At 55.8% G+C, this 170005-nt stretch carries 152 protein-coding genes, 3 tRNA genes and 1 other RNA gene; 76 read left to right on the top strand and 80 right to left on the bottom strand.

Annotated features, from left to right (window positions below; translation table 11 throughout):
* Positions 1-320, top strand: a 320-nt coding sequence (locus tag NH344_RS02605; protein WP_253027505.1) for an integrase core domain-containing protein, incomplete at its 5' end; no start/stop codon positions are given.
* A 139-nt stretch (positions 321-459) separates the two neighbouring features.
* Here NH344_RS02605 and NH344_RS02600 read toward each other — a convergent pair.
* Positions 460-849: a glutaredoxin gene (locus NH344_RS02600; RefSeq protein ID WP_044628094.1), complete on the bottom strand. Its 390-nt coding sequence runs from the start codon at positions 847-849 to the stop codon at positions 460-462.
* A gap of 246 nt (positions 850-1095) precedes the next feature.
* Here NH344_RS02600 and mpl point away from each other — a divergent pair, with 246 nt between their 5' ends.
* The 3 genes from mpl to NH344_RS02585 are packed head-to-tail and all read left to right on the top strand — an operon-like array spanning position 1096 to position 3757.
* Positions 1096-2481, top strand: a complete 1386-nt coding sequence (mpl, locus tag NH344_RS02595; RefSeq protein WP_058577807.1) for a UDP-N-acetylmuramate:L-alanyl-gamma-D-glutamyl-meso-diaminopimelate ligase — start codon at positions 1096-1098, stop codon at positions 2479-2481.
* Positions 2478-3137: a flavin prenyltransferase UbiX gene (locus NH344_RS02590; protein WP_253027504.1), complete on the top strand. Its 660-nt coding sequence runs from the start codon at positions 2478-2480 to the stop codon at positions 3135-3137. The genes mpl and NH344_RS02590 overlap by 4 nt, the downstream gene beginning before the upstream one ends.
* Positions 3134-3757 (top strand): LysE family translocator, encoded by a 624-nt coding sequence (locus NH344_RS02585; protein ID WP_170968101.1) that lies wholly within the window; start codon positions 3134-3136, stop codon positions 3755-3757. Before NH344_RS02590 ends, NH344_RS02585 begins: the two co-directional genes overlap by 4 nt.
* A 30-nt stretch (positions 3758-3787) precedes the next feature.
* Here the strand turns inward: NH344_RS02585 and NH344_RS02580 are convergent, their stop codons facing one another.
* Genes NH344_RS02580 through NH344_RS02570 form a run of 3 tightly spaced genes read right to left on the bottom strand, consistent with a single transcriptional unit; the run spans position 3788 to position 6986 of the window.
* Positions 3788-5185: a bifunctional DedA family/phosphatase PAP2 family protein gene (locus NH344_RS02580; RefSeq protein WP_253027503.1), complete on the bottom strand. Its 1398-nt coding sequence runs from the start codon at positions 5183-5185 to the stop codon at positions 3788-3790.
* A 23-nt stretch (positions 5186-5208) separates the two neighbouring features.
* Positions 5209-6135, bottom strand: coding sequence for a diguanylate cyclase (locus NH344_RS02575; RefSeq protein WP_253027502.1), 927 nt, complete (start codon positions 6133-6135; stop codon positions 5209-5211).
* On the bottom strand, positions 6132-6986 hold the full coding sequence (locus tag NH344_RS02570) for a hypothetical protein (RefSeq protein WP_253027501.1): 855 nt from the start codon (positions 6984-6986) through the stop codon (positions 6132-6134). The genes NH344_RS02575 and NH344_RS02570 overlap by 4 nt, the downstream gene beginning before the upstream one ends.
* A 155-nt stretch (positions 6987-7141) precedes the next feature.
* On the opposite strand from NH344_RS02570, the gene NH344_RS02565 reads away from it, so the two are divergent.
* The 11 genes from NH344_RS02565 (at position 7142) to lipB (ending at position 17648) form a co-directional block, all read left to right on the top strand.
* Positions 7142-8449: a glutamate-5-semialdehyde dehydrogenase gene (locus NH344_RS02565; RefSeq protein WP_253027500.1), complete on the top strand. Its 1308-nt coding sequence runs from the start codon at positions 7142-7144 to the stop codon at positions 8447-8449.
* Complete coding sequence (gene nadD, locus NH344_RS02560; protein WP_253027499.1) at positions 8446-9120, top strand: nicotinate-nucleotide adenylyltransferase; 675 nt, start codon at positions 8446-8448, stop codon at positions 9118-9120. Before NH344_RS02565 ends, nadD begins: the two co-directional genes overlap by 4 nt.
* 129 nt (positions 9121-9249) lie before the next feature.
* Complete coding sequence (gene rsfS, locus NH344_RS02555; protein ID WP_044628086.1) at positions 9250-9636, top strand: ribosome silencing factor; 387 nt, start codon at positions 9250-9252, stop codon at positions 9634-9636.
* Complete coding sequence (gene rlmH, locus NH344_RS02550) at positions 9633-10100, top strand: 23S rRNA (pseudouridine(1915)-N(3))-methyltransferase RlmH (RefSeq protein WP_044628085.1); 468 nt, start codon at positions 9633-9635, stop codon at positions 10098-10100. The genes rsfS and rlmH overlap by 4 nt, the downstream gene beginning before the upstream one ends.
* Before the next feature lie 95 nt (positions 10101-10195).
* On the top strand, positions 10196-12103 hold the full coding sequence (gene mrdA / locus NH344_RS02545) for a penicillin-binding protein 2 (protein WP_058577800.1): 1908 nt from the start codon (positions 10196-10198) through the stop codon (positions 12101-12103).
* Between the two features lie 2 nt (positions 12104-12105).
* Entirely contained in the window at positions 12106-13266 is a 1161-nt protein-coding gene (gene rodA / locus NH344_RS02540; protein WP_058577799.1) for a rod shape-determining protein RodA, read from the top strand.
* A 44-nt stretch (positions 13267-13310) separates the two neighbouring features.
* Complete coding sequence (gene mltB / locus NH344_RS02535) at positions 13311-14336, top strand: lytic murein transglycosylase B (protein WP_172514419.1); 1026 nt, start codon at positions 13311-13313, stop codon at positions 14334-14336.
* Positions 14329-15291 carry a septal ring lytic transglycosylase RlpA family protein gene (locus NH344_RS02530; RefSeq protein WP_044628081.1) on the top strand — a complete coding sequence of 321 codons (963 nt, stop codon included), beginning with the start codon at positions 14329-14331 and terminating at the stop codon, positions 15289-15291. The genes mltB and NH344_RS02530 overlap by 8 nt, the downstream gene beginning before the upstream one ends.
* A 69-nt stretch (positions 15292-15360) precedes the next feature.
* Positions 15361-16560 carry a D-alanyl-D-alanine carboxypeptidase family protein gene (locus NH344_RS02525; RefSeq protein WP_058577796.1) on the top strand — a complete coding sequence of 400 codons (1200 nt, stop codon included), beginning with the start codon at positions 15361-15363 and terminating at the stop codon, positions 16558-16560.
* Positions 16561-16665: 105 nt separating this feature from the next.
* Positions 16666-16977 (top strand): DUF493 domain-containing protein, encoded by a 312-nt coding sequence (locus NH344_RS02520; protein ID WP_044628079.1) that lies wholly within the window; start codon positions 16666-16668, stop codon positions 16975-16977.
* 2 nt (positions 16978-16979) lie between these two features.
* Entirely contained in the window at positions 16980-17648 is a 669-nt protein-coding gene (lipB, locus tag NH344_RS02515; RefSeq protein ID WP_253027498.1) for a lipoyl(octanoyl) transferase LipB, read from the top strand.
* Between the two features lie 45 nt (positions 17649-17693).
* Here the strand turns inward: lipB and lipA are convergent, their stop codons facing one another.
* Positions 17694-18746: a lipoyl synthase gene (gene lipA, locus NH344_RS02510; RefSeq protein ID WP_044628077.1), complete on the bottom strand. Its 1053-nt coding sequence runs from the start codon at positions 18744-18746 to the stop codon at positions 17694-17696.
* A gap of 190 nt (positions 18747-18936) precedes the next feature.
* Positions 18937-19926 carry a LysR family transcriptional regulator gene (locus NH344_RS02505; RefSeq protein WP_230834238.1) on the bottom strand — a complete coding sequence of 330 codons (990 nt, stop codon included), beginning with the start codon at positions 19924-19926 and terminating at the stop codon, positions 18937-18939.
* 274 nt (positions 19927-20200) lie between these two features.
* Here NH344_RS02505 and NH344_RS02500 point away from each other — a divergent pair, with 274 nt between their 5' ends.
* From NH344_RS02500 to NH344_RS02475, 6 genes are all read left to right on the top strand, one after another.
* Positions 20201-22642, top strand: coding sequence for a DUF3141 domain-containing protein (locus tag NH344_RS02500; RefSeq protein ID WP_253027497.1), 2442 nt, complete (start codon positions 20201-20203; stop codon positions 22640-22642).
* A 321-nt stretch (positions 22643-22963) separates the two neighbouring features.
* Positions 22964-25591, top strand: a complete 2628-nt coding sequence (topA, locus tag NH344_RS02495) for a type I DNA topoisomerase (protein ID WP_044628075.1) — start codon at positions 22964-22966, stop codon at positions 25589-25591.
* Positions 25588-26049, top strand: a complete 462-nt coding sequence (locus NH344_RS02490) for a DUF6586 family protein (RefSeq protein WP_044628074.1) — start codon at positions 25588-25590, stop codon at positions 26047-26049. The genes topA and NH344_RS02490 overlap by 4 nt, the downstream gene beginning before the upstream one ends.
* Positions 26050-26174: 125 nt before the next feature.
* Positions 26175-26639 carry a hypothetical protein gene (locus tag NH344_RS02485; RefSeq protein ID WP_044628073.1) on the top strand — a complete coding sequence of 155 codons (465 nt, stop codon included), beginning with the start codon at positions 26175-26177 and terminating at the stop codon, positions 26637-26639.
* 156 nt (positions 26640-26795) lie between these two features.
* A complete protein-coding gene (locus NH344_RS02480) occupies positions 26796-27425 on the top strand; it encodes a L,D-transpeptidase (protein WP_044628072.1) in 630 nt (209 codons plus the stop codon).
* Positions 27426-27649: 224 nt separating this feature from the next.
* The gene (locus tag NH344_RS02475; protein WP_016914087.1) at positions 27650-27913 is read left to right on the top strand and encodes an Lpp/OprI family alanine-zipper lipoprotein; all 264 of its coding nucleotides are present in this window, start codon (positions 27650-27652) and stop codon (positions 27911-27913) included.
* Positions 27914-28011: 98 nt separating this feature from the next.
* On the opposite strand, the gene NH344_RS02470 is transcribed toward NH344_RS02475, so the two are convergent.
* On the bottom strand, positions 28012-29145 hold the full coding sequence (locus tag NH344_RS02470) for a L,D-transpeptidase family protein (RefSeq protein WP_044628071.1): 1134 nt from the start codon (positions 29143-29145) through the stop codon (positions 28012-28014).
* A 98-nt stretch (positions 29146-29243) separates the two neighbouring features.
* Positions 29244-32693: a transcription-repair coupling factor gene (mfd, locus tag NH344_RS02465; RefSeq protein ID WP_253027496.1), complete on the bottom strand. Its 3450-nt coding sequence runs from the start codon at positions 32691-32693 to the stop codon at positions 29244-29246.
* A gap of 242 nt (positions 32694-32935) precedes the next feature.
* Between mfd and NH344_RS02460 the strand changes: the two genes are divergently transcribed.
* The 9 genes from NH344_RS02460 (at position 32936) to sthA (ending at position 42673) form a co-directional block, all read left to right on the top strand.
* Positions 32936-34399, top strand: a complete 1464-nt coding sequence (locus NH344_RS02460) for a glyceraldehyde-3-phosphate dehydrogenase (protein WP_044628069.1) — start codon at positions 32936-32938, stop codon at positions 34397-34399.
* Between the two features lie 307 nt (positions 34400-34706).
* Positions 34707-36056 carry a Na(+)-translocating NADH-quinone reductase subunit A gene (locus NH344_RS02455; protein ID WP_074210682.1) on the top strand — a complete coding sequence of 450 codons (1350 nt, stop codon included), beginning with the start codon at positions 34707-34709 and terminating at the stop codon, positions 36054-36056.
* Positions 36056-37282: an NADH:ubiquinone reductase (Na(+)-transporting) subunit B gene (locus NH344_RS02450; protein ID WP_253027495.1), complete on the top strand. Its 1227-nt coding sequence runs from the start codon at positions 36056-36058 to the stop codon at positions 37280-37282. The genes NH344_RS02455 and NH344_RS02450 overlap by 1 nt, the downstream gene beginning before the upstream one ends.
* The gene (locus tag NH344_RS02445) at positions 37282-38103 is read left to right on the top strand and encodes a Na(+)-translocating NADH-quinone reductase subunit C (protein ID WP_044628066.1); all 822 of its coding nucleotides are present in this window, start codon (positions 37282-37284) and stop codon (positions 38101-38103) included. Before NH344_RS02450 ends, NH344_RS02445 begins: the two co-directional genes overlap by 1 nt.
* A gap of 2 nt (positions 38104-38105) precedes the next feature.
* Positions 38106-38774, top strand: a complete 669-nt coding sequence (locus NH344_RS02440; RefSeq protein WP_044628065.1) for an NADH:ubiquinone reductase (Na(+)-transporting) subunit D — start codon at positions 38106-38108, stop codon at positions 38772-38774.
* Position 38775: 1 nt separating this feature from the next.
* Positions 38776-39393: an NADH:ubiquinone reductase (Na(+)-transporting) subunit E gene (gene nqrE, locus NH344_RS02435; RefSeq protein WP_253027494.1), complete on the top strand. Its 618-nt coding sequence runs from the start codon at positions 38776-38778 to the stop codon at positions 39391-39393.
* Positions 39394-39461: 68 nt separating this feature from the next.
* A complete protein-coding gene (gene nqrF, locus NH344_RS02430; RefSeq protein ID WP_044628063.1) occupies positions 39462-40694 on the top strand; it encodes an NADH:ubiquinone reductase (Na(+)-transporting) subunit F in 1233 nt (410 codons plus the stop codon).
* A gap of 223 nt (positions 40695-40917) precedes the next feature.
* The gene (gene nqrM / locus NH344_RS02425) at positions 40918-41172 is read left to right on the top strand and encodes a (Na+)-NQR maturation NqrM (RefSeq protein WP_044628062.1); all 255 of its coding nucleotides are present in this window, start codon (positions 40918-40920) and stop codon (positions 41170-41172) included.
* A gap of 109 nt (positions 41173-41281) precedes the next feature.
* Positions 41282-42673, top strand: a complete 1392-nt coding sequence (gene sthA, locus NH344_RS02420; protein WP_058577788.1) for a Si-specific NAD(P)(+) transhydrogenase — start codon at positions 41282-41284, stop codon at positions 42671-42673.
* Positions 42674-42906: 233 nt separating this feature from the next.
* On the opposite strand, the gene NH344_RS02415 is transcribed toward sthA, so the two are convergent.
* The 5 genes from NH344_RS02415 to leuS form a co-directional block, all read right to left on the bottom strand.
* Complete coding sequence (locus tag NH344_RS02415; RefSeq protein WP_253027493.1) at positions 42907-43878, bottom strand: PA2778 family cysteine peptidase; 972 nt, start codon at positions 43876-43878, stop codon at positions 42907-42909.
* Complete coding sequence (locus NH344_RS02410) at positions 43856-44254, bottom strand: PA2779 family protein (RefSeq protein ID WP_044628059.1); 399 nt, start codon at positions 44252-44254, stop codon at positions 43856-43858. The genes NH344_RS02415 and NH344_RS02410 overlap by 23 nt, the downstream gene beginning before the upstream one ends.
* Positions 44255-44352: 98 nt before the next feature.
* Positions 44353-45420 carry a DNA polymerase III subunit delta gene (holA, locus tag NH344_RS02405; RefSeq protein ID WP_044628058.1) on the bottom strand — a complete coding sequence of 356 codons (1068 nt, stop codon included), beginning with the start codon at positions 45418-45420 and terminating at the stop codon, positions 44353-44355.
* Positions 45417-45929, bottom strand: coding sequence for an LPS assembly lipoprotein LptE (lptE, locus tag NH344_RS02400; RefSeq protein WP_230834235.1), 513 nt, complete (start codon positions 45927-45929; stop codon positions 45417-45419). Before lptE ends, holA begins: the two co-directional genes overlap by 4 nt.
* Complete coding sequence (gene leuS / locus NH344_RS02395) at positions 45926-48511, bottom strand: leucine--tRNA ligase (RefSeq protein WP_058577786.1); 2586 nt, start codon at positions 48509-48511, stop codon at positions 45926-45928. The genes lptE and leuS overlap by 4 nt, the downstream gene beginning before the upstream one ends.
* Before the next feature lie 164 nt (positions 48512-48675).
* Between leuS and NH344_RS02390 the strand changes: the two genes are divergently transcribed.
* Complete coding sequence (locus tag NH344_RS02390; protein ID WP_058577785.1) at positions 48676-49194, top strand: zinc ribbon-containing protein; 519 nt, start codon at positions 48676-48678, stop codon at positions 49192-49194.
* 4 nt (positions 49195-49198) lie between these two features.
* Here NH344_RS02390 and NH344_RS02385 read toward each other — a convergent pair whose 3' ends face one another.
* Positions 49199-50512 (bottom strand): hypothetical protein, encoded by a 1314-nt coding sequence (locus tag NH344_RS02385; protein WP_253027492.1) that lies wholly within the window; start codon positions 50510-50512, stop codon positions 49199-49201.
* A gap of 415 nt (positions 50513-50927) precedes the next feature.
* On the bottom strand, positions 50928-52895 hold the full coding sequence (locus NH344_RS02380; protein ID WP_253027491.1) for a DNA topoisomerase III: 1968 nt from the start codon (positions 52893-52895) through the stop codon (positions 50928-50930).
* Positions 52896-53082: 187 nt separating this feature from the next.
* Between NH344_RS02380 and NH344_RS02375 the strand changes: the two genes are divergently transcribed.
* Positions 53083-54330, top strand: a complete 1248-nt coding sequence (locus NH344_RS02375; RefSeq protein ID WP_253027490.1) for an AarF/ABC1/UbiB kinase family protein — start codon at positions 53083-53085, stop codon at positions 54328-54330.
* A 113-nt stretch (positions 54331-54443) separates the two neighbouring features.
* Positions 54444-56264, top strand: coding sequence for an SEC-C domain-containing protein (locus tag NH344_RS02370; protein ID WP_062374327.1), 1821 nt, complete (start codon positions 54444-54446; stop codon positions 56262-56264).
* An 18-nt stretch (positions 56265-56282) separates the two neighbouring features.
* Here the strand turns inward: NH344_RS02370 and NH344_RS02365 are convergent, their stop codons facing one another.
* Positions 56283-57653 carry an MFS transporter gene (locus NH344_RS02365; protein ID WP_228219983.1) on the bottom strand — a complete coding sequence of 457 codons (1371 nt, stop codon included), beginning with the start codon at positions 57651-57653 and terminating at the stop codon, positions 56283-56285.
* A gap of 131 nt (positions 57654-57784) precedes the next feature.
* On the opposite strand from NH344_RS02365, the gene NH344_RS02360 reads away from it, so the two are divergent.
* The 4 genes from NH344_RS02360 to NH344_RS02350 all read left to right on the top strand — a co-directional run bounded on the left by NH344_RS02360 (position 57785) and on the right by NH344_RS02350 (position 60480).
* Positions 57785-58303 (top strand): peptidylprolyl isomerase, encoded by a 519-nt coding sequence (locus NH344_RS02360; RefSeq protein WP_062374329.1) that lies wholly within the window; start codon positions 57785-57787, stop codon positions 58301-58303.
* 158 nt (positions 58304-58461) lie between these two features.
* The gene (gene ccoM, locus NH344_RS18315) at positions 58462-58587 is read left to right on the top strand and encodes a cytochrome c oxidase subunit CcoM (RefSeq protein WP_279384657.1); all 126 of its coding nucleotides are present in this window, start codon (positions 58462-58464) and stop codon (positions 58585-58587) included.
* Between the two features lie 284 nt (positions 58588-58871).
* A complete protein-coding gene (locus NH344_RS02355) occupies positions 58872-59267 on the top strand; it encodes a hypothetical protein (RefSeq protein ID WP_253027489.1) in 396 nt (131 codons plus the stop codon).
* A 10-nt stretch (positions 59268-59277) separates the two neighbouring features.
* Positions 59278-60480, top strand: coding sequence for a PqqD family protein (locus NH344_RS02350; protein WP_253027488.1), 1203 nt, complete (start codon positions 59278-59280; stop codon positions 60478-60480).
* Here the strand turns inward: NH344_RS02350 and NH344_RS02345 are convergent.
* Positions 60477-61058 (bottom strand): transglycosylase SLT domain-containing protein, encoded by a 582-nt coding sequence (locus tag NH344_RS02345; protein WP_052509900.1) that lies wholly within the window; start codon positions 61056-61058, stop codon positions 60477-60479. The two genes, NH344_RS02350 and NH344_RS02345, sit on opposite strands and share 4 nt — an antisense overlap.
* A gap of 11 nt (positions 61059-61069) precedes the next feature.
* Positions 61070-62803, bottom strand: coding sequence for a proline--tRNA ligase (locus tag NH344_RS02340; RefSeq protein WP_044628047.1), 1734 nt, complete (start codon positions 62801-62803; stop codon positions 61070-61072).
* Positions 62804-63054: 251 nt separating this feature from the next.
* On the opposite strand from NH344_RS02340, the gene NH344_RS02335 reads away from it, so the two are divergent.
* On the top strand, positions 63055-63489 hold the full coding sequence (locus tag NH344_RS02335; protein WP_044628046.1) for a hypothetical protein: 435 nt from the start codon (positions 63055-63057) through the stop codon (positions 63487-63489).
* Positions 63490-63577: 88 nt separating this feature from the next.
* Here NH344_RS02335 and NH344_RS02330 read toward each other — a convergent pair whose 3' ends face one another.
* Positions 63578-63856, bottom strand: coding sequence for a benzoate/H(+) symporter BenE family transporter (locus NH344_RS02330; protein WP_044628045.1), 279 nt, complete (start codon positions 63854-63856; stop codon positions 63578-63580).
* Positions 63857-63991: 135 nt separating this feature from the next.
* Between NH344_RS02330 and NH344_RS02325 the strand changes: the two genes are divergently transcribed.
* Entirely contained in the window at positions 63992-64579 is a 588-nt protein-coding gene (locus NH344_RS02325; protein ID WP_044628044.1) for an XRE family transcriptional regulator, read from the top strand.
* On the opposite strand, the gene nfo is transcribed toward NH344_RS02325, so the two are convergent.
* Both nfo and NH344_RS02315 read right to left on the bottom strand, forming a co-directional pair.
* On the bottom strand, positions 64549-65409 hold the full coding sequence (gene nfo / locus NH344_RS02320; protein ID WP_044628043.1) for a deoxyribonuclease IV: 861 nt from the start codon (positions 65407-65409) through the stop codon (positions 64549-64551). The genes NH344_RS02325 and nfo overlap by 31 nt on opposite strands.
* Positions 65410-65481: 72 nt before the next feature.
* Complete coding sequence (locus NH344_RS02315; RefSeq protein WP_044628042.1) at positions 65482-66258, bottom strand: glycerophosphodiester phosphodiesterase family protein; 777 nt, start codon at positions 66256-66258, stop codon at positions 65482-65484.
* A gap of 177 nt (positions 66259-66435) precedes the next feature.
* Here NH344_RS02315 and NH344_RS02310 point away from each other — a divergent pair, with 177 nt between their 5' ends.
* The gene (locus NH344_RS02310; protein WP_044628041.1) at positions 66436-67413 is read left to right on the top strand and encodes an NADPH:quinone reductase; all 978 of its coding nucleotides are present in this window, start codon (positions 66436-66438) and stop codon (positions 67411-67413) included.
* Between the two features lie 137 nt (positions 67414-67550).
* On the opposite strand, the gene NH344_RS02305 is transcribed toward NH344_RS02310, so the two are convergent.
* Complete coding sequence (locus NH344_RS02305; protein ID WP_054641310.1) at positions 67551-68444, bottom strand: MurR/RpiR family transcriptional regulator; 894 nt, start codon at positions 68442-68444, stop codon at positions 67551-67553.
* Positions 68445-68630: 186 nt separating this feature from the next.
* On the opposite strand from NH344_RS02305, the gene NH344_RS02300 reads away from it, so the two are divergent.
* From NH344_RS02300 to NH344_RS02270, 7 genes are all read left to right on the top strand, one after another.
* Positions 68631-69440, top strand: coding sequence for an enoyl-CoA hydratase-related protein (locus NH344_RS02300; protein WP_253027487.1), 810 nt, complete (start codon positions 68631-68633; stop codon positions 69438-69440).
* Positions 69441-69506: 66 nt separating this feature from the next.
* Positions 69507-71687, top strand: a complete 2181-nt coding sequence (locus tag NH344_RS02295) for an acetate--CoA ligase (RefSeq protein WP_253027486.1) — start codon at positions 69507-69509, stop codon at positions 71685-71687.
* Complete coding sequence (locus tag NH344_RS02290) at positions 71684-72487, top strand: enoyl-CoA hydratase-related protein (RefSeq protein WP_044628037.1); 804 nt, start codon at positions 71684-71686, stop codon at positions 72485-72487. Before NH344_RS02295 ends, NH344_RS02290 begins: the two co-directional genes overlap by 4 nt.
* 129 nt (positions 72488-72616) lie before the next feature.
* Positions 72617-74455, top strand: coding sequence for an SLC13 family permease (locus tag NH344_RS02285; protein WP_253027485.1), 1839 nt, complete (start codon positions 72617-72619; stop codon positions 74453-74455).
* A 117-nt stretch (positions 74456-74572) separates the two neighbouring features.
* Positions 74573-75331: a DeoR/GlpR family transcriptional regulator gene (locus NH344_RS02280; protein ID WP_044628035.1), complete on the top strand. Its 759-nt coding sequence runs from the start codon at positions 74573-74575 to the stop codon at positions 75329-75331.
* A gap of 145 nt (positions 75332-75476) precedes the next feature.
* Positions 75477-76961 carry a glycerol kinase GlpK gene (gene glpK / locus NH344_RS02275; RefSeq protein WP_044628034.1) on the top strand — a complete coding sequence of 495 codons (1485 nt, stop codon included), beginning with the start codon at positions 75477-75479 and terminating at the stop codon, positions 76959-76961.
* A gap of 615 nt (positions 76962-77576) precedes the next feature.
* Positions 77577-77801, top strand: a complete 225-nt coding sequence (locus NH344_RS02270) for a hypothetical protein (protein WP_044628033.1) — start codon at positions 77577-77579, stop codon at positions 77799-77801.
* 102 nt (positions 77802-77903) lie between these two features.
* Here the strand turns inward: NH344_RS02270 and NH344_RS02265 are convergent, their stop codons facing one another.
* The 11 genes from NH344_RS02265 to betI all read right to left on the bottom strand — a co-directional run bounded on the left by NH344_RS02265 (position 77904) and on the right by betI (position 92642).
* Positions 77904-79544, bottom strand: a complete 1641-nt coding sequence (locus NH344_RS02265) for an FAD-dependent oxidoreductase (RefSeq protein ID WP_044628032.1) — start codon at positions 79542-79544, stop codon at positions 77904-77906.
* A 125-nt stretch (positions 79545-79669) separates the two neighbouring features.
* Positions 79670-81409: an ABC transporter substrate-binding protein gene (locus NH344_RS02260; RefSeq protein WP_044628031.1), complete on the bottom strand. Its 1740-nt coding sequence runs from the start codon at positions 81407-81409 to the stop codon at positions 79670-79672.
* Between the two features lie 82 nt (positions 81410-81491).
* Positions 81492-81764, bottom strand: a complete 273-nt coding sequence (locus tag NH344_RS02255; RefSeq protein WP_044628030.1) for a DUF2160 domain-containing protein — start codon at positions 81762-81764, stop codon at positions 81492-81494.
* Between the two features lie 11 nt (positions 81765-81775).
* Positions 81776-82669 carry a carbohydrate ABC transporter permease gene (locus NH344_RS02250; RefSeq protein WP_044628029.1) on the bottom strand — a complete coding sequence of 298 codons (894 nt, stop codon included), beginning with the start codon at positions 82667-82669 and terminating at the stop codon, positions 81776-81778.
* A 1-nt stretch (position 82670) separates the two neighbouring features.
* Positions 82671-83558 carry a sugar ABC transporter permease gene (locus tag NH344_RS02245; RefSeq protein WP_044628028.1) on the bottom strand — a complete coding sequence of 296 codons (888 nt, stop codon included), beginning with the start codon at positions 83556-83558 and terminating at the stop codon, positions 82671-82673.
* Entirely contained in the window at positions 83551-84651 is a 1101-nt protein-coding gene (locus NH344_RS02240; RefSeq protein ID WP_044628027.1) for an ABC transporter ATP-binding protein, read from the bottom strand. The genes NH344_RS02245 and NH344_RS02240 overlap by 8 nt, the downstream gene beginning before the upstream one ends.
* Positions 84644-85744 carry an ABC transporter ATP-binding protein gene (locus NH344_RS02235; RefSeq protein ID WP_044628026.1) on the bottom strand — a complete coding sequence of 367 codons (1101 nt, stop codon included), beginning with the start codon at positions 85742-85744 and terminating at the stop codon, positions 84644-84646. Before NH344_RS02235 ends, NH344_RS02240 begins: the two co-directional genes overlap by 8 nt.
* Before the next feature lie 369 nt (positions 85745-86113).
* Positions 86114-88600, bottom strand: coding sequence for an acyl-CoA dehydrogenase (locus NH344_RS02230; protein ID WP_044628025.1), 2487 nt, complete (start codon positions 88598-88600; stop codon positions 86114-86116).
* Positions 88601-88806: 206 nt separating this feature from the next.
* Positions 88807-90483, bottom strand: a complete 1677-nt coding sequence (betA, locus tag NH344_RS02225) for a choline dehydrogenase (RefSeq protein ID WP_044628024.1) — start codon at positions 90481-90483, stop codon at positions 88807-88809.
* Between the two features lie 55 nt (positions 90484-90538).
* Complete coding sequence (betB, locus tag NH344_RS02220; protein WP_044628023.1) at positions 90539-92008, bottom strand: betaine-aldehyde dehydrogenase; 1470 nt, start codon at positions 92006-92008, stop codon at positions 90539-90541.
* 10 nt (positions 92009-92018) lie between these two features.
* Complete coding sequence (gene betI / locus NH344_RS02215) at positions 92019-92642, bottom strand: transcriptional regulator BetI (protein WP_175565760.1); 624 nt, start codon at positions 92640-92642, stop codon at positions 92019-92021.
* Between the two features lie 194 nt (positions 92643-92836).
* Here betI and NH344_RS02210 point away from each other — a divergent pair, with 194 nt between their 5' ends.
* The 3 genes from NH344_RS02210 (at position 92837) to ffs (ending at position 94078) form a co-directional block, all read left to right on the top strand.
* Complete coding sequence (locus NH344_RS02210) at positions 92837-93769, top strand: choline ABC transporter substrate-binding protein (protein WP_044628021.1); 933 nt, start codon at positions 92837-92839, stop codon at positions 93767-93769.
* A gap of 91 nt (positions 93770-93860) precedes the next feature.
* A tRNA-Met gene (locus tag NH344_RS02205) sits at positions 93861-93937 on the top strand.
* Positions 93938-93981: 44 nt separating this feature from the next.
* Positions 93982-94078: signal recognition particle sRNA small type (gene ffs / locus NH344_RS02200), an RNA gene on the top strand.
* A gap of 282 nt (positions 94079-94360) precedes the next feature.
* Here ffs and mntR read toward each other — a convergent pair.
* Positions 94361-94837, bottom strand: coding sequence for a manganese-binding transcriptional regulator MntR (gene mntR / locus NH344_RS02195; protein ID WP_054641501.1), 477 nt, complete (start codon positions 94835-94837; stop codon positions 94361-94363).
* Positions 94838-94990: 153 nt separating this feature from the next.
* On the opposite strand from mntR, the gene NH344_RS02190 reads away from it, so the two are divergent.
* The 3 genes from NH344_RS02190 to NH344_RS02180 are packed head-to-tail and all read left to right on the top strand — an operon-like array spanning position 94991 to position 97687.
* Entirely contained in the window at positions 94991-95911 is a 921-nt protein-coding gene (locus tag NH344_RS02190; RefSeq protein WP_058577761.1) for a metal ABC transporter substrate-binding protein, read from the top strand.
* Between the two features lie 6 nt (positions 95912-95917).
* On the top strand, positions 95918-96742 hold the full coding sequence (locus tag NH344_RS02185) for a metal ABC transporter ATP-binding protein (RefSeq protein WP_058577760.1): 825 nt from the start codon (positions 95918-95920) through the stop codon (positions 96740-96742).
* Between the two features lie 9 nt (positions 96743-96751).
* Positions 96752-97687, top strand: coding sequence for a metal ABC transporter permease (locus tag NH344_RS02180; protein WP_290443932.1), 936 nt, complete (start codon positions 96752-96754; stop codon positions 97685-97687).
* Here NH344_RS02180 and NH344_RS02175 read toward each other — a convergent pair.
* From NH344_RS02175 to NH344_RS02150, 6 genes are all read right to left on the bottom strand, one after another.
* Positions 97680-98087 (bottom strand): CBS domain-containing protein, encoded by a 408-nt coding sequence (locus tag NH344_RS02175; protein ID WP_044628016.1) that lies wholly within the window; start codon positions 98085-98087, stop codon positions 97680-97682. The genes NH344_RS02180 and NH344_RS02175 overlap by 8 nt on opposite strands.
* A 15-nt stretch (positions 98088-98102) precedes the next feature.
* Positions 98103-98456, bottom strand: a complete 354-nt coding sequence (locus tag NH344_RS02170; RefSeq protein ID WP_044628015.1) for a P-II family nitrogen regulator — start codon at positions 98454-98456, stop codon at positions 98103-98105.
* Positions 98446-99261, bottom strand: coding sequence for a Na,Li,K/H(+) antiporter subunit UmpB (gene umpB / locus NH344_RS02165; RefSeq protein WP_253027484.1), 816 nt, complete (start codon positions 99259-99261; stop codon positions 98446-98448). Before umpB ends, NH344_RS02170 begins: the two co-directional genes overlap by 11 nt.
* Positions 99258-100025 (bottom strand): DUF1538 domain-containing protein, encoded by a 768-nt coding sequence (locus NH344_RS02160; RefSeq protein ID WP_058577756.1) that lies wholly within the window; start codon positions 100023-100025, stop codon positions 99258-99260. The genes umpB and NH344_RS02160 overlap by 4 nt, the downstream gene beginning before the upstream one ends.
* Before the next feature lie 224 nt (positions 100026-100249).
* Complete coding sequence (locus tag NH344_RS02155) at positions 100250-101458, bottom strand: MFS transporter (protein WP_058577755.1); 1209 nt, start codon at positions 101456-101458, stop codon at positions 100250-100252.
* A gap of 62 nt (positions 101459-101520) precedes the next feature.
* Positions 101521-102915 carry a GntP family permease gene (locus tag NH344_RS02150; RefSeq protein ID WP_058577754.1) on the bottom strand — a complete coding sequence of 465 codons (1395 nt, stop codon included), beginning with the start codon at positions 102913-102915 and terminating at the stop codon, positions 101521-101523.
* A gap of 207 nt (positions 102916-103122) precedes the next feature.
* On the opposite strand from NH344_RS02150, the gene NH344_RS02145 reads away from it, so the two are divergent.
* Positions 103123-104466 (top strand): Na+/H+ antiporter NhaC family protein, encoded by a 1344-nt coding sequence (locus NH344_RS02145; RefSeq protein ID WP_089675697.1) that lies wholly within the window; start codon positions 103123-103125, stop codon positions 104464-104466.
* Positions 104467-104555: 89 nt separating this feature from the next.
* On the opposite strand, the gene NH344_RS02140 is transcribed toward NH344_RS02145, so the two are convergent.
* The 4 genes from NH344_RS02140 to NH344_RS02125 form a co-directional block, all read right to left on the bottom strand.
* Entirely contained in the window at positions 104556-105290 is a 735-nt protein-coding gene (locus NH344_RS02140; RefSeq protein ID WP_044628011.1) for an RNA methyltransferase, read from the bottom strand.
* Positions 105291-105435: 145 nt separating this feature from the next.
* Positions 105436-107079 carry a chaperonin GroEL gene (gene groL / locus NH344_RS02135; RefSeq protein WP_089675698.1) on the bottom strand — a complete coding sequence of 548 codons (1644 nt, stop codon included), beginning with the start codon at positions 107077-107079 and terminating at the stop codon, positions 105436-105438.
* A gap of 56 nt (positions 107080-107135) precedes the next feature.
* Entirely contained in the window at positions 107136-107429 is a 294-nt protein-coding gene (locus NH344_RS02130; RefSeq protein WP_044628009.1) for a co-chaperone GroES, read from the bottom strand.
* Positions 107430-107657: 228 nt separating this feature from the next.
* On the bottom strand, positions 107658-108146 hold the full coding sequence (locus tag NH344_RS02125; RefSeq protein WP_044628008.1) for an FxsA family protein: 489 nt from the start codon (positions 108144-108146) through the stop codon (positions 107658-107660).
* A gap of 199 nt (positions 108147-108345) precedes the next feature.
* Between NH344_RS02125 and NH344_RS02120 the strand changes: the two genes are divergently transcribed.
* Positions 108346-109107 (top strand): SDR family oxidoreductase, encoded by a 762-nt coding sequence (locus tag NH344_RS02120; RefSeq protein ID WP_044628007.1) that lies wholly within the window; start codon positions 108346-108348, stop codon positions 109105-109107.
* A gap of 70 nt (positions 109108-109177) precedes the next feature.
* Here NH344_RS02120 and NH344_RS02115 read toward each other — a convergent pair whose 3' ends face one another.
* Positions 109178-110170, bottom strand: coding sequence for a hypothetical protein (locus tag NH344_RS02115; RefSeq protein ID WP_054641504.1), 993 nt, complete (start codon positions 110168-110170; stop codon positions 109178-109180).
* A 269-nt stretch (positions 110171-110439) separates the two neighbouring features.
* Positions 110440-110524: transfer RNA gene (locus tag NH344_RS02110), tRNA-Leu, on the bottom strand.
* Positions 110525-110615: 91 nt separating this feature from the next.
* Between NH344_RS02110 and NH344_RS02105 the strand changes: the two genes are divergently transcribed.
* A complete protein-coding gene (locus NH344_RS02105; protein ID WP_063610140.1) occupies positions 110616-111317 on the top strand; it encodes a ComF family protein in 702 nt (233 codons plus the stop codon).
* Between the two features lie 31 nt (positions 111318-111348).
* The gene (locus tag NH344_RS02100; RefSeq protein ID WP_054641505.1) at positions 111349-112323 is read left to right on the top strand and encodes a serine/threonine protein kinase; all 975 of its coding nucleotides are present in this window, start codon (positions 111349-111351) and stop codon (positions 112321-112323) included.
* Positions 112324-112412: 89 nt separating this feature from the next.
* Here NH344_RS02100 and NH344_RS02095 read toward each other — a convergent pair whose 3' ends face one another.
* A complete protein-coding gene (locus NH344_RS02095) occupies positions 112413-113006 on the bottom strand; it encodes a hypothetical protein (RefSeq protein ID WP_044628003.1) in 594 nt (197 codons plus the stop codon).
* 343 nt (positions 113007-113349) lie between these two features.
* Between NH344_RS02095 and folE the strand changes: the two genes are divergently transcribed.
* Together folE and NH344_RS02085 are read left to right on the top strand one after the other, a co-directional pair.
* On the top strand, positions 113350-113901 hold the full coding sequence (folE, locus tag NH344_RS02090) for a GTP cyclohydrolase I FolE (RefSeq protein WP_044628002.1): 552 nt from the start codon (positions 113350-113352) through the stop codon (positions 113899-113901).
* Positions 113902-114014: 113 nt separating this feature from the next.
* The gene (locus NH344_RS02085) at positions 114015-115475 is read left to right on the top strand and encodes an NAD-dependent succinate-semialdehyde dehydrogenase (RefSeq protein WP_089675699.1); all 1461 of its coding nucleotides are present in this window, start codon (positions 114015-114017) and stop codon (positions 115473-115475) included.
* A gap of 73 nt (positions 115476-115548) precedes the next feature.
* Here NH344_RS02085 and purH read toward each other — a convergent pair whose 3' ends face one another.
* The 8 genes from purH to ppa form a co-directional block, all read right to left on the bottom strand.
* Entirely contained in the window at positions 115549-117129 is a 1581-nt protein-coding gene (gene purH, locus NH344_RS02080) for a bifunctional phosphoribosylaminoimidazolecarboxamide formyltransferase/IMP cyclohydrolase (protein WP_089675700.1), read from the bottom strand.
* 48 nt (positions 117130-117177) lie between these two features.
* Entirely contained in the window at positions 117178-117501 is a 324-nt protein-coding gene (gene fis / locus NH344_RS02075) for a DNA-binding transcriptional regulator Fis (protein ID WP_044627999.1), read from the bottom strand.
* Positions 117498-118538: a tRNA dihydrouridine synthase DusB gene (gene dusB / locus NH344_RS02070; protein WP_089675701.1), complete on the bottom strand. Its 1041-nt coding sequence runs from the start codon at positions 118536-118538 to the stop codon at positions 117498-117500. Before dusB ends, fis begins: the two co-directional genes overlap by 4 nt.
* 98 nt (positions 118539-118636) lie before the next feature.
* On the bottom strand, positions 118637-119548 hold the full coding sequence (gene prmA / locus NH344_RS02065) for a 50S ribosomal protein L11 methyltransferase (RefSeq protein ID WP_089675702.1): 912 nt from the start codon (positions 119546-119548) through the stop codon (positions 118637-118639).
* Positions 119549-119685: 137 nt separating this feature from the next.
* Positions 119686-121026: an acetyl-CoA carboxylase biotin carboxylase subunit gene (gene accC / locus NH344_RS02060; RefSeq protein WP_062360693.1), complete on the bottom strand. Its 1341-nt coding sequence runs from the start codon at positions 121024-121026 to the stop codon at positions 119686-119688.
* Positions 121027-121056: 30 nt separating this feature from the next.
* Positions 121057-121518, bottom strand: a complete 462-nt coding sequence (gene accB, locus NH344_RS02055; protein WP_062360695.1) for an acetyl-CoA carboxylase biotin carboxyl carrier protein — start codon at positions 121516-121518, stop codon at positions 121057-121059.
* 332 nt (positions 121519-121850) lie between these two features.
* A complete protein-coding gene (gene dsbD / locus NH344_RS02050; RefSeq protein WP_240312617.1) occupies positions 121851-123719 on the bottom strand; it encodes a protein-disulfide reductase DsbD in 1869 nt (622 codons plus the stop codon).
* Between the two features lie 182 nt (positions 123720-123901).
* Positions 123902-124432 (bottom strand): inorganic diphosphatase, encoded by a 531-nt coding sequence (ppa, locus tag NH344_RS02045; RefSeq protein ID WP_044627994.1) that lies wholly within the window; start codon positions 124430-124432, stop codon positions 123902-123904.
* 350 nt (positions 124433-124782) lie between these two features.
* On the opposite strand from ppa, the gene NH344_RS02040 reads away from it, so the two are divergent.
* A complete protein-coding gene (locus tag NH344_RS02040; protein ID WP_253027483.1) occupies positions 124783-126498 on the top strand; it encodes a bifunctional protein-serine/threonine kinase/phosphatase in 1716 nt (571 codons plus the stop codon).
* Positions 126499-126606: 108 nt separating this feature from the next.
* Here NH344_RS02040 and NH344_RS02035 read toward each other — a convergent pair whose 3' ends face one another.
* Both NH344_RS02035 and rnt read right to left on the bottom strand, forming a co-directional pair.
* A complete protein-coding gene (locus NH344_RS02035; protein ID WP_044627992.1) occupies positions 126607-127866 on the bottom strand; it encodes a 6-phosphofructokinase in 1260 nt (419 codons plus the stop codon).
* Positions 127867-128078: 212 nt separating this feature from the next.
* A complete protein-coding gene (gene rnt, locus NH344_RS02030) occupies positions 128079-128750 on the bottom strand; it encodes a ribonuclease T (protein ID WP_044627990.1) in 672 nt (223 codons plus the stop codon).
* A gap of 212 nt (positions 128751-128962) precedes the next feature.
* Here rnt and NH344_RS02025 point away from each other — a divergent pair, with 212 nt between their 5' ends.
* Both NH344_RS02025 and NH344_RS02020 read left to right on the top strand, forming a co-directional pair.
* Positions 128963-130183, top strand: a complete 1221-nt coding sequence (locus NH344_RS02025; protein ID WP_044627989.1) for an argininosuccinate synthase — start codon at positions 128963-128965, stop codon at positions 130181-130183.
* A 51-nt stretch (positions 130184-130234) separates the two neighbouring features.
* A complete protein-coding gene (locus tag NH344_RS02020) occupies positions 130235-130567 on the top strand; it encodes an HlyU family transcriptional regulator (RefSeq protein WP_044627988.1) in 333 nt (110 codons plus the stop codon).
* A gap of 34 nt (positions 130568-130601) precedes the next feature.
* Here NH344_RS02020 and NH344_RS02015 read toward each other — a convergent pair whose 3' ends face one another.
* Genes NH344_RS02015 through NH344_RS02000 form a run of 4 tightly spaced genes read right to left on the bottom strand, consistent with a single transcriptional unit; the run spans position 130602 to position 135971 of the window.
* Positions 130602-133337, bottom strand: coding sequence for a sensor histidine kinase (locus tag NH344_RS02015; protein ID WP_044627987.1), 2736 nt, complete (start codon positions 133335-133337; stop codon positions 130602-130604).
* Positions 133338-133339: 2 nt separating this feature from the next.
* Positions 133340-133546, bottom strand: a complete 207-nt coding sequence (locus NH344_RS02010) for a hypothetical protein (RefSeq protein ID WP_044627986.1) — start codon at positions 133544-133546, stop codon at positions 133340-133342.
* Entirely contained in the window at positions 133543-135600 is a 2058-nt protein-coding gene (locus NH344_RS02005; protein WP_044627985.1) for a 3'-5' exonuclease, read from the bottom strand. The genes NH344_RS02010 and NH344_RS02005 overlap by 4 nt, the downstream gene beginning before the upstream one ends.
* Entirely contained in the window at positions 135597-135971 is a 375-nt protein-coding gene (locus NH344_RS02000) for a response regulator (RefSeq protein ID WP_044627984.1), read from the bottom strand. Before NH344_RS02000 ends, NH344_RS02005 begins: the two co-directional genes overlap by 4 nt.
* A gap of 137 nt (positions 135972-136108) precedes the next feature.
* Between NH344_RS02000 and NH344_RS01995 the strand changes: the two genes are divergently transcribed.
* Positions 136109-137194, top strand: a complete 1086-nt coding sequence (locus NH344_RS01995) for a DUF3524 domain-containing protein (RefSeq protein ID WP_044628096.1) — start codon at positions 136109-136111, stop codon at positions 137192-137194.
* 19 nt (positions 137195-137213) lie between these two features.
* Here the strand turns inward: NH344_RS01995 and nth are convergent, their stop codons facing one another.
* The 12 genes from nth to NH344_RS01935 form a co-directional block, all read right to left on the bottom strand.
* Complete coding sequence (gene nth, locus NH344_RS01990; RefSeq protein WP_044627983.1) at positions 137214-137852, bottom strand: endonuclease III; 639 nt, start codon at positions 137850-137852, stop codon at positions 137214-137216.
* A 29-nt stretch (positions 137853-137881) separates the two neighbouring features.
* Positions 137882-138583 (bottom strand): electron transport complex subunit E, encoded by a 702-nt coding sequence (locus NH344_RS01985; RefSeq protein ID WP_089675676.1) that lies wholly within the window; start codon positions 138581-138583, stop codon positions 137882-137884.
* Positions 138580-139206 carry an RnfABCDGE type electron transport complex subunit G gene (locus NH344_RS01980; protein ID WP_058577738.1) on the bottom strand — a complete coding sequence of 209 codons (627 nt, stop codon included), beginning with the start codon at positions 139204-139206 and terminating at the stop codon, positions 138580-138582. Before NH344_RS01980 ends, NH344_RS01985 begins: the two co-directional genes overlap by 4 nt.
* A complete protein-coding gene (locus NH344_RS01975) occupies positions 139203-140234 on the bottom strand; it encodes an RnfABCDGE type electron transport complex subunit D (protein ID WP_172416119.1) in 1032 nt (343 codons plus the stop codon). The genes NH344_RS01980 and NH344_RS01975 overlap by 4 nt, the downstream gene beginning before the upstream one ends.
* Positions 140231-141901, bottom strand: a complete 1671-nt coding sequence (rsxC, locus tag NH344_RS01970) for an electron transport complex subunit RsxC (RefSeq protein ID WP_253027482.1) — start codon at positions 141899-141901, stop codon at positions 140231-140233. The genes NH344_RS01975 and rsxC overlap by 4 nt, the downstream gene beginning before the upstream one ends.
* Positions 141888-142469 (bottom strand): electron transport complex subunit RsxB, encoded by a 582-nt coding sequence (gene rsxB / locus NH344_RS01965; protein ID WP_062360714.1) that lies wholly within the window; start codon positions 142467-142469, stop codon positions 141888-141890. Before rsxB ends, rsxC begins: the two co-directional genes overlap by 14 nt.
* Before the next feature lie 5 nt (positions 142470-142474).
* The gene (rsxA, locus tag NH344_RS01960) at positions 142475-143056 is read right to left on the bottom strand and encodes an electron transport complex subunit RsxA (RefSeq protein ID WP_044627977.1); all 582 of its coding nucleotides are present in this window, start codon (positions 143054-143056) and stop codon (positions 142475-142477) included.
* 15 nt (positions 143057-143071) lie between these two features.
* The gene (locus NH344_RS18310) at positions 143072-143209 is read right to left on the bottom strand and encodes a diguanylate cyclase (protein ID WP_089675681.1); all 138 of its coding nucleotides are present in this window, start codon (positions 143207-143209) and stop codon (positions 143072-143074) included.
* 176 nt (positions 143210-143385) lie between these two features.
* Entirely contained in the window at positions 143386-145422 is a 2037-nt protein-coding gene (metG, locus tag NH344_RS01950) for a methionine--tRNA ligase (RefSeq protein ID WP_062374415.1), read from the bottom strand.
* Between the two features lie 111 nt (positions 145423-145533).
* Complete coding sequence (locus tag NH344_RS01945) at positions 145534-145815, bottom strand: hypothetical protein (protein ID WP_044627975.1); 282 nt, start codon at positions 145813-145815, stop codon at positions 145534-145536.
* A 135-nt stretch (positions 145816-145950) separates the two neighbouring features.
* Entirely contained in the window at positions 145951-147132 is a 1182-nt protein-coding gene (locus tag NH344_RS01940) for a 1-acyl-sn-glycerol-3-phosphate acyltransferase (RefSeq protein WP_213262015.1), read from the bottom strand.
* A 58-nt stretch (positions 147133-147190) separates the two neighbouring features.
* The gene (locus NH344_RS01935) at positions 147191-148129 is read right to left on the bottom strand and encodes a recombination-associated protein RdgC (protein ID WP_044627973.1); all 939 of its coding nucleotides are present in this window, start codon (positions 148127-148129) and stop codon (positions 147191-147193) included.
* Between the two features lie 166 nt (positions 148130-148295).
* Between NH344_RS01935 and NH344_RS01930 the strand changes: the two genes are divergently transcribed.
* The 8 genes from NH344_RS01930 (at position 148296) to NH344_RS01895 (ending at position 159272) form a co-directional block, all read left to right on the top strand.
* Positions 148296-148730 (top strand): thioesterase family protein, encoded by a 435-nt coding sequence (locus NH344_RS01930; RefSeq protein WP_044627972.1) that lies wholly within the window; start codon positions 148296-148298, stop codon positions 148728-148730.
* 165 nt (positions 148731-148895) lie between these two features.
* A complete protein-coding gene (gene gyrA, locus NH344_RS01925; RefSeq protein WP_228219308.1) occupies positions 148896-151589 on the top strand; it encodes a DNA gyrase subunit A in 2694 nt (897 codons plus the stop codon).
* Positions 151573-152676, top strand: coding sequence for a 3-phosphoserine/phosphohydroxythreonine transaminase (serC, locus tag NH344_RS01920; protein WP_044627970.1), 1104 nt, complete (start codon positions 151573-151575; stop codon positions 152674-152676). Before gyrA ends, serC begins: the two co-directional genes overlap by 17 nt.
* Positions 152677-152681: 5 nt before the next feature.
* Positions 152682-153773, top strand: a complete 1092-nt coding sequence (pheA, locus tag NH344_RS01915) for a prephenate dehydratase (protein WP_044627969.1) — start codon at positions 152682-152684, stop codon at positions 153771-153773.
* Positions 153774-153802: 29 nt separating this feature from the next.
* A complete protein-coding gene (locus NH344_RS01910; RefSeq protein ID WP_044628095.1) occupies positions 153803-156058 on the top strand; it encodes a bifunctional prephenate dehydrogenase/3-phosphoshikimate 1-carboxyvinyltransferase in 2256 nt (751 codons plus the stop codon).
* Positions 156048-156737, top strand: a complete 690-nt coding sequence (gene cmk, locus NH344_RS01905; protein WP_044627968.1) for a (d)CMP kinase — start codon at positions 156048-156050, stop codon at positions 156735-156737. The genes NH344_RS01910 and cmk overlap by 11 nt, the downstream gene beginning before the upstream one ends.
* A 184-nt stretch (positions 156738-156921) precedes the next feature.
* Positions 156922-158601 (top strand): 30S ribosomal protein S1, encoded by a 1680-nt coding sequence (rpsA, locus tag NH344_RS01900; RefSeq protein ID WP_044627967.1) that lies wholly within the window; start codon positions 156922-156924, stop codon positions 158599-158601.
* Between the two features lie 296 nt (positions 158602-158897).
* Positions 158898-159272, top strand: a complete 375-nt coding sequence (locus NH344_RS01895; protein ID WP_044627966.1) for a histone-like nucleoid-structuring protein, MvaT/MvaU family — start codon at positions 158898-158900, stop codon at positions 159270-159272.
* A 186-nt stretch (positions 159273-159458) separates the two neighbouring features.
* Here the strand turns inward: NH344_RS01895 and NH344_RS01890 are convergent, their stop codons facing one another.
* Complete coding sequence (locus NH344_RS01890) at positions 159459-160268, bottom strand: helix-turn-helix transcriptional regulator (RefSeq protein WP_253027481.1); 810 nt, start codon at positions 160266-160268, stop codon at positions 159459-159461.
* A 375-nt stretch (positions 160269-160643) separates the two neighbouring features.
* Between NH344_RS01890 and NH344_RS01885 the strand changes: the two genes are divergently transcribed.
* Positions 160644-160988 carry a hypothetical protein gene (locus NH344_RS01885; RefSeq protein ID WP_253027479.1) on the top strand — a complete coding sequence of 115 codons (345 nt, stop codon included), beginning with the start codon at positions 160644-160646 and terminating at the stop codon, positions 160986-160988.
* On the opposite strand, the gene NH344_RS01880 is transcribed toward NH344_RS01885, so the two are convergent.
* The 6 genes from NH344_RS01880 to pilB all read right to left on the bottom strand — a co-directional run bounded on the left by NH344_RS01880 (position 160985) and on the right by pilB (position 166714).
* Positions 160985-161863 (bottom strand): DNA replication terminus site-binding protein, encoded by an 879-nt coding sequence (locus NH344_RS01880; RefSeq protein ID WP_253027477.1) that lies wholly within the window; start codon positions 161861-161863, stop codon positions 160985-160987. The genes NH344_RS01885 and NH344_RS01880 overlap by 4 nt on opposite strands.
* A gap of 17 nt (positions 161864-161880) precedes the next feature.
* A complete protein-coding gene (gene yacG / locus NH344_RS01875) occupies positions 161881-162114 on the bottom strand; it encodes a DNA gyrase inhibitor YacG (RefSeq protein ID WP_253027475.1) in 234 nt (77 codons plus the stop codon).
* A 15-nt stretch (positions 162115-162129) separates the two neighbouring features.
* On the bottom strand, positions 162130-162726 hold the full coding sequence (gene coaE, locus NH344_RS01870) for a dephospho-CoA kinase (RefSeq protein ID WP_253027473.1): 597 nt from the start codon (positions 162724-162726) through the stop codon (positions 162130-162132).
* An 84-nt stretch (positions 162727-162810) separates the two neighbouring features.
* On the bottom strand, positions 162811-163656 hold the full coding sequence (locus NH344_RS01865) for an A24 family peptidase (RefSeq protein ID WP_044627961.1): 846 nt from the start codon (positions 163654-163656) through the stop codon (positions 162811-162813).
* A 64-nt stretch (positions 163657-163720) separates the two neighbouring features.
* Entirely contained in the window at positions 163721-164953 is a 1233-nt protein-coding gene (locus NH344_RS01860; RefSeq protein WP_253027471.1) for a type II secretion system F family protein, read from the bottom strand.
* Between the two features lie 3 nt (positions 164954-164956).
* On the bottom strand, positions 164957-166714 hold the full coding sequence (gene pilB / locus NH344_RS01855) for a type IV-A pilus assembly ATPase PilB (RefSeq protein WP_044627959.1): 1758 nt from the start codon (positions 166712-166714) through the stop codon (positions 164957-164959).
* Positions 166715-166933: 219 nt separating this feature from the next.
* On the opposite strand from pilB, the gene NH344_RS01845 reads away from it, so the two are divergent.
* The 4 genes from NH344_RS01845 (at position 166934) to NH344_RS01830 (ending at position 169291) form a co-directional block, all read left to right on the top strand.
* Positions 166934-167440, top strand: coding sequence for a pilin (locus NH344_RS01845; RefSeq protein ID WP_044627958.1), 507 nt, complete (start codon positions 166934-166936; stop codon positions 167438-167440).
* A gap of 315 nt (positions 167441-167755) precedes the next feature.
* On the top strand, positions 167756-168214 hold the full coding sequence (locus NH344_RS01840) for an anti-virulence regulator CigR family protein (RefSeq protein WP_044627957.1): 459 nt from the start codon (positions 167756-167758) through the stop codon (positions 168212-168214).
* Positions 168215-168301: 87 nt separating this feature from the next.
* Complete coding sequence (locus NH344_RS01835) at positions 168302-169117, top strand: inositol monophosphatase family protein (RefSeq protein WP_044627956.1); 816 nt, start codon at positions 168302-168304, stop codon at positions 169115-169117.
* A gap of 97 nt (positions 169118-169214) precedes the next feature.
* A tRNA-Pro gene (locus NH344_RS01830) sits at positions 169215-169291 on the top strand.
* Positions 169292-170005: the final 714 nt, after the last annotated feature.

Genomic DNA, 170005 nt, shown 5'->3' with positions numbered 1-170005 from the left:
ACCATAGTGATAGGGGAAGCCAATATCTCTCGATCCGCTACACCGAGCGTATGGCTGACGAGGGTATCAATGCCTCAGTCGGCACCACCGGCGACTCCTACGACAATGCGCTGGCTGAAACCATCATCGGCTTGTTCAAAACGGAGGTGATCCATCATCGTGGCCCATGGAGGGGACTGGATGCCGTTGAGTATGCCACGCTGGAGTGGGTTGACTGGTTCAACAACCGCCGACTGCTGGAACCCATCGGAAACGTTCCACCAGCAGAACGAGAAAGGACGTATTATCATCAACTGGAAGAGTCGGGTGAAGCTGCCTGACTCAAACAAACCGGTCTCCGGAATAACCGGGGCGGTTCACTGGAGTCATCCCCCAGCGCTTCGGAGGGCGTGCCGCTCAGCGTGCACTTCGATATTACCGCGCAAAAGGTCGAGTTTTAGGCAGCGTATGTCGCCGTAATTACGTGCCAAAACGCCGGTGAAGCCAGCGGTTAATCTCATCCGATTCGTATAGCCAGGTGGCTTGACCTGCGTCATCGGTAATTTTTAGGCAGGGAACCTTTACTTTACCACCACCTTCCAGCAGGGCCTGCTTATGTGCAGGGTCTAGCTGTGCATCGCGAAGCTCAATATTCAGCCCCAGCCGGGCAATCTCTTTACGCACTTTGATACAGAAGGGGCACGTTCTGAACTGGTAGAGCGCAAGCTGTTGGCAAGCGGCGTCTACCTGAGCCTGCTCTTCTGGGGTGCGCTCTACGGCTTTTGGCGTGGATAGCTTCTCGGAGATCAGCATGACGGGGGCTAGCAGGACGCGAACGCCCCGAAAGAAGTAACGAATTAAGATGCGCATGGTTGTCTCCTCTCACTGCACTGCTTTACAGCGTATGCAGTGGACGGGTTGTTGGATGTCGAATAAGAAAAGGTGCGCGCATCCTGCAATAAATCGTCAGAATTGTCACTTTCTGAGCCTGTAATGCCATGTCGCGCGGGGAACGAGATGAGCAACACCGCGTGGCGTGCTAATCTCAGCGCTCGTTGATTGATGTGTTTAGTAAGTTCAATCGTTTGAAATGGTTAGGAAGGGAGCGCTTGGCCCATGCGTCTGCATATTATTGGCATCTGTGGCACCTTTATGGGGAGCCTTGCACTACTCGCACGGGAGTTAGGTCATGAAGTAAGCGGCTCCGATGCCAACGTATATCCACCGATGAGTACGCAGCTAGCTGAGGCTGGGATCACCCTGATGGAAGGCTATCAAGCAGCCAATCTCTCAGGCTCAATCGACTTGGTGGTCGTGGGTAATGCGCTCTCACGGGGCAATCCGGAGGTGGAGGCACTGCTCAATAGTGGCATGCGCTATACCTCAGGGGCGCAGTGGCTTGCAGACTATGTGTTGCCTGGCCGCAAAGTGATTGCTGTGGCGGGCACTCATGGCAAAACCACTACTGCCAGCTTGTTAGCTTGGCTATTAGAAAGTGCTGGGCTAAAGCCTGGCTTTCTGATTGGTGGCGTACCGCGTAATTTTGGCGTTTCGGCGCGCTTAGGCGACGAAAACGCCCCCTTTGTAGTAGAAGCCGATGAGTATGACACGGCCTTTTTTGATAAGCGCTCCAAGTTTGTTCACTACCGCCCGACGATTGCCGTACTCAATAACCTTGAGTTTGATCATGCTGATATTTTTCCTGACCTCGCCGCTATCGAGCGCCAGTTCCACCATTTAGTGCGTATCGTTCCCAGCCAAGGGCATTTATTAGTAGCCGATCAGCAGCCCGCACTGGAACGAGTGTTGAAGATGGGGGCGTGGTCACCGGTGGCCTATTTTGGAGCTGATGCAAACAGCCAGTGGCAGCTGCGCTTAGAACGTGCCGACGCTAGCCGTTTTCAGGTCTTGTATTTAGGCGAGCAAGGTGAAGAGGATGGCGTGGTGGAGTGGGCGTTAACCGGCGAACACAACGCGCGCAATGCACTGGCAGCGCTAGCGGCAGCACGACTGTGTGGCGTGAATTTGGTACGGGCGTGTGCCGCGCTGGCGCGATTTAAAACACCGCGCCGTCGGCAAGAGGTAAGGGGCGAGGTCAATGGCATTCAGGTGATCGATGATTTTGCCCATCATCCGACGGCCATTGCCGCCACGCTACAAGGTCTGCGCGCAGCCACGACCAAGGGGCGTTTGCTGGCAGTGATTGAACCACGCTCCAATACCATGCGTTTGGGTGCCCTGCGGGAGCGCTTAAATGACAGCGTGGCCGATGCGGATGCGGTGTTCTGGTTTCAGCCAGCGGGAGTGGCTTGGTCGATGGAATCGCTGGTAGAGACTCAAGGAGAGCGTGCCGCGCTGTTTAACGATATTGATGCGCTAGTAGAAGCAGTGGTCACTCAAGCGTCACCTCTAGATCGTATTGTGGTGATGTCTAATGGTGGTTTTGAGGGAGTGCACGAGCGGTTGTTAGATGCATTAACAGCGCGGGAGCAGTCGAAGTGACAAAGTTTAAACCTCCGGTAACAGTAGCGCTAACAGGTGCTTCAGGCGCTCAGTATGGCCTTCGCTTGATCGATGTGCTGGTCGAGGCGGGGCATGAAGTGTGGGTAATGATTTCCAAAGCGGCTCATATGGTGATTGCCACGGAAACGGATGTGTCACTCCCTGCCCAGCCGCAGCGATTGGTAGAGGCGCTCACAGAAAAAAGCGGTGCCCAACCAGGGCAAATTCGCTGTTTTGGTCGAGAAGACTGGATGGCGCCCGTGGCATCTGGGTCTGGTGCACCTTCGGCCATGGTAATTTGCCCCTGTTCAACGGGCACGCTCTCGGCAGTCGCTACCGGCGCCAGTAATAACTTGATTGAGCGCGCCGCTGATGTGGCCATTAAAGAGCGCCGTACGTTGGTGATGGTGCCACGCGAAAGCCCGTTTTCTCCCATTCATTTAGAGCACATGCTGGCGCTTAGCCGCCTGGGGGTGGTGATTTTGCCCGCCGCTCCAGGGTTTTATCACCGCCCTCAAAGCATGGAAGATCTGATCGACTTTATTGTTGCGCGCATACTCAATCAGTTGGGTATTGCCCACCGCCTGATGCCCCGCTGGGGCGAAGACGCCGCGGCCACCTCTCGCGATGCGCAAAACAAGGACGGTTCGTCATGATGTCATGGGCGACGCTCTCGGTCTTCATACCGACGTTTCTCTTCGTCTCGTTAACACCAGGCATGTGCATGACGCTGGCCATGGTGTTGGGCATGACGCAAGGCGTCAAACGCACGCTGTGGATGATGGTCGGGGAGCTGATCGGCGTCGGTTTCGTGGCGGCGGCGGCGGGGGCGGGCGTCGCTGCGTTGATGCTGCGCCAGCCCGAACTATTCATCGCCTTCAAGTGGGTGGGCGGTGCCTATTTGGCCTATTTGGGCATCATGATGTGGCGCTCACGGGGCCGTATGGCTATTCCTAGTGAGCTGGATACTGGCCCTGCCGCTGGGCGTCTTCAGCTTGCCACCCAAGGTTTGGTAACGGCCGTTGCCAACCCAAAGGGGTGGGCGTTTTTTATGGTGCTACTGCCGCCGTTTTTAGATGGCAGTCGGCCGCTTGCGCCGCAGCTCAGTATGCTAATTGCTGTCATTCTCACCATTGAGTTTGCCAGTATGTTGGTATACGCCACCGGCGGAAAAACGTTGCGTAAGCTGCTAGGTAAAAGCGGCAATGTGAGGCTGCTTAACCGCATCGCGGGCACATTGATGATTGGCGTAGGCATGTGGCTGGCATTGGGTTGAACGAGTCACTCCCTGCATGAATCCCCATGTTTAAACGGGCGGGAAAAAAGTAACACGTAGAATGATGAGTAGCAGTGACCCAAGCAGCAGCCCAATCCAGGGAAAAGATGGCAAAGGAGGGCGATAACGCCGTTGCCAATTAAGCTGAACAAGCGCACAGACGACCAGACCAAGCAGCACACCACCCATTAAGTCGCTGAGCCAGTGGACACCAATGATCAGACGCGAAAGTGCCATTGGGATCGTGATGGCAATGGCAAGCCAATATACCCACATCCGCCTTTGTCTCGGCATCTGTGACGCGACAAAGGCTGCTGTGATACCCACCACTACCACCCATGTGGAGGTATGTGCACTTGGGTAGGAAAACGACCCGACTAAATAGTCCGGTGTGTCAGGCCTAGCCCGCGCAAATACGGCTTTACCTAATGTGTTGAGTGCGCCAATACCTCCCAGCGCTAGCGCCCCATGGGCAAGTAGGTCAATACGTTTGACCAACAGCAACCAGAGTGCCCAAGGGGCGACGAGTGTAATAATCCCCGCTTTATCGCCCACCTCGGCAAGTAGCAGGCTGGCGTCTGTTAGCCAGGGAGTTGCCAGCCAGGAGAAGAGTCGCTGCGCCTGCAAGTCAATCAGCAAAGGGCCTGGATGCTGCATGACCATCAGTGTCCAGGCGGATGCTGCGGTAAGCGCTATGATGCATAAAAAGAGTGAGGCTAAAGGCACCTCGCCACTGCGACTCATAGCGAGCCACGGGCGGCGCATGGCGGGTATTCGGCGAGCAATACGTGCAATTGCAAAGTACACCCGCCCCTTGTGACCTACTTGCGCGCGGCCCCAGGAGAACATTACGGCCAGTGCCACGACGCTAACGGCCATCATCACCACGGCCATTTCAACATTGGCGGGCAGGTTGAGCTGCTGTTGCCAAGTGTGGCCCAGCAGGTAGCCGGGTAAAACGTATGCCGGTGCCCAAAGAGCAGCAGAAATTACGTTGGCTAAGAGAAAGGTGCGCGCTGGCATATGCATCATGCCCGCGATGAGCGGAATAATAGGGCGCACGGGTCCGACAAAGCGCCCAATAAACACCGAGTAGATACCATAACGCTCAAAAAAACGGGCGCCTCGGCCTAGCCATTCGGGATGAAGCGAAAGCGGCCAACGGGTCACCACGGTATCGCGGTGGCGATGGCCTAAAAAGTAGCTAAGCCCATCGCCTAACACAGCCCCTGCGAAGGCTGCGCCAATTAGCCACGGTAGCGCGACCATTTGATGCCCTGCCATAGAGGCAGCGGCAGTGATAAGCACAACGCCGGGCACCAGTAAGCCTACCAGCGCTAGAGATTCCATCATGGCAATCCCTAGCACCAGTAGGAGCAGCAGCGTAGGTGAAAGCGACAGAGATAACAGTGTGTCGGCGATAGACAAGGGCGATTCCGTCCGCAGATGGGTTACACGTTGGCAATAGCTTCGGCACGCGCTTCCAGGCGCTGTACATATCGCTCGAAGCTCTCTTTGCGAAGAGGCAGGCAGGTGGTAATGCGCGCTTCTAGCTGCCCAGTTTCCACTAGCACACGACGGGAAAGCGCTCTCTGTAAGCGCTCCCTAACAAGCAAGGCACCACTTTCACTGGTATCGGGTAGGACCAGCCAGAATGTCGCATTGCCAGCGCGACCCAGAATATCGTGATCACGGCAACGGCTATTGACCTCGCTGCACAGGGCACCCAATAAGGCGGTTTGCGCACGGTGACCAAACTGCTCTTCTGCCATATCCAACTGTGGTAAGTGAAGCACTAGGACTGCCAAGCGCTTATTGAGCATTGCTGCCCGTTGAAATTCATTATTGAGCCGCTCTTTCAGCGTATCAATATGGTAAGCATCACAGTCGCTATCGTTTGGGTCTGTGGCCCGCAGTAGCGCCCGACGGCGTGCATGTTCCCATGGGGGAAGGGCGAGCAGTAGCGTCAACGCCACATGACTAAGTGAAAAAGCAGTCGTCTCAAAAGGTGCTAGCCACCACCAGGCGGAAAGGCAAACCATATTCAGACTAAGCGCGCTCCAAAGCGGCAACAGTAAAAATGTGGCTGCAATGGGTAAGCCGAGCCATAGGGGCGCTGGGCTTGGCTGTGTATAGGTGGCGGTTAGCACAACAATATAGATGCTCGCCAATAACAGTATGCGCGGTATGCAGGGGCGAAACCCTTGGCCTAAATGCATCAGCAAACTGACCAATAACAGCATTGCCAAAAATAGCGGTATTAGCAGTTCGCGGTAGCTGCCCATCGCGTACAGCCACATCATGTAGCCCACCATGATGAACATACTGGCGCTATAGGCCGCAGTCATTAGTCGCTTGGGCAGTGGCTGCACTCTCATGCGGCCTCACTTAGCTGACGTTTCGGGTAGCGGCTTAGGGCTTCGATTGAGAGTGACGCCAGCTCGATCTCCATTAGGGGCTGGTGATAAATGGCGGCGCTGTCGGGTAGAACAGCACATAGGAGCTCGCGCCGTTTAGCGGCCTCTTTGGGCGTTCTCGATAATATAAGGGTGGCGAGTGTCGTGCCATTCAGTCGATAGACGTTTTCAAACTTATAAGTCAACTCGCAGAGTGTTTGGGCGACTGGCCAAAGTTGGTGCCGCTTTACTTGAATGACTAACACTTCGGCATGGATAGCTTCCCGCTCTGAGCGGGTTTGTTCTCGCAGTAAATCGCGTAAGAGCTGCTCGCCTGCCCATAGGTTTGCTCCTGGTACTAGCCTTAGGCGTTGGCGTATATCGCCATTCATATTAATTAACTGGTGAGTGCGTGAAAGGGCCAGTACGCTGAGTGTTGCCAGCGATAAAACCATTAGGAGCCACTCCGGTAGGCTCACCACGGGAGCGAGTAGTAAGCAGCTAAGCATGGCCGCGCATGCATTAAAAATGGCGGCCCAGCGATGTTGAGGCAGCATAAACACTGCTCCCCATGCCCAAATAAGCAGCGCATGCCGCTCAGGTGCGGCGGCAATTAACCCTAGTAGTAGCGTTCCAGCGAGCATCTGCCAGGACAGCCCAGGAGAGCGGCGATGGCTAAAATCCAGTACCAGCGCCGTAATAAAGAGCCAACCAACCGACAGCCAGAGTAACAGGGCAGCTGCTGGCGGTGCCATGGGCGTCCATAAAGCCAGCGCCACGGCAGCGGCGAGTAGACTGGCTCTTAGCAGGCTGATTTTGTATTTGCTTTGCATGGTGGCTTACTATTTACCTGATAGCGGTTGGCCTATTTAGCAGTCGCATAATGCATTGCTTGGCCTAGTCCTTTGAATCACTCAGTATAATGCCCAAATGGCGTAATATAAGCCCACTTCACTTAGCAACGCTGACCACAACACAGGGAGATAGTATGCGCGGTTCTGATGCATTCCAAGAAGACGCCCAACACCATTTGGCTGCCGGGGATGTGCCCGCGTATATGCAGGCCCTGGGGCAGGGCGCTCGGGCAGCGGCAAGCGCATTGCGACGTGCCAATACCCACATTAAGAATCAAGCGCTTGAGGCAATGGCGCAACGTGTGGCGGCGGCACGCAGTGATATTCTGCAGGCCAATGCCGAGGACATGCAGCGTGGGCGTGACAATGGGCTAGACAATGCACTGCTAGACCGGCTGGCCCTGAATGACCAGCGCATTGACGCGATGATTGAAGGTCTTCGCCAAGTGGCAGCGCTACCCGATCCGGTGGGTGAGATTGACGGCATGAGCTACCGCCCCAGCGGCATTCAGGTTGGCAAAATGCGCGTTCCGTTGGGAGTTATCGGCATTATTTATGAGTCACGCCCCAATGTAACGATCGAAGCGGCCAGCCTGTGTCTTAAATCGGGCAACGCTTGCGTGCTACGCGGTGGCTCCGAAGCCAGCGCCTCTAATGCAGCGCTTAGCCGCTGCCTTCAGGCAGGGCTAGCCGATGCGGGCCTGCCAGCGGGCAGTGTGCAGGTAGTGGCCACTACCGACCGTGCGGCCGTAGGTGAAATGATCAGTATGCCTGCCTATATTGATGTGATTATTCCTCGCGGCGGTAAGTCGCTGATTGAGCGCATTTCCCGCGAAGCTAAAGTACCGGTTATCAAACATTTGGACGGCGTATGCCACGTCTATATTGATACCACCGCCGATCCCGCTAAAGCGCTGGCGATTGCCGTTAATGCCAAAACGCACCGCTATGGCACCTGCAACACCATGGAGACGCTGCTGGTGGATGCTCCCGTTGCCGATATTTTGCTGCCGGAGCTGGCCCGGGCCTATGCAGAACATCAGCTAGAGCTGCGTGGCTGTGAGCGCACGCGCGCGTTACTTCCCCAAGCCACTTTGGCTACAGAGGACGATTGGCATGCGGAGTATTTGGCGCCGATCCTCGCCATTAAAGTGGTCGATGGAATGGAAGAGGCGATTGAGCATATTGAGCGCTACGGCTCGCACCATACCGACGCGATTGTGACTCAAGACTACTCGCTGGCGCGGCGTTTTATGGCCGAAGTGGACTCAAGCTCAGTGGTAGTGAATGCCTCTACCCGTTTTGCGGATGGCTTTGAGTATGGGTTAGGGGCAGAAATCGGTATCTCCACTGATAAGCTTCACGCCCGTGGTCCGGTGGGGCTTGAAGGCTTAACGACTCAAAAATATATCGTATTGGGTGACGGCCAGGTTAGACAATGAGTGACACGCCCAGCATCGCCGGGCCAATGCGGGTAGGTATGCTCGGGGGGACATTTGACCCCATTCACAACGGCCATCTGCGCAGTGCTGTAGAAGTGCGCGAGGTGTTAGGCCTCAATACGCTGCATATGGTGCCCGCGCCGCAGCCGCCCCTGCGAGATACACCGCAGGTGTCGGCTGCCCAGCGCTTAGCCCTCTTAAAAGCGGGCATTGGCGATACGCCAGGGCTGTTAGCGGATGATCGAGAGCTTCAGCGCGACGGCCCCTCATACAGCGTGGATACGCTGGCGGAACTCCGCCAGCAGTATGGTGACGATGTACCGTTAGTCATGGTGATCGGCTTCGATGCCTTTTTACGTTTGGCGAAGTGGGACCGTGCAGAGCAGCTTTTCGAGTTGGCCCACCTAGTGGTCATTGCCCGCCCAGGTTATCAATCTTCTTGGCCCTCAGCATTGAAGGAACTGGTCGGCAATCGAGAAGTCGATAGTGTCGATGTATTAATGCAGCGCACGAGAGGCGGAATGTTGATGCTTGAGCTGCCGTCTTTAATGGCGATATCTGCCACTTATATTCGGGAGCGGCTGCAGGCGGGTAAAAGCGTGAGCTACTTACTACCAGAAGCGGTAGAACAGGCTATTTTTTATCAAGGGCTTTATCAGTCCGATGAATAGCGCTGGCAGTCGTGAAAGAAGCCGTTACAATGGCCCGCTTACAGGCTGATGCCACTCGAAATACCGACGTTAGTAACGACACTCGATACCACCACTCGATACCACCACAAGGGGTTGCCTTCAGGAGTCATGCACATCGATACACTGAAAAACCTAGCGATTGACTCGCTAGAAGAGCTTAAAGCACGCGATATTACTCAACTCGACGTTGCGAAATTAACCGAAGTTACCGATCTGATGCTGATTGCCAGTGGTACTTCTACCCGCCACGTGGCCGCACTGGCCCAGAACGTTGTCGAAAAAGCCAAGGCATCCGGCCTTCACCCTCGCGGTGTTGAAGGTGGCGATAATGCCGACTGGGTGCTGGTCGACCTGGGCGATGTGGTGGTTCACATTATGCTTCCAGAAGCCCGTGCGCTGTATGACCTGGAGCGCCTTTGGGCAGATCTGCCTAGCGACGCTGGCGCGATTAGTGAATCGCTGAAGCAGTTTGAAGAGCGAGCCACGATGTCATGAGGATTCGGCTGTTAGCGGTGGGTACAAAAATGCCTGCATGGGTGGAACAAGGCGTTGAGACCTACCGCAAGCGGCTCCCTCGGGATTTCACGCTGGAAATTGAAGAAATACCGCTCGGCCAGCGTGGCAAAAATGCCGATATCGCTAAAGCCCGCGCGCAAGAAGCGCAGCGAATTCGTGAAAAGCTGCGTGGCGATGAAATCGTGGTGGCGCTGGAGGTAAAGGGCAAACCCTGGACCACCGAACAGTTGGCGCAGGAAGCGGATGGCTGGCGCATGGAAGGGCGTGATGTGGTGCTGTTGGTGGGTGGCCCGGACGGCTTAGAGCCTGCGCTTTCCGCTATGGCTGATAAAGCTTGGTCACTTTCGCCGCTAACGCTACCTCACCCACTCGTGCGAATTATGTTGGCAGAGCAGCTTTATCGCGCCTGGACACTGCTAGTGGGCCACCCCTATCACCGCTAGTGAGCAACACAGAGTTAATCACTAGCCGTTATGTTGCATTTATTCCCCACTGGGGCCGCCGCTTTTATTGTTTGATTTGAGAGTCATCTGTTGCCATGCCCCAGCGCCGTGACACGCTAAAAAATCCTGAGCAAGAGCTGCGTATTTTCCGTGTCAGGGCGCTGCTTGCTGTCTTGGTAGTGATTGTGTTGACGAGCTTGCTGGTAGGCCGCCTTGGCTATTTGCAAATCGTTCAACACGATTTATACAGCACGCGCTCCGAGAAGAACCGGGTACGCGTCGAGCCTCTGCCGCCTAACCGCGGGCTTATCTATGATCGTAACGGTGCGCTGCTGGCGGAAAACCGTCCTACCTACAACCTTACCCTGGTGCGTGAGCGCGTCGATGATCTAGACGACACTCTGGCCCTGCTCGTCGATTTATTAGAGCTGCCTGAGGAAGAGATAGAGGCATTTCAGGTGCGCTCGCGGCAGCGTCAGCGTCCTTTTCAACCTGCACTGCTGATGAGTGACTTAAGCGAAGAGCAGATTGCGCGACTGGCCGTTAACCGCCACCTGCTGCCTGGTGTTGAAGTTGAAGCCCAGCTGTTGCGCTACTATCCCGATGCTGAAGTCATGGCTCATGCGCTGGGGTATGTGGGACGTATTAACGCCGAAGAGCTACAGGACTTAGACCCAGGCCGCTACGCGGGCACGCACTTTATTGGCAAGACCGGTGTCGAGCGTTTTTACGAAACCGAGCTACATGGAGAGGCGGGCCTACGCAAGGTAGAGACCAACGCCCGTGGTCGCGTGCTTCGCGAGCTTGGCCGTACTGACCCGGTGCCCGGCGCTAACTTAACGCTTACTCTCGACCGTTCCCTGCAGATGCTGGCTTATGAGCTTTTGGATGGTCGGCGTGGCTCTATTGTGGCTATTGTGCCAAATACTGGTGAGATTCTGGCGATGGTGTCGACCCCGGGGTTTGATAGCAACCAGTTTGTGACCGGGATCGACGTAGCCTCTTATCGAGCACTGCAGGAAGATATCGACCTCCCACTGTTTAACCGTGCCATTCGAGGACACTACCCGCCAGGCTCCACCATCAAGCCGTTTCTGGCCCTGGCAGGTTTGGTGGAAGGGGTCATTACCCCCGACAGCACCATTAATGACCCCGGCTTTTATCAGCTACCAAACGACTCCCGACGCTACCGTAACTGGCTGCGCTGGGGGCATGGCCGTGTCGATATGGAGCGCTCGATAGCGGTCTCCAACAACACCTACTACTACACGCTGGCTCATGACCTCGGCATTGATAAGCTCCATGAGCGTATGAGCAACTTTGGTTTTGGCCAGCGCGTTGCCCACGATGTGCAGGGGGAAAGCACTGGACTCATGCCCTCCCGAGACTGGAAGCGAGCACGTTTCAACCAGCCCTGGTACCCCGGTGAAACGCTATCGGTGGGGATTGGCCAAGGCTACTGGCAGGTCACACCTCTGCAATTGGCCAGCGCCACTGCCGCGTTGGCAAACCGTGGGCACTGGGTGAAGCCTCGCCTTGCCCTGCGTATTGGTGAAGAGCCAGTGCCCGCAGAACTACCCGATACGCTCCCCGATATTCAGCTGGCCAACGATAACTGGTGGGATCGGGTATATAGCGGTATGGAAAAAGTGCTCAGTGGCAGCGAGGGTACGGCGCGTCGAACTGGGGTAGGGCTCGAGTATCGCATGGGGGGCAAGTCAGGCACGGCCCAGGTGTTCTCGCTCGGCCAGGATCAGCGTTACAATGCGGAGGAGTTAGAGGAGCGGCTACGAGACCACGCGCTCTTTATGGCTTTTGCGCCCATTGAAGAACCGAAAATTGCGGTATCGGTCATCGTTGAAAACGCGGGGGGTGGCAGCACTCATGCCGCGCATTTGGCGCGGGCGATGACGGATGCTTGGCTGCTCGAAGATGAGGCCCCCGAGGCCGAGGAAGTCAAAGAGGTGTTAGAGGAAGATACCGCCAACGTGGAGGGTAACTAGCGATGCCTTGGCAACTGATTACCCGCTCGCTGCGCCGTTATCCGGTACGCCCGCCTGATAGCGGTATTGCCCGTCGCAAAAGTATTTGGGAGCGTATCCACCTCGACCCTTGGCTGCTAGGGATGCTGTTGGTGTTGATGGGTGGCGGTTTGGTGGTGCTTTACAGCGCTTCCGGGCAGCGTATCGACACCGTGATTGCCCAAGCCATACGCTTTGGTATTGCGCTTTCTGGCATGGTGATTATTGCACAATTTTCCCCTTCAACTTTTTTACGCTGGGCCCCGCTGGCTTACGGTGCTGGGCTAGCGATGCTGTTGGCGGTTGAAGTTGTCGGCGATGTAGGTATGGGCGCCAAGCGTTGGCTGGAAATTCCGGGGGTTATCCGTTTTCAGCCCTCTGAGATGATGAAGTTAGCCGTACCGCTCATGGTGGCCGCTTACTTAAATCGCTGCCAGTTGCCGCCTAGGCTGCGTGATATTGTGGTGTGTGCGGTGATTATCGGCGTGCCCGTGGTGCTCACGGCTATCCAGCCTGACCTTGGGACATCGCTGCTGGTGGCTAGTGCTGCGGTGATTGTGGTGCTTCTGGCTGGGCTCTCTTGGAAGCTCATTGGCTTGGTCGCGGCCCTGGGCGCGGCGGGCCTGCCGGTACTATGGATGAACATGCACAACTACCAGCGCCAGCGGGTACTGACATTTTTAGACCCTGATAGCGACCCGTTGGGCTCAGGGTGGAACATTATTCAATCCACCACGGCTATTGGCAGCGGCGGGCTGTGGGGAAAGGGGTGGTTGGAAGGAACGCAGTCTCAGCTTGAGTTCCTGCCAGAGCGACATACCGACTTTATTATTGCTGTACTTGGTGAGGAGTTCGGCCTGGTGGGTATGCTCTTGCTGCTAACACTATATATCATGATTGTAGGCCGCGGCTTATGGCTGGCATCGTCATCCCAGGATACCTTTGGGCGGCTGTTTGCGGGCAGTATTATCTTGACGTTTTTTATCTATGTATTTGTCAATGTGGGTATGGTGAGCGGCATTTTGCCGGTGGTGGGCGTGCCGCTGCCACTGGTCAGTTATGGCGGCACCTCTAGCGTGACCTTGTTAGCGGGGTTCGGTATTCTCATGTCCATACACGCCCATCGGCGGTTACTGCCACGCTGACGGTCAAGGTCGTGGCAGTATGAATTCACAGGAGTGGTGAGCAAATGAACAGGGCGCGAAGTCAAGCGAGTGGCTATGCCATTGCCATGCTAGTAGCGTGTTCGGCCCCAGCGGTCGTCGCTGAGGAAACGGTCAGTTTCGATCCGCAGCATAATCCGCAAACCCAGCAACTGGCTGACGAGCTGGCCGAGCAGGGCGTGCCAAATGCGTGGCTGGAGCAAGCGCTGGCTCAGGCAAGCTATCGACAGGAAGTGTTGGATGCCATGGCAGGCGCGGCCGAGCGTCGGCTGCGCTGGTTCGAGTATCGCGATATTTTTCTAACCGAGCAGCGTATCGACGAAGGGGTTGCGTTCATGAAGGCCCATGCCGATGCGCTGGCGCGTGCCGAGTCGGAATACGGCGTGCCGCCGGAAGTGATTACCGCCATCATGGGTGTAGAGACCTACTACGGTCGCCACAAAGGGCGTCATAAAGTGTTGGACTCTCTCGCCACGCTGGCATTTCACCACCCGGTACGCGGCGATTTCTTTCGCGGCGAGCTAGCGGCCTTTTTGACCATCGCCTATCAGCAAGAGGTGGCACCCGAGTCGCTCTACGGCTCCTATGCAGGGGCCATGGGCTACCCTCAATTCATACCTACCAGCTATCAAGCGTACGCCGTCGATTTTGACGGTGACGCGAAGCGCGATTTGTGGAATAACCCAGTCGATGCGATTGGTAGCGTTGCCAATTACTTCGCCGAGCATGGTTGGCAACGAGGCGGCGCGATTTACCATGAAGCCGAAGGCCCTGAAGAGCTCCCTGAAGCGCTGAGCTTCAATCAGACGGTGCGCCCAAGCACGACGGCTGCCGAAGCCGCTGAGCAGGGTGTGGTGACGGAAACTTCCTTAACGCCCGATACGCCAGTGGTGCCACTGGTGCTGGAGTATGCCGATGGCCAGGAAAGCTACCGGCTGGGTGAGTACAATTTCTATGTGATTACCCGCTATAACCATAGCCACCTCTACGCCATGGCAGTCGCCGAACTGGCAGAGGCTATCAAGCAGCAAGCTGAGGCTGAGCATGACTAAACTGCGAATCAATATGCGCTACCTAAGCGGCTCGCTGCTGTTAGCTGCCTTGGTGAGCGGGTGTGCCAGCCAAGCGCCGCAGCGTGCAGGCGGAGAGGTAGGTGCTTCAAGCTCCGCGCCTGCTGCTCCGGCGGCTGCCAGTGGCGAGCGCTATGCGATGACTGGCGATGCTTACCCGGTTGCGCCGCCGGATGTCAGCACCGTACCCGATGCCGAGCCGCGAATCGAAGCGCCTTCCCGGGCGGGCAACCGTTCCACCTATGAAGTGTGGGGCGAAACCTATCACGTGCTGCCCGACTCACGCGGCTATGCGCGCCAGGGTACGGCGTCTTGGTATGGTGAAAAATTCCACGGCTACGCCACGTCCAACGGTGAGATTTACGACATGTACAAAATGTCGGCAGCTCACCGCTCGCTCCCGCTGCCCACCTTTGCCAGGGTCACCAGTTTGAACAACGGACGCTCGGTGATCGTTCGCGTCAATGACCGCGGCCCGTTCCATAGCGATCGTGAAATCGACCTCTCTTATGCGGCGGCAGCACGCTTGGGGATTCTCGAAAACGGAACCGGGCCCGTGCGCGTCGAGGCGATCGACCCTGCTCAGTGGTTAGCCGAGCGTGGTCGAGGGGGCAGCGTTTCGTCCCCCCAAGCCACATCGGCGGCCCCCGCCGCTGCGGCTTCCACACCTGTTTCTGAGACTCGGCCTGTTAGGGCAGCGTCAGCCGAGCCGAGCAGTGGTCATGCCGTCTATTTGCAGGTGGCTGCGCTGGGGAGTGCCGAAGGAGCGCAGCAGCTACAGCAGCGGCTGTCGGATGAGTTACCCCGCGGCGTTCGAGTGCAAAGTGAGACCGACGTTCACCGCGTTCAGGTCGGCCCCGTCAGTCCCAGTCAAGAGACACAGGCTCGTGAAGAACTTCGTCGCGCAGGCTTTCCTCAAGTATTTGTCGTGAGATAATCGCTCTCTACATGTGCCCAAGTGGCGTATCATGCGCCGCCATTTTTCTTTGTCAGTGAGAAGTATGTGATGAATGTAATGATGTCAATCCGCCGTACCGCCAAGCTCTGCCTCTTCGCAGCGATGACGGCCGTCGTCGCCCCGGCGATGGCTCAGGTGATCCCTCAACCCCAAACGATCATCCCTGCACCACCGCAGCTTGCCGCGAGTTCGTGGATTTTGATGGACGCCAACAGTGGTCGCATTCTTGCAGAGCACAATGCCGATGAGCGTTTGCCGCCTGCAAGTTTGACCAAACTGATGACCGCGTACCTGGTCGAACGTGAGCTGGATCGTGGCACCATCAACCTGACCGATATGGTCAATATCAGCGAAAACGCTTGGCGTACCGGCGGCTCGAAGATGTTCATCGAAGTGGGCGATCGTGTTTCGGTGGATAATCTGCTTCATGGCATCATCATCGTCTCGGGTAACGATGCCAGCGTGGCCATGGCAGAACATCTGGCGGGCGGTGAAGCGCCGTTTGCCGACCTAATGAATCAGCACGCCACGCGTTTGGGCATGAACGATACCCACTTCATGAATGCCACTGGCTTGCCCCATGAGAATCACTACTCGACCGCCCATGATATGGCGCGTTTGTCTCGTTACATTATCAACGACTATCCCGAGCACTACGCCATCTATTCACAGCGTAACTTCTCGTTTGCGGGCATCGATCAGCCGAACCGTAACCGCCTGTTGTGGCGCGACCCGACCGTAGACGGCCTGAAAACCGGCTGGACCACCGAAGCAGGTTACTGCCTGGTCGCTTCGGCGCAGCGTGATGGCATGCGTCTGATCTCCGTGGTGATGGGCACCAGTTCCGAAGAGGCGCGTGCCCAGGAATCGCAAAAGCTTCTGAGCTATGGCTTCCGTTTCTATGAAACCATGAAGCTCTATGAGCGCGGCGCCGTGCTGGCAACGCCGCGCGTGTGGGGCGGGGACATCAACGAGCTACGTGTGGGGGTGGATGAAGAAGTTTTCATGACGCTGCCCCGCAATCGCAATGAAGAGCTCCGCGCCCGTCTAAATTTGGATGCTGACATTCAAGCACCTGTGGCAGTAGGTGATGACGTTGGTACGCTGGAAGTCTATCTAGGCGAAGAGATGGTGGGGGAGCGCCAGCTCGTCGCGCTGGAAAACATCGAAGAGGGTGGGCTGTTCAAGCGCCTGTTCGATCAAGTGCAGCGTTTCTTCAGCAACTTGATTAGTAATTTCACCAGCTAAACGGCCAGTGTTGGGCCCAGCTTCTCACATACGCCTTGTATTGTGAGAGGTTGGGCCTTATTTATTGGGATTAGCCCAACGATTCACTTAATGTAAAGGCGAGTTATGAAAAAAGGTGCCAAGCAAGGGCTGCGTGATTTACGCCAGCCCGTGGCGAAAGAGCCACCCAAAATTACCTTCCCGTGCGATTACCCGTTAAAGGTCGTGGGCGATGCGGCTGACGATTTTCCAGCCACCGTGTGTCAAGTCATCGTGCGTCACGCGCCTGACTTCGATGAGACCACGTTGGAAGTCGTGGATAGTCGCAATGGTCGTTTCCAGTCCGTTCGAGTCACCATCGTGGCCACAGGGGAGCAGCAGTTGAGCCAACTGTTCAACGAGCTGAAGGCCACTGGCCGCGTGCACATGGTGGTATGACCATGAGCGACGACGCCCCGATTGCTCTGCACCGCCTCGGCTATCGCCCCTATCTACCAGTATGGGAAGCCATGCGTGAGCTTACCGACACGCGCGATGAAAACACGGTGGATCAATTTTGGCTGGTCGAGCATGAGCCTGTATTTACCCAAGGGCAGGCGGGCAAGCCAGAACACCTGTTGATGCCGGGCGATATTCCCGTGGTCAATACCGACCGGGGCGGACAGGTTACCTATCACGGGCCGGGGCAGGTGGTACTCTATCCGCTGCTGGACGTGCGTCGGGGCAAGATCGGCGTGCGCGACTTGGTCACGGCGCTCGAAAATGCCGTGATCGACGTGCTAGACGCGTATGGAGTGCGCGGCTGGGCCAAGCCCGATGCGCCGGGGGTTTACGTAGAAACGGCCATGGGGGAGGCCAAAATCGCCTCGCTCGGCCTGCGTATTCGTCGTGGGGCCAGCTACCATGGCGTCGCGCTGAACGTCGACGGCGACCTGTCGCCGTTTGCGCGTATCAATCCTTGTGGCTACGCGGGTATGCAGGTCACTCGTCTTGCCGATTTGGTCGATCTCTCTCATGGACAAGACGGGACTAATGGTAAAGACGTTGGCGAACGGCTTGCGCAGGCGTTGGCCGCGCGACTGAAGCGCACCTTGGTGGTGCCTGAGTAACGAAGACTGCCTGCAGAGCGCTGTATGCAGGCAGTCCGCGGCGAGTTAGCCGACGTTGAAGGCGGGGATGCGGTTGCTGTCCGGCTCTTGACCTGGAATGGCCGCAGGAGCGGCAAGACCCAAGTTGTTCTTTTCGAACACGCGGTCTGCCCGGTAGCTAGAGCGTACCAGCGGGCCGGATGGCACTTCCATAAAGCCTTTCTCAAGGCCTAGTACGCGATAGCGCTCGAACTCTTCTGGGCTTACCCAGCGCTCCACGGCCAAGTGGTTTTTGGTTGGGCGCAGGTATTGGCCTAACGTCACGATATCGACACCAATCTCACGCAAATCGTCGAAGGTTTGCAGGATCTCTTCGTCCGTTTCTCCCAGCCCCAGCATCAAGCTGGTTTTGGTGATGATGTCGGGGCGATACTGCTTGGCGTGGGCCAATACGTCGAGCGTTTTGCGGTAGCCAGCGCGAGGGTCGCGCACTTTGCTGGTCAGCCGCTCAACGGTCTCAACGTTTTGCGCAAACACCTCAAGCCCTGAATCGACCACGCGCTCAATAGCGGCTTTATCGCCATCAAAATCAGGCGTTAACGCCTCAACAACCACCTCCGGCGTGCGCGCTTTAATGGCGCGAATACAGTTGGCGTAGTGGGTGGCGCCACCATCGTCTAGATCGTCACGGTCTACTGAGGTCAGCACGATATAGCGAAGACCCATTAGCTCGACGGATTTGGCGGTATTTTCCGGCTCTTCGTGATCCAGCCAACCTTTAGGGTTGCCAGTATCAACCGCACAGAAGCGGCAAGCGCGGGTACATACTGAGCCCATCAACATAATGGTGGCGGTACCATTGCTCCAGCATTCACCCATGTTAGGACAATGGGATTCAGCGCAAACGGTGCTGAGCCGGTGCGTCGCCACGTTTTTCTTAACGGCCTCAAAACGCTCGCCGCCGGGAATTTGCGCGCGCAGCCACTTTGGCTTGCGCTCAAGTGAAGGGGCATCTGCCTGCGCTTTGCGCTGCTTCATGCCATCTTTAATCACCGTCATGCCATGTTCGTTACGGAATTTTTCGCCGCTGGGCACGCGCTGGGAAGGGGTGTTGCTCATAGGAGAGAGCCTCTCTACTGTGCGGCTGGTAAGCAGAAAATCCGAGCGACGCATCACGAAAAATATACGTGCAAAATGTGGCCGCGATGCAACTGTTTACCATGCCCTGAGTAACGCTAACTGATACGTAGGTTGTAAATAATGTAACATATTTGGCAATCAACAAGACACCGTAGAACCGCTAGTGATCCTATTCCAGTGACAGGGCGGGTAAGCAGGAAACTCCATGGCTAGGAAGCGGGCTGCCAGTCGCTTGGAAGTGGCGCTGGAACTCGCTCAGATGCTCACGCACAAAACGCAGGAAGAGCTCTGCTACCGGAGTGGGAAAGTGGTCTCGGCGGTATACCGTGCACCAAGCGCGGCGAATGGGAAAATTGGGCAGAGACAGGGTGGCGAGCAGGCCCTGTTCCAACTCGCGCTGTACCGCCAAACGAGGCAGTACGGCAACGCCCAAATGTACCATTACCCCTTGTTTGATGGCTTCATTGGTGCCCAGCTCGATACGGTGCGGAAGCCCCACTTCTTGATCCACGGCAAGCTGCTCAAAGGCGCTGCGAACCCCCGAACCAGGCTCACGCATTAGTACGAAATGGCGTGCGAAATCCGTCAGCGTTGGATTGGGCATACTTAGCAGAGGATGTTCTGGCCACACTACCGCCACAAGCTCGTTTTCAAGAATTGGCATAACCACCAAGCCGTCGTCTTCTGGCACCATGGCCATGATCACCACGTCGTCTTGTTGTTCGGCCAGCCGCTCAAGTGCTTGGCTGCGGTTACACACCTTTAAACGCAACTGAACATCCGGGTATCGTGCGCGAAATTTAGCCAGCACATAGGGCACGACATACTGCGCGGAGGAGACGGCAGCGACGTTCAGCTTGCCGCTGATTTTGCCGTTAATGTCTGAAAGGCTCATTTGCAGCCGCGACAGCTGACCAAAGATTTCTCGCGTAGAGAGGGCCAGTGTATCGGCCGTTGGCAGTACGTGGAGAGTTTTCCCCGCATACTTAAAGAGAGGCTGTCCCAACGCTTGCTCAAGCTGTCGAATCTGCGCGCTCACGGCTGGTTGTGTCAGGCCGAGCTGCTCGGCGGCCCGTGAATAGGAGCGTTGTTGATGCACTGCCTGAAACACTTGTAGCTGTCGAAACGTTAAGCGGTTGAGCAGCGTGGGGGATGACATAACCACCTCAGGGTAAACTTCCTCGGTAAAAAAGCGCACTGTATAAGGCCTGTTATATAGGGCTTGGCCTCAGCGTCGAAATGCTATCACTGATTTAGGGCTACCGCCTTGAAAGCTTGGCGGTATATAAACGGTGTACGTTTCGATCAATAAGACGGTCGTTGGAAAAAAGGGGGGAGTCATCGACGTTAGGCAAGGAGTGGCCTAAACTATATTGCATTGCAGCATCATTGCTTCGGGATTGGTGCCATGCATCAACCCAATGGGAGAATATATGAACTTTCTCGCTAATCCTTTGCTTACCACCAATGCGCTTGCTGCTCCTTGGTTTGGCTCATCGAATGATTCCGCGGCGTTACCGGGCGGTGAAGCTCTCGCTAGCATGATGGACCCTTTTGGGTTTGGTCGTGCCGCGGTTAGCTACTGGCGTGACAGTGTAGAGCGCAACATCCTTTATTGGGATGTCATGCGCGAGCGCGGCAACCAGTATCTCGAACACATGGAGCAAACGAAGCCCAATGTGCTCGGCTTTGAAACCGAGGTGTTAGTGGATGGCCGTACGCTGCCTAATCCGACTAACTATGAGTTACTGCGGGTATTGCCGCCTAAGAATATCCAGATTGACCCACAAAAACGTCCCTTTGTTGTTATTGACCCGCGTGCAGGCCATGGCCCTGGTATCGGCGGTTTTAAGCCTGATAGCGAACTCGGTGTCGCGCTAAAAGCGGGCCATCCCTGCTATTTTATCGGCTTTTTACCTTTCCCTGAGCCAGGCCAAACGGTGGAAGATGTGGTGGAGTCGGAAGTGGCCTTTTTGCGCCACGTGATTGCGCTACACCCGGAAACCACTGAAAAACCGATGGTGGTTGGTAACTGCCAAGCGGGCTGGCAAATCATGATGGCCGCCGCCCTTGAGCCTGAAGTATTTGGGCCAATCTTAATCGCTGGTGCACCGCTCTCTTATTGGGCTGGCGAGCATGGCAAGGCACCCATGCGTTATACCGGCGGTATGACAGGGGGAAGTTGGATTACTGCGTTGACCAGTGATATCGGCAACGGCCTATTTGATGGGGCGTGGCTGGTTCAGAACTTTGAGCGCCTCAACCCGGCTAATACCTACTGGAAAAAGCAGTACCACCTGTATGCCAATATTGATACCGAGTCCAAACGCTATTTAGAGTTTGAGCGCTGGTGGGGTGGTCATGTGGTGCTGGGCGGTAATGAGATCCAGTACATTGTCGATAACTTATTTGTCGGCAATCGCCTTTCTACGGCGCAACTGGTTACCCGCGATGGACGGCGTATTGATCTGCGTAATGTACGCTCGCCTGTGGTGGTGTTTTGCTCACGGGGGGACGATATTACGCCACCGCCTCAGGCCCTGGGGTGGATTCGTGATCTGTACGCGGGCGAAGAGGATATCATTGCGAATGAGCAGACGATTATTTACTGCTTGCATGATACCACTGGGCACCTGGGAATCTTCGTATCTGGCAGTGTTTCCCGCAAAGAGCACTCCGAATTTACGGCCAACATGGACTACATCGATGTGATGCCGCCAGGGCTGTACGAAACGACGATTTCTCATGCCGACGAACACACAGACGCCGAGCTGATTGAGCGTGACTATCTGCTGGAATTTGCGCCGCGCAACTTCGAGGAGCTTGATCGTGACGTGATGCATCAGCCGGAGGATGATCGTCGCTTCGCCACCGTTGCCCGCATCTCTGAAATTAACCTGGGGTTTTATCGTCTCTACGTGCAGCCGTGGATACAGTCCATCATGACACCCGAGGCGGCGCGCTGGATACGGCGTATGCACCCCATTCGCCTGGGCTACAAGCTCATGTCAGACCGTAACCCGCTGACGGTGCCGCTACCGGTTATGGCCGACTACGTGCGCCGCCATCGTCAGCCGGTGGAGCAGGACAACATATTTAAAGCGCTAGAGCTCATGGCATCTGATCAAATTGTAGTGAGTCTGAATGCGTGGCGTGACCTGCGCGATAGCTCAACCGAGCGCCTGTTTATGGATATTTATGGTCAACCGCTGCTCCAGGCCGCTGTTGGCTTGTACGGGGATGCCCATGTACATCGCCGCCGTCCTGGCGCAGAGCCTGAGCACCGCCGCTTTATTGAAAACCGCCAAAATGAGCTGCGTCATAAAATTGCTCAGGGTGGCCCTCATGAAGCCGTGATGCGTTCAGTGATCTATGTGCTAGGTGGCGCACCGGCCACCGATGAGCGTAACTTTAAGCGCCTACGCGCCTCTCGGGCGGAGCTTGAACCCAGCACCTCCTTGAGCGAATTTAAGCGCCTAGTGCGCGAGCAGTTCTTTATTTTGAAGCTTGATCGTGAGCAGGCGCTTAATACGTTGCCGGAGCTATTAAAAGGTCAAACCGGTGAAGAGATAGATAACTATATTAGCCACTTAGAGCATGTCTTTGCCGCTAGCGGTGAGTTAACTGAACATGCGGCTAACCGGTTTGACCAAGTAAAAGCGTTGTTTGATAAAGCGCGTCCGGGTGCCTTGGCGGCACCAGCCCCTGAAACAGCGCCCACACCTGACTCCGCTGTGGCTACAGCGGAAATAGCAGCCGAAGCGAGTAACACGGTAACGGCTGAAAAGGCCCAAGAATCATCGGTAGAGGCGCCAAAGAAAAAGCCAGCCACCCGGCCGGCTGGGCAGCGCAGAAGCTCGCCCCGTAAGCGTTAGATAAAGTTGCTAAGACGCCTTCGCCCCCGCTTTTTAGCGGGGGCTTTTGCATTGATAGGCGGCTATTTGGGTTGCCGAGTTCCGAGCGGCAGTCTAGTGTCTAGCTACCCTGATCCAAAAAAGCATCGTAAAACGCACCGCGCCGCCAATGCGTTGTTGTTAGTGTTCGCTTAGCTCCTTAAGAGGCGGTTGCTACTAGCGCTTAATCAAGGGCTGGGGTAGGGTAGGCGCATTTTTCTCATGGTCGCCAAGCACACATTGAGGCGGCAACGTATTCAAAGCATGGGCGATAGCGCCTGGGCAATAGAAAAGTGGAGCACTATGGGCAAGTCACTGGTCATCGTCGAATCGCCAGCGAAAGCGAAGACGATTAATAAATATCTCGGCAACGATTTCATCGTAAAGTCGAGCGTAGGTCATATCCGTGACCTGCCGACCAGCGGCTCAGGTAAGGCAGCCTCCGACCCAAAGGAGCGTGCACGCCAGGCCGCGGCAACGCGTAAGATGTCGGCGGAAGAGAAGGCGGAGTATAAAAAGCGCAAAGCTCACGACCAGCTCATTCGACGCATGGGGATTGACCCAGATAACGGCTGGGAAGCGCGCTATGAAGTGCTTCCGGGGAAAGAGAAAGTAGTTGCTGAGTTAAAGAAACTGGCTGAGAAGGCCGATGCTGTTTATCTCGCTACGGATTTGGATCGTGAAGGGGAGGCGATTGCTTGGCACCTTCGCGAAACCATCGGTGGCGACGATAGCCGCTACAAGCGCGTGGTGTTCAACGAAATTACTAAAAACGCCATTCAGGATGCGTTTAAAGCCCCCGGTGTCTTGAACATCCCCCGGGTTGAAGCCCAGCAGGCACGCCGCTTCTTGGACCGCGTAGTGGGCTTTATGCTCTCGCCGCTATTGTGGGCCAAGATTGCCCGCGGGCTTTCCGCCGGGCGCGTACAATCTGTCGCGGTGCGTCTGATTGTGGAACGTGAGCGGGAGATTCGCGCTTTTATTCCCGAAGAGTTTTGGGACGTTCATGCGGATCTCCTCTCTCCGGATGGAGAATTGGTGCGTTTTGCCCTTGTTCGCCAGGATGGCAAGCCGTTCCGTCCCACCTCTGAAAAGGATACCCTGGCGCGTATTGAGCAGCTGCGCAAAGCCAAGCTCTCGATTACCTCGCGGGAAGATAAACCCACCAGCTCTAAACCGACCGCGCCGTTTATCACCTCTACGCTTCAGCAGGCAGCCAGCAGCCGATTAGGGTTTTCGGTGAAGAAGACCATGACCATGGCCCAGCGGCTTTATGAAGCGGGCTACATCACCTATATGCGTACCGATTCCACCAACCTATCTAAAGACGCGGTGGAGAGTGTCCGTTCGTTTATTGGTGATGAGTATGGTGCGCGCTATTTGCCTGAGTCGCCTAATCGATACAGCAGCAAAGAGAGTGCTCAAGAAGCGCACGAAGCCATCCGGCCCTCTAGCGTCGAGCGCAAAGCGACTGACTTGGCAGGTATGGAGCGTGACGCCGAACGCCTCTACGAGCTTATTTGGCGGCAATTTGTGGCGTGTCAGATGACCCCAGCCGAATACCTCTCCAGCACGCTCAGTGTGGAAGTAGATGGCTACGACCTGCGTGCCAAAGGCCGCGTGCTGAAATTTGATGGTTACACCCGGGTAATGAAGCCTACGGGCAAAAACGAAGATCAAAGCCTGCCTGACCTGCCGACGGGCACGGCAATGCAGCTAGAAAAACTCGACCCTCAGCAGCATTTTACCAAGCCGTCCGCGCGCTACACCGAAGCCAGCTTGGTCAAAGAACTAGAGAAGCAGGGCATTGGCCGCCCCTCCACCTACGCATCGATTATTTCGACTATCCAAGATCGTGGCTACGTGAAGCTGGAGAACCGCCGTTTTTATGCCGAAAAATTGGGCGATATCGTCACCGAGCGGTTGAAAGAGTCCTTCCCTGACTTAATGGACTACTCCTTCACTGCCCGCATGGAGGACAGCCTTGATGAAGTGGCTGAAGGCGAGCGCAATTGGCGGGAGCTGCTTGATGCCTTCTACGATGAGTTCCGCATGGAGCTGATGAAGGCTGAAAGCGAGGAGGGCATGCGTCCGAACCAGCCGGTGCCGACTGATATCGACTGCCCCAGCTGTGGCCGAAAAATGCAGATTCGAACCGCCTCTACCGGTGTATTTTTGGGCTGCAGCGGCTACAACTTGCCGCCTAAAGAACGCTGCAAAACCACCATTGACCTGATTCCTGGTGAAGAGGCCGTGGCGGAAGACGCGGGCGAAGAAGCGGAAACCAATGCCCTACGTGCCAAGCGTCGTTGCTCGAAATGCGGCACGGCGATGGATAACTACCTGATTGACGAAACTCGTAAGCTTCATATTTGTGGCAACAGCCCAGACTGTGACGGTTACGAAGTAGAGAGCGGCAAGTTCAAGATTAAAGGCTACGATGGCCCGGTCATTGAGTGCGATAAGTGCGGCTCCGAGATGCAGCTAAAATCTGGCCGATTTGGCAAATACTTTGGCTGCACCAACAGCGAGTGTAAAAACACCCGCAAGCTGTTGCGCAGTGGTGAAGTCGCGCCGCCGAAGATGGATCCGATCCCCATGCCGGAGCTGGCTTGCCAAAAGGTAGATGACCACTATGTTCTACGGGATGGCGCGAGTGGCCTGTTCCTGGCGGCTAGCAAGTTCCCTAAAAACCGTGAAACCCGCCCGCCGCTGGTTAAAGAGCTGAAAGCTCACGCTGACGAGCTGCCAGAGAAGTATCACTTTATTCTTGATGCGCCAAGCGAAGACCCCGATGGCCGCCCCGCGCAGATCCGCTTCTCGCGTAAAAACAAAGAGCAGTACGTGATGACAGACGAAGAGGGCAAAGCGACCGGCTGGAAGGCGACCTTTGAAGGCGGCAAATGGCATGTGGAGGATAAGCGCAAGTGAGCCCGCGTTCGCGTACCAATCAACTGCTGTATCAGGCCGAGCTGCTGGTCGGCCTGCCGGTTGGCGATGATGAGCACAGCCCTGCCCGACGGATGGCCATCGAAGAGAGCGCGCTGGCGCTGTTTGAGCTGGCGCTTGGCTCGCTGCTAAAAGAAGTCACGGAACACGCGCGATTGAATAGCCATGACTGGCGCGCGCTGCTCGCCAGTGACGGCCCCGATGTGGCAGAGCTGCAGCGTCTACGCGATGCCATGCAGCAGCCGGAAAGCTGGCTTTACTGGCTGGTGGGGCAGCTAGAGAAGCTGCACAGTGATGATGGTGCTGCGCGTCGCGCTGTGCAAAATCCTTCTATGATTGCGGTAGGTAGCCAGTTGACGTTAGCCGAGCAACTGTTAGAGAACCTACAAGCGGCTAAGCGTGATATTGCCTCGCTACGGGAGACAAGTCAAGAGTGGTAGTCCAGCGGCAGTGCGGTGGTGATAGAGGGAGAGGTTGCCAATAGCGTCTGGTTGCTTACTCTGATAGGTTGAAATGTGCCTATTCGTCACCACGTTGTATGGAAACAGCGATACAGGAGGCACGGATGCGCTATAACCAAGTCAAAGATCTCATTGAGTGGGCAGCGGGTTATCATGGCCGCATGGCGCGCCAATACAGCGCTGGCGCAGAACAAGCCGAGCATGAGCGCCTAGCCATGGCGCTCATCTACCTAGCCGATAGCGAGCTAAAGATGAAAACAGGGCTTGAGGCGCTGTTGCACGATGGCTCGGATCATCGTGAAGTGTTAGAAATATGGTTTGACGATTCAAGCGACTTCCCCCAGCCCCCTGAGCTTGATGCTCTGTCAAAGCAGAGCGTGGCAGGTTCGATTGATGAGCTAACCGAAACAGCGGTAGAGTCCCATCGTAAGTTGCAAAGCCTTTATGAACATCGCGCTTCTCGGGCCAAAATTGAGCCCGAGGAGACGTTTTTTAGCGCATTGGCAGAAGGTCATAATGCAGAAGCTCGCAAACTAGTCGCGAGTATGCAGGAGTTTGACGATATTTAGTGAACGTTGAATTAAAGTTTGTTCCAGTGCTGCTCGTTATTCTGAACGCTAATTTGATGGCCGAAACGCTGACAATAGCTGTGTGAATAAGGTATAACAGCAGCCACTAATGCGTCCTCGGCCTAGCCACACTGGCCTGTATTTGAGAGCAAAATAATGTCTGTGAACCGTCGCCGATTTTTGGCGTTGGCACTGGGCTGGCCAGCAGTGGCTAGCGCAACTGCTACAAGCGCTGTGAATGATTATGAGCCAACCGATTTGGTTGAGACGCTGCTTTCTCGCGCTGCTGTGCCACGCCACAGTAGTGAGTTGTGGGTGCTAATTGACGATAAAGAGGCAACGCTGACCATTTTTCGCGGGAATGCGCTGGTAGAGCGTTTTGCGCCTATTTCATTGGGGCGCGGTGGCGCAAAAACCCAGCGAATTCGCGGCGATAACGTTACACCGCTGGGCGAATTCAGAGTTAATCGATTTAATTTCGAAAGCCAGTGGCATATCTTTATTGGTATCGATTATCCTACGCCACCTCACGCACGTATGGCGCTTGAAAAAGGTATCTACTCCCAAGCGGATTACGAAGCCTATTTTGACCACTACCGGCGTTATGGCTCTCCCCCGCAGAATACTGCGTTGGGTGGCGCTATTGGGATTCACGGAGTTGGCGGCGGTGATCCAGAGATCCATGGTAGCTTCCACTGGACCCAAGGGTGTGTGGCAGTCACCAATGAACAGATCGTACGTGTGGCCGAATTAGTAGATGTTGGCACACGCGTGGTGATCCGCTAGGCTTGTGTTGTTGAAGGAAGTTCTAGGTTTTAAATATGTGGCTATAGACAACCGCTGTGGTCTATTATAAAACAGCGTTTGACTTGCGTGCCTTGGTACGTAACCCTGGTACAAGTCGCTGTAAAGAACCTGCACCGCAGGTAGACAAATTTAAGCTAACGCTTTAGCTTTATTTTTTGTCATACCCTTAACGTAGTATCCAAGGAAGACTCAAGGAGAACATTATGACTCTGAAGACTGCTCTGAAGATGACTGCCGCTGCCGCTTCTCTGGCAATCCTGGCTGGCTGTGCTTCTACCAGCGCTCTGGAAGAAGTTCGCATGACTGCTGAATCTGCACAGGCTGATGCCGCAGAAGCACGCAGCATGGCTTCACAAGCTCTGAACACTGCAAACCAAGCTCAGCGCGACGCGCAAGCTGCTCTGCAGATGTCTGAGCAGAACCGTGAAGAAATGAACCGCATGTTCCAGCGTTCCATGCAGAAGTAATTCTGCTTGGGCACCGAGCATGATGCATGTTCGGTGGTCGCTGTAGATGTGAAAAACCCCGCCTCGGCGGGGTTTTTTGTTGGCTAGCGCTTTGCGCGTTAAGCGTCGCCTTCAACTCGAACGGTCGTGGAAAGCTCGACACCTTCCAAAATTCCCTCTAGCTGCTGAGTGGGCTGCGGCTCGGGTTCCTGCTCAGGGGCGGGTGCTTGCGGGCCATATAGCGCCACAAAGCGGCCGTCTGGTGCTTCCACCGCGCGTTTGACTTGCTCGTAATCCACTTCTGCTTGATCTTCTGCCAGTTCGCTGACCCGCTCAATGGCATTAAGAAGCGGCTCAAAGTTGCCTACGTTCTCTTCCAGCTGAGGGTAGGATTGCACAAACAGTGTGCCGTCTGCCGCCCAGCCTGCTTTAAAAGGCGCATCCATCAGGTTTACCTTAGTGCCGCTTGGTAGGCGTTCATACAGCGACTCGATATCTTCCGGGTACATGCGAATACAGCCACGGCTGACACGCATACCCACGCCATCAGGGCGATTGGTCCCATGGATCAAGTAGCTCGGCATAGCCAGCAAGATGGCATGACGGCCAAGCGGGTTGTCAGGCCCTGGTGGAACGATAGCGGGTGCAGGCTCGCCTCTTGCAGCCGCTTCACGACGCATCGAGGCGGGCGGTGCCCAGGCAGGGTCTTTGACTTTGACCGTGGTCCGCGTGATGCCTACCGGAGTCGCAAACTCCTCGCGGCCAACGCTGACAGGGTAGGTTTCCACAATGCCGGGATTGTCGGCAGGGTAGTAGTAAAGGCGCAGCTCGGAGAGATTGACCACCACGCCCTCGCGTGGCGCAGGCGGCAGAATGTACCGCGCAGGGATCACTACCTCGGTGCCTTTACCCGGTACCCATAAGCTAACGTCTGGGTTCGCCATGCGAATCTCTTCGTAGCCAATATTATGGCGACGAGCGATGTCGATAAGCGTCTCTTCGGGGTCCTCCACCGTAACGGTGTAGTACTCACCAATAATATCGCCGTGCTCGGGTAGTCGGAAGTGGCCGCGCGGTAGTTCCTGCGCCTCAGCAACTTGCTCTGCACTAGCAGTGGCGTCGTCAGTAATCGCCGCAGTGCTTTCGGCCTGCTCGGCCGACGGCTGTGCATAAACGGGGCCCACAAGGCTCGCTGCCAGCAGAACTGCCAGGCTGGTAGGTCCCCAACGGGTAATGTTCTTACGAATGTTCATGGTCGATCCTAATCAATGTATGCACTGCTGGTACGCATGGTAATGGGCAGCGATGCGTTACCGATATGTGCTGCTTAATGACAAGTTTGCCCCAAGGTTCACGCCGCCGCTACTTTTTGATTAAGGGTCGTTAGCAGTGCTTCAATCTTTTCGAAACGCTGTTCGACCGTTTCCATTGGAAATTCAAAACGTAAAGTATCGGAACCATCTAAGCGGTAGTGCTGGGGAGATTTTTGAATCAGCGTGACCAGGGTCAGCGGGTCTACCTGGGTAGTGGTGTTAAAAATCATGCGGCCGCGCTGTTCACCTGCTTCTATGCGCGCAACACCGAGCTGTTCTGCCCGGTGGCGCAGCTTCGTCTGCCGAATCAGGTTCTTCAACGGCTGTGGCAGTAGACCAAAACGGTCGATCAACTCTACCTGCAACTCTTTAAGCTCGGTATCTGATTGCGTATTAGCGATGCGTTTATACATGACTAGGCGCTGCTGTACATCGTGAATGTAATCATCGGGAATGAGGGCAGGCAGATTCAGGCTTATTTCGACGCCTGTGTTGAAGGGCGCGTCGATGTTAGGGGTTTTGCCTGCGCGGATTGCTTTCACCGCCCGATCCAGCATTTCCATATAAAGGGTGTAGCCAATGGTTTCCATTTGGCCGCTCTGCTCGTCTCCCAAAAGCTCACCCGCACCGCGAATTTCCATATCGTGGCTAGCCAATGTAAAGCCTGCCCCCAGGTCGTCGGAGGCGCTAATCGCCTCAAGGCGTTTTACGGCATCTCGTGTCATGGCTTTGGGTGGCGGGGTTAGTAGGTAAGCATAGGCCTGATGGTGGCTGCGCCCTACGCGGCCGCGCAGCTGGTGTAGCTGTGCTAGGCCGAACTTATCCGCACGCTCAATCAAAATGGTGTTGGCGCTAGGTACGTCAATGCCGGTTTCTATAATGGTGGAGCACACCAGCACGTTAAAGCGTCGGTGGTAGAAATCAGACATCACCCGCTCAAGGCTGCGCTCTGGAAGCTGGCCGTGGGCCACAGCAACGCGGGCTTCCGGCACTAGCTCGCGGATCTGTTCAGCAGCATTCTCAATGGTTTTAACTTCGTTGTGCAGGAAGTAGACCTGACCGCCGCGCAGGATCTCCCGCAGTAGCGCTTCCTTAATAATGCTGTTATCGCGCTGCTGTATAAAAGTTTTTACCGATAAGCGCCTTGCGGGCGGAGTGGCGATGATAGAAAGGTCACGGATGCCGCTCATGGCCATATTGAGCGTACGCGGAATGGGCGTGGCGGTGAGTGTGAGAATGTCGATTTCCGCGCGTAGGGTTTTCAACTTCTCTTTTTGGGCGACGCCGAAGCGGTGCTCTTCATCGATAATCAGCAGTCCCATTTTGGGCAGCTCGACGCTTTTCGAGAGCAGCTTATGGGTGCCAATAACGATATCGGTTTGGCCGCTTTTGATGCCTTCCAGGGTTTGCGTCATCTCTTTGCCACCGGTAAAGCGCGAGATTAGGCTGATATTGACGGCAGTGTCGGCAAAGCGGTCGCGGAAGTTCTCGAAGTGCTGGCGTGCTAGCAGCGTTGTCGGCACTAGCACTACGACCTGTCTGCCGGACTGTACGGCGAGGAAGGCGGCGCGCATGGCCACCTCGGTTTTACCAAAGCCCACATCGCCGCACACCACGCGATCCATTGGCTGAGGAGAGACCATGTCGCTGATCACTGCTTCGATAGCCGCCTTCTGATCCGGTGTTTCCTCAAACGGGAAGCTGGCCGCAAAACGCACATACTCATCGCCGGGCGGGTCGTACACTGTGCCTTGCTGGGCTTCACGGCGGGCGTAAATATCCAATAGCTCTGCGGCGGTGTCGCGAGTTTTTTCAGCGGCTTTGCGGCGGGCTTTCTCCCACTGGTCGGAGCCCAGCTTATGCAGCGGAGCGAGTTCGTCATCGGCGCCGCTATAGCGCGAGATAAGGTGCAGGCTATCTACTGGCACATACAGCTTGGCGCCGTCGGCATAGGAGAGGGCGAGAAACTCGTTGGCCTGGCCGCCCGCTTCCAGAGTCTCCAGGCCCAGGTAGCGGCCTACGCCGTGGGCTTGGTGAACCACCGGTGCTCCTTCGCGCAACTCGGAAAGGTGGCGGACCGCTAGTTCGTTATCGTCGGTGGCTTTTTCCCGCCGACGGCTTTGCCGCACGACGTCGCCAAACAGCTCGGTTTCGCTAATTACCGCGACATCGGGCTCGGTGAGCCATAGGCCACTGCCCACCAAGCTTTCCGTTATAGCGATGTGCTCGCTGCCTGCTAAAAAAGCCTGGAAACTATCGCTATGGGGCAGCGATAGTTTCAGCGGGGAGAGGACTTCCTCCAGTGCTTCTCGCCGCCCGCGAGACTCGGCAACAAACAGCATGCGGGTCTTGGGATGGTTATCTAAGAAGCTCGCCAGCTCGCTCAGCGGTTGTTTGGCGCGCGCATTGATGGCCAGAGAGGGGAGTGCTTGGGCCAGAGGAGCAAGCGCATGGCGTTGGCTGTCGTCCTCAGTGAACTCAAGGCGAGGCCGCGCTTTAATGGCTGAAAACACTTCGTTAACCGGGAAGAACGCCCGGTGAGGCGGTAGTAGCGGCCGTGTAGGGTCAACACCTAAATTCTCATAGCGCGATTCAATCGACTGCCAGTGCTGCTCAGCCGCGTGGAAAACGTCTGGGAGTAAGGCGATGCGAGTATCTACGGTGAGATGCTCAAACAGTGAGGCGGTTTCCTCGAAAAAGAGCGGTAAATACTGCTCTAGCCCAGGAGAGGGAATCGCTTTCAGCGCATCGTTATAGAGCGGGCACTGGCGCGGGTCGACATCAAACAGGGTTTCAAACTGCTCACGAAAGCAGGCAATCGCGCTGCGGCTTAGCGAGTATTCATGGGCAGGCAGCAGTTCGATGACATCCACTTTGTTGGTAGAGCGCTGGCTGCCGGGGTCGAAGTGGCGCAGTGTGTCGATCTCATCATCAAATAGATCAATACGAATCGGCTCATCCATGCCCATGGCAAATAGGTCGATAATCGCGCCGCGCATGGCGTATTCGCCTGGCTCATACACGGTCTCTACCGCACGATAGCCTGCCCGGGAGAGTGATTCGCGGAATGTTTCGCGATTCAGCGTGGCCCCCGCCTTTAGCGTCATCACGCGGCCAGCGATGTACGAGACAGGCGGCAGCCGCTGCATGAGGGTATTGACCGGCACAAGCACGATACCGCGCACGCCATCCTGTAGCAGGCGCAGCGTTCTCAGCCGAGCAGAAATAATATCTTGGTGGGGCGAGAAGCTGTCGTAGGGCAAGGTTTCCCAATCGGGGAAGGGGAGAACCGGCACGCTGCTATAAAAAGCGAGATCTTGTTCCAGCCTCTGGGCGCTGGCGGTGTTGGGAGTGATCACCAGTAACGGTGCGCTTGACGCTACCTGAGCTAGCGCTAGGGCAGTCGCACTGCCCGGCGGCGCTTGCAAATAGAGCGTATCGCGAATCCCTTGCGGCTGAGGCGGTTCGAGCAGAGAGAAAGAAGGCATAGTAAAGGTATCGTTTTGCACAGAAACGGAACCAAGATCATACACGATCCGCCCTTTCGCGCAGAGGCTTTGGCGCCATGGGGAGTTAAGATCGCTTGGTCGCTGCATCATTGGCGTTTGTAGTCAATACCCTGTTTCTGTAATACCCCTACATGTTGTGCGACTATCCATTCATTGCGGCACCTTAATAAGCTCCGGATAATGCTCGGGACATCCCCGTTCATAACTCAATGAGGCCGCACGTGAGTCAGCAAGCGCTCGAAAACGTTTTTCAGGAATGGCAAAACAACGAAGCTCTGGCGGAGCAAATGATCCCACTAGTGGGGCAGCTCTATCGCCAGAACAACGTTGTGGCCACGATGTTCGGACGCTCTCTGATCAAGCGGTCGGTCATTCGTATCCTTAAAGATCACCGTTTTGTGCGCAAAATTGAAGGCACAGAGCTGTCGGTAGAAGATACGTACCCCATCGTAAAAGCGATGAGTGAGATGAACCTGGGGCCTGCTCACGTCGATGTGGGTAAGCTAGCAGTGAGCTTTAAGCGCCAGGGCGGTGGCGACCTTGATGCGTTTTTGCGCCATGAGCTAGGCGAGATCATCGATGGCTTTCAGCCGGGTGGCAACAAAGGCGAGCCTCAAGACGTCGTGCTGTATGGTTTTGGCCGTATTGGTCGCCTGCTGGCGCGCGTGATGGTCGAGAAGGCTGGCGGCGGAAACCTACTGCGTTTGCGTGCCATTGTGGTGCGCGGCCGTGGTGATGTGGCGAAAGACCTGGAGAAGCGTGCCAGTCTGCTGCGCCGCGATTCGGTTCATGGCCCGTTTGATGGCACCATCGCCGTGGATGCTGACGCGCGTACGTTGACCATTAACGGCAACGTGGTGCAGGTCATCTACGCCGACTCCCCCAGCGAAATTGATTACACCACCTACGATATTCACAACGCAGTGATTGTTGATAACACCGGTATTTGGCGTGATGAAGCGGGTCTGGGCCAGCACCTTGAGTGTAAAGGTGCAGCAAAAGCGCTGCTGACGGCGCCGGGTAAAGGTGACATCAAAAATATCGTATTCGGCATTAATCACGAAACGATTGGCGATAATGACCGCATCGTGTCGGCGGCTTCCTGTACGACGAACGCCATTGTGCCGGTGTTGAAAGTACTTAACGATGAGTACGGTGTGGCGACAGGGCACGTTGAGACCGTTCACTCCTATACCAACGACCAGAACCTGATTGATAACTATCATAAAGGTGATCGTCGTGGCCGTAGTGCGGCACTTAACATGGTACTGACCGAAACAGGCGCAGCTAAAGCGGTTGCTAAGGCGCTGCCGGAGTTAGAAGGCAAGCTGACTGGTAACGCCATTCGCGTACCGACCCCGAACGTATCTATGGCGATTTTGAACCTGACGCTGGATAAAGGTACCGATGCAGACGCGCTGAACGACTACCTGCGCCGTATGTCGATTGATTCTGCTTACCAAAAGCAAATCGATTTCGTTGACTCTGCAGAAGTGGTTTCTTCTGACTTCGTTGGTAATCGCCACGCGGGCATTGTTGATGCCAAAGCGACCATTGCTAACGGCAATCATGCAGTGGTCTACGTCTGGTACGACAATGAGTTTGGTTATAGCTGCCAGGTCATTCGTATTCTTCAGCATATGTCGAATGTGCAGTTTTTGAAGCTGCCACGTCAGGCGAGTTAATGAGTGCAGGTCCGTAGTGCGCTAAATTAGGGCATTACTTAAAACGTTGAATCAACGCCACCTTCGGGTGGCGTTTTTTGTACCAGAAACAAATGCACTACAAATGCATATAGCACTTTTGGAGGCCATCAGGGATGTGGTCATTGGCCGCGCTTATCTTTATAATGCGATAGATTTTTCGGGGTGGTTCAAGCTTGCTTGGGCCTGACTGGTAACAATCTGAACAGAAAATAAGAATTCACTGAGCAGAAAATAAGCATTCGAACCCCTTACCTTCGTATATCCGATCCATCAACTGGGCGAGACTATGATCGAAGTCAAAAAAGGCCTGGATCTCCCCATCACGGGAGCGCCCGAGCAGCGTATTGAAGATGCGCAGCCTGTGCGTCACGTGGCAATCCTGGGCACTGACTATGTTGGTATGAAACCAACAATGGAAGTTCAGGAAGGGGACAAGGTCAAGTTAGGCCAGCTTCTCTTCACCGACAAGAAAATTGATGGCGTGCGTTTTACCGCGCCTGCCGGTGGTGAAGTAGTCGCAATTAACCGTGGCGAAAAACGTCGTCTGCTGTCTGTGGTTATTAAAGTCGATGAAAATGAAGAAGCGATGACATTTGCTTCTCATGATCGTGGTGCTTTAGGACAGCTTGATCGTCAAGCCGTTGTCGACCAGCTTGTTGAGTCAGGACTTTGGACTGCCCTGCGCACCCGTCCTTTCTCACGCACACCAGCCATCGATAGCGTTCCTGCCGATATCTTTGTCACCGCTGTAGATACTCATCCGCTAAGCGCTGACCCTGCCTTTATCATCAATGAAAATGCCCAAGCATTTGAAGACGGCCTCAAGGTGCTAACCCGCCTGACCGAGGGCAACGTTTTTCTGTGCACGGGTGCAAACGCCTCAATTCCGGGTGGTGATGTCAGCGGTGTAAAAACCGAAAGCTTTGCTGGGCCGCATCCGGCTGGTTTGGTAGGCACACACATTCACTACCTCTCGCCCGTGGCGCTGCATAAGAAAGTGTGGCACATCGGTTATCAGGACGTGATTGCCTTCGGCAAGCTGTTTGTAGAAGGTAAGCTGGACACAAGCCGCATCGTAGCGGTAGGTGGCCCGCGTGCAGAAAAACCGCGCATTCTGCGTACCCGTGTGGGTGCCAGCACTCAAGAACTCTTAGCAGGTGAAGTCATCAAACCCGATGACACCCGCGTGATTTCCGGCTCGGTTTTCTCTGGCGCTGCCGCTGAAGGCAAACTGACTTATCTGGGTCGCTTCCACAACCAAATCAGTTTGCTGGAAGAGGGCAATAAGCGCACCTTTATGGGATGGTTATCTCTGGGTGCGAATCGCCACTCCGTTATGGGCATTTATCTTTCCAAATTTAAAGGCCTGAGTAACTACGCGCCGACTACTTCTACAAATGGCTCCGAGCGTGCCATGGTGCCGGTGGGTAACTACGAGCGCGTCATGCCGTTGGATATCATGCCAACGCAACTGCTGCGTTCGCTGATTGTGGGCGACATTGAGGTTGCCATGCAGCTCGGGTGTCTTGAGCTGGACGAAGAGGATCTGGCGCTGTGTACCTACGTTTGCCCCGGCAAATATGAGTACGGCCCCATCCTGCGTGACAATCTCACCATGATCGAGAAAGAGGCCTGATGATGGGTATTCGACAAACACTCGATAATCTCGAGCCGCACTTCCACAAAGGTGGTAAGTACGAAAAGTTCTATCCGCTCTATGAAGCGGTAGATACGATTTTCTACTCGCCCCCCAGCGTTGCAAAAACCACCGCTCACGTGCGTGATGGCGTCGACCTGAAACGCATCATGATCACGGTATGGATGTGTACCTTCCCGGCCATGTTCTTCGGTATGTGGAACGCAGGCTGGCAGGCGAACACTGCCATCGAAGCGGGTTATGCCTCCATGAACGGCTGGCGCGATGCCATCATGATGACCCTCGCGGGCGGTCATGATCCCAGCAGCCTGTGGGCTAACTTCGTTCTTGGCGCGACATACTTCCTGCCCATTTACCTCGTGACGTTCGTCGTGGGTGGTTTCTGGGAAGTGCTGTTCGCCATTAAGCGTGGTCACGAAGTCAACGAAGGTTTCTTCGTGACTTCCGTGCTGTTTGCGCTGATTCTGCCAGCCACTATTCCACTATGGCAGGTTGCACTCGGCATTACCTTCGGTGTCGTGATCGGTAAGGAGATCTTCGGCGGCACGGGTAAGAACTTCCTGAACCCTGCGCTGACGGGCCGCGCGTTCCTCTACTTTGCTTATCCGGCACAAATTTCTGGTGACGCAGTATGGGTAGCAGCCGACGGCTACACCGGTGCTACTGCGCTTTCTATGGCGTTCCAAGACGGTATGACTGCGCTGACCAACACCTATAGCTGGTGGGATGCCTTCCTAGGCTTTATCCCTGGCTCTGTTGGCGAAGTATCGACGCTGGCCATCCTGATCGGTGCTGCCGTACTGCTGTGGACCAAGATTGCCAACTGGCGCATCATGCTGGGTGTATTCCTGGGTATGGTGATTACCAGCACGCTGTTCAACCTGATCGGCTCCGAGACCAATGCTATGTTCGCGATGCCGTGGTATTGGCACCTCGTCATTGGTGGTTTTGCCTTTGGTATGGTGTTCATGGCGACCGACCCAGTGTCTGCCGCGATGACCAACCAAGGTCGCTTGGTGTTCGGTGCCCTGATCGGTGTGATGACGGTCTTGATCCGCGTAGTCAACCCGGCGTTCCCGGAAGGCATCATGCTGGCCATCCTGTTCGCCAACCTGTTTGCGCCGCTGATTGACCACTTCTTCGTCCAGGCCAATGTGAAGCGCCGTCTCAAGCGCACTGGTACACCGGCCGAGGAGACTGCCTAATGGCACAAGGTAACAACTCCATCAAGAAAGTCCTGATCGTAGCGTTCTCGCTGTGCATCGTGTGCTCGGTCATCGTTTCGACGGCGGCCGTAGCACTGCGCCCAGCGCAGCAGCTCAATCAGGAGCTGGACCGTAAAACCAACATCCTCAACGTGGCGCGTCTTTACGAGCCGGGTATGGATGTGGAAGAAGCGTTCAGCACCCAGATCACTGCGCGCGTCGTCGAACTCGAAACCGGTGACTATACCGATCAGTTCGATCCCGAGACCTTCGATGGTTTCGAAGCTGCACGCGATCCGGCCACTGGCCGCACGCTGTCTGGCGACCGTGACATCGCGGGACTCTCGCGCGTAGAAAAATTCGCGACTGTGTACCTAGTAGGCGATCCTGAGAATCCTGACCAGATCGTTCTGCCTATTCGTGGGCAGGGCCTGTGGGGCCGTATGATGGGATTCCTGTCGGTAGAGGGTGACGGCAATACCATCGTCAGTATCACCTACTACGACCACGCAGAAACACCGGGTCTAGGTGCTGAGGTAAACAACCCGCGCTGGCAAGCCCAGTGGGAAGGTAAAAAGATTTACAGCGAAGAGGGCGACCTCTCTCCTGAAATCCACCTGACCAAAGGCGGCGCGAGTAACGAGTACGAAGTCGATGCGCTTTCCGGTGCCACGCTGACCAGTAACGGCGTGACCAACATGCTGCAGTTCTGGCTCAGCGAAGAGGGCTTTGCTCCTTACCTGGCTAAATTCCGCAGCGGTACCGAGCCATCAGACGCCGAAGACACCGAGACTGACTTCGACGACGTTGAGGGGGCCTGATCATGGCGGATGTAAATGCAAAAGGCGTTTTAACGGCGCCTATTTTTAAGAACAACCCCATTGCGCTTCAGATTCTGGGGATCTGTTCTGCACTGGCGGTGACCACCAGCATGAGCGTGTCGCTGGTCATGTCGCTGGCGGTTATTTTCGTAACCTCTTTTTCGAACCTGTTCGTATCGTTGATTCGGAATCACATTCCGTCTTCGATTCGTATCATCGTTCAGATGACCATCATTGCCTCGTTGGTTATCGTGGTCGACCAGATCCTCAAAGCCTATGCTTACGAAATGTCCAAGCAGCTGTCGGTGTTCGTCGGTCTGATCATCACCAACTGTATCGTAATGGGCCGCGCGGAAGGTTTCGCGATGTCCAATACGCCGGGCATGTCGTTCCTGGATGGTATCGGTAATGGCCTGGGCTACAGTTTCGTCCTGATGGTGGTAGGTTTCTTCCGCGAACTGCTGGGTGCTGGCAGCGTGTTCGGCTTCACTGTACTGCCGACCATTCAGAATGGTGGCTGGTACGTGCCGAACGGTCTGCTGCTGCTGCCGCCGTCTGCTTTCTTCATCATTGGTCTGTTGATCTGGGTACTGCGCTCTGTCAACCCGGAGCAAGTCGAAGAGAACGAGTTTAAGATGAAGCACAACACCAAGCCGAAGGAGGCCGTGTAACATGGAACACTATCTAAGCCTTTTCGTCGCTTCGGTATTCGTCGAGAACATGGCACTTGCCTTCTTCCTGGGCATGTGTACGTTCCTCGCGGTATCCAAGAAGGTGTCTTCTGCCATCGGTCTCGGTATTGCGGTTATCGTCGTACTGGCGATCACTGTGCCGGTCAATAACCTGGTATTCACGTACCTGCTGCAAGAAGGCGCGCTGACCTGGACCGGCATTAGCGGTGCTGAAAACATCGACCTGTCATTCCTGGGTCTGCTCTCTTACATCGGTGTTATCGCGGCACTGGTACAGATCATGGAGATGTTCCTTGATAAGTACGTACCGTCGCTTTACAACGCGCTGGGCGTTTTCCTACCGCTGATCACCGTAAACTGCGCCATCCTGGGTGGCGTACTGTTCATGGTAGAGCGTAGCTATAACTTCGGTGAGGCCGTGGTATATGGCTTCGGCGCTGGTACCGGTTGGGCGCTAGCAATCGCTGCTCTGGCGGGTATTCGTGAAAAGCTGAAGTACAGCGACGTGCCGGGCGGTCTGCAGGGTCTTGGCATCACGTTTATCACCGTTGGCTTAATGTCACTGGGCTTTATGTCCTTCTCTGGCATTCAGCTTTAATCGGAGCCGGTTTTCTCGGCAGCCCAGGCTGCCGAGGTACAGAAAACCTTCAGCAATAGGAAACCGACATGGTTGATACATCTGTCATCTTGCTCGGTGTTGTCATGTTCACGGTCATCGTCATTAGTTTGACGGCGATCATTCTGGCAGCGCGCAGCAAGCTAGTGAGTAGCGGGGACGTGACCATTGAAGTCAACGGCGACCCTGAGCACACCCTGAAGACCCAGGCCGGCGGCAAGCTTTTGAACACCCTGGCGGCCAACGGTATTTTCCTCTCTTCCGCCTGTGGTGGCGGTGGCTCTTGTGCCCAGTGCAAATGCCGGGTAAAAGAGGGCGGCGGTTCTATCCTGCCCACCGAAGAGTCGCACTTCACCATGCGCGAGAAGAAAGAGGGCTGGCGACTCTCCTGCCAGGTTCCTGTGAAGCAGGATATGAAAATTGAAGTGCCGGAAGAAGTCTTCGGCGTGAAGAAGTGGGAAACCGAAGTAACGGCCAACCCCAATGTAGCGACCTTCATCAAAGAGCTGAACCTGAAGCTGCCTGAAGGTGAAGAAGTTGCCTTCCGCGCCGGTGGTTATGTCCAGCTGGTAGCACCGCCCTACGATATCAAGTTCTCCGATTTCGATATCGAAGAAGAGTACCGTGGCGACTGGGAAAAGTTTGGCCTGTTCGACATTTCCCATAAAAACAACGAGGAAGTCATCCGCGCCTACTCCATGGCGAACTATCCGGAAGAGAAAGGCCTCCTCAAGTTCAACATTCGTATCGCAACTCCGCCTCCTGGCAGCAGTCATCCGCCGGGCCTGATGTCCACCTACGTCTTCAACCTGAAGCCGGGTGACAAGGTAACGGTGATGGGGCCGTTTGGTGAGTTCTTCGCCAAAGACACCGACGCTGAAATGGTCTTCATCGGTGGTGGTGCCGGTATGGCCCCGATGCGTAGCCATATCTTTGACCAGCTTAAGCGTCTGAAATCGACGCGTAAGATTTCGTTCTGGTACGGCGCGCGCTCCTGGCGTGAGACCTTCTACAACGAAGAGTACGACCAGCTGGCGGAAGAGTTCCCGAACTTTGAGTGGCACTTGGCACTCTCCGATCCGCAGCCGGAAGATAACTGGGAAGGCCCGACGGGCTTCATCCACAATGTATTGTATGAAAACTACCTGAAGGACCATCCGGCGCCTGAAGATTGTGAGTACTATATGTGTGGGCCGCCCATGATGAACGCCTCTGTTATCAAGCTGCTGCTTGATATGGGCGTTGAGCCGGAAAACATCCTGCTGGATGACTTCGGCGGCTAATATCGCGTCAGCGAACGTTAGAAACGGGGCTAGCCTTTGGGCTAGCCCCGTTTGTTTTTGTTTACCGTTTTGTTGGCAGATGCGAAGTATCCGTGCTGAAAAACACCCAATGCCTGATCATTTTGCGGTGGCTGAGGTACAATGGGCGGTAGATTTTTAAGGCACTTATCGGCACAAGTATTGTCGGCAGGTGAGGTACCTAACGTAATGCTAGGAGGACAACATGGCAATTTGGCTACTGGTATTCGGGTTTATGGCGCTGATTATGGGCGCGATGGCCGTTGGCGTGCTGATGGGGCGTAAACCCATCGCAGGCTCATGCGGTGGGCTTAATCAAATCGGCATGAAGGATGGCTGCGATATCTGCGGCGGTAAAGACGAAGTATGCGAAGAAGAGAACCGCAAACGCGGTAGCGTACGGCGCCGTAGTGATGAAAGCCGTGGCGCCGACTTAGGTTACGATGCAACGCGCCGCTAACCGCTGATGCTACTACGCGTTAAATAACATCAAACGCTCGCTTAACCGCGGGCGTTTACGTATGCGCTAATGAATTGATGATGTCAGGGAACAAGGAGATCCAAACCGTATGGCGGTTCACAATTACGATGTCGTGGTGATCGGTACCGGCCCCGCCGGAGAAAGCGCTGCTATTAATGCTGCTAAGCACGGTATGCGGGTGGCGATAATTGAGAAGCAGGCTCAGGTAGGCGGTAACTGCACCCACTGGGGCACTATTCCTTCCAAAGCGCTGCGCCATCAGGTCAAGCAGATCATGGCGTTCAATACCAACCGAATGTTCCGCGATATCGGTGAGCCCCGTTGGTTCTCCTTCCCAAAAGTGATGGAGCGCTCGCGCGGTACCATCGACAAACAAGTCGAAATGCGTACGACATTCTACGCGCGTAATCGAATCGACCTCTTTCACGGCGTCGCGCGTTTCAAAGACGAACATACTGTCGTCGTTCGCGACCGCCAAGAGGGGATGGAAGAGTTAGTGGCCAAGAAAATTGTCATTGCCACCGGCTCGCGCCCCTATCGCCCAGCAGATATCAACTTCCGCCATCCGCGTATCTACTGCTCCGATACCATCCTGAGCCTGTCCCACACGCCGCGTACGCTGGTAATTTTCGGCGCGGGCGTTATCGGTTGTGAGTACGCTTCTATCTTCTCGGGGCTTGGCGTGAAGGTAGACCTGATCAACAACCGGGATAGCCTGTTGTCGTTCTTGGACGATGAGATCAGCGATGCGCTCTCTTATCACCTACGCAAGCACGGCGTGCTGATTCGTCATAACGAAGAGTACGAGAGTGTCGAGGGTGATGAAGCAGGCGTAGTGGTACGCCTGAAATCCGGTAAGAAAATCCGTGCCGATGCATTCCTATGGGCCAACGGCCGTACTGGTAACACCGACAGCTTGGGGCTGGAGAACATCGGCCTGGAAGCGAATGGCCGGGGCCAGCTCAGCGTGGATGAGCACTACCGCACCTCGATTCCGCATATTTATGCGGCGGGCGACGTCATAGGTTGGCCAAGCTTGGCCAGTGCCGCCTACGATCAGGGCCTAAACTCCTGTAACGAGCTGCTGGAAAAAGAGTACCGCTTTGTCAGCGATGTCCCGACTGGTATCTACACCATCCCGGAAATTAGCTCTTTTGGCCCCAACGAGCGTGAGTTGACTGAAGCCAAAGTGCCCTATGAAGTGGGCAAAGCGTTCTTTAAAGACACCGCTCGCGCCCAAATCACCGGCGACACGGTCGGTATGCTGAAGATCCTGTTCCACCAGGACACCCTGGAGATTCTCGGTATCCATTGCTTTGGCGACCAGGCGTCGGAGATCCTGCACATCGGCATGGCCATCATGCAGCAGGAGGGCAAGGCCAACACGCTCAAGTACTTCGTCAACACCACCTTCAATTACCCCACCATGGCAGAAGCCTATCGAGTGGCGGCTCAAAACGGTCTGAACCGGGTGTTCTAAGCGGTCAGGGCGGGCCTTCCTGCAAAGGTTGGCCCTGCCAGATCAGCTTCGGTGGGAGGCCGCTTTAGCGGACGAATGGCGCCGTCAGGCGCCCTGGCCAAGCCACCGTCGCGAGTTGAAGCTTCCTCTCACGGGTGCATTTCAGCACCGTCGCGAGTTGAAGCTTCCTCTCACGGGTGCATTTCAGCACCGTCGCGAGTTGAAGCTTCCTCTCACGGCTCTTCAGGGCGACGCTATAGCGTTTCCAAAAGCTGTCTAGCCCGGGGCTGCCATTCGCCTTCAAGGGAAGCGGCTTGGGTAAGCGATGCTCTGGCGTCTGCAAGGCGCGCTTGCTGGAATTGTAAAATGGCCAGATTGAGCCACGCAGCACCCATCTCCGGGTCGAGGCTCGTGGCCGTCTGGAAGGCGGCCAGGGCGGCTTCGGGCTGGCCATCGGCATACAGGGCATTGCCCAGCGCAAACTGCCCAGTAGGATTTTGCGGGAAGCGCTCACTAAATGCCTGCCAACTGCTCAGCGTTTTCTCTGATCCGTGCTGCTCTTCAAAGGCACTAATGGCCTCTAACGCATTGCGTGCCGTGACACCTTCGGGCAGCGTGCCCGGCTGGCTGACCACGAAGCCCCAGCGCTGGCTGCGCGCCCAGGTGGCATCGAAGCGGCTGAACGATAGGGTGTGCCGCTCGATTTCACCGCTGCGCAGAACAAGCGTTTCGTTCGGCAAATCAAAGCCAATGGCTACCGCGTAGTGCCACATGGGAAAAGCGGGCAGGGCAAGGTTCTGCATCACGACCACCGGGTTACCTGCTTCCAGGTGCGTGAGCAGAGCATCCATGGTACCTCGGATGGGAATTGCCAGCCGTTCGTAGCGGCGTACCGTGGCCAGCATTTCCGGCTGCACGCTGCCATCACGCCCAGGCAAGAATACCTGAGGAATCAGCTCGTCTAAGCTAGCCTCTACGCCTTCGTGATTAAGCACCATAGCTAAGGTAGCTGGGCCGCACTGGTATTCCGTTTGGGCGAAAAACGGCACCTCGGTAAGCTCGGTTTGCGGCGTCAGGCTTGCTTTGGTGCTTTCAAGCAGTACCGGGCTGCGGGCGCAGCCGGTTAGCAGTAGAAGCAGCAGGCTTAACAGTAAAACGCCCGCAGTGCGGGCGTTAACATAACGGTTCATCATCGCGGATGAATTAGCGTGTGAACGGGTAAACATCGGTTAGGCCGAGAATGTCCGTTACCAGCAGAATCACAAATACCGCAAACAGCGCGCCGATCACACCGGCACCGGCAGGCAGTTGCTCAAGCTGTTGCGCCATTTGCTGGGCTTCGGCATCGCTTAGGGCCGCGACACGCGCTTCAACGTCAGCAGGATTAACACCCTGCTTTAGCAGTTGATCTTGCACATCGGCACGGGCGAGGATTTCATTGATACGCTCGCGGTCCGCACCGGCACGGTCGCCTGCTAAAACAGACTGCGTTGATACCAGCTCCATACCTTGCGGGGCGGTAGGGGCCGCCACAACGGGCAGGCTGGCAAACACTAACGCAGCAATCAAAAGGGTCGAGAGGTAAGCACGCACTGTTTTCATCGTCTTCATCCTTAGACTTATCGGGGAGCAGGCCGTTAGTAGCCTGTTGAATAGTATAGAAACAAACAGCAGCGGTTTTAAGCCAAAAATGCAAAGTGCTAATTATTTGCACTAATGCGATAGGTCCAGGGCGTTTCGGCCAGGATGCCTTTCGCGCCTGCCATAGTCATCGCGAGGTCGTGCAGCCCCGGCCAAAGCGGCACGGCGGAAGCGCCTTTCACCGCTAAATCCAAGCGTTGAGCCATTAACAGCAGTTTGTGTAAACGCTTCATGGAAAGGCGGCTAATGGCTTTTTGATAGGACGGGCGACGCTTATCAAAAATCATCGGCTTTTGGGTTTTACAGGCGTGCTCAAAGCTCTGGCCCTGATCCAAATGCTGATGCAACGACAGCAGAGTACGCAGCTCGCGGGTCAGCGCCCACAGTACAATCGGCGCTTCTACACCTTCGCTTTTTAGGCCGTTCACAATCCGCGAGGCACGGCTGGGCTCACCCTTTAAGCAGGCATCCGCCAGATTGAAGACATCAAAGCGGGTGCTGTCTTCCACACCTTGGGCAATGTGCTCGACGTTGAGCCGGGTATTAGCCGGGTAGATCAACGCCAGCTTCTGTAGTTCCTGATCCGCCGCCAGCAGATTACCCTCGGTGCGCTCACCCAGCAGTCGCGCGGCTTCCAGGTCGATCTGCAGGCCGTGATGCGAGGCCCTATCCCGCAGCCAATAGCCAAGCCGTGAGGCATCGACTGGCCATACGGGAACAAAGATTCCCTGCTTATCTATCGCTTTGAACCAAGCGCTTTTTTGCTGTTTGGCATCGACCTTTCCCATGCTGATCAGCAGCAGGTCATCGCTGCCATCCATCATGTCTGCGTACTGCGCCAGCGCTTTGGTGCCTTCCTGCCCCAGCTTTTGATTGCCCAAACGCAGCTCTAACAGCTTGTTGGAGGCAAACAGCGAGAGGTTGCTCGCGGTTTCCAAGAGCCGCCCCCAGGCAAAGTTGGGCTCCACATCCAGCACTTCGCGCTCTTCGATGCCCGCTTGGCGGGCGGCGGCGCGCACCGCATCGCAGGCGTCACGATGTTGAAGCGGCTCATCGCCCGCCACAATTACCGCTTTGGGCAGTTTTTTGGCTAGGGCAGCGGGCAGTTGATCGGCAAATACCTTCACCGCAGCGCCTCAAGGTTGGCTAAGCGTTCCACAATACGCTGGGCAAGCTGCCGAGTCAGTGTCTGCTCGGCCTCTTGGAACAGCGTCTCGCGGTTCAGCAGGTCATCATCGCTGACGCGAATCCGCGTGCTGGTGGCCAGCGTTGCGTTATTCAGCGCGTAGGCATTGGTTTCCCGCTGCTGAACCGAGAGCGTAGTGCTCAGCGTTAGCTCGTGTTCGCGGCTGGCGCGGCCATCGGTGCCAATGCGCCGCTCCTGTAGCGAAGGCGTGCCTAGAGTGACGCGCCAGGGCGCGCCGCTTTCTACCTCGGTACCTAACTGCTGCAGACGCGTGCGAAGCTGCTGAGCGAGAGCGCTATTGTCATCGCCCTCTATCGAGAGTGCGGGCAGGCGCGGCATGGATTCCGTGCCGCGCAGGTGGAACCCGCAGCCGCTGAGCAGCACCGCCGCCGAGGCGGCGGTGCTAAGCGCGAGGAAACGACGGCGCGTTATGGGTTGGGCTGGCTTCATCCACTCACCACAATGTTAACCAGCTTGCCAGGCACGACGATCACTTTACGGACCGTTTTACCTTCCAAATGGCGCTGGACGTTTTCGTTCTCCATCGCCAGTTGCTCGATGGCGGCTTTGTCGGCGCTGGCCGGGGCTTCCAAGCGGGCGCGCAGTTTACCGTTCACCTGTACCACCAGCTCGATGCTGTCGCGGGTCAGGGCGGCTTCGTCAACTTTTGGCCACTGGGCTTCAATGGCGGGCTGCTCATGGCCTAACTGCTGCCACAGGGTGTGGCACAGGTGCGGGGTAATCGGGGCCAGTAGCAGGACGCAGGCTTCCAGCGCTTCACGGCTAACCGCGAGGCCCAGTTCGGACGTATCGTCAAACTTAGCGACCGCGTTAGAAAGCTCCATCACAGCGGCAATGGCGGTGTTGAAGGTGGTGCGGCGGCCAATGTCGTCGCTGGCTTTCTTGATGGTTTCGTGGGTCTTGCGGCGCAGCGCTTTCTGATCGTCGTCGAGTGCGTCGACGTTCAGCGTGCCCGGCGTGCCTGCTTCCAAGTGCTCGCTGACCTGACGCCAGATGCGCTTCAAGAAGCGGTGCGCGCCTTCAACGCCAGAGTCTGACCACTCAAGCGACTGCTCAGGCGGTGCGGCAAACATCATAAACAGGCGCACGGTGTCGGCACCGAACTTGTCGATCATCGACTGAGGATCGACGCCGTTGTTCTTCGACTTGGACATCTTCTCGATGCCGCCCATCTCCACCGGCTGGCCGTCGCTCATCAAAATGGCGCTCAGCGGGCGGCCTTTCTCGTCGCGCTTCACTTCCACATCGGCGGGGTTAAACCACTCTTTACCGCCGTTATCTTTAATGCGGTAGAAGGTTTCGGCGATCACCATGCCTTGGGTGAGCAGCTGCTGGAACGGCTCGTCGGAATCGACCATGCCGAAATCGCGCAGCAGCTTGTGGAAGAAGCGGGCGTAGAGTAGGTGCAGGATGGCGTGCTCGATACCGCCAATGTAAAGATCCACCGGCAGCCAGTAGTTAGCGCGCTCGTCCAGCATCGCCTCGTGGTTATCCGCACAGCAGAAGCGGGCGAAGTACCAGGAAGACTCCATGAAGGTGTCGAAGGTGTCGGTTTCACGCACCCAGCCATCACCCAGCTCGGAGAACTCCGGCATCTTCTTCAGCGGCGAGCCGGAGGCATCCACGGTGACTTCCATAGGCAGTGCGACGGGCAGCTCGTCATCGGAGAGCGGTACGGTCTGGCCTTCCGGGCCGTACTTCACCGGAATCGGCGCGCCCCAGTAACGCTGACGGGCAATACCCCAATCACGCAGGCGATAGTTGGTTTTCACTTCGCCACGGCCAAGCTCGGCCAGCTTAGCGGCAATGGCATCGAACGCGGCTTGGAATTCCAGGCCGTCGAACTCGCCGGAATTGATCAGCGTGCCGTGCTCGGTGTAAGCGCCTTCGGAGATGTCCGGCGTGTTGCCTTGCTCGTCGGCGACCACCGGCTTCAACTCAACGCCGTACTTGGTGGCAAACTCCCAGTCGCGCTGGTCGTGGGCGGGAACGGCCATCACCGCGCCGGTGCCGAACTCCATCAGTACGAAGTTAGCCACGAATACAGGAACTTCTTCACCGCTTAACGGGTGAATGGCTTTATGGCCCGTGGCCATGCCCAGCTTCTCTTTGGTGGCCATTTCCGCTTCAGAGGTGCCGCCTTTGGCGCACTCTTCACAGAACGCCGCGATCTCGCTGCTCTGCTCGGCGGCCTGTTTGGCCAGCGGGTGCCCAGGGGCGACGGCCACGTAGGTCACGCCCATCAGCGTATCGGGGCGGGTGGTGTACACCGCCAGTGGCTCGCAGGCGCTACCATCGGCGGCGTTGATATCGAAGCTCAGCTCGACGCCACGGGATTTGCCAATCCAGTTGCGCTGCATGGTCTTGACCTGCTCGGGCCACTCGACGTTATCCAAATCCGCCAGTAGTTCATCGGCGTAATCGGTGATCTTCAGGAACCACAGCGGGATCTCCTTGCGCTCCACCAGGGCGCCGGAGCGCCAGCCGCGGCCGTCGATCACCTGCTCGTTGGCCAGCACCGTCTGGTCCACCGGGTCCCAGTTCACCGTGGACATCTTCTTGTAGACCAGCCCTTTCTCCACCAGCTTGGTGAAGAACCACTGCTCCCAGCGGTAGTAGCTGGTGTCGCAGGTAGCGAATTCGCGGCTCCAGTCGTAGGCAAATCCCAGTGCCTTCAACTGGTTGCGCATGTAATCGATGTTTTGGTAAGTCCACTTGGCAGGCGGCACCTGATTTTGGATCGCGGCATTTTCCGCCGGCATCCCGAACGCGTCCCAGCCCATGGGCTGCATGACATTTTTACCCTGCATGCGCTGGAAACGTGAGACAACGTCGCCGATAGTGTAATTACGCACGTGGCCCATGTGCAGCTTGCCGCTGGGGTAGGGGAACATGGATAGGCAGTAGAACTTTTCGCGGTTGGCGTCCTCTACGGCTTTAAAGCACTGGTGCTTGTCCCAGTACTGTTGAGCGTCACGTTCGATCTCGCGGGGGCTGTATTGTGCGTCCATCGGTGTTTTCAATGCCTTGGGATAATTCGCCCCTGTTCAGGGCGCAAAGTGAATAGTAGATGACGACTGTCAGATAAGTAGCGTCGATTGTATCCTATGCGGGTGTATCCTTGAACGGCTAACCGATGATAGGCAGCACCTGTGGCAACAAAAGGAGAGGACCCATGGAAAAACACAATGATCACCGCCTTCGCGAAGGCTACGAGCGCCTATTGGAACGCATGCAGGATGGTGCCAACGAGCTCACCTGGGACAACCTGCAAAAGGATTTGGACGACGCCGTTGCCTTTGAAGCTGAGCTTGAGGAGTACACCAAAGACGAGCTGGCGCTGCTGCGTGCCTGGGTAGAGCGCGACCTGAAAGACATGCGCTACTACATGGCGGATACCGGCAAGCAGGTTGCCAGCTGGCTAGGAATCGACATCGACCAGCTTTCCCGCCGGGTCGCGGAATCGCTGCTTTCCATTGCCGACCGTAGCGTGGTAGACCGCGAACGTTTCGAGGATGACCTAGAAGCCGCCCGCGCCGACTACTGCGAAGGCGAAATCGCCGCCCCTGGCTTAATGGCCTGCACCCACTGCGATGCTCAGGTCATGTTTAACGAAGTCGCCCGGCTGGAACCCTGCCACCAGTGCGGCCACCGCTACTTCTACCGCTTTCCGAGCAAAATCGTCGAAACCTAAGTATCTAACCTAGCCAAACGCTCAAGCCTGCGATCGCGCCTAGCGAGAGCAGGCTCATCATCGCCGCATAAGGCAGATTATTTTTCATCATCTGATAACCGCTCACCCCGTAACGCCCCTGCAACGACAGGTTAATACCCGAAAGCGGCCCCACACTGGTGCCCACCGCCCAGGCGCTAAGCGCCACAAAGGCAAACAGGGTCTGCTCAGCGCTGCTCAGATTAAGCACCGACGCCAACACCGACACCCCAATAATCGGGTGCAGCCCCACCAGCGCACTAAGCGTAATAGCCGCAAAACTCACCATGGCCTGCCATGTACCAAAACGGGCAAACAGCGTCCACTCATCGCCTGCCGTCGCTGTTACCAGCGTTGAAAGCCCCAGCGTTAATAAGCCTGCCGCTAAAAACAGTGAAATTTCCCCGCGCATGGCGGGCAGGCGAGTAACGGTATGCTGACGCAGGCGCCGCAGGGTAAAACGCGGGCCTTCCCGCAGGTTGCTCAGCAGCGCTACCCCAGGCAGCAAAAAGGTAATAATGCTGACGATAGTAAGCGACGGCGTGATCCAAAAGTGCAACAGCATCACCAGCGCCGCCATGCCTGCAGGCATGAGCAGGCTGCGGGGCGAAAGCGAAAAGCCATCCACCTCGGTTAAATCAAACCGTCGCCGCAGTTCTAGCGTGGTTAATAGCCCCGAGAGCATGGCCATTGGAAAACCCACCACGGCAATCTGGGCATACTGCACCGAAGGCACCAACGCGATCACCAGCGCCATAGAGGCAAAGAAGGGCGACCACAACGCGGCGCTGCTAAGCCCTCGGTTCAGCGCCAATAACTGCGGCGTGGTTAACGGCGCACGGCGAGCCAAGCGGTCGCCCACCATAAACACCGTCGATAGATTCAAAATCGTGCCGAGAAAATGCACGCCCAGCCAGGTGCGCAGCACGCCGTCCGCCCCCGTTACCCGCTTACCCGGCGCACGCTTGTTGCCCTGGGTGCCAATCAGCGAGATAAAACTCACGCCTACCAGCATGGAAGCCACGAACACGTTCCCCTGCAGTATGGCAGGCCAGTTCACCGCCGCGCCATACACGGTTTGCGCCACCACCAGCATCACCACACCCAGGGCAATCAACACCCCCGCCTGAAGGCGCGAACGCTTGGGAATATCCCGCCACAGCAGCGCCACCGCCGCCCACAGCAGATAGCTCACCGCCTGCGCGGTCGGCACCCCGCCGGTAAAACCAATAATCTGTGCCAACAGCCCGAGCAGAATCAAAACTCCCGCCAAGTGCTGCCGCGTCGTTGTCTCTCGCATCTCAGTCCCTTTACTGGTTGAGTTAGCAGGCTAATCGGGTTTGCGTGAGAAGGCTAGTCGCAAGAGGTGATGGGAGACGAAGATAACAGAGGTGTGGGGTTGCCATAAGTGAGAGATGGCAGATTTGAGAGATGGCAATTGTGAGAGATGGAAGGTGTGGGGAAAGGGGGCGTGAGATATGAGGGGTATGGGAGGGCGCTTCAGCGCGCGATGATAAAGCCACCCAAACATAGACAAAGCCACCGATCCCGTAGCGCGGTGTAACGAACGAAGTGAGGCACCCGCGAAGCACTGCAACGAGTTTGGGGGTTGCATCAGACAGGGATAGCTATGTTGTTGCGTTTTAGGATGCTTTTATACCGTTACCTTGATTGATTTAAGTAAATTGGCTTGGCTATTTATTTAACAACAAGTGCTAACTGCTGCGCCTCTTTCCCGTACTCCGCTTCCCCGCCGCACTGTTACGGCTCCCCGTAGCTGTCTTACTGCCGGTACTTTTACGCCGTGTGTAGCTTTTCTTAGTGGCTCCACTGCGTTTGGCGGGGCCTCCAACTTCGCCTTGGGCGGTTTGTAAACTATGGCGCAGCTTGGCCGCGTCGCTTTGGCTTAGTAGGGCGCGTAAGTCTTCCAGCAGCGCGTGCTGGAAGGCGTTGGGGTCGTCTTGCTGTTCAGAGATCGCTCGCAGGCGTTGTTCCCAGAGGGCGGTGCGTTCCGGTGTACTGACGGCGCTGGGCAGGGCGGCGATCAGCGCGCAGCCGAGTTTGGTGGCGCGTAGGGCTTTTTGCTGGCGCACTAGGTAGCCGCGCTGCACCAGGGTTTCGATAATGCCTGCGCGGGTGGCTTCTGTGCCCAGGCCGTCGGTGTCGCGCAGAGTGCGGCGCACGTTGGGGTCGTCCACGTAGCGGCCAATATTCATCATTGCTTTGATTAAGCTGGCATCGGTGAATGGTTCTGGCGGCCGGGTCTCTTTTTCTTCCACGCCTGCGGCGAGTGCTTGGCAGGCTTCGCCTTGGGTGAGCGGCGGTAGCGGCGGGGTATCTTCGCGGGTGGTGAACAGTGGCTTCCAGCCGGGGTCGAGAATGCTTTGGCCGCGAGCGCGAAAGGCTTCATTCAGCAGGGTGAACTCGGCTTTCACTTCAAAAGTGCGCAGCGGGCGGTAGAACTGCGCCATGACGTTGCGCACGATTAGCCGAAACACATGGCCTTCGGTGGCGGAAAGCTGGCTGACATCGGCGGGCTTGCCGGTCGGTGCTAAGGCGTGGTGCGCGCCCACCTGCTTATCGTTCCAGGCTTTCGAGCGTAGGGTAAAGTCGGCCCCGTTGAGCCAACCTCGTAACGTGTCGTCATTCTGGCAAGCACCGGAGAGGCTGCGCTGGGCAAGCGCTAGGTGCTCTTCCGGAAGGTAGCGGCAGTCTGAGCGGGGGTAGGTGATCAGTTTGTGCTGCTCGTAAAGCCGCTGGCAAATATCCAGCACCATCTGCGCGGAAAGCCCAAAGCGGCGGGCGGCATCTACCTGCAAGGCAGAAAGCGAGTAGGGCAGCGGTGGCGCTTGGCGCTTCTCCTGTTGGTCTAATGTGGTGAGCGTGCCGCGTGCGCCGGGTAGCTGAGCGGCCAGGGCATCGGCGGGCGTGCGGTCAATCAGTCGCCCTTGCTCATCCAAAGGTTGATGCGCTTTGGGAGCCCACCAGGCACGCAGCTGGCCTTGCGCCACCTGTAAATCTACCCAAAGCGGGTAGAACGGATGGGGTTTGAAATCACGAATGCTGTTATCCCGCCGCACAATCAGCCCAAGTACCGGGGTTTGTACACGGCCTACCGAGAGGACGCCATCGTGCCCAGCTTGGCGGCCGGTGAGCGTCCAGGCGCGGGTGAGATTAATGCCATACAGCCAGTCAGCCCGTGAGCGTGCCTGGGCGGCCTGAAACAGCGGCTGAAACTGAGCATTCGGCCGCAGGCTGGCTAGCGCTCGGCTGACCGCTGGGCGGTTAAGGTCGCTAATCAATAGCCGCTGCACCGGGCCGCGGTACTTCAAATGCTCGATCACCTCTTGCACCAGCAGCTGGCCTTCGCGGTCTGGGTCGCCAGCGTGTACCACGCTGGTAGCTTGCTTGATCAGTTTACGAATCACTGCTAACTGGCCACGGGCTTTGGAGCGCGGCGCGAGCTGCCACGTGCCGGGCACGATGGGCAGCCGGTCGAGCCGCCACTGTTTATCGGCGGGGTTGTAGGCTTCCGGTGGAGCTTGCTCCAGCAGGTGGCCCAGGCACCAAGTCACCGTGGTATCGCCGCACACAATCGCGCCTTCCTGGCGCTTGCCGCCACCGGGCAGGGCGTCGGCAATGGCACGGGCGAGGCTGGGTTTCTCGGCGATAATCAAGCGCATACGGTAGGCCCTGGTAGCGGTCTTTGAAAGAGTGTCATGGTAGCAGAAGCCGATCAGTGGGTTGAACGTCGAGGCGTGAAAATTTATACAGGTACTTGAAAGGTGTCGTGTGTCATTTGTTTGTATAGTTTTTGTATAAAATTATCGGATTGAGTAAGCTGTCGCAAAGCACTGGGAGGCGGTTTTTATGCGCGAGCGCGGTAGAACACGACGTTTATTTGGGCTGGGTGCGCGTACGGGTGGTGCCCTGCTGAAAACGCGGTTAGGCGGCCAAGCGGATTGGGGGGCGCTGGGTGAGGCGCTGTTTGAAGGGCTTTCTGAATTAAAAGGCCCGGCCATGAAGCTGGCTCAAATTATGTCCCAGTGGGATGATCTGCTGCCGCCGGAACTGGCCAACGAGCTGGCCCGCCTGCAACGCCAGGCTGAACCGATGCCCTGGCCGAAAATTCGCGAGGCGCTAGTGCTGCAGTACGGTGACATCCAAACGCATTTCCGCGAGATTGAAGAGCGCCCCTTTGCCAGCGCTTCGATGGGTCAGGTGCACAAAGCGGTGACCCACGAAGGTGAAACCGTAGTACTTAAAGTGCAGTACCCAGGGCTTGCTGAGGTTTTAGAGAGCGACCTTAAACAAGTGAGGCGCATTATGGGGCTTGGCCGCTGGTTCAAGGTCCCGCAGGCACGGCTAGATGCGCTGTTTGAGGAGCTGGCAGCCGGGCTGCGTGACGAGCTGGACTACCACGCGGAGGCCCTGGCGCTGGCCCGTTACCGGGAGCGCTACCAAGATAACCCAGCGCTGGTGATCCCCGAGCCGCTGTTTGAGCTCTCCGGCCAACACGTATTGGCCATGCGTTTTGTAGACGGCACGCCGCTGCGGGATTTAGAGAGTGCGGATGACGCTACCCGTCAAAAAGTGGCTGTTGCACTGGCAGACTGGATTACCGAGGAGCTATTTACCTACCGTGAGCTGCACGCTGACCCCCACGCAGGCAACTTTGCCTGCGATGAGCAGGGCCGCTTAGTGATTTACGATTTGGGCGCAGTGATTCCCGTTCCCGAGGCGCGGCTAAAGGCCATGATGCAGCTATTGGATGCCACGCTTTCCCAAGACCCCATGGCCATGGATGACGCGCTGATGAAGATGGGCGGCCGCCAGGGCCAAGGCGCTCCGCTGGCGCTGTATCGCGAATCCGCTGAGTGTATTACCCCGCTGTTCGCCCCAGGCGAGCAGGATTTCAGCGACGTGCGCGTTCATCGCCGCCTGCGGGAGCTCACCCCCAAAGTGTGGGCCGCCATGGATCGTCTTCAGCCCCCGGCAGATACGCTGCTGCTCTCTCGGGCGCTCAACGGCCACTACTGGAACTTGGTACGCTTAAAGGCCCGTTTAGATATGCACGACCGAGCTCAGCCGCTGCTGGGCTGGGCGCGTACTGCTTAGCCAAGGCCCTGCCAAGCGATGACCGCTGCGGTAGCCCCGCCAGCCATGCTAGACTATTGCGCTTTTTAATCGGTTTTACAGATTTTATAGTCTTGAAGACAGTGGAGACGGCAATGCTGGCGGTATGGGTCGATCAACTGCTGGGATTTGCCTCTGGGGCACTCTCGGCAATCAGGCAGCAGGAACACTACCCCGATTTTATGACGTGGGTACGTGACAAAGGCGCGCAGGCGTTTAACGGCGATGTGGCCACCGCACAGGCGCTAGCGCCCATTTTATGGTCGCAAACTCCGCTAGAGCGGCTGGATTTTGCTAGCGAGCCCTTGGCAACACCTGGCCGCAACGAGCCGTGCTGGTGCGATTCCGGACGTAAATATAAGCAGTGTTGCTACCGCGTTAATTTCCCGACCGACATCCCTGAACAGATGATGTGGATGCTCTCGCTGCGCGAATGGAAGGGGGCCACGCTGAAGGCGGCGTTAGATAGCCAGCAGGCACCACCTCAAGCGCTGCTAGAAGCTGGGCTGATTGCCGCAGAGAGTGGTCAAACCGGCCGTTCCATGCAGATTCTTGAGTCGCTGTTTGATGGTAGCGACTGGTCGCGCCTGCCAGAGCAGGCTGAGCCAGCTTTTGAAATTCTGCTGGATATCTATCAAGAGCGCGGCTTTACCCGCAAGCGTGCCGACCTGTTGGACGACGTGATGGAGCGCGGGCCGCTGTTTTTACGCGGCGTGGCCCTTGAGAGGCTGTGCTTGATGCACCTGGATAACGATGATTTAGATAGCGCCCGCGCGGCGTTTGTCAAAGCTCAGCAGGCGCTGCCCGATTCGCCAACGCTGGCCTACATTGAAGCCATGCTGCTACTCCATGAAGGCCATGAGAAAGAGGCCAAAGAGCGCGCTAATTTCTGGTATCGCCGGTTGGTGCGCCAAGGGGATCTGGATGAAGATCAGCTCGAATTCCTGGCCGCTCTGGCAGATAACCCCGGCGCAACGCTGGCCGACCAGCTCTTGAGTGCTGAAGAAGATATGGCGACGCCGCTGGTCTCGCTTCAGGCGCTGCTAGCGGCGCTGCCCGTTGCTCCCAAGCTTTCCATTGAGCAGGATGCTGAGACTGGCCGCCTGCACTACACCACTACCGCCCGTGAAGAGACGCTGTTTGCCGCGTGGCACGAGCAGTTCCAGGTCATGGTAGATGAAGAGGTGGCGCTGGGCTTCCGTGACGACCCCTGGGTCAATGCGATTGATTGGATGTCGGCGCTGTGCGCCCACCCGGAGTGGCTGGATGCGCCGCAAGTGGTGCAAGACCTAACGCTGGCGCTGACCAGCCGCTTCGGCAGCCTACCGTGGATGGCACCCAGCCTGCTGGAACCGTTGGCGCTGCGCCTTTCACGCTGGCTGGAACAGGCCCGCGCCGCAGGCGACGGCAGCCTGTGTTGGGACGATGCCGATAATGTCATGCTGCTGCGCACCGGCTTGGCGCTGGTTGTCGGCATGGAGCGTGGCGCTCGCCAACACTCCCGGGAGCTAGCCGAAGAGCTGCTGGCGATTGACCAAGAAGATAGCCTGGGCTTGAAAGAGCTGGTGCTTGATCAACTGCTGCGCGATGACCGCAACGAAGAGGCGCTGGCGCTGACTGAAGAGCCGCAAAAAGATGACGGCTCGCTGGTGTTAGGGTTGCTGATGGGGCGCACGCTGGCGCTTTACCGGTTAGGGCAGCAGGAGGCCGCCGAAGCGGCACTGGCGGAGGTGGTTGCCCACAACCGCCACGCGCTAGAACTAATTTGCGCGGAGAACCCAAGGCCCTCCATGCCTCATCCTGATGGGCAGGTTGACCCTGGCTCCCGAGCGGAAGCGTGGCAGTACCGTACGCTGATGCGCGACCAGTGGCGCACCACGCCAGGGGCGCTGGATTGGTTAGCCAGCCACCGCTGAGCTATTCGCTGACGGTTTTTAGCTGCCTGCCTCGGTAACTGGGGTAGGCACTAGCTGTTTATCTCGGCTTATCCAAATGGCCAGCAGAATGGCGGGTAAGCCGAGCACTGTGGCTACCACAAAGAAAGTGGCATAACCCTGAGCGCTTACCACAATCCCGCCAAACCCGCTCAGGAATTTCCCCGGTAGCGTCATCAGCGACGAAAACAGCGCGTACTGCGTGGCGGTATATGCCCGCGAGGTCAAGCTTGAAAGAAACGCGATAAACACCGCACTGGCCAGGCCGTTGGCTAGGTTATCGCCAATGATCGTGACTACCAGCATCGGCACCTGATTGCCGATTAGCGCAAGCACCGCAAACAGCAGGTTGGTGACCATCACCAGCCCCGCGCCGAAAATCAGCAGTGGGCCAATGCCGTAACGGGCCACCAGCAGCCCGCCTAGAATGCCTCCTGCAATGCTCATCGCAATCCCGAAAATATTGGTGACGTTGGCAATAGTCGCCAGTGAAAAGCCCAGGTCGATATAGAGCGGGTTGGCCATCGATGCCATGGCCAGGTCGCTGATACGGAACACGGCAATAAACACCAAAATACCCATCGCCTTCACCCCATAGCGGCGGAAGAAGTCGGTAAACGGGCAAACAATCGCGCCAATCACCCAAGCGCCCAAGCGGCGCAGCGTTTTGGGCTTTCCACGGCTGGCGCGAATAAAGGCGCGCACTTTGGGTTCATGGATTAGTTGCACGGTTAATGAAGCGCGCTTGGGTTCTGGGCGAATCAGTACGGTGATCACGCCAATGCTCACCAGGGCGGCCATGGTCAGGTAAGCCGCGTTCCACGATACCGCCGATGCCACATAAAGCGCACCGGCCCCTGCCGCTAGTAGCCCGCCGCGATAGCCAATAATGTAGGTGGAGGCCATGGCTGCTTGAACATCATCATCGGCGGATTCAATACGGTAAGCATCAATGGCGATATCTTGCGTGGCGGAGCCAAACGCCACCAATAGCGCAAAGGCGGCGACCCAGCCTAGGTTGTCGATTGGGTCTACTCCTGCGAGGCCAATGAGACCGGCGGCAATCATGCCCTGGGCCAACAGCATCCAGCCGCGTCGTTGTCCAAAGGCGCGGGTGAGCAGAGGCAGCGCGAGTCGGTCTACCACCGGTGCCCAGAAGAATTTGATGGAGTAGAGCATGCCGATCCAGGCAAAAAAACCGATGGCAGCTACTTCGACCCCGTCGCTACGTAGCCATGCGGAGAGCGTCGAAAACACCAGTAGAAAGGGCAGGCCAGCGGAAAAGCCTAAAAACAGCATGGTGATGACAGGCGCTTTGCAGTAAATACCAAGCGCCGCCAGCCAACTGCGCTGAGGAGTCGGGGTGGGCATGTAAGGGAGTACTCCAAAAAGAAACATCGGTGACGTGGGCCGCTCAAAAACCCGTCGATGTTAGACTATGGATAGGGTTCATGGTTGGCGTTCCATGACAAAGCCGACAGCTTACCGGAGAGGAGTTTTCCGTGTCGATTACCGCCCATCAGGTAGTGACTCTGCACTACGTGCTTAGCGATGTGCTCAGCGATGGCAGCCCCCGCGTGTTGGATGACTCCAACGCACGTCAGAAACCCCTGGAGTATCTTCACGGCCACGATAATATTTTGCCGGGCTTGGAGCGAGATTTAACCGGCAAAGCCGTAGGTGATGAACTAAGCGTCACGCTGGCTCCCGCTGATGCTTACGGCCTGCGTAACGAAGAGTTGGTGCAAGAGGTGAGTCGCGCGTCGTTTGGCGGTGCAGAGATTGAGCCAGGCAGCCGTTTTCAAACCGAAGGCGAGGCTGGCCCGCAGATCGTCACCGTGCTGAACATCGACGGCGATACCGTCACGGTGGATACCAACCACCCCTTGGCGGGCCATACGCTGCGCTATCAGGTGAAGATTCTAGACGTTCGCGATGCCACCCGTGCAGAGCTTGCTAAAGGCCATCCGCTGCCACCGGGCACCGAGCACAGCAAAGTAGAAGACCGTAAAGTGCTCTAAAAAAGCTGTTTTTATCGGGTGAAGCGCGTTAAAAACTGACCTGTATCAAGTTCCCGTTTACCCTTGCGGCCACCATTTTAAAAGCTTGACCCAGGTCAGTTTCCCCTTCTCTGAACGCAGTACGATGGCCCCATACATCACGGCGGGAGGGAAGCACCATGTACTGGGATGATGCGGTAATTTTCGGCCTAGTTACTGTCGCGCTAATGATCACCTTTATGGTTGGTTGGGTAGGCTTTGTGGTACGTGACCATTTGCGTAAGGATGAACGTAAGAAGCCTTAATTCAGCAGACTGTGTCAGTCGTCAGGGGAGGGGGCTTACGTTAATGTGTAAGCTTCCTGTTGCCGGCCCAAGGGGCCGGCTTTTTTGCGTCTTTTTTTTAAGTTGTATTAATAACCGTTGAAGCGCATTGGCAGTTATGCTTTGGTAAAGTGCCTATTTTAAGAAAAAGAGTAAACAATAGGGAAGTCAAGCGCCTACTATGGTGTCGCTTGGTCGGTGAAGCTAGAGTAATTTCAGAAACAGTGTTCGTTAACCTGTTAGCCTTATCGATCAGGAGACATGTGATGAGTGACTCTACCGACAACACTAAAGACCTTTTAAGCAAGCGCCGTTCACGCCGCCAAGTACTGGCTAGTCTGGGTTTAGGTGCAGCTGCCCTTTACGTTGCGCCTACCTTGTTATCAATGGGGCAGGCCGAAGCCCGCGAGCATCGTCATTCGCGCCCAAGTCGCTCACGGCCTAGCTATTCGCGTCCCAGCTATTCACGTCCCCATTATTCCCGGCCGCACTATTCGCGCCCCCGTTACTCCCGGCCTGATTATTCCAGAGCGCGCCATTCTCATCAGCATCATTCACGCCATGGCTATCCTGAGCGTTATTACTCTCGGCCCCAGCGCTCACGTTGGGAGCGCGACGGCGTCATTGAAATTCGCCTAAGCCGTGTGCTGCCGCGCTGGTAAGGGAGCGGCCATGCCGAGCCATCATCAAGATTATACGCTCGAAGGCGTTGGGCCTTGCCTTCGGTTAGTGAATGCCGACGAGTTGCTGCCCGTCCTAACAGCTGCCATGCCAGGCTGGCCCTTGACGCCTTGCGCCGCGCAAACCCAATCGCCGGAGGTCTGCGTATGGCGGCACCCGCAGGGGTATTGGCAAGAGGCGCCCGCGCTTCCAGAAGGGGCGCTGCTGGACAGCGCGGTAGGAACTGCCTGTAGCGTTATCGCGGATGCTGCCGGCGCGTATTTTTATCGTCACCCGGAGTTAGTGGGTTTGCACTGCGGATCAGTGGAAATCAATGGCCAGCTAGTGATTTTTCCCGATACATACCGGGCGGGCAAAAGCACCTTAACCGCCGCCTTTGCAGCGGCTGGGCAGCGTGTGTTTGGTGATGATGTGCTGGCGCTCAACAAGCAAGGGGTAGGGATTGCGCTGGGCGTGGCACCTCGCTTGCGGCTACCGCTTCCTGACGCGATGTCTCTGGAGTTTCGTCAGTTTGTACAAACGCACCTTGGCCCTCAGGATGCCCGCTATGGCTATCTTCGTTTGGACAATACGCAGTTAGCTAGCCACGGCCAGCGCTGCCCGCTGGGGGCGATATTACTGATTGACCGCGATGAATCGCTAAACGAGCCCCAGCTTACCCGCCTTCAGCCAGGCGATGGGTTATGGCAGCTGTTACAGCAAAATTTTGCCGAGCACGAATCTGACCAGGCGCTGATTGAGCGCTTCTTGCCACTGCTTGAGGGCTTGCCCTGTTTTCTGCTGCGCTATAGCGACGCCTTTGATGCAGCCCAGTGGCTTACGAAATGCTGGGGAAGTGGCACCCTAGAGAGCTTGGCACTGGCCAGCCAGCCCCGTTGCGATACTCCTGAAGTGATACCTGCCCTTGAGCCAACGGATGGGCGCCAGTGGCAGGCCAGTGAGGCAGCGTTTGAGTTTCCGCTAGGCGACGAGCTATTTGTGATTGCCGAGGAGGGCGGCGCGATTCATCGGCTGAACACCACTAGCCGGGCTGTGTGGGCGCTGTTGAATCACGAACCGCTGGATCTTGACTCCGTGAGTGACACGCTCACAGGCTTTTTTGCAGGCGCAAAATTTGAGCAGGTACGCCAAGACGTGGCGCAGCTACTCGCGCAGTTCTATCACGCTGGATTAATTAAAGACGTTAACGCTTAGCGCCAGTGATCTCGCCATGCTTTGAGTACTCGCTCCGGGTACCACGTCTTCCCCAGGCTGCCGTTATAGCGAGCGAGAGCGCGGGTAAAGTCACCCCGTTCGATGGCAAGGTAGTGGGCTAAAATCGTGCACCCATAGCGCAGGTTGCGGTTGGGTTCGGTAAGGTCGTCCATGGGCAGGCCAAGCTCAGCGACCCAAAACGGCATGATCTGCATGAGACCTACCGCGCCCGCCGAGGAGACCGCATCGGCATTAAAGGCGCTCTCGACCTGGATTAACGCCAGCACCAGCTCAGGCGGTAACCCGGCCAGCCGGGCCTCTTGGTAGAGTCGAGTGAGTAAGGTGTGGCGTTGTTCAGGCGAGGCGACAAAGCGGGAAAGTGGCGCATCCATACGGCTGCGCCACTGCTGTAACCGCCACTGAACGTAGGGCGTTTGTGGGTCGGCTGCTTCCAGCGTGGGGCGTAGGGCAGGCTCCGCTACGCTTGGCGCGGGGTAGGCAGCCACCATCAGGCTGCCCATTAGCACCCACTTCACGTACCGAGGCGACAAACGCCGCCAAGGAGTGCTCAGTGACATATACCTGCCGATTACTCTGCGCTAACAAGGCCCGCTTGTTCACGCAGGAAGTCGACAATCTTGTCGGCAGGAATCATAGTGGCTTCGCTATCGCGACGGCCTTTGTACTCCAGTTCGCCGTTGTCCAGGCCACGGTCGCCAATCACCAAACGGTGTGGGACGCCCATCAGTTCCAGGTCGGCAAACTTCACGCCGGGGCGCGTATCGCGGTCGTCCAGCAGCACGTCTAAACCAGCGGCGGTGAGCGTTTGGTAGAGGCGCTCGGACTCTTCACGCACGCGCTGTGACTTATGCGCGTTCATCGGTACTAGCGCGACCTGGAACGGCGCAATCGCATTGGGCCAGATAATGCCAGACTCATCGTGGTTCTGTTCAATGGCTGCTGCGACCACGCGGGTCACGCCAATGCCGTAGCAGCCCATCCACGGGTGGCTGGTTTTGCCGTTGTCGCCCAGCACGCTGGCATTCATCGCTTCGGAGTACTTCTGGCCAAGCTGGAACACGTGGCCGACTTCGATGCCGCGCTTGATCGAGAGCGTGCCTTGGCCATCGGGTGACGGGTCGCCCTCTACGACGTTACGCAGGTCAGCGACCTGAGGCAGGGCCGCATCACGCTCCCAGTTGATGCCGAAGTAGTGCTTGCCATCGACGTTGGCACCCGCGCCGAAGTCGCTCATTAAGGCAACGCTGCGGTCAATGATAATCGGCATTTCTAAACCGACCGGACCCAACGAGCCAGGGCCTGCACCCACGGCGGCACGAATTTCTTCTTCGCTGGCCATGGTCAGCGGGGCTTTTACCTGAGGCAGGTTTTCCGCTTTGACTTCGTTGAGTTCGTGGTCGCCGCGAACCAGCAGTGCAATGAGACCACCTTCCGCCGCGTGAACCATCAGCGTTTTGACGGTTTTCTCAATGGGCAGCTTGAACTGCTCTACCAGCGTGGCGATGGTTTTGGCATCCGGTGTATCAACCAAACGCATCTCTTCGCTAGGGGCGGCGCGCTCGACGTTGCTGCCCAGCGGTGCGGGCAGCGCTTCGGCTTTTTCGATGTTGGCAGCGTAATCAGATGCGTTGGAGAACACGATATCGTCTTCGCCGGAGTCGGCCAGCACGTGGAATTCATGAGAGCCCGTGCCGCCAATGGAGCCGTTGTCAGCAATCACTGGGCGGAAGTCGAGGCCCAGGCGCGTGAAAATACGCGTATAGGCGTCGTACATACCCTGGTAGGTCTCTTTGAGAGATTCCTCGTCCAGGTGGAAGGAGTAGGCATCCTTCATGATGAATTCACGAGAGCGCATCACGCCGAAACGCGGGCGAATTTCATCACGGAATTTGGTTTGAATCTGGTAGAAGTTCACCGGCAACTGCTTGTAGCTGGCGATCTCTTTGCGCACTAGGTCAGTGATGACTTCTTCATGAGTGGGGCCTACGCAGTAATCGCGCTCGTGGCGATCTTTCAAACGCAGCAATTCCGGGCCGTACTGTTCCCAGCGGCCAGACTCCTGCCATAGATCGGCGGGCTGAACGGCAGGCATCAATACTTCTTGGGCACCGGCCCGGTTCATCTCTTCACGCACGATGGCTTCCACTTTGCGCAGAGTGCGTAGCCCCAGGGGCAGCCAAGTGTACAGGCCCGAGGTGAGACGGCGGATCATCCCGGCGCGCAGCATTAACTGGTGGCTGATGACTTCAGCATCGGCCGGGGTTTCTTTTAATGTCGCAATCAATAATTGGCTGGCGCGCATGGGTGTGAGCATTCCTTGGTTAACAGCGGTGACGCTGAATGTTGTATCGAACGTAGCGCTTAATCGAGCGTTGAATCGCGCATTGTACGGCGAAGCGGGTAAGGCGGCAAAATCCTAATCGGCTCGGTGAGCGTGCGCGGTAGCGGAAGTGTGCTAGAATCGAGCGGCATTTGAGTCGATAGTCGTTGATTTGACCATAACAAGCAGCCATGCGTCGGCTATCGGGACGTTTAGTTTTCGAGGGAACCTCCATGCAGCAAGCAGTTCGCCGTTGGTTAACGGGGGCCGTTATAGGCGTCTCCATTGTGGCATTGAGCGGTTGCGGAACCATGTTTTACCCTGAGCGTAAGGGGCAGTTGAGCGGTGATGTTGACCCGGTGGTGGCGATTGCCAACGGTGTGGGTTTGCTGTTTTTCATTGTGCCTGGAGTAATTGCTTATGCCGTCGATTTTTCGAATGGCACCATCTATCTCCCTAGCGCGAGTAGCGCATCGGTAGATGTGCATCATTTAAACGACGCGATGGACATGGCCTCTTTGGAGAAACTGCTGTCAGAGAAAGCCGGTCAGCCCGTGAGCTTGGAGAACGAGCTGCTGGTGATCGAGGAGATGGACAGTTTGGATGAGGCTCTGGCCATGGTGAGGATGTCCGGCGTGTTGGATGAGGAGCGGCTGGCCACGATGTAGAGGGCTGGCATCTTTATCTGAACGGATGTCTTAAACGCCCCTGGCAGGTTAACCGGCCAGGGGCGTTTATGTATTGCCGCACCGCTTTTTAGGATGCTGCTTTCGCTGTGGTGATTTTCAATACCGCTAAGCCAGCCACCAAGCCCCAAAAGGCTCCTCCGATCCCCAGCAGCGTAATGCCCGAACCGGTCAGCAAAAACGTCACGATGGCCGCATCGCGCTGTTCGCTTTTTTCAAATGCGCCTGCTAAACCGCCGCTTAGCGTACCCAACAGCGCAATACCTGCCCCCGCAATGATCGTCGACAAACTAATATCGCGCCAAAGACTGGGCGCAGCGGAGTCGTGGCAGGTGGATGGCGCTTCCATGGGTGGCCTCTCCCAAGCTGTGATGGCAAAATGTGCGTTATAGCGCACGCCTTTCACGTTACCACTGTGCGTTATAACGCACAATAGGGGCAGCAGACTGTGTCACATATCCAAAGCGGTAGTCAGGAGAAGCCCATGGCCAGTGAGCCACACACCATTGCGCAACATATTGCGGGGACGGTGCGGCAACTGCGCAAAGAGCGTGGCTGGAGCCTGGATCGTGCTGCCGGTGAAACCGGGGTGAGCAAAGCCATGCTCGGCCAGATCGAACGGGGCGAGTCCAGTCCGACGGTCTCGACGCTCTGGAAGATTGCCAGCGGCTTTCGGGTGTCGTTTTCGACGCTGTTCGATAGCGACAAGCCCGCATTAGGGGAACTGCACCGGGATGGCTGGGAGTCGGTATGGGGCGACGACAGCGCCGGTATGCAGGCGCGGCTGCTGTTTCCTTACGACCCGCTGCTGGGCTTCGAGATGTTCATGATCGAGCTCGCACCGGGGGCGCTCAGTGAATCGTCGGCGCACGCTAGCGGGGTGGTGGAGCACATCGTGGTGGTGGAAGGAGAGATGGAGCTACGCATTGACGAGCGCTGGCAAACGCTGCGGGCAGGCGAGGGGCTGCGCTTTTTTGCTGACCGGCCCCACGCCATGCGCAATAACACCGCGACGCGATTACGCTTTCACGATGTGATTCACTACTTGCCCGGCGCGGCCTCTGGCACTTGAGCGCGCAGCCAGTTGAGCTCGTCGGCCCAGATCTCGGGTTCGATGGTCTCTAAAATCATCGGAATGCCGTGGATGCGCTCGTCTTGCATAATGGTGCTAAAGGCATCTAGCCCAATATTACCCTTACCCAGGCTGTGGTGGCGGTCAACGCGGCTGGCAAAGGCGCTTTTGGCATCGTTCAAGTGCATGCCGCGCAAGTACTCAAAACCTACGACCTTGCCAAGCTCATCCAGGGTGGCCTGTGTCGCGTCGCGGGTGCGGAGATCGTACCCGGCAGCGAAAGCGTGGCAGGTATCGATACACACGCCCACCCGGGATTTATCCTCCACCTGATCGATAATCTCGGCCAAGTGCTCAAAACGCCAGCCGAGGTTGGTGCCTTGGCCCGCGGTGTTTTCGATGACCGCGGTCACGCCCTGGGTGTCAGCCAGCGCTTCATTGATGGAGTCGGCAATGCGCGCCAGGCACTCGGCTTCGCTGATCTTGTTCAGGTGGCTGCCGGGATGGAAGTTGAGCAACGTCAGCCCTAGCTGCTCGCAGCGCTGCATCTCATCCAAAAACGCCGCGCGGGACTTGGCTAGCCCCTCGGCTTCTGGGTGACCCAGGTTAATCAGATAGCTGTCGTGGGGCAGAATCTGTTCAGGGCCAAAGCCGTGGGTTTTGCAGGCCTGCTTGAAGGCCGCAATGGCCTCGTCCGTTAGCGGTTTCCCCTTCCACTGACGCTGGTTTTTGGTGAACAGCGCAAACGCCGTTGCACCGATATCAACAGCACGAAGGACGGCCTGATCCGCGCCGCCCGCCGCGCTAACGTGCGCACCAAGATAGTTCATCGTTCTCCTTATTACGTTGTCCCAGTGACGTTGCCCTAGTGACGTTGCCTGAATGTAAACAGGTTAAATAGGTTAAGCGGGCTGGCCTGCGCGCTGGCGGTTGTCTAGGTAGCGTTTAAAGGCAGCAGGTTCATCGGTAATGGCGCTGGCAATGCCCCAGGCCCAGCGGCTATCAAACGCGCTGGGGTCGTTGGCGGTGTAGCAAAGAATTTGGTAACCGTCGCGGCACATGGCGGCGGCCTGGGTCTGTTTGAGCCGCGGCCAATGAGGGTGAATACTAAACGCCTCGACCGCTTCGCACTGTTCGCGCCAGTTTTTGGGCACACTGCCAAACAGCGCCCCTAACGCCAGGGCCTCTTTAGGGGCATGTTGGCGGCAGTGGGCTAAGGCGACGGGGTCGAACGACGAGATCACTAGCCGCTCAGGGGGGAGGGCGGCTAGAACAGCAGGCAAGACCACGTCCACCAAACGGATGGGGTCACGCCCTTTGTTGACCTTGATTTCTAAGTTAACGCCCATCTCCAGCTCGTTTAGCAGGGCGAGCATAGCCTCAAGGCTGGCCATCTTTTCCCCCGCAAAGCGGTCACCAAACCAACTGCCCACATCTAACTGCTGAGCCTGCTGCCATGTCAGGTTGGCGAGCTCACCACGGCCATCTGAGCAGCGGCGAACGTCGCCATCGTGCCAGATGACCGGTGTATCATCCTTCAGCAGCTGTACATCCAATTCCACCCAGGTTGCGCCTGCTTGGTGGGCGGCGCGTACGGCTGCCAGGGTGTTTTCGGGCGCGGCAGCGGAGTAGCCGCGGTGGGCGATGAGCGTGGGGACAGAAATTGCGGGATGGGTCATAGCCACTCCGTGTCGTGGTCGCCAATTGAGCGTCATGAAGCACAATGTTGCCAAGTTTAGCATGGGTGCATGACGACGACGTGTCGGCCTAGTGAGCTAATGGCTTGATTAATGACGCTCAACGCGGTTGGATAGCGCGCAGGGTATGTCCAATAATTAACAACAGGAGTGTCATTAATGTCTAAGCGTATCCAGTTTTCCAAGACCGGTGGTGCCGAGGTGTTGGAATGGGTGGAGGTCGAACCGGCTGCCCCCGCTGCTGGTGAAGTGCGTATCGCCAATAAAGCGGTGGGGCTTAACTTTATCGATATCTATTTCCGCACGGGATTATATCCCGCGCCTGCCATGCCGTCTGGGCTGGGAACGGAGGGCGCTGGCACGGTGGATGCCGTCGGCGAAGGTGTGACGCATCTCAAAGTCGGCGACCGGGTGGCTTACGCCCAAGGCCCGCTGGGTGCTTATGCGGAATTGCACACGCTGCCTGCGTCCAAAGTCGTCAAGCTACCGGATTTTATCGATTTTGAAACCGCTGCCGCTAGCCTGCTGAAAGGCTTAACGGTGCAGTATCTGCTGCGTCAAACCTATGAGCTTAAAGGCGGTGAGACCATTCTGTTCCACGCGGCGGCCGGGGGCGTTGGCTCTATTGCCTGCCAGTGGGCTAAAGCGCTGGGCGTGAAGCTGATTGGTACGGTGAGCTCTCAGGAAAAAGCTGACCTAGCCATGGCCAACGGTGCATGGGCGACCATCAACTACACCGAAGAGAACGTGGTAGAGCGGGTGCGCGAGCTGACCAACGGCGAGATGTGTGACGTAGTGTATGACTCGGTGGGTAAAGACACCTGGGAAATGTCGCTGGACTGCTTGAAGCCTCGTTCGCTGATGGTGAGTTTCGGCAACTCTTCTGGCCCTGTGGATGGCGTGAATATCGGTATTTTGAACCAAAAAGGCGCGCTGTTTGTGACTCGCCCAAGCCTGAACGGCTACGCCGACACCCGTGAGCGCCTAGAGATGATGTGCGACGAGTTTTTCGCCATGATTGAGAGCGGCAAAATCCACATCGACGTAGCCAACCGCTACCCGCTGCAAGACGCCGGTAAGGCTCAGGATGCACTACAGAGCCGTAAAACCACCGGTTCTACTATTTTATTGCCGTGATAATGGTACTAGAGATGATCGGAATCATCCCGTAGCGGGGGTCTTTCGCCATGGATGGCGAAAGTAGCGTCCATGGAAGGATTCACAGCGCCCCCGCCTAGGGTTGTTCCGGTCTGATGACATTACTAAGCGACTGTTTAGGCAATCTCTATATACGCTCCCAACTGACGCATTCGGCTCTCAAAGCGGGTCACGTTATCGACCAGCTGGTCGGGGCCGAATGCCACGCACTCCGCCAAAATCGCTTCGCTGAGCGTAATTGCCGCTAATATCGACGGGAAAAAGTGCGGCGTAGCGTTGGCAACGGTAAACGTTACGCTGGCCCCCGGCACCAGCGGCGAGCGCAGCGTGTCGGTAATTACAATCGCCTGCACGCCGTTGGCGCGAGTAATCTCCAGCGCCTTCACCGTCTCGGCGCAGTAGGGTTCAAAGCCAAACGCCACTACCACATCCTGCTCGTTGAACGGGGCCAACTCGGTGAGCAAGCCTCCCTCCTGTCCGCGAATGAGCGTCACTTCCGGCATCGCAATGCGCCCCACGTAGGCAAAGTGGTACGCGCAGGCGAAGGTGTCGCGAAACCCGACCACGGCGACTCGCCGCGCGGCCAAGATTCGCTCGGCGGCCTCTTTGACGCGCTTTTGGTTATCCGCCGTAAACAGCCTGCCAATATTATCGAAGGCAGCGTCGCCTACCTCCGCAAACAGCGCCGCTTCTGGGTTTCTGTGCTGCTGATTCAACTGGCTGGCGCGGCCGGATAGCTCCACCGGCGCTGCCTGTACCGCCGATTGAAACACCTCCCGAAACGGCTCGTAGCTCTCGAACCCAAGCCGCTTGGCTAGCCTGACCAGGGTGGAGGGAGTGACGGATGCTGCCTGAGCCGTTTTGCGGATCGACTGAAACGCCATCTCTGTAGGATGTTCCAGCACGTAGCTGGCGGCGCGCTTGAGCTGTGGGCTAAGCGCTGCATAGCTCTCGGCTAGCTGCTGGTGAATGCTGTCCAGGCTGGTGGCGTGAGTGGCGTTGTCTGGCATGGCACCCTCTCTATGAAAATAAAACATTTGTGCCAATGATAGATGTTTTTGCTACAGATGTATTGACGTTGTCCCGGCGACTACTCTATCGTTCAAAAAATACATACGTTTCTTTTTATTCAAAATAAAGAAACAAACGTTTCGTTAAGTTTTGACGACTGATCCGATGAGGTTAAAAAAAGCACCATGCCTGCTGACGCTACTGCGCTGCCCAATTATGAAACGCTGCTGGTCACTCTGGATGCCCGAGTATTGACCGTGCGACTGAATCGCCCGCAGCGCCTCAACGCCGTTGTTGAGGCGCTTTACCAAGAGCTGCTGGATGTGCTGCGAATAGCACAGCAGTCGCCTCAGGTCCGGGCGGTGGTGCTGACCGGTGAGGGGCGCGCGTTTTGTGTCGGTGCCGATATGAAGGCCCACGGCAGCGCTAAGCGTACCCTGTTTCAGCGCCGGGCGTATTTGCAGCTGGGCAACGACGTATGCGAAGCCATCACCAAACTCAGTAAGCCGGTGGTAGCAGCCGTGAACGGCTATGCGCTGGGGGCTGGTGCGGAGATGGCGGTCTCCTGCGATTTTATCGTGATGGCTGACGAGGCGCAGATTGGTTTTCCAGAAACCAGTATTGGTACTTGCGTGGGCGGCGGTGTTTCAAAATTGCTGCCTCAACTGGTGGGGCTCACCCAAGCCCGGCGCTTGCTCTATCTGGGTGACAAACTTCATGGGCCAGAAGCCGCCAGGATCGGCTTGGCGCTGGCCAGCTACCCCCAAGCGCAGCTGATGGCCGAAGCGCAAACACTCGCCGAGCGGCTTGCCAAGCAGGCGCCGGTCTCCATGGCGATGCTCAAACCGCTGGTCAATCGCAGCGCCCATACCAGCATGGAGAGCCAGCTGCAGCAGGAGCTGGACGCGGTGTTTACCTGCTCCACCACCGAGGACTGGCAAGAGGGGGTCGATGCCTTTGCCGAGCGGCGAGCGCCAAATTTTTTTGGCCAATGATCTCGGCCCTCTTGAATTAGCTTGGTATCACTCCGTCACGCACTTCTTTGTCAAACAGGTCACGCAATGAATACTCTCGAAGGCCATCTCCCAGTCCGCAGCCCGCTGCATGATATCTTAGCGCCCTCTGGCATTGCCGTAGTAGGCGCTTCTGCAGACCCCACCAAACGGGGCTACAAAGCCATGGTTGGGCTGATTAATGGCGGCTACCAGGGACATATTTACCCCATCAATCCCAAAGCCGATCACATTTTAGGCGTGCAGGCGTGGCCTTCACTCACCGAGATGCCTGGCTGCCCTGAGCTTGCGCTGCTGTGTACGCCTGCCGCCACCGTGCCTGCGCTGATTGCCGAGTGTGGCCGCCGGGGGGTGAAAGGGGCGGTGATTCTGGCCAGCGGGTTTGGCGAAACCGGCGAAGAGGGGGCAGCGCTGGAGGCACAGATGATGGAGATCGCCCGTGCCCACGGAGTGCGTATCATCGGCCCAAACACTTCTGGCATGTTTAACCTGCACCACCAAATTAACTTGCTGGCGCTGGATAACGTCAAGCCGGGTGATATCGGCATTGTGTCGCAGTCCGGCAATATGCTGCTCTCTCTTGCGCTGGAAGCCCAGCATAACGGGCAAGTGGGGTTCAGCACCTACGTTGGCCCGGGCAACCAGAGCGATATCGGCTTTAACGATTACCTGCGCTATTTAGGGGAGGACGAGCACACTCGCGTGGCTACGCTCTACGTGGAGGGCTTCCGTGATGGGCAGCAGTTTCTGAAAGTGGCCCGTGACGTGACCGCCATGAAGCCGGTGGTGGTGTATAAATCCGGTGCCACCGAGCAGGGCCAAAAGGCTGCCAGCTCCCATACCGGTGCGTTGGCCGGTAGTTATCAAATGACTGTAGACCTGCTGCGCCAGGCAGGCGTTAGCGTGGTGCAGTACTCCGATGAAATTCTGCCCGTGGCGGAAGGTTTGGGAAGGCTGCAAAAAGCCCCCGGTAAGCGCGTGGCGGTGATTTCTGACGGCGGCGGCCAAGCCACCATTGCCGCCGATCGTTTATCGGAGGCGGGCCTGACGCTGGCCGAGCTTTCTGACGCTACCCGCTCGGCACTGCGCGAGGTGCTACTGCCTCAGGCATCTACCCTTAACCCGGTGGACGTGGCGGGCTCCTCGGATGCGAACCCCTCGCTGCTGGCAAGCTGCATTGAGCTGGTGATGGCGGATGAAGGCGTCGATAGCGTCTTTCTGGTCGGCATGCTCGGCGGGTATAGCCTGCGCTTTGCGGAGTCGCTGATGGGCGATGAGATGCGTGGCGCAGAGCGCATGGTAGAGCTTGCTCAAGCCTCCGAGAAGCCGCTGGTGATTTACAGCCTCTACGCACCCATCAAGCCGCCTGCGCTGCGCCGTTTACACGAAGCCGGTTTGCCGGTGTATTCCTCGATTGAGCATGCGGTGCGCGTGCTTGCTGCCTTAGGTGAGCGAGGGGAGTACCTGGCCAGCCAACAAGTACAGGAGACGATAGCGCCCGCCGCGCCAGCGGAAACAGGCAAGGCCATGCTAAAAGCGGCCAAGGCGGAAGGGCGCGATTTACTGGAGTTTGAGGCGAAGGGGCTGCTGGCGGAACACGGTATCGCGGTGCCCGAGGAGTGGTTGGTGCGTCGTGAGGACGAACTCGCCGAGATCGCCCAGCGTACGCAGGGCAAGCCGCTGGCGATGAAGGTGGTCTCGAAAGATATTCTGCATAAATCCGACGCGGGCGGGGTCAAGCTCAACCTGGTGGGTGAAGCCCCACTGCGCGATGCCTTTCAGGCCATTCAGTCAAACGCCCAGGCTTACGACCCGAACGCCCAGATAGAGGGCGTGCTGGTCACGCCAATGGCGGAGAAGGGCGTTGAGGTGATTATCGGCATGCTGCGCGACCCGATTTTCGGCCCGGTGCTGATGTTTGGCTTGGGCGGCATTTTTGTGGAGGTGCTCGAAGACGTGGCCTTCCGCTCGCTGCCGCTGACCCTGCACGACGCGCAATCCATGGTCGATCAACTCAAAGCGCAAAAAGTGCTGGCGGGAGTACGCGGGGCGGCGGGTGTCGATAAGCAGGCGCTAGTGTCACTGCTGATGCAGGTATCCCAATTGGTGGAGGCCTACCCGGAGATTAGCGAGCTAGACTTGAACCCGGTGATTGCCTATCCGAAAGGTCATTCTGCCGCTAACTATGCCATCGTCGATGCACGAATCATCGTGGAGCGCCAATCATGAGCCAAACGCTACCTGAATTAACCGACGCTACCCTAACGCTGGAAAACCGTGTGGCAACGCTCACGCTTAACCGCCACGACGTGCGCAATGCGCTTACCGGCACGGCGCTGGTGGATGATATCGTCGCCACCGCCGCATGGGTGAACCGTTGCCAGGACGTCTCGGTGCTGGTGATCACCGGAACGGGGAGCGCTTTCTGTGCCGGGGGTAATGTAAAAGACATGGCCGAACGCAGCGGCGACTTTGCGGGGGACGTAGCCGAAGTCGCTGAGCGCTATCGGCAAGGGATTCAGCGAATGCCCCTGGCACTTAATCAGGTAGAAGTGCCCATCATCGCCGCCGTGAATGGTGCAGCGATTGGTGCCGGGTTTGATTTGGCCAATATGGCGGATCTGCGTATTGCATCCCGTAAGGCGAGCTTTGGGGAGACGTTTCTCAACCTAGGCATCATCCCCGGCGATGGCGGGGCGTGGTTCATGCAGCGCCAAATTGGCTACCAGCGTGCCTTTGAACTAACCCTTTCAGGCCGGGTGATCAGCGCTGATGAAGCGCTTGCCTACGGTGTAGTGCTGGAAGTCGTGGAGCCGGAGCAGCTGATGGAGGCCGCTTTGGCACATGCCAAGCGCATCGCGGCCCAGCCGCCGAAAGCAACGCGCCTCACCAAGCGGCTCATGAAAATGGCCCCGGATATGGAGCTAAAGCCGTTTCTGGATGTGTGCGCCGTGTTCCAAGGCATGTGCCACAACGAGCCGGAACATCTAGAAGCCGTTGAGCGGTTACTGGCACGAATGAAACGCTAACCCGCGCGCTATTTTTTCCTATTTTTCAGTGCTTGTACGGCTGTATAGTCATCGCCTAATGTGATGCTGAACACTCCGCACTTTCCGTGTCAGGGAAGAGGAGCGACAACATAGGGAGATGGCACGCACATGACTCTGGAAAGCATAGGACTCTCTCCCAGCACGCTGGTATTCATCGTGCTGGGGCTCACGCTAGTCGCCTTTATTTGGGGCCGTTTCCGCTACGACTTGGTGGCCTTGGCTGCCTTGCTAGGCTCGGTGATGCTGGGGCTGGTGCCTGCGGATGACGCCTTTGCAGGCTTTGGCCATCCGGCGGTGATTACCGTGGCGGCGGTGCTGGTGTTAAGCCGTGGCTTTGAGCGCTCTGGGGTGGTGGATGTCATCGCCAATCAGGTGCTCAAAGTGGGCGAGCGCCTAATGCTACAACTGCTCGTGCTCGTGGGTACCGTGGTCGTGCTGTCTGGGGTGATGAATAACGTAGGGGCGCTGGCGCTGCTGTTGCCAGTCGCGATACGTCTTGCCCGTGAACACAATACGTCTCCTTCACTGCTGCTAATGCCGCTGGCATTTGGCTCTCTGCTGGGAGGGCTGACCACGCTGATTGGTACGCCGCCCAATATTATTATTTCTGCCTACCGGGGCAATATTACCGGCGAAAACTTCGGCATGTTTAGCTTCTCGCCAGTCGGCGTTGTGGTGGCTCTGGTGGGCTTGGCTTTTATTGTGCTGGTAGGCTGGCGCTTGACCCCCAAACGCAGTGGGCAGGCGGCGGCAGACGATATGTTCGATACCGCCAACTATCTAGTAGAGCTAAATGTTACTGAAGACTCCAAAGCTAATGGGCTCACCCTTCAACAATTGCGCGATGAGCTGGATGAGACCATCCCTGTCTTAGCGGTGGTGCGTGAAGATAATCGCCGGGCGGGCTACCAGTTTCACGGCGTGCTTCGTGAGGGTGACATCCTGCTGCTGGAAGCCGGCCCCGATGAGCTGAAGCTGCTGGAGGACAAAGTGGGTCTTAGCGCCATTGCCGAACCTGAAGAGCCAGAGGACGGGCAGGAGCAGCGCGAGGACGCGGAGAAGAGCGATGAACGTCAGCCGGTCGATACCGAAGGCCTACAGCTCATTGAAGCTGTTGTTCGCAATGATTCGATGATGATTAATCGCAGCGTGCGACAGCTGCGCCTTAACCATCAGTTTGGCTTGCACTTAGTGGCCGTGGCCCGTGATGGTGGCCGCCTGAAGCAGCGCCTGCGCGACATTCGTTTTCAAACCGGCGACGTGCTGCTATTGCAGGGCAGCGAAAACGAAATCGCCGATAGTTTATCGACGCTGGGTTGTTTGCCGCTGGCCAACCGCGAGCTACATTTAGGCCAGCCGCGTAAGCTGGCTATTTCGGTGGGTATTTTCGCGCTAGCGATTGTCGCGATGCTGTTTGATCTTTTGCCCGCGGCTGTTGCGATGAGCACGGCGGCGCTGGTGTCGCTGCTGATTGGCGTGCTGCCCTTGCGGGATGGCTACCAGGCCATTGATGGCCCGGTGATTGTGCTGCTTGCCGCCATGTTGCCGGTGGGTGAAGCGCTGGAGACCAGCGGCGGTGCTGATATCATTGCCGATGCGCTGCTGCGGTTTGGCGTAGAGTGGCCGATTGTCGTTTCCTTGGTAGGGCTATTTCTGCTCTCTATGCTGCTCTCTAACGTAGTCAACAATGCGGCCGCAGCTCTCCTTATGGCACCCATTGCGGCGAGCCTCGCCAACGGCTTCGATGCCTCGCTGGACCCGTTTTTGATGGTGGTAGCCGTCAGCGCCTCCTGTGCGTTTTTAACCCCGATTGGACACCAATCGAATACCCTGGTGCTGGGCCCGGGGGGTTACCGGTTTGGAGATTACTGGAAACTGGGGCTGCCGCTTTCGCTTGTGGTGATGGCCGCAGCCATTCCGGCGATTTTATGGGTGTGGCCGCTCTGACATAGCCCTAGGGTAACGGCAGCACCTGGCCTGTTCGAATGTTCGCGCTATTAGATTCCGAAAATTTTGCTAATCTATTACGCACATAGACCAATAAATATCGAACAGGCCGGGCTTATGAATCAACAGTATCGCCAGGATGCCATCGTCGAACTGGTTCGCCAGCACGGCTATATGAGTATCGAACAGCTCACCGAACACTTCGCGGTCACGCCACAAACCATTCGTCGAGACTTGAACACTCTGGCCAACGAAGGTCGCGTGCGCCGCGTACATGGTGGTGTCGGGGTCGAGTCAAGTACGGTCAATACGGCTTACAGCACCCGCAAAACGTTGCACCTCGAAGAGAAAGAGCGCATTGCCCGCTGCTTGGCACAGCATATACCCCATCATGCCTCTCTGTTCATCAATATCGGGACCAGCAATGAAATGATCGCCCAAGCGCTACTGGAGCACCAAGGTTTGGAGATCATTACCAACAACCTGAATGTGGCGGCGATTCTGCAACACAAAGAGGACTTCACGGTGATCATTGCGGGCGGTCAAGTGCGCTCCCGTGATGGTGGGATCATCGGCGAAGCCACCATTGACTTCATCAATCAGTTCAAAGTGGATTATGGAATCATCGGGATCAGTGGCATCGACGAGGATGGCTCGCTTCTGGAGTTTGACTACCAAGAGGTACGCGTTGCCCAGGCGATCATTGCCAATTCGCGAAGGGTGTATTTAGCCGCAGACTACTCGAAATTCCACCGTAATCCGGTGGTGCGCCAAGGTAACATTTCCCAACTGGATGCGCTGTTTACCGATCGTAAGCCCCCCGAGGCGATTCAACGGCTGCTCACCCAACACGATGTGGCGCTGCGCATTGCTTAGCGCCTGTCACGACAGTGCTCAGGCTTTGGCTAAGGTGGCAGAGTTTCATACTTGAGCATTCCAGGCGCTTAGAGTAGCCTCTGATGATAATAAAACGAAAGAAAACAGACAAAATCGAAAGAACCTACAACAAAGTGAATGCGCTATGTCCTCCTTTATTCTCGCCATCGATCAAGGCACGACCAGCTCCCGCGCGATTCTGTTTGACCGCCAAGGCCAAATAGCGGCAGTTGCCCAGCAAGAGTTTCCTCAACACTTTCCGCAAGATGGGTGGATCGAACACGACCCGGAAGATATCTGGGAATCGGTGATCGCGACCTGCCGGGAAGTGCTCAGCAAAGCCCAGATAACCCCCGAACAAGTGGATGGGGTCGGCATTACCAACCAGCGTGAGACCACGGTGGTGTGGGATCGCGCCACAGGCAAGCCGCTATACAACGCCATCGTTTGGCAAGATCGTCGCACCTCCGAGCGCTGTCAGGCGCTACGCGACGAGGGGCATATTGAGTTAGTACAGTCGAAAACTGGACTATTGATCGACCCTTACTTTTCCGCCACCAAACTGGCCTGGATTCTCGATTGCGTCGAGGGCGCCCGCGAGCGTGCTGCCCGGGGCGAGCTGGCGTTCGGCACCGTCGATAGCTTTTTGATGTGGCGTTTGACCGATGGTAAACGTCACGTGACCGATGCCACCAATGCCTCGCGCACGGCGCTGTTCAACATTCATGACCAAACTTGGGACGAGGAGCTGCTGGCGCTATTTGATGTGCCCGCCAATATGCTCCCCGAGGTGAACGATTCCAGCGATGATTTTGGCACGGTCGAGGCCCACTGGCTGGGCGCGCCGCTGCCGATTGCAGGCGTCGCGGGTGATCAACAGGCGGCGCTGGTCGGGCAGGCGTGCTTTAAACCCGGTATGGGTAAAAGCACTTACGGTACCGGCTGTTTTATGATCGTGAATACCGGGGAAACGGCCTCGGTATCGCGTAATCGCCTGCTGACCACCATTGGCTACCGCATTAACGGCAAGCCCACCTATGCGATGGAGGGCAGCATCTTTGTGGCGGGAGCAACGGTGCAGTGGCTACGAGATGGTTTGAACCTGTTTGCCGATGCCTCGGAAACCGAAGCGCTGGCCCAGAAAACCCGCAGCGGCCACAGCATTTATTTGGTGCCAGCCTTTACCGGGCTAGGCGCGCCCCACTGGGACCCCAAAGCCCGTGGCGCGATTTTTGGCTTAACCCGCGATACCGGCATTGCCGAAATCGTTGCGGCGGGGCTACAGGCTGTGTGTTACCAAACTCGCGATCTGCAGCACTGCATGAACGATGATATGGAGGCTGCACCGGGCAACCTGCGTGTGGATGGCGGTATGGTGAAGAACAGCTGGGTCATGCAGTTTTTGGCCGATATGCTCAATGTCCAAGTTGACCGTCCGACCATTTTGGAAACGACGGCCCTTGGGGCGGCTTACTTGGCAGGGTTACGTCTTGGCTGGTACGACACGCTAGAGGAGATCGAGCAGCTCTGGCGTTGCGAGCGCAGCTTTACGCCGACCATGGAAGAGGAGACCCGTGAAAAGCTCTACCAGGGCTGGTTGGATGCGGTATCCCGTGTGCGCTCTACGTAAACAACGCCGCCGCGAAGCGCCATAGAAGCGCCATAAAAGATGCCGCTGTCGCACAGCGGCGTTTTTTTATGGCGTTTTTTTAACGAAGCCATCGTCCTTGGTCGTATAGAGGAATCGTTATTTAGGAGTAAACTGCATTCGTTTTTAATGAGCAGGCGTTTTTTATCTTTTAAAGACGTGTTAGTTCTTCTCCATTGATTTTTCCCTACCCTTTTAAAACAGTCGTTTAACTCTCTTCTTGAAAGTCTACGTCATCGATAGCGCTTCTATGGGTGTTATGTAGTCAAACTACAACCCAGCCTGCTGCCAATGATGCATTGTGAGCATGGCAGCCGTGAACCATAGTGAAGTCATGGATCAGGGCGGTGTTTTGTTATCCCGATACGTCGCACTTATCCTTGCTACATACCGAGGCGCTGCCGTATTACCAGGGCGCTTAAGGCGAAGGTCTTGTAACGCTTGTGACCGTTTCGCAGTTACCGAACTGGGCACTTACCCGGCCCAGCATGAGTAGCAATGTCACCATTCGTCGTTAATTAAGATGGCTGCTCGATTATTCATACGAAGTATCAAACAATAACGAGCAGCGGCTGACCATACCATGAGGGACTAACCATGAACTGCATCGAATTGAGCCAACAAGCCGACCGTATCGCTAGCTCTTTCAGCAAGCAAGATTTAGCCAAGCTAGTATTGGCGTTGAAGAGCAATCGTGAGTCGCTCCAACATGCCGTCGAAGTTATCGACACCATTGATAGTCGTTCAGGCTGTACGCTGGAAGAAGCATGGGATGAGGTATTAGCGGGCGATTCTCAACTGCTCGTCGAACACGAAGAGTGATGCCTTAACACACTTGCTCACGATATTAATACCCCCTGTTATTGAGTTAGCAGGGGGATTTTTATGTGAGCAAGAGTGACGGTTTAAAATGATCGCTTCTGTTTAAGAGAGCGTTTCAACCGACGGCCGAGACGTATCACGATTCTCTTTGAAGTAGGTGGTAAATCGTTCTTCTGCTTCTTCGCCAAAGAGGACCCGACAGGCCTCTTTTAGGCCTGGCGACTGGCGCAGCTGCTCATGGTGAACGACCAGCGACACCTTGGCGCGGCGGCGTAAGAAGTCTTCCAACTGCGTGATCATCTCATGGTCACGTGCGTGCTCGAGTTCACAGCGGATGTACTCGGTGCCTTCGATCAAAATATCGGCTTCAGAAGGGTCTTGGCGAATTTTCTCAAGCATGGGAATCGCTTGTTCTGCATAACGTCGCCATAGTCTTGAGGAGAGCGGCTCTGAAGAGGTAGCCGCCGTCATGGCATCTAGGTTCATGCGCTTGGCTTGATCCATAAACTGCTGCTTCACCGGCTCGGGCGGCTCGCCATACCAGTGAAAGTTAGGATCGCTGAGCGCCACGCCAAGCGCTTTTACCTCCTCGGCAATTTCATCGCCCACGTTGAGGCAATCAGTGAGCTTGCCGCCAAAGATACTGATATGGGCACTCTCTGGATTGGTATCGATGACATGCTTGCGCGATAGCTGCAGGAAGTCGCGGTCGCTGCCCTGGTCGGCCTTGATGGCGAGAGGGCGTACCCCGCAGCGCGTCGATATGATGTCGGCTTGGGTGAGTGGTTTGTCGAGCGTCAGGCGCTTGTTGATGTTCTCCAAAACGAACGCGATATCGTCGGCGGTGACGTCGACCTCGGGGTGCTCCATATGAGTGTCGGTGGTGCCGATACAGGTGCGGTTGCCCATCGGAATGACGAAGAAGAGCCGCCCATCATCGGCAAAGAACGCCAGCACCCGCTTGGTGTCGGTTAACTGCGGCACAATCAAGTGAATGCCTTTCGAGTAGAGGTGCTGGTGGGACGTTTTTTGCCCCGTCAGGGCATTGTGCTGGTCGACCCAGGGGCCAGCGGCGTTGATCAACACTTTGGAACGAATATTGAAGATACTGCCATCCATTACGTTGCGGGCTTTGGTCACCCAGGTATCGCCTTCGCGTTCGGCCCCCAACGATTCGACGTAGTTGGCCGCCACGGCACCGTAGTTAAGGGCATGGCGTACGAAGTTAAATACGAAGCGAGCGTCGTTATCATGCAGGTAAGCATCTGAGTACTCGAACCCGCCAACGGCACCTTCAATATCGATAATCGGCTCTTCTTGCTTGATCTTTTTGGGCGAGAGCAAGCGCGGTAACTTGGTGAAGCCGTTGCCCATCAGCCAATAAAGCCAGGTGCCCGCCCACAAATAGCGCGGAGAGTGGCGGAAACCTTTGGTAATCGTGGTAAGGAAACGAATTTCTTGAACGGTAGACGGGTAGCTTTTGATTAAGTGGTTGCGGCTTTTGCAGAGCTTACGTACCAGCGCAAAGTCTTTGCTTTCCATGTATTTGATGCCGCCCCAAACCAGGTTCGAGGAGTGCATGCTGGTACTGCCGGCAAAGTCGCCACGGTCGATTAGGGCTACTTTAGCACCTTTGCCCGCAAGAGCAGCGGCGGTTGCTGCACCATTGATGCCGCCACCGATAATCAGTGCGTCAAAGTCATCAGTGTGCAATTTCTCGACATTACGGTTACGCAGTTTCATAGCGGTTCCAATTAATTAAGAAAAAGCCCCGTGTCGGTTGCGGTCTCAACGAGTGGAGAGGGCAACAATGCCCGCCGCTGATGACACCACGGAAAAGGGGCGGGCTGGCGCCCGCCCTATAGGTCTTAGCGGGTGCCGGCCGCCATCCATGCTTCCATCATTTCATCGTAAGGAACGGTGGTGCCTTGCGGCATCTCGTTATCCAGCTTCGCTTTGGGGGCGCCTTCCTGGTCAAGCCAGTACTGCGGGTCGCGTTCTTCGTTCAGCACCGGGGCATAGCTGTCGAAGACGTTGGCCCGTGCCAAGCGGTTCATGGTGTTGTCCATGTCGGCGGCGAGCTTGTCGAGGCCTTCTTGGGGCGTGACTTCACCACTCATCACCGGTGCCAGGTTCTGCCACCACAGCGGTGCCATGCGTGGGTAGTCCGGTACGTTGGTGCCGGTAGGCGTCCAGTTAGACTCGTTGGGGCTGCGGTAGAACTCCACCAGGCCGCCCAGTCGGGGTGCCATTTCGGTCATCTGCTCGGAGAAGATATCCGACTCGCGAATTGGCGTTAGGCCCGCCATCAGTTTTTCCAGCGAGGTGGTTTTCGCCACGGTGAACTGGGCAAACAGCCAAGCGGCCGTGCGGCGATCTTCAGGCGTAGAATCGAAGAAGGTCCAGGCACCTACGTCCTGATAACCCACCTTCATGCCCTCTTCCCAGTAGGGGCCAGTGGGAGAGGGTGCCATGCGCCACAGCGGGTTACCTTCGTCGTCGGTGACGGCAACAGACGGGTCGGTCATGTCAGCGGTGAAGGCGGTGTACCAGAAGATCTGCTGAGCGATATGGCCCTGGGCGGGCACGGGGCCAGCTTCACCAAAGGTCATGCCCTGGGCTTCGGGCGGTGCGAAATCACGCAGCCAATCCACGGCTTTCTGCATGGCGAAGACGGAAGCAGGTGAGTTGGTCGCGCCACCGCGGCTTACGCTTGCGCCGACCGGCTGGCTCTCTTCGTTGACACGAATACCCCAGTCATCCACCGGGTTACCGGACGGTACGCCGGGGCTGCCCATACCTGCCATGGAGAGCCAGGAGTCGTGGAAGCGCCAACCCAAAGAGGGGTCGCGGCGGCCGTAGTCCATGTGACCGTAGACCTTAGTACCGTCGATCTCACCGACATGCTCGGTAAAGAATTCGGCGATATCTTCATAAGCGGTCCAGTTGGTGGGCACGCCTAAATCGTAGCCGTAAATGTCACGGAACTGCTCTTGCAAGTCTTCACGCTGGAACCAGTCATAGCGGAACCAGTACAGGTTGGCGAACTGCTGGGTGGGCAGTTGATAGAGACTGCCATCCGGGCCGGTGCCGTACTGCAGGCCGATGAAATCGTCCAGGTCCAGCGTCGGCAGGGTATAGTCTGCCCACTCGTTCTCCATGGCTTGGGTTAGGTTGATGGTGGTGCCGTAGCGAATATGCGTGCCGATGGAGTCGGTGTCGTTGACGAAGCCGTCGTAGATGCTGTTGCCCGACTGCATCTGGTTCTGCATGGTGTCGACCACGTCACCTTCGCCGATGATGTTATGGGTCAGGTTGATGCCGGTCAGCTCGCTAAACGCGGGAGCGAGCACTTCGCTTTCATACACGTGCGTGGTCAGGCCTTCGGCTACGGTCTGTATATCCATACCGCGGAAGGGTTCGGCAGCCTTGGCGAACCACAGTAGCTCTTCGATCTGCTCTTCACGGCTGAGCGTCGAGTCTTGGAAGTGCTCGTCCACCAAACGCTCGGCGATTGCCCGTGCGTCGTGGTCGTCTGCCATTAGGCTCCCCGAGGCGAGCATTAGGCTAGCGGCGAGGGTAGTGAGTTTGAACTTATTATTACGCATGTTGACCTCGTTTTGTTGTGCTCTTCCTTGATGACGTGAGCGTCCTTGATACCGCCGTACATCCGCTGAGAAAGCCGTCGGCCTAGCCCCAGCGCATCAACACCAGCAGCCATACCGCTGATAGTGCCAGCGCTATCCAAATGGATAGCGTTGTGAAGCCAATCACCCCCAGGTGAATAAACGCGGCGGAGAGCAGGCCGATGAACAGCCGGTCGCCGCGGGTGGTGCTAATGGGTAGAAACCCCTTGCGTTCGACGGTGGGGGATAAGATCTCCCACAGCGTCATCCCTGCTAGCATCGCTGCAATGGATGAAAAGAAAATGGCAGTCGGTGTTGTCCATACCATCCAAGACATAACGGTGCTCCTTAGGTGCGGCCCAGGGCAAAGCCCTTGGCGATATGGTTGCGAACGAAGTACACCACCAAAATGCCCGGCACGATGGTGAGTACACCAGCGGCGGCAAGCGTGCCCCAGTCAATGCCCGATGCGGTGGAGGTCCGCGTCATGATCATGCCGATCGGTTGAGCGTCGGTGGCGGTCAGCGTGCGTGCCAGCAGCAGCTCTACCCACGAGAACATGAACAGGAAGAACAGCGTGACGCCGATACCGGAGCGGATCATAGGAATGAAAATCTTGATAAAGAAGCGCGGAAAGCTATAGCCGTCGATATACGCCGTCTCATCAATCTCTTTTGGCACGCTGCTCATGAAACCTTCGAGAATCCAGATGGCCAGCGGAATATTGAACAAACAGTGGGCCAGGGCCACGGCGATATGGGTATCGAACAAACCTACCGAGTAGTAGAGCTGGAAGTAGGGCAGCAGAAACACCGCAGGCGGTGCCATCAAGTTGGTGAGCAGCCAGAAGAACAGGTGCTTATCGCCAATAAAGCGGTAGCGGCTGAAGGCATAGGCGGCAGGCAGCGCCACGCAAATCGTGATTAGCATGTTGAGCGCTACATACAGCATTGAATTCACATAGCCCATGTACCAGCTGGAGTTAGTGAAAATGCCGATGTAGTTATCAAACGTCAGGTTTTTGGGCCATAGCGTCATGGAGCCCAAAATCTCGCTGTTGGTCTGCAGCGACATATTAATCAGCCAATAAATTGGCAGGATCATCAGGAACAGGTACAGCCCCAGCAGAAACCGTGAACGGAACCGGCTGCGCGCGTTACGTTTGCGCCGCTGTGCCGGGGTGGTCCGGCTAAAAATGGTGTTGTATTTCTCGCCCTGCTGGGCGTTATCTAAGCGGTACATATCATGCTCCCCCGTGCGGGTTCTTATCTTTTTGCATGTGCATGATGGTGGTGTAGAACACCCAGCTCACGAGCAAAATAACCAGGAAGTAGATGATCGAGAACGCGGCAGAGGGCCCCAGATCCTGCTGGCCGATCGCCATAGTCGCGAGTGACTGGCTCAGGAAGGTGGTGGAGCTACCCGGGCCGCCGCCGGTCAGTACAAAGGGCTCGGCGTAAATCATGAACGAGTGCATAAAGCGCAGCAGCACCGCAATGACCAGTACGTTAGTGAGTTTGGGAAGCTGGATGTAGCGGAAGATCGCCCACTTGGAGGCACGATCGATACGTGCTGCTTGGTAGTAAGCCTCGGGGATCGAACGCAGGCCGCTGTAGCAGAGCATCGCCACCAGTGGGGTCCAGTGCCACACGTCCATCAAAATGATCGTCGCCCAGGCATCCCCCGCATTGCGGGTAATGTTGTAGTTGATGCCCAACTCCCGCAGGCCCCAGCCCATCAGACCGATATCGCCACGGGTGAAGATCTGCCAAATGCTGCCCACCACGTTCCAAGGGATCAGAAGCGGCAGGGTAATCAAGATCAGTACGGCAGAGGCCTGCCAGCCGCGCTTAGGCATAATCAGGGCAATGCCAATGCCGAGCGGCACCTGGATGGCCAAAATGGTCAGAGAAAAAAGAATCTGACGCACGAAGGCGTCGCGCAGCGCCGAGTCGTTCAAGATGCTATGAAACCACTCGGTACCGGTGAAGAAGCGCGCATTAGGGCCCAGCACGTCCTGAACCGAGTAGTTGACCACGGTCATCAAGGGGATGATGGCCGAAAAAGCCACCAGTACCAGCATGGGAAGGACCAGCAGCCATGCGCGGTTATTGAGTACTTTATTATTCATGGCCGATCTCCACTAGGTATTCATCGACGTAGAGCGCGATGTGCTGATCGGAAAACACTGCATGAGCAGCGTCACCTACCGGCGCGTGACCTTCAGGCAGGCGCGCTTTGAACAACTGGCCGTTCAAGGTAAAGCTCAGCAGCGAGTAGGTCCCCAAGTCCTGCAGGTTAACCACTTCAACCGGTACGCTGTTTGGCTCCGGCGAGTTGCTGACCGTAATGAACTCCGGGCGAATGCCAAGCTTGATATTGCTGGAGCCTGCGGCGGCCACGCTGCGGCTAACGGCCTCATTCACCGGTAGCGGCAGCTCGCCAAACATTACTTTGCCCGCTTGGTGAGACACGCTCATAAAGTTCATGCCCGGGCTGCCAATGAAGTACCCCACGAAGGTATGCGCCGGTTTTTCGAACAGTTCACGAGGCGTGCCGAACTGCACCACCTGACCGTCGTACATCACCGCAATTTTGTCAGCGAAAGTAGACGCCTCAAGCTGGTCGTGGGTGACGTAGATCATGGTGATATTGAAGCGCTCATGGATCTCTTTGAGCTTACGGCGCAGCTTCCACTTGAGCTGCGGGTCGATCACCGTGAGGGGTTCGTCAAATAGGATGGCAGAGACGTCGTCACGCACTAGCCCGCGGCCCATGGAGACTTTCTGCTTCTCATCGGCGGTGAGGTTTTTGGCTTTCCGGGAGAGGAGCGGCGTGAGGTCGAGGATATCGGCAATTTCCCGAACTTTCGGGTCGACCTTGTACTCGGGGGTGTTCATGTTGCGCAGCGGGAAAGCCAGGTTGTCGTACACCGTCATGGTGTCGTAGATCACCGGGAACTGGAACACCTGGGCGATGTTGCGCTCCTCCGGCGGCAGCTCGTTCACACGGTGACCATCGAACAGTACGTCACCTTCGGAGGGTTCCAGCAGGCCAGAAATAATGTTTAGCAGGGTTGATTTACCGCAGCCCGACGGGCCCAGCAGTGCATAAGCACCGCCCTGGTGCCACACGTGATCCATCTGGCGAATCGCGTAGTCGCTATGGCTGCTAGGGCTTTTGCTATAGCTGTGCGCCAAGCCTTTTAAAGTAATCTCAGCCATGAGCAACGCTCCCTTGAGCAGAAGAGGGGATGTGCACGGTGCTGCCCTGTTTATCGAAGGCGTAGAGCTGATGCGTTGGGAAGTACACGTTGATCGCATCGTTGACGTGAAACTCGTGAATTCCCGCTAAATGCAGCACCAGAGGGAAGCGCTCATGGCGCACGTGTAAGAACGTTTCAGAACCGCTTATCTCGGCGACGTCGACCCTGACTGGCAGCTCGAGATCGTCGACTGACTGGGGTTTGAGGGTGATATGAGAGGCGCGTACGCCAAAGTCGTAATCGCCCGGGGTGAGCCGCTGAAGGCCGGGGTCGCAGGGGAAGTGCAGCGACTGGTCGAAAGTGATTTCCGTTGCGGTCAGCTTTCCGGGCACGATATTAATCGGCGGTTCGGAGAACATCTCGGCGCTATGACGACCGTTGGGCTCACGGTATACCTGTTCGGTGGGGCCGTACTGCAGTAGCTTGCCTTCATGCAGTACCGCCGTATTGCCGCCTAATGCCAGCGCTTCGTTGGGCTCTGTAGTGGCGTAAACGGCAATACAGTTGCGCGCTTTGAAGAGTTCGCGCAGCTCGTCACGCAGCTCTTCGCGCAGTTTGTAATCCAGGTTCACCAGCGGCTCGTCGAACAGAATCAGGTCGGCATCTTTGACTAGCGCCCGGCCCATGGCGGTGCGCTGCTGCTGCCCCCCTGAGAGCTCTTGGGGGTAGCGGTCGAGCAGATGTTCGATATGCAGCATTTCAGCAATACTGCCGACACGCCGATCAATTTCCTGTTGAGGCGTTTTGGCTAGTTTCAGCGGTGAAGCAATATTGTCGCGTACCGTCAGGCTGGGGTAATTGATGAACTGTTGGTAGACCATCGACACGTTGCGTTTGCGAACCGAAACGCCGGTGACATCTTTGCCGTCCATGAAGATACGCCCGCGGGTGGGCTGCTCTAAGCCTGCCATTAGACGCATGAGCGTGGTTTTGCCCGCCAACGTGCGTCCGAGCAACACGTTAAAGGAGCCGGGTTCCAGTTCGAGGTTAACCCCACTGATATGGGTCTGACCCCCGACGACGTGGTCGATATTTTGCAAATGTAAGGACATGCCGATCTCGCTAGCGTCGTTGTTATTGATAGGTGGTATCGATAATTGTGTAGTGCGCTGATCGCGAGGGAGGGTGGTTGGCCGTACTTATTTGCCGATTATTGTGTGGCAACCAACCCATGCGATATTTTCATTAACGAAAGGCTAGTTGATCATTTGCGAACTTGCAACGCTTTTGATGGCCGTTTGTATTCGCTTTTAGGCGTAGAAGAACTCAAAAATAGAGTTTTCAGGGTGAGTAAGAAGCTCGGTTTGCTCAGTCTCCACTACGCCCTATGGCTATAATGTTCGTTTGATTCGTTTTAGAACATGCGGGTGGCATAAAAAACCGGCCCTTGGTGGGCCGGTTGGTCGAGGGCTAAAAGCCATTTACTTAACGCTGGTCTCTGCCTGCGGCGATGCTTTGGCAGGTGCTGCGTTATGGTCGATCAGTGTCGACTTGTCGTTGGCAAACGCGTCGTAAGCAAAGTCATCGACGGTCAGCATTTCCAGCACTTCAGCTTCAAACGTGCGCATAAAGGCGGCGTCTTCTTCATTGATCAAGCCTTTTTCAAGCGCTGCTTCTACACGTGCTTCGGGGTGGAGAGCCGTTTGCGGCAGCTCGCCCTTGGCATAGGCCTTGTTCACCGTGCGGTAAATCACTTCCGCGCGTTCATAATCCCCTAGCAGGGCGTTATAGCGGGCCAGCGGATTGCTAACGGTGCCGTCATCTTTGTCCCAGGTGTTGGCAAGCAGCTTGCTACGCAGCGCGCTATGGGTAGACACTCGCTGGGCAATGTCGCGGGCCAAGTCATCGTGGGGTTTGTTCCAGCGGCGGCCGGTGGGCATCACCACAACTTTCAATACGTTACCCAGCGCGCGGTTTGGCAGATTGTCGAAAATCTCCACAAACGCCTGCTCAGCACGATTGAGCAGGAACTGCAGGCTGTAGTGAAGCAGCGCTTCCTCGCCTTCTACTTTATTGCCGTTATGCCATTGCTTGAGCACCATGGAGGCGAGGTAGAGGTTAGAAAGTACATCGCCTAGACGCGCCGAGAGCATTTCGCGTTTTTTCAGCGTAGAGCCCAAGCTAGCCATGGCGGCATCCGCGCACAGGCCGAAACCAGCTGAGAGGCGAGCGATATCCTGCGCGTAGCTAGCAGCAGGGCCGCTAAACGGAACACTCGGCTTACCCATGCCTAACCCTAGCGTAAAGGCGCGCGCCGCGTTGCCGAAGATTAAGCCTGCATGGGCGAAGAAGGCCTTATCGAAGGCTTTCACATCGTTGGCATCTTTGGCAGCTAGCTCTTCCAGCACGTAAGGATGGCAACGAATCGCGCCCTGACCAAAGATCATCAGGTTACGGGTCATGATGTTCGCGCCTTCAACGGTAATGGCTACCGGGTTCGCGCTATAGCCGATACCCAAGTAGTTGCGCGGGCCAAGCGTCACTGCTTTACCGCCGTGCACGTCCATTGCATCGCTAAGCAGCACGCGCTGAAATTCGGTCAGCTGGCTTTTCAGGATGGCAGAGGGTACCGCTGGCTTTTCGCCATGGTCGATCAGGTTAGCGGTTTGGTACACCGTGGCTGCCGAAATGTAGGCCAATGACGCCATACGTGCCAGGGGCTCTTGCACGCCTTCCATCTCTGCGACCGGTACGTTGAACTGACGACGCACGCGGGTAAAGCCGCCGCTCCAGCCCAGCGCGTAACGCGCGGTGCCGGTGGCGCCCGAAGGCAGCGTGATGCAGCGGCCAATCGAGAGACACTCCACCAGCATACGCCAGCCTTGGCCAATCATATCCGGGCCACCGATAATGGTGTCCAGCGGTACGAACACGTCTTTACCCTTAATCGGGCCGTTCATAAACGGGCTGCCAATCGGGTGGTGGCGACGGCCAATGTCCATACCCTGAGTATCGCGGGGGATCAGCGCCAGGGTAATGCCCCGATCTTCTTCGTCGCCCAGCAGGTTTTCCGGGTCGAAGAGGCGGAATGCCAGGCCAACCACGGTGGCAATGGGCGCCAGGGTGATCCAGCGCTTCTCAAAGTTCAGGCGCACGCCCACGACTTCTTCGCCATTAATGACTTGCGTACACACCACGCCGGTATCTGGAAGGGAAGTCGCATCTGAACCTGCGCGGGGGCCGGTGAGGCCGAAGCAGGGGATTTCACGACCATCGGCTAGGCGCGGCAGGTAGTGGTCTTTCTGCTCTTGGGTGCCGTACTTCAGCAGCAGTTCGCCAGGGCCGAGAGAGTTGGGCACGCCTACAGTCACCATCAGGGTTTCGTTGGCGGAGAGCTTCTGCAGCACCATGGATTGCGCCTTGGCAGAGAAGCCCAAACCGCCGTACTCCTTCGGAATAATCATGCCGAAGAAGCCTTCTTTTTTCAGGTAGTCCCATAGCTCTTGGGGCAGGTCGGCACGCTCACGGGCGATATCCCAGGCGTTGCACATGCCAGCGGCTTTTGAGCACTGGTTGTCTAAAAACGCCTGCTCTTCGTCACTTAGGCCATCGTCTTTGAAGTCGAGCAGCGATTGCCACTGGGGCTTACCTGAAAAAAGCTCGCCATCCCAGGAAACGCTGCCCGCTTCCAGCGCGGTGCGCTCGGTAGCCGATACTTTCGGCGCTACTTTTTTGAAAGTGGCAAAAATACGCGGGGTTAGCCATTTACTGCGCAGTGCAGGAAGGCCCACCACGGCTACTGCGGCGGCGGCAATGAGTAGCAAGGTGCCTATGATCGGTGCGCCTAACACAACGCCAATTAAGCCCAGTACGCCTAGTAGGGCAAGGGCAGCGGTGGCACCTGCCTCGCGGCGCATCACCACGAGCAAGCCCGCAACGGCCAGCACGATGAGTAGTAAGGTGAGCATGGGGTATCTCCGTGGATGGTTGTTAATGAGCGTATTTAAACGTATGTTTGAATATTCGCAGAGTCAAGATGCTTAGTGCAAGCCTTTCACCGTTATACGTTCGCTTTATATCTTCAATGTAGCGCAGTTAAGACATAAAAAAACGCCATGGCGCGGAACCATGGCGTTTTGACGCAGCGGGTCGATAAGCCCGCACTCGTCTCAGGCTACGATGCCTGTTTGGCAGGCGCGCCGTTGGCGACGTAGTAATCTACGCTGGCACGGGGCAGGGGCTCGCGACCGCGAATACGGTCGGCGATTTTTTCGGCCAGCATGATGGTGGGAGCATTCAGGTTGCCGGTTGGAATGACCGGAAATAGTGATGCATCCACCACGCGCAGTCCTTCGAGCCCATGTACCCGGCCTTGGGCATCGGTCACCGCCATGTCACCTTCGCCCATGCGGCAGCTGCCGCAGGGGTGATAAGCAGTTTCGGCGTGCTGCTTGACGAAATTGTCGAGCTCTTCATCGCTCTGCACGTCCGGGCCGGGGGAAATTTCCCGGCCTCGGTATCGGTCGAAGGCGGGCTGGGCGATGATCTCGCGAGTTAGGCGAATCGCGTCGCGGAACTCTTCCCAATCCTTCTCTTTGGCCATGTAATTGAACAGAATGCTCGGTGCCGCGTGGGGGTCTTTAGATGTCAGACGAATACGGCCGCGGCTTTCTGAACGCATGGAACCGACGTGTGCCTGGAAGCCATGCGCTTGAACGGCACTCTTGCCGTTATAGCTAATGGCGATAGGCAGGAAGTGGTACTGCAGGTTTGGCCACTCCTCGTCATCGCGGCTACGGATGAAGCCACAGGACTCGAACTGGTTGCTTGCGCCCACACCAGTGCCTTTGAACAGCCACTCTGCACCGATTTTTGGCTGGTTGTACCACTTCAGCGCCGGGTAGAGCGAAATGGGCTCCTTGCACTCGTACTGAATGTACATCTCCAGATGGTCTTGCAGGTTTTCGCCGACGCCGGGCAGTTCATGTACGACAGGAATGCCCAGCTCTTTCAGCCACTCTGGGTTACCTACGCCAGAGCGCTGGAGAATTTGCGGGGAGGCAATCGCACCACCGCACAGCAGCACTTCGCGACGCGCGCGAGCCTGCTTGGGCTGGCCTTTCTGCTCGTAGCGGACGCCGACGGCGCGCTTACCCTCGAATTCGATCACGTCGGTGACGGCGCGGGTTTCGATGGTCAGGTTACTGCGCTGTTTGGCCGTGTCCAGGTAGCCACGAGCGGTGGAGGCGCGGCGACCTTTCGGCGTTACGAAGCGGTCCATCGGGCCGAAGCCCTCTTGTTGGTAGCCGTTGACGTCCTCGGTTTCTGGGTAGCCGGCTTGCTTGCCCGCCTCTATAAAAGTGCGGTAAAGCGGGTTATTGCCCGCTTTGGGAGTGGTCACGCTGACGGGCCCGTCGCCACCGTGGTAGTCGTTCGGGCCGATATCGCGGGTTTCGCTCTTTTTGAAGTAGGGCAGACAGCTTAAATAATCCCACTCCTCCAAATCGGGCTGTTTGGCCCAGTGGTCGTAATCAAGCGCGTTGCCGCGGATGTAGCACATACCGTTGATCAGCGAGGAGCCGCCTAGGCCTTTGCCACGCCCGCACTCCATACGGCGATTGTCCATATGAGGTTCGGGGTCGGTTTCGAACGCCCAGTTATAACGCTTGCCCTGTAGTGGGTAAGCCAACGCTGCGGGCATTTGGGTGCGAAAATCGAAACGGTAGTCAGGGCCACCGGCTTCCAACAGCAGCACGCTGACATCGCTGTCTTCGGTCAGGCGCGTGGCCAGCACGTTACCTGCTGAACCGGCACCGATGATAATGTAATCAAACTCAGTTGCTTGAGACATAGCGGTTCTCTCATCCAGAAAGGGGAGTTCGGTGTACGAAAGCTGGGCTCAGCCTTTAAAACACCGACTCGAACGGCCCCATCTCGATCTGTACGGACTTGGTCTGGGTGTAGTGATTGAGCGTCTCGACGCCGTTCTCGCGACCAATGCCCGACTCCTTGTAACCGCCTACCGGCATCTCCGACGGCGACTCTCCCCAGGTGTTGATCCAGCAGATGCCGGCTTCCAGCTGGTGAATCACACGGTGCGCGCGGTTCAGGCTTTCGCTGAAGACGCCGGCGGCTAGGCCGTACTTGGTGTTGTTGGCGCGGCGGATGACTTCCTCTTCGTCGTCGAAGGCGAGTACTGACATTACCGGGCCAAAGATCTCCTCTTTGACGACACGCATCTCGTCGGTGCAGTCAGTGAATACCGTGGGGGCCGCCCAGGCGCCTTTGGCCCATTCGCCGCTGTTCCACGCGTCGCCACCGGCCAGCACGCGTGCGCCTTGCTCTTTGCCGAGCGCGATGTAGGAGAGCACTTTTTCCTGATGCTCGAAGCTGACAAGCGGACCGAAATTGACGCTCGGATCCATCGGGTCGCCTGCTTTGATGCGTGCCACGCGCTCTACTAGCTTGGCTTCGAACGCCTCTTTGACGCTGCGCTCAACGAACACGCGAGTGCCGTTGGTGCAGATTTGGCCGCTGGAGTAGAAGTTCGCCATCATGGCGGCATCGGCTGCGCGGTCGAGGTCGGCATCCGCGAAGACAATTAGCGGAGATTTGCCGCCGAGTTCCATTGTCACGTCTTTCAGCGTGGAACCACCGGCAGCGGCCATGACTTTTTTGCCTGTGCCCACTTCACCGGTAAACGAGACTTTGGCAATGCCTTCGTGCTCGGTCAGCATGGCGCCGACGCGACCATCGCCCTGTACCACGTTAAATACACCGTCGGGCAAGCCTGCTTCAGTGAAGATTTCGGCAAGCTTAAGCGCCGTTAGCGGTGTGACTTCACTGGGCTTGAACACGATGGCGTTGCCAGCGGCGAGTGCCGGAGCCGCTTTCCAGCAGGCGATTTGAATCGGGTAGTTCCAGGCACCAATGGCGCCGATCACACCTAGCGGCTCGCGGCGGGTGTAAACAAACGAGCTATCGCGCAGGGGAATTTGGCTGCCCTCAATCGCCGGGGCAAGGCCTGCGTAGTACTCTAGAGCATCGGCACCGGTCACGATATCGACGCTGGCGGTTTCGCTGATGGGCTTGCCAGTATTGCGGGTTTCCAGCTCGGCAAGCTCGTCGTTGCGTTCACGAAGAAGCGCCACGGCACGTAGCAGGATGCGCGAGCGCTCCATGCCAGTCATCGCGGCCCATTCACGCTGGCCACGCTGTGCTGCCTGAACGGCGCTGTCGACATCGGCTTGGCTTGCCTGACCAATCGTGGCCAGCAGACTGCCATCATAAGGATTGGTAACGGTAAATGTTTCGCCGGAGGTGGCATCAACCGGGCGACCACCAATATAGAGGGGTTGTGCGCTTTGAGCGGTCATGTTGATCTCCTTATTTAAAATCGGCAGTGGATGCGTCTTGATAGCATCCGTAATGAGTCAGTAACTGGTCGAGATAGGTGTGCGCAAGATAGCGCGCTTCTGCGGCATCCAGGCCTTCAGGCGTTAACGCACCGCGCAGCCATAAACCATCGATCATGGCGGCTAGGCCACGAGCGGCGTTGCGGGCATCCGCTTTGGGCATGACACGTTGAAATTGATGACATAGGTTGGCGTAAAGACGACGGTCGTTCACATACTGAAGCCGCTGAAGTACGGGCTTGTGCATGCTGCTGGCCCAGAAGGCTAACCACGTCTTAGCGGCGGGTCCGGTGACCTGGGTGCGATCAAAGTTGCCTTCAATAATGGCGCCAATGTGCGCACGCGGTGAATCGTCTTCTAAGGCATGGCGCCGCGCGGCGACGGCATCGCTTAAGTCCGTCAAAATTTGTCGCATCGTGGCTTCGAGCAGGCCATCTTTACCGCCAAAGTAGTGGCTGATAATGCCTGCGGAAACCCCCGCGTGACGGGCGATGCGCATCACCGTCGCTTCTGCAAGGCCAACCTCATCAATGGCCGCCATGGTGGCCTTGATTAACTGCTGGCGGCGTATTGGTTCCATTCCCACCTTAGGCACAGCTATCTCCTAATGACGTTGAATGCCCATTGGCTCCTCACCTTGAAAAGCAGGAGTAGGCATGGTTACCTGAATATAATGGCATTTTTTTATTGAACGTTCAATCAATAAAAGTATGCCTGATCGCTTCTCACCTCTGCATCTGTTGTTTGCAGAGCGTGTGTCAATAAAACAGATCATGAGGGAAGAGCTTTATGAAACAAGTAACAACGCGTCGTTTGGGTACTTTATTTGTCACCGCTTTTTTACCCGTCTCGGCTTTTGCTAATGAATGCAGTAGCGTTCGTTTTGCTGAGGTGGGTTGGACTGATATTACGGCGACCACAGCGCTGGCCAGCGAAGTACTCGAAGCGCTTGGCTACGAGCCGCGTGTAGATACCGTCTCGGTTCCCATCGCTTATGCAGGTATGCGTAATAACGATTTTGATGTGTTTTTGGGTAACTGGATGCCGTCGATGGCCTCTATCAGTGACCCCTATATTGAGCGTGGAGAAGTGGAGCGCTTAGTCGCCAACCTTGAAGACGCTAAATATACCTTGGCGGTGCCTCAGTATGTGTATGACGCTGGCGTGACTTCTGTTAACGATTTAGCCGAGCACGCAGAGCAGTTTGAGCAACGCATTCACGGCATTGAAGCAGGTAATGACGGTAACGAACTCATCCAGCAGATGATTGATGATGACGCCTATGGGCTAGGTGACTGGCAAGTAATCGACTCCAGCGAGGCGGGCATGCTGGCCGAGTTGAGCGCTCGGGTTCCCAATGAAAAGTGGATGGTTTTCCTGGGTTGGGAGCCGCACCCCATGAACACCAATTTCGAGATGGCGTACCTGTCTGATGCAGACGACTATTTTGGTCCGAATCTTGGCGGCGCGACGGTCTACACTAATACTCGCACTGGTTTCGTCGAGTCCTGCCCAAACGTCGGTGAGTTGCTGAGCAACATGACGTTCACGCTGGAGATGGAAAACCAGCTGATGAGTGCCATCATGGACGAGGGGGGCGAGCCTCGCGAAGCGGCGCGTGACTATCTGAGTGCACATCCCGATGTATTGGAGGCGTGGTTGGAAGGCGTGACGACGCGTGATGGCGACGACGCATTACCTGCCGTACAGTCGGCGTTGTAAGCGCGTTCGTCGAAGGTATGAAAAGGCAGGCCATTTCGGCTTGCCTTTTGCCGCTAATATAGGCATACTCTGCACCCGCTGATGTCGGAAAGGCTACGTAGCTCAGTTGGTTAGAGCACATCACTCATAATGATGGGGTCCCCTGTTCAAATCAGGGCGTAGCTACCAATCAGCGTCAGTATGCATTCAAACGCATGCGACTATGGTGGCCCCTTAGGTCCTCCCGCAACGCTAAACTGCGAACCCCGCCAGGCCCGGAAGGGAGCAACGGTAGTGGTGGCTGCGTGTGCCGGGATGTGGCTTTTGGGGTCGCCTCCATTTCTAGCCTTCCCTACGCGACGTCACATAGTCTAAATTAATTTCTATCAATGAGTCGGCTGTAAGGTTGGCTGCAATCATATCGTTGCACCTCAATGATTTATGAGATCTTCAATGCCCCTGACCGTGGGCATCCACTTTTCTGTTGACCGATGTCGAGGTCGGGAAAAAGTGGCTGGTGTTTTCTATTTAAGTTAAGTTGTAGCAGCCTTAGGGTTAATGGTGGGTTGAAAATGTGGGACCTTCGGCTGCCCCGTTAGGGAGAGAGGGCGACTACTTAATCTGCTGTTCGGTGAAGCGCTGCATGATGGTGAGCGTCTTATCGCTGACGTGATGCTCCATCCCTTCGGCATCAATTCTTGCCGTGCTGTCATCTACGCCGAGCGCCCGTAAAAAGTGCAATACAATGTCGTGGCGGGCGCGGGACGTTTCCGCCATTTTCTGACCCTCTTCGGTCAAAAAAAGCGAGCGATAGGGCTTGCTGGTCACTAATCCTAGTTCATTCAAGCGACGAATCATTTTCGATACGGTTGCTTGGCTTACTGCCATACGATTGGCGATATCGGCGGCGCGTGCCTCGCCACGATGCCGAATTAAATCGCCAATTAGCTCGACATAATCTTCGATCAGCTCGGTTTCGTGTGCGTTGCGCACCGTTTCATACTGCTGTGCGTGCTGTTCCACAGGCGGTAGTGCATCACCACTGTGTCCAGAGGGGGAGGAGGTGCGCCGCTGTTGGTGATCACTCATTGGCAAAGGTTATCAAAGTTAGTGGAAGCGTTAATTGGCGATGGTAGCGCATTTTTGAAGATAATTGTTAGCCAAGGCTAAACTGTTTGCACATTGCTTTTTTGTTGAGCTAAAGTTATCTGTAACACGAGCCTAGCACAGAAGAGAGATCCAGTGGCTAAACCATACTTGCTAGCAGCTTTGAGCGTGCCGTTCGCCTGGTGTGGCGTTGTGACCAGTGCTCAGGCCGATGAGTTGCAAAATCCGCCCATCGAGATTGCCGTGACGTTTTCAGTTCTTGGCGACTTGGTGAAGAAAGTGGCCGGCGATGATGCGAACGTCACGGTGCTGACACCGATCAACGCCGAAGTGCACGAGTGGGAGCTAACCCCAGATAATTTTGCTGCGCTCGAGGACGCCGACATCGTTTTTTATAACGGCTATCAGCTCGAGCAGTGGATGCGCCAAGTATCGGCGACGGTCAACGATGACATACCTATGATCGCCGTGGCAGAGGCGTCGGGTTACCCGACGCAAACGATCGTCACCGGTGAGATGGAAGGCGACGTGGACCCACACCTGTGGATGGACCCGCGGGCTGCCAGTGCCTATGTGCAAGCCATTGCCAACACGTTGGAGGATAGCCTGCCCCATCAAGCCGATGCGATTCAGCAGCGTGCAGCGGCACTGGAAGCGCAACTGCACGACCTACATGTCGAGCTTCAAGAAACGCTCGAAGCCATTCCCGAAGAGCGCCGCGTGCTGCTCTCCAGTGAAGCAGCCTTTCTCTACTTTGCCGACGCGTATCGGTTCGAGCACGACGGCATTTGGGGGACCAATGCCGAAACAGAGGGCTCTCCGCGTCAGTTGATGCGGGTCATCGACCGAATCAACGAGCGTCAACCGGCGGCACTGTTTTGGGAAAGCACGATTTCTGACCGCCATGTGACCAGTATCGCACGTGATACGGGGCTTCCCGTTGCCGGGCCGCTGTATGTCGACTCGTTGAGTGAGCCTGACGGGGAGGCTGCCGATTACTTTGCCATGCAGCGTCATAACGTTGCCTTGCTGCGTCGCTACTTGGCTAGCGAGTAAATCACAATGTCCTCACTACCGTCTCAACCCGCCAGCGCCATCGATGTGAGCGGTGTCTATGCGGCTTACCAGCGTCAGCCCGTGCTAGAGGATATTCACCTCTCGCTGCCAAGCGGGCGTTGGACGGCTATCGTCGGGCCGAATGGGGCTGGCAAGTCGACGCTGTTTCATGTGCTGACCGGTAGCATGAAACCCTTACGCGGCCGCGTGACGGCATTTGGTCAAGCCATCGAGCACCATCGAAAAGCCGGGCGCATTGCCTACATGGCCCAGCGAGAGGCCATCGAGTGGGACTTCCCTATTTCGGTGTGGGAAACCGTGATGAGCGCCCGCTATGGCCACATGCGTCAAGATGCGTGGTGGCGGAGGCTGCTGCCTGCGCGTTGGCATTCGTCACGGCATCGTGATGCGGTGGAAAAGGCGTTAGACGACGTTGATATGCTGGCATATGCCGAGCGGCCGATCGGGGCCTTATCGGGCGGACAAAAAAAACGCGTGCTGCTAGCGCGTGCGTTAGCGCAAGAGGCGAGTATCCTGCTGCTCGATGAGCCGCTTGCGGGCGTCGACCCACCTAGCGAGCGACTCATTCTCGACGTGCTCAAACGCGAACGCGAAGCCGGACGAACCATCGTGATGGTGACGCACGATATGCCGGGCGCGCGTCGCTACGTGGACCATGTGGTACTGATCAATCGATTCATTCGCGGCGAGGGCGCGCCCGACGAAATGCTGAGCGATAGCAAGTTGGCCGAACTTGCGGTGAGTTCTATTGCGAATTCTTCGGCGGATGCCGAGCGTGTCCGCCTTCCTGCATTTGCCAGCAAAGAATAGGCGACTTGAATGTTAGAAACGTTGGATGCTTGGAGTAGTGCGCTGGTGGCGGGGCTCATCGCGGCGCTGATGGTGCCCGTGAATCTAATGCCCGACAGCGTATCAGAGGCGTTTCAGTACGCCTTCATGCAGCGTGCGCTGCTCACGTCGATGATGGTGGGAGCCATCTGCGGCATGCTTTCGTGTTACGTCGTGCTCAAGCGTTGGTCACTGCTGGGGGATGCGATTTCCCATGCGGTCTTGCCTGGCGTGGCGATTGCCTACCTGCTGGGGCTGCCTTTTTTTATCGGTGCCTTCGTCACAGGAGCGCTGACGTCGCTCGGTATTGGGGCAATCGAGCGGCACACGCGCATCAAATCCGATGCCGCCATGGGGATCATGTTTACCGGGGCATTTGCGCTGGGCGTGGTCTTGATCAGTAAGATCGCCTCTAGCACTCACTTGATGCATATCCTGTTTGGCAACGTGCTCGGAGTGCAGCAGTCGGCACTATTGCTCACGTTGGCGGCCAGCCTTGTTGCGCTGTTGGTGGTATGGCTGGCTTATCGTCCGCTCATGCTTTACGCCTTCGATCCCACGCAGGCCCAAGCGCTTGGCTTCAATACGGGAGTGATACATTACGGTTTGATTCTACTGCTCACGCTCACCATCGTGGCCAGTTTGGAAACCGTCGGTATCATCCTCGTGGTGGCCATGCTGATTACGCCGGGCGCCACGGCCCACTTGCTGACCGACCGCTTCAAAACGATGCTGTTTATCTCCGTGGGGATTGGGGTGGGGTCTGCCGTGTTGGGGCTATGGCTCTCGTTTGCGTTTGACGTAGCGTCCGGTGGCACCATCGTCTTGGTAGCAACGGGGTGCTTCTTCACGGCGCTGCTGTTTTCGCCAAAGCACGGTGTGCTGATGCGGCTTTGGCGGCATCGAAGCTTGGGAGGCGCTAATTAGTTTCCCACCCGATGACGAGCCGTGGGTAGTCGATGATCCCAATGACGCTGTGTTTTGCATCGACGACCGGTGCTTGGGATAAACCAAACTGAGCAAACAGGCGAGCGCAATAGCGAATATTCATTTCCGGACGGACGCTAATGATCGGTTTGCTCATGATTTCGTAAAGGCTTACACGGTCTGCAGAGCGATTGACTGCGAGCACTTTTTTAGCAATATCAGAGGCTAACACAAGCCCCAGTTCATCTTTCTCATCGCGCCTATCAACGATGATAGCGGTGGCATCGTATTGCCTCATTAGTTCAATGCCGTCAGTAACGGTCATAAAACCATCGGTCGTCACATAGCGGGAGTGCATGACGTCCTGGGCAGTGCGCTCCGTCAGTGATGAGCTTGCCATTGTTAAAGCCTCTCTCTAGCCTAGCGGTTGATCGAATGCATCTTCGAGGGATTTCACTTGGTGTGCGACGCCTACCGCATCCTCGACGTCTAGCTGAAAGGCGATGCCTGTTCCCGACGTGTCGTCAAATGCACCCACTTCCGCGATCGCTTCGAGAATTGAACGGCTAATATGCTCCTCCACTAAAAAGAGCAGCACGTCACGTTGCGACGTAATGTCCATGCCAAAAATGCCTTTTGCTTTTTTTAAGCCTTCGCCACGCGCGTTATTGATGACAGTGGCGCCGGTGGCTCCAGCATCTCTAGCTGCCTGAAGTATCTGGTCGCTTAGCTCATCTTCTACAAGCGCGACAATGAGTTTAAAGCGCATGGGTATCTCCTTGATGAGACTTTGTCACTGACGTGCCTGAGAGCGGCTGTATTTTCGATGGCCTATTGCTTCGCCATCGAGCAATTTGGGCGTATCCCATTACCGTGATAATAGGGAATAGGCAGGCAAGCGCGATCATTCCAAAGCCATCCATTAACGCGCTACGACCGGGTATCGAGGAGGCTAATCCAAGACCTAGCGCGGCGATGATCGGCACGGTAATGGTCGATGTCGTGACGCCCCCGGAATCGAATGCAAGGGGAATAATCGACTTTGGGGATCGTAGGGTTTGGACAATCACTAGGCAGTACGCTCCTAGCACGAACCACTGCAAAGGTAGGCCCATGACGATGCGCCATGCGCCCAGGGTGATTCCAAAGGCCATGCCGAGGGCAACGGCGAGCCGCAGGGTAAAAGGGTTGATCGTACCACCGGATATTTCGCCAGCTTTGATCGACACCGCGATCAGCGATGGCTCGGCAATCGTAGTGCTTGCGCCAATCGTAAACGCGAAAATATAGACCCAGTAGTAGTCGCTCCAATGCCGCTGAGCCCCCTCTGTCATGGCAGGTAGAAAATCGGGGTGCGTCAATTGGCTGGCCATCAACTCACCCATGGGAAACAGGGCTTGCTCTAGCCCTATCAAAAAGAAAGAAAGTCCTACCCATACCATGAAAAAACCAATAGCGACCTTTAGAAACCGTTTGACCGGCTTGCGGATCACCAAATATTGGAAGCCAAAAATAATCGCCACGATGGGAAGAATATCGCGTAGCGTCCCCCAAAAAATAGCCAGCATATTCATGATCTTCCCTCTGCAACGAGATCAAGGCCAACAATACCGAAAAGCAGTACGAAAATGATGGGCATAACGGAAGCAAATGCAATCAAACCAAAGCCGTCCAGCATAGGGTTGCGGCCTTTGATGGCCGTGGCCAAGCCAACACCGAGTGCCGTAACTAGAGGGACGGTAATGGTCGATGTCGTGACACCGCCCGAATCATAAGCAATGCCAACGAGCTCAGCAGGCGCTAACGGCGTCAAGAGTAGTACAAGAATATAACCACCAATGATCATCAAATGCAGCGGCCAGCCTTTAAAGATACGCAGTACGCCAACGACCACGGCGGTTCCTACGGAAAGCGCTACGATCATGCGGAGCGTGAACGCAAAGGACGTTTGGGCGAGACTGCTATTCTCGATCAGACCGCTTTCGGAGACGACAATCGCTGCACGAGCCGCCACGGCAATCAGTGCTGGCTCTGCGACGGTGGATCCAAACCCCAGTGCAAAAGCAAATAGAAGGAGCCAAACGACAGAACCTTTATGAACGAAAGCACGTGCAAGGTTCTCTCCTAAAGGAAACAGTCCCAGCTCTAGCCCCTTGATGAAGAGCGTTAGCCCGATCACTACAAACAGTAGCCCTAGTGCTAAATCGAAAAGCGCCAATGTATCGGGGAGAGGTTGTTGGATGACGAGCGTTTGAAAGAAGCTCATAACCAGCACAACGGGTAGCAAATCCCGAAGGCTGTTTTTGATCTGCAGGGCGAGAGAGTGGATAAAGTTCATTAGCGCCCTTTTTTAATGGCTGATACGTCTATGCTCATCAGTGTAATGGTTACGCATGTCGTTTCTTTTGATCTAGGACACGTTGCGAGTGTTCTCTAGTCAACAAAGTTGGCTACCTAACAGCAGCATCGAAGGGTCTAGTGCGTGCCAGCCCCACCATGCCAGCAATATCAAGCCACTCACTATCGGTAGAGCAATCAAACTCCACCATAGACTGGAACGCATCATGTCGTCACCTGTCCCGCAGAGGGGCGTGCCAGCGGCTTCTCACTGATGAACCAGTGGAGCGCGGCGGCGACCACGGACAGCACGATGGCAATCTGCCACACCGTATCGTAGTGGCCGGTGAGGTCGTACAAAAATCCACCCAGCCACACGCCCATGAACGAGCCCAGCTGATGAAAGAGAAACACGATACCACCCAACATCGAGAGATGGCGAACGCCAAACACCGATGCGACGATACCGTTGGTGAGCGGAACGGTGGAGAGCCATAACAGCCCCATGGCGATCCCGAAGAGATAAGCGCTGGTCGTCGTCAGGGGCAGGGCGATAAAAGCCGTGATGATCACGCCCCGGATGAGGTAAAGCCAGCTCAATAGGCGCGGTTTCGACCAGATACCTCCCATCCAGCCAGCGGTGTAGGTGCCCACGATATTGAACAGGCCCACCAGCGCGAGCACCGTGGTGCCGACTTGGACGGCCAAGCCGTTATCGAACAGGTAGCCCGGCAAGTGGACCGCAATGAATACCACTTGGAAGCCGCAGACGAAAAAGCCCAGGCAAAGTAGCCAAAATCCTTTTTGCCCCGCCGCTTCATTAAGCGCATCGCGCAGGCTTAAGTCGCCCAGAGCCTTGGGGCTGGGCCGGTCTTTGAGCATGGCGCCCAGCGGTATCATGAGTGCGGCAATCGCCCCCATGGCCAACAGCGCAGAGGACCAGCCTAGCCACTCGATCAATCCCAGCGTGCCGGGCAGCATGGCAAATTGACCAAACGAGCCCGCCGCACTGACGATCCCCATGGCCATGCTGCGCTTCTCAGCGGGAACGGCCCGGCCGACGGCGCCCAGAATCACCGAAAACGTCGTTCCCGATAGGCCGAAGCCAATCAGCAGACCCGCGCTGACAGTCATGCCGAGCGCGCTGCTCGAGAGGCTCATGAAGCAGAGCCCCAGTACGTAGAGGATGCCGCCCGCCACGATGATTTTGGCCGCGCCAAAACGGTCGGCCAGCGCCCCGGTAAACGGCTGGGACAGCCCCCAAATGAGGTTTTGGACGGCCAGTGCGAACGCAAAGATGCCGCGCCCCCAGCCGAAATCGCTGCTCATGGGCTCGAGAAACAGCCCGAACCCATGACGTAGCCCCATGGCCGTGGAAATAACCAAGCTGGCGAGCACGATCAACAGTAGCGTATGGTGTTTCTGAAGGGCCATGGCACGTCTCTTATGGTGGATTGATTAACGCGTTAATCAACTATCGCATGGCATTGGCGACTTTAGAAGCTTCCAAATAGGGTGCCGAGCGTAATCACACTCATCAGCGCGGCGATGGGGAGCACGATGGTGACCATGGCGACATTGCCATACGACTGGCGGTGGGTCAGCCCGCAGATGGCCAGAAGTGTGATGACAGCGCCGGAGTGGGGGAGCGTATCCATGCCGCCCGCGGCCAGCGTCGCCACGCGGTGCATGAGTTCTGGGTCGATGCCAGCCTGTTGCGCCATGGCCAGATACTCGCTACCCAAGGTTTGCAAGGCAATCGACAAGCCGCCCGATGAGGAGCCGGTAATCCCCGCCAGCACGCTCATGGCCATGGCTTCGGAGATGAGGGGGTTGCCGGGGGAGACATTGAGCACCGCATCGCGAAGGATGGCAAAGCCTGCCAAGCTGGCGATGACCGCGCCGTAACCCACTTCAGAGGCCGTGTTGAAAATAGGTAGCAGCGAACCAAAGCAGCCTTGATTGATGGTGGCTTTCAAGTCTTGCCAGTGGCGCCAGCGGGTGATGATCAGCCAAGCCGAGGCGCTCAGCAGGGCAATCAGAATGGCCCAAAGCCCGGTCTGTCGGCTGGGTGTGACGTTATCGAACGCGTCGCTGATGAAGCTCAGGTCCATGGCCGGGAATACCCCGTAAGTAAAGAGGGCATTGAGGCCAATCACCATAACCAGTGGGATCAACGCGATGGCCAGCGGCATGCCGGGTGCTGTGTCGGTGTCGCTGTGGGTATCGGTTTCACGCTCCGTGTGAGTACCGTAACCCTCCCCTTGGGCAGCGGCTTTCTTGACTCGCGACTGAAGGTAGAACGTTCCTAGGCCTAGCATGATCGACCCAGCAATGATGCCAAGCCCCGGTGCCGCGAAGCTGTTGGTGCCAAAGTAAGGGATGGGAATCGCGTTTTGGATGGCTGGCGTGCCGGGCAACGCCGTCATGGTAAAGGTGAAGGAGCCTAGAGCGATGGAGGCGGGGATGAGGCGCTTGGGCACATTGGCCTGGCGGAACAGCTCACGGCTGATCGGGTAAATGGCAAAGGCCACGACGAACAGCGAGACGCCGCCATAGGTCAGAACGGCGCAGGCCATGACGACCGTCAGCACCACGTGATGCGTGCCCAGCCGCTTGACGATACCGTTGGAAATGGACTGCGCGGCGCCTGAATCTGCCATCAACTGACCGAAGAGCGCACCAAGCAAGAAGAGCGGGAAGAACTGCATAACATAGTTACCCAGGGCGCCCATGAAGGTGTCGGTGTAAATCGGCAGTAAAAAAGCGCCGTCGCCTGATAGTAAAACCGCTAACGCGGCCATTAACGGCGCAAGCAGGAGGACCGAGATACCTCGGTAGGCCAGCAGCATCAACAGCAACAATGAGACGATAATAGCGAGCATGCCCATACAGGCTCCAAAGTATTTGTTAATTTAGTCATCGGTGCGTGTAAACAAAGGCCGGAATACTAGGTATTATATTGCATCGCAGCAATAGTGTTGTGACTAAAGTCGTAACCAAAAGAGAGCGTCACTTTCGCCTGCTTAAGCGCGCCCCATCTGTTAAAATCCGCCACCTTTGGCGTTGATGACCTTCCAATAACCCTGGGTATTTCCATGAATGCAGTAATTCTCGCAGTGCTCGTCATGGTGGCACTGTCGCTTCTTCGTGTGTCCGTTGTATTTGCGCTGGTGGTCGGTGCGTTAGTAGGGGGGCTGGTCGGAGGCCTTTCCCTGGACGATACGCTCAGCGCGTTCAACGAGGGCGTCGGCGGAGGCGCGCAGGTGGCGCTGGCGTACGCAACCTTAGGCGCTTTTGCCGTGGCCATCTCTCGTTCTGGGTTGCCGGACATGCTGGCAAATCGATTGATCACCTTGCTAGGTAAAGAGGCGACCGCCGCCCACCAAGCGCGGGTGAAGATGTTGCTGTTGGTGGCCGTGTTACTGGTCGCCATCTCCTCACAAAATGCCATTCCGGTCCATATCGCGTTCATTCCCGTGCTGATTCCACCGCTGCTGGCGGTGATGAATCGCCTGCAACTCGACCGCCGTGCCGTGGCCTGCGCGCTGACCTTTGGTCTTACGGCACCCTATATGCTGCTGCCGGTAGGATTCGGGGCGATCTTCTTGAACGATATTTTGTTGGCAAACCTGAACAGTGCCGGAGAGCCACTAGGGCTGGAAATCTCGCGTGGCATGGTGCCCATGGCCATGGCGCTTCCGGTGGGTGGTATGGCCATGGGCCTGTTGGTCGCCCTACTGTTTAGCTATCGCGGCCAGCGTAGCTACGCGAGCAAGGACGTGGCCGCGCTCAATGGCCAGACGCACACGCCTGTCGAACCGCACCTCTTAGGGTTAGTCGTGTCAGGCGTGGCGATCGTGGCGGCGTTAGGCCTTCAGCTCTACACTGGCTCGATGATCGTTGGAGGCTTGGTGGGTATCGGCTTGCTGTCATTGGGTGGTATTTTCAAATGGCGCGAGGCTGATGATTTGTTCACCAGCGGTATGCGGATGATGGCTTTGATTGGCTTTATCATGATTTCGGCGGCAGGCTTTGCGGAAGTCATGAAAGCTACCGGCGATATCGACTCGCTGGTGGCGGGTGCCTTCGATCTGTTTGGCGATAATCGTGGCTTGGCCGCTTTGGTCATGCTGCTGGTCGGCCTGTTCATTACCCTGGGCATCGGCTCTTCGTTCTCAACCATTCCCATCATTGCGGCGATCTTCGTACCACTGGCCGTGCAGTTTGGTTTCTCACCCATGGCGACCGTAGTGCTGGTGGGCACCGCTGCCGCTTTGGGCGATGCGGGGTCGCCAGCCTCGGATTCCACTTTGGGGCCCACCTCAGGATTGAACGTGGACGGCCAGCATGACCATATGTGGGATAGCGTCGTGCCGACCTTCCTTCACTATAACCTTCCGCTGATTGCGTTTGGTTGGCTGGCGGCCATGACGCTTTAAGCACACTCAATACTTACCAAAAGGGCAGCGCTGAGGCTGCCCTTTTTTGATGGAAGTGCTTGATGAAAGCGCGTTGAGTGGATAAGACGTTACTGTTTAGGCAAGTGCGCTTCAAAGGCACTTAGCAGACCACGGAGTAGGGACAGCTCTTTGCGGCTAGGCTGTGCACGGGCAAACAGCGCTTGAAGCTGCTCTTCGGTACGGGCGTGGGGCTGGGTTAAAAAACCGCTTTGCTGCATCAAGCGGCCAAGATGTTCCTGGAAATAGCCAAACTGTTGGCGACTAGGCGGCGTCGCTTCCAGCGGGCGCTGATACTCATAGCCGCTGGCGTTGCGCTTGCGCCAGGCGCGGTGCACTTCGTAGGCTAGAATCTGAACCGCTTGCGATAGATTGAGAATGCCATACTCGGGATTGGCGGGAATGCTGACTTGGTGGCTGCAGCAGCGAATCTCATCGTTGGTCAACCCGGAGCGTTCGCGGCCAAATACCAGGGCCACCGGGGCTTGGTGGGCGTTGTCGATGACTTGCTGGGCCATCTCGTCAGGCTCGTCGAAATGGGGCAGTGGCATGCTGCGCAGCCGAGCGCTGGCACCGACCACTTGCACGCAGTCATTCACGGCCTCTTCGAGTGTCTTTACGCAGCGAGCGTTTTCTAATACGTCCGTTGCGCCGGCGGCTAGGCGAGTGGCTTCTTCATCGGGGAAGGTACGAGGATTGACCAGCACGAGCTCCGTCAACCCCATGGTTTTCATGGCGCGGGCTGTTGCGCCTATGTTGCCTGGGTGGAACGTTTGCACCAGCACGATACGAATATTGGAAAGCACGGGAAGTCGAACCTAAAAGCTGCCAAATAAAGTCGGTGATGGTAGCACGCTTTATGACGCCATGACGTCGGTACTAATGAAAGAACCCCGCCGAAGCGGGGTTCTTGATGACGTTCAACGTCAGAGCGTTAGGCTCATGGGTGCATCACATCATGCCGCCCATGCCACCCATTCCGCCCATGCCGCCCATATCCGGGGCAGCTTCTTTCTCTTCCGGGTCGTCGGCGATCATGCACTCGGTGGTGATCATCAGGCCAGCAACGGAACCAGCAGACTGCAATGCAGTGCGGGTTACTTTTGCCGGGTCGAGAACACCCATTTCGAACAGGTCGCCGTACTCGCTGGTTTGTGCGTTGTAACCGAAGTTGCCTTCACCATCTTTGACGCGATTGATGACCACAGCGGCTTCTTCGCCCGCGTTGGTGACGATCTGACGCAGCGGTGCCTGCATGGCACGCAGCGCCATGTTGATACCGTGGTTCTGATCTTCGTTGTCACCGGTCAGGCCCTGTACTTTGGCCATCACGCGAACCAGGGCAGTACCACCGCCAGGTACGACGCCTTCTTCTACGGCAGCGCGAGTCGAGTGCAGCGCATCTTCGACGCGGGCCTTCTTCTCTTTCATTTCGACTTCGGTCGCCGCACCGACGCGGATAACGGCAACGCCGCCTGCCAGTTTGGCAACGCGCTCTTGCAGCTTCTCTTTGTCGTAGTCAGAGGACGTTTCTTCGATTTGCGCACGGATTTGATTAACGCGTGCTTCGATGTCGTCCTCGGCACCTGCGCCATCGATGATGGTGGTGTTCTCTTTAGACATGGTCATGCGCTTGGCAGTACCCAGGTGATCCAGGTTCGCCTGCTCAAGGGTCAGACCTACTTCTTCGGAGATCACGGTGCCGTTCGTCAGGATAGCGATATCCTGCAGCATGGCTTTGCGACGGTCGCCGAAGCCAGGTGCTTTGGCAGCCGCGACTTTCACGATGCCACGCATGTTGTTCACGACCAGCGTCGCCAGCGCTTCGCCTTCGATATCTTCGGCGATGATGGCCAGCGGCTTGCCTTGCTTGGCAACGGCTTCCAGCACCGGCAGCAGTTCGCGGATGTTGGAGATCTTCTTGTCGACGAGCAGGATGTACGGATCTTCCAGCTCGACGGTCATGGTGTCTTGGTTGGTGACGAAGTAGGGCGAGAGGTAGCCGCGGTCGAACTGCATACCTTCGACCACTTCCAATTCGTCTTCGAAGCCGCGACCTTCGTCAACGGTGATGACGCCTTCTTTACCGACTTTTTCCATCGCTTCGGCGATGATTTCGCCAATGCGCTTGTCGCCGTTGGCAGAGATCGTGCCTACCTGCGCAATGGACTTGGTGTCGGTGCAGGGCACGGACATCGCCTGAATCTCTTTGACCGCTGCGGTCACGGCTTGGTCGATACCGCGTTTCAAATCCATCGGGTTCATGCCCGCGGTCACGCCTTTCAGGCCTTCCGCTACGATGGCCTGTGCCAGAACGGTGGCCGTGGTGGTACCGTCACCGGCGGCGTCGGAAGTCTTGGAAGCGACTTCTTTCACCATCTGGGCACCCATGTTCTCGAACTTGTCTTTCAGTTCGATCTCTTTGGCAACCGATACACCATCTTTGGTCACAGTCGGTGCGCCAAACGACTTGTCCAACACTACGTTGCGGCCTTTCGGGCCCAGCGTAACTTTTACGGCGTTTGCCAGAATGTCGACGCCGCGCGCCATGCGTTTACGAGCATCATCAGAAAACTTAACTTGCTTAGCTGCCATGTTCGTTACTTCCTAAATATTGAAATAGAAAAGTGAAAGTAAGTAGCCGATGCGGATTAGCCTTCAACGACGGCCAGGATATCGGCTTCGCTCATGATCAGAACTTCTTCGCCGTTGATTTTTTGCTTTTCAACGCCGTAGCCGTCTTTGAAAATCACCGTATCGCCAACTTTTACATCCAGCGGGCGTACGTCGCCGTTGTCGAGAATGCGGCCATTGCCAACAGCCAGGATTTCGCCACGCGTGGGTTTTTCCTGTGCATTACCCGGTAGCACGATGCCGCCAGCGGTTTTCTGCTCTTCTTCCACGCGACGGATCACAACGCGATCGTGCAAAGGACGGATATTCATGCTCACGTTCTCCTGAGGTTCGTCAAAGCCCCTAGGGGCAGTTAGCTTAAAGTGATTTCCGTGGGCTAAGCCCTCGGAAAGTGAAGGCACGTTGCCTTCATGTTTATGGCGAAAGCGTAGCTTTCACCGAACCTGTGTGCTGACTCAAAAATGGGGGCTAGCCAACACCTTTCAAGGGGTGGATAAGAAAAAAATTACACAATAGCGGTTTTCAAAGGCGATAAGCACTTAGCGCCGACGAGGCGTATCGTCGCCGCTAATAAACTCTCCCTCAATTGGGCCGTTTTGCGTGTTGGAATAGTCGCGCTGAGTGTTCTGCTCCCAGCCTGAAGAGCCGCTCTGGTAAGTGTGTTGCTTGGCCGTTGCGGTTTTGAGCCCCGCCCAGGTCAGCGCTTTCATCAGCAACTGGCGCGCATTGGGTATGAGGCAGGCAATGCCCAGTGCATCCGATAGAAACCCCGGGGCGAGCAAAAGCGCCCCACCAAAGATTAGCGCAGCTCCAGTAAGCAGCTCTTGGGAAGGTATTTCACCCATCTGCATGCGCTGGCGTGCGCGGGCAAAAGTAGAAACGCCTTCCTTGCGAATGAGGTAAAGCCCGATAAAGCCTGTGCCTAGCACTAATAAAAGCGTGGTTAGCAGGCCTATTTGGCCGCCGATGGTAAAAAGCAGCACAAAGTCCAGTAGAGTGAACAGCGAAATAAAGAGAAGAATAGGCATGGGCGACTCCAAAACAGGCGTAATCGTTGAATATGGTGACAGAAATATAAAAAACAAGCAGCAAGTGTGGTTTGGCAAGCCAAAGGCCGCTCGATATTTTAAACTGGCTCTTATATGCTGCGGTGCACAAATGTAGGTGCAGAGAGTGCGTGTTGTTGGTACTCGCTAGCTGTCAGCACGCTTGCTTAAGGAGAAAGAGATGCAATTAGATAAAAAAGTGGTGGCGATTACCGGTGGTGCCCGTGGATTAGGGTTTGCCATTGCCAAGCGGTTAGGCAAGCAGGGGGCTCAGATTGCCCTCATTGATATGAGTGCAGAGGCTTTAGATGGCGCGGTCTCTGCGCTTGGTTCTGAGGGCGTATCTGCCCATGCATTTGTTGCTAATGTGGCAGACGAGCAATCGGTTCAGCATGCCTTCGCTGATATCGGCCAGCGCTTGGGGCCTGTCAGTGGCTGTGTGAATAATGCAGGCATTACTGACGATGGGATGTTGATTAAAGCGAAAGGTGGCGTTGTAGAAAAGCGCATGTCGCTCGCTTCATGGCAGCGTGTGCTGGACGTTAACCTAACGGGTGTATTCCTATGTGGGCGTGAAGCGGCGACACACATGGTTGAGGCTGGGCACGAAGGCGTTATCGTCAATATTTCTAGTATTTCCCGTGCGGGTAATATGGGGCAAAGTAACTACGCAGCGGCAAAGGCGGGGGTGCATGCGCTAACGGTGACGTGGGGGAAAGAGCTGGCGCGCTATGGAATTCGCACCGGCACTGTGGCGCCAGGGTTTATCGAGACTGAGATGACTGCCTCAATGCGCCCAGACATGCTGGAAAGAATTGCTGCCAGCGTTCCATTAAAGCATTTAGGTGAGCCTGACCATATTGCTCAAAGCGTGGCGTTTGTGTTTGATAACGACTACTTCACTGCACGTATTATTGAATGCGACGGTGGTTTGCGGCTTTAACCAAAAAGCGATGAGCATTGGCCATATAGTGCGCTGATGCTCATCGGCTAGGGGTTTGTGTTAAGTAGCGCTAAAACTCAAAGTAGTCCCGCTGAATTGCCCGCTGAAAGTACATTTCTAGGCGTACGGTCATTGCCCAGCGCGGGTCGTAGCTATCTTCACGCTGGAAATGCAGTTCAGGAATCACATCGCCAAACAGAATCCCTTTATGAAGATCGCGACGGTAGCGCGTCTGTAGGTAGTAATTGGTCATGCGCGGGTTAGAAGCGCTTTCACCAATCGCAATGGCAGAGTAGCGCATGGCGCTGCGGTCATTTAGTCGCTGATTCAGCTCAGCCACTTCGCTATATTCTAAGGTGTCTTCTTCTTCGCGCCATTGAACTGTGGTAATGAAGCGTAGATGGCGATTTTCCGATAGCGGTCGGCCCATGTCCCAAGTAGTACGCGCTGAGTAACCATCATTATTAAACCAGGATACTCGGTTGAAAGACTCTAACTGCCAGGGGCCGTCGCCAATATCCCAAAGCCGCTCACTGGTAAAGCGTACGTAAGGGTCCAGAGGCATGCGAAGGCGAATACCCGCGCCAATTCGGTTGCTCCAGTTTTCGCGCTTATCACGGCTCTCTAGCCAGTCCAGGCCAAAGGTGGAGGTGCTGCGGTCACGCTGGTCGTTATAGAGGCGGCCGGAGCCTTGATCTGCCAACGTGCCTTGTGATTCTTCGGGGTCGCTTTCAATGACTAGGCGTAGACGCTCTTCTGTCGTAGGCAAGTCGATCCGGTAGCGGACACTAATATCGCCGCTGGTGCCATCACCTTCCATCCAATCAATTTCCTGGCCAAGGCGCAGATAGGATTCATTATTGACGGTTGCGGACTCGCCGCCCCCAAAAAATGCATCAATGTTGCGAGAGGTATTGTCGACCCAGTTGCCAACGTTGGCTCGAAATGGCTCAACGCGCTCCTCTGCCCAGTCAGGTAAATCGCTATCTTCCTCAGCAGCATGACTTTGAAACGAGAGGACGGTAAGTGTGCCAAGGCAAATAAACGCAATGACGGGTTTCATAGGTCTGTCCCCAAAATTTTAATTATGCGCACTGCATTATTGTGCTTTATGCATTTCGATATCTTTGGTCCATTTCAAAACGCGTTTGCGATCTCTTCGGCTATTCATGCGCTCTGTATCGACTTTTAATGGCAGCACAGCGCGTCGTCGCTAACGTAGCGTAAAAATAGGCGCTCGTCAGCTAGTTAGAGCAGTTTGAGGGAGTTTGGAAACAAAAAAATTCGGTTAGCATGAAGCTACCGAATTATTTGAAATGATACGCTTTAAATTGGTGCGGATGGGGAGACTCGAACTCCCACACCTTACGGCACTAGAACCTAAATCTAGCGTGTCTACCAATTCCACCACATCCGCAGAAGACGAGGCGTATTTTATCAATATTTGCGCTAATGTCAAATCTTGCAGCGCTATTTTTTAACATGAGGGTAAAGGGGGACGTGAAGCGGTGAAGAAATGGATCGCGACCATTAACCAGTGGCTCAAGCAGGGGCTGCCCGGCTACTGTGCATTTTGCCTTGCTGGGCGCTCATCAAGTGCAGGGTGGTGCGATGAATGCTTTGCATTGCTCCCCTGGAATCTTCATAGCTGCGAGCAGTGTGCCGAGCCGCTGGCAGGGGTGGCTGGTAAACGGTGTAGTCACTGTCTGACGGAGCCGCCTAGCTTTACCACCACGACAGTGCCGCTTTGCTACCAAGATACGATAACTTCCTTGGTGCACGACTTTAAGTTTCATGGCTCCCCGCGTGCGGGAATGCTGCTAGTTGAGTTGATGTTATCCCGGTGCCCCAGCCAGATGGCCAGCGCATTGCTCCCTGTACCTATGTATCCTGGGCGTGCCAAAGAGCGCGGATTCAATCAGGCACAGTGGCTGGCTGAACGGCTAGGCGACCGGTTGGATCTACCGGTGATGCAGGCGCATTGTATTAAGCATTTGCCTTCTCAGCGCTCTTTAAACCGCCGGGAGCGACAGCAAAACTTAGCAGGTGCATTTATGGTGGACACTGAGATGCCCGCGCATGTGGCTATTATCGATGATGTAGTAACAACCGGTGCCACTGGCCATGCGTTAGCGACCGTACTGCTGGAACAGGGTGCCAAGCGCGTTGATATTTGGGCCGCTGCCCGTACACCGCTGCAGAAGAGTTGATAAACTAGGCAGCCCATCCAAGGAGTCATCTATGTCGCATCCGTTTAGCGCGCTTTCGCCTGATCTGGTTATGTCAGCCGTTGAGTCGATAGGTATTTGGCCTGCTGGCGAACCGTTTGCTCTCAATAGCTATGAGAATCGTGTGCTGATGTTTCGTGATGACGACGGTGGCCGCTGGGTCGTGAAATTCTATCGGCCAAACCGCTGGTCAAATGAGGCTATTCAGGAAGAGCATGATTTTTTAACCGAGTTAACGCAGGCGGGCGTTTCGGTGGTGGCACCGTGGCGCAATGGCCAAGATGTATCGTTGCATGAGTATCAGCAGTTTCGCTTTGCCTTATTCCCACAGTGCATAGGACAAGCGCCCGAGTTAGATAACCCTGCCCATCTATTTGCCTTAGGTGAGGTGCTGGGTCAACTTCATGAAGTGGCTGCTAAAAAGCCGTTTCAGCATCGTGGAACGCTATTGCTCAGTGAAGGGGTGACCGAGGCCGAGCAGCGCGTAGTGACAAGCCCTTGGCTTAATAATCATCAAACCCGCGCCTATCAAAACGCAGTCGATAAGATTCGCCGCCAACTTGAGACAGTACATATCCCTTCTGCAAGCATGATACGTACCCATGGAGACTGCCATTTAGGCAATATACTTGGTCGCGATGAGACATTTACGCTTGTCGATTTTGATGATTGCCTGATGGCGCCCGCCATCCAAGATATATGGATGCTGCTGCCCATGGAAAATCCGCAGCTATGGCGGGCGCAACTCAGTGAGATGATAGAAGGCTATGAAGAGACAAGTCCGTTTCCCCATCAGCAAATGTCGCTTATTGAGCCATTGCGTGCTTACCGCTTAATACGTCACGCGGCGTGGCTGGTAACTCGGTGGGATGATCCTGCCTTTCCTCGGGCATTTCCCTGGCTGGCAGAAAGTGGCTATTGGGATCAGCATATTCGCCAGCTTGAGCAGCAACTACTGCACCTGGATAAGCCATTATGGTTGGCCTAATGCATCGGCTGGATTAGTTTTATCTTGTACCTTTAAAGGCGACCCTTAGTGAGATGCTCGCGAAGGGCCGCCTGGGTCTTGCAGGTTGACTACTCAGGCTGTTCTATCGGGGCTGGGTTTTCTACGCTTTGGTCAGGGTCTGGACGCTCACCCGGAATAGGGTTGCCGACACCTTCCCCATTGGCTTGGCGACGGATGGCATTAATGTCAGCCGAGGGATTGTCTTGAGCATCAATACGGACGCTTTGATCTAATGCCAAGACGAAGGGTTGTCCAGGAGTTAATGAACAGGAGCCGTCGTCGCAGGCAAGACCATACTGGCCATCTTCTGCATAGGCGCTGGCTGAAAAAGTGCCTGAGTAGATGGCGCTTTCTGAATCGTGGGTTTCAATGCAGGTTGCATCTTGGGTAGTAATACGGACGCGATCACCGTTTAATTGCGCATTGGCTACTAACAAGCAGTATTCAGGCAGTGAATGGGTGGTGCCGCTTGCTTGTTTTGGATGCAGCAGAATATCGCTGTAACGTTTTTCGCTGCTATCAAACTTCAAAGCTTCAACGACTTCAACGCCTACTTTCGCGCCGCTGGGAAGTTCCAGCGCCGACTCTTCTGCGTGCAAAGGTGATACAAAGAAAGGACCCAGCAGGGCAGTTAGCCAAAAGGGCGATGATTTAAATGACATGGCATACTCTCAACAGTGGCCCCTGCACTATTAGCAGGAAAATTGTGCTCTTATCATAGCACAGCTCAATTAGTGCCGAAGGGGGGTGCGTGTCACTCTGCCACAGCCTGCATAGGTGCGTTAAAATAGATTAATCTACTGTTAGTATTGTGCATAAATTGATTGATATATATTTTTTGTACAGGATAAAGGGTTCAGCTAGCACTCGCAAGGTAAGGCAGCTAAACGGAAGAGACCGTAAGCTACTCAGTGGCTTGCCGATAATGGAAGCTCGCTGGCGCGATAACATTGCTGCAAGGCGATTAAGTGATAGCGAATAAGCACAGTTTTGATGAGGCCTACAATGACCGACGATCTCGCCCAACACTACCGTCAAATTATTTCCGCGCTCGGTGAAAACCCTGACCGTGAAGGGCTGCGAGATACACCAAAGCGCGCAGCTAAAGCCATGCAGTTTTTAAATGCTGGTTATCATCAATCATTAGAAGAAATAGTGAATGGGGCCGTTTTTGAGTCACAGACCGATGAGATGGTGCTGGTCAAAGATATCGAGCTCTACTCCATGTGTGAGCACCATTTACTGCCTTTTATCGGCAAATGCCATATCGCCTATCTGCCGAGTGGCAGGGTGCTGGGCCTTTCCAAATTTGCTCGTATCGTCGATATGTATGCACGTCGAATGCAAATCCAAGAGAATTTAACGCGTGAAATCGCCGAGGCGGTTCAGCAGGTTACTCAGGCAAGAGGGGTGGCTGTTGTGATTGAGGCCCGCCACCTCTGCATGATGATGCGCGGTGTGGAAAAGCAAAATTCCAGTATGACCTCATCGGTTATGTTGGGAGGTTTTCGCAGTAGCCAGGCAACGCGCCAAGAATTTTTAACGCTGATCAACTGACCTGAGTGAAACTCAGCAGGTTTCATGTCAAAGGCTTGGTTAAATGCCTCGTTTCGTCTTAGCATGAACAAGTAAATGAGCCTGCAAGGCCGTCATTTGGTCAGGAGTCTGTCATGGAAGCGCTGAAAGAAACACAGCTGTATTGCCCGTTTGCCTATATTGACGGCAGTTGGGTAGCCGCCGACAGCGGTGAGCAAATCAACGTTTTGAACCCAGCCACTGGTGAGTCGGTTGGTGAGATGCCACGCCTAGGTAAGGCGGAAACCGAACGTGCCATTGGTGCTGCCGATGCGGCGCTGCCGTCATGGCGGGCGTTAACCGCTCAGGAACGGGCAGACTTATTGCTCAAGTGGCATGACCTAATGCTTGAACACAAGCATGACCTTGCTCTGCTGATGACCTATGAGCAGGGCAAGCCAGTAAGAGAAGCAGAAGGTGAAATTGCCTACGCCGCGAGCTTCTTACGCTGGTTTGCTGAAGAAGCTCGCCGTGTTTATGGTGAAACCATTCCTGCCGCCAATGCTAATCAGCGTATTGTGGTGACGAAACAGCCGGTAGGCGTTGTTGGCGCGATTACGCCGTGGAATTTTCCCGCTGCGATGATTACTCGTAAAGCAGGGGCGGCACTGGCTGCTGGCTGTACCATTGTGGTGAAGCCCGCCAGTCAAACGCCTTTTTCCGCCACTGCGCTGGCGTTACTCGCCGAACGTGCTGGCATTCCCCGTGGGGTTTTCAATGTGGTGCCAGGCAGTGCGTCTGACATCGCGAAAGCGCTTACAGAATCTCCCAAAGTCCGTAAGATCACCTTCACGGGCTCGACTGAGGTGGGGCGCACTCTGATGGCTCAGGCCGCTGAGCATATCCAGAAAATTTCTTTGGAACTGGGGGGCAATGCGCCGTTTATCGTTTTTGAAGATGCGGACTTAGACGCGGCTGTTGAAGGTGCCATGGCGGCTAAATTCCGTAACGCCGGGCAAACCTGTGTATGTACTAACCGCTTTCTGGTGCAATCCAGCGTCATTAACGCGTTTTGTGAAAAACTTGCCGTTGCAATGAACAGTGAGCTAAAGGTGGGGAATGGAACAGAGCCAAATATTAATATTGGCCCGCTCATTGACGAGAATGCTGTTAAGAAAGTCAGTGAGCACGTTCAAGATGCCATTGATAACGGTGCGGAGCTGCTTCTGGGTGGACACCCGCACCCCTTGGGTGGCAACTATTTCACACCAACGCTGATCAGCTTTGCTACCGATGCAATGAAAGTGGCCCACGAAGAGACGTTTGGCCCGCTGGCAGCCGTTTTCCCCTTTGATGACGAAGAGACCGCCATTGTGATGGCCAACGACACCCAGTATGGCTTGGCTTCTTACTTCTACTCTCGCGATTTGGCTCGCGTGTGGCGCGTAGCGGAGGCGTTGGAGTATGGCATGGTGGGCATTAACACCGGGCTTATTTCCAATGCGGCGGCACCCTTTGGCGGGGTGAAAGCGTCGGGTCTTGGCCGTGAAGGTGGCCATCAAGGCTTAGAAGAGTATCTGGAAACGAAATACCTGTGCATTGATCTTGGCAAGTAATACGTCCTAGACCGAAAAAGCCCTCACTTGGAGCAAGTGAGGGCTTTTGTTAATGCAGGAGGCTATCCTCTGATTAGTGGCGGAAGTGGCGCATGCCGGTAAATACCATGGCAATGCCTGCTTCGTTAGCGGCATCAATCACTTCCTGGTCGCGCATGGAGCCGCCAGGCTGGATAACCGCCGTAATGCCCGCTGCTGCGGCGGCATCGATGCCGTCTCGGAAGGGGAAGAAGGCGTCAGAAGCCATCACTGAACCAGGAACGGAAAGCCCTTCATCTGCCGCTTTAATGCCGGCAATTTTAGCCGAGTAAACCCGGCTCATTTGGCCTGCGCCTACGCCAATCGTTTGGCCTGCTTTGGCGTAAACAATCGCATTGGATTTCACGAACTTTGCTACTCGCCATGCAAAGGCAAGGTCGCGGATTTCTTCTTCAGACGGAGCGCGTTCGCTTACCACGGTAAGCTCATCTTCAGTGACCATGCCTTGATCACGATCCTGCACCAGCAGGCCGCCATTCACGCGTTTGAAGTCAAATGCAGGCTGCGCCGTACCGGGCCAATGAGCGCTTACGTCCAGTAGGCGCACGTTCTGCTTCTCGGCCACAATGGCGGCTGCGTCGTCGCTGACCCCTGGAGCGATAATGACTTCGACAAACTGGCGGTCAATAATCGCGCGTGCAGTCTTGGCATCCAGCGGTACATTGAAGGCGATAATGCCGCCAAAGGCGCTGGTCGGGTCGGTCGCGAAAGCTTTCTCGTAAGCTTCCAGAGCCGTTGCGCCCACGGCAACGCCGCAAGGGTTGGCGTGCTTGACGATGACACAGGCGGTATTCTCAAAGGCTTTTACGCACTCAAACGCCGCGTCAGTGTCAGCCACGTTATTGAAAGAGAGCGGTTTGCCTTGAAGCGTTTTGGCCGTAGCAACGCTTGGCTCGCTGGCGGCGGGGTCCACATAGAAAGCCGCTTTCTGATGCGGGTTTTCACCGTAACGCATGTCCTGCTTTTTATGCAGCTGCAGGTTGAAGGTGCGGGCAAAGGTGGCGTCTTCGCTGGCTACCTGACGGCCAAGATAGTCGGCGATGGCGCCGTCGTAACCAGCGGTATGCTCAAACGCTTTAACGGCTAGATCAAAACGGGTGGCGGCGCTCACTTGGCCAGAGTGGTCATTAAGTTCGCCCAGTACCCGGTCGTAGTCGCTGGCGTTAACCACAATCGTAGTATACGCGTGGTTTTTGGCGCAGGCACGTACCATGGTGGGGCCACCGATATCGATATTCTCGATGGCGTCTTCTAGCGTGCAGTCTGGCTTGGCGACCGTGGCGGCAAAGGGGTAAAGATTCACCACCACCATGTCGATTGGTGAGATGTCATTCTCCGCCATGACAGCGTCGTCCTGGCCGCGGCGTGCCAAAATGCCGCCGTGAATTTTTGGATGCAGTGTTTTAACGCGTCCATCCATAATCTCTGGAAAACCGGTGTGCTCAGATACTTCCTTAACCGCAATACTGTTCTCTTGCAGTAAGCGGAAGGTGCCGCCAGTGGATAGCAGCTCGACGCCATGTTCGGCGAGGCCGCGGGCAAACTCTACGATGCCAGTTTTATCGGATACGCTCAGCAGGGCGCGGCGAACGGGGGTAGCGGTACTATCGGCCATAAGGGTGCTCGTCGTGTGCAGGTCGGAGTTTAAAACAACAACGCCCCTTTAAGGGGCGTCACTTTCAATTAATCCATACAGCTTAAGCTTTTTGCGCAGCGTGCCACGGTTTAAACCAAGCACATCCGCCGCGCGCGTTTGGTTGCCATCGGTGTGCTCCATCACGCATGCCAACAGAGGAGCTTCCACCTCTGCCATCACCATGGCATACAAATCGGTAGTTTGGCTGCCATCGAGATGTTCGAAGTAGCGGCGCATTGCCATCTCAACCGCTTCTCTTAGCGGCTGTGGCTGGGCACTGTCGGAAGGGTCTGCTAGCGTGCCAGAGAGATGGGAGGAGCGTTCGCTGGAGAGCAGGTTGCGTTCAGTCATGCCGCATGGCTTCCTTTGGCTAGCAGACGCTGAGCGGCGTCGTGGGTCATGGCGTTATTAATCCAGTCAAACTGCGCTTCAGTCGAGGCAAGGGCATTAAACTGCTGCTTGAGTGCTCGCTGTTCAGCGTCTGAAAAGCGCTGGTCGTCATTGAGATACCAGCCGACATGTTTGCGTGCGATGCGTACGCCCATGGTGTCGCCATAGAACGCATGCAGTGCCTGCAGATGCTCAAGTAGTATCTGGCAGCGCTCTGTCAAACTGGGTGGTGCTAACCGTTCACCATGAGTTAAGTAGTGGGTGATCTGTTGAAAAATCCACGGATTTCCCTGAGCGCCTCGGCCTATCATTACGGCATCTGCGCCGGTATAGCGCAACACATAGGCAGCCTTTTCGGGCGACGTGATATCGCCGTTGGCAATCACCGGGATAGCAAGGTGTGACTTAATCTCAGCAATCGTGTCGTATTCAGCCTCACCAGTATAGCGCTGTTCCCGGTGACGGCCATGGACAGCCAAAGCCTGAATGCCTGCAGACTCTGCCAGTTTGGCAATGCGCAGTGCATTGTTCGACGCAGCGCACCAGCCGGTGCGTATCTTGAGCGTGACGGGAATATCCACTGAGCTCACTACGGCATCTAAAATCTCAGCAACTAGCGCTTCATCGCGCATTAGGGCAGAGCCCGCCGCCTTGTTGCAGACCTTTTTCGCTGGGCAGCCCATGTTGATGTCGATGATTTGCGCGCCAAGCTCAGCATTAAGTCGGGCGGCCTGGGCCAGCATCTCGGCATCGCCACCGGCAATTTGCACTACCCGGGGGGCGGGCTCGCCTTGATGATCCATGCGTAGCTGAGATTTACGGGTATGCCATAGTGAAGGGTCAGCGGTGACCATTTCACCCACCACCCAGCCAGCCCCTAGCCGACGGCAGAGCTGGCGAAACGGGCGGTCGGTGACGCCCGCCATGGGGGCCAGCATTACCGGGTTAGGCAGTTGGTAAGGCCCAATCGCAGGTGGCGAAGTAATCATCAAGGTCATTGCGGTGCACTTTGGTAGGCATGAAATCGACGAGTAGGACGTTTCAAGGGGGCGTATGATACGCCTACTCGGCAAGGGATTGAAGGCCAATTCCGATTTTATGCGGGGCGGCGGCCTGTCAACCGCACCCAGCCTTCGCGCACGGTGGGTTCATCCATATAAAGCCCTTGGGCTTCGTAGGCTTCCAGCACGTCTGAGGCTTGATTGGCCAGTATGCCGGATAGTGCAATGTGACCACCGGGCGCTACGTGGCTAGCAATCATGCTAGAAAGCTCGACCAGCGGTCCCGCTAGAATATTGGCCGTGACGATGGGGTAGGAGCCGCCTTTGAGTTGTTCTGGGTAGTAGAGCGCGAGCTGCGCCGCGCCAATAGCATTACGCTCCGCGTTTTCGCGGCTGGCTTGTAGCGCTTGTGGGTCAATATCCGTGCCGTCTGCATGGGTCGCGCCTAACTTCAGCGCCGCAATGGCGAGGATGCCTGACCCACAGCCTACATCCAGTACGGCTTTGCCCTGCAGTTCATTACGCACGGCTAAACTATCCAGCCACTCAAGGCATAGCGCGGTGGTCGGATGTGTGCCTGTACCAAACGCGAGGCCCGGATCAAGGATTAAATTGACCGCGCCAGCTTCGGGCGGCTCATGCCAACTAGGCACAATCCATAACCGTTCACCCATGCGAAGAGGGGTGAAATCATCCATCCACTCTCGCTCCCAGTCACGGTCCGCCAGCAGCTCGTATTCAATGGTCGGGCACGGCTCACCGGGCACTTGCTCAGCCCAGGCGGCTTCAATACGGCTTATCATGTCGTTGATGCCGTCGAGATCATCATAGAGGCCCGTCAAAATGGTGTCTTGCCATAGTGGGGTTGTGCCGCGCTCGGGCTCAAAGACGGGATCGTCGTGGGCGTCCTGTAGGCCAATGGCCGTCGCGCCCTCCTCGAGCAGCAGCTCTTCGAGGAGGTCGGCTTGTTCGGGGGCGACGTGTGCTTTTAATTGCAGCCAGGGCATCGGGGGTCTCCACGGCGTTTTAGAGGATAAAGGAACAAGCGAAATTGCGATATAACTAGGACAAAACAGCAGCGGGGTGGCGATGGCCACCCCGCAGAAACACCCGCCAAGCGGCAGGCGTAGTAGCAACCTATGGCTTAGCTGCTTAGTTTCTTTTCCAGGTAGTGAATATTGACACCACCCTGGCGGAAGTAGCTATCCCGCACCAGATCTTTCTGAAGGTCGATATTGGTCTTGATGCCTTCGACCAGCAGCTCATCGAGCGCGTTGCGCATGCGCGTTAAAGCGATCTCGCGGTCAGCGCCCCAGGTAATCAATTTACCAATCAGGGAGTCGTAGTGCGGCGGAACGGTATAGCCGGTGTAAAGGTGGGAGTCCATTCGAACGCCTAGGCCACCGGGTGCGTGGAACAGTGTGACTTTGCCAGGAGAGGGCATAAAGGTACGCGAATCTTCGGCATTGATACGGCACTCAAAGGAGTGACCGTTCAGCTTTACATCTTCCTGGCGAATTGAGAGCGGCATGCCTGAAGCAATACGCAGCTGCTCTTTAACGATATCCACGCCCGTGACCATTTCTGTCACCGGGTGCTCTACCTGTACGCGGGTGTTCATTTCGATGAAGAAGAACTCACCGTCTTCGTATAGGAACTCGAACGTACCCGCACCGCGGTAGTTAATCTCGATGCACGCCTGGCGGCAGGCTTCGAGCACTTTAGCACGGGCTTCTGGATCAATACCTGGGGCCGGTGCTTCTTCGAGTACTTTCTGGTGGCGGCGCTGTAGCGAGCAGTCGCGGTCATACAGGTGAATAGCATTGCCCTGGCCATCAGCCAGCACCTGAACTTCCACATGGCGAGGCTTCTCGAGAAACTTCTCCATATAAACCGTGCCATCGCCAAAAGCGGAATGGGCTTCGGTGCGGGTAACGGTAATGGCGGAGAGTAGGTGGCCTTCGGTATGCACAACACGCATGCCGCGTCCACCACCACCGGCAGCCGCCTTAATGATGACTGGGTAGCCAATGCGACGTGCAGTGGCCAGGTTAGTGGCGTCATCATCACCTAGCGGGCCGTCGGAACCGGGTACTGTCGGTACGCCAGCGGCCTTCATGGCTTCAATCGCGCTGACTTTATCGCCCATCAGGCGAATGGTTTCAGCGCGTGGGCCAATAAAAGTGAAGCCCGAACGCTCCACCTGCTCGGCAAAGTTGGCGTTCTCAGATAGGAAGCCATAGCCGGGATGAATGGCGCTAGAGTCAGTCACTTCAGCCGCGCTGATCAGCGCAGGGATGTTTAAGTACGATTGCGCCGAAGAGGCAGGGCCAATGCAGACGGCTTCATCGGCAAGACGAACGTGCATCAGTTCGCGGTCTGCTTTGGAGTGAACCGCAACGGTTTTAATCCCTAGCTCTTTACATGCGCGTAAGATACGAAGGGCTATCTCGCCGCGGTTCGCGATAAGTACCTTGTCCAGCATGGGAGAATCCACCCGTGTTGATATGAGAGATTAAGCGAGGACGATCATCGGTTGATCAAATTCCACCGGCTCGCCATCTTCCACTAGGATGGCCTCAACCACGCCGTCGCGGTCGGCTTCAATCTGGTTCATCATTTTCATAGCTTCAACGATACACACAGTGTCGCCTTGCTTCACTGTGTCGCCTACTTCAACGAATGCTTTCGCACCTGGTGCCGGGCTGCGATAGAAGGTACCTACCATCGGCGAGTTAACTGCTTCACCGCGATAGCTAGCGCCTTGAGGTTCGGCATCGGCGGGGGTAGTGGCCACCGGCGCTTGAGGAGCAGCAGGCGCGGGCTGCGCGTACTGAGGCATCGGTTGCGGCTGCCACGCAGTGCCGTTGGGGTGACGGCTGATACGAACCGATTCTTCACCTTCCTGAATTTCGATTTCACTGATGTTGGACTCTTCCAGCAGCTCAATCAGTTTTTTAACTTTGCGAATATCCATTCGTATAGCCCCAAAAGTTGATCAAAGTAACACGTCGTCACAGGAGAGATATGCCTGCTAGGCGCGGCGCTTTTAAGTGCAGTAAACCAAATTTAAAAATGAAGAGAACGCAGCACGATGGCGAACGTTAACCCAGACTCAGTGCTAAAAGATGGGTTTTTTAGCAAATATGGCTGTGGAGTTTGCCGAAAAAGTCACCCACTGTCCAGTAGCCGCGGTAATGTGTGTGATATTTGCGACTTAAACAACTGTTTGACGACGATCGCGACACGGCAGCTTAAAAATGTGTTCAAAGCCGGTTGCACTGTCGCAACCGACCATGAGTTCATCTTTTATCCCTGCTGCCAGCGCTTGAACGAGTCGAGATGCTGAACGAGGTCTTGAGCAGTCACTTCGCCCTGAATGCGAGCTTCGCGCACTTCCTTGCCCTGGCTAAAGAGTAGCAGGCTGGGCGGGCCAAAAAGGTTGAAATGATTGAGCAGTTCGCGACTTTGTGCATTGGTCTCTGTCACATCGACCGCGATTAGTTGAAAATCGTTCAATGCAGCGGCGACTTGAGGATCAGGATAGACCTCTCGCTCCATCAGTTTGCAGGAGATACACCACTCTGCCGTGAAGTGGGCAAACACGGGCTGCCCCGCTTGAGAGGCTTGCTCCAGCTCAGACTGTAGTGCGCTGAGACTGTCGACTTCTTCAAAGATTGGAGTGGTAGCGGCTTCCCCTGTACTAGAAGTGGTCACCGATAGCGGTCGTAATGGATTGCTGCCTCCTTGGGCGGCGCCCAACACGAGTGCTACCCCCCAGGCCAACAGCATTAACCCCGCCGTTTGCCGGGCTTTTGCCCAGCCGTGAGAGGGCGATGTATTCAGTGCGCCAAGGGTAAGGGCACTGCCGATTGCTAGGGCCGCCCACAGCAGAAGAGAGATTGATGGCGCAATTAAACGCTCAATCATCCAAATCGCTATACCTAATAACAACAGCCCGAAAGCAATTTTAACGCCATTCATCCAGCCGCCAGAGCGGGGTAGCAGCGTTGCGCCGAAGGTGCCCACAAGCAATAAAGGGAGCCCCATGCCAAGTCCAAGCGCAAACAGCACTGCGCCACCCATAATGGCGTCCCCAGTGGAAGAGATAAATACCAAGGCGCCCGCTAGCGGAGCCGTTACGCAGGGAGACACCACTAGCACTGACAGCGCACCCGCCACCGCCAAGCCCAGTGGGCCGCTGCGCTGGGCGCGGGCTTGCCAAGAGTCTACTTTGCTGGCGATTCGCGGTGACATGCGAAGGTCAAAGGCGCCAAACATTGCCAAAGCGAACAGGGTAAACAGAATGGCAAAAGTAATTAAAACGGGGGCGGACTGTAAATGTGCCTGGAGGTTGAGCCCCGCACCAAATAGCCCCATTAGCACGCCCACCAAGGCATAGGTAATGGCCATGCCGAGTACATAGCTGGCTGACAGGACAAAAGCGCGGGGCTTGGTGGGGTTCTGGCCAACCACGATGGACGACAGAATGGGAATCATAGGCAGCACACAGGGCGTAAAGGTGAGCCCAATACCCACGAGGAAAAAGAGCCCTAAGGCGAGCGGTAGGCTGGTATCACTAATCAGCGCGCTGAATTTGCTATCTTCACTTTGCGGGGCGGAGAAGCCAGCGTTCTCGCCCGATTGAGTCGCTGCGCTGCTTGGGGTAGGTTCACCCGTGCTTGTTTGATTTGGAGAGCTTTGTTCGCTCTCATACTGCCAGTTGGCAAACGTGCTGGGCGGTGACGTTTCTGCGGCTTCAAGGGTGATACGCTCAGGTGGGTAGCATAACCCCGCATCGGCGCATCCCTGAAAGGTCAGCTCGATACTGATTGGCCCGCTATAAGGGGCGCTCAGCGGAACATCAAAAACGAGCTGATCGCGAAAAACGTACACATCCCCCATAAATTGATCGGTGGTGAATGAGCCCTGTGGAATGATGGGGTCTTCTAAGTCGACCGATGCCTGCTGGCTCGTGACGTCAAGCTGGTGGCGGTACAAATAGTACTCATCGGCAATATCGACCCCGATGCTGAGCGTATCACCATCGTGCCAAGCGCTGGGCTGGAAGGCTTCCATTACCGGCAGGAAGTCGCTCTGATTGCTAGAAGAGAACCACTGCCCGTGGGCCAATAAAGGTAGCCAGCACAACAAAAAAAATAGGCTAAAACGTTGCATGAGTAACACGGAGTATCCTTACGCGTTGGTAACAGGTTGGGTGCAAAGAGGCAGGATAGCGCACCTGTTGAGATTAGCGCATTTACTGCGGTGACGTGACGCGGTGCTTCATGCTCCGTTAATGTAAACGCAAAAGGCCGCTTCTCTAAAGGCGGCCTTTGCAATCAGTGTCGTGACGCTAATTACGCTTTTTTGTAAGCTGCGGCCGACTTTTCAATGGCCTTGCGAGCGGCTTCAACGCCTTCCCAAGACTCAACTTTGACCCACTTGCCTTTTTCGAGGTCTTTGTAGTTCTCGAAGAAGTGAGCAATTTGCTGGCGCAGCAGTTCGGGGAGGTCAGTCACTTCCTGCACGTCATCATACAGCGTTGAGAGTTTCGGGTGCGGCACGCATACCAGCTTGGCGTCTTCGCCGGCTTCGTCGGTCATGTTCAGAATGCCCACCGGACGCGCGCGAATGATGCTGCCAGGCGCTACCGGATGAGGGGTCACTACCAGCGCGTCTAGCGGGTCACCGTCGTCGGCCAGCGTGTGCGGGATAAAGCCGTAGTTGGCCGGGTAGAACATGGGCGTGGCCATGAAACGGTCAACGAGGAGGGCACCCATATCTTTGTCGATTTCATACTTAATCGGCGCGTGGTTAGCAGGAATTTCGATCGCCACGTAGATATCGTTGGGCAGATCCTTTCCAGCGGGGATGTTATCAAAGTTCATCGTTGGTTCCTTGGCTTGGCTTTTCTTACCTATTGCAGAGCGCAGTAGCTAAGCAGTTGATGCATTGCATTAATGGTGAAGAATTATACGAACATGGTCGATAGATTACCAATGCGACATAGGTGTTTAGCGGCGTGGATGTTGAAGTTCATTGCGATTTAAGGGGATGTCTCATATTAGTCGGCTTGATGCACTTCCAGGCAGTCACGCGCCATGAGTAGGGTTTTTGTACCGTTCGCGACGTTTGGTGGGCATCGTTTCACTGTGCCAGCGTGTATGATAGCCCTGTGTGGTTGTGATGTTGGTGAAATGGTAGTTGCGATGGTGAGTCGTAAGCCTAGGAGGATGAGTTGGCGCACGCCCAGTTGCTAATTAGTTATGGTCAAGCGTTTGTTGCCCCGGAGCGGCGGCAGCACCGCAGCTCAATGTCGGTGCGCCTGCCGGAAGCACCGCTGTTAAAAGTGAAGGGCGGCTGTGCGGTGATTAGTGACTCGATTTCCCGCAATACCATGGCCAAGCAGGCGGGAGATTTGAGCGTGCGCGGGTTTCTTGCGGATTACTACTCGACGCCTGAACACTGGGATACCAAAACCTCGGCTACCCGTGTGCTGCGTGCTCTTAATAGTTGGTGCTACAGCCAGAGCCAGCATGTTAAAGAGGGTGGCTTTGTTTCCTCACTCTCCGCGATGGTGTTTTTGGGCCGCGAAGGGCATCTGTTCCATATGGGCGATACGCTGGTATTTCGCTTACGTGGTGCCGAGTTTGAGCAGCTCACTCGTGACCATGTGACCGACGTAGGCGGCTATCGTTATCCCTCCCGCGCTTTGGGGATGGATGGCAGCGTCGACATCGACTACACCCATCTAGCGCTTAAACAGGGCGACCTGTTCGTATTCACTACCCAGGCGGTGCGCGGCACGCTGATGCCGTCGGACTACGTGCGGCTTATTCGCCAAGACGCCAGCGATTTGGATGCCGCCTGCGAGCGTTTGGCCAGTGAGGCAAAACAGCGCGCTCAGGAGCGCGGTTACGGCGGTGATCAGTTCTGCTTCCAACTATTGCGCATTGATGAGCTACCCGAAGAAGAAACCGACCATCCTGGCATGCTCTACGGTGATCTGCCAATCCCCCCTGAATTAGCTCCTGGCGAGCGCCTTGATGGGTTAGAGGTTCAGGCCGTGCTGTCACGAAACGCCCAATCTCGCGTTTACCGAGTCCGTGATGTGCATAGCGATCGCGTGATGGTGATGAAAGCGCCCAGCCCGGAACTTTCGCTGCGTAACGCCTATTTAGAGCATTTTTTGCTGCAGCAGTGGGTGGTAGAGCGGGTGAATTCACCCTTTGTAGTGAAAGTCATGGAACCCTCGCGCCCACGTCGCTACCTCTACTACCTCATGCAGAACGTAGAAGGTGAGACCCTGCGCCAATGGGCGGAACGCCACCCGCAAGCGAGCCTCGTCCAACGTCTCGATATTGCCAATCAGTTAGGCAAGGCAGTTCAAGCGCTGCATCACCGCGATATTATCCATCAGCAGGTTATGCCAGATAACGTGCTGATTGATCAGCATGGAAAGGTAGTGCTGGCGGATTTTAGCGCCTGCCACATGCGTGAAGTGGATGGCCATCGTCACTCAGGCGAACTGCTTCGCCAAATCGGCTTTAATGAGCACACGGCGCCAGAGTACGCCCTGGGCGACAGTGTGGGGCGACGCAGCGATCAGTACTCGCTGGCATCCACGGTTTATTGGCTGTTAACCGGAGAACTGCCCTATACCTTGACGCCGAATAAGCTGCGCTGTCATACCGATTTAGAAGAGCTCAGCTACCGTAGCGCTCGTACCATCAACCCGGAGATTACCCCCGCGTTGGATGAGGCACTGCGCCGAGCGCTGGACCCACAGCGGCCGCTGCGCTTTAGGCGCATGTCGGAGTTTCTTCACGCGCTACGTATCCCGTTAGGACGGATGCCTCAGCGAGAAGAGCCGCGGACGGAGTCCCGGCGCTTTTGGCAAGGCGTAGCGGGCATTTTGCTTTTGCTATTGGTGCTTTCCTGGCTGCTGCGTTAGGAAAGCGTCCAGTAGTCCACTCTATTCAGGACGGGACAATCAATTAAGAAGGGGCGATGACTGGTCATCGCCCCTTCTTCTAGGCCAGCGTTTCAGCCAGCCGAGAAGTTACAGTGTGAATTTAGGCAGCTTCTGCTCCACTTTCGCCAGCTTGAGCTTGGCGACTTTAGGCAGGCCATTCTCGAACGGCGGGAAGTCTTCGCCTTGGATCAGCGGCGAGAGGTAGTCTCGGCATGCTTGAGTAATGCCAAAGCCGTTCTCGCTGATGAAATCGCGAGGCATGAATTTCTCTTGGTTGGCAATTTGCGACAGCGGCGCAGAAATCACATCCCACTGGTAGGGGGTTTGTGAAATACGGCGGATCGCCGGCATCATGGAGTTCTTGCCTGCCAGTGCCAGCGTCACCGCTTCACGGCCCACTGCGTATGCTTGCTCAACGTCGGTTTTTGATGCTAAGTGGCGAGCCGCACGCTGTAGGTAGTCGGCCACGGCCCAGTGGTATTTGTAGCCTAAATCTTGCTTGATCATACCGGCCAGAGTGGGCGCAACGCCGCCTAGCTGGCGGTGACCGAAAGCATCGGTGTTACCCGCATCTGCCAGGAAGGTGCCGTCTTCGTAGCGCGCGCCTTCGGATACGACGATCACGCAGTAGCCGTACTTCTTAACGCTCTCATCCACTCGTGCCATGACCGCTTTACGGTTAAAGGACACTTCCGGAAAGATAATCAGGTGTGGCGGCTCGCCTTCACCTTCGCCTGCCAGTCCGCCTGCGGCGGCAATCCAGCCCGCATGGCGGCCCATCACTTCCAGCACGAACACTTTGGTGGACGTGGCGCACATGGAGGCGATATCCAGCGATGCTTCACGGGTAGACGTGGCAATGTACTTTGCGACGCTGCCAAAACCGGGGCTGTTGTCGGTAATGGGCAGGTCATTGTCGACGGTTTTAGGAACATGAATCGCGGTCAGCGGGTAACCAAGCTTTTCTGAAAGCTGTGAGACCTTTAGGCAGGTGTCGGCGCTGTCACCGCCACCGTTGTAGAAAAAATAGCGGATATCGTGCGCTTTGAAGACTTCGATCAGGCGCTCGTACTGGGCGCGGTGGGTATCAATATCCTTCAACTTGTAGCGGCACGAACCGAACGCACCGCCAGGCGTATGACGAAGTGCCGCAATGGCATCATCACTCTCTTGGGTGACATCGATCAGGTCTTCCGTCAGCGCACCAATAATGCCGTTATGGCCGGCATACACCTTGCCGATTTGGTCGGGGGCTTGCCGGCAAGCTTCGATAACGCCGCAGGCGCTGGCATTTATGACGGCGGTAACGCCACCGGACTGGGCGTAAAAGGCATTATGCTGGGCCATGGAAACGTCTCATCTCCTGAAAACGGGTGGTTTCATCGTTATTGACGGCAAGCGTTCGCTCCCTTGCTTGCCGATGCTTCACAGGCGCACTGAAAGTCGCCCTGTGAACCAAGCGCTCATAAATGACGCAAAGTTTAGCGTAAAGCTATTTCTGCTGCATTACATGCTGTTTCAAACCCGCCGCTGCGGGGGTTTTTAGCTGCCTGCGCGGATTACTCATCGCTACCGTCCAGCGCTTGTTCACGCTGGGCTAGTCGCCAGCCGCCCAAATCTTTATAGCGGTTAACCATTGCGCAAAACAGCTCAGCCGTGCGCTCGGTATCGTAACGCGCGGAGTGGGCTGCTTTGTTATCAAACTCAATGCCTGCCGCACGGCACGCTCTGGCCAGCACAGTTTGACCATACACAAACCCTGCGAGCGTCGCCGTATCAAAGCTTGAGAAGGGGTGAAACGGATTGCGTTTGATGTTGCAGCGGTTGGCCGCGGCATTCAGAAAGCCGTGGTCGAAGGCGGCATTGTGGCCGACGAGAATCGCTCGTGAGCAGCCGTGGGCTTTCAACGATTTGCGAATGGGCCGAAAGATCTCACCCAGTGCCTCAGACTCACTGAGTGCCACTTGGCGACGCAGCGGGTCATCCAGATTGATCCCTGTGAAGTCTAAAGCCGACTGCTCCACGTTGGCCCCCTCAAAGGGGTGGATGTGGTACGCATAGGTCGCGTCAGGCAGTAAATTACCGTCCGGGTCCATGGTGAGGGTGACAGCTGCAATTTCCAATACGGCGTCCGTTTGGGCATTAAACCCACCCGTCTCCAAATCAATGACAACCGGTAAATAACTGCGAAAACGCTGGGCCATCAATTCGCGGGCAATTGCCTCGCTCATGCAGCTCTCCTTAGTAAAGCGAGTAGTCGGTCAGAATCAGCGGCGAGTGTTTGCCGCTATGGTTGGGTGATTCTAGCAGCTTTACCCCTAAGGCGTCGTTGACGGTATTCGCTGAGCATTGAGAACGCTATACTGACGGTTTGAATAAACAGGTAGCGCTGGCTTAAGGGCGCTACCCTTTCTAGTGAACTGCTTTTTACAAGGAGCAAAGAATGTCCGATGTCAAAAAGGTTGTGCTGGCATATTCAGGCGGCCTGGACACATCCGTAATCGTTAAGTGGTTGCAAGAGACCTACAACTGCGAGGTAGTGACCTTTACTGCCGACATCGGTCAAGGTGAAGAAGTCGAGCCTGCTCGTGCCAAAGCGCAAGCGCTAGGCGTAAAAGAGATTTACATCGAAGACCTACGCGAAGAGTTCGTGCGTGACTACGTCTTCCCGATGTTCCGTGCGAACACTATTTATGAAGGTGAGTACCTGCTGGGCACCTCTATTGCTCGTCCGCTGATTGCCAAGCGCTTGATCGAAATTGCTAACGAAACCGGTGCAGACGCTATTTCTCACGGTGCGACGGGTAAAGGTAACGACCAGGTGCGTTTTGAGCTGGGCGGCTACGCGCTGAAGCCAGGCGTTAAAGTCATCGCGCCATGGCGCGAGTGGGATCTCACTTCACGCGAAAAGCTGATGGCTTACTGTGAAGAGCACAATATTCCGGTCGATTTCTCCAACAAGAAGAAGAAATCTCCCTACTCCATGGATGCTAACCTGCTGCACATCTCCTACGAAGGCGGCATTCTGGAAGATCCTTGGGCCGAAGCCGAAGAAGACATGTGGCGTTGGAGCGTTTCTCCTGAAGCCGCGCCAGAGCAGCCGACTTACGTTGAGCTGACGTACGAGAAAGGCGACATCGTTGCGATTGACGGCGAAGCGCTGAAGGCACATGAAGTGCTGGAGAAACTCAACAAGCTGGGTGGCGATAACGGCATTGGCCGCCTGGATATCGTTGAGAACCGCTATGTGGGCATGAAGTCGCGTGGCTGCTATGAAACGCCGGGAGGCACGATCATGCTGCGCGCTCACCGCGCGATCGAGTCACTGACGTTAGACCGTGAAGAGGCTCACCTGAAAGATCAGCTGATGCCCAAGTATGCCGAAGTGATCTACAACGGCTACTGGTGGAGCCCTGAGCGCCGCATGCTGCAAGCTGCTATTGACGAGACGCAGAAAAATGTCTCGGGTGTTGTCCGCATGAAGCTCTACAAAGGTAACGCTACGGTAGTCGGTCGTAAATCTGAGCAGTCGCTGTTTGATGAGTCTATCGCAACGTTTGAAGACGATGCGGGTGCTTACAATCAGAAAGATGCCGAAGGCTTTATCAAGCTGAATGCGCTGCGTCTTCGTATTGCCGCGGGCAAAGGTCGTCAGCAGAGCTAACGTTCAACAGTGGCCAGCCTCAGGGCTGGCCACTGCGTAACAGGAGCCGTTATGTTTAAGAAGTTGCTTTCAGGCTTATTTGGTTCGCAGGGCGGTGGTAACACGAGTACTGGCACCAAAGCGGCTGAACCGGTGGAGTATAAAGAGTATTTAATTATCTCCCAGCCCGATAACCAAAGCGGCCAGTACCGCGTGAGCGGCTGGATACGCAAACCCGATAGCCAAGGTGGCGCACAAGAGCACCGGTTTGAGCGTTCCGATATGTTGCCGGGGCGTGAGGCTTGTGATGCACTGATGGTGTCTAAAGCGCAGCGTTACATCGACGAGGTGGGCGATGCGATGTTCGAGCCCGACCCCCGCCGCGATAGCAGCACGGCTAGCTAATTATGGGCGTCCATTAGGGCGCGCACCTCATTGTTTACATAAAAGAGGCTTTCGGAAGTTCCAATACCATTTTGGTGCCACCTAATGGGGATTCGGTAGCCCATAGTTTGCCACCCAGGTGGTGAATTATAGCGCGGCTAATGGGCAAGCCTAAACCGCTGCCTTTGGGTCGGCCTTTTTCCGTAGTGTGCTCTCTCAGCTGGAGTTGATAAAACTTTTCAAAGACGTTTTCACGCTCTGACGGGGGAATGCCTGGGCCGTTATCCTCGACGCTTAGTTGAAAGGTATTATCAACCGGATAAACCGATAACCTAATGTTTGGGTGCTGGGGAGCAGCAAATTTCCGTGCATTCTCCAGTAAATTAATAATCACCTGTTCAAGACGGTCCGGGTCGGCAGTGACTATGGCAGGTGACGCTTCCGCAAAGAACTCAAATTCGACACTCTGTTCGTCATGTAAGCGGAAAATGGCATCGCTGCTCTGTTTGGCTAGCTTGGTTAAGTCAACCGCCACTGGTTTCATGGTTAATCGGCCGCTTTCAAGTCGCGCTAAATCCAAGATCTCCTCAATAAGTCGGGAAAGGCGCTGGCTTTCCAGTACCATAATGCTGAGAAATTGTTGTCGTTTATCGGCCGCGATATCGGGTGTATCGCGTAAAATTTCTGCAAATGATCGTATAGATGTTAGTGGCGTGCGAAGTTCATGACTGATCATAGCGACAAACTCATCTTTCATGCGATCAAGCTCACGTAGCCGTTCGTTAGCGCTGCGTAGCTCTTCACCGACACGAGCTAGTTCCTGGGACTTTTGCTCTAATTGGCGGTTGTACTCTAAGGCCTGGGAGGTGGTGTCTAAAATAGTGAGCACTGACTCTACATCTACTGCTTCACCACGTAAGACCGAGTTGATTAATACGCTGGCGGATGCGCTACCTAGGGAGCCAGCCAATGCCTGTTCAGCACGAGTGATTAGTGCCTTAGACGCTGGCCGCTGATAAGCATCGGTCTCGGTATCAGGTTGTGCCGTTTGGGATGCAAAGACACGCTGAGTTGCCATACTTCCCAAATACCGAATTAACAGTGCATGGAGTGCGCCTTCGGTGGTTTCACCTTGCCAGAGTGAAGTGGTTTGCAGATTGGGGTGCATTGCCTCGGTAAATAGTGCGGCCTGAGTCTGCTCTAGTGGTGTAGGACGAGTGAATAATGATACGCCAATCAGCAAACTAACATTAACTAGCATGCTCCAAAACAGTGAATGCGTATAAATATCCCATCCGGTTAGCCCCAGCAGCGCGTAAGGTGATAGCCAACTGATTTCCCAAGGGCCCTGGGTAATTAACGTCTCTTTCAGCCAGCCCGACTGTGCAAACCCCGGCAGCAGCAGCGTATAGAACCAGATAAAAAATCCAGCGAGCAGCCCTAACGTTGCCCCCTGGCGCGTTGCCCCGCGCCAGTAAAGCCCGATGAGCAGTGCAGGGGCAAACTGGGCCACTCCCGCAAAAGAGACCAGTCCGATGGTTACCAGGCTGTAGCTATCGCCGATCAGCGCATGGTAGAGATAGCCCATGAGTAGAATCAGTAAAATGGCGATGCGCCGAATGTTGAGTAGCCAGTCGGCAAGCCGGCCATGGCGCTCAATATAAAGGTGCTTTACTTTCAGCAGCAGAGGCATAATGAGCTGATTGCTGACCATGGTAGAGAGGGCAATCGTCTCAACAATGACCATGCCGGTGGCGGCTGAAAGACCACCGATAAAGACTAACAGCGGCAAACCTTCTAGCCCCGCAGAGAGGGGCAGCGTGAGCACGAAGCTATCGGGATCGCCCTCGCCAAGTAGCAGCCCGGCTAAGGCAATCGGGATGACAAACAGGTTAATCAACAGCAAATAGAGCGGGAATAGCCAGCTGGCGCGATGGAGGTGCTGCTCGTCGACATTCTCCACCACGAGAACCTGGAACTGCCGGGGTAGTGTAAAGAAGGCCAGAAATGCCAGTAGCAGCATACCCACCCAGCCCGTTGCGCCGCCAGGTACGTTTTCTAGGCGCATGCTATTGATTAATGCTGGTGTAGCAGCGACTTCGGCCAAGAGGGCGCCTGGCCCTGCAAACATGATGAACGTGACAAATACGCCTACTGCCAGAAAGGCGATCAGTTTCACCAGGGACTCTACGGCAATGGCGGCCACCATCCCTTCGTGGCGCTCGCTGGCATCTAAGTGACGGGTGCCAAAAAGAATAATAAACACCGCCAGCACCATCGCTATCCAAAAAGAGCGGTCCATCCAGAAGCGTTCGTTCTCTAGCGTGATATCGGCACCCAGTGGGTAGTTCATCAGCACCGCATGACTCACCGTGATAGCTTTTAGCTGAAGCGCGATATAAGGGGTGATGGTGATGAGCGCCATGATGGCCACGAGTGCCCCTAAACGGGAGCTTTTGCCGTAGCGGGCGCTGATAAAGTCGGCAATCGAGGTAATGCGCTGCTGTGCGGCAATGCGCACCATTTTGCGTAGTGTAAAAGGGGCTAACAGCATCGCCAGTGTCGGCCCCAGGTAAATCAGTAGGAAGCTAGGGCCATACTGTGCTGCGCGGCCAACGCTGCCGTAAAACGTCCAGGCAGTACAGTAAACCGCGATAGAGAGGGCATAGACCGTAGGCGAGCCAATCAGCGAGCGGCCCTGTTCGGCGCGCCGGTCTCCCCAGGCGGCGACCATAAAGAGCAGGGCCAAATAGCAAAAGGCGGTACCAATCACTACCCAATCGCCGCGCATGGTCATGGTTCCTTGGGGGGCTCAACCAGCCAAGCGGTGAATCCAATGAGCGCTCCCCAAACGACAAATAGGTAGAGCGGTAGCCAACCTAGCAGGCCCGGTAAACGATCAACAATAAGCAGCATCGGCGGGCAAAACATAAATAGTGCTAGCAGGGCCAGCGCGATGAGCCGTTCACGCCTGCGGGAAGGAGCGCTGAAGGGGTTCATGGTGCGCTGGCATCCTCTTTATCAAAGGCATTTGCCTGCAGGACAAGCAGCTCTTCCAGCGTATCAATGCCTCGGGCCTCGAGCCGTGGCAGCAGTGCTAGCCATAGCTCTGCGGTAACGCGGGCATCACCTAACGCCGTGTGGCGAGTGCCCGGTGGAAAGTGGAGGTCATAGCGCTTGGCAAGGGTGTCTAAATCGTGACCATCCAATGCTTCATCGAGCGCTTTTGAAATCAGCAGTGTGTCTAAAACAGGCATCGTAAAGTCAACGCCACGGTTGCTAATGGCCAGCATATCGAAAGCCGCATTATGGGCGAGCAGTACGGCCTCGCCAATGTAGTCTCGAAACAGGCCAAGCACCGTTTCAAGAGGGGCAGCGCCTGCGACATCCGCATCGGTAATGCCGTGAATCACCGTACTGGCAGCAGGAATGGCGCGCTTCGGGTCCACGAAATGATCAAACGCATCATTCGCCAGTAAACGGCCATTGACGATCCGGCAGGCGCCCAGGCTAATCACCGTGTCTCCTCGGCGCAGCTCAAGGCCAGTAGTCTCCGTATCAAACGCCACGATATCCAGGCAGCGTAGAGCTCTGCTAGCCAGAGCCTCGTCAGGCGCAGGCAGCTGTGCGATGCCAAAGTCATGGAATTCCGGCCGCGGAGGTGCAAGCTCACGAGGCGCTTGGGTTTGTGCAATCGTTGGTAGCGGCAGTCTCAGTCGTGCGTGGCGTTTATCCGCATCGGCAACACTCCAGATATCGGTGGCGTGCTGGCGCAGAATATCCGCGACTGAGGGGCTAAGCGGTAGCGTAGTCAGCGGGTGCTCGCGCCAAATGGTGAGCTCGCCTTCGGGGACGGGTGAGCCTTGCCAAATCAAGTCAACGTAAGCGCGTTTTGGGTTGAGCGTAATCTCACCTTCAAAACCGCTGCTGGGCAAGTGGCAGCGTAGGTGGTCTACCAACGAGTCAAACAGTTCAATGAGTGCTGGCGCATCGCCTTTAAACCAAGCGGGCACGCCGATAGGGGTGATTAAGCGGTGGGCCGGGTCAAGGCGCTCATCCAGCGATTGCCAAAAATCGTTGGACCAAATGGGTCTTAAGCGTTCGCCGTGGTACTGAAGATCGTCCAGCAGCGAGCCAATCTCCGCGACGTGCTTGTTTAATGCTTGGCTCTCATCGTGCACTACTTGCTCTAAACGTGCTCGTAGCTCAAGCGACGTTTCTGAGGGGGGGATTTGACGTAGCGCATCAGCGGCGCTGCTTAAGCTGGCGGAGTGCTGGCGAAGTGGCGGCAATAGATGATTAAGTTCGGCCCGCACGCCCATTTCATTATTCCAGGTGGTGGTCGCATCGCTACAGGTTACCAGCGTTTCGCGTTCACTGCCGGGGACCCGGCGAATGACAACCTTTAGCCAGCGCTGGTCACTGGGAGCGAGCATTTCCCGAGGCGAGCCATCGTCGGGCAGTTGTGCCATGGCGTTGGCGAGGGTAGCTGTTGGCAGCAGGGCATCCAGGCGTTTACCAAGCCCCAGACCGGTATTACCCGCAAAGAAGTTTTCGGCAGCCTGATTAAACAGCATTACCCGCCGGTGCCGGTCGCAAAGTAACAGCGGTGTTTCAAGCACCTGTAGCAGCGTTTCAAGCTCTTGGCGTATACGCGATGCGCTACGCGCTCCTTCTGCATGGGCGGTGGCGAGTCGTGAGCGGTCGGCGCGCCAGCTGTGACTGACGAGGCGAAGGTCTGGGCCAAGCCCTTTTAACCAGCCCTCTACAGTGTGTTCGTCTGGGGCATCTGGATTGGCTACCCAACGCGCCAGCTGCGCTTGAAGATGGCGAAGGGGCGTAAAAAGCATGCGCTCCAGCAGCAGGCCCATTAAAAAAAGCGTGATGCCGCCTGAAAAACTGCCTAGCCATAGAGCCGCACGCGCCACGCCGGAAAGTGCCAGCTGGCTATCTAACCAAGCGGCAAAGAGCGCTCCCCCTACTAGGCTAACGCCGCTTAGCAGCAGCCACACGCCGACCAAGCGTTGGCGTTTAGGAAGGCCCTGGCGTGTCATGGTGCACGCTCAGCTAACAGGGCTTTGACCTTCTCTACAAGCTGCTGGGTAGAGAAAGGCTTGGTAACGTAGTCATCTGCGCCCAGCGCAAAGCCTTTTTCCCGCTCTACTTCACGGCCATGAGCCGTTAACATAATCACCGGTAAATGCCATTCGGATTCAGAGCGGCGCAGCTGCTCCAGCACTTCAAAGCCACTGATGCCCGGCAAGCTGATGTCTAGCAGCAGTAGGTCAGGGGATGAATCGGCAATTCTCTGCAGCGCGGTTTCGCCGTCGGGCGCTGTCGTTACCGTCAGCCCGGCATGGGACATGAGGTACTCAAGGGAGAGTAGGATATTGGGTTCATCATCGACCACTAATACGTTGGCCATTACGGTTTCCTCAGCGGCGTTAGATGAGCAGTGCGACTGCTGCGATGGTTTAAGTGTATGTAGCGTACAGCATTCGGCCAAGACGACCTTGGCCGAATGCTGTGTATAAAGAGAACCTTTCACCGGTAGACAGGATGATGCGCGTTTTATTGTTATCGGCTTATGAAGCGGTTAGCCACCGTTATTGGGCTAACAGCTTAATGGCTGAAGTGAACGAGGTAGACTGGACGCTGCTAAGCTTGCCTCCTCGCTACTTCTCCTGGCGCATTCGTGGCAACCCGTTGAGCTGGTGGTTAAAAGAGTACGAGCGGCTAAATCAGCCCTACGATGTAGTGCTGGCAACGTCTATGGTAGATATCGCCACCTTAGTGGGGCTGTTTCCCCATCTGGGGCGAGCAAGAAAGATCGTCTATTTTCACGAAAATCAGTTTGCCTACCCCGAATCCAGCGAGCAGATGCCCCAGGTAGAAGCCAAAATGGTCAACTTGTATGCGGCACTGGCGGCAGATGTGCTGGTGTTCAACACGGCCTATAACCGGGACTCTTTTTTTGATGGTGCGCGGCGTTTTTTAAAGAAAATGCCGGAAAACTTGCCCGCTGCTAAACCGCTAGAACGGCTAAGCCAAAGCGCTCGCGTGGTGCCCGTGCCCATCGCGCCTGCTAACTGTGCCGCCGCTGGTAACTCAAACCCGCAGCGGCTGATTTGGAATCACCGTTGGGAGTATGACAAAAACCCGGAGGACTTCTTCGCGGTGCTGTTCAAGCTAAGCGAGCAGCAGGTGCCCTTTGAGTTGGCGGTGCTTGGCCAGCAGTTTCGCGACGTGCCACCGATATTTGCCGAGGCGCAGGTGCGCCTGGCTGAGCATGTTATCTGCTGGGGGCCGCAGCCGGAGGCGGAATACCGTGCGCTGCTCAACGGTGGAGGTATTGTGGTATCAACCACTTGGCATGAGTTTCAGGGGCTGGCGATCATGGAGGCTGCCCAGCGAGGAGCCACGCCGCTGGTACCGGATAGGCTCTGCTTTCCTGAACTTTATCCCGCCCAATATCGCTACGATGGTACACAAGAGGGGCTCTATCAGCGCTTGAAAGCGTGGCTGTTAAACCCCGGTAGCCAGCCCGCACAGTTGGATACTCAGCCATGGCAGTGGCCGCGTTGGCGAGAAACGTATCGTCAGCTGCTGGTGGAGGGGGCAGCTAATGACCTGCTCGGCATAGAGTGATCCTGACGTTGGCGTGCCGTTAAGCAAGCTCGGTTTTTTCTTTATAGTCGCATAGATCTTCGATGATGCAGCTACCGCAGCGGGGTTTACGCGCAATGCAGGTGTAGCGCCCGTGTAAAATTAGCCAGTGGTGGGCATCTTGTTTAAAGGCGCTGGGAACGTGGCGCAACAGCTTCTGCTCGACTTCCAACACGTCTTTACCTTTGGCGATACCGGTACGGTTCGAAACGCGAAAAATATGCGTATCCACCGCGATAGTGGGCTGGCCAAAGGCGGTGTTTAAAATCACATTGGCGGTTTTACGCCCCACACCGGGCAGCGCTTCCAAGGCTTGACGGGTGTTGGGAACCTCGCCGCCGTGCTGATTGACCAGCAGGTGGCAGGTCTTCATTAAATTCTCTGCCTTGGTGTTAAACAGGCCAATGGTTTTAATGTGCTGCTTTAGGCCATCAATACCCAGCTCAATGATCGCCTCAGGAGTATTCGCGACCGGATAAAGCTTGGCCGTGGCTTTATTCACGCCTACATCCGTTGCTTGGGCGGAGAGCAGGACCGCTGCCAACAGCTCAAACGGCGTGCTCCAGTTGAGCTCGGTGGTGGGGTGTGGGTTTTCCGCCTGGAAGCGCGCAAATATCTCATGACGCTTTTGAGCATTCATAGCGTGTTCTCTTGGTTATTGAATGGTGCTTATTTAATAGTGCCGGTGACCCGCACACGGCGCTCGGCTCGCGGTGCGATGTTGACGGGCTGAGCGCGGGCGGCGCGCCGTTGATCCAGCACGTTTTTCAGCGCGATCAAAAGCCCTGCAACGAAGAACGCGCCGGGGGGCAGGATGAAAAAGAGAAACTGGTAATCCGCCACCAGGGTGATCTGCCAGTGAGCGGCAACTGGCCCAAACAGCAGCGCCATGTCGCTAAACAGCGTCCCTTGGCCCACCAGCTCGCGGATCGCGCCCATCAGCACTAATACCGCACCAAAGCCCAGCCCCATCATCAGCCCATCGATGGCCGCGGGCAGCACGGGCTGGCGGGAGGCAAACGCATCCGCCCGGCCCAAAATGGCGCAGTTAGTCACGATAAGCGGGATGAAAATCCCCAATATTTGATAGAGCGAGTAAGCGAATGCGGCCATGAGCTGCTCAGCGCAGGTTACAAAGGCGGCAATCACCATCACGAACGCAGGGAGCCGCACGGCGCTAGGCACCTGGTGGCGAATGAGCGAGATTGTTGTGCTGGCGCCTACCAAGACCAGCAGAGTGGCCAACGCTAAGCCTAGCGCATTCACCACCGTGGCGCTGACCGCCAGCAGCGGGCAAAGCCCCAGTAGCTGCACCAGCGCCGGGTTATTTGTCCAAAGCCCTTCTCGGGCAAGCTGTGTCCACTGGCTCATGGTGCGGGCTCCTGCTGAATGAGTTCGCGCTGATAGTAGCGCAGCGCCTCATAAACGGCGTTAATGACGGCCCGTGGGGTAATCGTCGCACCGGTGAAGCTGTCGAATTCGCCGCCCTCTTTGCTCACGGCCCAGCCGCTTGGGGGCAGGCTCTCAAGGCTTAGGCCATTGAATGACGTGATCCAGGCGCTGCGTGACCGCTCGATATCATCGCCAAGCCCCGGCGTCTCTTGATGGTGAGTCACACGCACCCCGGTGAGTTGTCCGCTTTGGTTGATGGCGACTAGCAAGTGAATGTCACCGTTATACCCTTGGCGTGTTACGACCGGCAGAATGGTGGCGGCTTCGCTACCTTGCTGTACCCGCCAACCCTCTTGAGGCGTGCGGTGCCCCAACGGCAATGGGTTGGGTAGCGAAAACGCGCTCTCCAGCACGGCCTGAAGCGGCACCGAGGCCAGTGAAGCGGGCAGCACCTCCTGCAACTGACGATGCTGATAAGCAAGCTGGTGCTCGGCAATACGCTCCGCGGTCACGGCGCGGGTGAGGGCGACGCTGCCGGCAGTGACCAGGGCAAACAGGCCAAGGGCCAGTGCACCGCGCAGCATAGCGTGTTGAGTGGTCATGGCGCGCTCTTCCTTTCATCAGCCCGAGCGGTAGTTTGACCGACGGGGCGTGGCACGCTGACTATGTCCAGCAGCGGCACGCAGAGATTCATCAGCAGTACGGCAAAGGCGACGGCATCCGGGTAGCCGCCTAAATTGCGAATCAGGATGACCAGCACGCCAATCCCCGCACCGTATAACAGCTTCCCCTGACGACTGGTGGCCGCTGAGACCGGGTCGGTGGCAATAAAGAAGGCACCAAACAGCGTTGCCCCGGTGAGCAGATGAAACAGCGGTGAGGCAAAGTGGCTAGTGTCACTGGCGTAAAACAGCGCTGAGAGCAGCATTATACTGCCCAGCATCGCGACCGGAATATGCCAACTTATCAGTCGCTTGACGATCAACACCATGCCCCCTGCCAGCCATGCCAGCGCGATATTACGCCAAGCCGACAACGTTCCTTCAGGGAGCGGCGACGATGCCCAAAACTCACTGGCCATGACCGCTTCACCTTTGTGTTTGAAAGCATCTAAAGGAGTGGCTCCGCTCAGGCCATCGAGCGCTGACGTGGTTAGTGTTCCCATTATTTGTGGCCAGAGGGAGTCGGGCCAAAGCGATTGGGGCGGTGCCCAGAGCGTCATATGGGTGGGAAACGACACCAGCAGCAGTGCATAGCCCACCATCGCAGGGTTGAAAGGATTGTGGCCCAAGCCGCCATAGAGCTGCTTCGCGACGACGACGGCGGCGATCACCCCAACGCCAATCAGCCACCAGGGGCTCGCGGGTGGCAGCGAGGCGCCTAGCAACACGCCAGTGAGCAGGGCGCTGGAGTCGTTGAGCGTCGGCCAAATGGGGCGGTGGCGCAGGCGTAGAACGAGCGCCTCAGCGGCGACGGCCCAAAGCGCCGCGATCAGTACGTTGCTGAGTATCCCTAGCCCAAAATAGAGCGTCATCACCGCAAGGCCCGGAAGCGTGGCGGCGATGACCCAGCGCATCACATGGGCTGTTGATGGTGCTTTTCCCAGCTGGGGGGCGTGCATCATGCTCATGGCGCTTCCTTCTGTTCACTGGCGGCGCGAGCGTCGGCCAATCGTGCTTCTGCCGCTTTTAGATTTTCTTGGGCAGTGGCGAGCTGGGTCTCCAAATCGTCGTGGCGCTGCTGCGGGTCTTGAGCGGCGGCCCGTGCCAACACTTTCTCCGCTTTTCGCACGGCGGCTTTGGCTGCCGTTTGAGCGATGCGTAGGCTGCGAAGGTCTGCCACGGGAGCGGTTTGAGTGCCCGTAGCGTCGCTGGAAGCGGACTGCTGCTGGGCGAGCCGTGCCTGACGGCGCGCCTTCTTCTCCGCTTCTTCCCTGACCAGCCGCGCTTGGCGGAACTCAAAGCGGTGCTTGGCGTGTTCCGCTTTGGCGGTTTCGATGCGTTTATGCCGAATACGCTGTTTGGAGGAGCGGTAGTCCTGCACCAAAGGAATCGCGCTGGGGCAAACGTAGCTGCAGGCACCGCACTCAATGCAGTCGAACAGATGATGGGCTTCAAGGGCGGCATCGTTTTCGGCACGGGCGTACCAGTGCAACTGCTGGGGAAGCAGTTGAGCAGGGCACACACTTTCACAAGCGCCGCAGCGAATGCAGGGGGCTTCCGCGGGTGCTGGCGGCAGCTCTTCTTTTGTCGCGGCAATCAGGCAATTGGTCGTTTTGGTAACGGGGGTTTCTAATGACGCAAGCGGCGTGCCCATCATCGGCCCGCCGACCACCACTTGATGCAACTGCTCGTCGTCCACGCCAACCTGCGCCAGCAGCGCGTCTACCGAGGTGCCTACACGAACCCAGTAGTTGCCGGGCTGGGTAATGGCATCACCAGTTAGGGTAACGACCCTTGCGACCAGCGGTAGTCCGTCGCGTACCGCTTGCAGCGCTGCGAGCAGCGTGCCGGGGTTGTGGCATAGCACGCCGATATCCGCCGGTAGCCCACCGCTAGGCACCTCTCGGTTCAGCAGCTTTTTAATCAGCTGGCGCTCTCCGCCGCTGGGGTAGCGGGTTTCGATTATCTTCAGAGTCACGCTCGCGAGCGGTTCGCTGTCAGCAATGACCGTAAGAAGGGCTTGTAGGGCCTGAATAGCCTCAGGCTTGTTATCTTCGACACCGACGATGATGTGCGTGGCTCCGCATAGGCGAGCCAGCAATTGAGCACCCTCGAGCACATCCGCTGCATAGTGGCGAAGCGTGAGGTCATCGGCGGTAATATAAGGCTCGCACTCGGCGGCATTGACCACCAGCGTGTCAATGGCATGGTGCTCGTTGACTTGAGCTTTGATATAGGTCGGAAAGCCTGCCCCCCCTAGCCCAATAAGCCCGCTATCATCTAGCCGTTGCAGCAGCGTGTCGCGCTCTGCGGTTCGCCAATCCAGCGGCGGTAGCGTGGCCCAGCGATCTTCGCCATCGCCTTGAATGATGATCACGCTGTCAGTTATCTCGATCACGGTGCCGCTGATACTGGCGTGCACATTAGCTGAGACCATGCCATCTCGGCGGGCGACTAGTGTGCCTGTTTTGACCGCATCGCCCACGTTGACGCAGGGCAGTGCCGCTTTACCGGTATGTTGCGACAGCGGTAGCATGACCACCTTTGGCAGCGGCGCGGTGCGCAGCGGCGCTTGATTAGAGCGCTCTTTACGTTCGGGTGGGTAGATGCCTCCGGGGAATTCATAGGCCGGCATGCGCGCTCCTTGATGGCTGGCGGTCGCTCACGATGGGCTCCCACTGTGTCAGCGGTTTGCGTCTGGGCAGCATGTCGATGCAGTCCACCGGGCAGGGGGCCACGCAGAGGTCGCAGCCGGTGCACTCGTCTTCGATCACGGTATGCATCTGTTTGGCCGCGCCAATAATGGCATCTACCGGGCACGCCTGAATGCACTTGGTGCAGCCGATACACTCGGCTTCACGGATATACGCCACGGTATCTTCACTGGCTGCTTCCCCATCTAGCGGGGCAGGGTCACGGCCGAGCATATCCGCTAGGGCGAGAATAGTTGCCTCACCGCCGGGAGGGCACTTATTGATGGCGTCGCCCTGATTGATCGCTTCAGCGTAGGGGCGACAGCCGGGATAGCCGCACTGGCCACATTGGGTTTGTGGCAGCAGCGCATCAATTTTCTCAACCAGCGGGTTCTCTTCACCTTTAAAGCGCGCGCTCGCCATGCCGAGTAGCGCGCCAAAGGTGATGCCCAGGCCGGTGAGTACGCCGACGGCGCTAAGCACCCCCCACCATGAAAAGGAATCGCTCATGGCCGTTACCCCTGTACCAGTCCGGAAAATCCAAGAAATGCCAACGACATGAGGCTGGCGGTAATCATGGCGATAGCGGCCCCACGAAAGGGCTTGGGTACATCTGCGCTGGCCAAGCGCTCGCGCATGGCGGCAAACAGTACGAGCACCAGCGAAAAGCCTAACGCAGCGCCCAGGCCATATAGCGTGGTATGGAAAAAGCTCAGCTCTCGGTTTAGCGACAGCAGCGCCACGCCGAGGACGGCACAGTTGGTAGTGATTAGTGGCAGAAAAATACCCAGCACCTGATGCAGTAACGGACTGAGCTGGCGCACCATGATTTCAGTGAACTGCACAACGGCAGCAATCACGACGATAAAGCTAATGGTACGCAGATAGGTAATATCAAAGGGCACCAGTAAACCGTGATAAACCACGTAGCTAGCGGCAGAGGCTAGCGTCAACACGAACGTGGTAGCCAGCGACATGCCCATCGCTGATTCGAGCTTGTTCGAGACACCCATAAACGGGCATAGCCCAAGAAATTGGACCAATACAAAATTGTTCACCAGCGCGGTGCTGACCAAAATAACGAAGAGTTCATTCATGACGGCGTATTTTGCTTAGAAATAGGGTGGCTGGCTAGAGGGGGCTTGTAGAGAGACATGCAGCGCCGTCGCCACTTGCTGTAAGCACTCGTCTCCTTTCTGATGGCCATAATAGTCGTTGTAGAGTTTGAAGTGATCAATATCCAGCATCATGATGGCCAGTAGTCACTGTCTGCACTGGCTTGGCTCACCGCTAAGGTTAAGCGCTGATCGAATAACCGCCGGTTGGGAAGCTCCGACAGTGAGTCATGGGTCTAAATGGAAGAAGTAGCCTAAAAACAAAAGGGGCAGGCTGTTCGCCTTGCCCCTTTCATCCGTGAATGGCGGCGCTACGTTACACGCTGACCCGGCTCGGCGCCAGCATCCGGCGAGAGCAGATAAATACCCTCTTTATTCGCTGAAGCAAGCACCATGCCTTCGGATACACCAAAGCGCATCTTGCGGGGCGCCAAGTTGGCAACCATCACCGTCAGGCGGCCTTCCAGGGCCTCTGGAGAGTACGCAGAACGAATGCCAGAGAAGACGTTGCGGGTTTCGCCACCCAAATCCAGGGTAAGCTGTAATAGTTTGTCAGCACCTTCGACATATTGTGCTTTGGCAATCCGAGCAATGCGCAGGTCAACCTTGGCAAATTCATCAAAGCTAATTTCATCCGCGATGGGCTCGTCTGCTAGCGGGCCTTTCGGGGTGTTTTTTAGCTTCTGCTCTTCTACCAGATCCTCTTTTGATGCGTCGATCATAGCATCGATTTTGTCCCGCTCTACTCGGGTCATCAGCGGTTTGAATTTGTTGATCGGGTGGTTGACCAGCACATTACCACGGCTTTCCCAATCAAGAGTGTCAATATTTATAAACTCACGGGCTTGCTCTGCCATGCTCGGCACCACCGGCGCCAGATACACCATCAGCTGGCGGAACAGGTTGATGCCCACCGAGCAGATTTCCAGTACTTCTTGATCGCGACCATCCTGCTTGGCGAGTGCCCAGGGCTCTTTTTCAGCGATATAGGCATTGGCTTCATCGGCCAATTCCATAATCTTGCGAATGGCGCGGCTAAACTCACGCGCTTCAAAGTCGGCGGCAATATCGTCACCGGCAGCGATAAAGCGGGCAACCATCTGCGGTTCGGCACAGTGCTCAGAGAGGGTGCCGCCCCCAAGTTTTTTGACAAAACCGGCACAGCGGCTGGCAATGTTCACGACCTTACCGACGAGATCTGAATTCACTCGGGCAGCGAAGTCTTCAAGGTTTAGGTCAAGATCATCCACCTTGGAGGTGAGTTTGGCGGCAAAGTAGTAACGCAGGTACTCGGGGTTGAGATGTTCAGCGTAAGTGGCCGCCTTGATGAAGGTGCCGCGCGATTTTGACATCTTCGCACCATCGACGGTCAAAAAGCCGTGGCAGTTTACCGCCGTGGGGGTGCGCAAATCAGCACCGTGGAGCATGGCAGGCCAGAACAGCGCGTGGAAATAGACGATGTCTTTACCAATGAAGTGGTAGACCTCCGCGTCTGAGTCTTTTTCCCAGAAGCGATCGAAATCAATACCTTCGCGCTCGCAGAGGTTTTTAAAGCTGGCCAGATAGCCGATGGGGGCGTCTAGCCATACATAGAAGTATTTGCCGGGCGCATCGGGAATCTCAAAACCAAAGTAGGGCGCATCGCGGGAAATATCCCACTCGTTAAAGCCAGACTCAAACCACTCCATTAGCTTATTGCGGATTTGTGGCTGTACGTGGCCATCATTGATCCACTGCTGCAGGAAGTCGGCGAAGTCCGGCAGTTTGAAGAAGTAGTGCGTGGAGCTGCGTACTTCGGGCGTGGCACCGGAGATGGCGGAAACTGGATTGATCAGATCCGCAGGCGTGTAGGTTGCGCCGCACTTTTCGCAGTTATCGCCGTACTGATCGACCGCGTGGCACTTTGGGCAGGTGCCTTTGATGAAGCGATCGGCTAGAAACAGACCTTTCTGCGGGTCGAACATCTGCTCGATATCGCGAGTGGCAATATGGCCTTTATCGCGTAGGCGGGTGTAGATCAGCTCGCTGAGGTAGCGGTTCTCATCCGAGTGGGTGGAGTGGTAGTTATCGAACCCCACGCCAAAGCGGGCGAAATCTTCCTGGTGGTCTTGGGAAACGCGTTCAATCAGTGCTTCAGGGGAAATGCCTTCCTGCTCGGCACGCAGCATAATCGCGGTGCCGTGAGCATCGTCAGCACAAACGTAGTAACACTGCTGGCCACGGCTCTTTTGGAAGCGTACCCAGATATCCGTTTGGATGTACTCAAGCAGGTGGCCTAAGTGAATAGCGCCATTGGCATAGGGAAGGGCGCTCGTCACCAGAATGTTGCGCGGGGCAGTATTGGGCATGGTGAGTGATAATTCCGGTTAGGCAGTACAAATAAAGACGGCGAAGGGGAGGTGCTTCGCCGGTAATGTCATGGTAATGCGTACAAATAGCCAGAGGCTCAGCCTGACAGACTAGTAGAGCGCTTGCTCTTCTTGAACTACTTCACGCAGCAGTTCTAAAAATAGCTTGTCTGCTTCCGAGTGCTCTGCCGGGTCTTCAGGAATATGCACGCTGGTGGTGTCTGAAATCTCATTGGCAATACGTGCCATCACGGCGGGGCTACTGCCTTCAATCAGTTGCTGGCGTGCAATAGCCAGCGACTGCTCTAGAATTTTAGGGTCTTGTAGAAGCTTGCGAATAAAGCCGCGTAGCTCGTTGATAATACGTGTTTTTTGAATTTCTGATGCGGACATAGAGAATCTCCTTAAGACCGCGCCTGATGAAGCTACCAAGCGAGACCAATGAATGCCTTGACCATAGCACTTTTTCGAGCTGCGAGCATGCGTTGATCATTACGCTTAACTAAGTAAGCCGCTGCATGTAAGCATTTATATGCTGAGTCGTCCCGCCTTATGTTTCACCGGGTTGGCATACTGCCCTAACCAATAGGGTTGCAGTGCTTCTGGAACGCTTGCTAGCCGTGCTTTAAACCGCTCCCGATCTTGACGGGTAATGGATTTACGCGCGACTAGCTCCGGCGATTCGCCCAATGCTTCCAGCGCCAGATAGTGGCTGGGAAATAGGCGATAACCACCAATCACCTGGCGGTCAATTTCAGCAGCTACTTCATCAGGTGTCGCCATGTCGGCACCCACTGGCGTACCAAATTTTAGCTGAACGCGGCCTTTAGAGCCGGTAATGCCAGAAACAATTGAGCGGATGTCTTCAAACTCACTCTTGGCGTAGCTACCCCGGGTGGCGATATCATGCAGTTCCTGGGCTTTTTGCAAGTCGCAGGGATCGTACTCGTAGCTAATCGATACAGGAACGAGCTTCAGCTCGGCAATGGCATCGCCGAAGACCATATCTCGCTCTGCATGGCGTTTTGCCATCGTGAGCATTTTGATAATAGCGGGGTCGGTACGGTCAATGCCGTTTTTAGCACGACCTTCGCGCTGGGCCATCCAGATAGAGTGATTGTCTTCGGTAATCGAGTGGCGAATGTAAGACGACAGCTGCTGATAAGCGGCCAACATGGCCCGCTTTCCGCGTGCGCTCCGCGGCACAATAAAGCTTTTGTTTAGCCGCATCAGGTCGGTTACATAGGGCTTTTTCAGCAAGTTGTCGCCAATCGCAATACGTACCGTATCTCGGCCTGCCTGGTAAAGCGCGTAATTAACAAAGGCGGGGTCTAGCGAGATATCGCGATGATTGCCGATAAATAGATAAGCGCTGTTGTCGTCGAGCTTGTCTAATCCCGAGACCTCAAAGGCATCCGTGGTGGTGCGGATCATGCGCTCCATATAGCTGGCAATGCGCATTTGAAATTCGCGAACGCTGGTAACACCCTTTACTTCACGGCGAATGGCGTGGCCTGCCAGGGCGCGCGCTACGGGCCGCGCCCATTTGGCCATGCGCGGCAGCCTAAAGCGGGTAAGCGCGTCAAGCAGTTCACTATCGTGAGAGAGCCGTTCAAGAACATCGGCCACCTCATGATCCATATAGGGGCGAATGTCTGCCCATGGGTCGTTGGTGGTGTCAGTGTTGGGTGCGTTATTGTGATGAGTCATGCGATCCGTTGGATATAAGCAAAAATAATCGGGTGGCTGCGGCTTAAAATATAGAGCGTTAGGTATCTTGCTGAGCCGTCGGTTCCCGCTGAGTTTCGCCACCAAGCCATTCCAGCAGGCGGGTAACATCGTCAGAAAGCGCTTGGGCCATCAGAATAAAGTCGGTTTCCAGGCGGGCTAGCGCATCATCGCCGTCGTCGGCATGGTCGGCTTCTTCAATCAGTGCGTCGCCAAAGCGCAGCGACTTCAGCGCTAAATCGTCATGCAGCACAAAGCTTAGGCGGCCTTCCAAGCTGATCGCCAGTTTGCTGGCCTGGCGTCCGCTCTCAAGTAGCTGCTGAATTTCATCGCTGTCTAGGTCAACTTGCCGTGCGCGTAGCACGCCATCGTCGCCTTTTGCCTTGAGTTCCACTTGGTCGCCGAGCTGTAGGTCGCTTGGGCGGCTAGATGGGTCGCCTAACCAGGTAGTCATGGCGCGTATCGGCAATGTTTGGCTGCTCAATGGCGTGGCTTTTAAGCTGCCAAGTGTCTCACGCAGCAGGTCCAATACATCTTCTGCTCGGGTGCGCGAGCTAGCATTAACGCCAATGAGCTGGCGCTTAGTGTCCCACCATAAGTCAATTTTCTGGCTGCGGACAAAGGCGCGGGGCATGAGTTCTTCGGTGACCTGCTCTTTCAGCGCGCTCTTTTCCTTGCGCGTGACTTTGCGCCCCTCACTGGCCTCGATATCGGCGACTTTTTCGTCGACTTCTTCTTTGACAACCGACGCGGGAAGCAGGCGCTCTTGGCGTAGAGCAGAGAGTAAGCGGTGCCCCTGAATTTCATGCAGACGCTGGTCGCCACCTAGCCGCCCCGCAGGCGCTGTCCAGCCTAAGCGGCGAGCATCCGCATTGCCTAGCGGCTTGGCCGCGTGCTCATCCAATGCGTTGGCCAGAGTTTGGCTATCTAGCTCGGGAGCGCCGTGTAGGCGATATAAATGCAGGTGCTTAAACCACATGTCACCGATCCTATGAAAAAGGTGGCACATTATGTCGAAACGCGGCCTTTCCTACCAGCACCTTGGTGCAGCGACCTGCTGTTGCACGAGTTTAAAACTTGTGTTTGATTTGCAGAGTGTTAATGATTCCTTGCCCATTTCCATAAGCAGTGAACAAGAGGATGCTATGTCTGAATCAATTTCCCACGTCAGTATGCGGGTCCGTGGTTACCACCTAGATGGCTATGGTCATGTCAACAACGCGCGTTATCTGGAGTTTATGGAGGAGGGGCGCTGGGCATTCTTCGATGAGCACCCTCGGCTTATCCAGCAGCTTCACAGCGCTGGGCGGGCATTCGTGGTGGTTAATTTAAACATCGACTATCGCGCGGCGGCCGTCCAGGGGGACGATTTGCAGGTATTAACGGGCATCGTCGACGTTGGTGAGCGAAGTGCGCTCTGCCATCACCGTATCATTCGATCTGACGGCACTTTGATCGCCCAGGCCGACCTCACCTTCGTGCTGCTGGATGTGAAGGCCAATAAAGCCGCCGCCATCGAAGGTGAGGTGCGCGACGTGCTACGGGGACTGATCGTGCCCAAAGAGGCGTTTACGGCCTAAATGGCAATGGCGGTGTCACCGACTGCCCTTGATGCGCATGCAGTGGTATGATGTCACGGTATCTGCGCGCCGCCTTCATGTACTCAGTCTCGTACGATGAAAGGCGGCATTTTCAAGCGCTTTCAACTCTCGCAGTGCCAATGCAGTGCAAAGGATCTGACTTTCATGGGTGACATCGCCAGAGAAATCTTGCCCGTCAATATTGAAGACGAGCTCAAACAGTCGTACCTCGACTATGCGATGAGTGTCATTATCGGCCGCGCGCTACCTGATGTGCGCGACGGCCTGAAGCCCGTTCACCGGCGTGTGCTGTTTGCCATGCATGAACTGGGCAATGACTGGAATAAACCGTACAAGAAGTCGGCGCGTGTCGTCGGCGATGTCATCGGTAAATACCACCCGCACGGAGATAGTGCGGTGTATGACACCATCGTACGCATGGCGCAGCACTTCTCCATGCGTCATGTGCTGGTCGATGGTCAAGGTAACTTTGGCTCCATCGACGGTGACAACGCGGCGGCCATGCGTTACACCGAGGTGCGCATGGCGCGTCTAGCCCACGAGCTGCTGGCGGATCTCGAAAAAGACACGGTCGATTGGGTCGATAACTACGACGGCACCGAACGAATCCCAGACGTGCTGCCTACGAAAGTTCCCAACCTGTTGATCAACGGGTCGTCGGGCATCGCGGTGGGCATGGCGACGAACATCCCGCCGCACAATATGCGGGAAGTGATCGACGGTTGCTTGGCGCTCATCGACGACTACACGCTCTCGGTGGATGATCTGATGCAATACATCCCCGGTCCTGATTTTCCCACCGGGGGGATCATCAACGGGCGTGCGGGCATTCTCGATGCTTACCGCACTGGCCGTGGACGTATTTACGTGCGCGCGTGCCACACCATCGAGCACGACGATAAAACCGGCCGCGATCACATTATCATCACTGAGCTGCCTTATCAGGTGAACAAAGCCCGGTTGATTGAGAAGATTGCCGAGCTGGTTAAAGAGAAGAAAATCGAAGGTATTGCTGAGCTGCGCGATGAGTCGGATAAAGATGGCCTGCGCGTGGTGATTGAGATCAAGCGCGGTGAGTCCGGCGAAGTGGTCGTCAATAATCTGTTCGCCCAGACGCAGCTGCAGAACGTGTTCGGCATTAACATGGTGGCGCTGGAGAACGGCCAGCCCCGCACGTTGAACCTCAAAGAGATGCTCGAAGCGTTTATTCGTCACCGCCGTGAAGTGGTGACGCGGCGCACGCTATATGAACTCAAGAAAGCGCGTGAGCGTGGCCATCTGCTTGAAGGTTTGGCCGTCGCGATTTCGAACATAGATGAAGTCATTGAGCTGATTAAAGCCTCGCCTAACGCCGCTGAAGCGCGTGAAAAGCTGCTGGCGAAAGTTTGGAAGCCGGGTCAGGTAACCGCGATGCTGGAGCGTGCCGGTGCCACTTCCTGCAAGCCGGAGGATCTGGATGAAGGATTTGGACTGAACCCCTCTGCCACCGAATATCGGCTTTCCCCCGCTCAGGCTCAGGCGATTCTGGAACTGCGTCTGCATCGCCTTACTGGGCTTGAAACCGAGAAGCTGCTGGATGAGTACCTCTCGATTCTTGAGAAGATCGCCGAGTTTACCGAAATTTTGGCTTCCGCTGACCGCCTGATGGAAGTCATCCGTGAAGAGCTGCACGCGGTGCGCGACCAGTTCGGCGATGACCGCCGCACGGAAATTCAGGCCAGCCACCTGGATTTGTCCATCGAAGACCTAATTGCCGAAGAAGACATGGTGGTCACGGTGTCGCGTTCGGGCTACGCCAAGACTCAGCCGCTGTCTGATTATCAGGCTCAGCGTCGGGGTGGTCGCGGCAAGTCCGCCACGGCCATGAAGGACGAGGACGTCATCGAGCATCTGCTGGTTGCCTCGACCCACGACACCGTGCTGCTCTTCTCTAACCGTGGCAAGGTGTATTGGCTGAAAGTGTACGAAATGCCCAATGCAAGCCGCGGCTCTCGTGGCAAGCCTTTGGTGAACATGCTGCCGCTGGAAGAGGGCGAATCGGTGAATGCCATTCTCCCGGTCCGGGATTATGACCCCGAGCACTACATTTTCTTCGCCACCGCAAATGGTACGGTTAAACGTACCAGCCTTGAGCAGTTCTCTCGCCCGCGTAGCGTTGGCCTGATTGCGATTGACCTGGAAGAGGGTGACCGCTTGGTCGGTGCTGCGATTACATCGGGCAGCGACCACGTCATGCTGCTCTCCTCGAATGGCAAAGCGATTCGCTTTGAAGAGGGCAATGTGCGCGCCATGGGCCGTACCGCTCGCGGCGTACGTGGTATGCGCTTGGCAGGCGATGCGGAAGTTATCAGTCTGATTATTCCGAAGAGCCAGCAGATTGATGCCGAAGCCGATGCCGAGGTAGCTGCGCAGGCAGAGGCGGTGGAGCAAGCCCAGGGCGAAGGCCAGATTTATATTCTGACGGCCAGTGAGAATGGCTACGGCAAGCGCACCCGACTGGAGGAGTTTCCGCTGCGCGGCCGTGGCGGCCAGGGCGTCATTGCGATGCAGACCAGCGAGCGTAATGGCTCATTGGTTGCCGCTATGCAGGTGTATGACAGCGACGAAATGATGCTGATTACCGATCGCGGCACGCTGGTGCGTACTCGCGTGGAAGAAGTGTCAACGACTTCGCGTAATACTCAGGGTGTGATGCTGATTCGCTTGGGTAAAGAAGAGAAGCTGGTGAAAACCGTTCGCGTTGATGAGCCCGAAGAGTCCGATGTTTTAGAGGCAGGCGAGCCAGCAGACGCAGACAATGGCGCACAGGAACCGGGAACCGATGACACGTCATTATAACTTTTGTGCAGGGCCTGCAGCCCTGCCAACCGCCGTTTTAGAGCGAGCGCGTAACGAATTGCTTGACTATCAGGGGCGTGGTTTGTCTGTGATGGAGATGAGCCATCGTAGTGATGAGTTTATTGCCATTGCAGAACGTGCCGAGGCAGATCTTCGTGAACTGCTAGCAATTCCCAGCAATTACCAAGTGCTTTTCTTGCAGGGCGGCGCAAGCATGCAGTTCTCGATGCTGCCGATGAATTTACTGGGCCAGGGCGGTAGCGCTAACTTTATCCAAACAGGCATTTGGGGAAAGAAAGCATTAAGTGAAGCCAAGCGGCTTGGCTTCAGCTGCCATGTGGCTGCCAGCAGCGAGGCTAATGGTCACACTGCCGTGCCTGATGAGGCGTCATTATCAATCACCAATGACGCGGCCTATCTGCACTACACGTCGAATGAAACCATTGGCGGTTTAGAGTTTGATTACACGCCCCAGATAACTCGCGCTGATGGTGCAGCCGTGCCGCTGGTGTGCGATATGTCGTCGAATATTCTCTCTGGCCCGATTGATATCAGCGATTTTGGTGTGGTGTACGCTGGCGCGCAGAAAAATATCGGCCCGGCGGGGTTAACCATCGTGGTCGTACGTGACGATCTGCTAGGTAAAGCCCCTAGCACGATTCCATCACTTTTTGATTATCAAATGCTGGCAGAAGCGGGCTCTATGGTGAACACCCCGCCGACTTATGCCTGGTATCTATCGGGCTTGGTTTTCCAATGGCTTAAAAATGACATCGGTGGCTTAGATGCAATGGATGCGCTGAATCAGCGCAAAGCGCAAAAGCTTTACGCTGCCATTGATGCCAGCGCCTTCTACAGTAACCCTATCGCCGTACCTAACCGTTCGCGTATGAACGTACCGTTTGTGTTGGCGGATGCGCGTTTGGATAAAGCGTTTTTACAAGAAGCCGATGAGGCAGGCCTGCTAAACCTTAAAGGCCACCGCAGCGTAGGTGGTATGCGCGCTAGTTTATATAACGCCGTTCCAGAAGAGGCGGTCGATTCCTTAATCGCCTTTATGGCGGATTTTGAACAACGAAGAGGCTAACCATCATGTCCGATACGCCGATCAATTTAGATGACTTGCGTCAACGTATCGACCAGTTGGATGGCGATATTCTGCGCTTGATCAGTGAGCGTGCCAGCTGCGCCCAGCAGGTGGCGCACGTTAAGCTCGCCCAAGATCAAGATGCCGTGTTTTACCGCCCAGAGCGCGAAGCGCAGGTGTTACGGCGCATTATGGCGCTGAATAAAGGCCCGCTGGACGCTGAAGAGATGGCCCGTCTGTTCCGCGAGATTATGTCGGCCTGCCTCGCGCTGGAGCAGCCGGTAAAAGTGGCCTACCTAGGGCCGGAAGGCACTTTCACCCAGCAAGCGGCGCTCAAGCATTTTGGCGAAAGTGCGGTAAGCCTGCCTATGGCCGCTATCGATGAAGTGTTCCGCGAAGTGGAAGCAGGCGCGGTGAACTATGGCGTGGTGCCGGTGGAAAACTCCACTGAAGGGGTGGTGAACCACACGCTCGATACCTTTATGGACTCTTCCATCAAGATTTGTGGCGAGGTAGTACTACGCATTCACCACCATCTCTTAATTAGCGAAACAACGCGCAAAGACAAAGTCTCGCGTATCTACTCGCACCCCCAGTCGTTTGGCCAGTGTCGTAAATGGCTGGATGCGCATTACCCACATGCTGAGCGTGTGCCGGTTTCCTCCAACGCTGAAGCGGCTAAATTGGTGAAAACCGAATGGCACAGCGCGGCGATTGCCGGCGACATGGCTGCCAAGCTCTACGGCTTAGAGCGCATTGCCGATAAAATCGAAGACCGTCCGGATAACTCGACGCGCTTTTTGATTATTGGTAATCAAGATGTGCCTATGTCAGGTGAAGACAAAACTTCCATTGTGGTAGCCATGCGTAACCAGCCAGGCGCGCTTCACGACCTGTTGGAGCCATTCCATCGCCACAAGATCGATTTAACCCGCATCGAGACGCGCCCTTCGCGCACAGGCGTATGGAATTACGTGTTCTTCATTGATTTCAAAGGCCACCGTGATGAGCCGAGTGTAGCGGCTGTGCTGGAAGAGGTGCGTCTGCGCGCTGCTGAGTTGCGCGTATTGGGTTCTTACCCTCAGGGCGTGCTGTGACGGTGTTAGCACAAGGTGCTGGGCGTGAAGTGTGTCATGAACCGCGAATTTTAATCGTCGGGCTGGGCTTAATTGGTGGTTCGCTAGCAGCGGCGCTGCGCGCTTCTGGTTTTTCCGGGGAAATTATTGCCTGCGACCCTAATAAAGACGAGATTGCTCTGGGTATTGAGCTAGGGCTTGTTAACGCTGGCGGCACGCAGCTAGCTGAGCTGCTGGATGATGTTTCCATGGTGGTCCTGGCAGTGCCCGTACTGGCAATGGAAGGCGTGATGACCGCGCTGGCCCAGGCGCTTCCTAACGCGGCTGATGATGTAGTGATCACCGATGTGGGTAGTACCAAAGCCACCATTCGTGAGTGTGCCGAACGCGTGTTTGGTTACGTATTACCTAATATCGTCTTAGGGCATCCTATCGCGGGCTCAGAAAAGAGTGGTGTGGCAGCGGCCAACCCGACGCTTTATGTTAATCACAAAGTGATTCTGACGCCCGAACCTAACGTCGATGCTGATGCACTAGCACGCGTGGAAAAGCTCTGGCAGGCGTGTGGTGCAGAAGTCTTGCAAATGAGCGTCGAGCGCCACGATCAGGTGCTGGCACGCACGAGTCACCTGCCGCACCTTTTGGCGTTCTCTCTAGTGGATACGCTGGCGCGTCAGGATGAGCGGCTGGATATTTTTCGTTACGCTGCGGGCGGATTTCGTGATTTTACCCGTATTGCAGGCAGCGACCCGGTCATGTGGCGGGATATTTTTATCGCCAACCGAGAAGCAGTGCTGTCGTCACTAGACGACTTTGAAGCAGGGTTAAAGCGTCTTCGTTGCGCCGTTGAAAGCGGTGATAGCGATGCGCTAATTGCAACGTTTGATCGTGCCAGCCACGCGCGACACTATTTTGATACGTTATTGAATAAAACCAGTTATCAGGCGGAATATCATATGCAACCACACGGTAAAGTGACTTATCGCGTGCAGCCAGGCGGAGAGGCGCAGGGTCGTCTTCGCGTGCCGGGCGATAAATCCATCTCCCATCGCTCTATTATGCTGGGTGCTCTGGCGGAAGGTGTGACGGAAGTAAAAGGCTTCCTGGAAGGTGAGGATAGCCTAGCGACTCTACAAGCTTTTCGCGAGATGGGCGTGGCCATTGAGGGGCCGCACCAGGGGCGAGTCACTATCCACGGTGTGGGCATGCAGGGTTTGAAAGCGCCCGCAGGGCCGCTCTATGTAGGCAACTCCGGTACGGCTATGCGGCTCTTTGCCGGTTTGCTGGCGGGCCAATCTTTCGATAGCGAGCTGACCGGCGATGAGTCGCTCTCTAAGCGGCCGATGGGGCGTGTGGCAGATCCGCTGCGTCTGATGGGTGCTACCATCGATACCGCCGAAGGCGGCCGTCCGCCGTTAAAGATCCACGGCGGTGCGCCGCTGAAAGGTATTTACTACGACATGCCGATGGCCAGCGCGCAGGTAAAGTCATGCCTGCTGCTTGCTGGGCTCTATGCCGAAGGTGAAACCCGCGTGCGCGAGCCAGCTCCTACCCGTGACCATACCGAGCGTATGCTTAACGGCTTTGGATACGCCGTTTCACGCGAAGGGGATACCTGTTGGCTACAAGGTGGCGGACAATTAACGGCTGGGTCGATTGATGTGCCCTCCGATATTTCGTCAGCGACGTTCTTCCTTGTCGCAGCTGCCATTACGCCGGGCTCGGATATCACGTTAGAGCATGTAGGTATCAATCCAACCCGCATTGGTGTGATCAATATTTTGAAATTGATGGGCGCCGACTTAACGCTTGAAAACGAACGTGAAGTGGGTGGCGAGCCAGTGGCGGATATTCGTATTCGTTACGCGCCCCTAAAAGGTATTGATATTCCCGTCGATCAAGTGCCGCTGGCTATAGATGAGTTCCCGGCGCTATTCATCGCGGCGGCCAATGCTCATGGCACGACGCGCCTGCGCGGCGCGGAAGAGCTGCGGGTGAAAGAGTCCGACCGTATCCAGGCCATGGCCGATGGCCTTGCTGTGCTTGGCGTTGAGCATACGGTGGTGGAAGACGGTATCGATATTATTGGTAACGGCAACGACAGCGTGCCGAGCTATGGCGGCGGCCGTATCGATAGCTTGGGCGACCACCGTATTGCTATGGCGTTTGCCATTGCGTCGCTACGCGCAGGTGATGAAATCATTATTGACGACTGTGCGAATGTCGCTACCTCGTTCCCGGATTTTGTTGCGCTGGCGCAGCGCATTGGTATGAGTGTTAGCGTGGAGGGTGCTAATGACCGCTAAGGTACCTGTGCTGACAATCGATGGCCCCGGCGGTGCTGGCAAAGGCACGATTAGCAGCCTTGTGGCCGAGCGTTTAGGTTGGCACCTATTAGACAGTGGGGCACTTTATCGTCTAACGGCCCGGGCGGCCGTCAAGCATCATGTCGCCCTAGATGATGAGGCGGCACTGGCAGCGATTGCCACTAAGCTAGATGTTGCCTTTCCTGTGGTAGATGGTCAGCCTTGCACCTTGTTAGAGGGCGAAGACGTTGGGCAGGTGATTCGTACCGAGCAAGCAGGTGAACTTGCTTCTCAGGTCGCAGCACTGCCTAGTGTGCGCGCAGCACTACTTCAGCGCCAGCGAGATTTTTGCCAATTACCTGGGCTGGTAGCAGACGGCCGCGATATGGGAACTGTCGTATTTCCCGAGGCGCCGTTGAAGGTTTTTCTCACCGCCAGCGCCGAAGAACGGGCTCGCAGAAGGCATCTACAGTTGCAGGAAGCAGGGGTGGATGCTAGTCTGTCGAGTCTTTTAAAGGAGATTCAGGCACGCGATGCACGCGATACGCAACGCAGTGTGGCTCCTCTCAAGCCGGCAGATGATGCCATTACGCTTGATACCACGCGCCTGAGCATACCGGAAGTGGTTGATCGGCTGACCGAACTACTTGCCCAACGCGGCATGTCTAACGGCATTTGATTCTCCCTTGCGGCGTTTTTGGAAAGGTGTCACGACGTGGCAGGGCGATAACTCCATATCAGTGAGCCCGGTCAGGTCTAACCAGCGCTAACGCCTCCAAAAGCAGAGTGACATTAGGCCCGTACTCGCTGGTGGTACGGAGAAGGCAGTTATGCCTCAACAACGTTGATCACGTAGGAAAACCATGAGCGAAAGCTTTGCTGAACTGTTTGAACAGTCTCTTAACGACATCAACATGGAGCCAGGCGCTATCGTCGCGGCTCAGGTTGTCGACATTGACGGTGACTGGGTTACCGTTAACGCTGGTCTGAAATCCGAAGGTCAGATCCCTGCGGCACAATTCCGCGATGAGAATGGTGAACTGACCATCGCTATCGGTGATGACGTTCACGTTGCACTGGAAGCCGTTGAAGATGGCTTCGGTGAAACGCGTCTGTCCCGTGAAAAAGCCAAGCGCGCAGAAGCTTGGAAGATTCTGGAAGCAGCCTTCGAGAAAGACGAAATCGTCAAGGGCGTGATCAACGGTAAAGTCAAAGGCGGCTTCACTGTCGACGTCGACTCTATCCGTGCCTTCTTGCCGGGCTCTCTGGTTGACGTTCGTCCGGTTCGCGACACGGCACATCTGGAAAACAAAGAGCTGGACTTTAAAGTCATCAAGCTTGATCCGAAGCGCAACAACGTCGTTGTATCGCGTCGTGCCGTGCTGGAAGCAGAAAACAGTGCCGAGCGTGAAGCGCTGCTGGCCACTCTGCAAGAAGGTCAGCAAATCAAAGGTATCGTCAAGAACCTGACCGATTACGGTGCCTTCGTTGATCTGGGTGGCGTCGATGGCCTGCTGCACATTACCGACATGGCGTGGAAGCGTATCAAGCATCCGTCTGAAATCGTTGCCGTTGGCGACGAAATCAACGTCAAAGTGCTGAAGTTCGACCGTGAGCGCAACCGCGTTTCACTGGGTCTGAAGCAGCTGGGCGAAGATCCGTGGGTCAACATCAAAGAGCGTTACCCGGAAGGCACCAAAGTGCACGCGGTCGTCACTAATCTGACGGACTACGGCTGCTTTGCTGAGCTGGAAGAGGGTGTCGAAGGTCTGGTTCACGTGTCTGAAATGGACTGGACCAACAAGAACATTCATCCGTCTAAAGTCGTTCAAGTGGGCGATGATGTTGACGTGATGGTTCTTGATATCGATGAAGAGCGTCGTCGTATTTCTCTGGGTATCAAGCAGTGCACTGCTAATCCGTGGGAAACGTTCAACGCTGAATACAACAAGGGCGACCGTGTTTCCGGTACCATCAAGTCAATCACTGACTTCGGTATCTTTATCGGCCTTGAAGGCGGTATCGACGGTCTGGTTCACCTGTCCGACATCTCCTGGACAGAAACAGGCGAAGAAGCCGTTCGCAACTTCAAGAAAGGCGACGAAGCAGAAGCCGTTATTCTGTCTATCGACCCGGAGCGTGAGCGCATCTCCCTGGGTATCAAGCAAATGGATTCCGATCCGGTTGCTGAGTACCTGTCAGTGAATGACAAGGGCAGCATTGTTACCGGTCGCGTTGTAGAAGTTGACGCTAAAGAAGCACACGTTGAGCTGGCAACTGACGTTATTGCCATTCTTAAAGCATCTGAAATTAGCGCAGACCGCGTTGAAGATGCACGCAATGTGCTGAACGAAGGTGACAGCGTTGAAGCGCGTATTGTCAGCGTCGATCGTAAGAGCCGTCAGATCAATCTGTCGGTGAAAGCGAAAGAGCAAGACGACACTCGTCAGAACCTGAAGAAACTGCGTGACCAAGAGCCGGAAGCAGCAGGTGGCCCGACCACCATCGGTGATCTGATCAAGCAGCAGATGGGTCAAGACTAAATTATTAGTTTTTTCCTACTAAAACGCCGCCCAAAAGGGCGGCGTTTTTTTTTGCAAAATTTTACACACTTTTCTTTGTTGGCTTAGTCAGAAGTAAGTGGATGATTGGGTTAATAAGCAAAGGCTTTAAAGCGCTATTGTGGATTGTAAAATTGTTTAGTAAATGGACCAAAATGAACTAGACTGTTGTCAATTACAGAGTTTAAGGCAATAATGTGTCCGTATCCTGAACTAATCGGTATTGAGTTGCCCAGCTGAATGCCATCGCAGTTAAAACCAAGCTAAAAGGATTTCCTATGTCACTGTTAAACGACTACATTCAAAAAGAGCAGCAGCTTAAACAGCTTCAAGAAGAGCTGCAGCGTCTTGAAGGCGACCAGCGCCTGAAAAGCGAGCTTGAGTTTAAAGCTAAACTTGAAGCACTGATGAACGAGTTTGGTAAGCGTCCTGCAGATGTAATTGCGCTTTTGGATCCGACTACTGATCAGCGCAGTGCCAAAGCAGCGCCGGCCGCCTCTACTCGCCGTAAGCGTCGTTTAAAAATCTATAAGAACCCGCATACTGGTGAAGTGATCGAAACCCGTGGTGGGAACCATAAAGGTCTGCGTAGCTGGAAAGATGAGCATGGTGATGAAGCTGTCGAGTCCTGGCTCGTGCGCATGGAAGACTAAGTAGTTTAACCGGCATTTCTAATGGAAATGCCGGTTTTGTTTTTAGAGGGTTAGTTTCAAGCAGCGACCTAGAAGACTGGCTGGGAAGTCAGCAGGGTTTGGCGCTGCGGACTAGCCAGCCACTAGTTCAGCATCAACCAGTTCAATAAATGTGCGTTGCTTCTCTCAGTAGTGGCACCCGCAGCTCTAAGTGATCGGGATGCCATAAAATCCGTGGGGATTCTCCACTAATGTGAGAAAGCGATGTTGTTGATTGAGCAGCTGCAGTAGCGTTGATGTCAATGCATCTGATAGCTCATCAAAATCATCAAAGAAGGTTTTTGCATAGTGTTGTGCAGGAATTTCAATGCGCCGGTAAGCAACTGGTAGGGCTAAATTTTCTGTATTTGCTGTGTGGGTTAAATAGAGACCAATGTCAGTTCTTGACTTGCGTACCTTAGCGCCTGCCTCAAGGGCGTCAACTTTGTCTGCGAGCAGGTCAGGTAGCGCTACTGTAGGTGTTGCATGCCCCAGTTGAGCCACAAAGCAGGGGAGGTGGTTAGCATGGTGCGACGTATTGCCTAGGCCAGAGATAGCATTTGGAGTTTTATAGACACGCGTAAAAACAGCCTGGCGTGGACGGCTCTTTTCGATAGCAGTGGTAAACTGTTTTGCAGGTAACGCTAGGTGGCGCATGCTGCTAAAAGATTGGCGATAATGCCTAGGCGTCAGCTGATAGCGCCGCTGAAATGCGCGCGAAAACGATGAATGGTTTGCATACCCGCAGCGAATGGCAATATGCGCTATATTTTGTGGGGTAAGCGATAGCAAGACCGCTGCTCGCTCTAAGCGCCTCTGCTCACGATAAGCGCTAGGAGAGGTGTTGAAGCAGTGACGAAATTGCCGCCGTATCTGTGACGCTGAATATCCCAAGTGATTAGCAAGGTCTTCTATACTTAGCGATTGGTCAAGCGTGTCCTGTAGCCAGATCTCAGCTCGCGACATTGCATTGAACATTATCTGGCCTCCCATGCGTGAGTCATACAGGTCAGTTGATAGCTTGCCTGTAATGCACCCTCCCGGTGCTTGTTGTTGCTGGTAACCTGGTGGTCCATGACTTTTATCGTTGCCACCAGTGTTTGAGTGTTATCTATAGAGCGGCCATCCATGGCTCGTGATGGAGCGTGATGCGTTTGACGTACGATAGACAGATAGCCAGATAATCATTATTACCGATTAGCGGCTTCATCACGATGGTGTCTTTATGCTGCTAAGCTGAAGCAAAGGCAAGTTTGCTATGAGAGTTTACGCGTTTGTGCACAGTTTTTTTGTAAATAAAGTCTGTTTTGCAGACATATCGACCATCCCAAGTAAGGTGTAAATGAAACATCGATGAAATATCAAAAGGTTCAAAAACAACTGGATGAGCGTGAAAAGCTGCGTAAGTTTCGTGAGCTGGATGACGCCTTTGCGCAAGCATTGCGTCAGTTGGAAGATCCTGATAGTGACTTTGATATTCCAACAGGGCCCCCTGTACGCTCTTTAGCGGCGCTCGAGGCTGATGATCAGGCTGAGCGGCAGAAGGAACAGGATCTGCTGTTCAGCCAGCGCTTAAAGGCCTTGCTGAAGGAGTATGATTTATCAGAGGGTGGGGTAAGCGAACTGATACAGACGCTATTGGCCTACGGACTATGGGAGGTGGATCGAATGCCCGCCCAAAGTAGCAGTGGGCACTAACGGTAGCGATATACCCGCAAGCTGGGTAGAAATACGTCACTCTCCAGCTTTTCATCCCGACGCTTTGCCCGCGTACGCTGCGCGGGCGGCTCTAGGGGCGGCATTTTAATATGTGGCAAGCGATTTTCAGGGGCGGGAACAATAAGCGGCATGGCAATATTTAATGCGCGCCGGGTATGGCCGTCTTCTAGTGGTTCTGTAAAAAACAGGTTGCCGCGCATGAGCGGGGCTTGGTTTTGTACCTGTGCTAGCGGTTCGCTGCTTGGTATTCCCGCTAGTCTACGTAGCTGAATGCGGATATGTGGCGAGTCGGTATCTAACTGCAAGAGTTTTTGCTCTGCTTCTTGTACGGTAATTTTTTTTATTGAGCGGCCACTGCTATACCAAGCAAAGCGAACGCGCGATACCGGTGCCGGGGCAATAGGAAGGTGCCGCCAACACTGCTTAAGGTGCAAGCGCGCCAAGCCACCCTGACGCAGCACGTTATCCACGTCTGGGTGGCGTTGAGGCAAGCGGTGTTTGGCTTGGCTGAGTGTATTTGGCTGTGCCTGTTTAATATGCTGAAGCAGGTCGCTAATGTGTGCTTTAGCGCGGTTAACCGCCGTAAACTTTTCAAGTAATTCATCATCTGCTGCGATAAGCGCAATGTAGTTACGCGTCTCGCGCCCATCTTGGCCCTGCTGATGCCACATATCGAGCAGGGCTTGGCGTAGCCAAGACCTACCCCTACCCCCAGGGTAGGGCTGAAAGTGCCATGTGGCTGATTGCTGCTGCTCATAATAAGTGGCTGCATGATCTATAGCTGCCATCAAGTCATCGAAACGGGCATCCAGCTCATGCAGCAAGTGGTAAACGGGCAGGGCATTATCGTTCATGGCAGAACACTCATGGGCTAAGAGAGCGAGGCGTCTCTATCCGCTTGGGCAAGCAGCGCGTCCAAATCGGCTTCATCCATCGCGGATTCGCCCGAAATGCGGTGAGACTCTTCCGCCCAAGCGCCTAGGTCAAGCAGCTGGCATCGTTTGCTGCAAAAAGGGCGGTAGGCGCTCTCTGGGCTCCAGACGACTGGCTTGCTGCATTGAGGGCAAGCGACCTCTAGCGGTGCATCGTTAGCGGGTGTTGGCATAGAACTCTCCTTGAGCTAGAGGTATTTATTTCGGTAGTGCTGATCAAGCTGCGTTACCTGTTGCATCATCGAAGCATGGTCTCCGCTGTTATCAATAACATCATTGGCCTTAGTAAGGCGCTCTTCACGGGGAAGCTGGGCGGCGAGAATAGCATGCACATGAGCCTCGCTCACGTCGTCTCGCGCACGTGTCCGCGAAAGCTGCAGCTCAACGGGCACATCGACTACAACGGTGCGATCCACCAGCTTGTCTTGGCCTGACTCAAATAACAACGGCGATACCAGCAGCACATACGGTGATTGGCACTGTAAGCGCTCTAGATGTACGAGAATGCGTTCGCGCACGCGAGGATGGGTCACCGACTCCAGCCATTTGAGCTCGGTAGGGTTGTCAAACACAATGCTGCGCAAAGCTGCACGGTTTAACGTGCCGTCAGCGTGTAGTACATCATTTCCGAAGTGTTCGCTGATAGCCGCTAGCGCTGGTTCGCCAGGCATGACGACTTCCCTGGCCACATCGTCGGCGTCTACCCAGCCGATTCCCAGCGAACCAAACGCCCGAGCAACGGTAGACTTACCGGAACCGATACCGCCTGTTAACCCAACAATCATGGCTGTTCCCTAAATAGTGGCGCTGCTCATCGTCATGGGCATAGATAATAGCTGGCCACAGTAAGATGGACGAAATGACCAATGCTAATATAGCAGTGACGTATAGAGCGCCATCAGCTCATCGCCCGCTAATAAGCAAACCCAACCCGCCAGGGCTAGAAAAGGGCCAAAAGGCAGCGGCTGGCCGCGCAAATGAGGGGAGCTAGCTTGCGCCGCCAAGCCCACAAGGGCACCAATGCCTGCCGATACGATCAACAGTAATGGCAGCATGGGCCAACCGACCCAGGCGCCTAACGCCGCTAGCAGCTTAAAATCGCCAAACCCCATACCCTCTTTGCCTGTTAATAGCTTAAACAGCCAGTAAAAGCTCCAGAGGATTAAGTAGCCAGCCATGGCGCCGATTACCGCGCTGGGCAACATAATGGGCTGAAAGATCAGCTGATAGAGCAAGCCCGCCCAGAGCAAGGGCAGGGTTAACATATCCGGCAGCAAATACGTACGAAAATCGATAACCGCCAGCGCCAAAAGTGTTAAGCAGGCCGCATAAATAAACAGGGCGCTTGCTGTTGTGCCATAAAGCGCCACAACGGCCACCGCTAATAGCCCGCCCATCAGTTCAACCAGTGGGTACTGTGCACTAATGGGAGATTGGCAGTTTGCGCACTTACCGCGCCGTTTTAACCAGCCAAGCAGCGGTAAGTTATCATGCCACGCAATCGGATGCTCGCAGCGCGGGCACATCGAACCAGGGGTTGCGAGATTAAAGCGGGGCGCTGTTTCTGCCGGAAACTCCAGCGAAGCTAGGGCTTCATTGCGCCAGCGCCTCATCAGCATGACCGGTAGGCGAGTAATCACCACATTTAAAAAGCTGCCAAAACAAAGCCCGAGTAGAAGAGCAGGCGCCCATTCGAGCGGTGAAGGGAGATGCATAAATGTCCTTTTTAACTGCCTGAAAATAGGAGAGGCCACCGTGGGCAGCGCATGTAGAAAACGGCTATAACGCAGAGCCTAAATTGAAAATTGGCAAGTACATGGACACGACAACACCGCCGACTAATAAGCCCAACACAACGATAATAACGGGTTCCATTAACGATGTGAGTGCATCCACTTTGTTATCAACTTCCTCTTCGTAATAATCTGCCACTCGATTCAGCATGGCATCTAAAGAGCCTGCCTCCTCACCGATACTGACCATTTGAACCGCCAGGGCTGGGAAACGATTTGTCATGCGCATCGCAAAATGTAATTGCTGCCCCGTCGCCACGTCTTGGCGAGTTTGCACCACGGCGTGTTCGTAAACCTTATTGCCGGTTGCTCCGGCGGCTGTGTCTAACCCTTCTACCAGTGGGACACCGGAAGAAAATGTGGTGGCCAATGTGCGAGAAAAACGCGCAACCGCAGATTTATGCATGATGTCGCCGATAATCGGTAATCGAAGTAGTAATGCATGCATGCGGTAAGCGATATTTGGTGAACGCTGGATGCTTTGTTTAAGCAAGAATATGGCCGCTACCAGCGCGCCAAATGCTGTTAGCCAGTACTGTTGGGCAAGCTTCGATAGATTTACCGTCATTTGCGTAAGCGCAGGTAGTTCCGCCCCGAAGCTTTGAAACATACTTTCAAATTCAGGTACCACTTTCACCAGAAGCAGCATGGTAACCGCAATACCAATCGCCATGACCGCAGTGGGATACCACAGTGCCTTTTTAACACGTGCTTTCAGGGATTCTACTTTCTCTTTATAGGTTGCAACGCGATCCAGCATTTGATCTAGGGCGCCTGCTTGTTCACCAGCATCTACCAAGTTAACAAACAGGCGGTCAAAATGTTTTGGGTGTTGGCGAAGCGCATCCGAGAAGCTAGAGCCAGAAGACACATCGCTCATCATTTGCTGTATCAGGGCCACCATGGCGGGTTTTTTTAGGCTTTCAGCGACTACTTGAAGCGCTTGTAAAAGTGGGATGCCTGCTCGAATCATGGTGGCCATTTGACGCGCAAACACCATGATGTCGTTAGGGTTGATGCGGCCGTTGCCGCCAATGCTGCCTTTTTTACTGATACGCCGAATATCAATATTTTGTTTGGCGAGTTCGGCGGTGACTTCCGCTTTGCTGCGGCCAATCATTTCGCCGCTTAACGTTCTGTTTTGGGGGCCTTTGCCTATCCACTTCCAGCGCGATAACTTGATGGCGGGAGTTTGGCGCCTACGAGCACGTTTAGCCATGCCTTACTCCTTACTTACGCGGTTAATCTCTTCAAGGCTGGTGATACCTTGCATGACTTTTAATAGGCCGCTGCGATGGAGACTGGGATAGCCCTCCCTGCGGGCCTGCCGGTCAATTTCTAGCGAATTAGCATCGCGCATGATGAGCTGACGCATCGATTCTGTAATGGGAACAACTTCATAGATACCAATCCGCCCTTTGTAACCTTGGGTGCAGTGTTTACAACCCACGGCTTTATATAGGGTGGCTTGGTTAATCTCCTCGTTGTTTAGCCCCTCTTTTTGAAGCGCCTTACGCGGTATTTCAATGGGCTCTTTGCAATGATGGCAAAGTTTACGCGCTAAGCGCTGTGCAATAATTAAACTAACGGCACTTGCAATGTTGAAGGACGAAACGCCCATATTGGCTAATCGTGTGAGTGTTTCGGCTGCCGAGTTAGTATGCACCGTAGAGAGCACCAAGTGGCCGGTTTGGGCAGCTTTTACCGCAATGTCCGCTGTTTCCAGGTCGCGTATTTCTCCCACCATCACAACGTCCGGGTCCTGGCGAAGGAAGGCGCGCAGGGCGCTGGCAAAGTCGAGGCCGATCTTGGGTAGAATGTTTACCTGGTTAATGCCATCTACTTTGATTTCTACGGGGTCTTCAGCCGTACAAATATTGCGCTCTACTTTATTAAGGATATTAATCCCCGTATAAAGCGAAACGGTTTTACCGCTGCCGGTCGGCCCCGTCACCAAAATCATGCCCTGGGGCTGCTTAAGCGTATGTTCATACAGAGCGCGCTGCTCATCGGTGAAACCTAACTGCTCAATGCCTAGCTGAGCCGCCGTAGGGTCTAAAATCCGCAGCACCAGCTTTTCACCGTATACCGTAGGTAGCGAGTTAACCCGAAAATCGAGAGAGCGCGTTCGCGAGAGCTTGAGTTTTATCGCACCATCCTGGGGTAGACGGCGCTCCGAAATATCCAGCCGAGCCATAATTTTAAGGCGAGCCGCAATACGGTGGCGCATGGCAAAGGGCGGTCTAGCAACTTCAATCAGCATGCCATCAACGCGAAAACGGACGCGGTAGAGCGTTTCATAAGGCTCGAAATGAATATCAGAGGCCCTTTGGCGAATGGCGTCTAATAAAATCTTATTAACAAACTTAACGATGGGCGCATCTTCGCTACTCTGCGACGCTTCCTCAAGAGGAACTTCGTTGCCGTCACTGTTTTGTACAATGTTTAACGAACTCACCGCGTCGTCAATGCCATCTAGCTCATCCAGCATGCCGCGTTCGTTCTGGGCGAGATAGTTGTTAAGTGCAACGGTGATTTGATCCACCGGAGCAAGCACACCTTCTATGCTTAATCCTGTGGCAAACTGGAGCTCATCTAGCTGGGTAAGCGTTGCTGGATAAGGCACCGCGACGGTTAGGCGGTGGCCATGGCGCGCCAGGGGCAGCACATTAAGATTTTGTAATACTTTAACGGGGTAGTCGGCGGCGGGTGGCAGCGTAGTAAGGCGCAGCGCCTCAAGGTCGATAACCGGAAGACCATACTCCCATCCCGCTGCTACGGTAGCTGCAACAGGGTCGGCCAGCCCGCTTTCAATAACGTGTTGAAGCAGCGAAATTTCGAGATCAGAGGCCGTCGACTGTGCGGTGGCCGCTTGTGCATCGCTTAACACACCGTGTTTAACCAACCGCTGGGCAATGCCACGCAGGCCGCCGTGAGCTGCCGCGTGGCTAAGTGTCGATTCAAAAGAGGGTTTAGACATGCACGACCTGTGGTAGCAAAGTGGTCAGAATGCGCTTACTTGTACCATACTAAGGGTACTGGCGGCACCACGCTTTTCTAAGCGCACGCGTTCGTACAAATGAACGAAGTAGTGGGCCAAATGTAGTTGAAAAAACACTGTGCGTAAGTTAGTGTAACTAATGTATATTAATTTTGCTTGGCAATACCTGCCAAGCAAAATCTCCAAGGAGATTTTTAGATGCAAACAACTGCAAAAAATGTGTTTCGCAATCTCAAGCAGGGCGGTTTCACGCTGATTGAGCTGATGATCGTCGTCGCGATTATTGGCGTATTGGCATCCATCGCCGTGCCGCAGTATCAGAACTATGTGGGACGTGCTCAAGCCGCAGAAGCGTTTACCGCAACAGCAGGCATAAGAACAGATATTGCTGTTTATTACGCTGAAAATGGTTCTTTTCTCGGCTACACCTCTTCTGGCGGAAGCGCTAACTTCAACCAAGGTTCTGCTGGTGCTCTTGATGGCCAGTATATTGGAGAAGTTTCATTAAATGGCACTCAAAACGGTGCCTACAGTGTCGAGTTTGATGCAGGGGTCCACGAGGGGGAAACGATTGTATTTACACCTCTGATTAATGGAAGTCCGGCAGCCGTGAGTGACGCGTCTTCTTCCGCTGGTGGACAGATTTCCGGATGGCGGTGTACAGGGCTAAACGCAACATACTTACCTACTGCTTGTAGAGAGTAATATTTTGCAAAATTAAAGGGGCCTTCTGGCCCCTTTTTTGATGGGAGAGACCAGTCGTGGCCAAAAGTGAGCGCAGCTTTACGCTGATTGAACTGGTGGTAGCGGTGTTAGGCGTACTGGCAGCGGTTGCTGTGCCACAGTGACTATGTGGTGCGTAGGGTTCAGCGATGTATACAAAGCTAATAATAGTGGTGCAGGAATATATGATAGACAGCAGGATGGTGCGTGGGTAAAAGTAACGAGCTAGCCCCTTCCACACTGCCTGCTTATTTGTTACCTACACTAAAGCTCCCTGACCACAGTGGAGCTTTTTTTATGAGCCGTTTACTACATCAACTCTTGATCGGCGCTACCGCGCTTATACTAAGCAGTGCCGCGTTGGCCCAGCCCGCCCATGCGCCAGCCCACGGCGCTCGGGATAACGCTTCCCAGCCAGAGCGCTACCGAGGTGGTGAGGGTCGCTACGAAAGCGATTCGCGCCGTTCCCTTAGCAAGGGTTATGTGGATTTGCCGCGCATTAACGAGCGCGAACTGTTGCGCTTGCTGCGCCGTCACGATGCCCCCCGTGCGGAACCACTGCCTCCTGGCATCCAGCGCAATTTAGAGCGGGGTAAACCTTTGCCACCCGGCATTGCCAAGCGCTTTGACGGCCCCATTGCCCATGAGCTGCCCCGTTACCCAGGATACGAGTGGGAGCGTGTTGGCGCTGATGTGGTGTTAATTGAAGCCGCCACCCGTGTGGTGGTCGATGTGTTGGTGGATGCTTTGCGCTAAGCCGTTCCCATGTGTTGGGGCGTTATGGTAATGCCATGGACCAACGCTTATGCTGAGAAACAACAAACACCCCACTGAGGAGCGAATATGGCGGTTTATACCCTGGAAGCGCGGCTGGCACTGGCCGTAGAGATTGCCGAAGAGGCTGGGCAGATGATTCGTAATGCCCGAGAGCAGCAAGGGTTTAGCCAGCGGCTGAAAGGAGGGATCGAGCTAGTTACTGATGTGGACGTTGCCGTCGACACGCTCATTAGTCGGCGCCTGGAGGAGCGCTTCCCAGAGGAAGCAAGGTTAAGCGAGGAGCTAAGCCCGGAGCATGCGCTGCATACCCCCGCCGAGCAGCTCTGGGTTGTGGATCCGATTGATGGCACCGTTAATTTTGCCCAGGGCCTGCGCCATGTGGCGGTATCAATCGGCTGGATGGAGCAGGGGGTAGGTAAAGTAGGCGTGATACATGCGCCGTTTTTAGGTGAAACCTTTAGTGCAGCAGAGGGCCTAGGCGCATTCTGCAATCAGCAGCCGATTCAGCCGAGCGGCGCTGAGACCCTTGAAAGCACGCTGGTAGGTACCGGCTTTCCCTATCAAAAAGAGCAGCGTAAAAAACTTCTGCCACGCTTAGAAGCAGTACTCACAGGCTGTCAGGATGTCCGGCGTAATGGTTCAGCGGCGCTGGATTTGTGTGATGTGGCCTGCGGCCGTTTAGATGCTTACTACGAAAGCGTATCGCCCTGGGATTTTGTGGCGGGTTGGGTCATTGCTCGTGAAGCAGGCGCGCGGGTGGGGCATTTAAGCGAGGTGCCTGACGGTGTACCGGCAGACCTCTACCCGGAGCAGTTGCTAGTAACTACCCCTAAGGTTTACGACGCCATGGCGTCCTTATTAAAAGCAGCCGACCACGCTTAGTGGCAAGCGATTGAAAAGAAAGCGCAAAAAGTGCTTTTCATTTGGCGTATAAAACGCTAGTATACGCACCGTCTTGAGGCAAATGCCAAACAGACATCGGAGTGTGGCGCAGCTTGGTAGCGCGTTGCAATGGGGTTGCAAAGGTCGCAGGTTCGAATCCTGTCACTCCGACCAAAAAAGACATATAAAACGGTCACTTAGCGAATCACGCGGTGGCCGTTTTTTGTTGCCTAACGTTCTAGGTGACATATAGGTGACAACCGTCTGGAATTTCCGCGTTTTTAGGGGCAGTTTGACAAGCCGTTGCGCCTCTCCATAAGTGTTGCGTTTTGTTGCCTTTACCGTTGCGTTTTTGGTGAATGCCAAAATGGAAACTTATGCTGGAAACCTAATTGGAAACCACACGCGCTTGAGCGTAACCGATGTTGGAAAAACCTTCTCTCCCGCGTGCGCTCGGCGGTGTCGGCAGCGAAGGCTTTCTCTTGTTTGGGCGGCTTCTTATAGCCAATTTCAGGTGGGACAAGTTGTCCCGCCTGATTTTCTTCCGAATCTGGATGCCGCTGCTCCCAAAGTACCTTGCGGCGTTTACCCTCGCCTCAACCTTGCCATCAGCAAAAAGCCCCAGCGGTTGCCAGGGCTTAGATGTCAACTTTTATCACCCTCTCATGGGGTTTAACTCAGCAGCGTATCCCTTGGCGGCGCAGGATCGCCAACACTTCAGAATTATTTGCAGGATCATACGGCTCAGGTTTAGCCGCTGGGAGTTAAGCTCAGTTCTTGTGTATGGAGGGCAGTAGAGAGGGTGGCGTATCCTGTTGATTGATCTCGCCAGATCACAACCAACATAGGACGGATACGCCATGAGCAATTCTACTCTCCAAGCCGTGA

This window comes from Halomonas sp. Ps84H-12, from assembly GCF_024124725.1.
Classification (GTDB): domain Bacteria; phylum Pseudomonadota; class Gammaproteobacteria; order Pseudomonadales; family Halomonadaceae; genus Vreelandella; species Vreelandella aquamarina.
Note: the sequence above shows the minus strand (reverse complement) of the source record. Positions and strands in the feature narration are given on the sequence as shown.

Excerpts from the sequence above, each read along its gene's own strand:
- NH344_RS02115 (WP_054641504.1), bottom strand. The coding sequence starts at position 110,170 with ATGAAACCCGTCATTGCGTTTATTTGCCTTGGCACACTTACCGTCCTC.
- NH344_RS02210 (WP_044628021.1), top strand. The coding sequence starts at position 92,837 with ATGAAACAAGTAACAACGCGTCGTTTGGGTACTTTATTTGTCACCGCT.
- gyrA (WP_228219308.1), top strand. The coding sequence starts at position 148,896 with ATGGGTGACATCGCCAGAGAAATCTTGCCCGTCAATATTGAAGACGAG.
- NH344_RS02020 (WP_044627988.1), top strand. The coding sequence starts at position 130,235 with ATGTTTAAGAAGTTGCTTTCAGGCTTATTTGGTTCGCAGGGCGGTGGT.
- folE (WP_044628002.1), top strand. The coding sequence starts at position 113,350 with ATGACCGACGATCTCGCCCAACACTACCGTCAAATTATTTCCGCGCTC.
- NH344_RS01895 (WP_044627966.1), top strand. The coding sequence starts at position 158,898 with ATGTCACTGTTAAACGACTACATTCAAAAAGAGCAGCAGCTTAAACAG.
- NH344_RS01840 (WP_044627957.1), top strand. The coding sequence starts at position 167,756 with ATGAGCCGTTTACTACATCAACTCTTGATCGGCGCTACCGCGCTTATA.
- NH344_RS02480 (WP_044628072.1), top strand. The coding sequence starts at position 26,796 with ATGTCTGTGAACCGTCGCCGATTTTTGGCGTTGGCACTGGGCTGGCCA.
- NH344_RS02355 (WP_253027489.1), top strand. The coding sequence starts at position 58,872 with ATGAGTGACTCTACCGACAACACTAAAGACCTTTTAAGCAAGCGCCGT.
- NH344_RS02255 (WP_044628030.1), bottom strand. The coding sequence starts at position 81,764 with ATGTCTTGGATGGTATGGACAACACCGACTGCCATTTTCTTTTCATCC.
- metG (WP_062374415.1), bottom strand. The coding sequence starts at position 145,422 with ATGCCCAATACTGCCCCGCGCAACATTCTGGTGACGAGCGCCCTTCCC.
- rsxC (WP_253027482.1), bottom strand. The coding sequence starts at position 141,901 with ATGCCGGCCTATGAATTCCCCGGAGGCATCTACCCACCCGAACGTAAA.
- NH344_RS02520 (WP_044628079.1), top strand. The coding sequence starts at position 16,666 with ATGAAAAAAGGTGCCAAGCAAGGGCTGCGTGATTTACGCCAGCCCGTG.
- NH344_RS02305 (WP_054641310.1), bottom strand. The coding sequence starts at position 68,444 with ATGCCAGACAACGCCACTCACGCCACCAGCCTGGACAGCATTCACCAG.
- rsxA (WP_044627977.1), bottom strand. The coding sequence starts at position 143,056 with ATGAATGAACTCTTCGTTATTTTGGTCAGCACCGCGCTGGTGAACAAT.
- NH344_RS02150 (WP_058577754.1), bottom strand. The coding sequence starts at position 102,915 with ATGGGCATGCTCGCTATTATCGTCTCATTGTTGCTGTTGATGCTGCTG.
- NH344_RS01930 (WP_044627972.1), top strand. The coding sequence starts at position 148,296 with ATGTCTGAATCAATTTCCCACGTCAGTATGCGGGTCCGTGGTTACCAC.
- NH344_RS02185 (WP_058577760.1), top strand. The coding sequence starts at position 95,918 with ATGTCCTCACTACCGTCTCAACCCGCCAGCGCCATCGATGTGAGCGGT.
- umpB (WP_253027484.1), bottom strand. The coding sequence starts at position 99,261 with ATGAATATGCTGGCTATTTTTTGGGGGACGCTACGCGATATTCTTCCC.
- NH344_RS01885 (WP_253027479.1), top strand. The coding sequence starts at position 160,644 with ATGAAATATCAAAAGGTTCAAAAACAACTGGATGAGCGTGAAAAGCTG.
- NH344_RS01835 (WP_044627956.1), top strand. The coding sequence starts at position 168,302 with ATGGCGGTTTATACCCTGGAAGCGCGGCTGGCACTGGCCGTAGAGATT.
- groL (WP_089675698.1), bottom strand. The coding sequence starts at position 107,079 with ATGGCAGCTAAGCAAGTTAAGTTTTCTGATGATGCTCGTAAACGCATG.
- mpl (WP_058577807.1), top strand. The coding sequence starts at position 1,096 with ATGCGTCTGCATATTATTGGCATCTGTGGCACCTTTATGGGGAGCCTT.
- rpsA (WP_044627967.1), top strand. The coding sequence starts at position 156,922 with ATGAGCGAAAGCTTTGCTGAACTGTTTGAACAGTCTCTTAACGACATC.
- NH344_RS02280 (WP_044628035.1), top strand. The coding sequence starts at position 74,573 with ATGAATCAACAGTATCGCCAGGATGCCATCGTCGAACTGGTTCGCCAG.
- NH344_RS02505 (WP_230834238.1), bottom strand. The coding sequence starts at position 19,926 with ATGTCATCCCCCACGCTGCTCAACCGCTTAACGTTTCGACAGCTACAA.
- NH344_RS02130 (WP_044628009.1), bottom strand. The coding sequence starts at position 107,429 with ATGAATATCCGTCCTTTGCACGATCGCGTTGTGATCCGTCGCGTGGAA.
- NH344_RS02350 (WP_253027488.1), top strand. The coding sequence starts at position 59,278 with ATGCCGAGCCATCATCAAGATTATACGCTCGAAGGCGTTGGGCCTTGC.
- lipB (WP_253027498.1), top strand. The coding sequence starts at position 16,980 with ATGAGCGACGACGCCCCGATTGCTCTGCACCGCCTCGGCTATCGCCCC.
- NH344_RS02300 (WP_253027487.1), top strand. The coding sequence starts at position 68,631 with ATGCCTGCTGACGCTACTGCGCTGCCCAATTATGAAACGCTGCTGGTC.
- cmk (WP_044627968.1), top strand. The coding sequence starts at position 156,048 with ATGACCGCTAAGGTACCTGTGCTGACAATCGATGGCCCCGGCGGTGCT.
- NH344_RS02445 (WP_044628066.1), top strand. The coding sequence starts at position 37,282 with ATGGCACAAGGTAACAACTCCATCAAGAAAGTCCTGATCGTAGCGTTC.
- NH344_RS02245 (WP_044628028.1), bottom strand. The coding sequence starts at position 83,558 with ATGAATAATAAAGTACTCAATAACCGCGCATGGCTGCTGGTCCTTCCC.
- NH344_RS02475 (WP_016914087.1), top strand. The coding sequence starts at position 27,650 with ATGACTCTGAAGACTGCTCTGAAGATGACTGCCGCTGCCGCTTCTCTG.
- NH344_RS02125 (WP_044628008.1), bottom strand. The coding sequence starts at position 108,146 with ATGCCTATTCTTCTCTTTATTTCGCTGTTCACTCTACTGGACTTTGTG.
- rlmH (WP_044628085.1), top strand. The coding sequence starts at position 9,633 with ATGAGGATTCGGCTGTTAGCGGTGGGTACAAAAATGCCTGCATGGGTG.
- NH344_RS02285 (WP_253027485.1), top strand. The coding sequence starts at position 72,617 with ATGACTCTGGAAAGCATAGGACTCTCTCCCAGCACGCTGGTATTCATC.
- NH344_RS02500 (WP_253027497.1), top strand. The coding sequence starts at position 20,201 with ATGAACTTTCTCGCTAATCCTTTGCTTACCACCAATGCGCTTGCTGCT.
- NH344_RS02145 (WP_089675697.1), top strand. The coding sequence starts at position 103,123 with ATGAATGCAGTAATTCTCGCAGTGCTCGTCATGGTGGCACTGTCGCTT.
- NH344_RS01935 (WP_044627973.1), bottom strand. The coding sequence starts at position 148,129 with ATGTGGTTTAAGCACCTGCATTTATATCGCCTACACGGCGCTCCCGAG.
- betA (WP_044628024.1), bottom strand. The coding sequence starts at position 90,483 with ATGTCTCAAGCAACTGAGTTTGATTACATTATCATCGGTGCCGGTTCA.
- NH344_RS02120 (WP_044628007.1), top strand. The coding sequence starts at position 108,346 with ATGCAATTAGATAAAAAAGTGGTGGCGATTACCGGTGGTGCCCGTGGA.
- NH344_RS02450 (WP_253027495.1), top strand. The coding sequence starts at position 36,056 with ATGATGGGTATTCGACAAACACTCGATAATCTCGAGCCGCACTTCCAC.
- NH344_RS02315 (WP_044628042.1), bottom strand. The coding sequence starts at position 66,258 with ATGACCCATCCCGCAATTTCTGTCCCCACGCTCATCGCCCACCGCGGC.
- NH344_RS02335 (WP_044628046.1), top strand. The coding sequence starts at position 63,055 with ATGCAGCAAGCAGTTCGCCGTTGGTTAACGGGGGCCGTTATAGGCGTC.
- NH344_RS02365 (WP_228219983.1), bottom strand. The coding sequence starts at position 57,653 with ATGCCCACCCCGACTCCTCAGCGCAGTTGGCTGGCGGCGCTTGGTATT.
- sthA (WP_058577788.1), top strand. The coding sequence starts at position 41,282 with ATGGCGGTTCACAATTACGATGTCGTGGTGATCGGTACCGGCCCCGCC.
- mrdA (WP_058577800.1), top strand. The coding sequence starts at position 10,196 with ATGCCCCAGCGCCGTGACACGCTAAAAAATCCTGAGCAAGAGCTGCGT.
- NH344_RS02000 (WP_044627984.1), bottom strand. The coding sequence starts at position 135,971 with ATGGCCAACGTATTAGTGGTCGATGATGAACCCAATATCCTACTCTCC.
- prmA (WP_089675702.1), bottom strand. The coding sequence starts at position 119,548 with ATGCCCTGGCTGCAATTAAAAGCACACGTCGCCCCCGAACAAGCCGAC.
- NH344_RS01995 (WP_044628096.1), top strand. The coding sequence starts at position 136,109 with ATGCGCGTTTTATTGTTATCGGCTTATGAAGCGGTTAGCCACCGTTAT.
- NH344_RS02310 (WP_044628041.1), top strand. The coding sequence starts at position 66,436 with ATGTCTAAGCGTATCCAGTTTTCCAAGACCGGTGGTGCCGAGGTGTTG.
- NH344_RS02380 (WP_253027491.1), bottom strand. The coding sequence starts at position 52,895 with ATGCGCTTGATTATCGCCGAGAAACCCAGCCTCGCCCGTGCCATTGCC.
- nqrM (WP_044628062.1), top strand. The coding sequence starts at position 40,918 with ATGGCAATTTGGCTACTGGTATTCGGGTTTATGGCGCTGATTATGGGC.
- NH344_RS02440 (WP_044628065.1), top strand. The coding sequence starts at position 38,106 with ATGGCGGATGTAAATGCAAAAGGCGTTTTAACGGCGCCTATTTTTAAG.
- NH344_RS02570 (WP_253027501.1), bottom strand. The coding sequence starts at position 6,986 with ATGCAAAGCAAATACAAAATCAGCCTGCTAAGAGCCAGTCTACTCGCC.
- betB (WP_044628023.1), bottom strand. The coding sequence starts at position 92,008 with ATGACCGCTCAAAGCGCACAACCCCTCTATATTGGTGGTCGCCCGGTT.
- rsfS (WP_044628086.1), top strand. The coding sequence starts at position 9,250 with ATGCACATCGATACACTGAAAAACCTAGCGATTGACTCGCTAGAAGAG.
- leuS (WP_058577786.1), bottom strand. The coding sequence starts at position 48,511 with ATGGACGCACAATACAGCCCCCGCGAGATCGAACGTGACGCTCAACAG.
- ppa (WP_044627994.1), bottom strand. The coding sequence starts at position 124,432 with ATGAACTTTGATAACATCCCCGCTGGAAAGGATCTGCCCAACGATATC.
- NH344_RS02250 (WP_044628029.1), bottom strand. The coding sequence starts at position 82,669 with ATGTACCGCTTAGATAACGCCCAGCAGGGCGAGAAATACAACACCATT.
- NH344_RS02525 (WP_058577796.1), top strand. The coding sequence starts at position 15,361 with ATGAATGTAATGATGTCAATCCGCCGTACCGCCAAGCTCTGCCTCTTC.
- NH344_RS02455 (WP_074210682.1), top strand. The coding sequence starts at position 34,707 with ATGATCGAAGTCAAAAAAGGCCTGGATCTCCCCATCACGGGAGCGCCC.
- NH344_RS02160 (WP_058577756.1), bottom strand. The coding sequence starts at position 100,025 with ATGAACTTTATCCACTCTCTCGCCCTGCAGATCAAAAACAGCCTTCGG.
- NH344_RS02290 (WP_044628037.1), top strand. The coding sequence starts at position 71,684 with ATGAGCCAAACGCTACCTGAATTAACCGACGCTACCCTAACGCTGGAA.
- accC (WP_062360693.1), bottom strand. The coding sequence starts at position 121,026 with ATGCTGGACAAGGTACTTATCGCGAACCGCGGCGAGATAGCCCTTCGT.
- NH344_RS02170 (WP_044628015.1), bottom strand. The coding sequence starts at position 98,456 with ATGCGCTTTAAACTCATTGTCGCGCTTGTAGAAGATGAGCTAAGCGAC.
- NH344_RS02295 (WP_253027486.1), top strand. The coding sequence starts at position 69,507 with ATGAATACTCTCGAAGGCCATCTCCCAGTCCGCAGCCCGCTGCATGAT.
- glpK (WP_044628034.1), top strand. The coding sequence starts at position 75,477 with ATGTCCTCCTTTATTCTCGCCATCGATCAAGGCACGACCAGCTCCCGC.
- nadD (WP_253027499.1), top strand. The coding sequence starts at position 8,446 with ATGAGTGACACGCCCAGCATCGCCGGGCCAATGCGGGTAGGTATGCTC.
- serC (WP_044627970.1), top strand. The coding sequence starts at position 151,573 with ATGACACGTCATTATAACTTTTGTGCAGGGCCTGCAGCCCTGCCAACC.
- NH344_RS02260 (WP_044628031.1), bottom strand. The coding sequence starts at position 81,409 with ATGCGTAATAATAAGTTCAAACTCACTACCCTCGCCGCTAGCCTAATG.
- NH344_RS02575 (WP_253027502.1), bottom strand. The coding sequence starts at position 6,135 with ATGAGAGTGCAGCCACTGCCCAAGCGACTAATGACTGCGGCCTATAGC.
- nqrE (WP_253027494.1), top strand. The coding sequence starts at position 38,776 with ATGGAACACTATCTAAGCCTTTTCGTCGCTTCGGTATTCGTCGAGAAC.
- NH344_RS02585 (WP_170968101.1), top strand. The coding sequence starts at position 3,134 with ATGATGTCATGGGCGACGCTCTCGGTCTTCATACCGACGTTTCTCTTC.
- NH344_RS01880 (WP_253027477.1), bottom strand. The coding sequence starts at position 161,863 with ATGAACGATAATGCCCTGCCCGTTTACCACTTGCTGCATGAGCTGGAT.
- NH344_RS02415 (WP_253027493.1), bottom strand. The coding sequence starts at position 43,878 with ATGTTTACCCGTTCACACGCTAATTCATCCGCGATGATGAACCGTTAT.
- NH344_RS01985 (WP_089675676.1), bottom strand. The coding sequence starts at position 138,583 with ATGAGCCAGTGGACACAGCTTGCCCGAGAAGGGCTTTGGACAAATAAC.
- NH344_RS01865 (WP_044627961.1), bottom strand. The coding sequence starts at position 163,656 with ATGCATCTCCCTTCACCGCTCGAATGGGCGCCTGCTCTTCTACTCGGG.
- NH344_RS02385 (WP_253027492.1), bottom strand. The coding sequence starts at position 50,512 with ATGCGAGAGACAACGACGCGGCAGCACTTGGCGGGAGTTTTGATTCTG.
- pilB (WP_044627959.1), bottom strand. The coding sequence starts at position 166,714 with ATGTCTAAACCCTCTTTTGAATCGACACTTAGCCACGCGGCAGCTCAC.
- NH344_RS01845 (WP_044627958.1), top strand. The coding sequence starts at position 166,934 with ATGCAAACAACTGCAAAAAATGTGTTTCGCAATCTCAAGCAGGGCGGT.
- rsxB (WP_062360714.1), bottom strand. The coding sequence starts at position 142,469 with ATGAGCGATTCCTTTTCATGGTGGGGGGTGCTTAGCGCCGTCGGCGTA.
- NH344_RS01860 (WP_253027471.1), bottom strand. The coding sequence starts at position 164,953 with ATGGCTAAACGTGCTCGTAGGCGCCAAACTCCCGCCATCAAGTTATCG.
- accB (WP_062360695.1), bottom strand. The coding sequence starts at position 121,518 with ATGGATATTCGCAAAGTTAAAAAACTGATTGAGCTGCTGGAAGAGTCC.
- NH344_RS02530 (WP_044628081.1), top strand. The coding sequence starts at position 14,329 with ATGACTAAACTGCGAATCAATATGCGCTACCTAAGCGGCTCGCTGCTG.
- NH344_RS02265 (WP_044628032.1), bottom strand. The coding sequence starts at position 79,544 with ATGAAACTGCGTAACCGTAATGTCGAGAAATTGCACACTGATGACTTT.
- NH344_RS02470 (WP_044628071.1), bottom strand. The coding sequence starts at position 29,145 with ATGAACATTCGTAAGAACATTACCCGTTGGGGACCTACCAGCCTGGCA.
- NH344_RS02095 (WP_044628003.1), bottom strand. The coding sequence starts at position 113,006 with ATGTCATTTAAATCATCGCCCTTTTGGCTAACTGCCCTGCTGGGTCCT.
- rodA (WP_058577799.1), top strand. The coding sequence starts at position 12,106 with ATGCCTTGGCAACTGATTACCCGCTCGCTGCGCCGTTATCCGGTACGC.
- NH344_RS02345 (WP_052509900.1), bottom strand. The coding sequence starts at position 61,058 with ATGTCACTGAGCACTCCTTGGCGGCGTTTGTCGCCTCGGTACGTGAAG.
- nqrF (WP_044628063.1), top strand. The coding sequence starts at position 39,462 with ATGGTTGATACATCTGTCATCTTGCTCGGTGTTGTCATGTTCACGGTC.
- NH344_RS02565 (WP_253027500.1), top strand. The coding sequence starts at position 7,142 with ATGCGCGGTTCTGATGCATTCCAAGAAGACGCCCAACACCATTTGGCT.
- mfd (WP_253027496.1), bottom strand. The coding sequence starts at position 32,693 with ATGCCTTCTTTCTCTCTGCTCGAACCGCCTCAGCCGCAAGGGATTCGC.
- NH344_RS02375 (WP_253027490.1), top strand. The coding sequence starts at position 53,083 with ATGCGCGAGCGCGGTAGAACACGACGTTTATTTGGGCTGGGTGCGCGT.
- NH344_RS02330 (WP_044628045.1), bottom strand. The coding sequence starts at position 63,856 with ATGGAAGCGCCATCCACCTGCCACGACTCCGCTGCGCCCAGTCTTTGG.
- NH344_RS02035 (WP_044627992.1), bottom strand. The coding sequence starts at position 127,866 with ATGGCCCAGCATAATGCCTTTTACGCCCAGTCCGGTGGCGTTACCGCC.
- mltB (WP_172514419.1), top strand. The coding sequence starts at position 13,311 with ATGAACAGGGCGCGAAGTCAAGCGAGTGGCTATGCCATTGCCATGCTA.
- NH344_RS02180 (WP_290443932.1), top strand. The coding sequence starts at position 96,752 with ATGTTAGAAACGTTGGATGCTTGGAGTAGTGCGCTGGTGGCGGGGCTC.
- NH344_RS02600 (WP_044628094.1), bottom strand. The coding sequence starts at position 849 with ATGCGCATCTTAATTCGTTACTTCTTTCGGGGCGTTCGCGTCCTGCTA.
- NH344_RS01945 (WP_044627975.1), bottom strand. The coding sequence starts at position 145,815 with ATGTCCGCATCAGAAATTCAAAAAACACGTATTATCAACGAGCTACGC.
- fis (WP_044627999.1), bottom strand. The coding sequence starts at position 117,501 with ATGACTGAACGCAACCTGCTCTCCAGCGAACGCTCCTCCCATCTCTCT.
- coaE (WP_253027473.1), bottom strand. The coding sequence starts at position 162,726 with ATGATTGTTGGGTTAACAGGCGGTATCGGTTCCGGTAAGTCTACCGTT.
- NH344_RS18310 (WP_089675681.1), bottom strand. The coding sequence starts at position 143,209 with ATGATGCTGGATATTGATCACTTCAAACTCTACAACGACTATTATGGC.
- NH344_RS02015 (WP_044627987.1), bottom strand. The coding sequence starts at position 133,337 with ATGCGCGGCGATTGGGTAGTGATTGGTACCGCCTTTTGCTATTTGGCC.
- NH344_RS01940 (WP_213262015.1), bottom strand. The coding sequence starts at position 147,132 with ATGACTCATCACAATAACGCACCCAACACTGACACCACCAACGACCCA.
- dsbD (WP_240312617.1), bottom strand. The coding sequence starts at position 123,719 with ATGCAACGTTTTAGCCTATTTTTTTTGTTGTGCTGGCTACCTTTATTG.
- lipA (WP_044628077.1), bottom strand. The coding sequence starts at position 18,746 with ATGAGCAACACCCCTTCCCAGCGCGTGCCCAGCGGCGAAAAATTCCGT.
- NH344_RS02340 (WP_044628047.1), bottom strand. The coding sequence starts at position 62,803 with ATGCGCGCCAGCCAATTATTGATTGCGACATTAAAAGAAACCCCGGCC.
- NH344_RS02025 (WP_044627989.1), top strand. The coding sequence starts at position 128,963 with ATGTCCGATGTCAAAAAGGTTGTGCTGGCATATTCAGGCGGCCTGGAC.
- NH344_RS02235 (WP_044628026.1), bottom strand. The coding sequence starts at position 85,744 with ATGTCCTTACATTTGCAAAATATCGACCACGTCGTCGGGGGTCAGACC.
- yacG (WP_253027475.1), bottom strand. The coding sequence starts at position 162,114 with ATGCCAACACCCGCTAACGATGCACCGCTAGAGGTCGCTTGCCCTCAA.
- topA (WP_044628075.1), top strand. The coding sequence starts at position 22,964 with ATGGGCAAGTCACTGGTCATCGTCGAATCGCCAGCGAAAGCGAAGACG.
- NH344_RS02155 (WP_058577755.1), bottom strand. The coding sequence starts at position 101,458 with ATGGCCCTTCAGAAACACCATACGCTACTGTTGATCGTGCTCGCCAGC.
- NH344_RS02410 (WP_044628059.1), bottom strand. The coding sequence starts at position 44,254 with ATGAAAACAGTGCGTGCTTACCTCTCGACCCTTTTGATTGCTGCGTTA.
- NH344_RS02010 (WP_044627986.1), bottom strand. The coding sequence starts at position 133,546 with ATGAACCCCTTCAGCGCTCCTTCCCGCAGGCGTGAACGGCTCATCGCG.
- NH344_RS01975 (WP_172416119.1), bottom strand. The coding sequence starts at position 140,234 with ATGAGCATGATGCACGCCCCCCAGCTGGGAAAAGCACCATCAACAGCC.
- NH344_RS01890 (WP_253027481.1), bottom strand. The coding sequence starts at position 160,268 with ATGTTCAATGCAATGTCGCGAGCTGAGATCTGGCTACAGGACACGCTT.
- NH344_RS02100 (WP_054641505.1), top strand. The coding sequence starts at position 111,349 with ATGTCGCATCCGTTTAGCGCGCTTTCGCCTGATCTGGTTATGTCAGCC.
- mntR (WP_054641501.1), bottom strand. The coding sequence starts at position 94,837 with ATGAGTGATCACCAACAGCGGCGCACCTCCTCCCCCTCTGGACACAGT.
- NH344_RS02325 (WP_044628044.1), top strand. The coding sequence starts at position 63,992 with ATGGCCAGTGAGCCACACACCATTGCGCAACATATTGCGGGGACGGTG.
- nfo (WP_044628043.1), bottom strand. The coding sequence starts at position 65,409 with ATGAACTATCTTGGTGCGCACGTTAGCGCGGCGGGCGGCGCGGATCAG.
- NH344_RS02230 (WP_044628025.1), bottom strand. The coding sequence starts at position 88,600 with ATGCTCACCTTACTACTCATCGTGCTGGCCGTTGCGGGCTTGCTCGTG.
- nth (WP_044627983.1), bottom strand. The coding sequence starts at position 137,852 with ATGAATGCTCAAAAGCGTCATGAGATATTTGCGCGCTTCCAGGCGGAA.
- NH344_RS02085 (WP_089675699.1), top strand. The coding sequence starts at position 114,015 with ATGGAAGCGCTGAAAGAAACACAGCTGTATTGCCCGTTTGCCTATATT.
- NH344_RS02175 (WP_044628016.1), bottom strand. The coding sequence starts at position 98,087 with ATGGCAAGCTCATCACTGACGGAGCGCACTGCCCAGGACGTCATGCAC.
- purH (WP_089675700.1), bottom strand. The coding sequence starts at position 117,129 with ATGGCCGATAGTACCGCTACCCCCGTTCGCCGCGCCCTGCTGAGCGTA.
- NH344_RS01980 (WP_058577738.1), bottom strand. The coding sequence starts at position 139,206 with ATGACCACTCAACACGCTATGCTGCGCGGTGCACTGGCCCTTGGCCTG.
- NH344_RS02370 (WP_062374327.1), top strand. The coding sequence starts at position 54,444 with ATGCTGGCGGTATGGGTCGATCAACTGCTGGGATTTGCCTCTGGGGCA.
- NH344_RS02485 (WP_044628073.1), top strand. The coding sequence starts at position 26,175 with ATGCGCTATAACCAAGTCAAAGATCTCATTGAGTGGGCAGCGGGTTAT.
- rnt (WP_044627990.1), bottom strand. The coding sequence starts at position 128,750 with ATGAGCGAGGCAATTGCCCGCGAATTGATGGCCCAGCGTTTTCGCAGT.
- lptE (WP_230834235.1), bottom strand. The coding sequence starts at position 45,929 with ATGAAGCCAGCCCAACCCATAACGCGCCGTCGTTTCCTCGCGCTTAGC.
- NH344_RS02390 (WP_058577785.1), top strand. The coding sequence starts at position 48,676 with ATGGAAAAACACAATGATCACCGCCTTCGCGAAGGCTACGAGCGCCTA.
- dusB (WP_089675701.1), bottom strand. The coding sequence starts at position 118,538 with ATGACCTTGATGATTACTTCGCCACCTGCGATTGGGCCTTACCAACTG.
- NH344_RS02270 (WP_044628033.1), top strand. The coding sequence starts at position 77,577 with ATGAACTGCATCGAATTGAGCCAACAAGCCGACCGTATCGCTAGCTCT.
- pheA (WP_044627969.1), top strand. The coding sequence starts at position 152,682 with ATGTCCGATACGCCGATCAATTTAGATGACTTGCGTCAACGTATCGAC.
- NH344_RS02240 (WP_044628027.1), bottom strand. The coding sequence starts at position 84,651 with ATGGCTGAGATTACTTTAAAAGGCTTGGCGCACAGCTATAGCAAAAGC.
- NH344_RS02005 (WP_044627985.1), bottom strand. The coding sequence starts at position 135,600 with ATGACACGCCAGGGCCTTCCTAAACGCCAACGCTTGGTCGGCGTGTGG.
- ccoM (WP_279384657.1), top strand. The coding sequence starts at position 58,462 with ATGTACTGGGATGATGCGGTAATTTTCGGCCTAGTTACTGTCGCGCTA.